Below are 230,057 nucleotides of genomic sequence, written 5' to 3'. Positions count from 1 at the left end.
ATCGAAGGCGCTTTAACTTGCTCAACCTGCTTTTCGAGAAGAATAGTGTCTTCGGCATATGGATTACTCGATATGCCTGTAGCGGGATTTTTAGGTTTGCGACTCATGAGAAACATTCTAAACACAGATGCTGAAACTTTAATTTACTGGGGTCTTGTTGCGTAAAACCCGCAAAAAACCCTCTTAATAACCATATTGGGGATTTACTAAGGGGTAGGGGCATATAACTCCTTGACACCCCTCCAAAAAGGGCAAACAATCAGGGGGTGGGCTTCAAAAGAGGTTCTATTTAGGCGTGTTGTGGATTGAGACTGATTAAAAAGTATTTACCCTCATCACGGTTGTTTTAAGTTTATGTAATGGAGTTCGCATGGCGACCGGAATTGTTAAGTGGTTCAATGATGCAAAAGGTTTTGGCTTTATCAAACCTGATGATGGTGAAGAAGAGTTGTTCGCGCATTTCAGCGCAATTACTATGCCTGGGTTCAAAACCCTTAAGGAAAACCAAAAAGTAACGTTTGACATTACCCAGGGCCCTAAAGGCAAGCAAGCTACCAATATCCAAGCGGCTTAATAGTCCTTAGATCATTATTAAAAACCCAGGACTTGTTCCTGGGTTTTTTTCGTCCGCAATTTGCCTAACTTAAAATGCACCCATGAATATGTCCATCCCCTATTTTCGCCAACTGCTGTTAGCACCCCTTTTCATTTGTTCAAACTTCTCATGGGCCCAGGTCAATGTTGGTCTACCCACCATTGAATTGAAAATGGGCATCTACCGCATACAAGCCGAGCTTGCTGATACGCCCAAAGCTAGAGAAGTCGGACTTATGAACCGCACCAGCATGCCCACAAATTCTGGAATGTTATTTATCTTTGAGCAAAAGGCGGGTCATTGCTTCTGGATGAACAACACAAAAATTCCACTCTCCATTGCATTCATTGCAGATGACGGCAAGATTGTGAACATAGAAGAGATGCAAGCAGAAACCACTAACAACCACTGCCCTAAAGCTGCAGTGCGTTATGCCCTCGAAATGAATAAACAATGGTTCTCAGAGAGGGTGATAGTTCCTGGAACGGTGATTACTGGATTACCAAAAAAATAAATTTTCTGACTTAACTCTGTTTCATCCAAGCTTTTATTTTGTCCACAACCTCCTGCTCTATTCCCCTGTAGCCATGGTGACCGGAGGCTTGGCAGGGATCGCCTTCATCAATCCCACCCTCCACTACAAAAAGTGGAGTCCCATAACGCTCACTATTTTCAATAGATGAGCTCGTTTGGGTGATGCACTTACATCCATCGTATTTATGGGTCACGATCAGGTTACGATTTTTTCGATTCCTGGTGTCCAGACCCCGCCAATTGCTGCCAACCGAAGAGGTGTGAATAAAGCCTGCAACCTCTCCATCCATATTCTCAGCCATATAGATAGTCTCGGTTATGCTCATACTGGTATCCGCTACATATATTTTGGCTGCAGGAAATTTAGCTCTTAAATCAGCTATCACTCCACGCATACGATCTAAGCTCCTACCCCTATCGATTACAACAACTGCAACATCGCCATCGGAAAATATCCCTCTAGTGCGGGCTAAGAAATTTCCTTTGCCAGAAAAAAACGGAGTTCCATCAGCGTTTTTCTTTAAACCAATCGTTCCGTGACCACCGAGCATAACAATAAGGGCATACTTGGAGGGCAATGTGGCCGAGGGCACAAAAACATAAGGAATTTCGTCACCATCTGAATAACGAGCAGTATCTACATACAAATCCACTTTATCCGACTGTGCAAACAAAAGTGAATTGCAGCAAAGCGTCAGAATTAGACTGACCCAGAATGTTTTTAAGTTACTCATGAGTATAGCTTAATCTAATTTTTAGGTAAAAATAAAGCCACCTCAGGGTGGCTTTATTAGAGATATCTACTAGTTACTCAAAATGGCAAACATAATGTACTGGTTGCTCGGCACGAATAATGAAGTAACCACCCTTTTCCACTTCCCAGCTTTGACCAACTTTGAACTCTTGCTCAGGAGCACCATTGACGCTAACGAAAGCAGATCCATCAACTACTTCCATCACCTCCTTAGTGCTCAAATCAAAACGCAGAGTACTTGGCAGCAACGACGCCAACGGACTTACGCATGGCCATTTGGCAGTGTCACAGTATGAGAAACACATTTACCATCAAAAAATACATTGGCTTTTTTACCTACGGAAACTTGATCAAATTGCATTGAAGTTCTTTCTATTCTATTTAGTTCCAACCTATTACTTGTATTGCTTTAATTATTTCTTGGCGCGCTTACGTCTTGCTGTTTCAGCAATGCGCATACGCAAAGCATTGAGTTTGATAAAGCCACCAGCATCTGCTTGGTTGTAAGCACCGCCATCATCATCAAAGGTTGCAATATTTTGATCAAACAAAGTATTGGCTGAATCACGTGAAATCACAGATACAGAGCCTTTATAGAGTTTCAGACGGACAACACCATTAACAGCTTGTTGCGTATGATCGATCAGGGTTTGTAGGGCAACGCGCTCTGGCGCCCACCATAATCCGTTATAAATCAAGCTTGCGTAGCGTGGCATCAAATCATCTTTCAGGTGAGCCACTTCGCGATCCAAAGTAATACTCTCGATACCACGGTGCGCCTTCAAAAGAATTGTGCCGCCAGGGGTTTCATAACAACCACGACTCTTCATTCCTACAAAACGATTTTCTACCAGGTCGAGACGGCCAATGCCATGCGCGCCACCAATGCGATTTAATTCAGCGAGCAACTCATGAGGTTTGTAGGTCTTACCGTTAATAGCAACAGGATCACCAACCTTAAATTCAATCTCAATAATTTCAGGGACATCTGGCGCCTTCTCGGGAGAAACTGTCCAACGCCACATCGATTCTTCAGCTTCTGCATTCGGGTTTTCTAAATGACGGCCCTCATAACTAATATGCAAGAGGTTGGCATCCATTGAGTATGGTGAGCCACCTTGCTTATGCTTCATTTCAACTGGAATACCATGCTTCTCTGCGTAAGCCATCAATTTCTCGCGTGAGAGAAGATCCCATTCGCGCCAAGGGGCAATGACTTTGATTCCTGGCTCTAAAGCGTAATAACCCAACTCAAAGCGCACCTGGTCATTACCTTTGCCAGTGGCGCCATGTGATACAGAATCCGCACCAGTTAAGCGAGCGATTTCAATTTGACGTTTTGCAACTAATGGACGTGCAATGGATGTACCTAATAGGTACTCGCCCTCATAAATCGTATTTGCACGGAACATTGGAAATACAAAATCGCGCACAAACTCTTCACGTAAGTCGTCGATAAAAATATTTTCTGGCTTGATGCCAAATTGCAAAGCCTTAGCTCGTGCTGGCTCCAGCTCTTCGCCTTGACCCAAATCAGCAGTAAACGTGATGATTTCACAGCCATAAGTATCTTGAAGCCATTTCAAGATGCCGCTTGTATCTAGACCACCGGAATACGCTAAGACTGCTTTTTTAATATCAGACATTTTTTCTTATTCAATCAAAAAATTAATTAAAAACTTAATTAAGCAAATTACTCAATATTTTATTGCTTGCGTTCTCGTGCTTAATCCAAACGACCGCAAAGCAAATACTCCATCAACGCCTTTTGGACATGCAAACGATTTTCTGCCTCTTCCCACACAATGCTTTGTGGTCCATCGATGACTCCAGCCGAAACCTCTTCGCCACGATGTGCTGGCAAACAATGCATAAACAAAGCATCTGGTTTAGCCAATGACATCAACTCCTCATCGACCATCCAGTCTTTAAAGGCATTCATACGAGAGGTATTTTCTGCTTCATAGCCCATACTGATCCAGACGTCAGTGGTCACTAAATCAGCGCCTTTGCATGCTTCTTTGGGGTCAGCACAAATCGTTAGATGTTTTGCCGCCTCTGGGGTCAAACGCGCTGGATCCAACTGATATCCCTCAGGTGCGGAGAAGCGCAACTGAAAATCTAAACATTCAGCCGCTTGCAGCCAGGTGTAGGCCATATTGTTGGCATCACCTACCCAAGCCACGGTCTTTCCTTGGATGGGGCCACGCGCCTCAACAAGCGTAAAAATATCTGCCAATACCTGGCAAGGATGAAATTCATTCGTTAGGCCATTAATGACCGGAACGCGCGAATTGGAAGCAAAGCGCTCAATAATCTCCCGACCAAAGGTGCGGATCATGATGATGTCGGTCATCCGAGAAATCGCTTGCGCAGCGTCCTCCACAGGCTCACCACGGCCCAACTGGGTGTCCCGAGTGTTCAGGTATACGGCGTGACCGCCAAGCTGGTGAATACCCGCTTCAAAAGACAAACGAGTGCGAGTGGAATGCTTCTCAAAAATCATCGCCAATGTTCGATCAAGCAAGGGATGCCAGGTCTCATAGCTCTTGAATTTGGCCTTGAGCCATGCAGCGCGCTTTAGAAGATAGTCATACTCTTCACGAGTAAGGTCAGAAAACTGCAGGTAGTGCTTTACCTGACCGGGCACTTGAGGTTTTGCCAGAGATGTCATAGTTGAGTTTTCTACTAAAGTTTTGGCTTACATTTTTTTCATCAAACTTTCGACTGCACGAAAATAGCTCCTAAAGTCATCTTACGATCATCTCAGGCTGTTACGCTAGAGAATTTAGCAACACTATTTCTTACGACCATCATTACGCGAACTTGAACCACAAAAAGCTTTTCATTCAAGGCATTACCACTTCTGGCAAACCATTTCGGCCCAACGATTGGGCGGAGCGTCTGTGCGGGGTAATGGCTACTTTTCGCCCACCCGGTGATTCCGGGGACCCTCGCTTCACTTATTCACCCTATGTCAGATCAGTGCTTATTGCAAAAGTGAAATGCGTTGTTATTTATTGATACTAGACTGGGGGATCTTGATCCTCGAGCACTAGACTTTGTCATGAACTTTGCCAAAGACAACAGCCTACCAATCGAAGAGGCGTGTGAGTTCAACCCAACAAACCCAGCCCAGTCTTAAAAACAAAAACCCGCTCTGATAAGGAGCGGGCTTAGATCGAAATGAATCGATCAGCCTAAAACTAAATCTGCATTACGCCATCGCCTTGATAGCTGCAGACAAACGTGACTTCTGACGAGCTGCAGTATTTTTGTGGGCGATCTTTTTATCAGCAATCTTGTCGATTGTTGATTGAGTTGCTGCAAATACTTTAGCTGCCGCAACTTTATCACCAGTTTCAATCGCTTTGCGAACTGCCTTGATGGAAGTACGAAGCTTTGAACGCAAACTGGAATTGTGTTCGTTTTGTTTTACTGCTTGGCGTGCACGCTTACGCGCTTGTGCTGTATTGGCCATCTTTAAACCTTGCCTCTATAAATTGCAAAATGCGATTAGTTAAAAATCTCGCGGACTTGCTAGATTGATTCTTAAGCAAGCTCGCCAAAACCCAAGATTTTACCTTAAAGGGGCAAAAAAGCCCAGTCGACTCATAAATAGGTGAAAATCGGCTCATGAACCTGCTTTCTGCCACTGCCAAGGTTAGCTCCCTAACCATGCTGTCCCGTATTACAGGCCTGCTCCGGGAGACCCTGATTGCCCGTAGTTTCGGGGCTTCCGAGTGGACGGACGCCTTTAATGTGGCTTTTAGACTACCAAATTTACTGCGTCGACTATTCGCAGAGGGGGCCTTTTCTCAGGCTTTTGTACCCATTTTGGGCGAAATCTCGAGCAATGGGGATCAAAAACAGGCCCAAATCCTCGTCAACGCCGTTTCAACCCTCTTATTTTGGGCTTTACTCATCACGGTATTGGCTGGCGTTATTGGTGCCCCAGTACTGATCTTAGCGATTGCAACCGGCTTTAAAGGGGGCCCAGCATACGAGGCCAGCGTGGTCATGACTCGCATCATGTTCCCTTATATAGGCTTAATTTCCTTGGTTTCGCTCTCAGCAGGGATTCTGAACACATTTCAGCACTTTGCCATTCCAGCCTTCACCCCAGTTCTGCTGAATTTAGCTCTCATTGGCAGCGCTCTATTTTTAGCGCCTCATCTTGAGCAACCCATTTATGCCTTGAGTATTGGAGTCCTTCTTGGTGGCGTATTGCAATTAGCCATTCAAATCCCGGCTTTATCGCGGATTGGTTTGCTACCACACATTGGCTTATTGCCTAGCGCAATTAAAGCTGCTGTCAACAATCCAGATGCAAGACGCGTATTGCGATTAATGGGCCCCGCTGTATTTGCGGTGTCAGTCGCTCAAATCTCGCTGATCATTAATACCAATATTGCTTCACGCCTTCAAGCGGGTAGTGTTTCTTGGCTATCTTATGCAGATCGCTTAATGGAGTTTCCAACAGCGCTTTTAGGGGTTGCGTTAGGCACTGTACTTTTGCCCAGCCTAAGTAAAGCCAACGCCAAGAATGATTTAGTACATGCTGGTGAATTGCTCATATGGGGCTTACAGCTCACCTTTTTATTGGCCGCACCTTGTGCGCTCGCACTCTTCATTTTTGGCGAACCGCTGGCGGCTGTTTTGTATCACTACGGTAAATTCAATGCACTGGATGTCTTAATGGCACAACGTGCATTGGCGGCTTATGGTGTTGGGTTAATTGGCTTAATTCTTGTAAAGATTTTGGCGCCAGGCTTTTATTCCCGTCAAGATATTCGCACTCCGGTCAAGATTGGTTTGCTCGTATTAGTAGCCACACAGTTGGCTAATCTCATCTTTGTTCCTTGGCTTGGTCATGCTGGACTTGCGCTGTCTGTGGGCACTGGCGCCTGCCTCAACGCAGCATTGTTATGGATAGGCCTACATCGGCGCGGAGCGCTACCCAACTCCGGCTGGATAAAGTACTTGGGTCAATTGCTTCTGGCCCTCATTCCTTTCACGGCAGTCCTATTTTATGCGGCTACTGCACATAATTGGATTGCCTTACAGGCTGAACCTTGGCTTCGTATAGGGCTTGTAGCAGCGTGGTTAGGCATCGCTGCTATTGTTTACTTTGCATCCCTGGGTTTGGTTGGAATTCGCTGGCAAAAATTCTTGCGTCATGCAAAATAGACTTATGCCAACACAACAACTCGACTATTTCACATCCTTAGTTGCCGAAGACGAACACCTCCCTTTAACGGAGGCAGCGATCGCCGTTTGCGCAACATGCTTACCCTGACTTAGATGTACAAGGGGTGCTGGATCATCTTGATCAATTGGGAAATAAATTAAAGCTGCATATAATCCCAGACACATCGCCTATTCAGCGATTACAAATTCTGAAGCATTTTTTACACTGAATTGGGTTTTGGTCCAAACCCGAATGATTTTTACGCACCTGAGAATTCTTATTTACATTATGTGCTTGAGAATCGTAGAGGCATTCCGATTTCACTTGCTATTTTGATGATTGAATTAGGTAATCAAATCGGCTTAAAAATTCGTGGCGTCTCTTTTCCAAATCATTTCATGATACGCATATCTTTACAACAAGGTAAAGTAATCATGGATCCCTTAACTGGCGATTCTCTCTCTAAGAATCAACTACAGGAGATGCTAGATCCATATCTTGATGCCACAAGGGCTATCGGGGTGAACTCAGCCTGCCTCTGAATATCTTCTTACGCGCTTCTAGCTCGAGAGAAATTTTGTTGCGCTATTTAAAAAATCTCAAAATGATTTACTCCGAGCACGAGCGCTGGGAGCGACTACTAGGCATTCAGGAGCGTTTAGTGATTCTGCTGCCAGACTCCATCGAAGAGATTCGTGACCGAGGATTAATCTTTGCTCAGCTCGAGTATTTGCGTCCTGCTTTAGCAGATATGCACCGCTATCTCAGTGAATTGCCCGAGGCAGAAGATGCAAGCGATATTCGTAAGCACATTGCTACCCTCGAAAGCCAAACCAAGTTGCACTAAAGCAATGAACTTTGGCTTTAGCTCTTTAACTAATTTTCTATATTAGTTTTTCTTACGCTGAAAAATCTTGTAAAGCGCTGCAAATAAAACTGGTACAGCAGCCGCGCCTACACCAACTAATACGATCACGTTCAGATTCTGCCGAATAATAGGAATATTTCCAAAGAAATAGCCAGCAATCACTAGTCCAAAAACCCATAGTGCAGCGCCGGTGATATTAAAAAACTGGAAACGTGAAAAATTCATTTCCGATACACCTGCAATAAAGGGCGCAAAAGTTCGAATGATTGGCAAGAAACGGGCAAGGATAATGGTCTTACCACCATGCTTTTCATAGAAAGCATGTGTCTTTAATAAGGCACCCTGATCAATCCAGCGCGATTGACTACTAAAGACTCTTTTTCCAATCCAGCGACCAATGAAATAGTTCACCGTATTACCAGCTACTGCCGCAATTAATAAACCAATGCATAAGGTCCAAATATTGAAATGCTCGGTAGCGCAATAAGCGCCCGCAATGAACAAAAGAGAGTCGCCCGGCAAAAATGGTGCAATTACTAAACCCGTCTCTGCAAAAACAATGGCAAATAAGAGGCCGTATGCCCAAGGGCCGTATTGCTGTATCACCACATCCAGATGTTTATCAATATGTAGTAATAAATCACTGATTTGCAAAAGGGTTTCCATCAAATCACTCTCAAACTAATTGATTGTTGCGGATATTAACAGGCTCTTAAAATCGGGTATGCCAACTGAACCCTACATTCAGCCAAAGCATACTCCAAACGAAGCCCCGATTCTTTGTATTGTTGGGCCTACAGGCGCAGGCAAGACTCATCTCGCCATGAGCTTGGCTGAGTACGCTAAATCTATTGGCTTATCCATTGAACTTATCAGCATGGATTCTGCATTGGTCTATCGCGGTTTAGATATTGGCAGCGCTAAACCTACAAAAGCAGAGCAAGCTGCTGTTATTCACCACTTGATAGACATTATTGAGCCTACTGAGGTGTATTCAGCAGCTCGGTTTGCCAAGGACGCAAAACGACTTTGTACAGAGATTCGCGAACGAGGCAATATTCCAGTCGTCGTCGGCGGAACCATGTTGTACTGGCGTGCATGGGCGTATGGACTCTCTTCATTACCCCCAGCAAATCCAGAAATACGGGCTAGCTTAGATGAGAAAGGTAAATTAATTGGCTGGCCAGCGATGCACGATAAGCTCGCCAAGATTGATCCGGAAACTGCTGCTCGTTTAAAGCCGAATGACTCACAACGAGTACAGCGTGCATTAGAAGTTTTTGAAATCACCGGCAAACCAATGTCCGCGCTCCTCGCCGACTCACCGAGCGAAGATGGTAGAGAAGATTCTACCATTCCACCGTGGATTAATTTAGTTTCTCTCGAGCCAAGCGATCGGAAGCGATTGCACCTCAATTTAGAAAAACGGTTTGATGAAATGCTCTCAGCAGGTTTTATCGATGAAGTCAAAACTCTGCGAGCCAACACTGGATTGCACGCTGACCTACCAGCGATTCGCTCGGTGGGTTATCGACAAGCTTGGGAATTCCTAAATGGACAAATAGACGCTGATCAAATGCGCTACAAAGCTTTAGCTGCAACCAGGCAGCTTGGCAAAAGACAATTGACATGGCTGCGCGCCATTGAGGGAAGAAAAACATTCGACCCGTTCAACCCTGAGGAGTTGAAGGCGGCCCTGAACTACTGCAAAGAAAACTTCAGCAGATAAATTAAATTACGATAGTTTGAGGTGCGTCTTTCGGACGCTCAACCACTTCCCCAACCGTCCACGCTTTGAGACCTTGAGCGGTTAATGATTGGATTGCAGCGTCCATTTCATTAGGCGCCACAATGACAACCATCCCAATGCCGCAGTTAAATACACGCACCATTTCAACATCTGCTACGCCACCCTTCATTTGCAACCAACGGAAGAGTTCTGGCATTTGCCAGCTATCGCGATGCAAAACTGCTTGCGTATTTGCTGGAAGCACACGGGGCACGTTATCTACCAAACCACCGCCAGTAATATGCGCCATACCTTTTACATTGATTTCAGAAATCAATTTGAGAAGTGGCTTCACGTAAATTTCGGTTGGCGCCATCACGACGTCGCCCAATGAACGGCCCCCTAAATCATCACTTGGCTTTGCACCCGCTCGCTCAATAATCTTGCGCACCAATGAATAACCATTGGAGTGTGCGCCACTAGAGCCGATGGCCAACACTACATCACCAGGAACTATCGTCGCTCCGGCAATGATTTTAGATTTTTCAACAGCGCCCACTGCAAAACCAGCCAAATCATATTCACCTGGTGGGTACATGCCGGGCATTTCTGCTGCCTCGCCACCAATCAATGCACAGCCAGATAGCTCACATCCTTTGGCAATACCACCAACGACCGTTGCCGCCGTATCCACAGTCAACTTGCCGCAAGCAAAGTAATCTAGGAAAAAGAGGGGTTCCGCGCCCTGCACTAGGATGTCATTGACGCTCATTGCCACCAAGTCTTGGCCGATGGTTTCATGGCGATTCCATTCAAAAGCCAATCGGAGCTTGGTACCCACTCCATCGGTGCCTGATACCAATACCGGCTCTTTGTAGCGCTTAGGCACCTCAAAAAGGGCACCAAAGCCACCAATCCCAGCCAAAACGCCCTCGCGCATGGTTTTCTTAGCTAGCGGCTTAATACGATCAACCAAATCGTCCCCAGCGTCGATATCAACGCCAGCGTCACGGTAGGAAAGGCCTTTTGAGGAAGAATTAGTAGATGAAGTCATGTCAGAAGCCGGAATATTAGTAAAAAATACTACTTCGTCAGTAGAATCATTGAATTCTAGAAGATTGAAGCAAGATGGCCGAAATTTTTACCCCTTTTCTCACCGCATTCATTCTGGCGTATGCCCTACGCCCTGTTTGCTTATGGCTTGAGCAGCGCCGCGTACCCCAAGCGCTTGCCGCAGCCATATCCATGCTTGTCGGCATTACCCTCTTATTAGGCATCCTCAGCCTGCTAATTAGCCTTCTTAGGTATGAGATCCCCCTCATTAAAGCCCAACTTCCTGATTGGATTGCGAATACTCAGGCCTGGCTAGGCCCAAAACTCAGTGAATTTCACATTGATGTTGATTGGGGCACCCTCAAAGCAAGCGCTACCCAAAAAATTACTGAGCATATTAATGACAACGCTGACAGTTTGATGTCTTCAACCATCAGCACTGTTTTGATGTCTGGTAGTTCTGTGATCGCTGGATTTGTTAATGCGGTGCTGATTATTTTTGTGATGTTTTATTTATTGATGGACTGGAATCATTTTTTTAGCTTAGTAAAAAGTCTTGTTCCTGTTCGCGCCCAAGAAACTGTTCATCACTTGGCGATGCATACCGATGGATTGCTTTCACAATACTTACGCGGCATGTTGATTGTGATCTCAATCATGGCAATCTATTACAGCGCTGGATTAAGTTTGATTGGTGTCAAAGGTGCTGCAGCACTTGGTGTCTTCACTGCTCTCATGATTGTGATTCCCTATATTGGTATTACCTTAGGTCTTACGCTAGCCACCGTATCAGCACTTCTTCAATTTGGCCCAGGCGGCGAAATTATTATGGTTCTGATTTTGTTTGGTATTGGACAATTCCTAGAGGGCTTCTTCTTAACACCTCGTCTTGTCGGTGAGCGTATCGGTTTACATCCGGTTGCAGTCTTGTTTGCTTTGCTTTTATTCGGCAAGTTGTTTGGCTTCTTCGGCGTCTTACTAGCACTGCCAATTAGTGCAGTGAGCCTAGTGCTAGTTAAGTATCTCTGGTCAGTCTATACACAAAGCTCTTGGTATCAAAAATAAATTTGGTAGCAATGAATACACTCCCGCTCCCTAAACAATTTGCGCTAGATATCAGCCACTCACCTACTGCTAGCTTAGAAAATTATCTGCCTGGAAAAGATCTCGCATTAATTTCAGCCTTAAAAGATATCGAGCAATCTTGGGGTACACCCACTACGGAAGTTTCTAACAACCCATTAAATCAGCGCTGGATTTACTGGTGGGGGCCCGAGGGTTCTGGGCGCACCCATTTACTCGATGCGATTGGAAACGCAGCTCAACTTGCGGGCTTAAAACACGTTTCCCTCAGTTCGACAGAGCCAGCTTCATGGGTTCGACTTGAAGAGAATATCAGCGCGATGGCGCAAAGTGATACCCCATCAGTCATCACCGTAGATGATGTAGATCATCTCGATGACCGGCTTATAGGATCACTATTTCGTATCCTCAACGTAATCCAAGCCAGCAAGGCAATTCATATTTTTATGACGGGCAAAGAAGCTCCTGCAAATTTAAAGCTTAGAGAAGACTTACGAACACGACTGGGCTGGGGTTTAGTCTTTCAGACGCAACTTCTGGATGATGATGAGAAAATACAGGCATTAAGCGAGGCAGCCAAAGCACGTGGGCTTGTTTTATCTCCTGAGGTCTTGCCATGGCTTTTAAATCGCTTTTACCGAGATATGCCGAGCTTAATGGCATTAATTGACGCATTAGATGCTTATTCACTAGAAACAAGACGTGCTGTAACCTTACCTCTAGTGCGCGAACTCTTACAGCCCAAATAATTTATTCAATATTCAATACGTGACTCAGCTAGCCCTTTTCGATTTAGACCACACTCTTTTACCTTGCGATAGTGATTACGAATGGGGTCAATTTTTGGCTCGCATCGGCGTTGTTGATAGCGAATACTATGCTCGCCAAAATGAACGTTTTTATCAGGACTATAAAGAGGGGAAGCTGGATATTCATGAATTTCTACGCTTTGCTTTGAAGCCGCTTTCTGAACACTCCCGGGCACAGCTAAAAGAGTGGCACGATACTTTTATGAAGGAGGTAATTCATGGTCAACTTCGCCAAGAAGCCGTTGATCTTGTAAAGCGGCATCAAGATGCGGGTGATCTTTGTTGTGTAATTACAGCTACTAATAGCTTTGTCACTCACCCAATTGTTGAAAGTTTTGGTATTGAACGTCTGATTGCCACAGAGCCGGCCACTATAGAAAATCAGCCTTTAGCCAACTACAGCGGGGAAGTTAAAGGCATCCCTAATTTTCGCGAAGGCAAGATACAAAATCTTCACGATTGGTTAGCCTCTCAAAAATTATCATTAGATACTTTGCCATACAGTTATTTTTATTCTGATTCCATGAACGACCTTCCCTTGTTGGAAAAGGTCAGTCATCCTGTTGCCACAAATCCAGATGATCGTCTTCGCAATGAGGCGAATAAGCGTAACTGGCCTATTCTTGAATTGTTCGCATGATCACAAAATTTATTAAACGCATTCTGCGACGTGACCCCATGGTCAAACATACGCAGGCCAACAATACTGGTGCTCCAAAACGCATTCCCAAAAAAGCACATCACATTGATCCTCACTTGCTTTCTAAAAATGCAGTAAAGGTTACCAACACACTACAGCAAGCAGGTTATGAAGCCTTTATTGTTGGTGGTGCTGTTCGAGATCTGGCATTAGGAATCAGCCCGAAAGATTTTGACGTAGCAACCAATGCAACACCCGATCAAGTACAAAAGCTATTTCGCAAAGCTCGCCTTATTGGCCGTCGCTTTCAGATAGTGCACGTTACTTTTTTTGGCAAAGGTCACCCTGAAATTATCGAAGTTTCGACCTTCAGAGCCTTATTGGATAAAGCTGGAGACCATGTCGCCGAAAGCGGTCAAATCCTAAGAGATAACGTTTGGGGATCTCAAGGTGAAGATGCCGCAAGACGTGACTTCACAATTAATGCAATGTATTACAATCCTTCATCTGAGACCATCCTTGACTATCACGGCGGTATGGCGGATATGCAAAAGAAAACCTTGCGCATGATTGGAGATCCTGCCAAGCGATATCGTGAAGATCCTGTGCGTATGCTCAGGGCCATTCGCTTTGCAGCTAAAACTGGTTTTCAATTGGATGGCGCCACTCGCGAATCGATTGCAAAGCTTGGAAAGTTACTAAACGATGTTCCCTCTACTCGACTCTTTGATGAGATTCTGAAGCTTTTAATGTCTGGGTACTCATGGGCAGCGATTCAAGGACTAAAGGAAGCTGGCCTTCATCATGGACTTCTACCTCTACTGGATCATATTCTCGATGACGGCGAAGACTCCAAGGGAGCGAATCATTTTGTAAAGCTTGCTTTGGCCAACACTGACCAACGCATTCAATCTGGCAAAAGTGTTTCCGCTGGATTTTTGTTCGCAACCCTACTTTGGCCTGATTTACTAAAAAATTGGCGGGCCAATACCGCTAAAGGTATGACCAATATTCCTGCGCTTCATGATGCAATGGACGACACGATCGCCACCCAAAGTAATAGCGTCACAATCCAACGCCGCTTTGAAAGTGATATGCGCGAGATTTGGGCTATGCAACCCCGCTTTGAGAGGCGTGTAGGTCGCTACCCATCCCGTTTAATTGAATCTCCCCGTTTTAGAGCAGGGTATGACTTTATGTTGCTGCGTTGTGCTACTGGGGAACTGAATCCTGCGGTTGGCCAATGGTGGACCGACTTCATTGCGGCCGACCCAGCCGGTCAAGATGCGTTGATGATCAGCGTCAAAAGTGAGCCCAGCAACGGCTCCAATACGACAAAAAGACGGCGTCGTAGAAAGCCAAAATCAATAATGCCTCCAGAAAGTGCAGCGAGCTAAGCAAACTTAGAGAAATTTCAGTAAAGTAGTTTCATCTTTAGTTTGGAAACATATGGCACGGGCATATATCGGATTTGGCGGCAACATTGGCGACACGCGTCAGCTCATTACTAATGCGATTGTTTGCCTGGCATTGCGATCCGAAGTCCACATTGTGGCAAAAAGCTGTTTTTATCAAAGCGCGCCCGTTGAAGCTGCTGGTGGTGACTATATCAATGCCGTCATAGAAGTAGATACTCAGTTAAGCCCCTATGGCCTATTGGATGTTTGCCAAGCGATTGAGCAGGAATTTGGTCGTGGAGCGCCCATACGCAAATGCATCTCGTACACTGGATCTAGACATTCTGTCTTATGAGGGGGTAACTCAAAATGAAACAGAATTGATGTTGCCACACCCCAAGATTATTGAGCGCTCTTTCGTGCTCCTCCCCCTTCTTGAAATAGCCCCAGATATCTTTTTACCCAATTGGGGCGAACTCAAGGCCTATTTGCCTCAAGTTGCACACCAAAGAATTGAAAGATTAGCCTGCAGGAACCGCAGTTGCGGTGAAAAAGACTTTTATAGCCAATCGGCGCATTAATTCATTAAACTCTCGCCATGGGTTACTTACAAGGCGATAAGCCAATCACAATTACCAAGCTCCTCGCGATGCATGCCGAGGGTGAAAAAATTTCTATGCTGACGGCATGCGATTCAACTATGTCCGCCCTTTTAAATCGTTGCGGGGTTGAAACGATTCTGATTGGCGACTCCTTGGGTAACGTCATTCAAGGACATTCCAGTACAACGCCAGTTACCGTAGAACAAGTGGCTTATCGCACTGAGTGTGTAGCCCGCGCTAATACTCATGCTTTTTTAATTGCAGACCTTCCCCTTGCGAGCTATGGTGATCCATTTCAGGCATTAGAGTCATCCGCCCAGTTGATGCGTGCTGGCATAAACATGGTCAAACTTGAAGGCGGTGGTGACTGGCAAGTAGATGTAATTCGTCACTTGGTAGAACGCAGCATACCGGTTTGTGCGCACTTAGGATTACTGCCCCAATCCGTTCACGTATTGGGTGGCTACAAAGTTCAAGGAAAATCCAAAGACGCAGCCCACGTCATGCTCGAGCAAGCGCTGGCCCAAGCGGCTTGGGGCACAAATGGTAGTGCTAGAAGCCATTCCTTCTTCATTGGGTGAAAGAATTACCGCAGGACTCTATATTCCTACCATCGGGATTGGCGCTGGCCCTGAATGCTCCGGACAGGTATTGGTATTGCAAGAGATGCTCGGCATCAGCCCCGGTAAGCCGCCAAAGTTTGTAAAGAACTTCATGGATGGCCACCATTCAATTGAGGCAGCGATCAAAGCTTACGTTCGTGAAGTCAAGTCCGGAAAATTTCCCGGATCTGAGCATGGATTTGCTGGCTAGGCCTGTTCCTGCCAGCCTTAACTAAAGAAACTTTTCACACCTTCAAACCAACCCTTTTGCTGTGGGCTGTGCTTATCGCCACCAGACTTCAGGCTGTCATCAAACTTCTGCAGTAATTTCTTTTGCTCTTCCGTCAGTTTGATAGGCGTCTCAACGAAAACGTGAACAAAAAGATCGCCCACTAAAGTGGAGCGTAAGCCCTTAATCCCCTTGTGACGTAAGCGAAATGTTTTACCAGTTTGAGTTCCCTCAGGAATCGGAAACTCAACACGTCCCGAAAGGGTTGGCACTTCTATTTCTCCACCAATGGTTGCGGTCGCAAAAGAGATTGGCATTTGGACATGCAAATCACTGCCATCACGTTCAAATACTTTATGAGGCTTTACATGCACCTCTACATAGAGATCGCCAGATGGGCCGCCATTAATACCGGGCTCCCCATTGCCAAACGAGCGTACTCGCATGCCATCATCAATACCTGCTGGTATCTTGATCTCAAGGGTTTTTTGCTCTTTATGTTTACCGCTACCATGGCATGTTTTGCAAGGCTTTGGTATGTACTCGCCTGTGCCGCGACACTTTGGACAAGTCTGTTGCATTGAAAAGAAGCCCTGCTGAATGCGAACCTGGCCATGACCATCACAGGTAGTACATTTTTCCGCCTTGGTTCCTGGTTCAGCACCCGTACCGTGACATGGCTTGCAATTACTCCAACTTGGCACACGAATTTGAGTTGTATAACCTTCCGCGGCCTGCTCAAGAGTGATATCCATGTTGTAGCGCAAGTCAGCGCCTTTATAAACTTGGGGGCCGGAATGACGACCACCACCTTGGCCGAAGATATCGCCAAAAATATCGCCAAAAGCATCTGCAAAACCGCCACCACCGCCAAATCCGCCGCCCATTGAAGGATCTACACCAGCGTGACCGTATTGATCATAAGCAGCGCGCTTATTGGGGTCGGTTAAAGTTTCGTAAGCTTCTTTGACTTCTTTAAATTGGGCTTCGGATGTTTTGCTATCTGGGTTGCGATCTGGGTGATGCTTCATAGCCAATTTGCGATAGGCTTTTTTCAGCTCTTCATCACTGGCACCTTTTGCTACACCAAGCACTTCATAAAAATCGCGTTTACTTTTAGGCACGGCCTATTCCTCTCAACAACCTGAATGACACAAGTCGGCACGAGGCCGACTTGTTATTTAAGTACGTCAAAACTGCGTTAATGAATGTCTGATTACAAACTTACTTCTTGTCATCAACCTCTTTGAAATCTGCATCAACTACATCCGCATCAGGAGCAGAACCAGGGGCTGAGCCACCAGGAGCGGCACCACCAGCTTTAGCCTGTTCAGCAGCCATGGCCTTTTCGCCTAGCTTCTGACTAGCTTTACCCAAAACTTCTGTTTTTGATTCAATTGCTTCCTTATCACTACCTTTGATTGCTTCATCCAAGTCTTTGAGGGCGGCTTCAATCGCTTCTTTTTCAGAAGCCTCTAAGCTAGCACCGTGCTCCTCCAAAGCCTTCTTGGTAGAGTGAGCCAAAGCATCAGCAGTGTTACGTGCAGTTACTAACTCAAGCGCTTTTTTATCTTCCGCAACATTGGCTTCAGCATCTTTAACCATACGTTGAATTTCTTCTTCGGTTAGGCCAGAGTTTGCCTTGATGGTGATCTTGTTCTCTTTACCAGTAGTTTTATCTTTTGCTGTTACATGCAAAATACCGTTAGCATCGATGTCAAAGGTCACCTCAATTTGTGGCATACCACGTTGCGCTGGAGCAATCCCTTCAAGGTTAAATTCGCCAAGCAACTTGTTGGCAGCAGCCATCTCACGCTCACCTTGGAAGCATTTAATGGTCACGGCAGGCTGGTTATCTTCAGCGGTAGAGTAAACCTGTGAATGCTTAGTAGGAATCGTAGTGTTCTTCGGAATCATCTTGGTCATCACGCCGCCAAGAGTCTCGATACCCAATGACAATGGTGTAACGTCCAAGAGCAATACGTTTTTACGATCGCCAGACAAGACAGAGCCTTGAATTGCTGCACCAACGGCTACCGCTTCATCTGGATTAACGTCCTTACGTGGCTCTTTACCAAAGATTTCTTTCACTTTATCTTGAACCGCAGGCATACGAGTTTGACCGCCGACCAAAATCACGTCGTCAATATCCGCAACATTCACACTGGCATCTTTAATTGCGGTTAAGCAAGGGCCAGCCGTGCGGTTAATCAACTCTTCAACCAAAGATTCCAATTTCGCACGGGTTAACTTCAAGTTCAAATGCTTAGGACCGTTAGCGTCAGCTGTCACATAAGGCAAGTTGATTTCTGTTTGTTGGGCGGATGACAATTCGATCTTGGCTTTTTCTGCAGCATCTTTCAAACGCTGCAATGCCAATACGTCTTTACTCAAGTCAACACCTTGCTCTTTCTTGAACTCGGTAACGATCCAATCAATGATGCGTTGGTCAAAGTCTTCACCACCTAAGAAAGTATCGCCGTTGGTAGAGAGCACTTCAAATTGCTTCTCGCCGTCAACGTTTGCAATCTCAATGATGGATACGTCGAAGGTGCCGCCACCCAAGTCATATACAGCAATCTTGCGATCTACCTTATCTTGTTTGTCTAAACCAAAGGCCAAAGCAGCTGCGGTTGGCTCATTAATGATGCGCTTCACATCTAAACCAGCAATACGACCAGCATCTTTGGTTGCTTGACGTTGGCTATCGTTAAAGTAAGCAGGAACAGTAACGACTGCCTCTGTCACTTCTTCGCCGAGATAGTCTTCAGCTGTTTTTTTCATCTTGCGCAGAATTTCAGCGGACACTTGTTGTGGCGCCATTTTCTTGTCGCGTGCTTCAACCCAAGCATCACCATTGTCAGCTTGAATAATTGCGTATGGCATAAGGCCAATGTCTTTTTGCACTTCAGGATCAATAAATTTACGGCCCATCAGACGCTTCACTGCGTAGATAGTGTTCTTAGGATTGGTTACTGACTGACGCTTTGCAGGCGCACCAACCAATACTTCGCCATCTTCGACGTAAGCGATGATGGATGGAGTTGTGCGAGCGCCTTCGGCATTCTCGACAACTTTAGGTGCATTGTTTTCTACGACTGAAACACATGAATTCGTGGTTCCTAAGTCGATACCGATAATCTTTCCCATAATGGCTCCAAAAAATTAAGTTGTTATGTTGGACGGCTAAATATTTCAATATTCAATAAATGGGGTCAAAAAAGAGGAATTCAAGGGGATAAATAGCAAAAAAGGCAGAAATCTGCCCTTTTTATGCATTTTTTGGGGCTTTCCCCCTGGCTTATTAACCTATTTTGGGGCGCTAACGGCCACTAAAGCGGGTCTTAAGACCCTGTCTGCCACCGTATAACCTCGCTGGAGCACTGAAACCACAGTATTTGGCTCTTGTTCAGAAGACACCGAAGCAATGGCCTGATGGTGGTGAGGATCAAATTTATCGCCTACTGCAGGGTTTATTTCGGTCATTCGACCCTTTTCAAAGGCAGAAAGTAATTGCTTGAGGGTAATTTCTAAACCTTCTTTAAAAGCTTTTGCATCCCCAGCATCAGTACTTAATGCAGCATAAAGACTATCTGTCACCGGTACCAAATGCTCTGCAAAGCTTTCAATTGCAAATTTGTGCGCCTTAGCAATATCTTCAACAGCACGGCGACGGATATTCTCACCCTCTGCTTTTGCCCGCAAAAAATTGTCCTGCAACTCACCAATTTTTTGGTTGAGCTCAGCGATTTCTTGCTCAGGAGTTTTAACAGCAGCAGGCTCAGTGGCAGCAGATTCGGTTGCAGCCGGATCAGCAGCAGGATTTTCTTGCTCTGGAGTTGGATTTTGATTTTCTTGTGTCATGGAAACTATTTTACTTTGCTATGTGAGTAGGTATTACTTTGCAATATTGGGTCATTCCCAGCAATTTCAAGCCTTCATTCTTTCAGCTAATTCCGCTCTTTCATTGCGCTTAGCTAATTCAGCTTCAGACTCAACCCCCCAAAGACCAGCCCTGCAAATGATGATGGGCGATTTCGCTTAGAGCCTCAATCCACTTTGAGCTGCTGTTAAGACAGGGAATGTAGCGATAATCTTTTCCACCATGCTCCAAAAAGATTTCGCGAGCCTCCATGGCGATCTCTTCCAGCGTTTCCAAACAATCAGCTGGAAATCCCGGGCAGAAAATATCGAGTCGCTGACAACCTTCTTTAGCTAACTTTTCAATAGTCGGCGCAGTATATGGCTTTAACCATTCGGCTTTTCCAAAGCGAGACTGGAAGGTAACGATATATTGACCCGGCTCTAAACCGAGAGATTCGCCCAGTAAACGCCCTGTTTTCAGACACTCACAATGATAGGGATCGCCTTTCATTAAATTGCGTTTCGGCAACCCATGAAAAGACATTACAAATCGATCACCCTGATCAAAATCTGGGCGCCCATCTTTTTCCCAATGCGTTAAGACTTGATCGCGTAAAGCGGCAATATAAGCGGGATTATCGTGGTAATGCTTTACTAAACGTAACTCAGGTTGATCACGCCAAGTGCTTAAAACACGAAAGACTTCATCAAAACTAGATGCCGAAGTAGTGGCTGAATATTGAGGGTATAAAGGGAGAAGTAATAAACGCTCCATCCCCTGAGCCTTTAAGGCTTCAAGCGCAGATTGTGTTGATGGATCACCATAACGCATCGCTAATTCCACCAAAACAGTATGTCCCTCATTAGCAAATTTTTCGCCAAGCTCTTTGTATTGCAAACGAGAGTAATGCATTAAGGGTGAACCTAATTTTGGCAACCAAATAGATGCATACTTCTTCGCAGATGCACTGCTGCGAATTGGCAAAATAATGCCATTCAAAATACACCACCAAATGATTCGCGGAATTTCCACAACACGAGGATCCGAGAGAAATTCCTTCAAATAAGCGCGCACTGCTTTAGGCGTTGGCGCTGATGGTGTGCCTAAGTTTAATATTAAGACTGCTGTTTTGGATACACGTAGATGCGGGTTCTGATTCAAGATAAGTTGTCTCTAGTAAATAAACAGTTATAAGTAAACGATTAAGAGCTAAGCGCTCCAGACAATAATTTAGAAGTGATATCTACTATCGGTATGACTCTGTCATAAGCCATTCGAGTAGGCCCTATCACACCAAGCATTCCTACAATTTGGCCATCAACGCTATATGGGGCACTGATCACAGCTAAATCCTCATATGGCAGTAAATCACTCTCACCACCAATAAATATCTGAACGCCATCCGCATGACTCGAAACATCAAGCAATTGCATGAGCACTGATTTCTGCTCCAACATATCAAACATTTTGCGCAACTTATCGAGATTGGAATTTAAGTCTCCAACATTTAGCAAACGACGCTCATCGGACAACACCATTCCAGCAACACCTCGATCGTAATCAGTAACACCGCTTTGCAGGGCTAAAGCCATTAATCCAGAAATATCAGCGCGTAAATTATCTAAGTCTGAAATAAAATAAGATGCGCACGAACCTGATCAAAACTTTTTCCTGCAAACTGGGTATTAATAAAGTTACCCGCTTTGATCAGTTGGCTAGGTGTGTAATCCTGAGTCGTCGGCAAGATACGATTTTGCACATCCCCCTCGGGAGTCACCATGATCAGCAAAATTTTGCCTTCACCTAGACGCAAAAACTCGATATGTTTAAAAACCTGGGTACGTTTAGGCGTCATCACCACCCCAGCAAAATGGGTTAAGTTAGACAAAATCTGAGCTGCAGAATTTAAGACCCGCTGTGGAGAGGGTCAGGTAAAAGCCCTTTTTCAACCTCTCGAGTCGCCATTTCCTCCAAGGGACGAACCGTCACCATGGTATCCACGAACAAACGATAGCCCCTGGGAGTCGGTATACGACCGGCTGAGGTATGTGGGCTGGTGACCAACCCCATCTCCCCTAAATCAGCCATGACATTACGAATAGTGGCTGCAGAGATGTCTAAACTCGAAAATCTGGAGAGAGTCCGTGAGCCAATAGGCTGGCCCTCCTCGATATAACGCTCGATAAGGGTTTTAAGCAGTGCGCGGGAACGTTCATCCATGGTGGAAGGGATTTTATGCCTATGGTTTAATCGTTATGTGTTAAGCTCATCCCCAAATTCCACCAAGAAGGCATTTAGCCGGGTTGCGCTCGTCGGCAAATTCCATGCGGATGGCATTGAAGAGCACCTCAAAGACCTAGCCATGCTGGTACAAAATCTGGGTTGCGAGGTATTCCTAGAGGCCGCAACAGCCCAACATTTAGGCCTAAAAGACTTCCCAATCAAAACCGCTGAAGATTTTGCTGGGGCAATTGATTTGGTTGTTGTTCTTGGAGGAGACGGCACGATGTTGGGCATTGGCCGTCAACTAGCGGGAAGCAATGTGCCCCTTGTGGGCATCAATATGGGTCGCCTTGGGTATATGACGGATATTCCTATTCAGTCCGTACAGACCATCCTACCCAAAATAATTGCAGGGGAGTATGAAGCCGACACACGCACCCTCCTTGCTGCAGTCGTGATGCGCGAAGGCAAAGAGATCAATCGCGCTTTGGCTTTAAACGATGTGGTCGTAAACCGCTCTGGAATTTCTGGAATAGTTGAGCTAGCGGTGCACGTTAATGGCTCATTTATGTATAACCAAAGATCAGATGGCTTGATTGTTTCAACACCCACTGGCTCAACTGCTTATGCTCTTTCGGCCGGCGGACCTATTTTGCATCCGCACGTTGCAGGCATTTTATTGGCGCCAATTGCACCACACTCACTCTCTAATCGACCAATCGTTCTGCCTCAAGATAGCGTTACTGTGATTGAAGTTGTTGATGGCCGAGAAGTGATTGTCAATTTTGATATGCAATCTCAAACGAATCTACAAAGTAGTGACAAGATTGAAGTACGTCAATCCGATAAAACCATTGCGCTACTACATCCAAGCAATCATAGCGACTACAAAACTTTGCGCGAGAAACTGCATTGGAATGAATACCCCTCGACATTCTGATGTCGAGTTTTTTACTACGCTAATACATGCTTCAAACCATCTCACTTCGTGACTTTGTCATTGTTGACCATCTTGAATTAGATTTTGCTTCAGGCTTTACGGTACTTACCGGGGAAACCGGCGCTGGCAAATCTATTCTTCTTGATGCTCTTGGTCTAGTTCTTGGCGAACGTGCCGATAGTAGTCAAATTCGTGAGAACAGTAATCGCGCGGAAATTTCTGCTCTCTTTCGAATTAACACCGAGCAAGTGAAATCACTTAGCCATCGGTTAGATGAGCAAGGGTTCCCGCTGGAGGATGAGGGCAAAAGCCTGCTACTCAAGAGAACAGTCGAGTCCAATGGACGGAGCCGTGCCTTTATTAATGGTAGCGTTGCCACCTTAATCCAACTAAGAGAAGCTGGCGACCAACTCGTCGATATTCATGGGCAACATGCACATCAACTTTTATTAAAGAGTGGCGCGCAACGTGAACTTCTCGATCGACATGCAGGCTTGTTGCCGCTTGCCACAGAAGTTGCACAATCATTCAAAACTGTTGCCGACTCTCGTCGCCGTCTAGAGCAAGCTGAGAACGCTGGGCAAAATATCGAACGCGAACGAGAACGCCTAGAGTGGCAACTTGAAGAATTAACTGAGCTTTCACCACAAGTTGGTGAATGGATCAGCATTCAAGGAGAGCATACAAAACTAGCCAACGGTGCTAAGCTGATTGAAGGGTGTCAAGAGGCTATCAATATTTTAAGTGATGCAGATAACTCGCTTGAATCCAACTTAACTAAGGTTTGTAGTTCTGTCGGCGCATTAGCTGAGCATGCTCCAGGTCTCGGTGACATAAGCCAAGCATTGGAATCAGCCAATATCCAATTAGATGAAGCTATTCATGGTCTCAATCGCTATCTTCAAAAGTTAGATTTAGATCCTGCGCGACTTGCACAAGTAGAAGAGCGTATGCAAGCCCTGCACAGCACTGCTAGAAAATATCACACTGAACCGGATGAGCTCCCAACACTCCTAAATGAAACCTCGGAGCGCTTAGATGCCCTAGCCGCCTCTCAGAATATTGATGCTCTCCGCGAGAAAGTGAAGCAAGAGGAAGCCGCATATCTCAAGCTAGCCAAACAGCTGTCACAAAAACGTAAGCAAGCATCATCCGATCTCAGTCAGCTTGTAACAGATGCGATGCAGGATTTATCTATGGCGGGGGGTCGTCTTGAGATCGCTTTAGCACCGCTTTCAGAAGGTGGATCTCATGGTCTAGAGCAAATTGAATTTTTGGTAGCAGGACATGCGGGTAGCACCCCTCGCCCACTCGCAAAAGTAGCTTCCGGTGGAGAGCTAGCTCGTATCAGCTTGGCAATCAGCGTCATTACCAGCAAAGCCTCATTTACACCGACGCTCATTTTTGATGAAGTGGATGCTGGTATTGGCGGTGCAGCAGCCAAAACCGTAGGCAAACTTTTGCACCAATTAGGCCAGTCACATCAAATCTTATGCGTCACACATTTGCCGCAAGTGGCTGCCCAAGGAAATCATCACCTCAAAGTCAGCAAAACACAAAGCAACGAAAAGACGGTATCGCAAGTACAGATTTTAGGCAGGGCTGAGCGCGTTGAAGAGGTAGCACGTATGCTTGGTGGCGCAACGATTACCGATACCACGCGTCGTCATGCGCGCGAATTGCTAGGGCAAAATTAACTGCAGCCTACTGAGGCATTAAGCTCCGCTAGGCGCCATCTGAAGATGCTTTAAAAATTTGCAACCAAAGTGTCTGAACCGCATCTCTAGCAACAATTAATTCAGGCTCATTTTCTAAATTGATGCGAGTCTTTTCAGCCCCATCTAAACGCAGACGATGTTGGCGCGTCCTCAATAAGCGATATGCATCACCAGTTGAGTGAGCAAGGTTTGGGGAAATTAAACCCACTTCACTAGCAATTCTGAGCAATGCGATATTTCCAAGGTTAACGAGCAATTTTGGATATTGATGCGCATACGCCAACACCAGAAACTGCACAATAAACTCGATATCAACCATGCCGCCTGAATCATGCTTCAGATCAAACTCTGCGTTTGTATTGGGGTGACCTGCATGTACCTTACGACGCATCTCTAAAATTTCATGACGAAGATGCTCAATGTCCCGTCGCTGACTTAATACCTCAGAGCGTACTGAATCAAAAAATGCGCCGATATTTAAATTGCCAGCCGAAAACCGCGCCCGAGTGAGCGCCTGATGCTCCCATACCCAAGCAGCGTTATCTCCTTCACGGAGTTGGTATTTTTTAAAAGCATCAGCATTGGTCACCAAAAAACCAGCCGATCCATTTGGCCTAAGACGGGTGTCTATTTCAAATAGACTACCTGTCGATGTATATGCTGTTAGCCAATTAATCATTCGCTTAGCTAGGAGAGCATACACTTCCTGAGCAGCATAGTCTGACCCCTCAGCTTGGTACAAAAATACAAGATCTAAATCAGAGGCATAACCCAATTCTTTTCCGCCCAACTTGCCATAAGAAATGATGGCAAATGGAGGAATGATTTCTGGAGATAACTCAAACTTTTTAGCCACACTTGGCCAGAGGCGTTCAAATGTGACCTGCAAAATTAAGTCAGCAAGGGCTGATAAATGATCGCTTACCTTTTCTACTGGTAATGCTTGCTTCATCCCGATACCCAAATCAGTTAGTAAAGTAACGAATGTTTCATTGTGATGAGTAACGCGCAAAATATCCATCGCTTGCTCTGAACCATCACCCTCAGACATCACATCATCCAGTCTCATATTGAGATTAGCCCTCACTTCCGCCCAATATTTTTCTGGATTTTCAATTAATGCCCTCTCGGTCTGAGAGTTCAGCAAGTGATCCAATAAATGTGGGTGACGGGTTAAATATTGAGCTCCCCATTGTGAAGATTTCAGCAGATCAAGCACATTAGATAATGCCTTTGGATACTCGGCCAAAATTGAAAGATAAGCGCTACGCCTAGCTATTGCCTCAAGTAAATCAAAGAAGCGCAACAAGGTTTGATCTGCATAAATAGAATCAGCTCCCCCGCTCTGTAGGATGTGCGCCGCGCTACACATCAAGTTATCTACAATTAAACGACTCTTCTCCGGCAAGAGCTTTTGTTTTGGACTTTCTACCCACGCCTCCCAACGACCAGACGATTCAGGGAAAAAAGATTTATCAGGTGTCCAGTTGTGAGCTAATGGCACTATTTCAAGACGTGCCCCATCATCCAATAGAAAGGCTTTCTCAAAAAGCTGTGCAACATTATTCTGATGACGATCAAGCTCGGCAATAAAATCACTTACTTGTGAGTTTGGATCTTGCGTTGATATTGCCAGGCGTGAGCGAGCTTGCACATCATCAGGTAAATAATGCGTTTGCTGGTCATCCCAAACTTGAATACGATGTTCTAAACGCCTCAAGAAAATATAGGCCGCTTGCAGCGACTCAACCTCATCTCCATCCAAGATCCCACTTTGCTTGATAAGCTCTAATACTTCTAAACTTGGGCGCACTCTAAATCGAGGATCAGTGCCACCGCGCATGAGCTGGAACATTTGTGCAAGAAACTCAATCTCTCGAATTCCGCCACGCCCCAGCTTAATATCTCGTAAGCGCCCCTGATGACCGGAAAAGCGCTTCTCTGCTTCCGCTTGAATTTGTGCATGCAAATCTCGAATGGCTGCAATCACGCCGTAATCTAAATAGCGGCGATACACGAAGGGGCGAATTAACTGATCTAGCTCTTTATGGCAATGCGCAAAATCTAGAGAGCTCGGTAAAGGCGCAATTAACCTGCCCTTAATCCATGCGTACCGCTCCCACTCCCTACCCTGAACCAAAAGATATTCTTCTAGCATGTCCAGACTACACACAAGCGGACCAGAATCCCCATTGGGGCGAAGGCGCATATCCACCCGGAATACAAAGCCATTTGCGTCGTGTTCAGCAAGCAATCTAATGAGGCTTTTACCCATTCGAGTAAACCACTCCTGATTAGACAAACTCTTCGGTCCACCAGTAGTTTCGCCCTCGTGCTCGTACAAAAATATTAAGTCAATATCTGATGAAAGATTTAATTCTAATCCGCCTAATTTACCCATTCCAACAACCATCAGCGGCATCTCAGAGTCTGTGGAGTGACTCCAAGGTAGGCCAAAACGATTTTTGAGATCCTCGCGGACAAAAGCAATCGAAACGGAGACTGCTAACTCAGCAAAATGACTCAGTGCATGCATGACCTCTTGTAGGTCAGCCATGCCATTTAAATCCCGAAATGCCACCCATAGCATTAAACGCTGTCTTGCCAAGCGCAAATTAGACATCCATAGGGCTTCATCCCGCTCTTCAGCCTGTTGGCCTACTAAACAGTCATCCATTAAGCGCTGAATGTCCTCTAGGTCGACTTTTTTCTGCCCCTGAATACGCAGCCACTCGAGCCACTCGGGGTGCGCAACCAGCCAGCGTCGCGCATACATTGAGTGTTGCTCTAAAAAATCAATTTGTCGGGAAAAATCATCCATCCCCCATCTTAATCCGACCTAGAAACTGGAGCCAGAAGCTTGGCGATGAACCCAAGGCTGACGGATAATATGGGTCATGCTGCAAAATATCATCCTGCCTCGCCTCAAGAGCGTGTTTGCTAAACGTCCTCAAGGGTTAGGTAGGGCATGGCGCAAGCGTGCACTGATATTGTTTGGATTTGTTTTAGCATTCTTAGCACTAGGTCACATTGGAGTGCGATTTGTTCTTTGGCCACAAATCGAAAAATCAAAAGCATCAGTTGAAAGATTATTGAGCGCTCGGTTAGGAGCCGAAGTAACGATGGATTCGTTACAGGTTTCATGGACTGGCATTAGGCCAAACTTTAAAATTGAAGGCCTTCAATTCAATGGTCCCGAAAAAACAAAACCCCTACTCTCCATTCAAAAAATTAATGGGCAATTAAGCTGGGCTTCTTTTTATCACCTAGCGCCTTTCTTTCATGAGCTCAATGTTGAGGGTGCTGAAATTTATGCCCAACGTAGCAGCAAAGGCATCATCACCATCGCCGGCATCTCAATTGACGGAAACACTAATGACTATTCCGCAGAAAATTGGCTCTTTGCTCAAAACGATATACTACGCATTAGCGACGTAAAATTATTTTGGAATGACCAGCTCAAAAAAAAGGCAATTTCTTCGATAGAGATTCAAAATCTATCACTTAGTAATGGCATTCGCAGTCATATAGGTTCATTAAATGCAATTACACCTTGGACCAAGGGCCCTATCTCAGTTGAGATAGATCTAGTACATCATATTGGTGGTCAAGCTGGCAATTGGCGTGATTGGATTGGAACCATCTCTTGGAATCTAAACGAACTTCAGCTTGGTCAAATTTCGAAAGAATTTTCTCTACCCCTGAATACACTGACAGGAGCATTGAACTCTAATGGGAAATTGAAAATTGATAACGGTAAGCCTGATGGTGGAGAAATTTATTTAGCTGCTGATCATTTAACTTTACAACTTTCCAAAGAGGAAGATGCCATTGCCCTTGGAAGACTTGAAACCAATCTTATTCAAGAGACTGACAGTGGACTGATTTCGATCACCACCAAGACATTTGCTTGGCGTGATTTTGACAGTCCACAGTCCACCCCGCTTGAGAATTTAAGCCCAATGACTTTTCGTTGGAGGCCGCCAGCTGGAGGTGGGGAAATCAAAGAGTTTGGCTTTTCATCACCAAAGATTTCAGTTGAAGATATTGCCTTATTTGCCATGAATCTTCCTTTATCTAAAAAGGTTCGCCAATGGATTAAAACTTCACAAGCTGATGGTGAGCTACAAAATTTAGATATTAATTGGTCTGAAAGTAAATCCCCTTTATCTGCTCTGAATATTCCCGGTGGATGGTTTAAATCAAATAAAGTTGACTTTACTGTGAGTGCGAAGCTCATTAATTTAAGTTTTGTAGGAATTAGCAAAGCAATCCCCTCGGTAAATAATCTTTCAGGCTTCCTCACTGCCGACCAAAATAAGGGTAGCTTTTCGGTTCAATCGAATGATCTTGAGGTCGAAATCAATGATTTATTAGTTGACCCGAAAATCAAACTCGACCAAGCATCTGGTCAAATTTCTTTGTCAAAACAAAAGGGTAGCTGGGTCATCGATACAAAGCAGCTTTCACTTAGTAATCCCGAAATCTCGACAACACTTAATCTCAATTACATTATTGGCAACGCAAAAAAGCCTGACCGGATGAGTCTTGATATGAATTTTGCTCAAGCGAGTCTCAAAACCGCTTATCGCTATTTACCAGTGGGAATGAGTAGCGATGCTAAATCCTATTTAAGTAAAGCTTTTGATGCTGGAGTGATCAAAAAAGGTAGTTTGCACATTAAAGGCGACCCTAGTGAAATTCCATTTGCCAAAGCAGGCACCGGTGAATTCACATTTAATTTGCCGATTGTTGGTGCGACCTTCCACCCAGTTCCCAGCACCTCTAATGCTGATGGTGTTTGGTTGCCCTTTAATCAGGTTAATGGTGTTATTAGTATGCAGAACGCCCAACTATTAGTTGACATTAATCAGGCCAGCTACAAACAAGTTGCCCTCAGTCAATTTCATGCGGAAGTTCCCAGTGTTAGCGCAAAGCAATTAATTCTGACCGTGAACGGTGAGGCACAAGGTGATGCGCCACAACTACTAGACTATTTATTTGCCTCGCCTGTTGGCAAGAACAAAATTGCTCTTGTACGAAACTTGAAAGTTACTGGACCTACAAATCTCAGCTTAGGGCTAAAGATTCCTTTAACTGGTAACGGCGATACCACCACTGACATTAAGCTAAGCTTCCCAGGCAATAAAGTGCAATGGGCGGATTTACCTCCTTTTGAAAACCTCAAGGGCAAAATTAAGATTACCGATGTACATCCTAAATTTGAAGATATCACGGCAAATTTTCTTGGGGGATCCATCAAGATTTCAAGCGCGGCCTCGAGTGAAAGCTACAACATTTCTGGGGATGTGGCGGCCAGCTTTATCAAAAACTATTTTGCTAATGATCTCAATGTACAGATTCTTCCAATTTTGCAATCTCAAAGCGGTATCGCTCGATATGCAGGAAGCATTAATTTCAACAAGGGAAGCAGCGAAACTACTCTAAAGTTTGATATGCGAGATTGGGTCAGCGCCGCCCCCACTCCTGCAAAAAAACAATTGGGCACACCCATGTTTGGCCAGTTAGTACTAAAAACTTCCCCAAAGACAAAAACCAATTCAGGTCGATTTTCTTGGGATGGAAAATTTGGAGATGCCTATTACACCCAAGGTGAAATCGGTAATGATGACAGTCTTCGCCATGCAGTAGGCATTGGAACATCTGCCATTCCACCAGCACAAGGGTTTCAATTAAACCTATCCGCTGCAGAACTCGATTTAGATGTTTGGGAAAACTATCTAGAAAGCCAAAAGAAAAAAGTTAACCCTTCCAAGACTGAAAATTCGAGCATAGGGAATATTCAACTCAACGCAGATGTTAAAAAAGTTATCTTCCTTAATCGTAAATGGCAGGACTTGAATTTTGTTGCGAATAATAAAAATACATCCTGGCAGATGCGCTTTAGCTCACCTTCTATTTTTGGCCAAGTTCAATATTCTGATCCCGATAAACTACAGACTAGTGGCCTCATCAGCGGACATTTGACGCGCCTTAAAGTACCCCCAGAGAGCACTCCTTCGATTGAAAATACTCAGCCTGTAGAGAAAAATACACCGCCAAAAGCAAAGCTTAGCCCTAATTTAATCCCCAGTCTTGATCTAGTGATTGATGACTTTTCATGGTCAAAGGGTCAGCTAGGACAAATCAAACTTAAAACCAAAACGAGCAACAATGTTTTGGTTATGGATTCTCTTCAAATAAATAATCCACAAGGTAGCGGCACTCTCACTGGCAAATGGATTGGTCCTACAACCAAAGAAAGTGAGCACACCAGCTTCAGTAGTGAATTAATCATCAAAGATGCTGGTCAGATCATCGCTCGCTGGAGCGACCAAAAATCCGTAGAAGGTGGCCAAGGCAAACTGGTTGCAAGTTCTGATTGGGATGGATCCCCTTTTAACCCCAATTACGACACCCTCACGGGTAAAGCGGTATTGAACCTTGAAAAAGGTCGATTATTAGAAGTGAACTCCGGCGGTGCGAAGCTACTTGACGTTCTTAGCCTACAAAGTCTACTTAAATTTGCTACGCTGGATCTCAAGGGTGGTCTAGGCAATATTGTCACTAAGGGCACGCCATTTAATTCGATTGATGCTACTTTTGATATTAATGCTGGCATAGCTCAAACTAAGAAATTTAATATGTCTCTTGATCAAGCAAGAGTTGCCATGTCTGGTCAAATTAACATTCCCAAACAAACTCAAGATTTACGAGTGACCATATTCCCCACCATTGATGCTACAGCCGGATCATTGGCGGCTTTTGCAATTAACCCTATTGTGGGTTTAGGTGCATTGGTTGGGCAGTACCTAATTACTAGTCAAATTAATCGCAACCTACAATCGGATTATTTGGTACAAGGTTCCTGGGACAATCCCGAAGTGATTCCGTTGGACCAACAAGGGCAGCCGCTTGATCCAAAAGCTATTGATACGATTCGGAATAAAGAATTGCTCAAGGAGCAAAGCAGAGCAATCAATAACAATTTAGAGCAGCAACGCATTCCAAGTAATTTAAATTCAAAGCCTAACTAACTATTTATTATGAGCGCCTCAGCAAATACGGGAGAATTAAAGATTGCCTCCATTCAAATGGTCTCTACTCCCACAATCCAAGAGAATCTATCCACTGCTTCCAGACTAATTAAAGCGGCGGCAGATAAGGGTGCAAGGTTAGCTGTACTCCCAGAATATTTTTGTTTGATGGGTCTGAAAGACACCGATAAAGTGCGTGTTAGAGAAAAACTCGGTAGCGGTCCTATTCAAGATCATCTATCAAAAATTGCCAAAGACAATAATCTTTATTTAGTAGCAGGCACCATTCCACTTGAGGCGTTTGATCCAAACAAAGTACTAAATACCATGCTTGTTTTTGACCCCGAAGGTCAACAAATCCATCGTTACGACAAAATTCATTTGTTTGGTTTTCAAACGGCAACGGAACGCTATCAGGAGTCTGAAACGATTGAAGCAGGGAATACGCCTGGTCTTCTCAAAATTTCCATCAATGGCAATGGGTGGACTTTTGGCATGAGCGTTTGCTATGACCTACGCTTTCCCGAGCTTTATCGAGCCCTTGGGCCGGTAGACTGCCACATCATTCCGGCTGCATTTACTTACACCACCGGCAAAGATCATTGGGAGGTTTTACTACGTGCTCGCGCCATCGAAAACCAATGTTATGTATTAGCTTCTGCACAGGGCGGCACTCACCTCAATCAACGTCGAACTTGGGGTGACAGTATGCTGATTGATCCTTGGGGCAGTGTCTTGACAAATCTTCCCGAGGGCGAGGGCTTTATTTCTGGGGTTTTGTGCAAAGATAAATTAAACGAGGTACGCTCTAAGCTACCCGCACTTGCGCATCGTAAGCTCTAAAGAAAGATTTGCTAAATCACATGAATGCACCAGAAGCACTATTTCCCGCTAATTGGACAAAAGCCAAGAAGCAAGCAGATCTCATCAAATTAGCAAAATCGATCTTACTTGAGCCAACTGGGTTAACTGAGCAAGATCTCCACCATACCTTTGGCAACCTATTTACCCACCGTCTCGATGATGCAGACCTGTACTTTCAGCACACTCGGAGTGAGAGCTGGAGTCTTGAAGAAGGAATCGTTAAATCAGGAAGCTTTAGCATTGACCAAGGAGTTGGTGTGCGAGCGATCTATGGTGACAAGACTGCGTTTGCCTACTCAGACGAAATTAATTTAGAAGCATTAAGCAAAGCCGCTACTGCCACACGTGTGATTGGCCCTGAGGGCGGTAAACAAGCCGTTGCCACCAAACTATTTAACCCTGTTTCTAATAAGTTGTATTCAGATATCAATCCTCTTGATTCGCTACAGCCTAAAGAAAAAATCGCTCTACTTGAAAGCATTGAACGTCGAGCTAAAGCACGTGATCCAAGAATTATCCAAGTGATGGCAAGTTTGGCAGGTGAGTTTGACGTAGTTTTAGTAGTGCGCGCAGATGGATTATTAGCCGCTGACGTTCGACCTCTAGTACGTGTTTCAGTGCATGTCATTGCTGAACAAAATGGTCGCCGTGAATCTGGCTCCTCAGGTGGTGGCGCTCGTCATGACTATCTTTACTTTGACACTGAACTTATCAATCGTTATGTTGATGAAGCGGTTGATGGCGCTCTAGTCAATCTTGAATCTCGTCTGGCACCCGCAGGGCCAATGACAGTAGTCATGGGTCCTGGATGGCCAGGCGTTCTATTACATGAAGCGGTAGGACATGGTTTAGAGGGCGACTTTAATCGCAAAGGCTCTTCAGCTTTTGCGGGTCGTATTGGACAGCGGGTTGCAGCTAAGGGCGTTACTGTCGTAGATGACGGCACTCTAGCTGGCCGAAGAGGCTCCTTAAATATTGATGATGAAGGCACCCCCACTCAATGCACCACCTTAATTGAAGATGGTATCTTAAAAGGTTATATTCAAGATAGCTTAAATGCACGCCTCATGAAAATGCCACTGACTGGTAATGGACGTCGCGAAAGCTTTGCGTCCCTTCCAATGCCCAGAATGACCAACACATACATGCTGGCGGGTAAAGACGACCCCCAAGAAATCGTAGCCAGCATTAAACGCGGCTTATATGCAGTCAATTTTGGTAGTGGTCAGGTAGATATCACCAGTGGGAAATTTGTCTTTTCTGCCTCAGAGGCTTACTGGGTAGAAAACGGCAAAATTCAGTATCCCGTGAAAGGCGCCACGATTATTGGCAGTGGCCCAGAATCCCTAAAACAGGTTTCCATGAGTGGAAATGACCTCAAGCTCGATGGCGGCGTGGGGGTTTGCGGCAAGGAAGGACAGAGCGTGCCGGTCGGGGTTGGACAGCCTACCTTAAGGATTGATAGTCTCACAGTAGGTGGAACCGCCTGATTAAGTCTAAATACGACTTAAAATGGTCGTGTGAGCCAACAAAATACGAATCCCGCCAATTGGTACTCCGCCGTTGATAAAACCTCGGATACCGACGATCAACGCATTGACAACATCTCTGTTCTGCCTCCGCCAGAGCATTTGATCCGCTTTTTCCCAATTGCGGGAACACCAACTGAAGCATTAATTAGCAAAACTCGCAAAAAAATCCGCGACATTATTCACGGTAAGGATGATCGCCTGCTGGTCATCATCGGACCATGCTCTATTCATGATCCGAGAGCTGCACTTGAATATTGCCAACGCCTATTAGAAGAACGTAAACGTTTTGTTGGTGAATTAGAAATTGTGATGCGCGTGTATTTTGAAAAGCCGCGTACCACTGTAGGATGGAAGGGTTTGATTAATGACCCGTATCTTGATGAGAGCTATCGCATTGAAGAAGGTCTTCGACTTGCGCGTCAAGTGCTCATGGAAATTAATCGTCTTGGAATGCCAGCAGGTAGCGAATTCTTAGATGTGATTTCTCCGCAATATATTGCAGACCTGATTTCTTGGGGTGCAATTGGCGCGCGCACTACTGAGAGTCAAGTTCATCGTGAACTCGCCTCAGGATTATCTGCACCAATTGGATTTAAGAACGGTACCGATGGCAACATCAAAATTGCTACGGACGCTATTCAAGCTGCTGGTCGTCCTCATCACTTTTTATCCGTTCATAAGAATGGTCAAGTGTCCGTTGTGGAGACCAAAGGTAATAAAGATTGCCATGTAATTTTACGTGGCGGCAAAGAACCAAATTACGAAACAAAGTTTGTCCAAGCAGCCTGCTCTGAGCTAGATGCAGCAAAGCTTCCAACCAGTTTGATGGTTGACTTATCACATGCCAATTCAAGCAAAAAACATGAACGTCAGATTGTTGTTGCTGATGATGTGGCTCAACAAATTGAGTCTGGTTCCCATCAGATTTTTGGCGTAATGGTGGAAAGTCATCTAAACGATGGTGCGCAGAAATTTACTCCCGGAAAAGATGATCCAAGCAACTTGGAATACGGCAAGAGTATTACCGATGCTTGTATTAACTGGGAAGACTCGGTACAAATATTAGAACGTCTTGCTACCGCCGTTAAGAAACGCAGAAGTAAGAAAAAATAATGCGTCAGTAAATTTACAAGTGAAATAGCTAAAAGAGACTAAATAACTTAGTCTCTTTTTTTTCGTGCTTCCAAAGTACATCAGATCCTCCTGCAGCCCGATTTAAAATACGAGCGAGCACGAAGAGCAGGTCAGATAATCGATTTACATACTGACGTGGCGAGTCATATAAAGGTTCTTCCCAAGCCCAAACGAACAATCGAACGCTCCGCTCTACGACATGCTGTTCTGCAGACGTGCGCTTGTGCGGCTGCCCGTGTTCCACCCGGCAGGATAAATTCAGTTAGTGGGGATAATTGCTGGTTATATTTTTCGAGCCAAACATCGAGTTGAGCAACCTGCTCAGGATTGAGTAGCTTGTAATTGGGGATGCAAAGCTCGCCACCCAAATCGAATAAATCATGCTGCACCTGTAGAAAAAGCTCGCCTAACTCGGAAGAGATATTTTCTGGGATCGCTTCTGTCATCAAAACCCCGATTTCAGAGTTCAACTCATCCACATCACCCATGGCGCAGATTCGAAGATGCTCTTTCTCAACGCGACTCCTGTCCCCTAAGCCAGTCATGCCTGCATCACCAGTTCTGGTGGCGATTTTTGATAGTCGATTTCCCATAAGCTTAATTATAGGTAAATGGCTAAAATGATTCATATGAATATGGTGACCCCACCATCCGATATAGCCGCTATTAGCGCCCTACAGTCCAAATTGGTTTCGGCCCTGCGCCCAATCCTGCCGGAATATGCCCTTTTATGGGAGCCGGAAGACACTATTCCTTATGAATGCGATAGTTTAGCGGCCTATAGACGGATGCCTTTGGCAGTGACCCTCCCCGAAACAGAGGAACAGGTCGCGAAAATTCTAAAATTTGCTATGAGATGAACATCCCGGCAGTTCCTCGAGGATCAGGAACTGGGCTATCAGGTGGCGCTATGCCGCCTTCTCAGGGATTGGTATTGTCTTTAAGCTAAGCTCAAGAAAATTCTCAGCATTGATCCATTTACTCGTACTGCTGTAGTTCAACCTGGAGTTCGCAATCTCGCTATCTCTGAAGCAGTTGCACATCTTGGCTTGTATTACGCTCCAGATCCATCGTCGCAAATTGCTTGCTCTATAGGTGGCAACGTCAATGAAAACTCAGGTGGTGTTCACTGTTTGAAGTATGGCTTGACTCTGCACAATGTTTTACGCGTTCGAGGAATACTAATGAATGGTGAGATCGTAGAATTTGGTGGCTTGGCACCTGATGCACCTGGTCTCGATTTATTGGCCATCATGATGGGCAGTGAAGGTATGCTCGCGGTGGTGACCGAAGTTACAGTAAAGCTGGTAGCCAAGCCAAAGTTGGCCCGCGTCATCATGGCCAGTTTTGATGACATTGAAAAAGGTGGCAATGCAGTTACCGCCATCATTGCCGCAGGAATCATTCCTGCTGGCTTAGAAATGATGGACAAAGCTACTACTCGAGCAGTTGAAGAATTTGTACACGCTGGATATGACTTAGATGCTGAGGCAATTTTGCTCTGCGAATCCGATGGCACACCTGAGGAGGTTGCTGAAGAAATTGAACGCATGACCAAAGTACTTGAGGAAGCTGGCGCAAGTGGTATTCAGATCTCTAAAGATGAAAGCGAACGCTTGAAGTTTTGGAGTGGCCGCAAGAATGCATTTCCTGCTGCAGGTCGCTTAGCGCCTGATTACTATTGCATGGATGGCACTATTCCTCGCCGTCATATAGCTACCCTTCTCAAGCGCATACAAGGCATGGAAGGGAAGTATGGCCTTGGTTGTTTGAACGTATTTCATGCAGGCGATGGCAATATGCATCCCCTCATTTTGTTTAATGGTGCAGACCAAGAAGAATGGCATCGAGCAGAAGAATTTGGCACTGAAATTTTGGAGGCCTGTGTTGAGCTCGGCGTCACCATCACCGGTGAGCATGGTGTCGGTATCGAAAAAATTAATTCAATGTGTGTGCAATTTGGTGAGGGTGAGCGCGAATCATTCTGGGGCGTAAAGAGTGCTTTTGATCCAGAGAAACTTCTCAATCCAGATAAAGCAATCCCCACTTTGAATCGTTGTGCAGAATATGGTCGCATGCGTATTAGCGGCGGCCAGCTACCTCATCCAGAATTGGAGCGCTTCTAATGAGTCAATCCAATGATCAAATCAATGTATTTCGTGAACAAATTCTAAATGCGGCCAACAATAAGACAGCACTTTCGATTGAGGGTGGTGGCACAAAATCTTGGTACGGAAATTCAAACGGCTTCATCAAACTGAATACGCTTTCTTACTCAGGGATTTTGGAATACCAACCGGAAGAACTAGTTATCACCGCTTGCGCAGGTACGCCACTAAAAGAAATAGAATCCGCTCTAAAAGAAAAAAATCAGGTACTCGCTTTCGAGCCTCCTCATTTTGGTGATAATGCAACCTTCGGCGGCGCAATTGCTGCTGGATTGGCTGGGCCCGGTCGTATTACTGTTGGAAATTTCCGAGACTTTGTATTAGGTGCGCACATTTTGGATGGCAAAGGTCAAGACCTTTCCTTTGGCAGCAAGGTGATGAAAAACGTTGCAGGTTATGACGTTTCTCGTTTATTACCAGGCTCCTTAGAGACATTAGCGCTTCTTTTAGAAGCTTCTGTCAAAGTGCTACCAAAACCTGCAGCCACCGTCACCTTACGCTGTCAGATATCCCAAGAAAAAGCTTTAAAAATACTAAATGAATGGGCTGGTCAGCCGCTTCCGCTCTCAGCAAGTTGCTGGATTGGCTCTGCCAATGGTGGGGATGGTGAGCTAACGATTCGTCTTGCAGGCGCAGAGGCAGCTGTTAAAGCCGCTATTTCACTGATGAGCTCGTTGGTAATGGCAGTTGAACTCAGTAATGAGATTGCTGAAAATTTCTGGAATGATTTGCGTGAACAAAAACTGTCCTCATTTGTCAATCTTGGCGCTGATCAAACTCTATACCGTCTAGCGCTTCCTGCTGCTTGTGGATCTCTCACAATTCCTGGTGCTGACGATGAGATTATTTTGGAGTGGCACGGTCAACAACGATGGATTAAAGCGCCTGGTGATGAAGCTACTTATACAACCCTCAAAGCTCTTGCCAATTCTCATGGTGGACACGCTACTCGTTTTAGACAGGGCGCAAATGTAGATCCTGGTTTTCAGCGCTTTACATTGCTCTCAGAGCAAACTCATACCAAAGCCCTTGAAGCAGTGCAGGAACGATTGAGATCCGCCTTTGATCCTGCTGGCGTATTTGCCACTAAACGTCTTCCATAAGTACAGATATGCAAACTCAACTAGCCCCTCAATTCGCCAACACGCCGGAAGGTATCGAGGCAGCTCGTATTCTGGGTAAATGTGTTCACTGCGGTTTTTTGTACTGCTACCTGCCCTACTTATCAGTTGTTAGGCGATGAGTTAGATGGCCCACGTGGACGCATCTATCTCATTAAGCAAATTGCCGAAGGTCACGCTCCTACCGAAAAAACTCGTCTTCATTTAGATCGTTGCTTAATGTGTCGTAATTGCGAAAGTACTTGCCCTAGGGGTGTACAATATGGCAACCTGATTGACATCGGTCGTAAATGGGCAGAAGAAAACGCGCCTGAACGTCCTTTTGCCCAAAGACTTACACGCTGGGCGCTAAAAGGAGGCTTAACCAAGCCTGCGCTGTTTAATTCCGCGATGACATTGGGTCGCCTAGTATGCCCATTTATGCCTAGCGGTATCCAACGAAAAATTCCGCTAACCCTTAATATAAAGTATTGGCAAAGTCTACTGATCCGTATGCAAGACCTGCTTCAACGCATCAACGAAAAATGGTTTTATTAGAAGGCTGCGTCCAACCTGGTATGTTGCCTAATATTAATTCAGCAACAGCTCGTGTACTCAATGCATTGAAGATTCAACTCATTAGCGCTCCGAGCGCAACTTGTTGCGGGGCACTACGCTATCACCTGAATGACCAAGCTGGCGGCCTGGAAAATGCTAAGCAAAATATTGATGCTTGGTGGCCTATAGTAGAAAGTGGCGTAGAAGCAATTGTGATGACTGCTTCTGGTTGCGGAGTGATGGTGAAGGATTATGGACATCTGTTTGCAAACGATCCCACTTACGCGGCAAAAGCCAAAAAGGTCTCTGACTTAACTAAAGATATCTCTGAGATTCTTCCTTCATTGCAAAACGAGCTTATCCAGCTTGTGGGTACGGATCCTAAACCAGGTGTGGTTGTATCACCCACCTTGTGCTTTGCAGCATAGGCAACAAATCCACGGCAAAGTTGAGGGCCTACTCTCTAACATAGGTATTGGCGTGAGTTTATGTGTAGATAGTCATCTTTGTTGTGGATCTGCCGGAACTTACTCTGTTACTCAACCAGAATTATCTGAACAGCTTCGCAACAATAAACTTGCTCACCTCAATACTGCGTGTGAGGAGTCTGGTGCGGAAGTGATTGTTTCTGGAAATATTGGCTGTATTACTCATTTACAACAAGATGACACCCCGGTTGTTCATTGGATAGAAATAGTGGATCAACTCGTCAGCAAGTCAGCTAAGGCCTCATGAATTCCATCGTAGTTAATCTGATGCAAGTCAGGGAGCGAATTGAACTTGCTGCCTTAGCAGCAAAACGTGAACCTGAAGAAATTGAACTTTTAGCCGTCAGCAAAACCTTTCCTGCTTCAGCAGTAGAAGAGGCTATGCATGCTGGTCAATCTGCATTTGGCGAAAACTATGTCCAAGAGGCAGTAGAAAAAATTGAGAAGCTTGCCAAATTACGTCCTTGGCTTATATGGCATTTCATTGGTCCACTGCAAAGCAATAAAACAAGGGAAGTGGCGCAACATTTCGATTGGGTTCACAGTGTGGATCGACTCAAAATTGCCGAGCGTCTATCCACCCAACGCGGGGAATTTCCAGATTTGCCGCCATTGATGGTTTGCGTACAACTCAATGTGAGTGAAGAAGATAGCAAAAGCGGTGTTTCCTTAGCGGAAGCTAATTCTCTGTGTAGTGCCATTACCGCTTTACCCAATGTGGCTCTCAGAGGCTTAATGGCCATTCCAGCGCCTACATCAGATATCCATCAACAGCGCCAGGCTTTTGGGGCCGTACAGGATTGTTTTAAACGAATACAAGCATCCCATTCCACAGAACTAGGATACCAATTTTTTGACACACTTTCAATGGGCATGTCTGATGACCTAGAAGCTGCCATCCACGAAGGAAGCACCATGGTAAGAGTTGGAACAACTATTTTTGGGAAGCGCGATAAGATTAACAAATGAGCACAAATAATATTACTCAAACTAATAGCAACACCCACATTACTTTTATTGGCGGCGGCAATATGGGGCGGGCCCTCATTAGCGGTCTACTCGCTAGTGGATTTGAACCAAACCAAATCTCTGTTGTAGAAGCTAATACAATTACCGCCTTAAAGCTATATGAAGATTTTGGTGTGCAAGGTATTGGCGCACCAGAGCAAATTGCTTTTGACTTCTCCAAAAATAACGTGGTTGTGATGGCAATCAAGCCACAAGACTTCAATATTGTTGCCAAAGGTCTAGCTACCAAACTAAAGCATGCGACCGCTCCTGGCCCACTAATTTTGAACATTGCTGCCGGAATTCGGCTGAAAGATATGAGTCGCTGGCTTGATCACACCCGTTGTATCCGCGCCATGCCCAATACACCCGCACTCATTGGCAAAGGCATCACTGGTCTCTTTGCGGACTCTGCTGTAGGTCAGCCCGACCGCGCTTTAGCAGAAACCATTTGCAACGCAGTTGGTCAAGCGGTTTGGGTTTCGGAAGAAAAGCTAATGGATGCCGTGACTGCCGTTTCAGGTAGCGGGCCTGCTTATGTTTTTGCATTTCTAGAGGCAATGCAGTCCGCCGGCGTGAAGCTCGGCTTAGATAACGATACCGCACGCAAACTCGCTTATGCAACGCTTGAAGGTACTGCACAACTTGCCCATAACTCCGACGAGCATGCAGGAGTGTTGCGCGAGAGAGTAACCTCTAAGGGTGGTACCACAGCGGCTGCGCTTGAGGTAATGAAGCAACATGGCTGGCAAGAGATCTTGGAAAAAGCAATTGATGCTGCTAGCCAACGTGGCAAGACCATGGGTGATGAGCTGGGTCAAAGCTAGTTAATAGCCGTCCCCAAAACAATACCTAAAAATAAAAATCCGCCCAACCAATTGTTGTGGCGGAATGCTTTAAAGCAATCCTCTCGGTTGCGTGTTGAAACCAGCTTTAAGTGGTAGATAGCGCAAGCTAGGGCTGGGAACCAACCCAACAAATAGTAATTACTTAAGCCAGCCAATTGGGCTACGCATAGCTGACTTAAAAATAGTATTCCATAACAAATTGCTATAGCGATGATGTCGTTTTTTCCAAAAGTAATCGCTGATGTGCGCAACCCTAAACGCAAGTCATCATCTCGATCTACCATTGCATAAGCAGTGTCATAGGCAATTGCCCAGAAAATATTTCCTATAAAAAGAATCCAAGCCTCCAAGGGAATGAAGTCCAAAATGGCCGCATAAGCCATGAGGATACCAAACCCAAAGGCAATGCCTAAGACGGCTTGAGGCATGGCAAAAAATCTTTTGGTAAATGGGTAAATAAAGGCTACTAGCAACGCTATAACCGACAGTTGCTTTGTAAATACATTTAAAGGTTGGATTAGTAAAAAAGCGAGGAAGGCTAAAACACCAGCAACTGCCACCGCTTCTTTCCAGGAAATTTTGCCACTCGTGACGGGACGGCCTTCTGTTCTTTTGACGTAGCGATCAAAGTCACGATCAGCATAGTCATTGATTGCACAACCTGCGCTGCGCATTAAAAATGTGCCCACTACAAAGATCAGCAGAGTAGATAAATCCGGCACACCGCTGCTTGTTAGCCAGAGAGCCCACAGGGTTGGCCATAACAGCAAGAGCGTACCAATGGGCTTATCGAGCCTAATTAAGTACCCATAAGAAATAAAACGTTCTTTTAAATTCATGAAGTAATTATCAAGCCTTTAGAAATTCAGCGCGAGATCCAAGCCAGCGCTCTAGATGTCGCTCTACAAGATCAGCATGCTCAGCGAGCAAACGCTCAGCAGCCTTTTGAGCCAGCTCGATGAGCCAGGCATCACGTTGAAGATCAACAAATCGCAACATGGTATCGCCCGATTGTTTAGCGCCAAGGAGTTCTCCTGGACCACGGAGAGATAAGTCACGCTCGGCGATTACAAACCCATCTGCGGTCTCACGCAAGGTTTGTAAGCGTTCTTTAGCAGCCATCGATAAAGGCTCGGCATACATCAAAATGCAGACTGAATCTGCTGAACCCCTGCCCACACGACCACGTAGTTGATGAATCTGGGCATAGCCAAATCGCTCAGCATGTTCAATCACCATCAACGCCGCATTAGGGACGTCAACCCCTACCTCAATCACCGTAGTGGCAACTAGAAGTTGAATTTCATTCGCCTTGAAGGCAGCCATGACTGCCGCTTTTTCTTCCGCCTTTAATCTTCCGTGCACTAAACCAAACTTGAAGTCGGGCAGTGCTTGCGTAAGCAGCTCAAAGCTTTCCACTGCGGTTTGTAATTGCAGAGCTTCAGACTCTTCAATCAGAGGACAAACCCAGTATGCCTGGAGCCCTTTTGATAACCAACTTTGCAAACCACCAACCACCTCATCACGCCGACTAGCTTTAACGACCTTGGTTGCAATAGACTTACGCCCCGGAGGTAACTCATCAATCACTGAAACATCCAAATCGGCGTAGTAAGTCATCGCTAAAGTACGAGGAATAGGAGTAGCTGACATCATCAACTGATGACAGTAAAAAAATTCTGATCCAACACGTTGCTGAATTTCTAAACGCTGCCTTACTCCAAAACGATGTTGCTCATCAATCACTGCTAGACCGAGTTTGGCAAAGCTCACATTCTCCTGTATCAACGCATGCGTTCCAATAATCAGCTGCGCTTCTCCGCTCTCAATCACCTCTTGTGCCAATTTTTTTTCTTTGGCTTTTAGGCTGCCTGACAACCATGCAATCATTACACCCAGAGGCTCAAACCACTCTTTCATTTTCAAATAGTGCTGTTCAGCCAAAATCTCAGTAGGAGCCATGATGGCTGCTTGATAGCCATGCTCTATTGTCCGTGCGGCAGCCAAAGCAGCTACTACGGTTTTGCCACTGCCAACATCGCCTTGTAAAAGGCGATTCATCGGAAAAGATTTAGAGAGGTCAGCGCTAATTTCCGACCAAACGCGTTCTTGTGCATTAGTTAATGTAAAGGGCAGGACTTTCAGCAAACCTTCTTCAAAACTTTGCTTTCTTGTTTTGTCTTTACTTTCATCTTGAATTTTTGCAAAAGATGGTGCATGTCGTTCTCGACGAATAGCATGTGCGCGTTTTAAAGAAATTTGCTGAGCAAGGAGTTCTTCAAACTGTACTCGACGCCATGCAGGATGAGTACGCTCCAGTAATGACTGGGTATCGGCGTCGGCAGGCGGTTGATGCAAATAAGTAATCGCTGATTGCAGATTAGGCCAATCATTACTTGGTAATAACTCTGCCATGAGTTTTTTCGGTAGAAACTCTGCCAAAATTTCATTCAAAACCGGTTCACTCAAAGCTTGGTTAACGGCTTTACGAATGATGGCTTGCGAAACTCCGACACTGGCTGGATAGACCGGAGTCAAGCTGGTGGGTAATGACGCATCTGGAGCAACGGCTCGCACTGTAGGGTGCACCATTTCTGGACCCTGAAAGCCCTCACGTACATCGCCACGAATTCTGATATTGACCCCAACGGCCATCTGCTTTTGCTGGCTAGGGTAAAAGTTGAGGAAACGGAGATTAAGGGTCTCCGTTTCATCCTCAATAGTGACCACCATCTGTCTTCTAGGTCGAAATAAGACCTGATTACGAATGACGACTCCTTGCGTCTGAGCCGAGTTAAATCTACCTTGATGAATTGCCTCTTCAATAGTAAGCAACTCAGTTTCATCCTCATAACGGGATGGCAAATGCAAAGCAAGGGCCATTGGGCTATCTAAACCCATCTTTTGGAGTGTGCTTGGCGTTTGTTTAGTAGTCATCGTTAAAATCTAATACCTGATGGTAATGCTATGCAACTCTCTGACTTCAATTACGAACTTCCGCCCGAACTAATCGCCCAACATCCTTTGGCGAATAGAACTGATAGCCGCCTCTTAGAGGTCAAGGCTGGAGGGCTAAATCATGTCGAATTGCTTGATCGACAGTTTACGGACATTCTTAGCCTTGTTCGGCCTGGGGACTTGTTGATCTTCAATGACACTAAAGTCATCCCAGCTCGTCTGCCTGGGAAAAAAGAAACTGGCGGTAACGTTAAAATGCTCATCGAGCGCATTAGCGGAGAAAAACAAGCCTGGGTTCAAATTAGAGCCTCAAAGGCGCCAAAGACTGGTAGTGCGGTTCATATACATAACCAGGCAGGAGAAACCTTCCCAGTAGAAATGATTGGCTATAACGGGCGTTTTTACGAAGTCCGCTTTCCTGAGAATGTTTTTTCATTATTGGAGCGATTTGGTGAACTACCGTTACCCCCTTATATCGAACACCAACCAGATAGTGAAGATGCTCAACGCTATCAGACCATTGTAGCTAAAAATCCGGGGGCGGTTGCAGCCCCAACAGCAGGCTTCCATTTTGATGAAGTAATTTTGCAAAAAATTAAAGATTTAGGCGTGAATCAGGCAACGGTCACGCTGCACGTCGGTGCAGGTACTTTTACGCCCGTACGAGAAGAAGATCTCTCAAAACATAAGATGCACTATGAGTGGTTCTCCATTCCTGACGAAACTTTGCAGGCAATAGACACTGCAAAGAAGAATGGTGGAAGAGTGATTGCAGTAGGCACCACGAGCCTCCGCGCCCTAGAAAGCCAGGCAGCCAACGGGAAAAGCAGTGGCGAGACTAATCTCTTTATTACACCGGGCTATCAATTTAAAACCGTAGATTGCTTGCTAACCAACTTTCATCTGCCAAAATCTACCCTATTGATGTTGGTAAGTGCTTTTGCAGGAATGGAAAACATTCGAGCAGCTTATCAACATGCTATTCAACAGAAGTATCGTTTCTTTAGTTATGGAGATGCGATGTTTCTATGCCGACTTGAGAATACAAAGTTATGACCAAACCAGTTCACTTCAACATCCTAGCGCGGGATTCACAAAGCCCTGCTCGTCTTGGTCAACTCGACCTTCCCCATGGAAGCGTACAAACCCCAATCTTTATGCCAGTTGGCACCTATGGCACCGTAAAAGCGATGACGCCACGCGATCTCAATGAAGCAAAGGCGCAAATTATTCTCGGAAATACTTTTCACCTTTGGCTACGACCAGGATTGGGTGTTATTAAAAAACATGGTGGTCTACATCGCTTTATGGGCTGGGATAATCCCATTTTGACTGACTCAGGTGGTTTCCAAGTATTTAGTTTGGGTACATTGCGTAAGATTTCTGAGGAAGGCGTCACGTTTGCATTGCCTATAAATGGCGACAAGTTATTTATGTCTCCAGAGGTTTCGATGGAAATTCAGGCGGTTCTCAATAGTGACATTGCCATGCAGTTTGATGAATGCACTCCATACGAAATCAAGGGTCAGCCGACTTCCGAAAAAACTACACGCTCTTCATTGGAGATGTCATTGCGTTGGGGTGATCGCTCTTTGAAGCGCTTTCGTGAACTAAATACTGGCAATGGGCTTTTTGGCATTGTCCAAGGTGGCATGTTTGAAAACCTTCGTGAATTTTCATTAGATGCCGTTAGCCAACAAGGTTTTGATGGTATTGCTATCGGCGGCCTCTCTGTTGGGGAGCCCAAACCAGAATTTGAGCACATTCTGAATTTCACGGCCCCAAAGTTACCTGAACATATGCCCCACTATTTAATGGGAGTTGGCACTCCAGAAGATCTCATTTTGGGCGTGAGCTTGGGCATTGATATGTTTGACTGCGTCATGCCTACCCGCAATGCCCGAAATGGCTGGCTTTTTACCCGCTTTGGAGACCTCAAACTACGTAATTCTGGGTATAAGGACGATGATCGCCCCGTGGACCCTACTTGTAGCTGCTATACCTGCCAAAATTTCACTAGGTCCTACTTAAATCACCTCCAAAAGGCGAATGAAATCCTTGGATCGCAGCTCAATACTATCCACAATCTATCCTACTACCTGCAACTCATGACCGAGGTGCGCGAGGCTCTTGGCAAGGACCATTTTAGCGCTTATCGGGAGGAATTTCACAGTAATCGCCAGCGGGGCGTCGAGCCAGGACAGGACTAATAGCCCCAAAGGGAGTAAAACCCCAGCAAATCACCTCCAAAGCCCCACACAGTTTAGAATTGCGGCTTACGATTCAGGTTTAAAGGTCGAAAAATAAAGCAGTTTTTCATAAGTAATTAACGGAGGTTTTGTATGTGGATTAGTAATGCTTTTGCCCAAGCTCCTGCAGCGGGCGCAGATTCCGGTGACTTGATGAGCTTCCTCCCCTTAATTTTGATGTTTGCAGTTTTGTACTTCATCATGATTCGTCCACAAATGAAGCGTCAAAAAGAAACTAAAGCCATGCTGGAGTCACTTGCAGTTGGTGATGAAGTTGTTACTGTTGGCGGCATTATAGGCAAAGTAAGCGCACTTAAAGATCAAGTTGTTACTGTTGAAATTTGCGCAGGCACTGAAGTGCAGTTACAAAAAGGTGCTATCACTACAGTATTGCCAAAAGGCACGCTGAAGTCTGCTTAATTTGTTTGTTTAAAAATAACTTAATATGAATCGCTACCCTCTCTGGAAATATCTAGTCATTGCTGTTGCCCTACTCATCGGCGGACTATATTCATTACCTAATTTCTACGGTGAGGCTCCAGCGGTTCAAGTATCCTCCGCCAAACCAACCATTAAGGTTGGTTTGGCAACTCAGTCCCGTGTAGAAAAAATTCTAGCTGAAGCAAATATTGCCAATACCGGCATTTTCTTTGAAGTCGCTGGCAATGTTGGCTCCATCAAAATTCGTTTCAACAACACTGATATTCAATTACGCGCTCGAGATCTCTTGCAGCAAAAATTAAATGTTGATCAAGCGGACCCCAATTACACTGTTGCACTAAATCTACTATCCAACACACCAGGCTGGCTAAGTGTAATCAATGCACTGCCTATGCCCTTAGGTCTTGATTTGCGCGGTGGTGTCTACTTCCTCCTTCAAGTGGATATGAAGGGCGCAGTCCAGAAAAAAGTAACTTCTTTAGCGACTGATATTCGCAGCCAATTGCGCAATAAGAATATTCACCATCAAGGCATTGACCGTGGCGCTGATTTTATTTCCATTAACTTCGGCAGCATTGCTGATGCTGATGCCGCTCGCTCCGTTTTGATGACAAGCCAACCTGAATTGCTTTGGCAAGAAAAGCCTACCGGCCTTTCACCAAAACTAGTTGGTGAATTTAAACCAACCGCGTTAAAAGAAATTCAAGATAACGCCGTTAAGCAAAACATCATCACCTTAAATAAGCGCGTGAACGAGTTAGCGGTAAAAGAGCCTGTGATACAGCAACAAGGTGCAGAGCGTATTGTGGTGCAGCTACCTGGTGTTCAAGATACGGCAAGAGCTAAGGACATTATTGGTCGTACAACCACACTCGAATCTCGGCTAGCAGATCCACTGATTTCAACAATCGCTTTAGGTGAAACTCCGCCTCCAGGAATGGATACATTCCGTTTTGGCGAAAACCGTTTAGGTGTATTTAAAAAATCAGTGATTTTTAGTGGTGATCGTATTACTGATGCAAGTGCTGGCTTTGATCAAAACCAACGCCCTGCCGTCAATATCTCTTTGGATGCTGCTGGTGGACGCGTTATGCAAGAGGTTACCCGCGAAAATATTGGCAAGCCCATGGGCATGATCTTGTTCGAAAAAGGCAAAGGTGAGGTATTAACTATTGCCACCATTCAAAGTGAATTTGGTTCTAAATTTCAAATCACTGGGCAACCCACAACCGAGAGTGCAAATAACTTAGCTCTTTTATTACGTGCAGGCTCTCTAGCCGCTCCAATGGAAATTATTGAAGAACGTACTATTGGACCAAGTTTAGGTGCAGAGAATATTGAGAAGGGCTTTAAATCCCTGCTGATTGGTTTTGGTGCTATCGCTATTTTTATGCTGGCCTACTACTTATTGTTCGGCACATTCTCTGTTGTAGCACTAGCAGTCAACCTGTTGCTCTTGATTTCTGTTCTTTCAATGCTGCAAGCGACCCTTACCTTACCTGGTATTGCGGCGATGGCCTTGGCATTGGGTATGGCGATTGACTCGAACGTGTTAATTAATGAACGCATCCGTGAAGAGCTACGTAATGGCGCATCTCCACAAACAGCAATTGCCGTTGGTTTTGATAAAGCCTGGGCAACGATTTTGGACTCTAACGTAACCACATTGATAGCAGGTCTAGTCCTATTAGCATTTGGATCAGGCCCCATTAAAGGCTTTGCTGTTGTGCACTGCTTGGGCATTTTGACTTCAATGTTCTCCGCCGTCTTCTTCTCGCGTGGTCTTGTCAACCTTTGGTACGGCAGACACAAGAAGATTCAAAAACTCGCTATTGGCCAAGTTTGGCGCCCACAGGAGAAGTAAGTCATGGAATTTTTCCGCATCAAAAAAGACATTCCCTTTATGCGCCATGCCTTGGTGCTCAATGCAATATCTTTAATTACCTTTTTAGCAGCTGTCTTCTTCCTCTGGCATAACGGCTTACATCTCTCAATCGAATTTACCGGTGGTACGGTAATGGAAGTAACTTATCCACAAACCGCTCCTTTAGATTCGATTCGAGAAAAGGTTGAGAAATTAGGCTACGCAGATACCCAGATTCAGAATTTTGGTAGCTCACGTGATGTGATGATTCGCTTACCTTTACAAAAAGATGCCGAAGGAAAACTAATCTCATCTGCAGACCAAAGTAATGCGGTAATGCAAGTTCTAGATCCCGCAACTATAGGAGTAAAGCTTCAGCGTGTAGAGTTCGTAGGACCACAGGTTGGTCAAGAATTGGCTATTGATGGTTTAAAAGCCCTAGTCTTTGTGATCATCGGCATTGTTGTGTACCTTTCGTTCCGCTTTAAGTGGAAATTCGCTGTCGCAGGCATCATTGCAAACTTGCATGACGTGGTCATCATTTTAGGCTTCTTTGCCTTCTTTCAATGGGAATTCTCCCTTTCTGTTTTAGCGGCAGTTCTTGCTGTATTAGGCTACTCAGTCAATGAATCGGTAGTTATTTTTGACCGAACCCGCGAGAACTTTCGAAAATATCGCAAGATGAATACCCGCGAAATTATTGATAACGCCATCACTAGCACTATCAGCAGAACAGTGATTACCCACGGCAGTACCGAAATGATGGTCTTAGCAATGCTGATCTTCGGCGGCCCAACACTCTTCTACTTCGCCTTAGCTCTGACCATTGGTATTTTATTTGGTATTTATTCTTCAGTTTTCGTAGCGGCGGCATTGGCCATGTGGCTTGGTGTAACACGCGAAGATTTAGTCAAGGGAGATAGAAAACCAGATGTCGATGCCCGCAAAGATGACCCTGACTATGGGGCGCGGGTTTAACTAAAAACTTTTTAGTTCAAAGAAAAGTTTTGACGATCAAGGGCAACTAAGGTTTGACTGGTTGCACCTTGATGTTCTCTCGAGTATGCCTTTGCAGTTTCACTCATCCTTATAAGTTCAGCGGTATTCAGAAGTAACTCTTTCAAAGACTCCATTAAAGCAATGGGTTCAGTTAAGATCAACTCACCTTTGATTCGTTTTGCAGCGCCGCTATCAATTGCATCTAAGGCGGCCTGTTGAAAATTATAGGTATGCCCACCTAGTAAAACAGGGCACCCAGCTGCGCACGCCTCAATCAAGTTTTGACCACCAAAAGGTAATAAGCTACCACCCATAATCACCAAGCTAGAGGCACTGTAATACATTGGCATTTCGCCCATAGAGTCGCCCAAAATAATATCTAAACCAGCGCATTCATTTGGAATGCCAGGCCATTCACTGCGACGACGAAACTTTAAGCCAGTAGCATGAATTTGATCTGCCACCTCCGTAAAACGCTCTGGATGACGTGGCACTAAACACAACAAAGGTGTAATTGAAAAAACATTGCTTAAGAGCAAGTCTTTCCATGCTTTCAGAATGATAGTCTCTTCACCATCACGCGTGCTAGCAGCACACACCATCAAGCGTTGGTTGGTATGTAAATCTTGGCGCCAAGATTTTCCCTGCTCCACAAGCATGGGATCGAGTGGTACATCAAACTTCAGATTACCCACTATCAGCACATTCTGAACACCAAGGCTGCGGTATCGCTGGGCATCAAATTCAGTTTGTGCCAAGATACCGGCAAAGGCTTGGAATAATGAACATCCTGCATTACCAAAGCGATTAATACGTCGCGCACTCCTCTCGGATAAACGAGCATTGACCAAGAACAGGGGTAAGCCAATCTCTTTGCAGCGAAATACCACTGTAGGCCACGCTTCGGTCTCCATAAAGAGGCCGACCTTTGGCTTAAAGGTCTTGAGAAAATGCTCTACAGCCCAGCAAATATCATATGGCAAATACACTTGTCGAATTTGACCAGAAGCAATTTGTTTAGCGAATAACTGTTTGCCTGTACGACGTCCATTCAATGTCATATGGGTCAGAAGAATGGCTTCGCCCCTATTTAGATAAGCTTCAATTAAGGGTTGAGCAGCGCGTGTCTCCCCAACCGACACAGCATGAATCCATATGGAGCCCTGAGCAATCGGCTTGCTGTAGCCAAAACCGAGTCGCTCTGGAATGTGATGCAAGTATGAGAAGGCATGACGTGCTCGCCAAGCTAAACGCACAAAAGCCAATGGCAACAAGAGATGCCCTAACAGTTGATAAACAGCAAACCAGATCCGGGGACGTCCCCCGTATTCTGAATTGGTAGTCAAACTCACTTTTTAAGACGTTCGGTCAACTCGACCGCCTTACCTAAATAGGAGGATGGAGTCATTTCCAGTAAGCGTGCTTTTGCGTCTTCAGGAATTTTCAAACCACGAATAAAGGTTTGCAAATCTGCCTGATTAATACCTTTACCGCGAGTTAATTCTTTTAACTGTTCATAAGGATTCTCAATGCCATACCGACGCATGACGGTTTGCACCGGCTCAGCTAATACCTCCCAACAAGCATCTAAATCAGCAGCAATAGCAACAAGATTTACCTCTAGCTTGCCAAACCCGCGTAAAGCGCTGTCATAGGCTAAGACGCTATGACCAAATGCTGGGCCAAGATTACGCAAGACAGTAGAGTCGGTAAGATCACGCTGCCAACGAGAGATAGGCAACTTTTCAGCAAGGTGACGTAGTAATGCATTGGCAACACCTAAGTTACCTTCAGAATTCTCAAAGTCAATTGGATTCACTTTATGCGGCATCGTGGATGAGCCTATCTCACCTGCTTTAGTCCGCTGCTTGAAATATCCAACAGAGATGTAAGCCCAGAAATCACGATCCATATCCAAAAGGATCGTATTGGCCCGAGCAATTGCATCAAAGAGTTGGGCCATACCATCGTGCGGCTCGGTCTGAATAGTGTATGGATTAAAAGTGAGGCCTAAACGACCCTCCACCACATCCTTGGAGAAATTCTCCCAATCAAAATCAGGATAGGCGGATAAATGAGCGTTGTAGTTTCCTACAGCACCATTCATCTTGCCAAGCAATGGCACAGCAGCAATTGCATCAATGGCGCGCTCTAGGCGCTTAGCAATATTTGCAATCTCTTTACCTAATGTACTTGGCGAAGCAGGTTGGCCATGAGTACGCGATAACAAAGGCACTTTTGCATGCTCGATCGCAAGATCAGTTAAAACAGCTAACACTTTTCTGAGTTGCGGCAAAAGCACTTCATCGCGAGCGCCACGTAACATCAAACCATGAGAAGTATTGTTAATATCTTCTGATGTGCAGGCGAAATGAATGAACTCGCTTGCCTTTAATAGATCTGGATGCCCCGCAACCTTTTCTTTTAAAAAGTATTCAACCGCCTTAACGTCATGATTAGTTACCGCTTCGATGTCTTTAATGCGCTGCTCATCAGCATCAGAAAAATTTTCTGGGAGAGAGAGTAAAAAGGCTTCATCGGATGCATTGATTTTAGGAACATCAGGCAATCCAGCGGCAGCTAATGCCAAGAGCCAATGAATCTCCACAAAAACACGCTGACGCATAAAAGCAGCCTCAGAAAGCCAAGGTCGCAAAGCATCTAACTTTCCAGCGTAACGGCCGTCTAGGGGTGAAAGGGCATTGAGGGTTGAAAGCGGCTGACTCACGAATATTGCCTTTGCATTAAATATGTCAATAAAAGCTAATTTTAATGCGTTCCCGGAGTCTGCAAACCCCAATTAGGATGGCTATACTTACCTCATGAAACTTATCGGATCCCTTACTAGCCCATACGTACGTAAAGTACGCATCGTTTTTAACGAAAAAAGGTCGAAGTCGACCTCGAACTAGAGAATGTCTAGGCTGCAGACACCAAAATCTCCCTAAATAACCCCCCTCGGGAAGGTTCCTTGCCTCATATCTGATGATGGAGAGCTATCTATGACTCCCGCGTCATCGCTGAGTACGCAGATGGCCTAAGCCCCATAAGCAAGCTCATTCCAGCAGAGAATCGTGAACGGGCTTCGGTTAAAACCTGGGAAGCCTTAGCCGATGGAATTATGGATGCAGGAATATTGGCACGTTTGGAACGCACCTTACGTCCAGCAGAACAACAAAGCCAATTCTGGTACGACCGCCAAATGGGCAAGATCGATGCAGCGCTTCGTCAAATGTCAGAGCAGCTTGGTGAAAATGCATGGTGTTATGGCAATCAAATGACGCTTGCGGACATCGCCGTAGGTTGCGCAATTGGTTATTTATTTCCAGAAGTGAAATGGCAAACGCAATATCCAAACTTAGATCGTCTGTATCAAAAGCTCTTACAACGACCTTCTTTTATTGAAACGGAACCACCTGCTGCTTAATCAAGCTGTAGACGAATTAAAAAAGCCAATCAGTTTTGATTGGCTTTTTTGTATCCACTAGCAAAAAATTTAACTTTGATTATGCGGTAATAATTCCACCGCCCAAACAAATATCCCCGTCATATAAGACTGCAGATTGTCCAGGTGTCACTGCCCACTGCGCATCTAGAAAACTCAAATCAAAACCTAACGACTCTTCTCCAGCGCTCAACGTGCAAGCCGAATCTGCTTGACGATAACGTGTCTTAGCTGAATAGTTTCCCAGTGTTGGCGCTACTCCAGATACCCAACTAGTATCCATCGCTGATAGCCTATTAGTCAATAACCATGGGTGTTCGTGGCCTTGTGCCACATATAAAGTGTTATTTGGAACATCTTTATGTGCGACATACCATGCATCACCATTGCCGTCTTGGCTACCACCCAAACCAATTCCCTTGCGCTGGCCCAAAGTAAAAAAAGCTAAACCCATATGCTCACCAACAGTCCTACCCTCAGGTGTTTTTATTGGACCTGGAATGCGAGGCAAATAACGATTTAAGAATTCTCTAAAGGGACGTTCACCAATAAAACAAATTCCGGTGGAGTCTTTCTTTTTTGCATTATGCAAACCAATTTGCTCGGCAATTTTTCTCACTTCAGTTTTTGGAATTTCTCCAAGTGGAAACATCACATTAGCCAATTGCTGCTGCGTTAATCGATGCAAGAAATAACTTTGGTCTTTGCTAGCATCAACTGCTTTCAATAACTGCACTTTGCCGTCCTCGTGGCGAACGCGTGCGTAGTGACCTGTAGCAATTGCATCCGCACCTAAACTCATCGCGTGGTCTAAGAATGCTTTGAACTTAATTTCTGCATTACATAAAACATCAGGATTAGGAGTGCGCCCTGCAGCGTATTCGCGCAAAAAATCGGCAAATACACGCTCACGGTATTCAGCGACAAAATTCACCGCTTCTACATCAATTCCGATCATATCGGCCACAGAAACTACATCCAGCCAGTCTTGACGAGCAGAACAGTACTCATCGCTGTCATCGTCCTCCCAATTCTTCATGAAAAGACCAATTACCTCAAAACCTTGTTCTTTGAGCATCCAGGCTGCAACTGACGAATCCACCCCTCCAGACATGCCAACAACGACTTTTTTGGTCTGTGAGGATGGGATTGAGGAAGAATTGAGCGAAATTATCAAAAAATGCGAAAATCCAATATAAGCCATTAAGCCATATTGTAGAAGTCTTAGCCCGTATTCACAGGATTTTGGGCAAAAACCAAGCAAGCGAACGTGGGGGTAAGTAGATAGGTGCAATCAAGCCTATTTAATTAAAATAGATTTTTTATAAATTTTGCTTTTGGAGACATGCCATGCGCATAGGAGTGCCACTGGAAACAAGGCCTGGGGAAACTCGAGTAGCCGCCACACCGGAAACCGTTAAGAAATTGATTGGTCAAGGTCATACTGTTGTCATCCAAAAGGATGCTGGAGTAAAAGCTAGTCAGCCTGATTCGGCTTATGAAGCTGTTGGCGCATCCATCGGTAGCGCTTCTGATGCATTAGGGGCAGAGATTGTTCTCAAAGTACGCGCTCCCGAGACTTCTGAATTGCAACAGATTAAAGCTGGTGCCGTGCTTCTTGGCATGCTCGACCCATTTGATAACGACATGATTGTTGCGATGGCTGCACAAGGTATTACTGCATTCTCTTTAGAGGCTGCACCACGTACAACTCGCGCCCAAAGCATGGACGTTTTATCCTCACAAGCAAACATTGCGGGATATAAGGCAGTCATGGTGGCTGCTAATGAGTATCAACGTTTTATGCCCATGCTCATGACTGCAGCAGGAACAGTTAAAGCGGCTCATGTTCTCATTTTAGGCGCTGGCGTTGCCGGATTACAGGCAATTGCAATTGCAAAACGTCTTGGTGCCATAATTGAAGCATCAGATGTTCGTCCTGCCGCAAAAGAACAAATTGAATCATTGGGCGCTAAATTTGTTGATGTTCCTTATGAGACCGATGAAGAGCGTGAGATCGCTCAAGGTGTTGGTGGCTACGCCCGTCCAATGCCTGAAGCATGGATGAAGCGCCAAGCTGCTTTGGTTGCTGAGCGCGCCCAACAGGCGGATATTGTTATCACTACCGCATTGATCCCTGGACGCAAGCCGCCAGTCCTCTTGCACAGTGATACCGTTGCTAATATGAAACCTGGATCAGTAGTGATTGACTTAGCCGCAGGCAAAGGTGATAACAGTTCAGGCAACTGTCCACTTACACAGGCTGACAAAGTCATTGATGTGAATGGCGTGAAGATTGTCGGCTATACCAATTTAGCCAGCATGGTAGGTGCAGATGCATCTGCTCTCTATGCGCGTAACTTACTCGATTTCATGAAGCTCATTGTGGACAAAGAAGCCAAGTTAGTCATCCCAAGTGATGATGACATCGTTACCGCTTGCTTAATGTGTCGTGATGGCCAAGCTATCCGCAAAAACTAAAAGTAAAAATACTAAGGAAACATTATGGATCTCGCTGCCTTTCAAAGCATCCTCACCGTTCAAAACATTACCGTGTTTGTATTGGCCATTTTTATTGGCTACCACGTAGTTTGGAACGTCACCCCTGCATTGCATACACCGCTCATGGCGGTAACCAATGCAATCTCCGGCATCATCATCGTGGGTGCGTTGCTACAGACCGAAGTCATTGGTGGAGATGAAATAACACTCACCAGCATCATTGGTGCTGTGGCAGTGTTTCTCGCAGCTATCAATATTTTTGGTGGCTTTATGGTCACCCGTCGCATGCTTGAAATGTTCAAGAAAAAAGCCCCAAAAGCTGATGCGACTGGAACTAAATAAATCTAGAACAAGACCTATAAAGAGACCAAAACTATGTCAAACATAACCGCTATTTCTTATCTCATTTCATCGGTGTTGTTCATCCTCGCTTTGCGTGGCTTATCTTCACCGACTACTTCACGCCAAGGCAATGCCTTCGGCATGATTGGTATGTTGTTAGCAATCATCACTACCTTCTTCATTCCTGACTTCAAGCCAGTGATCTCTCTGATTGGAGTTGCCATTGTTGGTGGCGCGATCATCGGGGCGATTGCCGCCAAACGCGTGCAAATGACCAAGATGCCTGAGTTGGTTGCCCTGATGCACTCCTTTGTTGGCTTATCAGCAGTATTAATTGCAATCGCTGCTGTATTTAATCCAGCGCATGACCATACTGGTGCTCAGAAGATTGAACTCTTTATTGGTGCATTTATTGGCGCCATTACCTTCACTGCATCTGTGATCGCATTCGGTAAATTATCTGGCAAGGTCAGCGGCAAGCCAGTCAGCTTTGCAGGTCAACACTTGCTCAACTTGATTTTGGCTGTTTCTATGGTGGGTGCTGGTATTGCCTACTATATGGGCGATAGCCATGCAGCCTTCTTAGCAATGTGCGCGATCGCATTGGTACTGGGTGTAACGTTAATCATCCCTATCGGCGGCGCAGATATGCCAGTAGTGGTGTCTATGCTTAATAGCTACTCTGGTTGGGCTGCAGCAGGTATTGGCTTCACGCTAAACAATCCAGTTTTGATCATTGCAGGCGCTTGCGTAGGCTCATCTGGCGCCATTCTGTCTTACATCATGTGTAAGGCGATGAACCGCTCTATTCTTGCCGTACTTCTTGGTGGCTTTGGTGCCGAGGCTGCCGCAGGTGATGGGGATGATGGTGGTCCCAAAAACTACAAAACCGGCTCGCCTGAAGACGCAGCCTTCCTTATGGAAAATGCAGATACTGTGATCATCGTTCCAGGCTATGGTTTGGCAGTCGCACGTGCCCAACACGCCTTGAAAGAATTGACTGAAAAGTTGACTCATCATGGGGTGACCGTGAAATACGCTATACACCCAGTGGCTGGTCGCATGCCTGGTCACATGAACGTTCTTTTGGCTGAAGCCGAAGTTCCATACGATCAAGTTTTTGAGATGGAAGATATCAACAGCGATTTTAGTCAAGCTGACGTTGTGTTAGTACTTGGTGCGAACGACGTAGTAAATCCTGCAGCACGCACTCCAGGTAGCCCAATTTTTGGTATGCCAATCTTGGAAGCATTCAAAGCTAAAACAATTATCGTTAACAAACGCTCTATGGCGGCTGGTTATGCCGGTCTAGATAACGAACTCTTCTACATGGATAAAACCATGATGGTCTTCGGTGATGCGAAGAAAGTGGTTGAAGAGATGGTCAAGGCGGTTGAGTAAATTGCTTACTCGAGACATAAAATAAAAAACCGCCCGAAGGCGGTTTTTTATTACTGCATTTTTCTAGTTTCTGCTAATAAAAAACGCCCGGTCTTTTGAACCAGGCGTTTTGGTTTCTACAGCAAGACTGCTGGAGAGCTAGGTATTACATCATGCCACCCATGCCACCCATGCCACCCATATCAGGCATACCGCCACCAGCAGACTCATCCTTTGGCGCATCAGAAATAGCGCAATCAGTAGTCAACAAGAGGCCAGCAACAGAAGCTGCGTTTACTAATGCAGTTTTAGTTACCTTAGTTGGGTCGATAACACCTTGCGCAACGAGGTCACCGTATTCACCGGTAGCTGCGTTGTAGCCATTATTACCAGTGCTGGCTTGCACGGCATTAACTACTACACCTGCGTCTTCACCAGCATTGCTAACGATGGTGCGCAATGGCTCTTGCATAGCGCGCAATACGATATTGATACCAGCGTCTTGATCGGCGTTATCGCCTTTTAAGCCTTTAATGCCTTGCATTGCACGAATCAACGCTACACCGCCGCCAGGAATAATACCTTCTTCAACAGCTGCACGAGTTGCATGTAATGCGTCGTCAACACGAGCTTTCTTCTCTTTCATCTCTACTTCAGTAGCGGCACCAACACGAATCACAGCAACACCGCCAGCCAACTTGGCTACACGTTCTTGCAATTTTTCCTTGTCGTAGTCGCTAGTTGCTTCATCGATCTGAACGCGAATATTCTTCACGCGAGCTTCAATAGCTTTGGCATCGCCAGCACCGTCAATAATGATGGTGTTTTCTTTGCCTACTTCGATGCGCTTTGCTTGACCTAAGTGCTCAAGAGTTGTTTTCTCGAGTGTGAGGCCAATTTCTTCAGCGATGACAGTGCCACCAGTCAAAATAGCAACATCTTCCAACATTGCTTTACGACGATCACCAAAGCCTGGAGCTTTAACAGCACAAGTCTTGATAATGCCGCGGATGTTATTAACCACTAAAGTTGCCAAGGCTTCGCCTTCAACATCTTCTGCAATGATCAACAATGGACGTCCAGACTTAGCTACTTGCTCAAGTACTGGGAGCAAATCACGGATGTTGGCAATCTTCTTGTCAAACAAGAGAACATATGGGCTTTCCAATACGGCAACTTGTTTTTCTGGTTGATTAATGAAGTATGGGGAAAGGTAGCCACGGTCAAACTGCATACCCTCAACCACTTCAAGCTCGTCTTCCAAGGACTTGCCATCTTCAACAGTGATAACACCTTCTTTACCTACTTTTTCCATTGCTTCTGCGATACGCTGACCAATACTGTGATCACTGTTAGCAGAGATAGAACCTACCTGAGCAATTTCTTTAGTAGTTGTGCAAGGCTTGCTGATTTTTGCGAGCTCTTCGATTGCGGCAGTAGCAGCCCTATCAATACCGCGCTTCAGGTCCATTGGGTTATGGCCTGCAACAACATATTTCATACCTTCGCGAACGATGGACTGAGCCAAAACGGTAGCGGTTGTAGTGCCGTCACCAGCGATATCAGCGGTTTTGGAAGCAACTTCCTTGACCATCTGCGCGCCCATGTTTTGAAGCTTGTCTTTAAGCTCGATTTCTTTGGCTACGGACACACCATCCTTAGTGATAGTTGGACCACCAAATGAACGCTCGATCACCACATTGCGACCTTTTGGCCCCAAAGTAGTTTTTACTGCGTTAGCAAGAATATTCACGCCTTCGACCATCTTGGTACGGGCGTTATCTCCAAATACAACGTCTTTTGCTGCCATGATTAAATTCCTCTCTTAAATACCGAAATTACTTCTGTACAACAGCCATGATGTCGTCTTCGCGCATCACGATGAGTTCTTCGCTGTCAACTTTTACTGTTTGACCTGCATATTTGCCAAATAAAACGCGATCGCCCACTTTGACGTCTGGTACGTTTAATTTGCCGCTGTCATCGCGCTTGCCTGGGCCAACCGCCAATACTTCACCTTGATCAGGCTTTTCTGCAGCAGCATCAGGAATAATGATTCCAGAAGCAGTTTTTGATTCTTGATCTAAACGCTTGATGATTACGCGATCATGTAAGGGACGCAAATTCATCTCTTCTCCTATAAGTGTTAACTAATTAAATAAACTATATAAATCAGTGCTTTATAATCTCAATACCCGCAAGCAAGTAGTGATTTAGTACTAAATCACCCTTTTTTTAGCACTCGCGTGTAGGGAGTACTGATTATATAGGTCTGATTACCAGTTTTTCAAGGGCAGATCACCATAAATTCTTTGGGGATTAGGCCCTTATTTATACTGAGGACAAGCTGGTAGGTCATTTCCTACAGATAAATCAGCCTAAAGCCCTACCCCTCCAATCCGTCCTGCCTAGACTGGATAGTCACCGATTGGAGAATGCTGATGAGCCCGAAATCCCGACTGTACACGCTTGTAAAGGCATGGAAGAACAACCCTTCCAAGAAGTACGAGACGCCTGTGGCGATCCATGGCTTGGCATAAGCAGCCAAGCCCTTGAAAAACACCAATCCTGGTCCAAGCGACAAGCGATTAGTCATGAACCTATAAACTGCAAGGGAGAAAAACTGACAGGATCTTTATTTAGACCATTTCTTGCTGCAACCGATATGCAATTACTACGTCTTTTTATAGAGGGGCTGGACACCATTGCATATTGGTATCGGAGTGGTCGCTTAATTCCTGGGATATTGCCAATGCCTACCCATGCTATTGCTTCAAGTAGATACATTGATGCAATGAGCGAGCTGATCTTGAATTCACGGCTTCCGGTTGGATTAGTTGCCGTAGGTATTCAATCGATCCCAACGACTGATATTTCCGATGCCTGTAAAGAAGGACTCCTTCGTTTGCGACGGCTTGACGTCCTACTTCACCACCTGAATTTCGTAGGAGATATTGAAGCATTGCAATGGATTAAAGAGATGCAATTAGAGGGTGTTCATATTGATATGAGCTAAATACGTGAACGTGCACTAAAAAGCGATGTTCTATCTCAATTAAGAGAGTCTCCTTACTCACCTACACAAGTTTATGCAAGCAATATTAGCCTTGTAAATGATTTGGAAAATGCTACCTCCCTCATTGCTGACCATGCTTATGGTGGGCTCATGATGTCGCCATCAAGTACTTCAAATTAGTGATAGCTGTATCGCTAAAGCAATTTTTTCGCCGCACCCTCATCAACACCTAAACCAAAATGGAGACAAGTAATGAGAAAACGCGTGATGTTGGCAGATGACCATCCAGCAATGCTGATGGCCCTTAAAAGTATGCTGCAAGATCAGTTGCTATTTGAAATAGCCGGACAGACACAGAATGGGGAGGAGTACCTCAGGTCAATGAAAGGGGTTAACCCCAACATGGTCATTCTAGATCTGGACATGCCCAAGACTGATGGCTTTGATGTCATACGTCGCATTGGCTTGATGCATCCAGATGTTCGTATGTTGATTCTCTCCAGCATGGATGAAGCTGTTTATGGCGGCAGAGTACGCTCATTAGGGGGGCATGGGTTTGTTAATAAACTGCTGGGGCAGATGTCATTCTCACCGCCTGCCTTGCTATCTCACAAGGTTATAACTTTTTTACCCACGGCAAAAATGGTAATAGCTCATTAAGTGATAACGATAAGTTAGCTTTAATTTCCGACCGAGAATTGCAGGTGATGAAGTACCTAGGCAAAGGCAATACCAATCAACAAATTTCGGACATATTACACATTAGCAATAAAACAGTGGCAACTTGATAAGACAAGAGTCTTTGATAAATTAGGCATTAACAATATAGCTGACCTCATCTTGTTCTGTCGCATGAACAATATTATTGAAAGCTAAGTAAGTATGCATCGATCCATAGCCAGAATTGCTATTTTTACTTTACTAAATGGTTTCTGGGGAAATGCCCTTGCAAACGTATTCAGCCCAAAGGAGCAACAGTGGATCGATGCCCATCCTGTAGTTAATTTTAGTATTCACGAAAAATATGCCCCCTATCTTGAAACCAATGAAAAAGGTGAGTTCGGAATATTCCATCCTCTTTTAAGAAAGTTGGGCGAAGTAACCCAGCAAGAGTTTTTACCTAAACGGCGAAAAAGTGACCAAGAGGGACTGCAACAACTTGTAAATGGGGATGTAGATTTCATTATTGACCCCTCTCTCTTGATGATGAGTACCTCAAATTTGGCTCCTTATCAGAGGCAATTTTTTGGGGTCATGACGTCATTCTGACAAAACAGTCAAGAAAAGTTGCCCCCATTGAGCCAATTAATATCGCCTATTTTGAGCGCGGCTTTGAAAACCAGCCTATTCCCAACCATCCTCAGGCTAGCATCTCAAGCCATGCCGAGAAATTAAGTTATTGATCTACTTAAAAACGATATTGAAGCTCTAGTTCTCCCTCTTCGTCTAGCACAACAACTCATTCGAAAATTCAATACAGATCAGTTAAAAGTTGACGGGCTTTATAGCAGGGAACCTTTTCAGTATCGCTGGCTTATTTCCCATCAAGATGAGGCATTGCACGGGGTAATTGAAAATTTCTTAACACTCTCGATCCGATCGCATCACGACAACTTTTAGCCTGAGCGTAAACACTTTTGAAGCAGATACCTCATCTATATCGACCCGTTTACCTTGGCTCTCAAGCTTAGTTATTTTTCTTGTGGGCACTTTTCTACTATGGCGCATGCACCAGAAACACATGACCCAAAAACAGGAAGTTGAGATTCTTGTTTCATCAAAAGAGCAGGCAGAAAATGCTAATGCAGCCAAGTCAGTCTTCCTAGCAAACCATGAGCCATGAAATCCGAACCCCTATGAATGCAATTTTGGGTGTGCAGGGGCTCTTGCTCAACAGTCCACTTCCTAAAAATGAAAAAGCCCTACTCACTAGCGCACACTCTTCAGCAGAGTCTCTTTTAGGAATTTTGAATCAAGTTTTAGACCTTTCAAAAATAGAGGCTGGCAAACTCACCTTAAACATAGAGCCGTGTAATCTCAAAGCCTTGATTGACAACATTGATTCAGCATTTTCAACGGTAGCCCAAAAACAGAATCTCAAGTTACTTACCATTAAGAATCCACGCATCGCAGAAGTCTTATTGCTTGATTCATTGCGTTTACGTCAAATATTGCAGAACCTCATTAGCAATACGATCAAATTTACCGATCAAGGTGAAATCTACTTCTCCATTAACGTGCTAGCAGATGACCATGCTGGTCAACTCATTGAATTCAGAGTCATTGATACCAGTGTAGGTATGGGTACAGAAGAGATTGCAATTGCACTCCAAGCTTTTGAACAAATACCCGGTCATAGCGAACAACCCAATGAGACTGGCTTAGGCTTAACCATTACCAATCATCTAGTGACCTCTATGAATAGTCAACTATATTTAGAAAGTGCGCCCGGATTTGGTAGCAATATTCATTTTTGTGTGGCTTTCCCCACGCACCGGCATTGCCGCCACTAGAACCCCTTCTTTAGCTCATGATGATATCCCTAGAAAACTAATATCTAAACATGCTCAAAATAATAAGGATTCATTAAAGGCTTTAGCAGTTGAAGAGCATCCTGCAAGCCGTCAAATTATTTCCCTACAACTTCAAGCCCTAGGTATTGAATCCTCAGTTTGCGAAAATGCTACTACTGCGATAGAGATGATTAAGAAAAATCACTTTGATCTTCTTCTCACAGATCAATCTATTCCTGGAATGCAAGGCTCCGACCTTGCTCAATACATTCGAAATTTAGGCTTTCAAGATCTGGTCATTATTGGAATTACGGCTGATATTTATGCTCTTGAATCACGCAATCAATTTCTTGCTGCGGGCATGAATGGCGTCCTGATTAAGCCATTAAGTCTACGAACTTTAGATAATGAAATTTCTCGACACTTTACTTGTGAGGTTATAGAGCCTCGCTCAAGATCGCCAAAGTATTTGGGCGAGTACCTGGGGCACATTCTCCCAGGTCCTTCAAAGGAAGCCAGAGTACTTATTGACCATCCTCAAAGAAATCAAAAAAGTTCACGACGAAACACTGATAACACTGAGGTCTGAAGCTGTGAATGAGCAGTCCTTTGCCAGTTTGGTACATAAAGTTAAAGGGGGTGCACAAATATTAGAACTTAGAGATTTTATTCAACGGTATACGACTCTTGAAGATCCAGGCAATCTACCTCACAGGATTAACTCCTTTATTAAATTGCTGGAAATGGAAAATCAACGCATTGAGCAACAAATATTAGACATACCAGCATACTAATTAGCCACCTCGGGACTGTGCAAGTCAGAGTCATCAGTATTAGCAAGCTAAATCTCCTCCCACTAGAGGAACTAGGTTTATCCTATTATGAGTGCGCTCAATATTTAAGCCACCCCTTTATTTAACTAAGTTGCTCTTAATAGCAGGCTATTTCCTTTTTACTTCTTCAGTTAGTGCAAATGACCGAAGCACATTACCAATACCCACGTCGGTTTCGGGCAGCTTAGAGCGCAATCAAATTCCTCTTGATACATTTAGCGCCGCTGTATTGGAAATTGAGCCTGGTCAAGCCGGCAAACATGCAGCAAAGAAGGTGCTAGATTGGCGCGGTAAAGAGCCCATGAACCCAGCTTCAACGATGAAGCCACTTACTACACTCTCAAGCTTAGATATATTGGGGCCCCAATATCGTTGGCGTACCAATGTATATACCGATGGGGTAATTCGTCAGGGCACCCTCTCAAAGGGAATCTGTATTTACAAGGCACCGGAGATCCCAAACTAGTTCCTGAGGACTTGCCAAGATGATGAAAGACCTTCAAGGCTTAGGCATACAAAAAATAGATGGCAACTTATTTTTTGATCGAAGTACCTATGCGCCAAGTGTGATGGAACATAACACCATTGATGGTGAATCCTTAAGGGCCTACAACGCTCCTCCAGACCCTTTGGCTATACGCATTTAAAACGCTTTCATTTCAGCTAGGAAAATCACGTACTGCGGACTTTATTGACATTAGCTATTCCCCTGCGCTCTCCCAATTAAAGATATCGGAATCAAATGCAGTTAGTAGATCGCTCCTGCGATAACTGGAAAAGTAATATTCGTTTTATTTAGATCCTGAGGGTGTGAGCAATACCGATCAACCTCTCACAGCCCAATTCTCAGGGGCTTTTCCTAGCTCCTGTAAAGGAGTGAACTTTTAATGTCGTTGCGTTAGATGCAAATACTTTCTTAACCCAGGGTTTTGCAGCAGCATGGGAATTAGCAGGTGGCACTTGGACTCAGCCTCCAGTTGGTAAGAATGCAACTGTACCCTTGGCGGCAAGGCTACTCTTACAGTTTGAGGGAATTCGATTAGCGGATGATGTGCTCGATATAAATAAATACTCCAATAATGTGATGGCCCGACAACTCTCCTTACTCTAGCGTTAGAGAAGATGGGAAAACCAGCTACAACTGCCAATGGAGAGATGGTCATTCAGAGCTGGCTGAAACAAAATGGCCTGGAATTTCAGGAACTCGTTATCGAAAATGGTTCAGGCTTATCTCGCAACGAGGCAATCTCTGCGGGCCAGATGAATCAACTTTTATTGACAGTTCGAAACCTACCTGTTGGTGATATTTTCTATAACAGCCTGCCAATTGCTGGTGCTGACAGCACCATGCGCAATCGCCTAATGAGTCAGCTACGCAAGTTCTTGCATCTCAAGAAAAAACCTGAAGCCAGAATTAAAACTGGCTCACTTGCAGATGTCAGAGCAATCTCTTGGTTACATGTTAAGTAAATCTGGCAAGATGTATGCAGTAACCTCATTTATTAACCGCCCCAATGCATAGAGAGGCTTAGAGGCGCATGATCAATTACTATCGTGGTTACTAGAGGATGGCCCAGAACCAAAACATGCACGCTGAAGTCGATCTCTGACACCGTCCCATTCCTCGCCCACGGGTGGCTCAGGAAACAAAATTAAATCCCAGCCTTGTTGATCCAAATCGCGCAGGGATCGATATAAACAACTAGCGAAGGCAACGCTATCACTTGATATCTCCACCTCTTCAAAACGAGCAGCTGGGTGACCGTCATGACCAAGAGAAGATTCGGAATCCCATACCGCAATTGCAACGCGAGATTTGGTGTCAGGAAATTCACTTAATGCATCTAAAACACGTCCCGGTGCGTAGAGACGCAAAGGAGTAGTAGGTGCGTAATGCGCTTTAAGACTTCCCGATACCTTAGGAAGATCTTCTTTTTCGTTGTCGCCCTTGATTTCTCCAGGCAGATATACCCTTACACCTGTCTTAGCCATAATCTCGCTCGGAGTAATGGCGCCCGGCCTAAGAAGTACTGCCTTATCACCTGAGGAGAGGTCAATAATCGTTGATTCAATACCAACATCACAATCTCCACCATCTAGAACCATTAGACCCAACATACCTTCAAATTCTTGCCGAACGTCGGCGGCACTAGTGGGTGAAACCTTTCCAAAACGATTGGCTGAAGGCGCGGCTACTCCGCCTTTAAATTTACGCAATAAACCTATTGCAATAGGATGTGCAGGCGCGCGAATTGCCACTGTATCTTGCCCGCCCGTCAGCTCATTTAAAACGCCTTTATCTTTTTTAAACACAAGAGTAAGCGGTCCTGGCCAAAACTGATTAATTAGCTTTAACGCATCTTCGGAAACATCTCGTGCCCAAGGCGCCAGCAATGCAATCCAATCAATTTGGGGTTGATCAAATTTATCAGGCGCAGCCAAGTGAACAATTAATGGGTGATTTGAAGGACGTTCTTTAGCAACAAAGATTTTCTTAATGGCGTCAGGATTTTTAGCATCAGCAGCTAGACCGTAAACCGTCTCGGCAGGTATGGCAACCAATCCACCATTGCGTAAGGTTTGAACCGCTTCATAAATCACCGCAGAAGAATGCAGTGGCGTACTATCGCCAGACATTTCTAGGGCTCAATGCCTAATTCAGTAGCAACAGCCGCACAGTTTTGGCGAGCTTCGTTCAACGCCTCACCAAGACAATTAATATGCCCCATTTTTCGACCCATCCGTGGAGCAGATTTTCCATAAAGATGCAACTTAGCATCAGGGTGAGCCAGCACTTTATTCCAAGCAGGTTCACGAGCTTTATCTTCACTACCTTCAAACCAAAGATCGCCCAATAGGTTCAACATGGATACGGGTGCAAGTTGACGGGTATCACCCAAAGGCAATCTCGCCATTGCTCTCACTTGCTGCTCAAACTGACTGCTAACACAAGCGTCCATAGTGTAATGGCCAGAATTATGAGGGCGTGGTGCGATTTCATTAGCGATAATGTCGCCACCTTTCAAAACAAAAAATTCAACGCAAAGTACGCCCACATAATCCATTTTACGAATCAGCGCCTTTGCTGCATCAATGATTTTTTTCTCTTGAGCAGGCTTGAGCGATGGCACTGGCACTGTCGAGGTATGCAAGATTCCATCACGATGAATATTCTGCGCCACTGGGTAAGCCACCACCGCATCATCATAGCCACGTACTACTAAAGCCGATACTTCAAAATCCAAATCCATACGCTTTTCAAGAACGCATGGCACGCGCCCAAACTCATTCCATGCTGCCGTTAATTCTTCTGGGTTATAAACAGTAGCTTGACCTTTTCCGTCATAACCCAAACGAGCAGTTTTCAAAATCCCAGGAAAAAGATCAGCAGGCACGTGAGCAATATCAGCGTCATGCTCAATCACAAAATTAGGGGCTGGGCCAATATTTGTTTCAGATTTCCAAGTCGCTAAGAATTTTTTCTCTGCCACACGGTTTTGCGCCAATGAAACACAGCTACTCCTAGGCGCAACAAAAACACCTAATGCCTCTAATTCATCCAGCGCTTGAGCTGGGACGTTTTCAAACTCAGTACTCACTGACGAGCACAACGCAGCCATTTCTTTTAAAGCAGCACTATCCGTGTACTCCGCTTGAATAAATTTTTCAGCGATAGAGCCGGCCGGACTATCCGAATCAGGATCTAGAACACAAACCTTATAACCCATGGCCTGCGCGGCTTGAGTAAACATGCGCCCCAATTGACCGCCGCCTAAAATGCCCAGATATGAACCCGGCAAAATAGGTTCCTTACGATCTGCCATTTAATTAATATCCCGGCAAATTCATTGAACGTGCGGTATCAGACTGTTTCACACGAAAATCTTCTAAGCGCTGAGCTAAATCAGCATCATGTAAAGCTAAACCTGCAATCACATGCAAGGCAGCATTAGCCGCACCGGCTTCACCAATTGCAAAAGTAGCAACTGGAATTCCTTTGGGCATTTGAACAATTGAATATAAAGAATCTTCACCGCGCAAATATTTACTGGCAACCGGTACCCCGTAGACAGGGACAATTGTTTTTGAAGCAAGCATGCCTGGTAAATGAGCCGCACCACCTGCTCCAGCAATGATTGCCTGCAAGCCATTAGCTTGAGCCTTTTCAGCATACTGAAACATATCATCTGGCATGCGATGCGCGGAGAGCACTTTTGCCTCATGAGCAATGCCAAATTGCTCAAGCATTTGGGCGGCGTGCTGCATGGTGTCCCAATCTGAATTGGATCCCATCACTATTCCGACGATTGGCTTCTTACTCATCGACCTCTCCAAATGCTTTATATCTATTAAGGCCTCTATTATCCCTGAGTTAGACGTGTGAGCGCTTCGCGATACTTTTGGGCAGTTTTTTGAACAACATCTGCAGGCAATTGCGGTGCAGGGGCTGTTTTGGGCCAAGGCTTACCATTTACCATCGCCGTCTCTAACCAGTCACGCACAAATTGCTTGTCATAAGAAGGTGGGTTTGAACCCACATAGTAGGTTTCTGCAGGCCAGAAGCGAGAAGAATCAGCAGTAAGGATCTCGTCCATTAGGACCAATTCGCCAGTAGCATCTAAGCCAAACTCAAACTTGGTATCAGCAATAATGATTCCACGAGTAGCAGCGAATTCAGAGGCTTCTTTATACAGTCGAATGCTTACCTCCCGAATTTGGTTGGCTAACTTTTCACCGATTAATTTAACTACTTTTTCAAATGAGATGTTTTCATCATGCCGACCAAATTCAGCTTTAGCCGCAGGAGTAAAGATGGGCTCGGGCAATTTTTGAGCGTTCTCTAAGCCTTTCGGCAAAGCAATTCCACAAACCTTGCCAGCTTCTTTGTAATCTTTCCAGCCGCTACCAGCTAAATAGCCACGTACAACAGCCTCTACCAAAATCGGCTTTAAACGTTTAGCAACTACAGCACGACCTTTCACCTGCTCTACCTCGTCGGCAGCTACTACCGTAGCTGGATCCATGCCAGTCAAATGGTTTGGAATCACTGAAGCTAATTTATTAAACCAAAAATTAGCCATTTGGTTTAACACTACACCCTTTTCGGGAATAGACTCACCCATCACCACATCAAATGCAGAGAGTCGGTCAGTTGTAATCATTAACAACTTATCATCATCTAATGCATATACATCTCGCACTTTACCTTTCGATAATAGGGGTAAGGATTTAATAGAGGTAGCGTATAAAGCAGGCATATTTAAATCACTTCACAATTTGAATTAATTTACCGCTCTTATAAAGCTCAGCCATCTTCTCTAAGAGAATGGGTTTAATTTTGGAAGCTTGGCCAGCTGAACCAAAAGCCTGAAACCGTGCAATACAAATCTTCTTCGCAGCTTCACGGGCCGGCTTTAAATAATCGCGCGGGTCAAACTTGCTTGGATTTTCGATAAAGTAACGACGAATCGCCCCCGTCATTGCCAAGCGTATATCTGTATCGATATTAATTTTGCGTACGCCATTCTTAATGCCCTCTTGAATCTCTTCAACAGGCACACCATAAGTCTCTTTCATATCGCCACCAAACTCACGGATCTCGGCCAGCAATTCCTGAGGAACACTTGATGAGCCATGCATTACTAGATGTGTATTTGGAATACGTGCATGAATTTCCTTAATTCGGTCGATAGCCAAAATGTCGCCTGTTGGTTTTTTACTAAACTTGTAAGCACCATGGCTAGTACCAATTGCAATCGCTAAAGCATCGCACTGCGTCGCCTTCACAAAATCAGCCGCTTGCTCAACATCTGTTAACAATTGCTCGCGAGTCATCGTGCCATCAGCACCATGGCCATCTTCCTTGTCGCCTTTCATTGTTTCTAAGGAGCCTAATACCCCTAGTTCTGCCTCAACCGTAACTCCAATTGAATGAGAAAACTTCACTACCTCCTTGGAAACATCCACGTTGTACTCATAGCTAGCAACAGTTTTGCCATCAGCTTCTAAAGAGCCATCCATCATTACGCTGGTAAAACCACTCTTGATCGCTGCCATACATACCGCAGGGCTCTGACCATGGTCCTGGTGCATGACTACTGGAATATGTGGGTAAGCTTCAACAGCCGCAGAAATCAAATGGCGCAAAAATGCTTCTCCAGCATATTTACGAGCCCCTGCAGAAGCTTGCATGATGACGGGAGAATCAGCCTCGTTAGCTGCCTCCATAATTGCCGTTACTTGCTCTAGATTATTTACATTAAATGCTGGCAGACCATATCCGTTTTCTGCAGCATGATCCAAGAGTTGTCTTAAAGATACTAAAGCCATAATGTTCTCTTATTGAATGGTAATTTGGGTTTAAATAAATTTGCTTTAAATGTGGATTACTTCACATGCACAATCTTGAGTGTATTGGTACCACCAGGCTCACCCATGGGCTCACCAGAGGTCAGCACAACGGTATCGCCTTTTTTAACAGCGCCTGATTTTTTTAAGCAAGCTTCTACCTCTTGCAATGCGGTGTCACGATCTTTGGTGTAGTCCAAGCCAATTGGAGTGACATTACGATAAGCACTTAAAGCACGTTGCGTAGCAATCTTTGAAGTCAAAGCAAATATCGGCACATGAATATTGTGACGACTCATCCAAATTGCCGTTGAGCCTGAATCAGTCAATGCAGCAATAGCATTGGCATTGAGATGGTGTGCTGTAAATAAAGCACCTAAGGCAATCGTTTGGTCAATACGGGTAAAGGTTTTATCCATGAAGTCAGTATCGAGCTTCACGCGATCTGACTTTTCTGCTTCAACACAAATCTCTGCCATCGCTTTAATAGTTTGCACTGGATACATACCCGCAGCAGACTCAGCAGATAACATTACTGCATCCGTACCATCCAATACTGCATTCGCTACGTCGCTGACTTCTGCGCGCGTCGGAACTGGCGCATTAATCATGGACTCCATCATTTGCGTAGCTGTAATCGTGAATTTGTCCGCTTCACGTGCCCATGCAATCATGCGTTTTTGTAAAGCCGGCACCGCAGCATTCCCAACTTCAATAGCCAAATCACCACGAGCAACCATGATGCCATCGCTCTCGGCAATAATACTTTTAAGGGCTTCAGGCTCTATTGCTTCAGCGCGCTCTACCTTGGCAATCGTTTTAACTTTGCCGACACCATACTTGGCGCTAGCGGCATCAGCCAACTGACGGGCATAGGCCATATCAGCACCGTCTTTAGGGAAGCTGATTGCCAAGAAATCCACTCCCATGGCAATTGCGGCATCTAAATCAGCAACATCTTTTTCAGTCAGAGCGGGGGCAGTTAAACCGCCGCCAGCACGATTGATGCCTTTGTTATTAGAGAGAGGGCCGCCCTGCTCAACAATAGTAAAGATTTCGCCACCTTTGACGCCTTCAACTCGCAACACTACTAAACCGTCATTCAATAAAAGACGATCGCCTGGCTTGACATCGTTTGGCAGTTCTTTGTAATCAAGACCAACTCGCTCTTGATTGCCCAATTCACAGGCTACATCAAGAGTAAAGTGATCATCCTCTATGAGCTGAATTTTGTTATCAGTAAATTTACCAACCCGAATTTTAGGACCTTGTAAGTCGGTCATAATGCCCACTTCTTTACCCACCTCGGTAGAGATGCTACGTACCAAATCACGGCGTGCTTTATGATCTGCTACGGTACCGTGAGAGAAATTCATTCGCACTACATCAACGCCAGCACGGATCATTTCACGCAAAACATCTGGCTTTTCCGAGGCCGGACCCAGAGTTGCAATGATCTTAGTTGCTCTCAACATATATTTAGTCTTTCGCTCTTTCAGCTAGTACTGCAAAGGCTGGCAAAGTTTTGCCTTCTAAGAATTCCAAGAAGGCGCCACCGCCAGTAGAAATGTAATCCACTTGATTTTCTATACCGTATTTAGCAATGGCTGCCAAAGTGTCGCCACCGCCAGCAATAGAAAATGCCGGTGAATGCGCAATTGCAGCAGCCAACATTTTTGTGCCGCCACCAAATTGATCGATTTCAAATATGCCCAATGGGCCATTCCAAACAATCGTGCCTGCATGAGCAAGCATGATGGATAAGCGAGCGGCTGTCTTTGGACCAATATCTAGAATCATGTCATCTTCAGCAACTTGGTCTGCAGGCACGCGGTTTGCTCGAGCCAGCGGGGAGAGTTCATTGGCAACAACCACATCTTCAGGAATAGGCACATGAGCGCCACGCTTTTCCATGATCTCCATAATTTCTATAGCCTCATCGACTAAATCAGGCTCAGCAAGTGATTTACCAATAGGCAAACCTTTAGCCAACATGAATGTATTAGCGATACCCCCACCAACAATTAGTTCGTCTACTTTTTCGGATAAGGCTTTCAATATGGTGAGCTTAGAAGAAACTTTAGAGCCAGCCACAATTGCCACCAAGGGGCGCTTTGGACTAGCAAGCGCACGACTAAGGGCATCCAATTCGGCCGCCATTAGCGGGCCTGCACAAGCTATCGGCGCAAATTTAGCCACACCATTAGTAGTTGCCTCTGCACGATGCGCAGTTCCAAATGCATCATTGACATAGACATCGCATAACGCAGCAATCTTTTTAGATAATTCGTCGCTGTTCTTTTTCTCGCCGACGTTTAATCGGCAGTTCTCTAGGAGAACCACTTCACCTGGATTTATTTCAAAACCACCATCAACCCACTCACTAATTAGAAGCACCTTACGACTCAACAAAGCGGCTATGCGGTCCGCTACAGGAGCCAAGCTATCTTCTGGTTTAAATTGCCCCTCAGTAGGACGACCTAAATGAGAAGTCACCATTACTGCCGCTCCAGCATCTAAACACATCTGAACCGCTGGCATAGATGCGCGTATGCGTGTGTCCTCAGTAATATTTCCCGCCTCATCTTGTGGAACATTTAAATCGGCACGAATTAAAACCCGCTTACCCTTTAATTGACCTGAGTGAACTAATTCACTTAAACGCTTAACTTTAAATAAGGATTCCGGCATGAGATTGAGTAAATAAGTTGGTTTATGGGGAGATCTCCATTCTAAATGCTCTAGCCTCTCCACCCCTGAAGATCCGAGCCGACAGACCGTCCCGCCTGCTCTACAATAAGGGCTTAAATGCATTCTTGGCTGATAAAGCAAAATCTGCCTGCCAAGTGGCCTGCGTAAACCGTTTTTTACAGATACTTAACAGACACAAAAGGTAAAGAAAATGTCGATGTCCGACCGCGATGGATTTATTTGGACTGATGGGAAGCTAATTCCTTGGCGCGAGGCCAATGTTCACGTGTTAACACACAGCCTACATTACGGAATGGGGGTGTTTGAGGGTATCCGTGCCTACAAAACCCCCCAGGGAACAGCCATTTTCCGACTCCCAGAGCATGTAAAGCGCCTGTTTAATGGCACCAAGATCTTCCAAATGAACATGCCCTACAGTCGAGAAGAGATCAGCAAGGGGATTATTGATGTGGTTAATAGCAATAAGCTAGAAACTTGCTACATTCGCCCCATTATCTTCATTGGCTCCCAAAAGCTGGGTATTTCCCCCAAAGGAAATACTATTCATACCTCAATTGCAGCATGGGAATGGGGTGCCTATTTGGGTGAAGATGGGCTTAATAAGGGTATCCGGGTTAAAACTTCCTCATTTACCCGCCATTTTGTAAACTCCTCACTTGTGCGCGCTAAGGCTTCTGGTTATTACATCAACTCCATTTTGGCCAACCAAGAAGTTACTGCTAATGGATATGATGAGGCCTTGTTGCTCGATACCGAAGGGTATGTCTCTGAAGGTTCAGGCGAAAACGTCTTTATGGTGAGCGATGGAATTGTGTATACACCGGATTTAGCATCATGCTTAGATGGCATTACTCGCGACTCCATTATTGAGATCGTAAAAGATCTCGGTCTCGAGTTACGTGAGAAACGTATTACTCGCGATGAGATCTATTCCGCTGATGAAACTTTCTTCACCGGTACCGCTGCTGAAGTTACTCCTATCCGCGAATTGGATGACCGCACCATTGGAGATGGTAAACGTGGTCCCATTACTGAAAAGATTCAAAAAACGTATTTTGATGCAGTGTATGGCAGAAATGATAAATACAAATCTTGGCTCACTTACGTGAAGTAATTTCAGGACTCAGGAAAAAGCATATGACTCAGACTCAAGCAGTAATAGTGGATGGTAAAGATTTACCTCTGCACTGTCCCACCAACCAAACTCCAGCTTGGAACTCACACCCCCGAGTCTTTCTGGACATTACTAAAACCGGCGAAGCTAAATGCCCTTATTGTGGCGCAGAGTACAAACTTATTCCCGGCACTGAGCCACACGGTCATTAAGTCCATCAGCGTCTTGTAAAGACGCTGATTCTATAAACATACATGCACGGTATTTTGATTGTCGCCCCCAATTGGATTGGGGATGCTGTAATGACTCAGCCTTTACTGGCAAAACTCAAAGATCAATTCCCAGAATCACACATTGATGTACTTGCCAGCACTTGGGTAGCACCTATTTATCGAGCCTGCCCTGAAGTTTCTGAAGTAATCGAAGCAAAGTTTGAGCACAAACAATTACAGTGGAATCTACGCAAGCAAATCGCCAAAGAATTATCAGCAAAAAAATATCAAGCCTGTTTTATATTACCCAATAGCTTTAAATCGGCACTGATTCCATGGTTGGCCAATATCCCTATTCGTATAGGCTATCGCGGTGAAATGCGCTTCGGTTTAATCAATCTCTTCTTAGAAAATCCAAGCAAAATTAATCGGCCGCCTATGGTTGAGCACTATCTTGCATTGAGTCAACTACTGAAAAGCGAGCAAGATACAACAGAAAGTAATCTGGAACCCAAATTACAAGTTTCAGCAACCGCAAAAGAATCGGTTCAAAATAAATTACATAACGATAATGTTGATCCTGACTGCACCTACATCATGTGCCCTGGCGCTGAATATGGTCCAACCAAACGGTGGCCAACAAGTCACTTTGCCGAGTTAGCCCAAAAATTAGTTGCCCAAAATCCAAGCGCCCAATTCATTCTCTTAGGAGGCAAAGATGATCTTGAGCTAACTAACGAAATTTGCACTAAAGCCCAGCAAGTAGGCAACATTCACAACTGGTGCGGCAGTACCACTCTTGATGAGGCTATTGCCCTGATTGGCATGAGCAAAGCAGTTATCAGCAACGATTCGGGTTTAATGCACATAGCAGCAGCACTGCAAACGCCTCAGGTTGCTATATTTGGGTCGAGCGACCCATCCCATACGCCGCCACTTTCTAACAAAGCCAAAGTGCTTTGGCTGAATCTACCATGCAGTCCTTGCCACAAAAAAGAGTGCCCATTAGGTCATTTAAATTGCTTAAATGACATTCTTCCTGAACAAGTATTCGCTACACTCAAGTCATTGCAGTCATAACTCAAGAAAAGTAAGCCATGTCCAAACTTGCCAGACTCTTTCATAATGCTAACGATGTTGTAGAGGCGTGGCAAGATGCCCTGAGACATCGGGATGTTCAGGGTGCCTTAGAGATATATCTGGCTGGACGATGACTCTATTACCTGCGTTCTTTCTGAAGGTCATCGCTTACTAGGCATGCAGAAATTCGCAAAGGCTTAGAAAGACTTCTTAGCAAGCAACCCCTATTTTTGGAGCCGATTGCTTGCATTAGCCATTCAATAATTAGGAGCCGCTATACATGACACTACTGAAGCAGTTCATCTCAGAGCCGATCAGATAGAAGCGGAATTTTTTCTCAATATCACCCTAGTCCTTCTTCAGGATAGTGCTGGCTGGCGTATAGCCCATTTACATGCCAGTCACTCTACTGAAGAAACCTTCGATTCCCCCTCTACACCGCACGGCCCCCATTAAATATTATGGATGATCAAGTACTGTGGTCGCTGATAAAGTGGCCAAATGTGCCTGATTGTGTTGGCTAGCTTGCCCTAGATCGTCGTGGCCAATGGCGTATGCGCGATGAGTTCACACAACAGAATCATCTACCAGGCCAAATCATTTAGCATAGAGCATTAAATGAATATATTTCACGCAACTATGCTTGCGATATACGTGGAAGATATTTTTTTTAAAACGGTCCACAACGCGTCTTCATTACCTTAGATGCCACTCCTTGGATTGCTCGGATGAACCCAAGCAAACAAGGGTATGAACTGATCACACAATGCGGTCATTCAATTTATCCTCAGAGTGCTTTGAGCGATGAAAATGGCAATGTTTATATTGTTGGTACGGCAAACCAAACAATTTATGAAGAAGGAAGTAATAGCGAATTTATTAAAAGTGATGCCCTAACAATTGCTTTACTACATGATCATGATCTTGATCATTTTTCTGAGCTTGCTAAATTAAATGATGAGGCCTGTAGTTTTGGAGGTTCATGGCAATGGAGCGAAAACAACTGCCCCTCTCGAGCCCGTTTACTCTAATGAGCTATCCACACGCTATCGTTTCATTGCAAAGCCAACAGCTTAGCCTGGGGCTTGCTTACCCTGCTCCTTGAGTTCTTCTTGGTATTGTCTTTGCATTTCGCGTAGACGAGCATCAATACTGGACCCTTGGTAGAAATCAGCACCGCCGGCCGAGCGAGCAATACGCAACTGTTCAATTGCAGAAGGCCAGGCCCCTTCCAGCGCATACTTTTCACCAAGGGCGTAATGACGCATTGGAACATTATTAGCTTGATCATAAGCTTTAGAAAGCAAGGACCACCAGACAATTTCATTTGGCTGAGATCTAGTGCGAGCTTTTAACCAATTAATTGCATCATTGGTGCGGCCAAGCTTGAGCTCAGCATTAATCATGGCAGCGCCTGCTGCATAAGATTGCGGATAAGTTTTAAGTGAGGCTTGGGCAATTTGAAGCGCCTCTTCACTTTTACCTTTAGTCAAAGTTAATTCTGAAGCAGTGATATCTAATGCGAGACTTTGTCTATAAGTCGACGAATTAGAAGCGCCCATCTTCTGAACAATATTTCGAACCTGCTGCAAATCGGCTTCAGCTTGATCTATTTTTCCTTGACGTTGCGCTATTAAAGTCAAACCATAAAAACCTTCAAGCTGCTTACCGATTGGTTGCTGCTTACTTAGGCTATCAAATGTATTTTTAAGATCGTACATACCACTAGAACTACCTGACTGTTCCATGTGGGCTCGAGCTTTAATGAAATAAAACTCTGGGGAGGCTGTGATATTGACCGCTTTAGAGACAGTCCGAGTTCTATCTTGCATATCAGCAATACGGTCTGTTGTTAATGGGTGAGTCCGCACATATCCTGGTGCGCCATTGTCCATTATTCCAGTTGCTTTTTGCAAACGCTGAAAAAATCCTGGTGCGCCATTTACATCATATCCACTAGCATCCAAAATCTGAAAGCCAATACGATCAGCTTCACGCTCTGCATTCCGAGAGTAAGAAAGTTGATTATTGACAGCAAGCGCTTGACCACCCTGCATGAGACCAGCCGCTGCAGAAGGATTGTGCGAAGCTGCTAAAGCCCCCAAAACTAATCCAGCTAAAGCAATCATCATATTAGTAGTTTGCTTATCCATTTGACGAGCTAAATGGCGCTGCAGTACGTGACCCGTTTCATGCCCCATCACTGAAGCTACCTCAGAATCAGATTCAGCGCTCACAAGTAAGCCCGTATGAAAACCAATAAATCCTCCGGGTAAGGCAAACGCATTAATACTGCTATCTTTCACGGCAAATACTTCGAAGTTATAGTTGCCACTCCCTTGTTCATTAGCCCCACCTAATTGCAACTTTCGGGCAGCCTGTAATAAGCGACGCTCCATTAGATTTAGAAAATCGTAAATCAGCAAATCGTTTGAATAGTCAGGATCTGGACGAATTTGGCGCATGATCATCTCACCATATTTACGCTCATCCAATCGCGTTAAAGTATCGCCTCCGGGATCCCCTATATCGGGCAAAATAATGGTTGGCTGACTTTGCATTGAACTACGAGTTGGTGCATTAGCAGGTCGCGCATCAGGTGACTGCATTACCCTACCAATATTCTGAATAGCTGCCGAACTCCCCTCTACTGAAACATCACCCACTGGGGAAGCTGCATGCGCCGGAATTCCAGAGCAAGACATTGCCAGCACCAATTGAACTGCCAAAATACGGCGTAAAAGAGAGGGTTTTGTGGCTAGCTTTATATCTTGCATCTCTATATGGTAAAGCTTATCCCATGAACAAACTAACTCATTTTGATACCAGCGGGCACGCCCATATGGTAAACGTTAGCAATAAGCCGAACACCCATCGCATTGCCATAGCTAGCGGGAAGATTACGATGCTTCCTGAGACCTTCAATATGGTGAATGCTGGCACCCATAAAAAAGGTGATGTATTGGGTATAGCCCGAATAGCTGGTATCCAAGCGTCCAAGAAGACATCCGACCTTATTCCGTTTTGTCATCCGCTAGCACTGACCCACGTTAGCCTAAGCTTCGAATCCAATCCCAATGAAAGCAGTATCTACTGCCAAGTCAGGGCGGAAACTACCGGTCCTACTGGCGTTGAAATGGAAGCCCTCACCGCAGTCCAAGTAGCCCTCCTCACAATCTACGACATGTACAAAGCAATAGACCGAGGAATGGTGATGGGTGAAATCAAGCTCTTAGAGAAAAGTGGCGGCAAATCTGGGGAGTGGAAGGCGGGAGAGCCAAGCTAACCTTGGCTGCATTCAGAGCAGATAACTTAACGACACTTAAATGCCACCAAAAAACTGTAACTCACTAGGTGATAAGTGATTTTGCGGCACATAAAAAGTTACTATTTTTTAATTGGTCGGCACCCCCCAATCAAAGGAAACATAGTTAGCGCCTCAAATATTTTTCTTATTCTTAAAGAAGTTATTTGGATTAAATAGCGGTGGATTATGAGGTGTATGCCAGTACCCCAAGCTCTACCAGTAATTTACTCAAGGATGCTAATTTTTCAGGTCTATCTGCCTCTAAATAAATAATAGGGCTTGATTTCGCGATTGTATTTTTACCGCCAAGCAAAACTTACTCCTCAAAACCCTCTACATCTACTTTAATTAAACTAACGTTATCAAAATTAAAGCTGTCTAGGGTTTTAATTTCAACAGCTAGCCCTATGCCTGAGCCAATTGCTACACCACCATAATTTCCCCTTTTGGAGTAATCAAGCTTTGGCATTTGCATTGACGTATTTAATGATCCAAGTGCCATATTATGTATTACTGCATTTGGACAATTTAACCTGAGCAACTCGCACACCTCAGGTTGCGGCTCGAAAGCAATAACATCGTGACCTGCGGCTATTAAAGCCTGAGAAATATTTCCAATATTGGCGCCTATGTCAAGGACCAATCCCTTCTTTTCATTAGCAAGTGTCACAACGTATTCACACTCGTCTTTATTGTATTCGCCGTAACTAAAAACAGACCTGCCAATATATTCATCTCTAGTAAAGGTATAGCACGGTCCATAACGTCCATCTATAACCTGTACGTAAGGTTTATTTAAGATACTCATATATCGCCAATTTACTTTCCTTATCGAAACATTCGCCTTAGAAAATCATCCTAAATCAAACCCTTTAGATCAAGATGAATATTTTCAAGCGCTTTATTCCAATTATTAATTTCCGACTGCCTATACAGTTTTACTGATGGATACCAAGGACTATCATCCCTTTCTAAGAGCCATCGCCAATCAGGTACATGTGATAAAAGAATCCATGTCTCTTTACCCAAGGCACCACTTAGATGAGGTACGCTGGTACAGGTACTAATTACCAAATCAAGGTTTTCAATAAGCGCAGCCGTATCTTCAAGGTCTTCTAACTCATCACCAAAGAATCCAATATTTTTATAATTTTCAAAGAAATCTTTGTCGCAATCTTTTATCCCCTTTTGCAAGCAAAAGTACTCAAATCCCTCTGATGGAAAGGCTTTAACAAAATCAATCAGCATCAAACTTCTTTTGGAGTCGTCCTTAAAGTTAGAAATACTGCTCCAAACCACACCAATTCGCATTTTTGGTTTTTTTCCCAGCTTAAGACTCCATTCAGCCACCTTATTTGGATCAACGGCTATGTAGGACATGCTCGCAGGAACAGAAAAAATGCTTGTATTTAGTGCCAATGGTAGACCCAAGAGTGGGTATTGATAATCAAATACTGGCAACTCCTCGCCCTTAATGACCAACTGTGAGATGTCGTCTAATTTTTCCATTAAGCCAGCCAGTACGCTAGGAGTCTCCAAAATAACTTCAGCGCCTAAGCAAGAAACTAATTTGACATATCTACAAAATTGAATGAAATCACCAAGTCCTTGCTCCCCATAAAGCAGAATAGTTTTACCCTGAAGTGACTCTGTGCCACGCCAAGTAGGTTTATCGAAATCACGCTTGCCCGCTGTCTCGCGCTGACTATCTTTATATTCCATCTACTTTCATAGAGCGGTAAACCATTTACAAAGTCTTCCTGCAACAAAAGAGAAAGGCTTTTATTCCATGAAGCTTCGTAATAATGAGGATCCACAGACTTAAGGCTTTATCAAAATGGGCTACAGCCTCATCAAAACGTTTAAGCTCATACAAAGCATTACCCTTGTTAGACCAAGCTTCAGCATATTTTGGATCTATTTTGATTGACTTGTCATAAGCATCTATAGCATTCTCATATTGCTTAAGCTCGTGCAACACATTACCTAAATTACTTAATGCTAAAGAATTTTTTGGGAGGGCTTTTAAAGAGTCATTTAAATACTTAAGGGCCTCTGAATATTGTCCACGTTGGGCAGAAAATGACTCCAAGAAGCCTGAGAGAATGAGGATTACTAGGCTGTAATCTCAGCGCCTGTTTTAGATATAATTCCGCTGAATCTAAATTTGAATTTCTTAGAGATTCAAGCGATTTATTTAGAAGAAAACCTATCTGTGGATTCATATTTGCATATTACCCCAATAGGATCTAGACAAAAGCCGCTGCAGGAGCAGCCTTTTCACACTTCCTACAACTCCTTCCTAATCCTACATTCTGAAGATAGCAATTGAGAGGGTAAGCTTGTCTCTCTGGACCTACACGACCATCCTCCAGACCATGTAGCGCCCTCTGATTTAGATAAATCCAAAGGTTTTGGCACGTTGGCATCAGGTTCGTTTGTTGGAATCAAATGCAAAGCATTCTTTCCCTCTGGTGCAACACTAATTTGGTAATCAATAGCAATCACACCTGATGATGTAATTTCTATTAGCTTCACACTACGAGTAGGCGCAAAGCTAAATGATCCATTAGTTGCATCATCCATAGGCACAGTCCCGCGACTAGCAAAAGCTTCAGTTACTGCAAGTTTGGCACTTGAAGATAGGTTCATCCCCTCTACAACGCGACTACGCGCAATGTAATCCTGATACTGAGGAACTGCAACTGCCACCAAAATACCAATGATGGCAACTACCACCATCACCTCAATCAGAGTAAAACCTGCCTGAGGGACAGGTTCCCGATCCTTTTTATGCATCTCAATTTGTGTATCTTGACACTCGCTTTGCATAACTTTTTGCTCCTTTTGTGAAAAGGCTCATCATCCAACTTAGGCTTCTTGTCAACAAGTCATCTGAATATAAAAAAGCCGGCATTTCTGATTTAAGAAGAGGAATTTATGCCGCTTCTTTATGCTTCTGTTTCTTTTTAAGATAAGTGCCAACCAATAAAACAATAACAACTCCGACGCCCTCAAAAATCATATGGGCATCTTCCAATACGGCTTGAATAAATTCCTTAATAGCAGGATCTTCAACCAGCATCCCACCCGCTAACAAGCCTAATAGACCAGCACCAAGAGTAATGATGATTGGAAAGCGATCCATCACTTTTAACAACATAGCGCTACCAAAAATAATGAGGGGAATAGATAGGCCCAAGCCAATAATCAACAAAACCAAGCGCGTTTCTTCTGGACCTTTTTGAGCGGCAGCTGCTACCGCCAAAACATTATCTAAACTCATCACTAGATCTGCCACCAAAATTGTACGAATCGCACCCCAAATATTTGGGTGCGCATCCATATCCTCTTCTTCTCCGCTATCGGCCAATAGCTGCACACCAATGTAGAACAGCAATATTCCGCCAATTAATTTCAGATAAGGCAATATTAATAATTGAACTGCTGTGATTGTGAGAACAACTCGCAAAATGATAGCGGCTGCGCTACCCCAAAAAATAGCTTTCTTTTGTTGAGCGGGTGGCAAATTGCGTGATGCAAGAGCAATCACGACTGCGTTATCACCAGACAACAAAATATTAGCAACAATAATTGATAAAAGTGCCGCCCAAAATGCTGGCCCTGAAAATACTGAAAAATCCATGATGTCTACTACGTTTTTATGTTTTATTTTATGTTTTAACTACCATTTGCTTTAACTGCTATTACTTCCAAAAAAGGATGCTGTTTTATCAGCATCCTTTTCCTTAATGCGAATTACAACATGGCTTTGAGTAATGCTGCCATTTCTGAAGGATTCTTTGTTACCTTAAAGCCACACTCTTCCATTACGGCAAGTTTGGCATCTGCAGTATCCGCACCACCAGAAATCAAGGCGCCTGCGTGACCCATACGCTTGCCTGGAGGGGCGGTTACGCCGGCAATAAAGCCAACTACTAGCTTTTTCATATTGTCTTTGCACCAACGAGCTGCTTCGGCTTCATCTGGACCACCGATTTCACCGATCATGATCACTGCATCAGTTTCCGGATCTTCGTTGAACATTCTCATGATGTCGATATGCTTCAAGCCATTAATTGGGTCGCCACCAATACCAACCGCTGTAGACTGGCCTAAGCCAATAGCCGTTAACTGACCAACTGCCTCATAAGTCAGCGTACCTGAACGGCTAACAACGCCAATGCGGCCTTTCTTATGAATATGACCGGGCATGATGCCGATCTTGATTTCATCTGGAGTGATGATGCCAGGGCAGTTAGGGCCTAACAATAAAGTCTTCTTACCGCCAGCAGCTTCTTTAGCGTGCATTTTGTTACGTACTTCAAGCATGTCACGTACTGGAATGCCTTCGGTGATACAGATTACGAAGTCAAGATCAGCTTCTACAGCCTCCCAAATAGCAGCAGCAGCACCTGGAGGTGGAACATAAATTACAGAAGTAGTTGCACCAGTTTGCTGAGCCGCCTCTTTAACAGTCGCATAAATTGGAATGTTAAAAATGGACTCGCCAGCCTTTTTAGGATTTACACCAGCGACAAAACAGTTTTTGCCATTTGCGTATTCCTGACATTTTTCAGTATGGAACTGACCGGTCTTACCAGTAATACCTTGTGTAATAACTTTGGTGTTTTTATTGATCAAAATAGACATATTGAAATTCCTGGATTATTTGTTTTTGGCAACAGCAGCAACTACCTTAGTAGCAGCTTCAGCCATTGAATCGGCGCTAATAATTGGCAAACCAGAGTCTGCAAGAATCTTCTTGCCCAACTCTTCATTTGTGCCCTTCATACGCACAACCAAAGGCACAGTGAGGTTTACTGCTTTACATGCAGTAACAACACCGTCAGCAATCACGTCGCAACGCATAATGCCACCGAAGATGTTGACCAAAATCGCTTCAATACTTTTGTTCTTCAGCATAATCTTGAATGCTTCGGTTACTTTTTCAGCTGTAGCGCCGCCGCCAACGTCCAAGAAGTTTGCTGGCTCGCCACCGAACAACTTAATGGTGTCCATGGTTGCCATAGCCAAACCAGCACCGTTAACGAGACAGCCAATATTTCCATCTAACGAGATGTAAGCAAGGTCAAATTTAGAAGCTTCGATTTCAGCTGCATCTTCTTCATCGATATCGCGATAAGCAACGATTTTTGGATGGCGAAACAATGCGTTTGGATCAAAGTTGAACTTAGCGTCCAAAGCCTTGATCTTGCCGTTTCCTTCAAGAATTAATGGGTTAACTTCAACCAATGAAGCATCGGTATCCCAATAAGTCTTATACAAATTTTTAAATACGTCGCGAGCCATTGGAATAGACGCCTCTGGAACGCCGATACCCTTAGCAACGATGTCGCAATCTGCATCTGTCAAACCAACCATTGGATCAACAAATACTTTGATAATTTTTTCTGGATGAGATTCTGCAACTTCCTCAATATCCATACCGCCTTCGCTAGAAGCCATGATCACATTCTTCTGTGTTCCACGATCTGTAACGATACTGAAGTAGTACTCTTTTTTGATATCAGCGCCATCTTCAATGAGAAGACGATTTACTTTTTGACCTTCTGGACCAGTTTGATGTGTCTTGAGCTGCATGCCCAAAATTTCAGAAGCATATTTCTTTACTTCATCCATGCTCTTAGCTAATTTCACGCCGCCGCCTTTACCGCGACCACCAGCATGAATCTGTGCTTTAACAACCCATACTGGACCACCCAGTTTTTCAGCAGCTTGTACTGCCTCATCAACACTAAATGCAGGAATGCCGTTAGGAACTGGCACATTAAATTGGCGAAGAAGTTCTTTGCCTTGGTACTCATGAATTTTCATAATTACTCCGAAATGGTATCTTTTTTAGCAAGCGATGAGGATTAGTAAAACCGATGTCGCCACAATCTCATGCTTACTCTTGAACTGGCTAAATTTGCCAAATTTGAATAAATGCGAACGGCTTGACCGACTTCATAAGTCTATCATGCTGCAGTGCCGCAAATCGCGTTTTCAGATCCGTAATTGCCCTAATTAGGAATCTGACCGCCGATGATTTTGGCCGCTACTTCGGAGCTAAAACCCTTTGAGACCAAAAACCGATACTGTCTGGCGCGCCCCCTTTGATCTTGAGCGCATGTCCCGTACTTCCTGGCCCACAGATCGTAAGCCCGCTGGAATTCAGTCTCTTTAAGGGCGCTGAGCAACTTGGCGGACTGTTTTGAATTAACTCCGGCCCTTTCAAGCTCGTCGGCAATCTTTCGGATTCCATATCGCTCACTTCGGCGGCGAACCAAGACTTCAGCAAAACGCTCGTCAGATAGCCACCCTCGGGCCTCAAAATCATCCAAAACTGCCTCAATCTGGGAAGCTCTGGATTCTGGCGTATGTTCTGCCTGACCAGCCCCGATCTTGCTCCACCTGAGTTCTGATTCATTCAGTTTGGCAGCCAAGGTCTTTCGGCTATATTCTCGGAGCGATAAAAGACGCAAAGCCCGAGCTTTGAGACTCGGGCTTTGTTTTACTTTCTTACTGCTTTGGTCAGACATCGATTTATTCGACTTCTTCTTCCTCGCTCAGCACATCAGTCACCACTGCTGAACCAGTCTTAATACCTAATTTCTCACGAATCTTTGCTTCAATATCTTTGGCAATAGCTGGGTTTTCTTTTAGGAACTCACGCACATTATCTTTACCTTGACCAATGCGATCGCCGTTATAGCTATACCAAGAGCCCGACTTTTCCACGAGGTCAGCTTCGACACCCATATCAATAATTTCACCTTCTCTTGAAATACCAGCACCGTACATAATGTCAAAGATGGCCTCACGGAATGGAGGTGAAACTTTATTCTTCACAACCTTCACACGAGTTTCGTTACCAACAACCTCATCACCTTTTTTAATGCTACCAATACGACGAATATCCAAACGCATAGAAGCGTAGAACTTCAGAGCATTACCGCCTGTAGTAGTTTCGGGAGACCCAAACATCACACCAATCTTCATGCGAATCTGATTAATAAAGATCACTGTAGTGTTGGTACGTTTGATAGCACCAGTCAACTTACGCAAAGCTTGACTCATCAAACGAGCTTGTAAGCCTGGTAAAGAATCGCCCATATCACCCTCAATCTCAGCCTTCGGAACCAAGGCAGCAACTGAGTCAATCACGATCAAATCGATAGAGCCTGAGCGCACTAACGCATCAGCAATTTCTAAGGCTTGTTCGCCAGTATCTGGTTGGGAAATCAAAAGATTATTTACGTCAACATCGAGGCGGGACGCATACTGCACATCTAACGCATGCTCAGCATCAATAAATGCACAAGTACCGCCAAGCTTTTGCATTTCAGCAATCGCGTGTAATGTCAGGGTTGTTTTGCCAGAAGATTCTGGACCGTAGATTTCAATCACGCGCCCGCGTGCAAGACCGCCAACTCCAAGAGCGATATCCAAACCGAGGGAACCGCTCGATACCACCTGGATATCTTGACTAATTTCAGCATCGCCCAATCTCATGATTGAGCCTTTGCCGAATTGCTTCTCGATTTGCGCCAGCGCTGCTGTTAATGCTTTTTGCTTGTCTCCGCTCATTCCTTCAAACTCTGAAGAGGCTGATTTTCTTTTGTCATCCAAGGCCATTTTTAATTCCCTTTTCGCCATGTACTGGGCTTTTTCCCGAAGTTTTATCTACTGTGTAACAACTTTTAATAGTTACTGTATATAAAAACAGTACTATTTGCAAGCGACTTTTAAACTGAATTTACGGATTTTTCACTAAGCCATGTTCGATTGGGGTGCGATCCCAATAGAAAAAGAGTGGTATAGCTATGGCCCAAACTGCTCCAACTAGGATAAATCCAATCACTTGGCCACCAGGAGCCCATGCCCCAGCCCCCATCCGAATGCCTGCCTCATAAGACATTGGGCCGCAAATACCCCCTAAAACAGCGCCTAAAACCGGCCCACCCCTTAGCTAACTCAAAGAACTATTAATAGTAGTCGCCACCAATACCCACATCCAAAGTGGCGATAAATAAGGTGAAGGCCAAGCATCCCGAAAATCAAGATAACCCAAATGCATAACGAGGGTATCAGCCACCAACCCAAAAATAAATGCCTTAAACAAGAGGCTTATTTCGGTTTTTGGAGAGGGGGAACGCCAGGCATGAAAAGCAATGTAAACAAGGGTACCAAGCACCGCCCAAAGCACTTGTTGATTGGCTGCGCCCAGCACGCAGGCAAACCAGCCTAGCTGGAAAATAACAAAATTTAGCTATACCCAGCACCCTAAGAAAAAGGCCACTGCCGAGGGGCAATGGCCTTTATATTTGGTGGCGAATCAGGGATTTGAACCCCGGACCCGCGGATTATGATTCCGTCGCTCTAACCAGCTGAGCTAATTCGCCGCGAACTCCCTATTGTAAATGATCAGACTTGATCTGTCTAAGGAATGCCCGGCAAGCTAACTAAACCGGCTTATTTAATCAAAAAGGTACTGACGCCCTCTTCACGCCCATACAGGACATTAAATTCTATTTTTTTGGCTAAAAATAACCTCTTTAGCACTTCATCCTTATTATCAAAAACAATCGCCGTTTGCTCTGGGTATCGAGAAAATGGGTCACTTGTGACGTCCACCAACTCTCCATCAATCTTAATTTGTTTAATTGAGCGCTTATAGAACTTATCAGAACGTATAAAAATTAAGCGTTTTACATATTTGTCTAATACAAGCTTTTGTCCCTGCTCATTGATCTTGCAGCAATAAACCAACTCCTCTTTGCCATTAGTGGTCATATCTCGCTCTTCATCCCACTTGGCGTTTGCGCTCTGGCTCAGCATGGCGAAAAGTACTACTAAGGCAAATCTGCAACGCAAAAACATTATTTACTTTCTGAATGAATTGGCGAAAGAAAGTCGCCAATAATCCAGGAACGCGTCTCCTTGGATTCCATGTAAAAACTAGCGCAATATAAACTCGAAAGAATCGCTATCAAACCCGCTGCTTTATGAAAATAGCTAAGCTCATCTACCGAGATCATCAAAAGACAAACAAAAAAGAATGTCGCTACGAGCAAACCGCCGGCAAAAAAATATCCACTCCTTCTCACTGGTGGGTTGTAGATTTCGATACTAATGGTGCTGTATTTATCACCTTCTACGCTAGTGGTATCGGATAACCAGCTAGGCCCCTTGTAAAAAGCTCGTAATTTATTCATAAAGCCTTTAACCGAACAGCTTTTCTAAATGTATCGTAATAGGCAACGCAAAGCGCCTTAAGAGGATTCCAACTATTCAGCGGGGTTTTGGTTCCGTAAATACACCTTGCTTCTTCTCTTTGATAGGTTCCAAAAATGCGGTCCCAAACAATCAAAATCGCACCGAAATTTTTATCAATATATTCATCATTAATCGCATGGTGTACGCGATAATTACTGGGGGAAGAAAAAATGGAATCAAACCAACCCAACTTACCAATATGCTCCGTATGAAGCCAAAATTGATAAAGTAGCGCAATAACACTAATCACAGCAAATTGGTAAGGCGGTATGCCTAGTAAGGCCATTGGGAAAAAGAAAAAGCAACCTACTATTGAGAACAAACTTTCCTGCCTAAGAGCGGTAGAAAAATTAAAAAACTGACTTTGCTGATGGACTACATGGGAACCCCAGAAAAAGGCACGCTGATGACTAACCCTGTGTAACCAATAATCCAAAAAGTCATACATTAATAAGGCGATTAGCCAGCCATACCAATGATGCCAAATAGAAAAAGTAGAAGTATCACCAATCCACCCAGAAATTATTTCACAGGCGCCAATTTGAAAGAATGGCGTGCAAATGGCCACTGCCAGACTAATCAATCCCTGACTGAGATTGCTAATGGTGTCGTTAACTTAATAGGTATTTCTTTTCATAGAAATCCCATAAATACTGTCCACCAAAATGAGAATAATAAAGATCGGGATTGCAAAAAGAATTAAGTCGTTTTCCATGGTAAGACGTTGATAACCGTAATCACTTACCAAAATAGTAAGCTTGAGTCAGATATTGACTCACTCAATTTCTAGAATACCTTATCAAAGATCGTAAGATATATATATGAACACGCGACTATGCTACCTCTTATTCTCAGCCATTTTGAGTGGCTTGGCGCCCATGAGTGCATTTGCTGCCCAAATCTTTGTCACCAACTACCCATCGGAAGCCAACGCAAAAGTCTTTATAACCAAATACCCATCGGAGGCTAATTGCATCGTTTATGACACCCAATACTCCAGCGATAACGAGCCTGGCGTCTGGTTCTATACCAAATACAAAAGTGATGCCCGTTGTCGCTACTAAAAAAGAAGCAAATTACATGAAACTTCTTTCCATATCTGCCGGTAAGGTAACCCCCTTATTTGGCAATCACCATCCCAACTACAAATCAGTTGCGTCCACGATTCATAAAAAGGCAATCAGCACTTTAGAAAATCCTAACTCAGTTGTGAGATTACTACTCTTGGCATAAAAGGAGATGAGCAAGCAGATCTCAGTGTGCATGGGGGTATTGAAAAAGCTGTCTACGTTTACCCCGCCAGAGCACTACACTTTTTGGAATGAGCTACTGATGCGCGAAACGAAGAAACCCGTTAATTTGCAATACGGTGCCATGGGCGAAAACTTTACTATTGAAGGCTTGGTTGAAACTGATGTCTTTGTTGGAGACCAATTGCACATTGGAGAATTGAAATTTGTCGTCGTCAAATTACGTGAACCTTGTTTCAAATTCAACGCCAAGTTTGCATACAAAGGGCAGCAAAAGCGATGCTCCAATCCGGCTTTAGCGGATGGTATCTAAGGTATTAAAAACTGGAGTGCTATCTGCTGGCGCTGAAATTACCCTAATTCCAGGTGCAAGAGAGACTTCTATTGCCCAGCAAAATCAAAAACTACTGAACAAACCGCAATCAAAAAGATTTGTGGGAATAAGAAACCCGACCATTTCTGATCGGGTTTCTTAGTTGAAGCAGACTAAACCTTCTTAGTCACGTGCGTAAATATCTACGTCTTTAGTTTCACGTACAAACAGTGTACCAACTACCAATGTCATCGCAGCGATGATGATTGGGTACCAGAGACCGTAGTAAATGCTACCATTTTGCGCTACCAAGGCGAAGGAGATCGTTGGCAACAAGCCACCGAACCAACCGTTACCAATGTGGTATGGCAATGACATAGAGGTGTAACGAATGCGAGTTGGGAACATCTCAACCAACATTGCAGCGATTGGACCATAAACCATGGTTACCAAGATCACCAAATACACCAACAAGAGCAATACAGCTACATAGTTAATTTGTGATGGGTCAGCTTTAGCTGGATAGCCAGCAGCATTCAACGCTTCGCGAATTTGCTTTTTAAACTCAGCATCTTTAGCTTTAGCAGCCGCTGGATCCATACCAATTGGTGTGTAACCAGTGCTTTCTGTATCGCCAATCTTCACAACAGCCAAACCACCTGCAGGACCAGGGATAGTGCTGTAGCTAGCAGAGTTAGACGCCATCACTTGTTTTGCGATATCGCAAGAACTGGTGAACTTAGCAGTACCAGTTGGGTTGAATTGGAATGTACATTCATTCACATCAGCAGTAATTGTTGCTGGTGAAGTTGCCATTGCCTTTTCCAACGCTGGGTTAGCAAAGTGTGTCAAAGCGTTAAACACGGAAACTGGAGCGTTAGGGATGTAAGTAATTACAGCCAATAACAAACCGCCCATGATGATCACTTTACGGCCGATCTTGTCAGACAAGCTACCGAAGATCACAAAGAATGGTGTGCCGATTACCAATGAAGCAGCAATCAACAAGTTTGCAGTCTTAGCATCTACTTTCAATACTTGTGTGAGGTAGAACAAAGCGTAGAACTGACCTGTGTACTAAACCACCGCTTGACCTGCAACCAGACCAAACAATGCCAAGATAACAATCTTCAAGTTCTTCCATTGGCCAAATGACTCGGACAAAGGAGCTTTAGATAATTTGCCTTCTTCTTTCATCTTCTTGAAAGCTGGAGATTCATTCATGGACAAACGAATCCATACAGAAACCGCCAACAATGCGATAGAAACGATGAAAGGAACACGCCAACCCCAAACGTCAAAGTCTGGACCAGTGAATTCACGTGTGAACAAAATCACGAGCAAGGAAAGGAACAAACCTAATGTAGCTGTTGTTTGAATCCAAGCTGTGTAAGCACCACGACGACCATGAGGAGCATGCTCTGCCACATAAGTAGCAGCACCACCGTACTCACCGCCCAAAGCCAAACCTTGAAGCATACGTAATGCAATCAAGATTACTGGAGCAGCAACACCGATAGTTGCGTAGTTAGGCAGAATACCCACGATGAAGGTCGCGCCACCCATCAATAAGATGGTTACCAAGAAGGTATATTACGACCAATCAAATCGCCTAAGCGACCGAACACCAACGCGCCGAATGGACGCACGATGAAACCAGCAGCAAACGCTAACAAAGCGAAAATGAAGGCAGAACCAGCATCTAAGCCTGAGAAAAACTGCTTGGCAATAACGGCAGCCAAAGAACCGTAAAGATAAAAGTCATACCACTCAAAAACCGTACCTAAAGAGGAAGCAAAAATAACTTTGCGTTCTTCAGCGGTCATTGGGGCTGCTTTAGTTGATGTTGACATCAGTAGCTCCTAACTATTTTTAATAAATAAAAAACAACGGGTCGATTATGCTTGGAAAAAATTCAAAGAAATCCATTACTTATGGGTAATTCCCCATCAAATCAACTCGGGGTTTTCCAGAAAAATGTGGATTTGATGCAACGCTCTAAATCCATGATCATTTCATGGATTTACACTATTTCCTAGCAATATGCACAAGCTAGGTGCATATTGGGCAAACTAAGTACAATTCCTTTGTTTTGTCTGTTTGCACTTCTATTTAATAAGTCTCTGAAGTTATTAAAAAGGCATTACTAAAAATGCCGCCAAATAAATATTACATAAGAAACAAGTCAAATGAAAAGACGTGACTTTTTAGGTAAAACCGCACTTGGCGCTGCCGCAGGCGTATTGGCCGCACCAGCAATTGCACAATCCATGCCAGAGATGAAATGGCGCTGCGCCTCTAGTTTTCCCAAAAGCTTGGATACGATTTATGGGGGTGGAGAATTTATTGCAAAACGAGTAGCCGCCCTTACTGACGGCAAGTTTCAGATCCGTATTTTTGGTGCAGGCGAAATTGTTCCTGCGTTTGGTACCGTAGATGCAGTTCAACAAGGTACTGTGGAGTGCACCCATACAGCCGGCTACTACTTTGTTGGCAAAAATAAGACTTTTGCTTTTGATACCACCGTTCCATTTGGCATGAATCAGCGCCAACAAAATGCCTGGATGCATTGGGGAGGTGGTCTTAAGCTCCAACGCGAATTCTTGCGTGACTACAACATTATCTCCTTCCCGGCAGGTAATACCGACACCCAAATGGGCGGATGGTTTAAAAAGCCAGTGAAAGCTGTTGCTGACCTCAAAGGTCTCAAGATGCGTATTGCCGGACTGGGCGGTGAAAGTGATGTCTCGCTTAGGCGCAATTCCGCAACAAATTGCTGGTGGAGATATTTACCCAGCCCTTGAAAAAGGTATGATTGATGCCGCTGAGTGGGTTGGTCCTTATGACGACGAAAAATTAGGCTTCTACAAGATTGCTCCTTACTACTACCCAGGTTGATGGGAAGCTTGCTCGATGTATTCCATGTACGTCAACATTAAGGAATGGGAAAAGCTACCCAAGCAATATCAGGAAGCACTTGCTTCAGCATGCGCTGAATGCAACATCGACATGATGGCCGAGTACGATTACAAAAACCCAATCGCCTTGCAAAGCTTGATTAAGAATGGCGTTAAGCTGCAGCCCTACTCAACAGAAATTATGAAAGCCGCATCTAATTAATGCCGCCTTCGAAATGCATGAAGAAGAGGCGGCTAAAAATCCATCCTTCAAGAAAATTTACGAGCTTTGGAAAAAATTCCGCAACGATCAAATGCTGTGGAACAAGGTTGCTGAACAAACTCTCATGAGCTTCATGCTAACCAATCCCGTCAAATAAACTTTAAGCAAGCAACTGAAATGCCAAAATAATTTTTAGTTTTTGCAAATTTCATTGATCGCCTAAATGACCGTTTTGGAGTTTTAGCAAGTTGGATGGTTCTTATTGCCGTACTGGTTAGCACTGCGAATGCGCTAATTCGGTACGGCTTTAACATCAGCTCAAACGGTTGGTTAGAAGCGCAATGGTATTTGTTTGCAGGTATGGTGATGTTTGGTGCAGCCACCACATTCCGCCTAAATGAGCACGTTCGAGTCGACGGTTCTCTATGCCTTATATCCCAATAAAGTTCGTCTCTGGTTAGATTTCTGGGGAGGGATTGTTTTCTTCCTACCCATGACCATCATTATTGGCTACTACTCCTGGGAATTCTTTATCACCTCGATTATTCAAGCCGAAACCTCGAGTAATCCTGGCGGTTTGATTCGTTGGCCAGTCCGTGGTGTGATCACTTTAGGCTTTTTCTTGTTAACACTGCAGGGTATCTCAGAAGTCATCAAGCGTTACGCAGCCATTATTGGCATGATTCAGATCGATCCTAAATACGAAAGACCCCTCCAATGATTAGCCAAGATTTGATGGCCCCCATCATGTTTAGGGGATTGATTGTATTTTTATTACTCGGATATCCAGCCGCGTTCTCACTTGGTACTGTTGGCTTATTTTTCTCATTCATCGGCATTGAAATGGGCATGTTCCAGCCCACCTTCTTACAAGCGCTACCTGATAGAGTATTCGGAATTCTCTCGAATGACTTATTGCTATCGATTCCCTTTTTCACCTTTATGGGAGCGATTCTGGAGAAGTGTGGTTTAGCCGAAGATATGCTTGAAGGCTTAGGTCAATTATTTGGTCCTATTCGTGGTGGATTAGCGTATACAGTCATTATTGTTGGTGCAATTTTGGGTGCCATTACCGGCACCGTTGCTGCTTCAGTTATTGCCATGGGTTTGATCTCCCTGCCAATCATGTTGCGCTATGGCTATAACCCACGTGTTGCAACCGGTGTGATTGCTGCATCCGGCACGATTACCCAACTAATTCCGCCATCACTCGTCTTAATTGTGTTAGCTGATCAATTAGGTAAATCCGTAGGCGACATGTATGCCGGCGCAATTGGTCCATCCATTATTTAAGTGGTTTTATTCTGCTTATTCATCTTCTTTTTGTCCATCTTTAGACCGCAAGATGTACCAACACCACCACCAGAAGCACGCCCTGTTATTGACTGGAAGCTCTTCAAGAAAATCCTCTGGGGCATTGTTTTACCTCAGTCTGGTGTGAATTGGCAAAACCGAGGCTGCAGCTTTTCTTTGGATCCAAAAACACTCAATCATCTTGAGCCCTACAGAAAACCGTTCCACATACTCAATCCAGCGATGGCGTTGTTTAAAGATGGTCGTTCAATGGTTTATGGAACGATGGGTGGAGATGAACAACCACAAACCCAATGTGCAGTCTTCACACGGACTGCCACTTACGGCCTAGATCCACAAGATGCGATTAGTCGTCCACGCTGGTTACTTGGCCGCACTTGGGGTCAAACCAGTGACAGCTTAAAACTTGAATCACGCTTTAGTCCTTAGGTAGCAAAAGAATTGCATGCCTTAGGTCATGAGATTGAAATGCTAGATGCTTTTGACGAGACCGTAGGGCATGGGTTGTATTATTCGCGACCCTTCAGGCACCTGGCGAGGTGGCTGAGATCCTCGTAGCGATGGAGCAGTTAGCGCGTTTTAGTTATGAACATTTTGGGCACGCGCAGATTCCAGTGAATTGCGGCTGCGCGCAACCCAAATATACCGAGCATGCAAATGACTGAGCCCTCGACTACAAACTGGGGCATGAAATTTAATATCAGAACATATGCACAACACCCTAATGTCACTGGAATTGCATAAAGCTCATGTGACATTAGCAGCGTTTTTCTGCCAGCAAGTACGTCGCGCAATAAGTCACCACCAATGGCAGTGATCACTCCCAAGTTTACCGGTGCAACTGGTAAACCAAAATCCATGTTCGATGCTTTGTCAGCCCCCTGTATTGCAAATAGTGCTGCACCAAAACCATCAATGTATAACATCCAACGATAAATTTGCGGCTGTGTAAAAAATGATTCTGCAAAGAAAGTAATTACGCTAGCAGCTAATGCAAGCTAAACATAAATTTGGCTTTCAGACCAGAACACGGGGACCTCTAAAATAATGTCGCGAATCGTTCCGCCGCCAATCGCGGTAATCAAACCAAGCACCAACACACCAAAGAGATCGACACCACAACCTGCAATAGCCAAGACTCCCGTTACCGCAAAGGCCATAGTTGCGACAATGCCAATCCAAAAATTAATATCTTGCATATAAATGAGTCTAACGCCTTTTGCCTAAATACAGATCTGATTAAGTATCCTCAATATACTATTAGAGTCTTGAATTCAATTAAGGTATTGATATGACTCCCAAGCTTTATAGCTTTTGGCGTAGCTCTGCCGCATTTCGAGTGCGAATTGCCCTCAACCTCAAAGGCCTGGAATATGAAGTGATTCCTGTACACCTTAGCAAGAATGGTGGCGAGCAATTGACCGAGGTTTATGGCAATAAAGATCCCAATCGCCTAGTGCCTTTATTTGAAGATGGCAAGCAAAGTATTCACCAGTCATTAGCAATCGTTGAATACCTTGAAGAGATTCAAACAAAGCCTGCGCTCTTACCAACGCTAGCGATCGATCGAGCCTGGGTTCGCTCGGTGGCAATGGATATTTGTTCCGACATTCATCCGCTCAACAATCAACGCGTACTTCGCTATCTCATTAAAAAGTTAGGCGTTAGTAATGAAGCCAAAGATGAGTGGTATCAGCACTGGATCAAGATAGGACTAGAAAGTATCGAGAAGCAATTAAGTGGCGACTCTAGAAGAGGTAAATTTGCCTACGGCGACCAACCGGGCTTAATCGAAATCTGTTTAGTGCCTCAACTATTTAATGCGCTGAGTGCAAAAGTAGATGTGGATACCTATCCCACATTAATGAGCATTTTTCATGAATGTATGAGATTACCCGCTTTTGTCGATGCATCGTGGGAGAAGCAAAGTGATGCCGAAGGATTAAATCCGGTTACTCCACCACAGAAATGATGAGATTGTCAGCAAAGAGCAAACAGTAGTTATCAAAACCACATGCGAAATAACACTACCATCCGCCTTGTAATACTGAGCAAGCATAAAAGGACCAGTGCCCGTGGGGAGGGCACTCAGAATAACGATTGAGCTAATCCACAAATCAGATAAGCCCAATATAGGGCCAGCTATTACCTAAGCTATCAACGGCTGCAGAATTAATTTTGCCAAACTAATGCCCCAACGCCTGGGTGGGTGAAGTCGTGCTTTTTTGAATCAAAAATAATCCAATCGACACAAGAGCACATGGTGTAGAAGCAGCCGCTAGAAATGCAATGACTTGTGCAATATGGGCTCATACAAAGTGAAACCGCTTGATGCCCATAATAGACCTGCAACTGGAGCAATTAACAAAGGATTAGTACAGAGTGATTTAATGACACCCAACAAAATCTCGTGAGATTTTTTATGCGACTGGATTCCAATCTCAATCAAAACCGTTGCTAGAGCAAACATCACAAATACGATGAATGTAGAAATAATTGCTGGTGCCAACCCTTCTTGACCAAGAGCAAGCGCACATAATGGAATGCCCATATATCCTGTATTCGAATAAGAGGCACTCAGACCATCAAAGCTAGCTGCAGCCAAGTCTCAATTACGAACCCAACTGATCAATAGAACCAAAATAAAAACAATTAAACAGCTCAGAAAAAATGCAGTAACAAATCCGGGTTGCCATAGAGTTTGCCAGCCACTATTGGCAGCGAATTTGAAAAGCAACGCTAGTAGAGCTAACCACACTACAAAGCGGTTAAGCTCAATCGAAGCATTGATCCCCAACTTACCCGAACGACCTGCCGCATACCCAATAAAGATGAGTAAAAAAACAGGTAAAACTACATTAAATACGTAGAGCAAAATTAAATGTGGGTGAGTTAAGAAATTTTCTTGAACGTTTTGATATAATGCTGTGCATTTTGAACATAACGCCTGGCAATATCATGAATCCCAGCAATTTGTTCGAACGTTAACTCTTTAACCGCCTTTGCGGGGAGTTCCTAAAATCATAGAACCATCCGGAAATTTTTTACCTTCGGTTACCAGTGCGCCCGCACCCACCAAACAGTTTTACCGATCTTGGCTCCATTCAAAATGACTACGCCAATTCCAATCAAACTACCATTCCCAATATGACATCCGTAAAGCATCGCCTGATGACCAACAGTGGCACCTTGACCAATGATGAACGGGTAACCGGGATCAGTATGCAAAATAGATGCGTCTTGCACATTACTGCCTGCTCCGATTTGAATAAGATCGTTATCGCCACGGATAACTACTTTGGGCCAAATGCTCGCGTCTTCATGGAGCGCTACTTTGCCGATGACTTCAGCACTCTCGGCAACCCAAGCACCCTCAGCTAATTGAAGGACATTTCCGTCTAGTTCAGATATAGCCATGACTCATTATAAGTATGAATCAGGCTATAGATGAATGACTTTAGGCTAATGAAATTACCAGTTTGGCTCGCGATCGGGGGTTGAGGAAATGCGATAAACACTTAAATCAGCGCCTTCATTACTCTTCTTCCTGCGACATTCGAATACCCAAGACTGCTTTTAGCACGCCGTACACAACAAATCCACCGATCAACGCTATACCTACACCCAAGGCGCTACCAATCAGTTGACCGGTGAACGTAATACCGCCAATGCCACCTGCAACTAGACCAACAAACAAAGCACCAAGAGGATGCATTAAATCTGAGCCGGCACATACAGCAACTAGTCGAGGGGGCCGTTATAAGTGAACCTAGGGTCGTCACGACCCACTACCCAGGCAGCCAGTGTGCCGCGCCGACCATCGCCATCAATGAGTTCATCGCAACCAGGCCGCTAATCTTGTCGATGGTTTGCGCACTCATCACGTTAAAGCCAAACCAGCCTACCGCCAAAATCCATGCACCTAAGGCCAGAAAGGGAATACTTAAGGGAGGATGATGAGCGGAGATTTGACCCTCTTTTGTATAGCGTCCGCGACGTGCCCCCAGAAGAATAACGGCAAGTAAAGCAATCTAGCCTCCCACTGCATGCACCACAACTGGCCCAGCAAAATCATGAAACTCCTCGCCAGTCAAACCCTTAATCCAAGCCTGAATACCGTAGTGTTGATTCCACGCAATCCCCTCGAAGAAGGGGTATACAAAACCTACCAATACAAAGGTGGCTATTAACTGAGGATTAAATTTAGCGCGCTCTGCAATACCACCCGAAATAATTGCTGGGATTGCAGCAGCAAAGGTGGGTAAGAAGAAAAATTTCACCAACTCGTAGCCATTCTTCTCGGCTAGCAACTCTACGCCAGAGAAAAAGTTCACACCATAGGCAATGCTGTAGCCGATAAAAAATATGCAATCGTTGAGACCGCAAAGTCCACCAAAATTTTGACCAAAACATTGACTTGGTTTTTCTTGCGTACAGTTCCTAGCTCCAAAAATGCAAAACCAGCATGCATGACAAGAACCATGATTGCACCAAGCAAGATAAATAGAGCATCACTTCCTGATTTCAAAGTTTCCATGAAATTTCCCTTTTTATTTTTTGCATCATTATGGGGAATTAAAAAACCTAAATGAGCGCATCCTACACCTATTTAGTGCACCAATAAGTGGTTTGGATAGTTTATTATCAATTAAACATATGTCCAAGGGGGAACCCATGAAGAAATTCCTCGTTGCCATGGCTGTTATTGGCGCATTTTCAGGTGCCGCACAAGCCGAAGAAAAAATCCAAGTGCTCAGTACCCAAGAGCTCGTCAATGTTTGCAAATTACCAGCAAGCCCAGAATCGCGCAGTTTCTGTATTGGTTATACAATCAGCGTGTATGACGCTTACTTAGTAACACGTCACCCACAACGGGCAAAACCATTTATTTGCGTGAAGCAACCAGCACCACAACGCGATACCGTGATTGCTGATTTTGTTAAGTGGGCTGGTGAAAATCCTCAAACTGCTGACAAACCTGCTGCTGGTGTGGTGTTAGGTTTCTTAGCCTCCCGCTTCCCTTGCGCTAAGAAATAAGCTGCAACACTGAGCCAATTCAAAATATTTAAGGATTTGATGATATGAAAAAAATTATCGCGATTACAGCTGCTGCTGTAGCAATTACAGGCTGCTCCGGAATGAGTAATACAGAGCAACGCGCTCTTTCAGGAGCATCCATTGATGCGGTTGTTGGCGGCGTAGGCACAGCCATTTTCCACGGCAATCCAATTTGGGGTGTAGTGGGTGCTGCTGCAGGTGCGGCATCAGGCTATGCATATGATGCCTATAAGATAAATGAAGGTTCTAATTACAACGTTGGTAAAAATAACCAACCCAATAACGCACCTAACTAAGCTTTACTAAACGGCCCAATAGGGTCTAGCTGTCAAGCATCCAACCCAGAGCTGGAATTAATTTACTAGCTGGGTTTTTATTTGGATTTGACCTACCAAAGCTTTATGGATAGGGCACTTGTCTGCAATCTCTAACAAACGCCCTTTTTCTTCATCGCCAAGATCACCAATCAACTGAATTTCTCGAGAAAATTTTTCAATATCATCGGCACGTTCAATATCGACTGTCACAATTGCATTGTCTAACTTCATTGACTTACGACCTGCATACATCTTTAAAGTCATTGAAGTACAAGCTGCCAATGCTGCACCAAGAAATTCGTGAGGACTGGGTCCGGTTCCAGAGCCACCCTTAGATACCTCAGCATCAGATAAAAAATGAGTATCGCCAACAGTTAATTTCTGCTGAAGTGGACCCTCACCAAATTGCGAGACCACCTTTTTCATATGAATCCTAATAATTAATCAATTTATTTTGATTGCAAGCCCGCGTATTAAACAGCTGACGGCTTGCTAGCTTTTTCTTCTACCGGGAGTTGCGCCTTCTTCCAAGCGGTAAACTCACCTTCTAAATGACAAATATTGGGCACACCCAATCTTTGTAAAGCTTGTGTGGCTAACGATGAGCGCCAAGCAGATGCACAATACAAAATCAGTCGCTTACCCTCACCAAAGACTGGCTTGAAGTAAGGGCTGTCAGGGATCAACCCAAAACTCCAACATCCTCCTTGGGGCGTGGAAGGCATTCGGAATCATGCCATCCCGCTCTAACTCGCGTAAGTCACGAATATCTACAAAGCATGGGGGTCATCTAAAAATTGCTGTGCTTTTTCTAGGGGTACCGTCTCAATCTCAGACATGGCGCTTTGAATCAGCTTTTGATGTCCAATCTTTAATTTCATCACAATCTCCTAAATTAACAGTGCTTTACTCAAGTCACGCACCTGCTACCATTCTGCTATGAACTTTACCCCAATAGAACTTAGCGCAAGCATTATCTTTGCAATTGCAGTTTTGCATACTTTTTGTACTGGTTATTTTGAATCTCTTGCAAAAAAATCTGTGCAACATGCAGGTCTTTGGCACCTCCTAGGAGAGGTTGAGATTGTGTTTGGATTTTGGGCTGCCATTCTAGTGATTTTTATTTCTGTGTACGATGACCTCAACACAGCAAAAACTTTTTTAAATCATCGTAATTTCACTGAACCTCTTTTTGTGTTTGCCATCATGATTGTGTCGGGCACCAAGCCTATCCTGTTCTTTGCTACGAAAATTTTGCATGTGTTGTCACATCTGATACAGAGTCTATTGCGAATTAGAAGTGCACCAGCTTTATATTTTTTAACCCTAGGCATTACTCCACTCCTAGGCTCTGTGATTACCGAACCTGCTGCTATGACCTTGGCCGCATTTTTATTGCGTGATTTAGTTTATCGCCATCAATGTTCTAAGGCACTTTTATTTGGCACGCTTGGTGTACTCTTTGTAAACATATCGATCGGAGGAATGCTTACTAACTTTACGGCACCTCCTGTTCTGATGGTGGCTTCTACTTGGGGATGGAGTTCCGCATTCATGTTTGCGAACTTTGGCATTGAATCTTGCATCGCAATTTTTATTAATGCTACAGCCGCCACCCTTCTATTTCATCGTCAGTTAATTGGACCTGAAAATGATAAAAAAGATGTGAAAGTTCCGCTGACCGTCATTCTGATACACCTATTATTCTTATGTGGGGTTGTCGTATTTGCGCATGACCCCATTATTTTTGTGTGGATTTTGCTTTTCTTTATTGGCTACACAACTGCTTATCCAAAATATCAAACTCCGCTCATCTTGAAAGAGGCGCTTTTAGTAGGTTTTTTCTTGGGCGGCCTCGTGGCATTGGGTGCGCTACAAGAGTGGTGGCTACAACCCATACTGGAGATGATGAGTCCAACGGCAGTTTTTTATGGCAGTCTTGCTCTTACCACTTTTACAGACAATGCAGCCCTAACCTATTTAGGCTCGTTAGTCACCGGCACTTCTCCAGAATTCAAGCTTGCTTTGGTGGGCGGGGCGGTTGCAGGCGGCGGTTTGACGGTAATCGCCAATGCACCTAATCCTGCAGGGACTGCCATACTGAGAAGCCATTTCCCCAATGGCGCAGTTTCGGCCGTCTTTTTATTGTTGGGCGCCATACCCCCTACCCTAGTAGCCATCTTGGCATATCGACTCATCTAGGGACACCAAACGCTTAGGCGGTAAAATCTGAGCTTCGCCCCCAGCTATAAACCTGAGAACGGCATATGAAAAAGCTTTATATCAAAACCTTTGGTTGCCAAATGAACGAGTATGACTCGGGCAAGATGGCAGACCTTTTGCATGCCGATGAAGGCATGGTCATGACTGATCGGCCAGAAGATGCCGATGTAGTTCTTCTCAATACCTGTTCGATCAGAGAAAAAGCTGAAGATAAAGTGTTTTCGGATTTAGGCCGACTACGCGAACTAAAAAAAACGAAGCCTCACTTATTAATTGGTGTTGGTGGTTGCGTAGCTAGTCAAGAGGGTCAACAAATAGTTAGTCGTGCTCCTTATGTAGATGTTGTTTTTGGTCCGCAAACATTACACCGTCTCTCCGATCTGATTGCACAACGACGTGAAACGGGGATCCCCCAAGTTGATATCTCTTTCCCTGAAATTGAAAAATTTGATCATCTACCTGCAACACGACAAACCCGTGGCTCAGCCTATGTTTCCATCATGGAGGGCTGCTCTAAATATTGCAGCTACTGTGTTGTTCCCTATACCCGTGGCGAAGAAGTATCCAGACCATTCGATGATGTGCTGACAGAAGTGGCAGGACTGGCTAGCAAAGGGGTTAAAGAGATTATTTTACTCGGTCAAAATGTGAATGCCTATCTTGGCAAGATGGTTGATATAGAGGAAATCGCTGACTTTGCTCTTCTGATTGAATATATTGCAGATATTCCCGGTGTAGAACGCATTCGCTTTACCACCAGCCACCCCAAAGAATTTACACAACGCCTGATTGATGTCTACGCCAAAGTCCCTAAGCTAGTTAGTCATTTACATCTCCCTGTACAGCATGGATCTGATGCCATGCTCTCAGCAATGAAACGTGGTTATACCGCATTAGAATTCAAGAACATCATTCGTAAAATGCGCGCTGTCCGCCCTGACCTGACACTCTCTAGCGATTTCATTGTGGGCTTTCCGGGCGAGACAGAAGCTGACTTTGAAAAGTTACTAAAGATGGTGAAAGAGCTCAATTTTGATAACAGCTTTTGCTTTATCTTTAGTCCGCGTCCCGGCACTCCAGCTGCCAATTTGAGCGATGACACTCCATATGAAGTTAAGCTCAAACGTCTTCAAACTTTATTAGCGCTAGTTGAAGACCAAGCAAACCACATTAGTCAAAAAATGTTAGGTAATATTGAAAAAGTTTTAATTGAAGGTCTTGCCAAGGATGGCATTAATTTACAAGGACGCTCTGAGAATAATCGCGTCATTCATTTCGCACCACTAAATGAAGATATCGAAAATCTTATTGGTCAGATGGTAGACATTCGCATTACCGAGGTCCTCAACTACACTTTAAGAGGCGAATTAATAGAACCTCATGTCAACTAAGAGCAAAACCATTGCACCCAAATTGGTGATTGATTTGCAATACGCAAGCCCTTCAATTGAGTCCAACCTCAATAAAGTAGCCTCGGCTACTTTAATAAAAAAGTGGGTAAAGAGCGCAACGCCTACTGATGGATTAATCACTCTACGCTTTGTAAATGCTGCTGAAAGCAAGAAGTTGAACTTCACTTTTCGAAAAAAAGACTACGCCACCAACGTACTTACCTTTCCTTATGCGCTTTCAAAAAATACTTTAATCTCAGACATCATCTTATGCTTACCGGTACTTCAGAAAGAAGCTAGAGACCAAGGGAAGTTATTAAAAGCACATTTGGCTCATTTAATCGTGCACGGCTGCCTTCATGCACAGGGTCATGACCATGAGTTGGCGCGAGACGCCAAAAAAATGGAGGCTCTAGAAATTCAAATTCTTCAAAAACTAGGCTTTGCTAACCCCTACTCTTGATTTGCCATATTTCTACGCTATTCTTGCTATATGCCTGACCCCAATAAATCCCTTTTAGACCGTTTAGCTGATTTTCTAACACCTCAGCCAACGGAACCTGGTGAACGCCGTCGTGAACTCACTAATACTCTTCGAGAAGCACAAGCCGAGGGATTAATTGATGCAGATGCTCTCTCGATGATCGAGGGGGTTTTTCAGGTAGGCCAACTTTGTGCTCGCGATATCCTAGTCCCTCGCGCGCAAATTGACTGGATCGACATCAATAAGTCGCTCCCCGAAATTATCAAGAGCGTGATAGAGGCGGCGCATTCCCGCTTTCCCATATTTGAAGGTGGCAGAGATAATGTTATAGGTATTTTGCTAGCCAAAGACTTATTGCGTCACGCTACAGAGAATGACTTTCAAGTAAGAGATTGGTTACGCCCGGCAGTATTTATTCCCGAATCTAAACGTCTAAGCGTTTTACTGCGTGACTTTAAAGACAATCGCAATCATTTAGCTATTGTGGTTGACGAATACAGTGGTGTAGCAGGAATTATCACGATTGAAGATGTGCTTGAGCAGATAGTTGGCGACATTGAAGATGAGCATGATATTGATGAAGAAGCTGATAACCTGATTGCTCTAGATAATGGCGGCATTCGGGTCAAAGGCATTACCGAGCTCGAGCAATTTAACAAAACTCTTGGTACTCATTTTGAGGTTGAAGATATCAAAACAGTAGCAGGTCTAGTTATTCAACATTTGGGTCGCGTCCCCAAAATGGGTGAACTCATCGAAATTGACGGTATTGAATTTGAAGTGCAACGTGCCGACTCAAGACAAATTCATATTCTGCTAGCGCGACAAGTGCATAAGAAATCGGATTGAGCATTAGATTGCTTGATCAGCTTCTCATCAACAGTATATGAGCGTAAAAATCTTTTCAGTCCTTATGCTGTTTTTGCTAGGCGCAGCTTTGGCTGCCACCGCTGAACTACCATATGGCGGCTGGATTCAGATCCCGCTTCTTAGCATTCTTTGGTGGCGCCTCGACCCTCCAACAGCCAACGCATTTAAAAAACAATTTGGACTCAGCCTCTTTTTTGGAATTGGCTATTTTGTTGTAGGTCTTTGGTGGATCTATATCAGCCTTCATGATGTTGGTGGCATGAGTGCGTTGCTCGCTTGCATAGGTGTTTTTCTCCTCTCCGCATATGTCGCGCTTTATTTTTCCTTAGCAACTCTTGCCATTTCAGCATTTCAGAAAAATCGACTAACAGGTCTATTCTTAGCAGCCAGTTGGGTACTTGCAGAATTTCTACGCGGCTACATCTTTACTGGATTCCCTTGGATGGGCTTTGCCGAGACGCAATTCAATGGTCCATTTGCATCTGTAGCCCCTTACTTTGGTGGTCTAGCGTGCACCTTTTTAGTCATCTGGTCATCTTGGGAAATCTATCAACTTCGCAAGCATGTTACTTCTAGCTTGCTTCTGATTACAGTTGCAATTACCATCTCGCAATTCGCAGGGTCTTTCCACTTTACCAAGCCTATAGGAGAACCTATTAGCGTAAGACTCATTCAGGGAAACTTTGAACAAAGTCTCAAATTTAACCCCCAAGTAATTGGGCAACAGATCGATTTTTATACCCGGGAAATCGTAAAAGAAGCCGCCAACCTCATCATCATTCCAGAGACTGCCTTTCCTTGGCCACAACCGAACTTACCATTTGGCTTATTAAAATACTTACAAGACTTTTCTAATAGTAGCGGCAGTAACATTCTAGTTGGCTTAATTGGCGAAGTACCAAGAGAGCATGGAATGCAATATTCGAATCGAGCTACTGGAATCTCTCCCAGTCAGCCTCAATATCAATACGATAAAGCGCATCTTGTTCCTTTCGGGGAATTTATCCCCCCAGGTTTTCAATGGTTTGTTAAAGCCTTTCATGTGCCAATGAGTGACTTTGCCAGAGGTAGAATAGATCAAACTCCATTGACCATTGTTCGTAAAGGTCAAGATGATCTTCATGCAGCTATCACGATTTGTTATGAGGATGTCTTTGGCGGCGAATTGGCTTCTCGCATTCAACATAGCGATAAGCCAGTGAACTTGCTGATCAATATGACCAATCTTGCTTGGTTTGGAGACTCTCAAGCACCCGCTCAGCAACTCAGACTTTCACAACTGCGCTCGCTGGAAACAGGCCTTCCAGGCTTGCGCGCTACCAATACTGGAATTACAGCCGTCCTGAGTTCCAATAGCAAATTACTAAAAGCACTTCCAGAATTTACTCAAGCCACCTTGAGCACCCAAGTACAGGCGTATGCTGGAAAAACGCCCTATGTCATTTGGGGCAATTTACCGATTTTGGGTCTTTCTTGCTTGCTATTGCTCTGGGGTCTGATTCGCTATAGACATTTTTAAGCGTTTTTAACTCCAGCGCGCTCTAGCCGTGTAAAATCAATGACTTAGCCAGGTTAATCATGCTTACTTTTCAGCAAATCATTCTCAAACTTCAAGATTATTGGGACCAACAAGGTTGTGCCCTATTGCAACCTATCGACCTCGAGGTAGGCGCCGGTACATCCCATACCGCAACCTTCCTTAGAGCTATTGGGCCTGAGCCCTGGAAGGCTGCTTATGTGCAACCTTCTCGCAGACCAAAAGATGGTCGCTATGGAGAGAACCCAAATCGTCTTCAGCACTACTATCAATACCAGGTAGTTTTAAAGCCAGCCCCTGAAAACATTCTCGATCTGTATCTTGGCTCTCTTGCCGCCTTGGGCTTAGATCTCAAAGAAAATGATGTTCGCTTTGTGGAAGACGACTGGGAGAATCCGACTTTAGATGCTTGGGGCTTAGGTTGGGAAGTTTGGCTCAACGGCATGGAAGTGACTCAATTTACCTATTTCCAACAAGTAGGTGGCCTAGACTGCAAACCTGTTCTTGGCGAAATCACATATGGCATTGAACGTTTAGCGATGTATATACAAAACTGCTCAAATGTCTATGACTTAGTTTGGGCCGACGGCATTTCATACGGTGATGTTTATCACCAAAATGAAGTGGAGCAATCTTGCTATAACTTTGAACACTCCAATACCGACCTGCTTTTTGCTAACTTCACAAACTATGAAAGCGAAGCAAAGCGTTTGATGGAAGTTCCGCTAGCGCTACCTGCATATGAAATGGTTCTTAAAGCCGCTCATACCTTTAACTTGCTGGATGCTCGCGGCGCCATTTCAGTTACTGAACGTGCGGCCTATATCGGACGTATTCGCAATCTTTCTCGCGCCATTGCTCAGGCCTACTTTGAGTCTAGAGAAAAACTGGTCTTTCCCATGTGTCAACGTCAAGCTAAAGCTCAGACTTAAGCGTATCGAGATTTCTGCATTCTATCTATGAGCACATCTAATTCAAAACCTCAATCAGCCAATTTATTGATTGAAGTATTTACCGAAGAACTACCTCCAAAGTCATTGCGTCGTTTAGGTGATGCTTTTAGTGAAGGTATTTTTGCTGGACTCAAATCCGCCGGCTTGGTGACTGAGTCATCTCGGGTAGCTGGCTTTACAACACCGCGCCGCTTAGCAGCTCAAATCACTCAGGTGCTTGATCAAGCACCAGATTACCCTGTTCGTGAAAAGCTCTTGCCCACTAGCATTGCTTTTGATGCCGAAGGTAAACCAACTCCACCCTTGCTTAAAAAATTGGGTGCACTGGGATTTGCAGATATTGATCTCACCACTTTAGAAAAAGCTGGCGAAGGAAAGAATGAGGCTCTATACCTCGATGTTATCTCCAAAGGTGCTGCACTCGAACAAACAGTCCAAACTGCACTCGAGCAAACATTAAATAAGTTACCGATTGCAAAAATGATACACTATCAAGTGCTACAGAAAGCTGGTCAGTTGGCGGACGTGCAATTTGCTCGCCCCGCTCACCGCATCATTGCTCTTCATGGTGCCACTATCCTTAATATCAGCGCATTAGGTATTGATGCTCGCAATCAAACCGAAGGACATCGCTTCTTAGCGCCTGGGAATATCACTATTAGCAATGCAGATCAATATGAATCTGAACTGCAGTCCAAAGCTAAGATCATCCCCAGCTTTAATAAACGTCGCGCCCAGATTGAATCCGGCCTTTTAAAAGCGGCTGGTGATGATTTGGTGTTGATGCCCGATAGTCTTTTAGATGAAGTAACTGCTCTTGTAGAATGGCCAGCCATTTACGAATGCCACTTTGATCAAGAATTCTTAGAAATTCCACAAGAATGCTTAATTTTGACAATGCAAACGAATCAAAAGTATTTTGCGTTGACCGATAAGCAAGGCAAGTTACGTAATCGCTTTTTAATTGTTTCTAATATTGAAACTAATAAGCCTCATGCCATCATCTCCGGCAATGAGCGTGTTGTACGCCCTCGTTTATCCGATGCTCGTTTCTTCTTCCAACAAGATCAGAAGCGTCCATTAACCTCTCGCATAAGCGACTTAGGTAAGGTGGTTTATCACAACCAACTGGGTAATCAGTTAGATCGCACTAAGCGTGTTCAAGGACTTGCTGTTGGAATTGCTAAAAAATTGGATGCCGATGAAAAGTTGGCTTCACGTGCTGCCGAAATTGCTAAAACAGATTTATTAACCGATATGGTTGGTGAATTCCCAGAATTACAAGGGATCATGGGCCGTTATTACGCGACACATGATGGTGAACATGTTGATGTTGCTAGTGCTTGTAGTGAACATTACATGCCACGCTTTGCTGGCGATGAGTTACCACTAACTCAAACTGGCACTATTTTAGCTATTGCTGACAAACTAGAAACACTAGTGGGTATATGGGGTGTGGGGCTTGCGCCGACTGGGGATAAAGACCCTTATGCACTGCGTCGTCATGCCCTGGGTATTTGCCGTTTACTTCTAGAGAAAAATCTTTCCCTCAATTTACCTGAGCTTATTGAACTGGCTCGCGCTCAATTCTCCCAAGCCGAAGTGCAAGAGAGGGCTCAAGCGGCTGATGTCTACGCATTTATTATTGATCGTTTGCGTGCTTACTTGCGCGACCAGTCGGTTGCCGGCAAAGCATTTACCAACGCTGAGATTGATGCTGTCCTTAGCCAAAATCCAGCACAAATCAATGATTTAATTGAACGCTTGAAGGCGTTGCGTGAATTTAATGCACTTGCAGAGGCCGCTCAACTTGCAGCCGCTAATAAGCGCATCAGCAACATTTTAAAGAAAACAACCACCACTATACCGGCGACTTGCTCAAAAAAATTACTGCAAATTCCAGCAGAAGCTGCATTGCATAAGGCATTAGAGGAGGTTACTCCTGCGCTCACTGATGCTTATGAAAAACGTCAATATGTGGAACTTCTAAAATCTCTCGTAGCATTAAGCGGCCCCGTTGATCAATTCTTTGCTGATGTTATGGTCATGGACCCAAACACAGAGTTACGCGATAACCGCTTAGCGCTCCTGCAACAACTTCACCAGAAAATGAATCTCGTTGCCGATCTCGGCAAACTAGCATGAGCACTGGCTCTTCTAAACTGATTATCTTGGATCGCGATGGCGTGATCAATGAAGATCGTGATAATTACGTGAAGTCAGCCGACGAGTGGGTTCCATTACCAGGAAGCCTTGAAGCAATTGCCCTGTTAAATCAAGCAGGCTATCAAATTGCTATTGCCACCAATCAATCTGGGCTTTCTAGAGGGTATTTCACAATCAATGATTTGCATGCAATACATAGCAAAATGGAGGTACTACTAAAGCCCTTTGGTGGGCATATTGATAGTATCTTTTTCTGCCCCCACCAGGATGCTCACCAATGCGAGTGTCGTAAGCCTGCACCGGGCCTCATGAAAGAGATCGCATTACGCTATAAAAAGATTAATAGCGCCGAGCTACTCGCAGGCATTCCAATAGTAGGTGACTCCTTACGAGATCTGCTAGCAGGAGTAGCCTTAGGCGCAGCATCTCATTTAGTGTTAACTGGCAAAGGCCAAAAAACAATGGCAAAAGGTGGCTTACCAGAAGGCACACAAATTCACGCCGATCTCCTCGCATTTGCAAATACACTCTTAGAAAATAAGGTTTAGAACAGTCATGATATTGATTCGATCCATCCTCTTTGCTTTATTTTTACTAGTGTTCACCCCCATTTGGTCGGTGCTATGTATGGTGGCTTTTCCTTTTTTGAGCCCAGAAAATCGCTACACATTTATTGGCCTCTGGAACAAGATAGTAATTGCTTTGCTAAAGCCGTTGTGCGGTATTGAATATGAAATTCGTGGCATAGAAAATATGCAGGCAGTGCTTAATGAGCGCGTCATTATCTTAAGCAAACATCAGTCTGCTTATGAAACTATTGCCTATATTGCCTTACTCCCTAAACAACTTTGCTTTGTCTTTAAACGTGAATTGCTTTGGATCCCATTTTTTGGTTGGGCTTTAGCCTTGCTAAAGATGATCCATATTAATCGCTCCAATAAACAAAGTGCAGCGCTTTCTGTTGCAACACAGGGCCGTAAACGCTTGAGCGAAGGCAAGTGGATCATGCTCTTTCCAGAGGGCACCAGAACCCCCACAGGATCGACAAAACCGTATCGCAAAGGCGGTACACGTCTAGCAAGCGCTACCGATGCGTTAGTGATTCCGATCGCACACAATGCTGGTCGCTGTTGGCCAAAAAATAGCTTTCTAAAATATCCAGGTAAGGTAATTTTTTCAATTGGACCAGCGATCAGCTCAGCCAACAAATCAGCAGACCAGCTGCAACAAGAAGTAGAGGGTTGGATTGAGGCTGAAATGCGTGTAATTGACCCCAGCGCATACAAATAAAGACTGCTAAGGATCAGTTCTGAACCAGATCTATGGCGCAAGAATCTTAGCCCATTGAATATAGCGATCTACTGAAATATCTTGAGCTCTCGCCTTGAGCTCCTCCTCAGTCAAACTTAGCCTTTCAGAAAATGCTTGCAAATTTGTACGCAACATTTTCCTTCTCTGAGCAAATGCCGCCGCCACTACTTGCTCCAAAGAATTCCATTGCCCCTCTGTTAATGCAAAATCCCTTCTGGGGATCATGCGCACTACAGCAGAATTCACTTTAGGCTGAGGTTCAAAAGTCTCAGGGGGAACCTCCAATACCAACTCCATATCGTAACGAGCTTGTAGCATGACTGATAAGCGACTGAAATCAGAACTACCTGCTTTTGCAACCATTCTTTCGACCACTTCTGCTTGCAGCATAAAAACTTGCTCATCGATATGACTTGCGGCAGATACCAGATGAAATAACAATGGTGATGAGATGTTGTATGGCAGATTACTAACAACTTTACATAAGCCTTGTTTGCCTGAACGACTTTTCGCCCATGACAAAAAATCAAACTTGAGAGCATCTCCCTCAATTACGTTAAGACCTTTGAGGTTTTTTTCATTCCACAATGCCACTAAATCACGATCAATTTCTAAGAGGTCTAAATGATCAAGATTACTCAACAAAGGAAGAGTTAAGGCGCCAAGACCTGGCCCAATCTCAATAACATGCATATCTGAACTAGGATTGATGAGCGCGACAATAGAACAAATAATCCCATTGTCTTGTAGAAAGTTTTGCCCAAATCGTTTACGTGCACGATACATGTGTTAACTTGACTTTCGTTGATTAAGGCCTAACTGGTAAGCCAAGCGCAGTGCTTCAAGCATGCTGCCAGAATCCGCAATTCCTTTACCCGCAAATATCCAATGCGGTTCCATGATCGACTGATGTGCGAATAATTGGCAAGCCTAGAGTGACATTGACACCTCTCCAAATGTCACAAATTTAAAAGGTGCCAATCCTTGATCATGATAAATAGCAATGAAAGCGTCCACCGTAGATATGGACTCGGCACCAAACATAGTATCCCCTGGGTAGGGACCTGATACATTCACTCCCAGCCGTTTATCTGCTTCAATGACCGGGGAAATAATTTCAATTTCTTCGCGACCTAAGTGACCAGACTCACCAGCATGTGGATTTAAACCAGCTATACGTATTAACGGTTTAGCAATTCCAAATTTTTGCTGTAAATCTTGATTCACGATTTGAATCGTATTGAATATCAATTCAAAACTCAGCGCTTGCGGTATGTCTTTTAAGGGTAGATGGGTTGTAACTAAGGCAACTCGTAAAGCACGTGAGGCAGCAAGTCCCAAAAAACCCTGAGATAGTTGCGCGCACAACATCATCACCACATGTGAGCTATTGCAACGCTGTGCTAGGTATTCTGTATGCCCTGAAAAAAGTGTACCAGCATCGTTGATAATACTTTTTTGAAGTGGCGCAGTTACCATTGCATCATAGCGACCCTGCTTGCAGCCATCGATAGCGTGGTTCAATTGGTTGATTACATACGGAGCATTATCAATACTTAAAAGGCCCGGGGTAACAGTGGCTCCAAGAGAAATGGGTTGAAATTGCAGTCTTTCTAACAATTCCGGGGCAATACTCTTGGATGCTGGAAATAATTCTTCATCACCCAATAAAGTAATTTGAACGTTAGCTTGTTCACGCAAAAATACTAGCGAAGCGATAAGAGAAACTTCAGGCCCTATTCCAGCTGGCTCCCCCGTGCTTACAACGAGATTAACGGGGTGCACTGCTTGCTGCATCATCCGCGTTAAGAATTTTTACAGTTGCGTTATCACGTAGCTCTCGTAACCACTCTTGGTAAGCCTGCTCGAATTTTCTCTCACGGATTGCAGCACGCGCAAATTGACGCTGTTTTTCAACAGTGAGCTGACCCTCGCGACGATCCAATACTTGAATCAGATGCCAACCAAATTCTGTCTTTACTGGATTACTTACATCGCCAATTTGTAAACGATTCATTGCTTGCTCAAACTCTGGAACCAAGTCTCCAGGACTCATCCAACCCAGATCACCGCCATTTGCGGCAGAGCCATCTTCAGAATATTTTTTCGCCAAATCTGCAAAATCGGCAGTTTTAGTACGAACCTGATCACGATATCCTTGCAAGCGTCTTTCTGCATCTTGATCGCTTAATCCAGGGCGATTGCGCAACAAAATATGACGTGAAAAGGTTTGTGTAATGGGAATACTTTGTGGTGTATTTGAGGCAACATCTGCGGCAACTGCTTGCTGTGGAGGAGGGCTTGCACCCATAGCACGTCTGTCCAATACTTTAAGTACGTGATAACCAGCGGGACTTTTAACGACAGCATTAGCAACTTGCCCGCTACCAGTGTTACGAACTGCTTCATAGAACAATTGAGGCAATCGATCAGGAGTGCGATAACCCAATTCCTGAAACTTAATCTTAGGATTATCTTTGGCTGCCATCGCACCCAATTGCAAGAAATCAACATCTCCACGGGCATCTCTAAGTAGAGCATCAGCTTTCTTCTTTGCCTCAGCCTGAGCTCCAGCACCGGCACTGGCATCTACAGAAATAAATATCTGTGCCACATCAATTTCCTCGATATCACCCTTACCTGCAGGCGCAGAACGTGGGGTGCCTACTGGAGAGGAGGCGCGCGTCCACTCAGCGATAAAGTTATCAATCTCTGCATCGGAGATTTTCAATTTAGCCTCAACCTCCCGCTCACGATATCGGCTAACTAAAACATCTTCTCGCAAGAGTTCTTTGTAACGTTCAAACGTTATCCCAGAAGCATTCATCTTAGCCTTAAACTCGGCATAGGTTAATTTATTTTTAGCGGCAAGGTCAGTGATAATTTTATCCAGCTCTTTATTGCTAACTCTGATTCCTTCTTGCTCAGCATTTTGCAGTTGAATTTTTTCAAGAATGAGGCGATCCAAAACCAACTTTCGTACTGATCCATCCTCTGGTAATTTAATGCCTTGCTTTTTAAGGGATGCAATTCGGTCATCAATTTCTTTACGTGTTACATATCCTGTATTTACTACAGCTGCAACACCATCAATGTTGCGTATCTTGCTTTCGGTAGCCGTATTGGTCTTTGCTACATCTTGAGCAACTGAGGCACTCACAAATAATCCAAAGCCAAGAAAAAAGACTCCAGCACAGATTTGTTTAAGGCGAATTACAGAAAGCATCATTGATAGTTCTCATATATTGAGGGTGGTATAGGCTTAGAGGTAGGCATATATCCTGGAACATTTAGCCTCATGATATCAACTGGATTGCTTCCAACGCTACCAAAGCCCCTAAATTCGACCTGAAAAAACACTTGGGTTGTTGTTATCTGAGAAGTATTGAGCACTTGGGAATAAGCTCCACGGAAAGTCCAGCAATCCCTATTCCACTCTAAGGCAAGCAAAGCATTCAAAGTTTTAGTGGTCAGAGCGTCGTATCCCCAGCGACCTAAAACAGAAATTTCCTTAGTAATGGGCCATTGTCCGGAGATATTGTATTGATCTGTAGTGGTAGCAGCAGGCACAAATGGTTGATTATTTTGGATGGATGCCTGCACTGGAGGAGACCAAACATTTCGGTAACCAAAGTTTAAGCTCCTGCCTTGAGTTGGACGCCAACTAGCTCCGATCGTGGATTGAACAAATCGATTCAACTGAGTGTTGTACTGCCCGAATACACCTGCACTGAAATGGCCAAGTAAGTGAAGTGAGCCCGAGCCTAAGGTATCCGAATAAGTAGTGGGATTAGCAATATTTCCATTGAGGCCAACCCGTTGCCCTGTGAATTGCTGCTTTTGCGCAAGGGTTACATTTACTCGTTCAGCACCGGTAGTTGCCTCAATCATGCGACTAGTGATACCAAGTGTCGCTGCATTACTATCCGCAATACGGTCGTTACCAATAAAGGTGTTTTCCCTAAAAATTTGCGAGATCCCAAAACCCGCATCAGCGGTATCAAATAATGGTGTCTGGGCCTGGCTCTGATAAGGCGTATAGACATAAAAAGCACGAGGCTCCATAGTCAACAGCATATCCCTTCCAAAGAAGCCCTTTAATTCTTTAGCATTTCTTTCAAACGCCAAACCTGAATCCAAGCTCAGGGTTGGAATGGTAAAGCCCTGAGCCACTGGTGCGCCACCTGCTATAAATGGTGTGGCGTTATAAGTGTTAGATTGAAAGCTCACTTTAGGAGTGATGTAGTAGCCTGGTGTTATTTGTGGCAGAGACATTGCGCCCTTAACAACGGTTCTATCGGCTTGGCTATAGACACCAGGAGCAGTGGCAGCTAGGTTGCCGCCGATGTTATATGAAAACCTCGTGTAATCAGTTGAAAAAGTTGTTGCCAGTCCAGAAGGTAGGATTATGTACTTCCCACTTGCATCTGTCACTGCAGAGGTAATTTGGTTGTTATAGGCAACAATAATATTTGGCAGCACGTTATATGGAGCCTGTACTGTTAACGTGGGATCAGGTTGCAAGGTTTGAAACGTTAATGCTCTTGCTGATACAACCCAATTACTTAAGCTTCCTGTGAGCCCTTTAGTAGTTCCAACCTCTTGTCGAAATTGACTGGTAACAGAACCCGCAATACTTTGAAAAAAATCTGTTGGATAGAGACTATCTGAAACCCGGGACATATTTGCGTAACCAGTCCACGAACCTGGCAAAGGAATGCCACTAGGAGAAACGCCCCCACTAAAAACCTGCCGCTGTTGCCAATCGTATCGCCAACGATTGGTTCCAGTTTTATTATCGTGAGCTAAGTAATCACCAGCCAAAGTCCCGCTGTATTTATTATCTAGGAATCGATAAGCCGCCCCCAGTTGTAGTCCGCGCTCAGCCATATATCGCGGCAAAATCAATAAATCTCTGTTCGGGGCGATATCTACATAGTATGGCTGAGTAATATCGAAACCATTGTTTGAGTTGTAGTCAACCGCTGGAGCCAAAATGCCTGAGCGGCGTTGACTCGAGATTGGAGCTGTGAAATAAGGAATATAGGCAATCGGTACATCAAAGAAACGCATTACCCCATGCGTCCCCACCATCTCTTTTTGCTCATTATCAATTTCTAAAGTACTGGCCGAGAAATACCAATCCATATTTTGAGGGGTACAAGTCGAATAAGTAGCTTTATCAAATACAAAAATATCTGAATTTTCAATTGTTAATTTTTTTGCAGTACCGTTTTCACGGGTATCGCGCAGCTCATAAGTCGGCGTCTCCATTTCACCTTCACGCGCATCTACCTTAAATTTGGCTGTTGGTCCTTTGAAAGTAGTATTTCCTTTTGTTAACTCAGCATTGCCAACTAAGTCAGCAATATCAGTATCTGGATCATAGGTAATTTCATCGGCTTTAATGACGGCACCATTACGACGTATTTGTGCTCGTCCTTTGAGATGCATCTGGCGGTCAACTACGCCATCAATAGAGTCACTTGAAGTAAAAGTTAGCGCTTTGCTGTCGTCCAAGGGAGGTCCGACACGCAACTGATCATCCAACTTTAAAATAGTGACATTACCGCGATCGGGCAACAAAACTGTATTGCCTCCAGCCTGTGAAACTGCAGGCAAAGGAGCGGGCGCTTGAGCACATCCGAGGCGGGCAAATTGAAGCAATGTCACCCCCATCATCACGCGCAGGGTTACATGCAAAAAAAGAGGGGCGCAAAGGCCGGCGCGACGGCGATAATGACTCATAGATCCAGACCCGTCTTATTATACGAATCGACCATGACTGACTCACGCTTAAACACCCTACGTAACTGACTAAAGGCTCTAGAAGCTAGCTGGCAATTAGATCTCGACACTTTGGCGCCGGCCTCCGCAGATGCCAGCTTTTAGGCGCTATTTCTGAATCGAGTCAAAAATACCCAATTTCGGCACTTTGATCGTGATGGATGCCCCCACCCGAACATGAGCCTCTAGATGCCTTTATTAAGGTCGATTTATTGCTCTCAGATGCTGGTTTGAACGTACCCAAAATCCTCGAGCAAAATCTTGAAGAAGGCTTCTTGTTGCTGAGCGACTTGGGAATCAAAACCTACCTAGCAGAACTCAACAACGAAACAGCTGATCACCTCTATAAAGACGCAACGCACGCATTGGTTTTAATGCAAAAAGCTAACAAGCCCAATGTATTACCAAACTATGACGGTGCCCTTTTGCAGCGTGAACTAGATTTATTTCCTAAGTAGTATCTAAAGAAACATCTCAATATTGAGCTGAATGATCAGCAAAAAAGCAATTAAAAACATCATTTGGGCTTATCATTGAAAATAATCTGGCACAAGCTAAAGTCTATGTTCATCGAGATTACCATTCACGCAATTTAATGGTGACAGAAATCAATAATCCAGGCGTGATTGACTTTCAAGATGCGGTGTATGGTCCCATTACTTATGACGCTTCTTCGCTATGGCGTGATGCTTACATTGCTTGGCCAGAAGAGCGGGTCATTAAGTTTTGGGAAGAAGGTCGCAAGGCGGGACTACCTATGCCAAACGATTCTAGACAGTTCTATCGCGACTTTGAGTGGATGGGATTACAATGTCGCCTCAAAGTTCTTGGTATCTTCGCAAGACTATTTCATCGTGATGGTAAAGATGGGTACTTGAAGGACATCCCTCTCGTACTTGAATATGCAATTGCATGCGCAAATCGATATGTTGAATTAAAACCGTTGGCTCGAATCCTTGAGTCCACACGCATTAATAAAGATTAGCCAATTTCTTGTGATGAATCAGAGTAATCCTATTCCTTGTTTTTTACTGGCTGCTGGCAGAGGCGAACGTATGCGCCCCCTCACTGACACACTGCCCAAACCCTTACTTAGTATTCAAAATAAGTCTTTGCTGGCATGGCATTTGGAAGCTCTGTCCAAAGCAAAGGTTCAAAAAGCAATTATTAATCACGCCTGGCTAGGAGAAAAAATTGAAGCGGCCCTGGGAAGCGGACAGCAATTTGGTCTTCATATTCATTACTCCCCTGAGGGCAGCGCTTTAGAAACGGCTGGCGGTATTTATAAGGCGCCCCCATCATTGAGCCCAATGATTACTTTCTGATGATTAATGGCGATGTATTTAGCCCTAACTTACCCGTAGATCATCTTTTGGAGACCGCCTCTAAAATGCGTTTTGATGCCAACAAGCCTCTAGCTCACTTGCTAATGGTCCCAAATCCAGTACAACATCCCGAGGGTGATTTTTACCTCCAAGACTCTAGAGTTAGCAGCATTTCATCCGATGGCGCTGAAAAACTCACCTTCTCCGGCATTGGGATTTATCACAAAGACCTTTTCCAAGGCATTGAATTTGGGACTCCTGCCAAGCTAGCCCCTCTACTGAAGGCGGCAATGGAGCAAAATAAAGTGTCTGGTGAAAAATATGTCGCTCCATAGCACGATGTAGGCACACCACAACGCTTACAAGAGCTCAATGCAGCATATGACTAAAACAAATATTTATCAGTTTCGTAGAAATCAATTAGCGGAACAAATTTTTGCTAAAACTGGAGGTGGGGTTGCCATCATTTCTACCGCCCCTGAACTTGCCCGCAATCGCGATAGCGAATTTCCCTATCGTCATGACAGTGCTTTTTACTACTTAACGGGCTTTGAAGAGCCTGGTGCTACGCTGGTTATTAAAGTGAATGAAAGTGGGAATAGTTTTCAAGCTCAATCGCATTTATTTTGCAGGCCCAAAGATATAGAGCGAGAAATTTGGGATGGTGTTCGTCTAGGCCCTGATGCCGCCCCAGAATCTTTGGGCATTGAATTTGCTTATAGTAATCAGGAGTTAGATCAAAAGCTCAATGAATTATTAGCCGATCAGGGTGCTCTTTATGTACGTCTGGCTGATAGTGCCGAATCCGATCGACGCCTACGTCACTGGATGAAACAAGTTCGTGCGCAAGCTCGCTCTGGAGTAAATCCACCATCACAACTTCATGACATTGATGCCATGATTCATGAAATGCGTTTATTTAAAGATGCCCATGAAATTGACATCATGCGCCGTGCTGCAGCCATCTCTGCTCGTGCCCATATCCGTGCTATGCAAGCGTGCAAACCTGGTATGAGGGAATATCAACTTGAAGCAGAACTGCTCCATGAATTTCGACACAGCGGCGCTCAAAGCGTTGCGTACAACAGTATTGTTGCTGGTGGTGCCAACTCGTGCATTCTTCACTATCGCGCTAGTTCAACAGAATTACGCAGTGGTGAACTTTGCTTAATTGATGCTGGTTGCGAGCTCGATAGTTATGCATCGGATATTACACGCACATTCCCCGTAAACGGAAAATTTTCCGGGCCGCAACGTGCTCTCTATGCCATTACATTAGCAGCTCAAGAAGCCGCAATTGCCATGACAAAACCAGGCAACACTTTTATGCGACCACACGAAGCAGCGCTTCAAGTGCTAACTCAAGGCTTACTAGATGAAAATCTGCTGAAACTTTCAGAATTGGGTTCGCTTGAAAACGCCATAGAAACAGGCGCTTATCGCCGCTTCTATATGCATCACACTTCGCATTGGCTAGGCATGGATGTGCACGATGTTGGTTCCTATCGCGAGGCTGCACTAAAATCATCCAGTGTCGATAAGCCTTGGCGCATCTTGAAGAACGGTATGGTACTTACGATTGAGCCCGGCCTCTATATAAGACCCGCGGATGATATTGATGAAAGGTTTTGGAATATTGGCATCCGTATCGAAGATGATGCCGTCTTAAATGATTCTGGTTGTGAGTTGATTTCTCGTGGCGTGCCAGTCAAAGCCGATGAAATTGAAGCAATCATGAAAAACGTATAGCGATATCCAAATAAAAATGAGTTCTTCTAATTGCGATATTTTGATTCAGGGTGGCGGGCCAGTCGGATTAGCTTGCGCTGCTTGGACGCTACAAAAATTTCCGGACGCAAGCATCACATTACTCGATCGCAATCCTGTCAATGATATTGATTTAGCCAACACTGATAATCGTGGAATTGCCTTGTCACACGGCAGCAAAATATTGCTCAATACGATTCGTGCATGGCCAAAAGAATCTGCCCAAATTCATCAAGTCCATGTTTCACAAGCAGGACGTTTTGGCAGAGCGCTGATGAAGCGCGAAGAACTTAAGCAAGAAGCATTGGGACATATTATTCGTTATCGCGATATTCACATCACTTTGCGTCAAGCATTGAGGGTCTTACAAGCAACCAGCCCTAACTTTGTCTGGAAGCACATTCACAAAGAAACCGAAGAAAATCAGATTCATTCGAAATGTATCGTGCATGCTGAAGGTGGTTTATTTAAAAATCAAGATTGGGTTGAGTCTGGCCGCGACTATAGTCAGTCAGCCTTGGTTGGATTGGTTGAAGTAGAGAATGCAGCGCCCCATCAAGCTTGGGAACGATTTACTGCAGAGGGTCCACTAGCAGCTCTCCCAAGTCATTATGGTCCTAATATTTTGAACCTCGTATGGTGCGGTTCACCAGAATCTTCACAATATCGCTTACAGCTCAATGATGCCGATTTTTTAAGTGAACTACAAAAAGAATTTGGTTCACGAATTGGATATTTTCTGAAAGTGCAAGATCGACGTTTATATGACCTCGGCTTGAATTATCGAAAAGAAATTACTAAAGATAATCAAGTGTGGATTGGTAATGCAGCTCAAACTTTGCATCCGGTTGCTGGCCAAGGCTTAAATCTTGGGTTACGTGACGCCTTTTTACTAGCAGAGAAATTGGTAGAAATATTCTCGGGTTCTGCAGAGGATCAATCTCCGGCGAAGATACATCACGCCCTTCAAAGCTACGCTCAAAGTCGTAAAGCAGATAGAACAACAACTATAGGGCTAACTGACTTCATGGCTAGGGTGTTTACATCGAATTTAGCCCCTGTAGTACTTGCCCGTAGCATAGCCTTAAGCGCCCTTCAGTGGCTTCCGCCAATCAAAACAGCCTTGGCACGGCAGATGATGTTTGGCAGGCGCTAAGGGGCTTAAACAGCCTCCAAAATCCAAGACGACTCCGTTTGATTCAGAACAAGTACTCTGCCTAAAAATTAGGCAGAGTACTTGTTCTGAATATGCTAAAGTGACACGCTTTCCGCTCTAGCAGTCAAACCAACAGCGAAATTCTGATTTCCATACCCCTTTAGATGAAGATTGGCCCTCACCTCCCGGCAAATAAAATATTTGTGGCCCCTATGGCTGGGGTGACAGACCGTCCTTTTCGTCAACTTTGCAAAAAATTAGGGGCTGGTTACGCTGTTTCTGAAATGGTGGCCTCAAATGCCTTGCTTTGGAAAAGCGAAAAGACACAACGTCGCGCCAATCATGTTGGTGAATTCAAGCCCATTGCAGTGCAAATTGCAGGCGCTGACCCAGCGATGATGGCAGCTGCCGCAAAGATTAACGTTGATCATGGCGCCCAGATTATTGATATCAATATGGGTTGCCCTGCTAAGAAAGTATGTAATGTGGCAGCGGGCTCCGCTTTGCTTCGTGATGAACCCTTAATGCAACAAATCTTAGAAGCCGTTGTAAATGCTGTAGGCATTGGACCTGATGCCGTGCCAGTAACTTTAAAGATTCGCACCGGCCCGGGATCGCGATCATAAGAATGTCATTGAGATTGCTCGTCTTGCAGAAAAATCTGGCATCTCTATGCTGACTGTTCATGGCCGTACACGAGCAGATCTTTATCACGGCGAAGCTGAATATGAAACGATTACTGCAGTCAAAAATATTGTAGGCATTCCAGTGGTAGCCAATGGCGATATCAACAGCCCTGAAAAAGCGGAGCAAGTATTAAAGATTACCGGTGCAGACGCTATTATGATCGGACGAGCCGCCCAAGGTCGACCTTGGATTTTCCGCGAAATTAATCATTATCTCGAAACAGGTGGCAAGCTACCAACCCCAAAGATCAATAAGATAAAGTCCATCATGAATACCCATCTCCTAGATCACTATGAGTTTTATGGTGAGCATATTGGCCTTCGTACTGCCCGCAAACATATTGGCTGGTACCGCAAAGGACTCCGTGATTCCCATGCTTTTCGTCCGCGCATGAATACTGCCGACGATTGCAAAACTCAATTACAAACGGTTAATGATTACTTTGATGAAATGAAATCTCATTCTGATCAGTTGTTATTTTTAGAGGCAGCATAGTTTTACCCACATTTAGTTTTCTTATTTTTGTTTTTATTTACTAGATTTTGTATTGATAGATTATTATGACCAATAAGCACCCGATTACCGAATGCATTGAAACCCAATTACAGGGCTACCTAAATGACCTTAAAGGAACAACACCAACTGATATTTATCAAATGGTCTTGGCTGTCGTAGAAAAACCAATGCTTGAATTAGTAAGGCAACATGCCAAACAAAATCAATCACTAGCCGCACAATATTTGGGTATTAATCGCAATACTCTCCACAAAAAGCTAGTTGAGCATCAACTTCTCAAGTAAATAAACAGCGCAGTCTATTCCCTTTAATTTAAATTTCCGAAAACTATGATCCGTACAGCCCTCCTCTCTGTATCTGATAAAAATGGCATCGTGCCTTTTGCCAAGTCTCTTCATGAGCAAGGCATTAAGCTCATCTCAACTGGTGGAACTGCAAAACTGTTGGCTGAAAATAATCTGCCAGTTGTTGAGGTTTCTTCCTTAACCAAGTTTCCGGAGATGCTTGACGGTCGCGTCAAGACACTACATCCGATGGTGCATGGCGGCTTATTAGCCCGCAGGGATTTCCCGGAACATATGGCGGCATTAAAAGAACATGGTATTGATACTATCGATATGCTCGTCATCAATCTTTATCCGTTTAATCAAACAGTAGCAAAAGAAAGTTGCTCATTCGAAGATGCGGTTGAGAACATTGATATCGGCGGCCCAGCTATGCTCCGTGCAGCGGCTAAGAATCATCAAGATGTGACTGTGTTGATCTCACCGGAAGATTACGCGTCCGTCTTAGCTGAAATGAAGGCCAACAACAATGTGGTTTCCTACAAGACTAATCTAGCCTTAGCTAAAAAGGTATTTGCACATACCGCTCAGTATGACGGCGCTATTGCGAATTATCTATCGGCTTTGGGTGATGACTTAGATCACAAGGCACGCTCTGCTTACCCAGAAACTTTGCACCTCGCTTTTGAAAAAGCACAGGAGATGCGTTATGGGGAGAACCCTCACCAATCCGCAGCTTTCTACAAAGATATCTATCCAGTTGATGGTGCACTAGCGAATTACAAGCAATTACAAGGTAAAGAACTTTCTTATAACAATATTGCAGATGCTGATTCTGCCTGGGAATGCGTTAAGAGCTTTACTGGTAATGTAGGGGGTGCGGCGGCTTGCGTCATCATTAAACATGCCAACCCTTGTGGTGTAGCAGTTGGTGCTACAGCTCTTGAAGCCTATCAAAAGGCATTTAAAACAGATCCGAGCTCCGCTTTTGGCGGCATTATTGCCTTTAACGTACCGTGCGATGGCGCTGCTGCAGAAGCAATCTCTAAACAATTTGTAGAGGTATTAATTGCCCCTAGTTTTAGCGATGAAGCTAAAGCAATTTTTGCTACCAAACAGAATGTTCGCCTACTTGAAATTCCATTAGGTGCTGCATTTAATACTTTTGATTTCAAACGCGTTGGTGGCGGATTGCTAGTGCAATCTCCTGATGCCAAGAATGTTCTTGAAAATGAAATGCGCGTTGTTAGCAAGCGCCTACCTACTCCAAGCGAAATGCATGATATGATGTTCGCATGGCGTGTTGCCAAGTTTGTTAAATCTAACGCCATCGTGTATTGCGCTAATGGTATGACCCTTGGAATTGGTGCTGGCCAAATGAGCCGCGTAGATTCTGCACGTATGGCTAGCATTAAGGCTGAGAATGCCGGCTTGAGCTTGAAAGGTTCTGCAGTAGCAAGTGATGCATTCTTCCCATTTCGAGATGGCTTGGATGTAGTGGTAAATGGCGGCGCAAGCTGCGCAATCCAGCCTGGTGGCAGTATGCGTGATGACGAGATTATTGCTGCAGCTAATGAACACGGTATTGCAATGAACTTTACCGGTACGCGTCACTTCCGTCATTAATTAATACGGAATCACGTTAGACAATATGCGCTGGATTGGCATCGACCCAGGTTTGCGTACAACTGGTTTTGGCGTCATTGATGTTAATGGCCAAAAGTTGACCTATGTAGCCTCTGGGACGATTGAAAGTGGTGATCCAACCAAAGGCTTGCCTGAACGATTAGGTATTCTTTATGCGGGAATTAAAGAGGTTTTAGAAACTTATCACCCCGAATCTGCCGCAATAGAAGAGGTCTTCTTGAACGTTAATCCTCGCTCAACCCTCATATTAGGTCAAGCTAGAGGTGCTGTGATCGCCGCGCTTGTTTCCGAAAAACTACCTGTTGCTGAATATAGTGCTCTTCGAGTCAAACAATCGATCGTTGGTACGGGACGCGCAGCTAAGCCTCAGGTTCAAGAGATGGTCAAGCGCTTACTCCGTCTCAACCGCGCCCCAGAAACAGATGCATCAGATGCATTGGGCGTTGCCATTTGCGCGACACATCATGCACAGCTACCTAAAACATTGACTGAGATCGCGGCAACCAAGAAGCGTAATAAGTAAAAAATATTAAATACATAACAGGTTAAGATCTCTCTATGATTGGTCGCATTCAAGGTACCCTCGTTTCAGTACATCCCCCTCGTCTCTTGGTTGATTGCCAAGGTATTGGGTATGAAGTAGATGTGCCAATGAGCATTCTGTACCAATTACCTCAAACAGGTCAAAAAATTACCCTCCTGACCCACTTTCAGGTGCGTGAAGATGCACAGCAACTTTTTGGGTTTGCTACCGAGACTGAGCGTGAAGCTTTTCGACAACTCATCAAAATTAGCGGGGTAGGCTCCCGAACCGCTTTAGCAGTTCTCTCTGGTATGAGTGTCAACGAGCTAGCACAAGCCATTGCCTTGCAAGAAGCTGGCCGGCTAACGCAGGTCCCTGGCATTAGCAAAAAAACAGCTGAGCGACTCTGCCTAGAACTCAAAGGCAAGCTAGCTCCTGATCTTGACATTACAGGTGGTAAATCTGAAGCGATTGAAGCTAGCAGTGAAGTTTTACAGGCACTTTTGGCTTTAGGTTATTCAGAAAAAGAGGCGCTCTTGGCACTCAAGCAAATTCCAGCAGATACCTTTGTATCTGATGGCATTCGGATGGGTCTGAAGTATTTATCTAAAGCCTGATCTTAATGAGGAGCTTTCCAGAATAAGCACTAAACTTGTAGCATGGTAATTCATACAGACGACCTCAACTCAATTCCTGAAGATCTACCAGAAGGCAATGCCCGCATTGTGAGTGGATCAGCCGGTAATGCTGAAACTGTCTTTGAAAGAGCGCTGCGCCCAAAGCAACTTGATGAATATGTTGGCCAAACTAAAGCGCGTGCCCAATTAGAGATTTTTATTAGCGCCACCCGAGCTCGCAAAGAGGCATTGGATCATGTGCTCCTCTTTGGCCCACCAGGCCTGGGTAAAACTACTCTTGCCCATATCATTGCTAGAGAACTTGGCGTGAACCTGCGCCAAACCAGTGGCCCAGTTCTGGACAGACCAGGCGATCTTGCTGCCTTACTTACCAATTTAGAAGAAAACGATGTTCTCTTTATTGATGAGATTCATCGTCTATCGACAGTAGTAGAAGAAATTCTATATCCTGCATTGGAAGACTACAGCCTAGACATCATGATTGGCGAAGGCCCTGCAGCACGCAGCGTGAAGATTGATCTCAAACCTTTTACCTTAATTGGTGCAACCACGCGCGCTGGTATGTTGACAAATCCACTACGTGATCGTTTTGGTATTGTGGCAAGGCTTGAGTTCTACACCACTGAAGAGCTGACCAAGATTATTGATCGTTCAGCCAATTTATTAAAAGCTAACATCGATCCAGAAGGCTCGATAGAAATAGCTAAGCGTGCGCGTGGCACTCCACGCATCGCCAACCGCCTATTACGTCGGGTTCGTGACTACGCTGAAGTAAAGGGCACTGGTACGATTACCAAAGCTATGGCTGATGCCGCACTCAAAATGCTTGATGTTGATCCAAGCGGCTTTGATGTGATGGATAGAAAATTACTAGAAGCGATCTTGCATAAGTTCGATGGTGGTCCAGTTGGAATCGATAATTTGGCAGCTGCTATTAGCGAAGAACGTGACACCATAGAAGATGTTCTTGAGCCTTACCTCATTCAGCAAGGATATTTACAAAGAACTTCGCGAGGCCGAGTGGCAACCCGTCAGGCTTATGAGCATTTCGACCTCACACCACCTAGTAGAAGTGCTAGCTTAGATTTGTAATTCCGTAATTAGCCAGCAATCAGATCGGCATAAGCAATACATAACCACTGCTCTTCTATCTTTTTTCCAAACACTTAAGCGCGGAGAGTACTCAGGAGAAAGTTCTTTACCATCTCGATACTCGAGCGCAGCAATCCAAAAACTCACGATTAAATTATCTTGAGCTTTAGTAACCCTAAAATCTTTAAACTTTACGGGGCCAAGCTGCATTTCCTTCATCAGGCGCATGGCACTAGCTTTATCACAAGCCCCTTGAGAGCTCGCAAATTGGCATTCTGGGGCGAGCATCTTTTCTAGAGCTTCCCAGTTTTTCTCTTGAATAAGCTGAACGGAAAGCCGCTCTAGATGTTCTACCTCTAATTCAAGTTTTTTTGATCGTTCATATCTGTAGTCAATTAGGCAAGAGTGACTTTTGCAAACTTACGTTTGCCAACCTGTACTACGTAAGTTCCTGCTTCTACTTTTAACTGCTTGTCAGCAATCGTTGCGCCATCAATCTTCACGCCATTTTGCTCAATATTACGGTTTGCTTCTGATGTTGATAGGGCTAAGCCAGCCGCCTTCAATAAATTAGCTATTTGCATTGGCGCTCCAGAAATATTGACTTCTGGAATGTCATCCGGCACACCACCTTTGGCGCGGTGATTAAAGTCTTCTAGAGCCTTCTCTGCTGCAGTTTGTGAATGGAAACGTGCAACGATTTCTTGGGCGAGAAGTACCTTACAGTCTTTTGGGTTGAGACCTGCAGCGACTTCCTGCTTCATTAAATCAATTTCTGGCATAGGACGGAAAGAAAGTAATGTGAAGTAGTCCCACATCAAGTCATCGGAGATGCTCAATAGCTTTCCAAACATTTCACCAGCAGGCTCACTAATGCCAATGTAATTGCCTTTCGATTTACTCATTTTCTCAACGCCATCAAGACCAACGAGGAGTGGCATCGTCAAAATACACTGAGGCTCTTGGCCATATTCACGTTGGAGCTCACGACCAACTAAGAGATTAAATTTTTGATCTGTTCCACCGAGCTCTAGATCACTTTTGAGGGCGACGGAGTCATAGCCCTGCATCAAGGGATACAAAAATTCATGAATCGAAATCGGCACACCATTACGATAGCGCTTTGTGAAATCATCACGCTCTAGCATGCGAGCCACAGTATGTTTAGCAGCAAGCTGAATCATGCCGCGCGCACCCAAAGGATCACACCATTCACTGTTGTACCGCACTTCAGTTTTAGAAGCATCCAGCACCATACTAGCTTGACGATAGTATGTTTCTGCATTCACGGCAATTTCTTCAGCAGTCAATGGGGGACGAGTAGCGTTACGACCAGATGGATCACCAATCATGCTGGTGAAATCGCCAATTAAGAAAATAACGGTGTGACCTAAATCTTGTAGCTGACGTAACTTATTCAGAACTACCGTATGTCCCAAATGAATATCTGGGGCAGTGGGGTCTAATCCTAATTTAATCCGCAAAGGGGTCTGAGTAGCTAAGCTACGGGCCAACTTTTGCACCCAGTCAGCCTCAACCAATAACTCATCGCAACCACGTTTCGTGACTTCAAGCGCGGCAAAGACTTCGGGGGTCAAGGGATATTTTGGTTCTAGTTTGTCCGTCATGCTGATTCGGCTTACTGATTCAGTTAAATTGGTAGTTAAATTGCTAAAGCATAATTGTCGCATTCCTGAGAGCCACATGAACAAACCCTATTCCCTCTATATTGGCCTAATGTCTGGCACCAGCTTAGACGGGATAGATGCCGTTCTCGCCAAGATAGGGCCAAATGGTGAAACCAGTAACTTGGGAGCCATCAGCACTCAGATCTCTGCGCAAAACCTTATTTGAACTCCAAAACCCAGGTTCAAATGAGCTACACCGCGAAAAACTAGCAGGCAATGCGTTAGCTTTTGCCTATGCAGAAGCGGTTCGCCAACTACTGGAAAAGACTAACCTGAGGCCAGTAGACATTACCGCCATCGGAGAGTCCATGGCCAAACCATTCTCGTCACCAGCCACACCTTGGTGAAATGGCTTATACGCATCAAACACCTAATCCCGCTCTTTTAGCAGATTTTAACGGGCATCGATGTGATTGCAGATTTTAGAAGTCGTGATGTAGCTGCAGGTGGACATGGGGCTCCCTTAGTGCTCGCCTTTCATGCACAACAATTTTCAACGTCAGAAAATATAGCGATTCTGAATATTGGTGGAATTGCCAATCTCACACTACTTCCTCAAAAAGGCGAGGTTACTGGCTTTGATTGTGGGCCTGGCAATATGTTGATGGATGCATGGATACATGAACACCAAGGCAATACGTTTGATGAAAATGGTCAACGGGCATTAGAAGGTCAAGTCAATCAAGCACTTCTCATGAATATGCTGGCCGATCCCTACTTTGCCAAAGTTCCACCTAAGAGTACGGGCAGAGATGATTTTCATCTTGCTTGGTTACAAGAAAAATTAGAGGGTGAAAATTATTTTGCCGAGGATGTACAGGCTACATTACTGCATTTGACAGCGGACTCAATTTTGGATTCTCTGCTTCGGTATGCCCCGCAAACCCAGAAGCTGATTGTCTGTGGAGGTGGCGCCAGAAACAATGCACACATGAATTTACTTCAGGTAAAGGCACAGCAACTCTTCAAACATCCATTAAAAATCACTACTAGTGATTCTGCGGGAATAGACCCACAGCTAGTTGAAGGGCTTGCTTTTGCATGGCTAGCGTGGGCTCATAAAGAAAAACGGCCAGCAAACTTGCCAGCCGTTACAGGAGCTAAGGGACCCAGAATTCTGGGCGCTTGCTATCCAGCTTAATTAAGTACGTTTTTATTTAAGCCGAAAAAGACGATCCACAACCACAGGTAGTTGTGGCATTAGGATTTTTAATCACAAACTGTGAACCATTGATATCTTCTTTGTAATCAATCTCAGCGCCAACTAAATACTGGAAGCTCATAGAATCTACCAATAAAGTAACACCATTCTTTTCAAAGAGAGTGTCATCTTCATTCACTGCATCATCAAACGTGAATCCATACTGAAATCCTGAGCAACCACCGCCTTGTACGAATACTCGGAGCTTCAACTCTGGATTGCCTTCTTCCGCAATCAAGTCAGCCACTTTTGCAGCAGCGCTGTCCGTAAACACTAATGGTGTTGGTGGCTCAGCTAGGTCTTCTGCAGGTTTTGTCGCTAATTCAATCATGATTTACTCCTAATTCAAAAGGCAATGTCTTATTTTAGGCTTTTAATGCCCAGTTTGCTGAAGGGTCATTATGGGGAAACGGCGATCTGAGTGAGACCTGTCGTCTCCGGCAAGCCAAACATCAAATTCATACACTGTACGCCTTGACCTGAGGCACCCTTCACCAGGTTGTCCTCCACCACCAAAATAACTAAAGCATCACCTCCGGCTGGGCGATGAATCGCAATCCGTATACCGTTACTACCCCGTACGGAGCGCGTTTCTGGATGGCTGCCTGCTGGCATCACATCAACAAAAGGCTCATCTTTGTAGAAGTTTTCATATAGCTTTTGGTAATCCACCTCCTTGCCAGCATCAGTTAAACGCACATACAAGGTGGAATGAATGCCTCTAATCATTGGTGTTAAATGGGGGACAAAGGTCAAGCCAATCTGATCATGTCCTGCAATCGCCTTTAAACCCTGCACAATCTCCGGCAAGTGACGATGACCTTTTACTCCATACGCCTTGAAGTTATCACTTGCTTCAGAAAGTAACGTGCCGATTTCTGCTTTACAACCCGCACCTGAGGTGCCGGACTTCGAATCAGAAATAATATGTGTGCCATCGATTAAATTCTTGCCACCTGTCGAACTTGGCGCCAATAACGGTGCAAGGCCAAGCTGTACTGACGTTGGATAGCAGCCTGCTAAACCAACAACGCGGGCTTTTTTAATAGCATCGCGATTAATTTCAGGCAAACCATAAACCGCCTCTGCCAAAATTTCTGGGCATCCATGCTCCATACCATACCACTTAGCGAATTCTTTAACATCTTTTAGACGGAAGTCTGCAGCAAGATCCAAGATCTTTACGTTATTGGCAAGCAGCTCTTTAGCTTGGGCCATAGCAACACCATGTGGAGTTGCAAAAAATACTACATCACATTCATTAAGCTTAGCCTCATCTGGCGTCGTAAATTTGAGATCAACACGACCGCGCAAAGACGGAAACATTTCTGCCACTGGCATGCCAGCCTCTGTACGAGAAGTAATTGCAGTGAGCTCCACCTCAGGGTGTTGCGCCAATAAACGCAACAACTCTACTCCGGTGTAACCAGTACCGCCAACGATGCCAATTTTGATCATGTCTTTCTCCAAAATACTGCGCAATCATTTATCTACTTAGTAGAGACTAATACATCATTTTTACAATTTCCTTAATTGTAGAAACAAAAAGGGCCGCTTGCGCGACCCTTTCGATAAAACTTAAGCGACTGAAAGAATTAGCGCTTGCTGAACTGCTTACGACGACGCGCGCCGTGCAGACCAACTTTTTTACGCTCAACTTCACGAGCATCGCGAGTTACCAAACCTGCTTTAGACAGAGTTAGCTTCAAAGCGTTGTCGTAGTCGATCAATGCACGAGTAACACCGTGACGAACTGCACCAGCTTGACTAGTTTCACCGCCACCAGAAACGTTTACTTTGATGTCAAAGGTCGTTAAGTGAGCTGTAAGAGCCAAAGGCTGACGAGCGATCATGCGTGATGTTTCACGAGCAAAATAAGCATCGATAGGCTTACCATTAACAATAATGTCGCCTTTGCCAGATTTAATGAATACGCGCGCAACAGAACTCTTGCGGCGACCTGTACCGTAATTCCAATTTCCGTAATTAATAGCCATTTGGTTTCCTTAAATCTCTAACGCTTTTGGCTGTTGAGCCGCATGCGGATGATTGGCGTCACCATAGACTTTTAATTTCTTGATCATGGCATAGCCTAGTGGGCCTTTTGGCAACATACCCTTCACAGCCTTCTCCAAAGCACGACCTGGGAAACGGTCTTGCATCTTGTCGAAGTTAGTCGAGCTAATACCACCTGGGTATCCGCTGTGACGGTAATAAATTTTGTCCAAGCCTTTTGTGCCTGTGATACGTAGCTTAGAAGAGTTGATAACAACAATAAAGTCGCCAGTATCAACGTGTGGGGTGTATTCAGGCTTGTGCTTGCCGCGTAGACGGAGTGCCACTTCACTGGCGACACGACCGAGGACTTTGTCCGTAGCGTCAATCACGAACCATTCATGCACTACCTCATGGGATTTTGCAGAAAAAGTTTTCATGATTTCTCAAATTGTTATGGTCAAAAAAAATTACTCCAACCAAATTACGTCCACCTTGGCCCTGCTTATGTTTGCAAGCTCGCAGATTCTGCAATTTAACTGGTACAACAAATCACCGCCGACCGGCTCGGCAATTCCAGTAAAGTCTTGAATTGTAATCTAAAAAACCCAGGAACGAGTCCTGGGTTGGAATCCACTTATGTTTGGGTGAAGAAGACACTGGGAGGTAAGTCGCAGTCTTATACAAGACTGACCATCAATATGGTTGTTGTATCCATATGCATGGTGCGTTGCAAGAATATTGACCAAAATCAATTTATTTCTGCTTTTTTAGTTGTTTTTTCATATAACTAAAGCAAATAAATATTGGTAGACTATCGATAATATTGATTAATTTAGTAAGTTAGGGATCACTACTATAGAATGTCGAATAACTTAGTTGGGTAATAGCGGCATGGCTTTTTCAGCTGAAACTGGCAGTGGTCACCTTGTAAATATGGCTGGCGCACCCGAAGCAGGGGGCAGAAACTTGGCTCCAAGACCAATGGAGCTACTTTTGGCTGGTGCTGGTGGCTGCTCTGCTTTTGATGTGGTTTTGATCCTACAAAGAGCGCGTCAGGCTATTAGTGGATACGAAGTAGTCCTACACAAGCGGAACGAGCTAGCGAGGACCCCAAAGTCTTTACCAAAATCAATTTGCACTTTACGGTCAAAGGAAAAGACTTGGACCAAGCAAAAGTAGGCCGCGCCGTGAAACTGTCGCATGAAAAATATTGCGCAGCCACCACGATGTTAGCCAAAACCGCTGAATTGTCTTACAGCGTCGAAATCGTTTCAGAATAGGTGCAGAGTCAATCGATAAGCCGGATTCTGTCGCCTAGATTTGCATCTGGGGGCAATCATTCCTCTAGGCCGGCAGTTACCTAACGGCTCAAGCTCCCTACCCGCAGACTCAGCGGGACGCCTCATCGCCTGCTTACTTGGGATTGCTCCAGGTGGAGGTTACCGCGTTTCACCGCAACTAAATACGCTCGTCTCTGTGGCCCTATTCCTCACGTCGCCGTGGATGGCCGTTAGCCATCACCCTTCCCTATGGAGTCCGGACTTTCCTCCCCCTCAAAAAAGAGGCGGCGATTGCCCAATTGACTCTGCGCATGCAGTCTAACGCAGTCGGGACAATTTAGCTAAGAAAGTAATGAAGTCTGTTTTTTAAGCAAGTGACCAGGCAATGGTTTCGCCAGCACGTAGCGGCACGATGGTTGCATCACCCAATGGCAACTCCACTGGGATACTTTGCGCTTGTTTAATCAGAGTAATTTTTTTGCTATTGCGTGGCAAAGAATAAAAATCAGGACCAAAGAAACTTGCAAAGCCTTCTAATTTATCTAATTTACCAATGGTCTCAAATGCCTCCGCATATAAGCCCAAAGCATTAAAGGCGCTGTAACAACCTGCACAACCGCAAGCAGCCTCTTTGGCGCCCTTAGCATGAGGAGCACTATCAGTGCCCAAGAAGAAACGGGGATTACCGCTAGTAGCTGCCTCCAATAGAGCAACCCTATGCTCTTCACGCTTCAGAACTGGTAAGCAATAATGATGTGGACGAATACCACCAGCAAAAATCGCATTGCGATTCATTAACAAATGTTGAGGGGTAATAGTTGTAGCTATTGTATTTTTTCCATCAGTCACTGCATCGCGCACATAGTGTGCCGCTTGCTTGGTGGTAATGTGCTCAAACACAATTTTAAGATTAGGGAAGTGTTTACGCAAAGGCTCCAATACCGTATCAATAAATACGGCTTCACGATCAAAGATATCGATCTCAGAACTCGTTACTTCACCATGTACTAATAGAGGCATACCAACCGCCTGCATTGCCTCTAATGCCGCATGGCAATGTTTAAGATCGCTTACACCGGCATCACTATTTGTGGTGGCGCCCGCGGGATAGAGCTTAAATGCGGCAATACCCTCTGCCTTGGCCTTACGAACCTCATCTGCAGAAGTATTATCAGTAAGGTACAAAGTCATCAAAGGAGTAAAGCCAGTTACGCCCAATACATCCAGATTTGCTTGAATACGTGCTTGATATGCTTTAGCTAAATCTACAGTGGTTACTGGCGACTTCAGATTAGGCATGATGATAGCGCGCGCAAATTGACGCGCAGTATCAGCCAGTACGTCTTTCATGACGTCACCATCGCGAATATGCAAATGCCAGTCATCTGGCTGAATTAATTCAAGTTGAGTAGGTCTATTAGACATATTATTTATCTAGCAAGATGATGCGGAAATCATTCACATTGGTAAGTGTAGGACCAGTTTCCACTAACGCTCCTAATTGTGCAAAAAAGCCATAACAATCATGCGCTGATAAGAATTTCTCTGGCACTAGAGCTGTAGCCTGACCAGATTCACGGACAGCAGTATCAAACCAAGCGCCGGCATTCTTTTCACTGCCATCAATTCCATCGGTATCGGCTGCTAATGCAGCTAACTGGGGTAGATTATTGGTGGCAGCAAAAAGAGAAAGAAGATATTTACTGCAACGACCTCCTCGACCCTGTACACCAACTGGAATAGTGACAGTGCACTCTCCACCAGAAATGAGCGCTAAAGGCTTAGTCAGACCCTTCGCAACATAATCATGAACTAGGGCGCCCTGCTCAACACCAACCTCTTAAGCTTCACCAGTGATCGTATCCCCCAAAATGACTGGCTCATAACCTTGAATGCGCACATACTCTGCAGCAGCTTCTAGGCTTTTGTATGCAGTGGCTATCACGTGGTTCGCCACTTGAGCATTAACTAAATCAGCATCTTTTAGAGTCTCTGGTTTTTCACCTGCTAGACCTTGTTTGAGATGATCCAACACCGATACTGGAATGACAGAATCATTCAATTCATATTTTTGCAATATATTGAGTGCATCCAAATAAGTCGGGTAGTCTGCGGCGCATGGGCCGCTAGCAATATCTGCCGGGGAATCACCCGTGACATCAGAAATCAATAATGCCTCTACGCGAGCTCCACGAGCAATAGCAACTCTGGCTAAATTGCCACCCAAAATTGCAGACAAATGTTTGCGTACCACATTCATTTCTTCAATAGGAGCACCGCTACGTAAGAGTGCTTCCGTTGTCTTACGCATGTCTTCAATTGAAATACCTTCTTGGGGCAAAGTCAGAAGACTGGAGCCTCCACCCGACACCAACGCGATTAATACATCCCCCCGCTCCAACTGACTCGCTAATGCCAAGACTTCCTTAGCCCCATCCATACCAGTCTGATCGGGCACTGGATGACCAGCCCCTCCACAATTTTGATATGGTTTGTTGGTGAATTGTGGCCATAACGCGTGAGGACAACACCCTCTAATCTTGCTTTCGGCCAATTTGTCATTGCATAAGCTTCTAAGGCGCTAGCTATTGAAGCGCTGGCTTTACCAGCGCCCACTACTAAACACCTTCCTTTAGGCTGTTGCCCCATTGGGGAATATCTGAGCCAAATATTGCGGAACAATCAATTGGGGATCGGCGACTGCTCTACGGCTGCAGTAAACGCATTTTTTAAAATCGCTTCTGTGCTTTTTGCCATAGGAATAGAAGAAGTACTCTGTGTCATCAGACCATTCTAATCAAGAGTGGCGCGTTCTTGCATTTGCCACATTTCTGCATACTTACCTTTTATAGCAAGCAACTCTTCATGTGTACCGCGCTCCACAATTTGCCCATGATCCATCACTAGAATTTGATCTGCATGAATAATGGTTGAAAGTCGATGGGCAATGATCAGTGTTGTATGATTTTTGGCCAAGCCTAGCAGCTTCTCCTGGAAGGCGCGCTCTGTTTTAGAGTCTAAGGCTGAAGTGGCCTCATCAAAAATGAGCATGGCAGGCTTCTTGAGGAGCGTTCTAGCAATTGCCACCCGCTGTTTTTCACCTCCAGATAATTTGAGACCTCTTTCACCCACTTGAGTGTCATAACCTTCAGGCAAACGCTTGATAAATCCATCAATTTGGGCGGCTCTCGCAGCCTCTTGGACCTCCTCGATGGTTGCTGAAGGATCTCCGTAGGCAATGTTGTAACCAATCGTGTCGTTAAATAAGACGGTATCTTGCGGAACGATACCTATGGCCTTACGTAGACTTGATTGCGTAACATCTTGAATATTTTGACCATCAATTAAAATTTCACCAGACTGAACATCGTAAAAACGAAACAACAGTCTTGCTAAAGTACTCTTGCCTGCCCCGCTTTGACCTACGACCGCTGTGATGGTTCCCGCCGGAATATTAAAACTGACATCGCGCAGAATTTCACGCTTGGCATCATAGTGAAAAGACACGTGCTCAAAGCGCACATCAGGACCATGACCACGATTTTCTACTTGAAGCGACTTTGCATCTGGAGAGTCAGCGATTTCTTTATCGGTATTGAGTAAAGAAAATATCCGATCCATATCAGTCAAAGATTGTTTGATTTCTCGATAAATCACGCCAAGAAAATTCAATGGAATATACAACTGGATCATGAGCGTATTGACCAGAACAAGATCACCTAAAGTCATCGTCCCGTCAACTACCCCTACTGTTGCACGCCACAAAATTAACATTAAACCAACTGCAATAATGATTTGTTGCCCTAGGTTTAAGAATGCCAGCGTCTTTTGGAACCTTACTGCTGCCGCTTGATATCGCAATAAATTTTCATCGTAACGATTGGCTTCAAATGCCTCGTTACCAAAATATTTAACGGTCTCAAAGTTCAACAATGAATCAATAGCTTTTTGATTCGCCTTTGAATCCATATCATTCATGGTGCGGCGGTAATGTGTACGCCATTCTGTAACTACAATTGTGAAAATAATATAAAGAACTAAAGCAACTAGGGTTATAGTTGCAAACCAAATGTCGTAGGAATGCGCAAAGTACCCCAACACTAAACAAAACTCGATGAGGGTTGGTAGTATGCTGTAAAGAGAATATGAAATGAGCGACTGAATACTACGAGTACCGCGTTCAATATCACGACTCACACCACCAGTCTGCCGAGCCAAATGAAAGTTTAGTGCCAGTGAGTGTAGATGCTCAAAGACTTGGAGTGCCACTTTACGAACAGCATTCTGAATGACCTTCGCAAACAAGGCCTCACGCAACTCTGTAAATAAGGACGCAGAAATTCTGAGGAGTCCATAAGCCATAATAATTCCCAAGGGAACAATTAGAAGTGCCTGTGGAGAGCTTGATTTGATATCTAAAGAGTCAATTAACTCTTTCATCACAATGGGAATACCGAGATTGGCAACCTTTGCCGCAATCAAGCAACTCAATGCAATGATTACTCGGAATCGATATTCCAATAGATAAGGCAAGAGATCGCGAATAACACGCCAGCCTCCTCTTTGGGATGTTTTTGAATCTGCGCTGCTGTGATGATGTCCCGATGAATGTCTCATCGTTCTATCTTATTCCTAATTACGAATTGACTCTGCTCGGTTTGCAGAAAATAATTTCAGAACAGCCTCACCGTTGCTAGGAGAAAAGCATTTCTTCGCAGCCTCTTCAAACGGCAACCACTGGTAAGCTACATGCTCTCTCGGAGCTAAATGAATTGGAGTCTAATCAGGAACCTGTAGTGCGAACCAATGCTCAATATTTCTGTTTACTCCTGGGGCATAACGAAAACACCATTCAGAATAGATTTCATATTCAATCTGGTGATGCATATTTTGCAATGCACCCGTGGGTAATTGATCTACTGAGATACCAGTCTCTTCAAAGGCCTCACGGCTAGCCGCTTAGAGCCAAATCTTCATCGGGAGCATCTAGGCTACCAGTCACAGATTGCCAAAAGTCAGCACGATCAGCGCGCTCTATCAATAAAACATCCCTATTCGGTTTATAGATAACTACTAAAACCGAAATAGGGATTTTCAAGATGGCTATTACTTAGAGCGCTTTAAGCGGCAGGAGTTGCTTGGCGCAAACGAATATGTAATTCACGCAACTGACGCTCATCCACAGGGCTAGGAGCTTGAGTCAGCAAGCACTGAGCACGTTGCGTTTTAGGGAAAGCAATCACATCACGAATTGATTCGGCACCTGTCATCATCGTCACAATACGATCCAAACCAAATGCAATACCGCCATGAGGAGGAGCTCCATACTGCAATGCGTCTAACAAGAAACCAAATTTTGCCTGAGCTTCTTCAGCATTAATCTTCAATGCGCGGAACACTTGGCTTTGTACTGCTTCTTGGTGAATACGGACTGAACCACCACCAATTTCACTTCCGTTCAGAACCATGTCATACGCTTTGGCTAGACACTTACCTGGATCAGATTCCAAGTACTGCATGTGTTCATCTTTAGGGCTAGTGAATGGATGATGGCAAGCAACCCAACGCGCTTCACCTTCATCGTAATCAAACATGGGGAAGTCCACTACCCATAATGGCTTCCAACCTTCGGTAAAGAGGCCATGCTCCTTACCCAAAGCAGACTGACCAATACGCAAACGTAAATTGCCTATCGCATCATTAACTACTTTTTCTTTATCAGCACCAAAGAAAATAATATCGCCATCTTTTGCGCCAGTGCGCTTAAGGATTCCTTCAATTGCAGCATCATGCAAATTCTTTACGATCGGTGATTGCAAACCATCACGGCCCTCAGCAACAGAATTTACTTTTATCCATGCCAAGCCTTTAGCGCCATAAATGCTTACAAATTGGGTGTGGTCATCAATTTCGCTGCGGCTAATTTCAGCGCCGCCAGGAACACATAAGCCCACTACACGGCCACCATCTTGGTTTGCTGCACCTGAGAAGACCTTGAAATCTACATCTTTCATCAAATCTGTTAATTCAGTGAATTCAAAATTGACGCGTAAATCTGGTTTATCTGATCCAAAACGTGCCATTCCTTCTGAATAAGGCATGGTTGGGAATGGATTTGGCAATTCCACATTCATAGTCTTTTTGAAAATATGACGAAGCATATTTTCAAATAAATCGCGTATTTCCAACTCACTCAAGAAAGCGGTTTCACAGTCAATTTGAGTAAATTCAGGTTGACGATCTGCGCGTAAATCCTCATCGCGGAAACACTTTGTAATTTGGTAGTAGCGGTCAAAGCCCGCAACCATTAACAATTGCTTAAACAATTGTGGAGATTGTGGCAAAGCAAAGAACTGACCATCATGCACTCGCGATGGTACTAAATAATCGCGCGCACCTTCTGGAGTGCTCTTTGTAAGCATTGGCGTTTCAATATCGATAAAACCAGCATCGTCCAAATAACGGCGACACTCCATCGCTACGTTGTAACGCAAACGTAAATTCTTTTGCATTTGCGGACGACGCAAATCTAATACGCGATGAGTAAGTCTTGTGGTCTCAGATAAATTCTCATCATCAATTTGAAATGGCGGAGTTACTGAGGCATTGAGGATGACTAAGTTATGACAAAGGATCTCTACCTTACCGCTCACCAAATCTGTATTTTCAGTACCAGCTGGACGCGCACGAACAAGACCTTTAATCTGAATACAGTACTCGTTACGCACTTGCTCAACAAGCGCAAACATTTCTGGGCGATCAGGATCACAAACAACTTGTACAAATCCTTCGCGGTCACGCAAGTCAATAAAGATAACGCCTCCGTGGTCACGGCGACGATTCACCCAACCAGAGAGAGTGACTTCTTGGCCAATCAGTGAATCGGTTACCTGTCCGCAGGTATGACTTCGCATCGACATAAAATTTCCTATAAATCAAAAATGGTGTGGTAACTGTGATGCAGCTAAACCACTAGAACTATTGGGAGGAACAGAGCCCATTGAAACGATATGTTTCAGAGCCTCCTCAACACTCATCTCTAATTCAATCGTTTGTGCACGCGGCACAATCATAAAAAAACCAGAGGTGGGATTTGGGGTCGTAGGTAAAAATACATTGACGTAATCTTCACCCAATTTAAACGTTACTTCTTTTGCTGGTGTACCAGTTTGAAATGCAATCACCCATGAATCTGCATGGGGATAACGTATCAGTAGCGCTTTACTAAAAACCTGACCACTCCCAGAAAATAAAGTTGATGAAACTTGCTGAACACTTGAGTAAATAGAGCGCACAATCGGAATGCGATTGATTTGCTTATTCCACATCCGTATCCACCACTGACCAGCAAAACTAATTGCCAATAAACCAGTGGCCATGATCACGGCAATCACGATCAAAATACCAACCCCAGGCAACTCACGGAAATGCTGTAGATCTTGCGCGGCATCATGAGGCAGAACCAAAATGATGGCATGCATTACGGAGCCGAATACGCCGTCGAGCAAACCCAGACCCCATGCAATCACCCAAATGGTGATCGACAATGGTGTCCATACGAGGATGCCAGCGATAAAGTATTTTTTCATGTGTTTTGCCTAACCCGCTATTTTAGCGGGTTAGCGGCTAATCAGCGAGAGACTAATAAACACCTATGCTGATGAGCAAAATTCCAGCCAAAAACCCGCCAGCAAAGAGTAAAACCCCTGCCAATAGACGATGTGTACGTCTTTCCTCGAGCAAAAGAGCCTTTAGAACCTCTAATTCACCGTTTTGGTCTTTAATTTGATGCCGGCTTTGAGCCAACAAACTATTGGCAATGAGGCGTGGCAACGTAGGCAGGATTTTGGCCCAAGTAGGCACCTCTTCCTTTAAGCCATCTAAAAGTCCGCGCCAACCCAACTGCTTGCTAACCCATTTCTCTAATATCGGCTTAGCGGTTTTCCAAAGATCCAGATCAGGATCAAGCTGACGTGCCAAGCCTTCTACGCTTAAGAGAGTCTTTTGCAATAAGGTGAGTTGAGGCTGAATTTCCACCTTAAAGCGGCGGGAAGTCTGAAATAGGCGCATCAAAACAATGCCTAAAGAAATCTCTTTAAGCGGTCGATCAAAATAAGACTCGCAAACTGAGCGTACGGCCCCTTCCAATTCTTCAACACGAGTATTTGCAGGAACCCAGCCCGACTCAATATGCAACTCAGCAACACGTCGATAATCCCGATTGAAGAATGCCAGAAAATTCAAAGCTAAGTAATTTTTATCTGATTCGCTTAGTACGCCAACAATTCCAAAATCAAGTGAAATAAATCGACCAAATGTTTCTGGCTCCAAACTAATCATGATATTTCCGGGATGCATATCTGCATGGAAAAATCCGTATTCAAACACTTGTGTAAAGAAAATTTTTACGCCGTCTGAGGCCAATTTTTTAAAGTCAACGCCAGCCTCACGCAACGCAGCAGTTTTGCCAATCGAGATGCCATACATCCTCTCCATGACAATCACATTTGTGTGACAAAGATCCCAATACATTTCTGGAATCATCAATTTGTCAGAATCAGCAAATTGTCTGCGTAACTGACTAGCATTAGCGGCCTCTCGCATGAGATCAAGCTCATCATGCAGATACGTATCAAACTCTGCAACATTCTCACGAGGCTTTAATCGACGACCATCCTCAGAACTTTTTTCAATCACTTTTGCTAAGTCATACATCAACGCCAAATCGCCCTCAATCACCGGCAAAATACCAGGGCGTAGGACTTTAATTGCTACAGTACGACCCTCCCACTCGGGGCGCTTATCAGTTCCACGCAATACTCCAAAATGCACTTGTGCAACTGAGGCACTAGCAACGGGGGTAGCATCAAAACTAAGAAATACAGATTCAATTGGCTGACCTAAATCTTCCTCGATCAAGCGACGAGATTCTTCATTAGAAAATGGTGGCACTTGATCTTGCAGTTTTACTAGTTCATTGGCGATATCTTCAGGCAATAAATCACGACGGGTTGAAAGGACTTGGCCGAACTTTACAAAAATAGGGCCGAGCGCTTCAAGCGTTAAGCGAATACGCTCACCTCTTGGTAAGTGACCACCTGGTGACATCCAACAAAGTACCGTTAAGAAGCCACGACGAAGTCCCGGCTTCAAAAGATCACGCAAGAGTGGCAATAAGCCATAACGCCATGCGGTAAAGAAAATGAAAAAGAGGCGAGCAATTCGACGCACGATTTATTTAGCCTTTTGCTCTAAAAGTTGGATTCGTTTTTCCATGCGATCTACTGATTCGCGCAATTCGCTTAATTCAGATTTACGAACCATGAAATCTCGTTTATTTAATAACAATTTCTTTTCTTCGCTAATGTACTCCACTACATTGTCCAGTAAATCAGTGGCTGCTGAACGCGTGGCAGACACAAACTTTTTACCCTGCCTTACAGCAAAGTTTGCAGGCGCATCACCCACCAGACGAGCTAAATCTTCCTCATATTCCCAGCGTAATTGTCCGGCTAATCGACCTAATAGTTGTGCCAAATCTGCATCACCGGTAATTTTGACGGCCTTAAAAGCCTGCTCCCTTAAAGAACCCGAGCTACCGGCTAAGGCACTCAATGCGGCGGCAGATACTTCTAACATAAGCGCAGGAGAGTCGATCTCTTTCAAACCAACCAAGTGACCGTCTGGGTTTATCTCAAAACAAAGATTACCCAACGGTAATCGCAACAAAATGGTTTTGCCTGCATGACTAGCTAATTCAGCCGATGCCCATGGCTCGGTACTTAAAACATGGTTAATACCCTGACATGCAGCGCCAGAGGCAATCGAATGGGTAGTTGAAAACTGTGTGTTCATGAGTGTAAAAAACCCGCACAAGTGCGGGTCTTCCAACGGAAAGTACCTTAAGCTTAAATTAACTGAGAGATGCCCGCTAGTACCCAGCCACCCGGACCTTCTACGGGCTTGCTTAAATTCCAGATTTCAGAGAAATCGGTGGCTGCAGCCCCCGGTTGCTCACGAATCATTCCACTGAACTGAACGCTACAGAAATAATGCGCATCAGCTGTTTCAATTCCTAAGAGCTGAGCATTAATAGTAACAACGTCAGTTTGATTGCTACCATCAGTTCTACCTGCTAGATCTTGCTGAATCGTGTCAAACATCTCAGGAGTAGTAAATTCACGCAAAGCAGGAAGATCACCTTGATCCCAGGCTTTTTGCAAAGTCACAAAATATTGCTTTGCATTCTCCAAAAAGGTTCTTTGATCAAAGCCAGGAGGAAGAGTAGATTGAAATGGCTCAGGCTCAACACTCACCCCACCAAAAGCACTGGCAGCAGGTGTAAACGCAGGTTCTTGCCTTGGCATTTCAACGGTATTACGTTGCAGGTCTTTGAATGATTGAATGTTGGAATTCTGACCGGTGCCGGACAATGCTGGCAACAATCTACGAATAACAAACGTAATTGCAAAACCTACCAGCATTGCTATTAGCAAACCCGTAATCAAAGATGAAGCTGCTTCACCCAAGCCAAAATGGGATAAGAGATAGCCAATACCTAAGCCAGCTGCTAAGCCACCCAAAATACCGCCCATCCCTCCAAAACGACTAGGCGCAGGTGTTGGAGCCGGAGCAGTAGGCTGCGCCTGCTGAGCAGGCTTTTGTACTGGGGCGGCTTGACGTTGTATCGGTGCACTTGGGGCACGTCCGATGCTTTTACCCCCACCCAAACGTGCAGCTTCCACATAGCCAACAGATGCGAATACTAAAGTGAAACTTAAGAGAACTGCTTTAAAAAAATGTTTGTTCATTTTTATTTACCCCTTCAAATAACTTCTTTACTTCATTAGTCTTTAAGAGCTTAAAAACTATACAACTATCAATATTTAATACCAATATGTAGGGCAACGATACCCCCTGTCATTCTGTGGGTTTCTACTTCGTCAAAACTCACCTCTAACATCATTTTTTTGAGGGTTTCAGCATCAGGATGCATGCGAATGGATTCCGCTAAGTAGCGATAACTCTCGGAGTCTTGGGCAATTTTCTCCCCAAGCCAGGGCAAAACCTTGAAAGAATAGGTGTCATAAACAGGTTGCAAAAAAGCGTCTGGCTTAGAAAACTCTAATACCAATACACGGCCACCTGGCTTAATCACACGACGCATCTCACCCAAAGCAACATCTTTATGGGTCATATTGCGCAAACCAAAAGCGACAGTCACCACATCAAAATGATTATTGGGAAAAGGGGTTTTTTCAGCGTCAAACTGTACGCAAGGCAAGGCAATACCGCGATCTAACAAACGATCACGCCCAACTCCCAACATAGATGCATTGATATCACTTAACCAAACCTGTGCATCAGGATTGTGGCCCCAATCAGCAGTTTTTGCAAAAGCTGCTGCTAAATCACCAGTGCCACCGGCAATATCCAAGACCCTTTGCCCTGGACGAATATTGGCGCGTGCAATCGTAATTTTTTTCCATACGCGATGCAATCCGAAAGACATCAAGTCATTCATCACATCATATTTACTAGCTACAGAATGAAATACCTCAGCAACCTTACCTGCCTTTTCCGTCTCATCAACGCTTTGATAGCCAAAGTGCGTTTTACTCATTAGTGACTTCCACAAGAATGGCCATGCGATTGTCCTGCCTGCACCATAGGTGCATCCCGATTAAGATCTGCAGCAGCTAATTTATCTAAATGCTCTTTCCAGAATTCCTCTTGGTTTTCACACAAGAACAATAAATATTCCCAAGTATACAGACCTGAATCATGTCCATCAGAAAAGTTGGGCTTCAGAGCATAGTGGCCAACAGGCTCAATATTGGCAATCAAGACCTCACGCTTTCCTGTCTGCATGTTTCCTGTCCAGGTCCACGCCCTTGAACCTCAGCTGATGGAGAAAGGACTCTCAACATCTCAAAAGGTAGTCGATAGGTTTTACCGTTCTCGTATATGAGAACTCCAATACCTTGGACTACTGATACACGACGATATTGCTCGGAATCATTAAACGAGAACCCTTTCAATGCCGCCTTGGTTTGCTTTGGCTACATAATCTTGCATCCAATCTTTACCAAGTAACTTTTCGGCCATTTCAACAACGATGTAATCCGCCGTAGTACCACTGTCTGCATCAAAGCAGGTTAAACCTTGCAAGCATGATGGGCAACTAGTCAGAATCTTAACCTCGCCAGTAAAGTCGCCTTTACGCAAATCATTGGCGCCTTTTTCCATTTCAATCTGCTTACGGAAGCGTACTTGAGTGGAAATATCAGGACGAGTCACAGCTAAAGTTCCAGACTCACCACAACAACGATCATTCTTTTGAATCGCTTTGCCATCTTCAAGCTGAATTAACTCATTTACCGTCTTCAAAGGGTCTTGCAATTTCATTGGAGAATGGCAAGGATCGTGATACATATACTTCACGCCGGTAACGCCAGAAAGCTTGACACCCTTTTCTGCCAAAAATTCATGAATATCAACAATTCGACAGCCAGGGAATATTTGTTCAAACTGATATCCAGCTAATTGGTCATAACATGTACCGCATGAGACAACAACAGTCTTGATATCTAGGTAATTCAAAGTATTGGCAACGCGATGAAATAACACACGATTATCCGTAATCATTTTCTCTGCCTTATCAAAATCACCATTACCACGCTGTGGATAGCCACAGCAAAGATAACCAGGAGGAAGAACGGTTTGGACACCCACATTCCACAACATAGCTTGAGTAGCTAAGCCAACTTGTGAAAACAAACGCTCGGATCCACAACCGGGGAAATAAAACACTGCCTCAGTTTCTGCAGAGGTCGTCTTAGGATCCCGAATAATCGGAACGTAATTCGCATCTTCAATATCTAACAAAGCACGTGCAGTTTTCTTAGGTAAATTACCTGGCATTTTCTTATTCACAAAGAAAATAACTTGCTCTTTCACGCTTGGCTTACCAACTGTTGCAGGAGGATGAGCAGTTTGCTGTTTTGCAAACTTACGTAGTACATCATTACCCAAGCGCTGCAATTTATAACCCCAACCAATCATCATCTTGCGAGCAAGGTGAATGGTTTCCGGGCTAGTAGCATTCAAGAAGAACATCGAAGCCGCAGTACCCGGATTGAAACGTTGCTGACCCATCTTACGCAAAAGATTGCGCATGTTCATGGTCACATCACCAAAGTCAATCTTCACCGGGCAAGGTGTTAAGCACTTATGACAGACAGTGCAATGCGCTGCGACGTCATCAAACATTTCCCAATGACGAATCGAAACACCACGACGAGTTTGCTCTTCATACAAAAAAGCTTCGATCAATAATGAGGTTGCCAGAATCTTGTCGCGCGGGCTGTAAAGCAAATTTGCACGCGGTACATGAGTTGAGCAACCTGGCTTACATTTTCCGCAACGCAAACAATCTTTCACGCTATCAGCAATCGCTCCAATATCACTCTGCTGCATAATGATGGATTCATGGCCCATCAATCCAAAGCTAGGTGTATAGGCCATACCGAGATCAGCATGCGGCATCAACTTACCTTTATTGAAGCGACCTTCTGGATCAACGCGATTCTTGTAACTACGGAAGTCTTTTAATTCTGCTTCAGTGAGATATTCAAGCTTAGTAATACCAATCCCGTGCTCACCAGATATCACACCATCTAATGAACGCGCTAACTTCATAATGCGATCAACCGAGCGATGTGCGTCTTGCAACATCTCATAGTCATCTGAGTTCACAGGGATGTTCGTGTGAACATTTCCATCGCCAGCATGCATATGCAAAGCTACGAATACCCGTTTGCGCAAAATATTTTTATGAATTGCTTCCAGCTCAGCGAGAATAGGTTCGAATGCGAGGCCGCCAAAAATGATCCGCAATTCAGAACGAACCTCTTCTTTCCATGAAGCACGCAAGCTGTAATTTTGGAGCTGCGGGAAATACGCATCCATCTGCACAAGCCATTCATCAGCCCAGCGCTTGCGCACTTTTGCAATCAACTCTAAGGCCTGCTGAACTCGATCACCGAGAATTTCAGCAGTAGGGATTTCGTAATCCTCATCGCTTTTACCTAAGGGCAAAGCACTCTTTTTCAAGAAGTTTTCCAAGCCATCGAGTACTTGTAACTTATTTTTGAGTGAAAGCTCAATATTGATGCGATCAATACCGTCTGTGTACTCACCCATGCGAGGCAATGGGATAACAACGTCTTCATTAATCTTAAATGCATTGGTATGACGCGCAATAGCTGCCGTACGTGCACGATCTAACCAGAACTTTTTACGAGCCTCTGCGCTCACTGCGACGAAACCTTCACCAACCCTCAAGTTGGCCATTCGCACGACTTCACTAGTAGCTGAAGCAACAGCTTCCTCATCATCACCAGCAATGTCGCCAATCAATACCATCTTCGGTAAGCTATTACGTTTAGATTTGGTGGAATAGCCTACCGCTCTTAAGTAGCGATCATCCAAATGCTCGAGGCCAGCCAAAATTGGGCCGCCTTGTTTACTTAAGCCATCTAAATAGGCTTTGATTTCCACAATACTTGGAATTGCTTCTCGCGCTTGACCGAAAAATTCTAGACAAACAGTACGCATGAATTTTGGCATGCAATGCAATACCCAAGTTGCGCTAGTAATCAAACCATCGCAACCTTCTTTTTGTACACCTGGTAATCCGGATAAAAATTTATCGGTAACGTCTTTACCTAAACCTTCTTTGCGAAAACGTTTACCTTCAACTTCCAATATCTCTTTTTTGAGAATACGTTCACCTGGTTCACTATTACCGTCGGACCAAGTCAGTTGAAAGCGCACTGTAGCCACATCATGAATCTTACCCATGTTGTGTTCTAGACGCTCTACATCTAACCAGTTACCTTCAGGATCAACCATACGCCAGCTAGCAAGGTTATCCAAAGCCGCTCCCCAGAGAACTGCTTTCTTACCACCAGCATTCATTGCAATATTTCCACCAATACAACTTGCATCGGCAGAGGTTGGGTCAACCGCAAAGACAAGGCCAGCATGCTCTGCAGCGTCAGATACACGACGAGTAACCACACCGGCACCGGTGAAAATTGTGAATACTTCACGATCAAGTCCCGGTAATTTCTTAGACTTGACGCCACCAATATCTTGCAACTTCTCAGTATTTATTACTGCAGACATTGCGTATAGTGGAATAGCGCCACCGGTATAACCCGTACCACCTCCACGAGGAATAATCGTCAAACCTAATTCAACACAAGCCTTAACTAAACCAGGAATCTCGGATTCATAATCAGGTTTTAAAACTACAAGCGGAAACTCAACGCGCCAGTCAGTTGCATCAGTCACGTGAGCAGCACGAGATACTCCATCAAAACAAATGTTGTCCGCAGCCGTATGGCGACCTAGTTCCTTACGCGCACGCTTACGGATTTGCCCAACTTCTTTAAATCCATTTTCAAAATTCTCGATTGCACGGTAAGCGGCGCTAAGCAAAATCTCAACCTGATCAGCAGAGTCACCAATGTTGCGCTTCTTCACTTCGCCCAAACGATACCAAAGCGCATCAATTAATTGTTTGCGACGATTTGGGTTATCGAGTAAGTCATCCTGTAAAAAAGGATTGCGTTGAACAACCCAAATATCCCCTAAGATTTCAAACAACATACGCGCAGAACGGCCTGTTCGACGAACTCCACGCAAATCATTTAGAACGCGCCAAGACTCCTCACCCAATAGGCGAATGACAATTTCTCGGTCAGAAAAGGAGGTGTAGTTGTAAGGAATTTCGCGAAGACGGGGAGAACCCGCCTCAGCATCCAACAACTGGTTCAAAGCTAGTGGTGCGTTCATAGCGACATATTTGATAAATAAGCATTTTAATTGAGCAATCCTGATAGTGGCAGGATTCCGAGAAAGTTGCTCCAGAAATGGATAAACCCTTGCAAATCTAAGGGATTAGGAGTTATCCATGGTACGCTCATTGGATGGCAACGAACTTTTTAAAGAAAATTTTATCGGCTCGCGTCTATGACGTAGCCAGAGAAACCGAGCTACAGCTCGCCCCAGAACTCACAAAACGTTTGGGCAACCAGGTTCTCCTGAAAAGGGAAGACAACCAGCCTGTTTTCTCCTTCAAACTGCGTGGCGCCTATAACAAAATGGCCCATTTACCTCCAGAAGCCTTAAAACGCGGGGTTATTACGGCTTCAGCCGGCAATCATGCCCAGGGTGTAGCCCTTTCGGCAGCCAAAATAAAATGCAAAGCGGTCATCGTGATGCCGGTCACTACACCCAGCGTCAAAATTGATGCCGTGAAGGCCAGGGGCGGCTCTTGGGTGGAAATCATCCTCCACGGCGAATCCTATAGTGATGCTTTCAAGCATTCCGAAGCGTTGGGCAAAAAAAGGGGTTTAACTTTTGTTCACCCCTTTGATGATCCTGATGTGATTGCGGGGCAAGGAACTATTGCCCGTGAAATTTTTACTCAATACGAAAAACCGATTGATGCAATCTTTGTGGCAATTGGTGGCGGCGGCTTAATTGCTGGCATTGGTGAATACATCAAAGCGATTAGCCCAAAAACAAAAGTAATCGGTGTTCAAGCATCAGACTCTGATGCCATGAATCAATCTCTCAAGGCTAATAAGCGCATTGAGATGAAAGATGTTGGCCTGTTTTCAGACGGCACTGCAGTGAAATTAGTCGGCAAAGAAACATTTCGCATCTGCAAAAAAGTAGTAGATGAGATTGTGACTGTCGATACCGATGAGATCTGTGCAGCAATCAATGATGTGTTTACAGATACCCGTAGCATTCTTGAGCCTGCTGGCGCCTTAGCTATTGCCGGTCTGAAGAAGTATGTCGAGAAAAAGCGCATTAAGAAAAAAACCCTAGTGGCAGTGGCTTGCGGGGCAAATATGAATTTCAGCCGTCTCCGCTTTGTTGCTGAACGCGCTGATGTAGGTGAATATCGTGAAGCGGTATTTGCAGTGACCATTCCTGAAGAGCGTGGCTCATTTAAGCGTTTCTGTGAACTTCTTGGCAAACGTAATGTGACTGAATTTAACTACCGCATTGGCGATCAAAGCGAAGCACATATTTTTGTTGGCATTAGCACACAAAAAGCAGGTGATAGTGAGGCGATTGCAAAGCATTTTCGTAAAGCTAAATTTGCAACAATTGATCTTACTCACGATGAGCTGGCGAAGTCGCATTTACGCCATATGGTCGGCGGGCATTCTGCACTTGCTAAAGATGAATTACTCTACCGTTTTGAATTCCCTGAGCGTCCGGGTGCTTTGATGAAGTTCTTAACTAGCATGGCTCCTAACTGGAATATTAGTTTGTTCCATTACCGCAATCATGGCGCTGACTATGGGCGTATTTTGGTTGGTATTCAGGTTCCCAAAAATGAGCAGAAGAAATTCCAAAGCTTTTTGGCCGGGCTGGGCTACCCACACTGGGATGAGAGCAATAATCCCGCATATCGCCTGTTCCTTAAATAAGACGCAAACGATCAAATGTCATATACGCTCACTGGAAAACTTGTTGTTGCAATCTCTTCCAGAGCCCTATTTGATTTCGAGGAAGAAAACCGCATCTTCGAATCAACTGACGATAGTGCTTATATGAAATTACAGCTTGAGCGTCTTGGTACTGCAGCTCAAACTGGCGTAGCCTTCCCTTTGGTGAAGAAGCTTCTCGCTTTTAACGAGGAAGGTGAACAGCGAGTGGAGGTCGTTATTCTTTCGCGCAACGATCCTGTTAGCGGCTTGCGTGTCTTCCGTTCTGCAGAACATCATGGTTTACATTTAGAGCGAGGTGTATTTACCAGAGGCAGGCCGCCTTACCACTATCTTCGCTCACTGCACGCCAACCTTTTCTTATCTGCCAATGAAGATGATGTTAGGGCAACGATTGATGCAGGCTTCCCGGCTGCGCGCGTCTACCCTGAATCAAGCAAAACTGCTGAGTCTCACCCTAATGAAATTCGCATCGCATTTGACGGAGACGCAGTATTATTTTCTGATGAGGCTGAGCAAGTATTCCAGAAAAAAGGTCTTGAGGCTTTTGTAGATCATGAGAGCAAAAAGGTAGATATTCCTTTGCCACCTGGACCCTTTAAACCCTTGCTGGAAGCCTTGCACAGACTACAACGCTCTACTAGTGAAAACGGAATGCGTATACGCACCGCACTAGTGACAGCACGCTCTGCGCCTGCACACGAACGCGCAATTCGAACACTGATGGCATGGGGCATTGATGTAGATGAAGCAATGTTCTTAGGCGGACTATCGAAGAGTGAGTTCTTAAGAGAGTTCGAGCCTGATTTCTTCTTTGATGATCAAACAGGCCATTGTCAATCTACTGCGTCAGTCGCTCCAACAGGGCATGTTGTTTCTGGCGTCTCTAACAAGCCAAAGAAATAAAACCCAATAAAAAATAAAGTTATCCATGGGAACACTTTCGCTCGGACAATCCACTCAATACCCAGATCAGTACGATCCGAGTTTACTGTTTTCCTATACCAAGAATTGAGAATCGCAAGAAACTTGGCATTAACGAGGGCCAAACATTACCTTTTGTAGGCGTGGATATTTGGAACGCATTTGAGCTGAGCTGGCTCAATTTAAAAGGGAAGCCACAGATTGCATATTGGCGGAGTTTCAAATACCAGCCGACTCACCAAATATGATTGAGTCCAAGTCTTTTAAGCTGTATCTCAACAGCCTGAATAGCGCACGCTTTGAAGATGAAAATGAAGTGAAGGATCGACTGATCAAAGACCTATCATCGGTTGCTGGCAGCAAAATCACTACTCGCATCAACCCTACAGAAACTATCTCTAAAAAAGGTATGCAAGAGATGGGCGGCATTCTGATGGATCGCCTAGATATTGAGGTAGACCCAAACCTACCTGCTGACCCCAGCCTACTATAGGTCAACGAATCGTTTGGGCCGATTGAGCAATGTCTAGTCTCCCACCTCCTGAAATCCAATTGTCCTGTAACAGGTCAGCCAGATTGGGCTAGCGTACAAATTCGGTATCAAGGTAGGCCAATCCTTGAGGAAGGTTTATTGCGTTATCTGATTGGCTTTAGGCAATTGGGTGAGTTCCATGAACATTGTGTTGAAACCATCTTTACTGATATCAAACGTCAGTGCAAGCCAGAGAAACTATCTGTGTATGCGCATTATACCCGACGCGGCGGATTAGATATTAACCCCTTCCGTACAGATCACAATTCTCCGTGGCCAGACAATATTCGGCACGCACGACAATAAGCCTCTCAAGAAAATAGATAAAGAAAAACCCCTTATAGGAAAACCTAGAAGGGGTTTTGCAATTCAAGCATCAGCAATGAAATGATGCCTCACCATTACTTAAAACGGAATATCGTCATCCATTGCGCCAAGTGATGCGGCATTCGATGAGGCCGGAGCAGACTGCTCAGCCGGCTTTGAGCGACTATAGCTCTCGCCACCACCATCACCGCTTCCGCCTACTGGCTTGCCACCGAGCATCTGCATTGTTTCTGCAACGATCTCTGTGGAATACTTTTCTTGGCCACTAGCATCCGTCCATTTGCGAGTACGCAAGCGACCTTCAACATAAACTTGTGAGCCTTTTTTGAGGTGCTGACCAGCGATTTCCGCAAGCTTACCGAAGAACGCAACGCGATGCCATTCTGTGGTTTCTTTCATTTCGCCAGTTTGTTTGTCTTTGTAGCGATCTGAAGTTGCTACTGAAATATTTGTAACGGCGTCGCCGCTTGGCATGTAACGCGTCTCTGGATCACGTCCTACGTTACCTACGATGATGACCTTATTTACCGAAGCCATGTTGTCTCCCGAAGAAAAATACTGCTGTTATTACTACTAAAAAATAAACTACTCGCTTTAATTTAATCAATGAAGCTGCGGTTAAGTCTTTGTGGCTACATCCCTTGGTTCTGCTGCTCTCGTTGGCATTTCACCCATCGACCAGGCAGTTATAAGCCAGCAAATTAAGAGCGCCGCACCCATTGCAAAGACCGATAAATCACCATGGCTATCCATCAAATAACCGCCAATCACAGCTCCTGTAAAGAGGCCTATTGATTGTGTGGTGTTGTAAACACCTAGTGCTGTGCCCTTAGATTCTTTGGCAAAACGTGACACTAAAGAAGGTTGTAAAGCTTCGAGTAAATTAAAGCCTACAAAATAAACCAATAGCGCAATAGCAATTGAAGCAATAGATGTCGTGTTTGTAAAGAGAATTTCAGCGATCAACAGCAAAACAATTGCAAATAAGAAAATATTGCGAAGCTGTTGCTTTTTTTCACCATAAATCAAAATCGGCGCCATAAAGAAAAAAGAAAGAAGCACTACTGGAAGATAAATTTCCCAGTGCGAAGAAAGAGGTAATCCTGCCTGCACAAGCAAACGTGGTACCACTAAGAACATCGCTACTTGTGTTGCATGCAATACAAATACACCGAGATTTAAACGCATCAACTCCGGGCGAAAGAAAACTTCTTTTAAAGAGGCTTGCTGCACTCTTGCTTCTGGTTTGTTCATGGGCAATACATAGTAAGTAACAAACATTGCTATCACGCCCAATAACGCCAGAACAATAAAAATTCCGCTCAGGCTAATTGCTCGATAAATCGGTGCAGCGATTACTAATGACAGGGCAAAGGATAGAGCAATACTGCCACCAACCAATGCCATGGCACGGGTGCGAACTTGCTCACGCGTTAAATCAGCCACCCATGCCGAGATAGCAGCAGAAACTGCACCGGCGCCCATAATTCCGCGACCAATAGCGATCCAGAGCAAATCATCCTTGGCGGCACAAATCAGAGCACCGGCCACAAATAAGGACAAACACCACAAAACGACTGGTTTACGCCCAATACGATCCGATAGGCGACCGAGAGGGATATAAAAGCAGGCCTGAACAATATTGAAGATTCCGAGGGTCAAACCGACCCAAAGCGCGTGCTCACCACCTGGCAAGCCTCGAGCATGAATGCTAAAGATAGGTAGCAGCAGAAATAGGCCCAGCATACGGAGGCCAAATATGCCTGCTAAGGCCAGAGTAGAGCGAAGTTCAGAAGAATTCATGGGAAAGAGCTATATTAACAAGTTACGCTAAAAAATCATGAATAACGAAATTAAGATCCGTGGTGCCCGCACCCACAACCTCAAAAACATCAATCTAGACATTCCTAGAGAGAAACTAATTGTTCTTACTGGCTTATCAGGTTCCGGCAAAAGCTCGCTTGCTTTTGACACCCTTTATGCCGAAGGTCAACGTCGCTACGTTGAATCCCTGTCAGCTTATGCCCGACAGTTTCTGCAACTCCTGGAAAAACCTGACGTCGACACGATTGAGGGCCTCTCACCAGCGGTCTCAATCGAACAGAAGGCCACTAGTCATAACCCAAGATCAACAGTCGGTACCGTTACTGAAATTCATGACTACTTACGCTTGTTATTTGCGCGAGCAGGAACACCGCATTGTCCTGACCACGATTTACCACTAGAGGCGCAAAGCGTGTCTCAAATGGTCGATACCGTGTTGTCGATGCCAGAAGATACCAAGCTCATGATTTTGGCCCCCGTAGTCAGCGAGCGTAAGGGTGAGTTCGTGGATCTTTTTCAAGATCTGCAGGCTCAAGGCTTTGTTCGCTTTCGTGTGCGCTCTGGTGGCGGCACAGCCAACGTTGCTAAAGCAGAAATCTTTGAAGTAGGTCAACTACCAACTCTCAAGAAAAATGACAAACATTCCATTGAAGTGGTAGTTGACCGCATCAAAGTACGCCTTGACATTCAGCAGCGTCTTGCCGAATCCTTTGAGACAGCCTTACGCTTGGCGGATGGTAAGGCCATGATCGTTGATATGGATACCGGTAAAGAGATGATCTTCTCTAGCAAATTTGCCTGCCCAGTTTGCTCATACTCACTACAAGAACTAGAGCCACGTCTCTTTTCATTTAATAACCCAATGGGTGCCTGCCCTTCTTGTGACGGCCTAGGTCACCAGTCTTTCTTTGACCCAAAGCGTATCGTTGCCCACCCAGATTTATCACTCGCTTCTGGCGCTATTAAAGGCTGGGATCGTCGTAATCAGTTTTACTTCAAACTCCTTCAAACCCTTGCTAAGCACGGCGGCTTTGACGTAGAGAAGCCATTTGAAACACTGAACAAGAAACAACAAGATCTCATTCTCTTGGGCTCTGGTGATGTCACCATTCCTTTCGAGTGCATCAATGAGCGTGGCAAGAATAGCATTCGTGAACACGCGTTTGAAGGCATTGTTGCAAATTTCGAAAGACGCTATCGGGAAACAGACTCAGTAACTGTGCGAGAAGAATTATCTCGGTATCAAAATGTACAAACCTGCCCAGAATGTAATGGTAGCCGTTTGCGTAAAGAAGCACGATTTGTGAAAGTTGGTGAAAAGAAACAGTCTCGTGCAATTTACGAGATCAGCGCACTACCTCTTAAAGAAGCAAAAGAATATTTCGAATCTCTTGAACTTAAAGGCGCTAAGCGAGAAATCGCCGACAAGATTGTCAAAGAGATTAGTGCACGTCTGCGCTTCTTAAATGACGTTGGCCTAGACTACCTCTCACTCGAGCGTAGCGCGGATACTTTATCCGGTGGCGAAGCTCAACGTATTCGCTTGGCGAGCCAAATAGGATCAGGCTTAACTGGGGTGATGTATGTATTGGATGAACCATCTATTGGCCTGCATCAACGCGACAATGATCGTCTTATAGGGACCTTAAAACACTTACGTGATTTAGGCAATAGCGTTTTAGTCGTTGAACATGATGAAGACATGATTCGTGCCTCTGACTGGGTAATCGATATCGGTCCAGGCGCAGGCGTTCATGGTGGCGAGATCGTTGCTGAAGGTACACCAGCAGAAGTTGAAGCCAATCCGAAGTCCTTAACTGGTGCTTACCTCGCAGGTCGTGAAGCCATCGAGGTTCCAGAAAAACGTATTCCCGTTAACGATCGCTTCCTAGAAATCATTGGGGCCCGTGGTAATAATTTGCAATCAGTGCATGCAAAGATTCCCGTTGGATTGCTGACCTGTGTTACCGGAGTTTCTGGCTCTGGTAAATCCACCTTGATTAATGACACCCTCCATCACGCGGTTGCACAACACCTCTATGGATCGAATGCAGAGCCTGCAGCGCATGATGCAATGAAAGGTTTAGAGCATTTCGATAAAGTCATTAGCGTCGACCAATCCCCGATTGGCAGAACGCCTCGCTCCAACCCAGCCACCTACGCTGGGCTATTTACTCCGATCAGAGAACTCTTTGCCGGCGTGCCAGCATCACGTGAGCGTGGCTATGAAGCGGGTCGTTTTTCCTTTAATGTCAAAGGCGGTCGCTGTGATTCCTGTGAAGGCGATGGCGTTCTTAAAGTGGAAATGCACTTCCTACCTGATGTATGTGTTCCCTGTAACGTTTGCCATGGCAAACGTTACAACCGCGAAACTTTAGATATTCGCTACAAAGGCAAAAATATTCATGAAGTGCTCTCGATGACCATTGAGCAAGCTCATGAATTCTTCGAGGCAGTTCCTGTAGTGAAGCGCAAACTCAAAACACTATTAGATGTTGGTCTTGGTTATGTGAAGCTTGGCCAGAGCGCAACAACCCTCTCTGGTGGTGAGGCTCAACGCGTGAAGCTTTCTCTTGAGTTATCCAAGCGTGACACTGGTAGAACTTTGTACATCTTAGATGAGCCAACTACAGGACTACATTTTCATGACATTCAACTATTGCTAACTGTTATTCAAACACTCAAGAAACAAGGCAATACGATAGTTATCATCGAACATAATCTGGATGTCATTAAGACGGCCGACTGGATCATTGACCTTGGGCCTAAGGGTGGCGCAGGTGGGGGGCAGATTATTGCTACCGGCACCCCCGAAGAGGTTGCTCAAAATGAAGTGAGTTTTACTGGTCACTACCTAGCGCCTTTATTGACCCGTAAATCACCAACATCGAGCAAAAAGAAAAAGTAGTAGTAAGCAAAAAAGACACTCCTAGCATTCAGTATTTGCTAGGAGCATCAGTCTCGGAGTAATTTGGCTTCCGCTAAATCGGTGGCCTCTGAATTACCCGACACCACCAATATGTCATTAGCTTCTAGACATAAATCAGGGGTTGGCTCTAACTTTACATAGTCAGCGTTTCTACTCTTGCGACGCACTGCCTGAACACTAACGCCATCTGATTCAAGATCCAAATCACCCAATGTTTTTCCGACAGCACGTGACTGTGGCAAGAGTGTTATTGCATGCAAGCGCCAAGATTCATTTGAACCAAAGTCATCATCTGCAGATCCTCGGAAGTAGCCTCTCAACAAGCTATAACGCTCTTCCCGTACAGTAGTTATACGTCGCACTACTTTGTGCATAGGCACGCCCATAATCAACAAGACGTGTGAAGCAATCATTAGGCTACCTTCAATCAATTCAGGGACAACCTCAGTTGCACCAGCCGCTTGTAACTTAGCAATATCTGCATCATCCCTGGTGCGCACCAACACTGTCATGCCTGGACGTAGATGCTCAACCTGACGAAGCACTCGTAAACTTGCAGCGCTATCAGCGTAGGTAATCACTACAGCTTTTGCTCTAGAAAGCCCCGTAGCAACTAAATAGTTTTCCCGGCTGGCATCACCATAAACCACATTATCACCAGCAGCTGCAGCCTCTTTAACGCGATCAGGATCCAAATCTAATGCGATATAGGGGATCTTTTCTTGGTCTAGCATACGCGCCAAACTTTGACCTGACCGTCCAAACCCACAAATGACCACATGGTTTTCATTGCGCACACTCTTGGCGGCAACGCGAGTCAAAGCAAGTGATTGCAATAGCCATTCGTTACTAGAAAATCGCATTGCGATGCGATCGCTATATTCAATTAAAAATGGTGCGCAAAACATCGATATCAACATTGCCGCTAAGACTGCTTGACTTAAAGTAGGGTCAATTAAATCCAAACCATCAATTTGATTGAGCAACATAAATCCGAATTCACCTGCTTGAGCTAAGCACAAGCCTGTTCTGATTGAAATACCCGGACTTGAGCCAAAGGCTTTTGATAACAAAGCGATGAGTCCAAATTTAAAGATAAGAGGGCCAATCAGTAAAAGCAAAACTAGTAGCCACTGCTCTCGAATCACATTGAAATCTAACAACATGCCGATCGTAATAAAGAAGAGGCCGAGCAAGACATCTCGGAAAGGTTTGACATCTTCTTCAACCTGATGACGATAAGGTGTTTCTGAAATCAACATACCAGCTAAGAACGCGCCAAGCTCAAGCGACAAACCAAAATGCTCTGTTAACCCAGCCATACCCAGCACAATCAATAAGAGGTTCAACATGAACAACTCTTGTGAGCGTAGTTTTGCAACCAACCTAAACCAATGGCTCATTAAGCTTTGACCAATGAAGAAAATTAAAACCAAAGCTATAGTGATTTTGATAGACGCTGCAGTTAGAGCAACAAATAGGTCGGAAGGATTTTTCCCAAGAGACGGCAATAAAATCAAAAGAAAAACCACCGCCAAATCTTGAAATAACAAAATACCTACGACATTGCGCCCATGCTCGGTCTCTAACTCGGCACGATCTGAAATCAACTTCGTCACAATTGCCGTTGAAGACATCGCCAAGGCTCCACCCAAAGCAATGGCAGCATGCCATGAGATGGGGTAAATCCAATTCATTGATAAGCTAGCTGGAATAGCCAATAGCATTGTCAAAATGACTTGGCTGCCGCCTAGGTCAAAAACGATAGTCCGCATTGCCCGCAATTTATGCAAGTTAAATTCCAGACCAATCGAGAACATCAAGAAAACCACCCCAAATTCGGCTAAATACTTGACTGTGGCCGAGTCATTTGCCAGACCAAAGGCATGGGGACCAATAAGCACCCCAATGGCCAAATAGCCCAAAATAGGAGGCAAGCCAAAATAGCGGAAAATAACCACTCCGGCCACACCCGAGGCCAGAAGAATGAGGGTTAATTGAAGGACTGACGGCATATACTTACTCGATGATAACTAAGACTCGTGAACGTACCCTAAAGCTTGCGCGCGATACCCTCACAATTGAGGCTGCTGCACTGCAAACCATGCGTGATCGCCTAGAGGGCTTTAACGCAGATGCCTTTGTCCTGGCGGTTGAGCTCTTACACGGCTGCAAAGGCAGAATCGTAGTTTCTGGTATTGGAAAATCTGGCCATATTGCACGGAAAATAGCGGCCACCTTCGCCTCCACTGGCTCTCCAGCCTTTTTTGTACACCCTGCTGAAGCCAGCCATGGTGATTTAGGCATGGTAACTAGAGATGATGTTTTTGTAGCCCTCTCCAACTCTGGAGAGACTGATGAACTCCTCACTATTGTTCCCATAGTCAAACGCACCGGAGCAAAATTGATTGCCTTGACTGGCGCACCTAGCTCCTCACTTGCCAAGCTAGCAGATGCCCACCTAGATACCAGCGTTGAAAAAGAAGCTTGCCCACTCAATCTTGCGCCCACCACTAGCACTACTGCTGCACTAGCGATGGGAGATGCGCTGGCGATTTCCTTGCTCGATGCCAGAGGATTTGAAGCCGAAGACTTTATTCGCTCCCACCCTGGTGGTAGATTGGGTCGCAAACAACTCATGCACGTGAGCGAAGTGATGCGTGGCCTTGCAGACACACCTCAGATATCAATAGATGCATCGTTGCAAGAAGCATTGTTAGAGATGACTTCGAAATGTATGGGCATGGTGGTGATCTTAGATGCTCACAAAAAGGTATTTGGGATTTTGACTGATGGCGACTTGCGTCGCCTTCTAGAAAAAACTACCAATCTTGATGGCATCAAACTTCGGAGCGCTACTACTGCGAACCCCCGCACCATTCCTCCAGAACTCTTAGCCGAGGAAGCCATTGAGATGATGGAAAAACATCGCATCAATCATCTAGTGGTTACTGATAATGATGGTCATTTATTGGGTGCCCTAAATCTACATGATTTATTTGCCGCCAAAGTCATTTAATTTCATTCGGAACGAGCAACCCCATCATGCCTAGCGCTTTTAATCCTCACAATACCAACCCACTCCCTCAGTATCCACAAGCCTGGGAACGCGCCAGTAAAGTAAGACTCTTGGTTTTAGATGTAGATGGCGTATTAACAAATGGACAAGTCTGGATTGACGCTGATGGCAAAGAGTCTTTGAAGGCTTTTGATATTCAGGATGGCTTAGGTATCAAATTATTGGAGCAATGTGGAATTTCTACTGCAATTATTACCGGCAGGAATTCCAAAATGGCTCTAGCGCGCTGTAAAGAATTAGGAATTAAACATATTCACATGGGAGTAGAGAACAAAGCAGTCGCGCTGACAGAAGTCATTAAATCTCTCGGCCTTACCTATGCAGATTGCGCAGTCATGGGTGATGATTGGCCAGATTTGCAGATGATGAAACAAGCCGGTTTCAAAATATGCCCTTCGCAGGGACATGAGGCCATTAAAGAATTTGCGCATTTAGTTACCACGCATGCAGGTGGCAATAGCGCCGTCCGTGAAGTATGTGACTTGATTCTAAAGGCGCAGAATCGCTATGACGAATTACTCAATAAAGCTCTTAGCTAAGTAATGCAAGTAAACCCTCAGCAACTCAAGCTCAGCATTGGGCGCACGCTTTTGCGTTTAATGCCGCTGATTCTGATGGGAGTGCTCACCTTAGCCACTTTTTGGTTGGTACAAAAAAATACTCCGCCGGAAAAACCCACTATAGAGCGGATACGTCTTCATGAACCTGATTACACCATTAAAGATGGGGTACTTTCAGCTCTCAATGAATTGGGTGCTACCAAATATCGGATCCTAGGCGCTAAGGTGACCCACTACGATGCCGATGCTTCTATTGATATCCTAGCGCCCCGTATGCGATTGTTTCAAGCAGATAAGGCTCCAGTCACCGTTAGATCAGATACAGGACATCTCGATGGCGATCTCACCATTTTGGATTTATTCGATAACGCAACTATTTTTCGTCCTGCCCAAGACGCTACCCCAACCCAAGCAGCCACTCTTAGAATGTTAGCCAGCTCAAACTACTTTAAGGTTTTAATTAACGATGACATTATTGAAACCAATAGACCAGTAACCCTACAACAAGGAATGTCGATCATGAGTTCAACTGAAGGTGGGGTATTTAACAATGTGGAACAAAGCATGGTTCTCACTGGTAAGGTGAAAGGACGTATCGAGCGCGCCCCACGGAGCACTCAATAAAATGGTTCTGATGAATTACCTAACCACTCCTAATACTTTGCTTTGCTGCTTGGTCATCTTGGGACTATGGCTTGCTAACCCCAGCCGTGCTGAAAAAGCAGATCAAGATAAGCCCGTCATCTTAGAGGCTGAGAAAGTTTCAGCGAACGATGTTAAGCAGGTCTATGACCTTAATGGGCAAGCTCTTCTCATCAAGGGAAGTATTGTTGTTACCGGAGAAGATGGGCACATTACGGTGGATCCACAGGGTTATGAGTTTATTGATGTCGTGGGCAGACCCGAAGAGGTAGCCAGCTTTAGGCAACGTCGCGAAGGACTGGCGGACGAATTCATGCAAGGACGGGGCGCTCAAGTGACCTATGATGCCAAGAGCGAGTTTCTGACCCTCACCGGTGACGCTAGTTTGAAGCGCTTGCTGAATATGCAAATGCTTGATCAATTAAAGGGCTGGAAAATTGAGTACGATGATGTAAAGCAGTACTATCGCGTCATTCCTCCTCAAGACGCAAAACCAGAAGATCTACCTTTAGCGAGAGCTATTCTTTCACCAAGACGAAAAGCAACTTTAGAGAAATGACAGCGGACACCACTCAAGCCAATAGCTTCCCCACGCTAAGCGCTCATAACCTACAGAAGCGTTATGGCTCAAGAACTATTGTCCGAGATGTCTCTGTACAAGTGAAATGCGGAGAAGTTGTGGGTCTACTTGGTCCAAATGGTGCCGGCAAAACCACCTCTTTCTACATGATTGTTGGACTAGTACCACTCGATGGTGGACACATTATTCTAGATGGCGCAGATATCACGCATCTTCCTATTCATGAGAGAGCTCGAATGGGCCTCTCTTATCTGCCGCAAGAAGCGTCTGTATTTCGAAAGTTAAATGTAGCGAAGAATATCCAAGCCGTTCTTGAACTTCAAGTTCAGGGAGGTAAGCCCCTGAGCAAGGCCGAGATTAACCATCGCTTAGATGAACTTTTAGGTGAACTCCAAATTAGTCATTTGCGAAATAATCCAGCCCTCTCTTTATCGGGTGGAGAGCGTAGACGAGTTGAAATTGCCAGAGCACTGGCCTCTCAACCAAAATTTATCTTGCTAGATGAACCCTTTGCCGGCGTTGACCCTATTGCTGTTGGAGAAATTCAGCGAATTGTGCGTTTTTTACGCGATCGCCAAATTGGGGTATTAATTACCGACCATAATGTCCGCGAGACACTAGGCATCTGTGATCATGCCTACATCATCAACGAAGGTAGCGTTCTTGCTGAAGGCAAACCAGACCAAATTATTCAGAACGATGCCGTCCGCAGAGTCTATCTAGGTGAAAACTTCCGGATGTAAATCGGGAAGAATCTCCGCTTTTTATGCAATAAAAATTAGCCACCCCCTTGGTTTTCAGCAAATTCGCTGATACGCTGGAGGCTCATGGTTTATTTTCCAAAAAAACAGTTAAAAGATTTCAGGGGCCTACTGCGCACCCCGGGTATCAGTATGCGCATGCATCTATCGTGTTTATCAAAGGAGTTGCTCATGAATTTGAAAATTAATAGCCGCCATGTTGAAGTTACACCCGCTATGCGTTCTCACCTTGAGGCGGGGCTAGCTAAAATTCGTAAGCACTTCGATCACGTCATTGATGCTTCTGCCTTCCTGGTCGTAGATAAAGCCAAAGAGAAGGACTTACGTCAAAGTGCTGAAATCACCATTCACCTGAAAGGCAAGGATCTGTTCGCTGAAGCACACAACGCTGACCTATATCACGCTATGGATGCAGTAGTGGATAAGCTCGAGCGCCAGGTTGTTAAACATAAAGAAAAGATTCAAGATCATCACCACGAAAAGCATTTTGAGTGCTCTTCTGCGTCAGGACACCTATAATCAATTCACATGAATGCCCTGACTAATCTTTTTGCTCCCGACTGCATTGCATTGGATGTCCCTGCGAAAAGCAGAGCCGATGCATTTGCAGCTGCGGGGGACCTGTTTGCCAAGCAAACAGGTATTGACGCTAACTCTGTAGTCGGGTTTCTCAATGCTCGCGAAGAGTTAGGCTCTACCGCTCTCGGCGCTGGCGTAGCCATACCTCATGGTCGAGTCAAAGGTTTAAAACAGCCAAGCGCGGCCTTTATAAGACTCCAGGAGTCAATTGAGTTTGCTGCACCTGATGGCGAGGCGGTATCTGTATTAATTTTCTTATTGGTGCCCGAAAAGGCTACACAACAGCATTTAGAGATCCTATCTTCAATTGCTCAGCTGCTTTCAGATCCGACTGCCCGAGATACTCTATCTTCCGCAAAAGATCCCTCGATTGTTTGTGAACTATTACAACGCTGGGGCACAACAAAATGACACAGCCCTTACTCCTAGATGGAGTAACTGCGCAGCAGATTTTTGATGACAATGTTTCAGATTTAAAGCTTTCCTGGATTGGTGGTCTTGAAGGTGCTGATCGCACTTTTCCACCAGAAGCCGTAAAAGCGGCTGCGGCCAGCTCAGATCTAGTTGGCCACTTAAATCTCATTCATCCAAGTCGTATTCAGATTTTTGGCGAGCAAGAAGTAGACTATCACGCCGTCCTGGAGCCAAAACAAAAACAAGAACAAATTGCCAGCCTGATCTCCAAGACGCCTCCTTGCGTGATTGTGGCAGATGGTAAAGCAGCAGATCCAGACTTACAGTTGTTTTGCCAGCGCTCATCTACACCACTATTCACCACCGCGATCTCTGCCGCAGAAGTCATTGATCATCTGCGCACTTACCTTACCAAAATTGGCGCCCCACAAATTACGATGCACGGTGTCTTTATGGACATTCTGGGCTTGGGTGTGTTGCTAACTGGTGAGTCCGGCTTAGGCAAAAGTGAATTGGGTCTTGAGCTGATTTCTCGGGGACACGGCTTAGTTGCGGACGATGCGGTGGACTTCTCCCGTCTAGGTCCAGACTATATCGAAGGTCGCTGCCCTGTCATCTTGCGTAACCTCCTAGAGGTCCGTGGCTTAGGTCTGCTAGATATTCGTACCATTTTTGGCGAGACAGCCGTACGTCGTAAATTAAAGCTACGACTCATCGTGCAACTTGTTCGCAGAACCGATGGCGAATTTGAACGACTGCCTCTCGAAGCGCAGCACATTGATGTTTTAGGGATTCCGATTCGTACGGTCAAGATTCAAGTTGCCGCAGGGCGTAACTTAGCAGTTCTGGTTGAGGCAGCTGTACGAAATACCATTTTGCAATTGCGCGGTATCGATACCTTAAAAGAATTTATTGAACGTCAACGCCAGCAGATGAATGTTGAAGCCGAAACCACTAAGTCACAAGGTCGCTTACTTTAAGTCATGCAAATTAATCTGATTACCGGAATCTCAGGCTCAGGTAAATCAGTAGCTCTGAGAGCTTTTGAGGATGCAGGTTACGACCGCGTCGACAATCTTCCGATTTCTCTTCTAGAAAACCTCATCTCCACTCTTCAAAATGAGCAATGCGATCAAGTAGCTGTCGCTATTGATGCACGTCGCGGGCAATCCATAAAAAACCTACCATCCATACTTGAAAATTTGCGTCAACATCATCAAGTAAGGGTTGTTTTCTTAAACGCAGATACCAATACTTTAGTACAACGTTTTTCTGAGACCCGTCGTCGCCATCCCTTATCCAGCGGTTCCAAACAATCTCAATCGGCAACTCTGATTGAGGCTATTGATAGGGAGCGCAGCCTATTAGAGCCCTTGCGCGCTCAAGCGCACAGCATTGATACCAGCAACATTCCTGCGCATGCTCTGCGCTCTTGGATACAAGATCTACTCAAAGACAAGCCCATTGGGCCTTACAGTAGTCTTCGAATCGTTTGGCTTCAAGAAAGGCGTGCCCAGTGAAGCCGACTTAGTGTTTGATGTGCGCTGCCTACCAACTCCCCACTACGACAACGAGTTAAGACCTCTCACTGGTAACGACAAACTCGTCAAAGAGTTCTTAGAAAAAATTCCAGAAGCAGTAAACATAGAAGCAGATATCACACAGTTTATTCATCGCTGGCTACCTCATTACATTGCTGATGGTCGTAGTTATTTAACAGTTGCCATTGAATGTGCCGGAGGTCAGCACCGCTCCGTCTATTTAGTAAACCGACTCAGTGAATACTTTCGCAACCAAAAAGATTACGAGAGCCTTCAGCTCAACTTTTTAGATCGCCACCGCGAACTAGATTCAATCCCTGCAGTAAAACCTTGATCGGCTGGGGCAGGCCATAGCGCCCAAGCTGACCTAAGGGCACCCATTTCAAATCCATATTTGCAAATGCTATTTCTTGTTCAGCAGCTCCTTGCCAAATATGCATCCATAAACGTCGATGCGTAAAGACATGCTTTATTTCTGCTGTTTTCTTTATCCCCTTAGAAACCTTTTTCAGCAAAACCAAGCCTTCTTCAGGTAGCGCTCCTGCCAATAATTCCACAGGCTTTAAATCAGCGTTCTTAACGCCTGGTTCTCTGGGTGTCCATGGCGATTCCGGTAAAGACCAAAGACCACTCCAAATAGCTTTGTCAGGACGTTTTTGTAGCAGAATGGAATTACCAGATCGAATGAGCAACATATTGCAATCAAATTCCGGTGATTTAGTCTTGATTGTTTTTTGTGGAAATAAGAGTGCTTGTCCGCTTAAATTAGCCTGACAGGCTTTTGTGAAAGGACACTTTCTCTCAGAGCTTAAGCAAACTGGTTTGCGTGATGTGCACCAGGTTGCCCCAAAGTCCATCAAGGCTTGTGTGTATACCGGCATATCAACGGGTTTGGATGGCAATAATTTGGTTGTTAACTCCCAAAGCCGATCATTCACCGCCTTATCTTGCATGGCGCCTTCGATTGCAAATAGTCGAGCCAAAATACGCTTCACATTTGCATCTAAAATGGGGGCGCGCTCATGAAAAGCAAAAGCAGCAATTGCTCCAGCGGTAGATCGCCCAATACCCTTTAGCTGCTCAAGTAAGACAGGGTCACTGGGAAATTTTCCAGCAAACTCTGTCATGATCTGCTTGGCACAGGCGTGAAGATTTCGGGCGCGAGAGTAATACCCCAAGCCAGCCCATTCCGCCAATACCTCATCGACTTGTGCAGCGGCTAATTTTTTAACCGTTGGAAATCGCTTCATGAAACGTGGGTAACGCTCAAGCACTGTAGCCACCTGGGTTTGTTGCAACATGATTTCTGATACCCACACTGCATAAGGATCCCGATTGCCTTGCCAAGGTAAGCCTGGGCGCCCACTGACCGCATACCAAGCAATCAACTTAGACGCAAATGTTTTGATCAACGTTTCTGACATTGCGGACAAAAGTAAGTTGATCGCTGGCCTTGTACTATTTGGCTAATAGGCGTTCCACACACCTTGCATAGCAACCCTTTACGGTCATAAACTTTGGTTTGGACCATAAAGTGACCGGGATCACCGTCGCTATTCACAAAATCTTTTAAGGAGCTACCGCCGGCGTCAATTGCTTTTTTTAGTATCGATCTGACAGCCTTTGCAAGACGAGAACATTGTGGTCGAGTCAGCTTGCCCGAGGCTTTTGCTGGATGTATGTCTGCCTCAAATAGACTTTCTGAACAATAAATGTTACCTACCCCAACAACAGCTTGCCCCGCCAACAGGAACTGTTTGACAGCAACACTTCGCTTACGAGAAGTTTGATACAAAACATCTGCGCCTAATTCATCAGCAAATTCTGGAGAAAACGGTTCCACTCCAAGTTTTTGTAAAAGAACAAATTTTTCAATTGGTCCCTTTGATTTGGGATGCCATAGAACAGCGCCAAATTTTCGTGGATCATGCAAACGCAAACTGAGCTTGGCGAACTCAAAAGTAACTCGGTCGTGAGTCTTTAGGGGGTCTGAGCGGGGTAGCACACGCAACGTTCCAGTCATCCCTAAATGAATTATTAAATAACCAGTATCCATCTCCAGCAAAAGATACTTACCGCGCCTTTCAATGGCATGAACCTTTTGCCCAGACAAGATTTTTGAAAGGCTGGCTGGCACAGGCCAGCGCAAGCGCCCATCAATTATTTTGACGGCACTCACTTTCCGCCCCTCAAGGTGGGGCGCTATACCCAGTCGGGTGACCTCTACTTCTGGAAGTTCTGGCATAAATGGATTGTAGATTCGCGGATTAGAATGTGCTTATGAGTAAGTTCACACCAAAACCTCTCTTGAGGGCTTTATTCCTGGGAACCTTAGCTGCTAGTGTCTTTTCACTAGCTCATGCCCAAACGGCGCCCAACGGAATTCAAACGGGTGAAGCTATTTTCGAGGTCCTTGCCTCAGCAATTGCCCTGCAACGAGGTGAGGCTGGGTTGGCTTACAACACCTACCTAGAGATGGCGCGTCAGTACAAAGATCCAAGATTGGCTCAAAGAGCTATGGAAATAGCCATTACGGGTGGATCACCCGACTTAGCATTAGAGGCTGCTAAAACCTGGGATGAGCTATCTCCAGCTTTAGATACAAAACCCAAGGCAGTCTACATAACGCTTTTAATCTTAAGCAATCGCTGGTCGGACGCAGTCAAGCCAGCAACATCGTTATTCCGGCAACAAACTCCTGCCCAACAAGAAAATACTCTTTTACAGTTGCAAGCATTGCTGGCTAAAGCAAAAAATGAGTCTGACGCATTGCGCGCTTTTTATGAAATCGCTTCAACCGTCAAGACCTCTCTCCAGAATCCCAGCTTGCTTTACACCTATGCCATGTCTGCAGAAAAAATGGGGAATATTAACGTCATGGAAAAAACATTGCGAGATATTTTGCGCAAGAATCCAAACGATGTGAATTCTTTAAATGCACTTGGCTACTCTTTGGCTGATCGCAATGTAAAGCTGCCCGAAGCATATGCATTGATAACCAAAGCACATCAACTTTCTCCAAAGGATGCTTTTATTTTGGATAGTTTGGGTTGGGTAAATTTTCGACTTAGCAAAAACTCTCTTGCTTTGGAGCAACTTCAACAAGCATTTGCCATGAAACCGGAAGCAGATATTGCGGCTCATACTGGTGAAGTATTGTGGGTCATGAACCGCCAAAAAGAAGCAGAAGGCATATGGCGTCAAGGACAAAAATTAGATGCCAATAATCCAACGTTAAAGGAAACACTTAAACGCCTAAAGCCCGATTGGGCACGAGATGATCTGACCTCGAAAGGTTCTTGGGATGGACGCTTTGCAGTCAAAGTTACCGGCTTAACAGAGTCTCAGAACCAAGGGGGCTCAGGAGGCTTTTCCCTCACTCAGGATGCATTACAAGATGTGCTTGAGATTCGCAATCCGATGGGTGGCTCGATTGCAAAAATTACCATTACCCCAGGGGAAGCTACTCTTGAGCGGGATGGAAAAATCGTTACAGCAATCGATGCGGACACCTTAGTACAAAATAGCTTAGGCCTACCGCTTCCTGCGCGCGGTCTATCTAATTGGCTGAGAGGTGAAGTACGCCCCGGAAGTGAAGCAAGTGTTGACAGAAACCCCAAAGGTCAAGCAAGCAAAATTAGTCAAGATGGCTGGGATTTAATTTACACATGGAGCGACACTAATCGCCTTGAGAAACTCACAATGATACGAAGCTCCAATATTGGCTCTATCGATATTCGTCTCGTATTTGATCGCCCCAATGAGTAACTAATATCTAATGGCGAATACTCATTCTTTAACACTTCGCTCGCCAGCAAAGCTCAATCTTTTTCTACACATAGTCGGTCGCAGATCTGATGGTTACCATCTCCTGCAATCTGTTTTTCAACTCATTGACTGGTGCGATACGCTGCACTTAAAAAAAATTCCTGGGGACACTGTAAGACGAATGAACCCTATCCCAGGGGTACCGCCCGAACAAGATCTAGTTGTTCGCGCTGCCAAGCTGCTTAAAGACTTTTGTAACCTTGAGGCTGGAGTAGAGATTGATCTCCAAAAAGAAATTCCGATGGGAGCGGGTATGGGTGGTGGCTCCTCAGATGCCGCAACGACATTAATCGGCTTGAATACTCTTTGGAATCTCGATCTCAGCAAGGAAACGCTTTGCACGCTCGGATTACAACTTGGGGCAGATGTTCCTTTCTTCATTTTTGGCAAAAATGCATTTGTTGAAGGAATTGGCGAAAAAGTCCAAGAAATTTCTCTTGAAACCCCTAATTTCTTGGTGATATTTTCCAACAAGGGAATCCCAACCGCTAGCATTTTTCAAGACTCGGAATTGACCCGAGATCATGCTCAGATTACAATTAACAGCTTTCTTGCATCGCCATTGTCATTTCAATCAAATGATTGCCAGGCTGTAGCGATGCGGATTTGCCCAGAAGTGAAGCAAGCTTTGGATTGGATTGCCCAGGAATTACCGGGCTCACAGCCCCGTATGTCTGGTTCTGGAAGTAGCGTTTTTGCAGTCTTGGACCCCAAGATTGAGTCCGCAAAACTAGAGAATCTTCTACAAAATCTTCCCGAAGGGTGGGTAGGTCGAGTTGTTCGGGGGCTAAATAAAAATCCCGCTTACAATTTGATTTCTTCAGATTAAGCTGTAGGGGAATCGCCAAGCTGGTTAAGGCACTGGATTTTGATTCCAGCATGCGAAGGTTCGAATCCTTCTTCCCCTGCCAAATACTGTAGAAACGACAAAGATAACCTTTTGACCCCACAAACCCCTTAAGCCTATGTCCTCCATAAACGCAGATTTATTGACTCTTTTTACAGGCAACGCAAATCCCGTTTTGGCTGAGGCTGTAGCCAAAGAACTGAATCTCCAGATGGGGAAAGCCTTTGTTGGCCGCTTTTCTGATGGTGAGATCCAAGTAGAAATTCAAGAAAATGTCCGCGGCAAAAATGTGGTCGTTATCCAATCAACCTGCGCTCCTACGAACGATAGTTTGATGGAGCTCATGATCATGATCGATGCCCTAAAACGCGCATCCGCAAGCCGCATAACCGCAGTGATCCCTTACTTCGGTTATGCCCGCCAAGACCGTCGCCCACGTTCAGCGCGCGTTGCCATCTCTGCACGTATTGTGGCCAATATGCTTCAGTCGGTTGCTGGAATCGAGCGCGTTTTGACGATGGATCTGCATGCCGACCAAATTCAGGGCTTTTTTGATATTCCAGTAGACAACATTTACGCCTCCCCAGTCTTATTGGCTGACCTACAAGCACAGAAGACTCAAAAAGACCTCATCATTGTGTCTCCAGACATTGGAGGCGTAGTCCGCGCCCGCGCAATGGCCAAGCAATTAGGTACAGATTTAGCAATTATTGATAAACGTCGTCCAAAAGCGAACGTATCTGAAGTAATGCACCTTATTGGCGAAGTAGAAGGCCGCCACTGCGTCATCATGGACGACATCATTGATACCGGCGGAACCCTCTGTAAAGCGGCTGAGGTGCTCAAAGAGCGCAGAGCTAAGGGCGTAACCGCCTACTGTACCCATGCCGTCCTCTCAGGCGGTGCTGTAGCTCGCATTGCTGCTTCTGAATTAGATGAGTTAGTTGTTACCGACACCATTCCGCTCACTCCAGAAGCCATGAAAGCATCTAAAATTCGGCAACTGAGCGTTGCTCCGATTCTTGCTAAAACCCTTTCTCGCATCAGCAAGGGCGATTCAGTGATGTCGATGTTTGCTGAATAAGTCAAAAATCACCGTTTTACCCCGATTTTTGGCAGTTTTATGCCATTTGTAGGCAAAAACATCCATTCCCACGATATAATTGAAGGCTTTTCTGTTTGGTCGCGAACGGAAATTAACCTTAACTAGGGAATTAATTATGAAAGTAGTAGCCTTTGAAAGAAGCGTACAAGGAACGGGTGCGAGCCGCCGTCTGCGCAATTCTGGAAAAACTCCAGGAATCGTTTACGGTAGTCAAGATCCAGCCTTGGTCATTGAGTTAGACCACAACGCGTTATTCCATGCTCTCCGTAAAGAGGCATTCCACTCATCTATTTTGGATTTGGAAGTTGGCGGTAAGACACAAAAAGTGTTGTTACGCGATTACCAGATGCATCCATTTAAGCCATTGGTATTGCACATTGACTTCCAGCGCGTATCCGCAACTGAGAAAGTACACATGCGCGTTCCTTTGCACTTCACAAATGCTGAGACTTCAGTTGCCGTGAAATTACAAGGTGCCGTTATCAGTCACATCCTTACTGAACTTGAAGTTTCTTGCTTGCCAGCAGACTTGCCAGAGTTCATTGAAGTGGACCTAGCTAAGATTGAAGTTGGTCATGGTATTCATGCCAAAGACATCGCATTGCCAAAAGGCGTTACCTTGGTATTGCATGTAGAGCAAGAGAACCCAGTACTTGCAAATGCGCGCATCCCAGCGGTTAAAGCTGCTGAGTCTACAGATGCTCCAGCAGCTGCAGCGCCTGCGGCTGATGCGGCTAAGGATAAAGCTTAATATTTAGCTTAAGCTCTTAGTGAACAAAGCCCGCATAAGCGGGCTTTGTTATTTGCTCATTCCATTTGTTTTGGCGAAACACTGTTATATCTTTAAACTCTCAGCATGACTAAATTAATTGTTGGTTTAGGAAACCCAGGGGATGAGCACGAAGCAGATCGGCACAATGCTGGCTTTTGGTTTGTTGACGCCCTAGCAAAACAATTCAGCATTCGTTTTGAAACTGAGAAGCGCTTTCATGGCAGGGTGACGAAAGCAAAATGGGAAGGCGAAGCTCTTTACCTTCTTAAACCCAGCACTTACATGAATTTGAGTGGTCAATCTGTTGGCGCCTTATGTCGCTTTCATAAAGTTACCCCTGCAGATATTTTGGTGGTTCAAGATGAGCTTGATCTGAAACCCGGCACCGCACGCCTGAAATTGGGTGGCGGCACAGGCGGTCATAATGGCTTAAAAGATATTCAGGCACATTTAAGCACCTCAGAATACTGGCGCCTACGCCTAGGGATTGGCCACCCAAGAGATCTAGCGGGGGATGGTCGCCCCATGGACGTTGCGGATTATGTTCTGCGCAGACCTCAGTTAGCTGAGCAAAAACTCATTGATGCCAGTATTGAAAATGGCTTACAAATACTTCCGCTATTTTTAAAGGGCGATGCACAAAGCGCCATGATGGAACTGCACTCAAAGGGATAATCCAAGTACCCACTTATTTAAGTTGCTGAGTTAGGCTGTATTGGCTTTTTTAACAGCAGTTAATAGCTTGAACTTCGTCATTAGCTGCTCTGGGGTTTCTACAAACTCTGGATTAAATGGAATACAGTCGACTGGACAAACTTGTCGACATTGTGGCGCGTCATAGTGACCCACACATTCAGTGCATTTATCAGGATCTATTTCATATATCTCTAGACCCATGTAAATAGCATCATTTGGACATTCTGGCTCACACACATCGCAATTGATGCATTTGTCCGTGATCATTAAAGCCATGATTTACTTACAGGCCTCATTCTTTATTCTGAGCGCCGGAGGCAATTTTTTTGACTAGCCATTTTTCTACAGATGGAAATACAAACTTGCTCACATCACCGCCCATCGAGGCAATCTCACGCACAAAGGTACCGGAGATAAATTGATATTGATCGGATGGAGTTAGGAACAAAGTTTCTACATCGGGTAGCAGGTAACGATTCATACCAGCCATTTGGAATTCGTATTCAAAATCAGATACAGCACGCAAACCACGAACAATTACTCGTGCATTATGTTCACGAGCAAAATCTTTTAACAGGCCAGTAAAACCAACAACTTTCACATTTGGATAATGGCCAAGCACTTCTTTTGCGATAGCAATACGCTCTTCTAAAGTAAAAAATGGACGCTTACTACGACTATCAGCCACCCCCACAATTAATTCAGTAAAGATGCTAGATGCGCGGCGCACTAAATCCTCGTGACCACGAGTAAATGGATCAAATGTTCCAGGGTATACAGCAACAGTCATAAGACTCCTAAGACTTTATCGGCTACAGGCAAGAGTTTAGCCTTTTCCACTGCGAAATAGACAAGCTTTTACCTGCCCAGCCTCTAAGTATTTTCACAATGCCAGCCTGGAGGTAGCGCTTCAAGCTCCTCACGCTGACGAGTTGAGGGAAATTCCACATAAATCCCTCCTCCTGTAGAGTCGTCACACACCCTACTAGCTTCAATGACAGCATGGTCTAAAAGGCTCGAATCCTGAAATGGGGGATCAATGAAAATGAGATTACTAGAACGATCTACCTGTTGCTTTAAAAATTCAAGGCTATCTCGTTGCAATACCTCTACATGCCCAGAAGCGGGAGATGACTGTAATAAAGCAAAATTTGCACTGAGGTTTGCGCAAGCCTTTTTATCTTTCTCCATCAGGATCACCAATGCAGCACCCCTTGAGGCCGCTTCAAATCCTAAGGCACCAGTTCCAGCAAAGAGATCTAGGCAACGTAAGCCCGTCAAATCTTGTCCCAACCAATTAAACAAAGTTTCTCGTATGCGATCTGTTGTTGGACGCAAGCCAGGAAGATCCATAACTGTCAGCAAACGGCTTCTCCAGTTGCCACCAATAATTCGAATTTTCTTAGGTGGCTCCTTCTTCAAGGTCTTCATGGACTTATTTATTTTTTGCTCCCAAAACAACAATTTTCATGCGATCCATTGCTAGATATTTTTGGAATACCACTTTTACTTGCTCCAATGTCACTGCCTCGACTTTTTTAGTCCAAACATCCATCGTATCCAGAGATAAATCATTCCAAACAATTGATGAGACGTTATCTAATAATTTGCGATTGTTATCAATACGCAAGGGATAGCCATTGATTAAGTTTCCTTTGGCCGCTTCAAGTTCAGATGGCGTAGGTCCATCAGCAATAAATTGCGAGATAGTCGAACTCATCACATCCAAAGCTAGGGAGGCCTGATCACTCGTAGTTTGTAAGCCCGCCTGGAAAATGCCATTCTCTTTCCCAGGGGCAAAATAACTAAACACGCTGTATGCTAGCCCTCGCTTCTCGCGAACCTCAGACGTAAGACGAGAAACAAAGCCGCCGCCCAAGATATAGTTACCTACGAGCAAAAGGAAATAATCTGGGTTACTACGCGCTTCCGCTGTCATTCCCATTGCGATATGCGCTTGCTGAGAGTCAAAAGGACTCACTATCGCCCTCTGCGCTAAGGGCTCAACAGGAGAGCGATCTAACTCAGGTAACTTCGGAATAGGTTGACCAGTTGGAAAGGATTTGCTTTAACAAACCCTGTACGATTTCATAAGCCTGAGCACGATCCACATCACCAACAATACTCACAATCATGCGATCACCACGATAAAACTGTTTATGAAATTGCGATAAATCGGCAGGCGTTACTGCGGCAATCGATTTGGGTGCGGGAGCATTTGCCAAAGGATAGTTTCCATACACTGATTTTTTAAAGCGGCGCTCAAGAACAAACTCGGGCTTTGTTTCCGCCTCTTGCAAACTCGTGATCGTTCGTTGCTTTTCACGTTCGACAATTTTTGGATCATAAATTGGTGAACTCAACATCGCTGCAGCCAATTGAACCGCTCTATCGCGCAAGTCTTTTCTACTCAGACTACGAATACATAAAATTGCGCGTTCACCGCCGACAGACAAGCCGATATTTGCACCTAAATCAGCAATTTCATCGGCAATTTGGGCTTCACTGATAACGCCCTTTTCACCTCGATCGCCATAATTCATCAGGCCTGCAGTCATATCTGCTAAACCGCTCTTATTAAGAGGGTCATAACGATCACCCGCATCAATACTGACCTCAATATCTACCATGGGCAAAGCTTTAGTTTGTACTAAATATGCTTTAGCACCTTTATAGACGTCTAATTTTTCAATTGGCAAAATTGCATTTGCATTGCCAATGCCATACCAAAGATAAGAGGCATATCGAAATAAGCTGCTATGCAAACTTCATTTCTTACCCTTCTTGATATTTGATTGGCGAGCTTGTGGATCTAGCACTGCAATTGTCATACCCTCCTACCAGATATTGTTTGGCAACCGCCTGAAATTGGTCGGGCGTAATGGATTGCATTTTTTCCAACATGTAATCAATATCTCTCCAAGAGAAGCCAGCCATCTCGGTAATTCCAATTTCCATAGCTTGTCCAAAGATTGAATCGCGCTTATAGATTTGCTCTGACAAAATGCGCACCTTAATTCTCTTGAACTTAGATTCCAATATTCCCCTTTGCTTTAGTTCATCAAGCGCCTTCCGAATACTTGCCTGCGCTTAATCAACCGTCTTACCTTTAGCCATGGTTGCGCTAATGAGAAACAACTCTGGTCCGCGAGAAATCATGTCATAACCCACACCAACATCATTCACTACTTTTTCTTGCTTAACGAGCGCGCGATTTAAGTGGGCATTGTCATAACCATCGAGGACTGCTGTCAGAGGCTCAAGAGCATATGGCTCGGGATCATCTAGCCTCTCGGGCTCTAGGCGAGGCGCTTTCCCAGGCCATTGCCAGCTGAGCACTGTCAGCAGGCGCTTTTACTTGGACCTTGCTTCATTCTTTTTTTTGAGGTGGCTCAATCTGTGGTTTCCGAACAGGCAACTCGTGAGCAATCGCAGCGCCATAATATTTTTCCACCAAACTCAACACTTTTTTGGCGTCTACATCCCCAGTGATTACCACTGTTGCATTGTTTGGTGCGTACCAACTACGATACCAATCCCGCGCATCAGATGCTTTCATATTTTGCAAATCATTCATCCAGCCGATGACAGGATAACGATGAAGAGAACTCATGTATGCAGTCGCCATGAGTGATTCATTAAGCAAGCTACTGGGATTAGCTTCTGTCCGTAAACGACGCTCCTCCATGATGACTTGGATTTCTTTTAAAAACTCTGCGTCATCAAAACTCAAATTGGACATGCGATCTGCTTCAAGTTTGATCACATCTTCTAATTTTGATTTTTCAACTTGCTGAAAGTAAGCGGTGTAATCGCGTGAAGTAAACGCATTCTCACGCCCACCTACAGCGGCTACTAAGCGAGAAAATTCACCCGTCTTCACCCGATGAGTGCCCTTAAACATCATGTGCTCAAGCACATGCGCAACGCCTGTCTTACCGTTTACCTCATCCATTGAACCTGCTCGATACCAAACCATATGAGCTACCGTTGGAGCGCGATGATCCTCCCTCACAATCAACTTCAGTCCATTACTTAACTGATATTGATGAGTATCGACTGCTTCAGCCCCTTTAGCCCAATTGAATTGAGCACTTAATACAAATAAGAGGAAAATTCGGAGTAAATTGGAAAGTATCTGTTAAATCACCATATCCCAAGAATTAAATTGATAAGATACAAAGTTTAAATTGTATCAATTATGTTTGGCTTACGTAAAACCCTCGGATCCCTTTTTAAATCAAGTAAAGTTGATGAATCTTGGTTTGATACTTTAGAAGACTCACTCATTCAAAGTGATGTGGGTCTACCTACGACCGAACAACTGATCAGCAAACTACGTAAAGCTGCAAAATCAGAGAAAGCCTCAAGCCCAGAGGAGTTGCAAGCACTCCTCATCCAAGAGGTTAGCTCATTACTAAGTGCAATCGAGCCTTTGCCAAATCCACTCTTTACGAGTCAAAAAGCGAATGCTCCAGAAGTATGGTTAGTTGTAGGAGTAAATGGCGCTGGAAAGACCACCACCATTGGCAAACTTTGTAGACTGTTTCAATCTCAAGGTAAATCCGTCCTATTGGCTGCTGGGGACACCTTCAGAGCAGCCGCTCGCAATCAACTACAAGAGTGGGGTGGACGCAACCAAGTAGATGTTATTACTCAAGAAGGTGGCGATGCTGCCGCTGTTGCACACGATGCCATTCACGCTGCTATTTCACGCAAATGCGACATTCTTATCATTGATACCGCCGGACGGCTTGCTACTCAAGACCACTTGATGGAAGAGCTAAAAAAAGTAAAACGGGTCATCGGCAAGGCCCTTCCTGGGGCTCCTCACCATACACTGCTCATCTTGGATGGCAACACTGGCCAGAATGGTCTTAGCCAAGTCAGGGCTTTTCATGCGGCCTTGGGACTTACTGGAATTATTGTGACGAAGCTTGATGGCACTGCCAAAGGTGGGGTAATCTGTGCGTTGGCCCATACCCTACAAGATGGACCAAAACCTAGTGTTTTAGCTCTTGGCAAAGGCGAAGGAATTGAAGATTTAGCCTCCTTTACAGCAGGGCAATATTCTTCAGAATTATTCAATTAAATCAATAAGCTATAGACAATAAAAACCATTAGCATTCTCTTGACAAGAGTGCTAAAATGGAAGTGTTGTTAACACCTCATATTTATAAGAAAAATGGTACAAAAGAAATCTGACAAACCGAATTTGCAAAAGCTGCCCGTCGCGCAGACTGCGGCGGCGGCTGCATTTCCAATGTTGCCAACCCTTGGGGTTGGCACTCTCGATTCCTACATTGCGTACGTCAATCGCGTACCGATGCTCAGCGCTGCGGAAGAATTACATCTTGCGCAGGAGTTTCGTCACACAGAAAATGTCGATGCCGCTAAAACTTTAGTTCTTTCACATTTACGCTTGGTTGTTTCTGTTGCTCGTCAATATCTTGGCTATGGCATTCCACACGCTGACTTAATTCAAGAAGGCAATATTGGCCTCATGAAAGCAGTAAAACGTTATGACCCCAGCAATGGAGCACGATTAGTTTCGTATGCGATTCATTGGATTAAAGCAGAGATTCATGAGTACATTCTCAAGAATTGGCGTTTAGTAAAAACTGCAACCGCCAAAGCACAGCGTAAATTATTCTTTAACTTACGTAGTAACAAACCCACTTTAAGCGCACTTACTCCGAGTGAAGTAGAAGCCTTAGCCAGAACCCTTGGTGTAAAGGGTTCTGACGTTAAAGAAATGGAGATGCGTCTTGCTGGTGGTGATGTCGCACTAGAAGGCGATGATAGCGATGATGATTCGGCTTACGCTCCCATTCAATGGCTAGCAGACAGCTCTCAAGAGCCCACTGCGCGCATTGCTAGCGCTGAAGCAGATGCACTTCAAGGCCCCAAATTAGATCAAGCTCTAATGGCCTTAGACGAACGTAGTCGCAATATTGTCCAATCCCGTTGGTTAGCAATGGACGCCGATGGTAATGGCACTAAGACGCTACATGATCTTGCTAGTGAATATGGCGTCTCTGCAGAACGTGTTCGTCAAATCGAAACTGCCGCCCTGAAAAAGATGCGCGGTTTACTGCAAGCTGCTTAAGCAAGCACTCTGCTTTTTTTACTTTAGCAATTCTTTCAAGTCATGAGCCAAGGTCTCTGGGCCTTGGGCATGCTTGATATATAAACGTAAGCGACCCTCTGGATCAAATGCATAGCTACCTGCCGCGTGATCCATCGTATAAGAACCTAGCTTTGTACCGGGCACCTTCTTGTAATAAATCTTAAAGTCTTTAGCAACTTTTTCCAAGGATGCTTCATCCGCAGGACGCAGACCCAAGAAACGAGAATCGAATGCAGGCACATACTGCTTCAGAATTTCTGCAGTATCACGTTCTGGATCTACAGTGACAAATAACACTTGAACTTTATCTGACTGAGACCCCATGAGGGTCATGACCTGCTGCATTTCCGTCAAAGTAGTTGGACAAATATCAGGGCACTGGGTGTAACCAAAAAACATCACCACCACTTTTTCCTTAAAGTCGGCCAAGGTTTTCACTTTCCCGTCAGGATCAAGCAAACTAAAGTCTTTGCCAAATGCGGTACTGCCCGTGATATCAATATTTTTAAACTCTGGCTTTGGGTTACAAGCAGAGAACACTAGGCAGAGAATTGCTATAAAGCAAAAGCGCAGAAAATTCATATTAATCTTAGAGGAAATAATGGTCTACCAAGAGCGCGGCAAATAGTAGCGATAAATAGGTGATGGAAAAGCGAAATGTTTTTTTAGCCAACGCATCGCTATAAGAAATAAATAGCGCAACTACATAGGCCAAAAACAGGAGGCCCAAAATAATGGCCGATATTAAATACACGAGACCGCTCATGCCATAGATGTATGGCAGTAAAGTGGCGGCAATCAAAATCAGGGTGTACAGCACGATATTTAAAAGCGTAAAGCGCTCTCCATGGGTCACCGGCAACATTGGCAAGCCCGACTGCACGTAGTCATCGCGCCGGTATAAAGCTAATGCCCAGAAGTGTGGTGGAGTCCATACAAAAATGATTAAAACCAAAAGCCAAGCTTCTGCAGAAAGTGTATTGGTTACTGCCGCCCAGCCAAGCGCGGGAGGCATTGCGCCTGACAATCCACCAATCACAATGTTTTGTGGTGTGGCTGGCTTGAGTAGCCAGGTATAAATCACCGCATAACCCACAAACGTTGCAAGCGTTAACCACATCGTTAGGGGATTACAGAAATTCCACAAGATAATCATTCCAAGGGATCCCAGAATGATAGAAAAAATGATGATATGAAATGGGGTCACTTCACCGGTTGCCGATGGTCGCCAAGAAGTCCGTTTCATCTTGGCATCAACAGCTTGCTCAATCAGGCAATTTACGGCAAATGCTGCGCCCGCCAAAAGCCAGATACCGACAACGTCCCCAAAGAGCACCGAGTAAGGAACCATGCCAGGTGTTGCCAAGAACATGCCAATTACCGCACAAAAAACGGCGAGCTGAGTCACTCTAGGTTTAGTTAAAACCCAATATTGACGCCAACGTGGCATAGCCACTGCTGCGTTTGTTTTAGAGTCACTCATACTTATGTCATCCTCTTTTACATGAAAGGCTTCCAAGAAGCCCAAAAACTCATTCTGATCAAACAGAATACCAAAGCAGCAGAGCCGGCGGTATGCAATAGAGCCGCCAATAGGGGCCACTGAAAGACCACATTAGAAATACCGGTCACTATCTGCAACAACAATACTCCTAGCATCAGCTTAGCCACTCTACTAAGGCCTGATAGAACGGGAGTTGCAAGCTGCAACGCCCTCAAACCCAAAGTGCCAAGCACTATGAATACTACCGCTGCAAATACACGATGTGCCCAATGAATGGTTTGTAAGGCTACGGGGGATATAAATTCGCCCTTGGAATTCAAGCCTAGCTGGCGCCAAAGAGTAAACCCTTCACCCCAATTTGTGTCGGGCCAGGCACTACCCAAACAAGTTGGGAAGTCGGGACAGGCCAAGACCGCATAGTTGGTACTCACCCAAGCACCCAAGAAAACCTGAATAAACAAAACAATAAAAGTAAGTAATAACAGTTGGGCTGAGATCGGCCGAATCCGAATAACACGCACTGAAGAAAGTTTTTCTTCCCATGATTGTTGTGCATATGCAGTCAAGCAAGCCAGTAAAACTAAGGCTAACATCAGATGAATGGTAACAATAATCGGCTGCAATTTAAGAGTCACCGTCCATGCACCAAAGGCACCTTGCACGCAGACCAATACCAACAAACCGAAACTGCCAAACAAGGGTCTGTTTCCCAAGCTCTTCAACCTACCAAACGCGAGTCCCACTTGCACCAAAATTAATGCGCCCACTGTCATTGCTAGGTAGCGATGAATCATTTCGATCCAGGCCTTAATTACCGTGACGGGACCAGTAGGTAAGACGCTCTCAGCTTGCTGTATATCACTCAGTGCATGAAAAGGATTAGAGGTGCCATAGCACCCAGGCCAATCAGGGCAGCCTAAGCCTGAATCGGTTAGGCGGGTAAATGCTCCAAATACAATTAAGTCAAAAGTCATAAAGACCAAGACCCAATTCAGTTTTTGAAAAATACTATAGCCTGGCTTTCTCCAAAGATAGAGGGGCAAGCCAGCAAAAACAATGGCAATCGCTGCTAGTTCCAGAAATAGGATCAAGCTAGGCATTACAAATTCTCGCCCTTGTGATTTAACTTCAAGAGCTTTTCCAAGTCTTTTTTCATGCTAGAAAATTCTTTAGGAGAATTGGTGACTGGAAAATAAATCATTTTTGCGGGTGTTGGATCAAGTAGTTGAATCTGCTGACCTGCCCCTTCTTTATTTAGCCAATCTTCAAATTCAGATCTCAGCTTTGGATCCAAAGGAAGTGTAACCACCTTTAAACCAGCAGCTTTCTCGTCGTAAATCTTAGTCACTTCTGGGTCAACAGGCTTACCATCCACATTCACCCAGATCAGTTGCAATCGCCCACTCTCTCTGCCCATGGCTACTCTTACCTGACGCATTAAAAATAAAGCTTCAATACATTTCTCATTTTTTATTTGGCACTCACCTGCTGGGCGCGCAATGAGGAGAGTCCACTTACCCTGCATTGGAGTTTCAAGCCAAGCAGTGTTGAATTCTTGCGCTGGGTAAACAAGCGTTCCCAAATTCGTTTTTCCACCTGCTGGCTTAATGACGTAATAAGCGAAATACGATGCAATCACCGGTGAAGCACAAGCAAGTAATAGCAACAGCATCTGAATGCGACCACGGCGAGTGCGTGCATTAATGGCAGATGCATCAATCTGTGACGCCGGAATTAACAACTCTTTATCACTCACCCTTGATCCCCATTCACAAGACCTTGACGTTTATATTGCCGCAGTCCACTTAACAACCAAAATAAAAACCCAGCAAAAGCCAAAGCAAACCACTGGAATGCATAAGCATAATGGCGATCGACGCCAATTGTCAGCGGAGTCCATTCACGCAACAATCCGTCCCCTATGCCGGTTTCGACCTCACGCAAAATAAATGGGCTTTGCTGCCATCCATGCAACTTACCCTCAGCCACCAAATCAAAATTCTGCTCGATTCTAGGCTTACCAGGATCAATAGACGTATTGCCGCCACCTAACTCATACACCCTACCAGGCTGAGCAAAAACGATACCTTCAATATTCACGACTTTATTCGGTGTTTGAACTGGCGGTAGGGTCTCCCGATTTTCGTTATTCCTTGGGGCCCAACCACGGTTTACCCACAGAACCTCATTCCTGTCTTCGAGCCTCAGCGGCATCATCAGATAAAAGCCTGATTGTGCGTTAGTGCTACCAGCAGGTGGAATCGGCCTAGGTCGGTTATCCAACCAAATTGCTGACTCAAGAATATATTGACCTCGAGCAATCATCCGACGTTCAGATGCCTCTTCCAAAGTCCAAGGGCTTGTATTTGCGTTCAAAATTGGCATTTGTTGTTTAGCCAATACACTCGCTGCCAGGGCAATTTTGGTGTCCGCTCTACCCAGCTGCCATATGCCAGCTCCACAGCCAATCCCAATAACCAGTAAGGCTGATACAGTAGCGACTATGCGCTTAGCAATGAGGGCAGTAAAAAGACTGTTCAAGAAATTGATAAATAAGGATTTGAGATGAAGTGGCTTATTCCGATTGTCCTACTAATGATTGTTTTTAGCTTAGGATCAGCCTTGTATTACATGATGAAAGATAGGGGCAATAGTGCTCGCATGGTTCACTCACTAATGCTACGTATAGGCCTATCTATTGCATTGTTTATTGGCATCCTTTTGGCCAACTATTTCGGACTGATACAAGCCACCGGAATTAAAGCAGGCACTAATTTAGGTCGACTAACAATCAGAGGCACTTAAAAATAAATCGGGGCTTTAGGCCCCGATTTTTACTTGCTTACATCCAGTAAACAGCGATATAGAGACCCAGCCAAACTACGTCAACAAAGTGCCAGTACCAAGCAGCGCCTTCAAATGCGAAGTGGTGTTTAGCAGTGAAGTCACCACGAATCATACGACGCAACACAATGGCCAACATAGTGCCGCCGAGGAAAACGTGGAAGCCATGGAAGCCAGTCAACATAAAGAAAGTAGAACCATAAATACCTGAAGTTAACTTCAAGTTCAATGCATGGTATGCATGGTAGTACTCATACATCTGGAAACCCAAGAAAATTGCACCCAAACCAACTGTCGCAGCCAAGTAAACAATCGCTTTCTTCATGTGGTTTTCTACTAATGCATGGTGGGCAATAGTAATAGTCACACCAGAACTCAACAACAACAATGTGTTGATAGTTGGAATCGGCCAAGGACCCATCGTAGTGAATTTCTCAACCAAACCAGCGGGGCCATCATTTGGCCAAACAGCTTGGAAATTAGGCCAAATCAATTTGCTTTCAACATCACCCATCCATGGCATCGCAATATTGCGGGCATAGAACAAGGCTGCAAAGAAAGCGCCAAAGAACATAATTTCAGAGAAGATGAACCAAGCCATTGACCAGCGATATGAAATATCAACGTTGACACCATTCTTGCCAGAATTTGACTCTGCAATTGTATCGCCAAACCAATGATAGAGTACAAACAAAATCCATGCCACACCAACCAAGCTCAGGGCGCCGCCCCAAGAAGTGTGATTAACCCAGCCTGACATGCCAGCGCCAAAAGCAATTAAGCCGGCTGCAGCCATAGCAGGATGTCTAGATAGTCCAGGAACGAAATAGTATGGGGTTGAATTGGATGACATCTTATTCTCTCTATTCAATCAAAAAATAATCAATGGAACACAACTGCTTTCACTATCAACAGGAGCACGCCCATAAAAATCAGGGCACCGACTACACCTGCAATGATAATGTGCACAAAACTTAGTGAAGCTACATCTTCCTGCAAGCCTGCTTTTTTACGCACGCCCAAAAAGCCCCACATCACAGCTTTCATAGACTGCATAAAACTACTTTTCTTCTTCATGAAGCAACCTTTGATTTTGGCGCTGGTGGAGTACCACCCAAACCTAACTCAAAGAAGGTATAGGACAAAGTGATTGTTTTTACATCATCAGGCAAACCTGCATCGATTACAAAAACCACTGGCATCCTCTTCGTTTCATTTGCTGCAAGCGTTTGTTCTTGAAAACAAAAGCACTCTAATTTCGTAAAAAACTCTGTTGCACTTTTAGGTACATAGCTTGGTATTGCTTGAGCGCGCACCGTACGACCGAGTTTATTGTTTACTTCATAAACAATCTCCGTCATTTCACCTGGATGAACTTCTAAGAAGTTCTTCACCGGCTTAAAAGTGAACGGCCCACGGCTATTCGAGTCAAACTCAATAGTTACCGTACGAGAATAATTAACTTGTGTGTTGCCTACCTTATTAAGGCTAAAAGCACGAACACCATAATCATTCTTGCTGGTAACCACATTAATCCCAGTGACCTCACATAAGGCCTTGTACATTGGAACTAATGCATAACCAAAACCAAACATCATTACTGCTGCTACTAAAAGCTTCAACAAAATCTGTCGATTTAACGTTTGAGTTGTAACCATCTTAATAAGCTGGATTAACCCAACATACTCCGTTTAATCACAATTCCAATAAAAAACGTCACCACTACACTCAAAAGAATGAAGCCCATCCTACGATTATTCGCAGCAAGGGCTTGCTTCTCTGAGGAATTAAATTCCTGCTTCACGCATTTGCTCTGCACTAGGCAGAGTCTCAAATGTATGGTGCGGAGCTGGAGAAGGAATAGTCCACTCCAAACCTTTTGCGCCATCCCATGGCTTCATTGGGGCTTTTTCACCCTTGCCGCTATAAGCTGGCATTACAACGAAGAGTAGGAAGTAAACCTGCGCTAAACCAAAGCCCAAAGCACCAATCGAAGCGATTGCATTGAAGTCAGCGAATTGGGTTGGGTAGTCAGCGTAACGACGTGGCATACCGGCTAAGCCCAAGAAGTGCATTAGGAAGAAGGTGACGTTGAAGAAAATCATGGAAGCCCAGAAATGGATCTTGCCGCGAGTTTCATTAGCCATATAGCCAGTCCACTTTGGACACCAGTAATAGAAGCCAGCAAACATCGCAAATAAAGAACCAGCTACCAATACATAGTGGAAGTGCGCAACAACGTAGTAAGTATCTTGAACGCCGATATCAATTGGTGCCATTGCCAAGATTAGACCTGTGAATCCACCCATGGTGAAAACGAAGATAAAACCAATAGCCCACAACATTGGAGTTTCAAAGGTCATTGAACCTTTCCACATTGTTGCAACCCAGTTAAAAATCTTCACGCCAGTTGGAACAGCAATCAACATAGTTGCGTACATGAAAAACAATTGGCCTGCAACCGGCATACCAGTTGCAAACATATGGTGCGCCCAGACGATGAATGACAAGATCGCAATCGATGCGGTTGCATAAACCATTGAGCTGTAACCGAACAATGTTTTTCTGGAGAAGGCTGGAACGATTTCACTAATAATTCCGAATGCAGGAAGAATCATGATGTAAACCTCTGGGTGCCCAAAGAACCAGAAAATATGCTGGAACATGATTGGGTCGCCACCACCAACGGCAGAGAAGAACGAAGTACCAAAATGACGATCAGTCAAAACCATCGTGATCGCGCCAGCCAACACAGGCATAACAGCAATCAACAAATACGCAGTAATTAACCAAGTCCAGCAGAACATTGGCATCTTCATCAATGTCATACCAGGAGCGCGCATATTTAAGATGGTTACGATGATGTTGATCGAACCCATAATGGATGAAGCACCCAACAAGTGAAGAGCAAAAATCGCCATATCCATGCCAGGACCCATTTGAGAGGTCAATGGAGCATAGATAGTCCAACCACCTGAAGGAGCACCCCCAGGTGCCAGGAATGAACTCAATAATAATGTTGCAGCTACTGGAAGAATCCAGAAACTGAAGTTGTTCATACGAGCAAATGCCATATCAGATGCACCGATTTGCAAAGGCACCATCCAGTTAGCAAAGCCAACGAATGCAGGCATGATCGCGCCGAACACCATCACCAGACCGTGCATGGTTGTTAGCTGATTGAAAAACTCGGGACGTAAAAATTGCAAACCAGGCTGGAATAACTCCAAGCGAATACCCAACGCCATCACTCCGCCAGCTAACAAGCTAACGAATGAAAAGATCAAGTACATCGTGCCAATGTCTTTATGGTTGGTTGCGAACAACCAACGACGCCAGCCGTGTGGCGTGTGATCATCATGTGCGTTATCGTGGGTAGTAGAGACTGTACTCATAAATTACTCCGGTTTCGTTTTTATCTGTATTAGTTAATCTGAATTAATTGCCACCACGTGCGGCAATAACTTCTTGGGTTTGAATGACTTCACCCGTCTTATTACCCCATGAGTTACGTGTATAGGTCATCACTGCAGCGATGTCGCCATCAGAGATCACACCAGCCCACTTTGGCATAGCGCCCTTACCATTGATAAGAATATTGAGCTGTCCTGCTTTAGGACCAATTACCACTTTGCTGCCATCCAATGCTGGGAATGCGCCCGCACCTTTGCCGTTCGGCTGGTGACAGGCTGCACAGTTCGCTGCATACACTTTGGCGCCACGTTCCTTTTGCTCATCCAATGTGTAAGCCTTAGAAGGGTCTTCGCCACCAGCGCCCATTTCTTTTTTCTTCTGAGCAACCCAAGCTGTGTAGTCTTCTTGTGAGACCACTTTCACAACGATCGGCATAAAGGCATGTTCTGCACCACAAAGCTCAGAACACTGGCCGCGGAATGTACCAATTTTTTCAGCTCTAAACCAAGTGTCACGAACAAAGCCTGGGATGGCATCCTGCTTAACGCCAAATGCTGGAATAGTCCAAGCATGGATTACGTCATTAGCAGTTGTGATTAAGCGAATTTTTTTACCAACAGGAACAACCATTTCATTGTCCACTTCCATCAAATAAGTATCTGACTTAGGTACCAAGTTATTAATTGCTTCGCGTGATGTAGATAAGGTAGACAAGAAGTTGATGCCTTCGCCTTCGCCTTTGATGTAGTCATAACCCCACTTCCACTGATAGCCAGTAGTCTTAATAGTGATGTCAGAATTAGTTGTGTCCTTCATTGCTACAACTGTTTTTGTTGCAGGTAACGCCATACCAATAACGATAAGCAATGGGATTACTGTCCAAATAATTTCTACAGTCGTGCTCTCATGAAATAAAGCTGATTTGTGACCCAATGATTTACGGTGCTTCAAGATGGAATAAAACATCACTCCAAAAACACCAACAAAAATCAATGCGCAAATTATCAACATCATCCAATGCAACCAATGGATCTCTTGCATGATTTTGGTAGCAGGAGACGCAAAATTCAGCTGATTTACAGCTGGGCCACCAAGCATATTCTCTGCTGCATAAGCAAAAGCAGTGCCAAAAGCTGCTACGAAATAGAGCGAAGCCCTGCTGACTTTTCCAAATAAATTCATCTTATTCTCTGTTTATTGTCGTGAGCAAAGTAGCAAAAATGCCTAAAAATGCCCGAAATACGGTCTCAAGCCAATACATCCTGCCGTGATTATAGGGTTAATTAAGCTCAACAACAAACAGGGTTAACCCAGCTTGAACCAATCTTGGTCAAGGTTTAAAAGATAGTAAGCGCTTACACTTAAGCAGAATCTGACCTAGTCTTGCGTCCAATTTGATTTAGATCAATATAGGCTACGTTGTCCTTGGCTTTTGCAAGGTGCTTTCCGACGGCCCATGCATGCCCATAAACCACTTCTAAAGTGAGTTTTGGCGGCAAAACACTCATTGTAGTGATTTCAAGAGGGGTGGATTGCATCAAATTGAAGGCGCTGACATCTCCTAGCAACAGATCCGGCTTTTCATAATCTAAGGTCAAGTACTCCATATCCATGACTGAGTCTGAAAAACGCTCAGAAAGCAAAGCGTCTCCCATGTCATGCATATCCCAAGGACTTAATAAATTCTTGAGCTTTAGCTCTGGAATAGTCAGTGAGCGCAACTCTTTTCCAGTATCGGGCCCTAAATAGCTAAACGTCATTAAACCGCCCTCGCGCAACACACGCCAACATTCCTTTAAGAAATGCTTGGGATCGGGTAGATCCTGTAGTAGGAGGTCACTAAAAACTAAATCAATGGAGTTATCTGGAAGATTAAATTTGCCAGAGGATCTATAACTTGCCAAGGGACTGGTATTGCTAGCAAATAAGGAGCGCCAATTGCCCATCGCTTTGGCCCGCCACATTTGCATTACTGAAACACCTTCTTCTGTAATGCCAAAAGTGCGAGCACTTGGGTAGCGCTTCAACAATATGTCCAAATGCTTCCCGGGGAAGTCTGGCACGATCAAGATGTCTTTCACATCGAGCTTCACGATGTCTAGTTTCTGCAGCATGCGGTCTGCAATTTCGTCTTGTAACCACTCTCTGATTGACTGGGTCATTGGCTCAGTATACTCAGCGCCCAATGCAATTTCCAGAGAATATTTTCAAGCCATTTGTGAGCAACTTTGCCCACAGCTTGTATTATTTGTCAGCGGTTTCAAAATATTCCATATGCACAAGCTGTTTACATACCTTAAGAAATGAATGTCTATTTAATTACCAGTGCTGTTACCAATGTGGCATTGCACTTCAGGCAGAAGAAATTGAACAACAACAATGTACGTCCTGCCATATGCTAAAACCGCGTTTTGATGAAACATACTGCCTAGATCGTTATGAAGGTATGCTTCAAGTTTCACTGCATGAGTTCAAGTATCAGAAACGAATTGCGTTTGGAAATGCACTCAGTACAGCATGGAATTTACTTCTCGCACAGCAGCTAGAAAACGTGGACGCAAGTTACTTGCTTCCAGTCCCACTCAGTACACAAAAGTTAGCTCGACGGGGATTTAACCAAACTTGGGAAATTGCTAAACGCATACGCTGTAATAAGATAATTTATAAATCACCGCTCATACTTCAGCGTCATCATGATTCAAAGCACCAAGCCGGTAGCACTCTGCGCAACCGCCGCCTAGCAATTCAGGATATGTTTTATATTGAAGAGACTTATATTGAACGACTTCAAAATAAAACCATTATTGTATTTGATGATGTCATGACGAGTGGAGCAACTCTCAACGAAATTGCACGCATTTTGAAGGACAATGGAGTATCTCGCGTAATTAATTGGGTGCTACTCAGAGCTGCGCGGCCAATTTAATGAATACCGCATGTTTAATATCGTTTTATTCGAACCCGAAATCCCCCCCAACACCGGCAACATCATTCGTCTCTGTGCAAATACCGGGGCAAAATTACACCTCATAGAACCTCTTGGATTTCCAATGGAGGATGCGAATATGAGGAGAGCTGGCTTGGATTATCACGAGTTTGCAAAAGTTAAAGTCCATAAAAATTGGGATCAGTTTTTACAAGATGAGCAACCAAATCCACAACACTTCTTTGCATTAACAACAAAGGGTTCGGGGAAATTTCATGAAGGGCAATATTCGCCTAATGATTATTTTGTATTTGGCTCTGAAACCAAAGGCATTACAGACGAAGTAAGGGATTCCATACCAGTTGAAAATCGCATGCGACTAGCAATGCAAGATAGTAGTCGTAGCTTGAACCTATCAAATACAGTGGCAATAGTAGTCTATGAGGCTTGGCGACAAAATGGTCTTGCAGGTGGCCAGTAAAAAAGTAGGAAAAGTTTTAATTACGATTCAATCTTGGGGTCACGCCCCATTAACTTTTTAACAGCGTCATGTGGTTTCAGTTGGCCAGCTAACACTTCACCCATCATGGCAGTAATTGGCATCTCCACACCTAGACGCGCAGCCAGATCTCCAACTGCAGAGGCGCAAAGCACGCCCTCAGCAACATACCCAAGACTTGCCAGAATTTCCGGGAGTGACTTACCTGCAGCTAACTCAAGACCAACCCTACGATTACGGGATAGGTCGCCAGTAGCAGTCAAAATTAAATCTCCAACTCCAGTAAGTCCCATACAAGTTTCTGATTTACCACCCGCAGCTTTTACAAGGCGCATCATTTCTGCCAAGCCTCTGGTAAGAACTGCAGCACGAGCATTAAGACCTAAATCCAGACCATCGCCAATTCCTGCTGCGATAGCTAGAACGTTCTTAATAGCACCACCCAACTCAACACCAACTAAATCGTCGTTTGAGTAGATCCGCATATTGCCGTGGTGAAAAGCAGCCTGCACTGCCTCGCAAAGTTTGGCGGAGTTACTTGCTACGGTTAGGGCACAAGGCATACCTGCGCCCACCTCACGAGCAAAACTTGGTCCAGATAATGCGCCATAAGAATGCGTGATGCCATGCGCATGAATTTTGCTCTCCCGCTCGACAACCTGATGCGGCAACAAAGCGGTATTGGGCTCAAGCCCCTTACATAACCAAATAATATTGAGGGGATGTTGAGCAATCTTTAAAACTTGAGCGATCGTTTCTGAAAGCCCTGACATTGGCGTTACAATCACTAATAAATCATGGCTCGAGAGTCTTTCAATGACGGTGGTTAAATCACCCTCAAATTTCAGCCCCTTAGGCAACAAAATGCCCGGGAGGTAAACCTGGTTCTCACCCGTCTTTTGAATCTCTACTAACTGCTGCTTGCTACGAGACCATAAACAAGCATCGCCGCTCTGCAGATGACGAGCCGCTTGCGCAGCCATCGCCGTCCCCCAGGCACCGGCACCAAGCAAGGTCACTTTCATGATCTGTTGGCTCCTATTAATGCTTAATGAGGAAGGATAATTTTGCTCTCATCTGTCCCTTGATCGTCTTTAGTAGCAGCTTCATGAGCCGCCATCAGTCGCTGATCATACATGCTGCCATGGAAGTCGATTTCATTCAAATGAATAGGCTGAAAGCCCGCACGGCTAATGGTATCGGCAATATTCGAGCGCAAATAAGGGTACAAAATAGTGGGGCAGGTAATACCTAACATTGGATCTATTTGCTCGGGTGGAATATTGATAAATTCAAAAATTCCGGCTTGCTTAGCCTCAACCAAGAAAAGCACCTTCCCTTCTACTTTTGCCGTAACAGTACAAGCTAAAGATACTTCAAAAATTTCACTATTAACGGGTTCAACTAAAATATTAATCTCCACTTGAACTTGGGGCTCAGAGGCTACCAATGAAATCTGTGGCGCGTTCGGTTGCTCAAGTGATAAATCCTTTAAGTAGATCCGTTGAATACGAAAGCTAGGATCTTTAGATTGATCAGAATTTGTTTGTGGTGTGGAGGATTGCTCGGTCATTGCTAACTTTCTTTATAAATTTATTTAATCAATTAAGCTAATAAGGAATCAAGCTTCCCAGCACGATCTAGCGTGACTAAATCGTCATAGCCATCTACATGGGTATCACCAATATAAATCTGTGGCACAGTACGACGACCAGTACGGGTCATCATAATTTCTCGTTGGGATGGATCACGATCAATCAAAATCTTATCTAAATGCGCAACGCCTTTTTTAGTAAAAGCTTTTCAGCCATCACACAGTATGGACAAACCTGAGTGCTATACACTGTTACTAGAGGCATGATTTCTCCTTATTTCACCAAAGGCAAAGCTGATGCCGTCCAAGCTTGCACACCACCATCTAGAACACCCACCTCAGCAAATCCCAGTTTTTGAGTTTCGGTCATAAATTTGCGTGATTGGGCTCCAGTGTCGCAAACTAACACTACGGGTTGTTTGCGGTCTAACCTCAACTTTCCAATCACTGCAGTGAAGTCAGCAGCATTTACCAATTTCGCACCAGGAAGATGTCCTGTTTTGAAGGCCTCTTCTGAACGCAAATCGAGTACATGCGCTTTGCGACGGTTAATCCAAATAGTTGCTTCAGTGGGAGATAAGCCTTTTCCGCCAATAAGCGTAGATAATGTGGGTTGGAAAAGCGCCAAGCCTGAAACCAAAAGGAGGGCAATGAGCGCTAAATTATCAATTTGAGTGAGAAAGTTCATCGCCGGATTATAGAATGGCTCTATGAAACAACTTGTCCTTATTCGTCATGGCGAATCCGCCTGGAACCTTGAAAACCGCTTTACTGGATGGGCGGACGTTGACTTAACCCCAAAAGGGGCAGAACAAGCCCTAGCTGCGGGTGAAAATCTGCGTAAAGCAGGCTATGAATTTGATATCGCCTATACCTCCGTTTTGAGGCGTGCGATTCGTACCCTATGGAACATCCAAGACACCATGGATTTAATGTGGCTGCCTGTTATTCATAGTTGGCGCCTCAATGAACGTCACTATGGAGCGCTGACTGGCTTAAACAAAGCAGAGACTGCGGCAAAGTATGGCAATGAACAAGTCCACATCTGGAGACGCTCATACGATGTGCGCCCACCACCACTTGGAATTGAAGACGAACGTAATCCCAAGTATGATCCTCGCTACTCCAAACTCAGCTCGTCTGATATTCCTTTAGGTGAATGCCTAAAAGATAACGTCGAGCGAGTGCTGCCGTTATGGAATGAATCTATTGCACCTGCCCTGAAGGCTGGTAAGCGTGTTCTGCTTGTAGCGCACGGAAATAGCATTCGCTCATTAATTAAATATCTTGACCAAATGTCTGATGAAGCCATCATGGAGGTGAATGTCCCCAACGGCATTCCTCTTGTTTACGAACTAGATGACAACCTGAAACCTATTCAACACTTTTATTTGGATTAAAGCAAAAAAGATATGCGTCATTTTCTAAAGAACTTTGCCCTAATAGCTGTTGGTCTCATCGCTGGTGTTGCAGCTACCATCCAGCTCTCAGCGACCGCCCAGCAAGGCGCGCAGCCAAACACACAGCAAAGTACACAGCTTCCGCTCGATGAGTTAAGAACGCTTTCCAACGTATTTGCTCAAATTAAGTGTGAGTATGTTGAACCTATTGAAGATAAGCAATTGCTAACAGATGCAGTTAAGGGAATGGTAAGCAGTCTTGATCCGCACTCTACCTTTCTAGATAAAAAAGATTTTGCAGAAATGCAAGAAATGACAACTGGAAAGTTTGCTGGTCTTGGTATTGAAATTACTTCAGAAGATGGTGTAGTAAAAGTATTGAATCCAATCGAAGATAGTCCTGCTGCAAGAGCCGGACTTCAAGCTGGCGACCTCATTACAAGACTAAATGACAAACCAGTTCGTGGAATGTCTTTGGATAAAGCTGTACGCACTATGCGTGGTACCCCGGGCACCAAAATAACTTTGACCGTCTTTCGCAAGAGTGAGGAGCGTAGCTTTCCAGTTACCATCACTCGAGCAGAAATAAAAGTTCAATCAGTTAAAACCAAGATTTTAGATAACGATATTGCTTGGGTCAGAATCACTAGTTTCCAAGAACGAACTGTGCCAGATTTAGCCAAAAAACTAACCGATATTGCCAATCAAGATCCAAAACTAAAAGGTATCATTCTTGACCTTCGCAATAATGGCGGTGGTTTATTACAGGGTGCTGTAGGTGTTGCTGCAGCGTTCTTGCCTGCCGATGCAATCATTGTTTCAACCAAAGGGCAGTCGGCTGATTCAAAGCAAGTGTTTAACGCGACGCCAGCTATGTATCGCCTCAATGAGCCTGGCGACCCTTTAGCTGGGGTACCAGCTATATTTAAGAAACTACCGATGGTAGTTTTGGTAAACGCCTACTCTGCCTCTGCCTCTGAAATTGTGGCTGGTGCACTTCAAGATTACAAACGTGCAACGATTATTGGCAAGACTACTTTTGGCAAAGGCTCTGTTCAAACTGTTCGTCCACTTACTAACGACTCTGCGCTCAAAATCACTACAGCCTATTACTACACTCCAAGCGGTAAGTCAATTCAGGCCTATGGCGTTAAGCCAGATATTCCGGTTGATCAAAACAAAGATGGCGATCCAGATGATGTGTTAATTACTCGCGAAATTGATAGCGAGAAACATTTACGCAATAAGCAATCTGCAGAAGATAAACTCATCAAGGATCGAGAGCAACGTCGTCTCGAGGAGTTGCAACGCATTGAAGAAAAGAATGCCAAGAAGACTCCTGAAGAAAAAGAGAAAGAGAAAAATAAGAAGCCTACTGAACTTGGTAGTGCCGATGATTTCATGCTTGCTCAAGCAGCGGCCTTCATCAATGGTCAACCCGTAAAGCGCTCTTCTTCTAAGCTTGAATAACATTATTGATTTTTCTAATTGGCATATGAATGATCAGCAGTTACTTCGCTACTCTAGGCATTTATTGCTAGAAGAGATTGCTGTTGATGGCCAAGAGAAGCTGCTTCATTCCCATGTATTAGTTATTGGCGCAGGCGGTCTAGGTAGCGCTGCTGCCCCCTATTTAGCTGCTGCGGGAGTGGGACATATCACCCTGATTGATCACACGACATAGTTGAGCTTACTAACTTACAGCGTCAAATCATGCATACCGAAAGCAATATTGGCACAAGTAAAGTTACATCTGGAAAAGAATTTTTGCAGCGTCTTAATTCTGATATCCAAATTGAAACTATTCAATCAAAAGCGAATAATGCACTTTTTGATGAGCTATTACCAAGTGTTGATGTTGTTTTAGATTGCACTGATAACTTTTCTACCAGACATCTGATTAATGCCTCTTGCGTTAGACATCACATTCCACTGGTATCGGGATCGGCTCTTAAGTTTGATGGCCAAGTAAGCGTGTTTGATCCACGCAATTCAGTTTCACCCTGTTACGCCTGCATCTTCTCTCCAGAGGAGCAATTTAAAGAAGTCAGTTGTACGAGCATGGGCATCTACTCGCCTTTAGTTGGAATCATTGGCGTAATACAGGCTGCACAAGCTCTGCAAGCATTGATTGGTTTTGGGGAACCTTTGGTTGATCGGATGTTGCTTTGGAATGGTCACACGACCCAAATTGACGAAATCCGTATTAGCCGAAATCCTGAATGCTTAGTATGCGGGTCCCCGCATTAAACAACTAAGACAATAATCTCTCTAAAGCCTTGGCCTGCTCTTCAGGCTCATATGCCTTTAAGACCCTTGAAACACGAGCTCTTAATAACCCTACATTTGCCTTCAAAATCTCTCGCTTTACTAGCAACAATTGACTGAAATGCATCGAGAAATCCGTTAATCCCAAGCCAAGCAAAAGCTTAGTTAATGCGGGGTCGCCAGCCATCTCACCACAAATAGCGATAGGCACATTCGCACGTTTAGCTTGTCCGATGTTGTTTGCCAACAAATTCAGAATAGCAGGATGCAAAGGGTCGTATAAATGTGCAACAGCATGATCAGCTCGATCAATAGCCAAGGTGTACTGAATTAAATCGTTTGTACCAATCGAAAGAAAATCAAATCGATCAATAAATAAAGGTAGCACTAAAGCAGCCGCAGGAATTTCAATCATAGCGCCGACTTGAATATTTGGGTTAAACGCTTTTCCTCGCTGATGCAATTGCTGCTTTGCTTTTTCAATCAATCTGAATGTTTCATCAATCTCTTTGGCATGTGCCAACATCGGAATCATGATGCGAGCCTGCCCATGGGCTGAGGCGCGCAAGATTGCCCTGATCTGGGTTAAGAATATTTCTGGCTCCGTTAGGGACCAGCGAATCGCACGCAATCCAAGAGGCGATGTGCCAGTTTGTGATACATCGCCGCCGCCCAACGCTTTATCAGCACCAACATCAATGGTTCTAATATTCACAGGTAAACCATGCATTAAGTCCACTACACGACGATATTCTTGATACTGCTGCTCCTCGTCTGGCAAGGCCTGCTTCCGATCCATAAATAAAAATTCTGATCGAAATAAACCTACCCCAACAGCACCCAGTTTCACCGCCTGAACAGCATCTTCTGGCAACTCAATATTGGCAAATAATTCAATTTCTACACGATCAGCTGTTTCAGTTTTTGCATGCTTTAACTGTTGAAGCTTACGAGTTTCCTTTAAGACTTGAGTTTGCAGCTTGCGATATTCGGCAAGCAAATGCTCATCAGGAGCCACAATAACTACGCCTCGCTCACCATCCAATACTAGCCAATCGCCATGACGAATCATTTCGCTTGCATGCCTTACACCCACTACAGCTGGAATCTCCATGCTTCTAGCAACAATGGCTGTATGAGAGGTCTTTCCGCCGAGATCAGTTACAAAACCGGTAAAAGCATGCTCTTTAAAACGCAACATATCGTGCGGTGCAATATCGTGCGCAACAATAATGGACTCTACGCCGATATCACTTGTAGGCAAGAAATCAGGATCAACTAGCGGATCTTGTTTTTGTGCGTTTAAAGCCTTCACTACACGCTCAGCAACCTGCCGAATATCGTTAGCCCTCTCCTTCAGATAGGCGTCTTCAATATCCGCAAATTGTTCTAACAGATCATTTAGCTCGGTTGTTAAAGCCCAAGCAGCATTTAAGCGTTGCGTACGAATCAATGCGATAGGCTTCTCAGCCAAAGCAGGATCAGCCAATATCATGCCGTGCACATCTAGGAATGCAGCCATCTCTTGAGGCGCATCCTTTGGCAGGCCTTGACGCAATTGATCTAGCTCTAGACGAACCTGATCAAATGCATTTAATAACTTTTGAGCCTCAGCCTCTTCTTTGCCGGGCTCGACCAAATAGTGACTAGCTTCTAATGCTGCACGCGAAATCAGGACTGCTTTGCCAATGGCAATGCCTTTCGATACTGGAATTCCATGCAATGCAAAAGTCATATTCTTTACTCGCCTTCACCAAAGCAATCATTAATCAAGGCAGCGAGAGCCTGCAAGGCTTCATCTGATTTCTCGCCCACGGTTTCAAGCGTGACAGTGCTACCCATACCAGCCGCAAGCATCATCACACCCATAATGCTCTTTGCATTAATTTGATGCCCATTACGTGACAAGAATATTTCACAAGGAAACTGAGCGGCCAACTGAGAAAGTTTCGCAGATGCTCGCGCATGTAAACCTAATTTATTAATAATTTCAATTTCTGCGCTCGGCATAGTGAGAAGACCCTTATTTATTCTTGATTTACTTTTGCACCTAGGCGCAAAATTCCGTGCTGTCCACCAGCCAGCGCCTTTTGCGCCAGTTCCTCTAAGCCTTCTCCGCGATGCGAGATACAACGCATCAACATTGGTAGATTTAGACCAGCCAACACAACAACAGGTGCATTTAATCCAGACAAAGGGCCTAGCGCCTCTAGCTTTGCTGCCACATTGGCAGGGGTTGCTCCCATCACATCCGTTAGGATAAGCACCCCATTGCCTGTATTTACGCCATAGGCAGCTTTGAGCACCCGATCAAAACTCACCTTTGTATCTTCATGTGGAGGGATATCAACCGCCCTGACACACTCAGGCAATACACCAAAAGCATGCTCTGCGAAACCTAGCATTGCGCTAGCAACTGGTGTGTGTGCAACAATGACAATTCCAGCCATTTTTAAGTCAATGCCTTTTCAAGTGCAGCCAACCAAAATTGCGGGACATTAAAATCAGTTTGGTCAGCAATTTCAACAAAACAAGTAGGGCTCGTCACATTAATTTCAGTGAGATAGCCACCAATTAAATCCAATCCAACTAAGAATAATCCATGACGATTTAAAGTAGGCGCCAATTCTTCAGCAACCTTTTCAGCCTCAGTTAATGGCATTGCGACGCCTTTGCCGCCAGCTGCTAAATTGCCTCGAATTTCATTGCCTTGAGGAATCCGAGCTAGCGCAAATAGCACTACCTCTCCCCCAATCAAAAGTACCCTCTTATCGCCCTGAGTAATTTCCGAAAGAAAACGCTGAACCATCAGCGTTCTTGCGTCATTTTCTCCAAGTGTCTCAACAATACTGGCAAGATTAAGGCCATCGATACCAACTCTAAATACGCCAATACCCCCCATGCCGTCCAAAGGTTTAATCACAATATCACCATGGGTTTGGTGATGTCGTTCAACCGCACTGAATTCGCTAGTTACCAATGTAGGAGGGATGAGCTTTGGGAACTCGAGGATAGATAATTTTTCTGAATGATCACGTACAGCACTTGGATCATTGAATACCATTGCACCCTGACGAACAGCCGCGGATAACAGCCAAGTAGTGTTGAGATATTCGATATCAAACGGCGGATCTGTACGCATCAGAGCTGCGGAAAACGACTTTAGAGCTCGAGATTCAACATCGCCCAACTCAAACCAGGCAGTAGAGCTCGGTTTAATCACCAAAGACTGGCAATCAGCCACAATAAATCATCTCTCCATAAAACATTACGGCTTTGACAAAACCACAACCGATGACCAGCTTCTTAAGCCACACGCATCATTACCAAGGTGGTATCTTTTTGAAGCTTGAAAGACCCAAGGGGATCTGCAATAAAAAGAAGGTCCATATTTTCTATTGAGAAGCTCGTGTTTTTTATTTATGCAGCTTCAGCATTGGGATCAGTACGCTCAAGCTCTAGTGATGAAGCAAGAAGCGCAAGGCGAGCTACTACCCCATATAAATAAAAACGATTAGGTGCAGCACTGCCTGGCTTTGCCCCTAGATCAGGCATTGAATTTTGCTCGAACGCTAGTGGCACAAAATGCATGCCTGGCGCATTGAGATTTTCATCAGGACCACGATCGGTATGAATTCGATAGAATCCGCCAATAACATAGCGATCAATCATATACACCACAGGCTCAGCAACAGCCTCATTTACCTTCTCAAAGGTGTAAACCCCTTCTTGAATGAGAACATCGCTTACTTCTAAGCCTTCTTTAACAACGCTCATCTTATTGCGGTCTTTTCGATTTAAGCCCTTTAGTTGAGCAGGATCATTAACTACCATCACACCCATACCGTATGTGCCAGCATCAGCCTTTACTACAACATAAGGCTTTTCTTTAATGCCGTATTCACGATATCATCCTCACCTTTGCGCTCATGAAAATTGATGTTTGAGCAACTAGTGAAATAAGGATTAATCATCCAAGGGTCAATATCAACCACCTTGGCAAACTTCTTGGCTACTTCTTCATAAGCTGCAAAGTGATTTGATTTACGTCGCACATGCCAACCTGGGTGTAGGCCCGGTAATAAATACTGCTCATAGATATTCTCCAAAATCGGAGGGATACCTACTGATAAATCGTTATTCAACAAAATTGAGCATGGATCAAAATCTTTTAAACCTAGGCGTTGCTTTTTGAGACCAAGTCGAGAAAGCGGTTCCATCAAAAGACGATTGCCATCTGGCAATTCAATCCAAGTGGGTTTTTTAATTTCTTCAGAAAAGGTGCCAAGACGAACATTCAAACCTGCTTGACGCAATATCGACGACAAGCGAGCAATATTTTGTAAATAAAAAGTATTGCAGGTATGTTTCTCAGGAATCAATAATAAATTTTTTGCTTCAGGGCAAATCTTCTCAATAGCAGCCATCGCAGCTTGCACAGCCAAGGGCAACATTTGCGGGGAAAGGTTATTAAAACCGCCTGGGGAAAAATTGGTGTCAACCGGCGCCAGCTTAAAGCCGGAATTACGCAAGTCGACCGAACAGTAAAAAGGCGGGGTATGCTCCTGCCATTCCAATCTGAACCAACGCTCAATGGTTGGGGTCGCTTCTAAAACCTTTGACTCTAATTCGAGCAAAGGGCCGCTGAGTGCAGTTATGAGATGTGGAACCATTCCACCATTGTAAGATTATTAAAAGAAAGACGCGGGATCCGAGGATCCCGCGCTCAAAACTAGGCAACCAACCAGAGCCGCCCAGTGAGGGGTAAATCTACAAATTAAGACTCGTAAGCAGTTTCACCGTCCAAGCCTTCACGCTCTTCTTCCTTAACGCGTAAACCAATCACGATATCGATCAATTTGAAGGCTACGTAAGAGACCACGCCAGACCAAATTACAGTGGTAATCACGCCTTGAGCTTGGATCCATCATTGGCTAGCAATAGAGTAATCAGGAGCAACTGCATTAGCTACATAATCCCAAATACCAGAGCCGCCTAATGCTGGATCAGCAAATACACCGGTTAACAATGCACCAGTAATACCGCCTACGCCGTGAACACCAAATACGTCCAAGCTGTCGTCTGAGCCCAAAATTTTCTTAAGGCCAGTAACACCCCAGAGGCAAACAACACCAGCAATCAAACCAATGCTGATCGCGCCCATTGGACCAGCAAATCCAGCTGCTGGAGTAATCGCAACCAAACCAGCTACGCAACCAGAGGCAGCACCCAACATTGATGGCTTACCTTTGAGAACCCACTCAGCAACTGACCAACCCAATACAGCAGCAGTAGCCAAGTAAGTATTCACAAATGCCAAACCAGCAGTGCCATTTGCTTCAAGAGCTGAGCCAGCGTTAAAACCAAACCAGCCGAACCACAATAGTGCAGCACCAGTCATTACATAAACTAAGTTATGTGGCTTCATTGCTTCTTTGCCGTAACCCAAACGCTTACCCGATAACAAAGGAACCAACCAAGCCAGCGATCGCAGCATTGATATGTACAACAGTGCCGCCAGCAAAGTCGAGCACACCTTTTTGCCATAACCAACCAGCACGAGCAGTAATTGCTTCGAGTGATGCAGCATCTTTGATGTCATCTGGACCAGGTCAGAACCAAACCATGTGAGGCGATTGGCAAGCAGCTGAATGTGAACCAAATAACCATGAACACCAAAATTGCAGAGAACTTAGTGCGCTCAGCAAATGAGCCGATAATTAAGCAGCAAGTGATAGTCGCGAACACTGCTTGGAATGCCATAAATACAAATTCTGGAATCACAACACCTTTACTAAAGGTTGCAGCAACTGAATCTGGATTAATGCCGCCCAAGAACAGACGATCGAGACCACCAATGAGTGCCCCGCCTTCCGTGAATGCAAAGCTATAGCCATAAATAGCCCATAGCACTGTAATCAAAGAGAAGACCATGAAGCATTGCATGCAGATAGACAGGATGTTCTTGCTGCGGGTTAAGCCACCGTAGAACAAAGCCAAGCCAGGCAGAGCCATCAACAACACTAACGCTGTACAAACCATCATCCAAGCGATATCTGCTTTATTGCACTTTTCAGAGCAAAGAACCGGAGCTGGCTCTGCAGCAGCAGGAGCCGCAGCAGGAGCTGTTACAGCAGGTTTTTTACTTCATCAACATGCGCTCTGGTGAAGCAACCATTACGCCAGTTGCGCCAATGGCCAGAGCCATAGCACCACCAGCAACGAGTCGTTTCATCCAAGTTAACATTTTGAACCTCTCTTTAAAGTGCTGACGCGCCGGTTTCACCGGTACGAATACGAATGACGTGCTCAACTGGTGAGACAAAAATCTTGCCATCACCAATCTTGCCTGTACGTGCAGATTTTTCAATTGCTTCAATCGCACGCTCCAAGATGCCATCTTCAACAGCAGCTTCAATTTTTACTTTAGGTAAAAAGTCGATAACATACTCAGCACCGCGATACAACTCAGTGTGACCTTTTTGACGACCAAAGCCTTTAACTTCAATGACGGTGATGCCCGAAACTCCCACTTCTGAGAGAGCTTCGCGCACTTCGTCAAGCTTGAATGGCTTGATGATTGCGGTAATTAATTTCATATGTTTCTCCGTTCAGAGTAAATAATTAAAATACTTTAGTTAGAGAAACTACAGCACCTAGACGTCCAGCTGCGCTTGTGAGCGTGCCAGTTGTTGTGCTGGAATAAGTATTCCACCATGCAGGATTTGCATTAGTGCTGACATAAGCAGCAGCAAGAGATAAGCCACCACCAAAGTCTTTAGTCGCGCCTAACTTAAAGTCTGTATAGCCAAGACTGTTTCCTGCATGCGCTGTAGAAACCCCATTCTGTGATCCTGGCTGACCTACAACCTTCTGATATCCAACGTGACCATTCAAGCTAATGCCCCAAATACCAGTGTCATAGTTAACTGTTAAGTCTGGATAGAAAGATCCTGAGCTTTGTGGGATGCCGAAAATATTGGTTAACGAGTAGTTCGCTTTTACGAAACCAGTTACAGGTCCAAAAGTAAAGTTTTGGGCTACATATAACTCAGTTGTATTTGGATTAACCATGGTCAAGTTGTAGTTGCCACCTGTTTGTGGATAGTAGTATTGCAATACACCGATGTCGGATGCAAAACCTTCGGCAATCAACTCTTTCTTAAAGCCACCGTAGAAGTCCATTTCGATTGGAACTTTAATGCCATTGTTAGTGGTGTTAGAAACCCAGTTAATTGTGCTGTTCCAGTTACCAATATATAAACCGCTCTCATGAGCGTAATCAAAACCACCTTGAATGGCAGGTTGGTAGTTGGACTGAGTAATACTACGATAACGATAGTCGTTTGTGATAGTCACGTTAGCTGTAACCGGGCTGACTTCAGGCGCCGCTGGTTCATCAGCAGCAAAAGCTGCTGAAGATGCAAGACCTGTCAACAAAGCTACTGCTGCTGCAGAAACTGCTGTCTTGTGAATTGTTTTCATGTGTTATACTCTTTGCTGGTTGTAATAAAAGATGGGCTAAATGCTGATTGCATGGAGTGATCATGAAGGTCGGGGCATTTCTGGTTCCGGGCGGATTCCCCTAGTTAATGCTATTACACTTTTATGGTGCTAAATATTGCACCGCATCAGGGAATTTTGGTGATTTTTCAAGTTTTGACCCTTTTTTGGGCACTTTTTCGCATACAACTTAAAATGTGAATGTGTATCTTTTATGCAACTATCAATAAAACAGCGGACCCTCATCATGCAAAAACCTGGCGAAATACTCGAACAAATTCAACGCATCGCAAGCGATATGCAGAATAAGGTTGGCGATGCGATCCGCAACTCACCCGCTCAGGAAATTGAAAAGAATGTGCGCGCGATGATGAATCAAGGTTTTCAGAAAATGGATTTGGTAACTCGCGAAGAGTTTGAACTTCAATCAAAAGTTCTTGCTAAGACAAGAGAAAAATTAGAGGCTTTGGAAGCTAAAGTAGCGGCGCTCGAAAAACAGTAAAAACTGTCTGCTCTTGCTAATTCATTATTTTTAGATTTACTCTGGGGCAAAATTACTAAAGAAATTTTCGTATTCTTCTTTAGAGAAAAAAGTTTTTGCATTTGGTGAATCAGATTTTGTATGCAGTATTGATATCTGATAAATACAACTAGCGCCATTTGGTGCCATTCGATTAATCCATCGTACGCGCATCAGCTGCTGAGAATTATCACCACCCTTTAAATCTAGAAAATAATCTTTGGTCGGTAAACGTTGTCGATCTACTGTTTTATAAAATGCATCCTCAACAATGACATCGCCGCCAGATGCTTTTGCCCTATCTAACAAATTATTTTGCAATTGTGATATCAGTATATTCAATGAAGCACTTTGACCAGCGGGTAATTGAATAGTGCTGACCGAATAAATATCTTCATCAATTTTTACCGCTTCAAGTGTTTGTAAAAACTCCTGATCAAGATAGGGAATGCGTCGCTCTAATTTGTCTGGCTTGCCAGGAAATAAAGCCGTATACTGCTCTTGTGGCGACTGAACCGTGCGCCAGTCTAATTTAGGACTGCAGGCAATCAGAAAAACTATTGCTGCGAATAAACTGACGGCCTTAAAAATGCTTCTAGACAACCCCCGCTCCATGAGCTTGTTGATCAGCATGATAGCTTGAGCGCACCATGGCACCAACTGCTGCATGGGAGAACCCCATTTCATATGCCCTCTCCTCAAACATCTTAAAGACATCCGGGTGAACATAGCGCGTAACAGGTAAATGGTGTCCTGAAGGAGCGAGGTACTGACCAATGGTCAGCATGTCAATATTGTGCTCACGCATATCACGCATTACTTCTAAAATCTCTTCGTCTGTTTCACCCAACCCGACCATCAAACCACTTTTAGTGGGGACATGCGGGAAACGCTCTTTAAAGTCTTTCAATAGCTTTAAAGAATGCAAGTAGTCAGCGCCTGGTCTAGCTTGTTTATATAAACGCGGAACAGTTTCTAGATTGTGATTCATCACATCAGGCAAACCAGAGGGTGCATGTTCAGCAAAAATATCCAGAGCCTTGTCTAATCGACCACGAAAATCTGGAACCAATACCTCAATACGTGTATTGGGGGAAAGAGCGCGTGATTGAGAAATGCAATCTACATAATGCATCGCGCCACCATCACGAAGATCATCACGATCCACACTGGTGATAACTACATAATTTAGTTTTAGCGCTGCAATAGTACGAGCCAAGTTTGCAGGCTCTTTGACATCAAGTGGATCTGGCCTTCCGTGCCCTACATCGCAAAATGGGCAACGTCGAGTGCACTTGTCACCCATGATCATGAAAGTGGCAGTGCCTTTACCAAAACATTCTCCAATATTGGGGCAGCTCGCTTCTTCGCACACCGTCACCAATTCGTTCTCACGCAATATTTTTTTGATTTCTGCAAATCGCGAGTTACCTGAAGCTGCTTTTACGCGAATCCAATCGGGCTTTTTTAAAACCTGTTCAAGAGGAACAATTTTGATCGGAATACGCGCAGTCTTCTCACTCGATTTTTGCTTACGTGATGCGTCGTAATTGAGATCTTGGCGCGCCTCAACGGAAGGGTTATTGTCAGTCTTATTTGTTGTCATGATGGCATCAGTTGCTTTTGTAGGTGCTGCAAAAGCCTTTGGCTAATAGTGTCTATATTGTCCCTAATCCCAAGAGTTCGCATATCAACCGTCTTTAAACCCTCATAGCCACAAGGATGGATACGCTTGAATGCCTCCAAATCCGTTGCCACATTGAGAGCTAAGCCATGATAGGAGCAACCTTTAGAGACCTTTAGCCCAAGAGCAGCTATCTTGGCGCCAAACCACTCTGAGGACACTCTAGACTGCTCAGATATATATATTCCTGGGGCTCCAGGATGTCTCTCAGCCTGTATTCCAAAATCTGCCAATGTATCAATTAAGGCTTGCTCTATCCGGGATACCAATTCCTTCACAAATATCCCAAGACGTCTAAGGTCGAGCAAGAGATAAACAACAATCTGTCCAGGCCCGTGGTACGTAATTTCGCCGCCCCGATCTACCTGAACGAGTGGAATGTTATTTGTGGGGGAATGGAGATTATTCGCGTCTCCAGCCAAACCTAAAGTAAATACGGGCGGATGCTCTAAAACCCAAATCTCATCGAGGGTCTCATTGGTACGCGCTTTAGTAAATGCTTTCATCGTCTCATACGTGAATGCGTAATCAGCCAATCCGAGTTGTTTTACTAAAGCTGACATGAGTGCTATTACAGAACGATACTAACTAATGGATGCGTAGATAAAGTCCTATAGAGCTCATCTAACTGCTCACGGCTGGTGGCTGTTATTGGCAAAGTGATGCCTAAATAATTTCCATCTTTAGATGGGCGTTGTTCAACCTTGCTCTCATCAAACGTAGGATCAAATTGTTTAGCAATACGCACGATCGCAGGAAGATACTCAGGATTTGCTTTACCCATAACCTTAATTGGAAATAATGATGGGTACTCGATTAATGATTTTTCTTCGGTCATGATTTAAGTCCCTAGTGCTAATTATTTTCGGTGATCTGGCATACCTAACCAAGCGCCAGTAATGATGTTACGAATACAGTGCAAGCGACGATGAAAAAAATGATCGGCGCCTGGGACAACTTGAACAGTAAGCTCTTGTGGACGCGCCCAATCTAAGACATCAATCAAAGGAATAGTTTCATCCAATTCGCCGTGAATCAAAATGGTATCTGTAGGAACCAAGGCTAGTGTCCATTTGCCAGCCGCGCTACCCACCATGACAAGGCGCTTAGCTGGGCGCCCAAGATCTGCAAGCCTTTGTACCAAATGGCTACCAACAAAACTTCCAAAAGAAAAGCCAGAAACTACCAATGGCAATGAATTAGCACTCGCCACCCAAGATTGATTTGCGGTCACATCATACTCACTCCAGCTTGAAGGAGTTCGCATCCAGTCAGTAACGTGGAGCAAATCTTCTAACTCCCCAACACCATCATCATGAATGCCCTCGGTTCCACCCACACCACGAAAGTTCGGACGCACACTCACATAACCCAATTGATTAAAAGCACGCGCCATGGTTTGAGCTACTTTGTTATCCATGGTTCCATCCATGAGTGGATGTGGATGCGCAACTAGTGCCAAACCCCGTACCGCAAAAGCAGGATTATTTTTTAGTTCATCAGGAAGATCAATAGACATCTCCATCGATCCAACTATGCCTTCAATATGAATTACTTTTGTACGACTATTCATAAAAAACTCTCAATCATTGAAACACTAAGCTAATTGCAGGCGTTCTACTGGACGCCCTTCGATTAAATGAGATTGAATAACTTCCTCAACGTCATCCACATCAATCAAGGTATACCAAATACCTTCTGGATAAATGACCATTACAGGACCATCAGCACATCGATCCAAATATCCTGCTTTGTTTACACGAATTTTCCCTGGGCCTGCAAGACCAAGCTCCTTTACTTTTTTGCATAGTCAAATAAAGCAAAGGCATTGCGTTGATCACAACACTCTTCACCATTACCGCGCTGATTTAGACAGAAAAATAGCTGGTGTGAAAAACTCATAGGAAAATTATATTCATCAATGTTGTGATTTAAATTTCATGGCGCTTCGAATCATCCAAACTAAAGCCAGAGGTAACCATACTACCGAAACCCACTGCATTAACTCGTTAAAGTGCAATAAACGACCTTGATACCAGTGCCTTAATGTGAGTATGAAGTATGGGTTGTCTGGCAATATATTGACCGCAATTGCGGTTCCAACCAAACAAATCAAGGCTAGCCAGAACTTCACTGCTGGTTCCAGCTTGAGCGCCCACCTCAACAAGAGGCTACCCAAGATCATTCCCCAAACTGCGCCAGCGGTAAGCCAAATTAAGCTGAACTCTGTGCCAAATTGAAGCCCACTAAATAAAATTTTAATGAGCACTGTAAGTCCAAGAAGTCCGTTCAGAATCAACCACTGAGGGGCTTTATGACGCAACCCTAATGAAAGCAATAAGCCAACGCCAAGCCAACACAATGAAGTGATCACCGTCTCTTGAATCACATGATTAATAACTAGAGTGCCCCAATCAATCGAACCAAAGATTGCATGACCCCATACCCCGGTTCCAAGCCACGAGCTTTGGGGATAAATTTGTGACCAAGGAAATAATAAGAAGAGCGCGCATGCCGCCCAATTTAAGCCAAACCATTGATCAAAATGACGGCGAATTGTGCTTCCAGAAAACCACTGAGGACCCAAAGGAATGGCTAATAAACCCCCTAAAAGTCCGCCCAATACATTAGCCCACCAGTCCATTTGACTTGGTATTCGGGTGGGCAACCAAGATTGCAAGGTTTCCACAACAAAGGCTAGAGAAGCGCTTAGACATAAAGCTATCCCAAGCGCAACGAAATTACGCCAGCGTGGATAGGTTGCAAACATGCCCAAAAATCCCAATGGAATATAGGCCAAGACATTGACTGACACATCAAATAAAGTGATAAAATGGGGCAGTGGTGCATCCAGCCAAGCCCAAGCAGCTATACCGTTCTGAAAATCAAAGTCAAATGGATTTAGGCTCACATAGATGATTAAAAGTGCGTAGCTAAGACACATAGCCCTGGCTAATGGCATAGCCTGTAAGGGCCATGCTAATTTCCTTGGTCGTTGATCTTTTTGATCCATTCCACAATTCTAGGTCAAACCTTTCTACAATGTCGAAATGACTGCAAATTGCATCCTTGAGCGCATTACCGAGACCAAATCTACTAACGACGATCTTTTGGCTCGCTGGCGCTCAGACGATTTAATTAACCCCGTTGCACGTATTGCCCGCAAACAAACAGCCGGAAAAGGGAGAGCGGGTAGATCATGGCTTGCAACTCCAGAGGACTCCCTTTGTTTCTCCCTTGCTTTTCCGTTCAAGAGAGCCCCTGCTGAATTGGGTGGACTTAGCCTATTAGCAGGCCTAGCAGTAATAACCGGTATAGCTCAGGCATGCAATTTAAGTGAAACGGAACTTCAACAGGTTGGTCTGAGTTTGAAATGGCCAAATGATTTGTTGTTGAATAATGCAAAACTCGGTGGCATCCTCATTGAAGGTGGGCAAGCAAAACCGGATGAACCTACTTGGATGATTATTGGCATTGGAATTAACCTAAGAAATGCACAAGCTATCGAATCAAATCTGACCGGCGGGCTTAAAGTTGGTTCGCTAGCTCAACTCACCGACTCGCTACCTGATATTGAATATCTGTGGCTTAAATTAATAGCCGCTCTTGAAAATAGTCTTTCTGAATTTGATGTACATGGATTTGAGCTATACCAAGAGCGTTGGATGAAATGGGATGCATATCAAGGTCAATCGGTATGTATCTCCGGTATAGGCAAAGATCCCATTTATGGAATTGCAATAGGCGTAAATGAAAAAGGGGCATTACTATTGCAGCAAGGAAGCAAAACTGTTGCTATTCATGCAGGTGATGTTTCATTGCGAATTCAATCATGAGTCCTTATTTATTCTTTGATGTTGGCAATACTCGCCTCAAATGGGCGGCGGTCGAATCCACTCAAAACCCAAGCGATCGCCAAAAGAAACTATGGGCTTATTCGGGATCTATATCTAGCAAAACTTTGCAATCGGATGAACTTCGTTCTGAGTTAGCGAGCTATATTTCCAAAACACTGCCGAAGCCAGAAGCCATTGGATTTTGTTGTGTTGCAGGGGACGACGCAGTTACTCAGCTCAAATTACTTTTCCCACAATGGAATGATCTTGACTGGAAACAATTAAATGGTGATAGCACTTATTTAGGCATCCGAAGCCTTTACAAAGAGCCCGGCAAGCTTGGTGCTGATCGCTGGGCAGCGCTTATTGGAGCACGTGCTTTATCCAATATAAATACCTTAATCGTAAATGCCGGCACAGCCACCACCATCGATTTACTTGGCTCCAATGGCGTGCATTATGGCGGCTGGATCTTGCCCGGCCTAGGCCTAATGCAAGAATGCTTACAAAGCAAAACTGCTCAACTCCCTTTGGCGGTTCGCAAAGAAACTCACCAGGGGTTTGGAATAACGACCAATGAAGCAATTATTGGCGGGTGTAATGCAGCACAGATTGGCGCAATTCAATTTGCCTTAATGCAAGCTAAAGAAATGAATATTCCAGTGGAGAAAATTTGGCTTGATGGCGGTAATGCCAAAATCCTAGCGAAAGAAATTTCAGAAACCAATTTACCAGCTAAGCAATTCGTTGAAATAACTGAAGGCTTAGTATTGCGTGGCACTTGGGCATGGCTACTGCAAAATCTTTAAGAACGAATCTTACCCAAAAGACTTGTTGTCGAGCGCTCATACAAAAAAGGTATTGCAACTGCTTTACCACCCCAGCTCTTTATTAAATGAGTCTCTGCCAGAGTATCGATTTCATAATCGCCGCCCTTAACGTAAATATCAGGCCGAATTTTTTCAATCAAGTTGACTGGCGTTTGTTCGGTAAATATTATTGCCATATCTACACTCTCGAGGGCAGCCAATAATGCTTGCCGATCAGCCTCAGAATTAATTGGTCTATCGTCATCTTTGCCCAACATCTTCACCGAAGCGTCTGAATTAACGCCTACTACCAAGCTGGCTCCTAAGGCACGAGCCTGCGCTAAATAACTAGCATGGCCGCGATGCAAAATATCAAAGACACCGTTTGTAAATACTAAGGGACGGGGAAGCTTTGCCAGACGTGCACTTAATTGCTCTGGAGGGCAGACCTTAGCTTCAAAAGAGGGTGGGGTTATCTGACTCATAACTCCATATTAATGGCATTCCCACAAGCCCTGCGATATTAGCCAGAATGTCTTAGACTTGACCTCTATTAAACGAAATAAAAGGTGTCAAATGCCACGTTATGCGATGAATTGCCTATTTGGCCTACTTGCCCTTTTTTATTTGGGTTTCAACCTGCTAATGCTGCGAATAATTGCAGCCCCCTACTCTCCCGTACCTTCCCACGCTTACAAGATGAAGCGCCACAAAACCTCTGCCAATATCAGGGCAAAGTCATTTTGGTTGTCAATACAGCTAGTTTCTGTGGTTTTACTAGCCAATATGAAGGCCTAGAAAAAATTTACGCCAAATACAAAGATCAGGGATTTGTGGTGCTAGGCTTTCCATCCAATGATTTTGGACAACAAGAACCAGGAAGTAATAAGGAAATTGCAGACTTCTGCAAAAATACCTATGACGTGAAATTTCCGATGTTCGCCAAAAGCACCGTCTCCGGAAATAACCCAAACCCTTTATTTAAGATGTTGATTGCCAAAACAGGTACAACTCCTAAATGGAATTTTTATAAATATTTAATAGACCGAAATGGAAATGTGATGGATTCATTTGGAAGCATGACCAAGCCAAATAGCAGCAGCATTACGGGCCAAATTGAAAAGCTTTTAGGAGAAAAAGCTCAGTGATCAAAAAACATATTGCCATTGTTGGCGCCGGCATCTCGGGATTAGGTTGTGCCTATGCTTTAAAACACCACCCTGAATTTGCAATTACTCTCTATGAATCTGGGGATCACATTGGTGGGCACAGCAATACCGTCGACTTCAATTTCAGCATCGACGGAAAAAAATTACCCATGGCGTGGATACTGGCTTCTTAGTGTTTAATCGCAAGACATATCCCCGCTTAGTTCGCCTATTTGAAGAGATTCAAGCGCCAATAGCCCCATCGGAAATGTCTTTTTCCGTTTCGATTGATACTTTTTCAAAATCTGCATCAACCAAGAAGATCGAATGGGCAGGCAATGACATTAATTCTTTTTTGGACAAAGAGCCAACCTTTTTTCCCCATCCTTTTGGAGAATGGCTTATGACATCTTGCGCTTTAATCGCCTAGCGACTCGATTAGCACATGAGCAAATTGATGCTGGTCATCAATACAAAGAGCCAGATGAAAAAATTGCTAATTTTTTAGAACGTCATCGTTTTAGTCAAAGCTTTAAAGAGAATTATTTTCTACCTATGATTGGCGCCATCTGGTCATGCTCTGTTGATCAGATGCTGGCATTTCCCATTCAGACGATGGTGCGCTTTTGTCACAACCATGGTCTTTTGCAAATCCAAAATCGCCCTCAATGGTTAACCATTAAAGGTGGCTCGCGCGAGTATGTAAAAAGAATCGTTGCGGCTCTAGAAAAACATCGAGTAATAATTAAACGTGAGCGCGTTCTGAAAGTAAATACAAATCGCGATGGTGGCCAAGTTGAAGTGATCGGCGCAACCGGCACAAGCTATTTTGATGAAGTAATCATGGCCTGTCACAGCGATCAAACCCTAGATTTAGTTCATGGGCATAGACCAACAATCTAGAAATATTCTGGCAGTAGTTCCATATCAGCAAAATCGAACAATTTTGCATACGGATATCCGCTTCCTCCCTGCAGCGAAACGTTGTTGGGCTGCATGGAATTACACTACCAAGTCTGGTGATAAACCAAATGCAAAACAACATGTCAGCGTGAACTATTTAATTAATCGCTTGCAGCCACTTCCAGATCAACTGAAAGATACGCAAATTATTGTTAGTCTCAATCCTTCAGAAGAGCCAGATCCAAAACTGGTACATCAAGAAATTCACTATTCACATCCTGTCTTCGATATGGGTGCTATACAAGCTCAGAAAGCATTACCTTTAATTCAAGGAGCTTCATCCATTTGGTATTGCGGCGCATGGACAGGTTTTGGATTCCATGAGGATGGTTTGCGTTCTGGAGAATTAGTCGCCGAAGCTCTCATTGAAAGCGCTCGTCAACCCATCAAAGCCAAGCAAGACAGCTAGTTAATGCCACAAGCAAAAATTAACTTTGGAGTAGTAAAACACCAACGCCTTCGACCAACCAGAAATGCTTTTGGATATGGCGTCTTTACCATCTCTATACCTATGCGCGCCCGTAGAACCAGTCCTACGCTTCTCAATCAATGTGGACTAAGCGATAACCAATGGGAGCTTTGTGCATTTTTTGATAAGGATCATGGGCTAGGTAAGGTAGATAGCCTTGTTTGGATTGAAAAAGTACTTGCAGATCATCAAGTGAAGAATGTGGATGGAGAAATCTGGCTACAGACATTTCCAAGAGTACTAGGCTATGTCTTTAACCCCGTAAGTTTCTGGATCTGTACGCGTACCGATGGCAAAGTTCAAGCGGTTATAGCTGAGGTAAACAATACCTTTGGTGAGCGCCATTGCTACCTTTTGCACAAGGATTCAGGCGAAGAACTGCTCTCCGGCGAAACTTTCACTAGTAAAAAAGTGTTCCATGTGTCCCCATTTTGTGAAGTTCGTGGTGAATACCATTTCCGCTTCTTATTTCCAAAGGATAGTAGCAGCGGCAAAAACAATGTCTGTAGAATTGAGCTTCATGAGGATGGTAGCCCCTCATTAATACCAGCATCAGTGGCGTCAGTCGCCCACTAAGCCAAGCCAATATCATCCAAGCACTCCTCCGTTATCCCCTAATGAGCTTAGGCGTGATATTTCGCATTCATTGGCAAGCATTGAAATTATGGATAAAAGGTGTACCCTTTCACTCAAAGCCTAAACCACCAGAATTTGAAGTTAGCAGATGAACTGCCCAGGACAACCCCTTCTTTCTAGATTAAGTTTTTCTTGCCCATCTGCAGAGCTAATCTCTTTATACCAAAATTCACTTAGCAGCAAAACATTGCTAGCTCTTCTTACCCAACTGAGCAGCGGTCATTTAAAAATGACGCTACCAAATGGTGAAAAACGTGAATTCGGCAATTCAGACGATAGTTTGCATGCTGAAATTCAGATTTTGGAATGGTCAGTATTTAAAGAGATCATGTCTCATGGTGATATTGGGTTTGCAGAAAGCTATATTCAAGGTAAATGGAATACGCCCGATCTTAAAGCGCTACTTGAACTAGCAATTCGCAATCGAACCATCTTAGAAAAGGCGATATATGGCAATTGGTATGGCTCCATTTTTTATCGCTTGAAACATTGGCTACGAGATAACAGCAAGTCAGGAAGTCGCAAGAATATTCATGCACACTTATGGCCTAGGTAATGCTTTTTATACGCTTTGGCTTGACCCCACCATGAGCTATTCAAGCGCCTGGTTCTCCGATGGAGATAAACAAACTTTAGCTGATGCCCAACGAGCAAAGATTGGACGCATCTTGGATTCCCTCAAGACATTGCCAGGGGATCGAATCTTAGAAATAGGCTGTGGCTGGGGTGGAGTAATGAAAGAGTCTCTTCGCAACCATAGAGCAATTACTGGCCTCACTCTATCGACAGAGCAAAAAGCCTTTGCAGAAAAGCGGCTAATGGAGGTGCAGACTCAAATAGCAAACCCATCCGAATTTGAAGTGCGCCTACAGGACTATCGTGATTGCCACGAAAAATTTGATGGCATTGCTTCTGTTGAAATGTTTGAAGCAGTTGGCGAGAAGCATTGGCCAGAATATTTTGAAACGATTGCTCAATGCCTAAAAGCTGGCGGCAAAGCTTGTATTCAAACTATTGTCATTGCCGAAGATCTATTCGAGCGCTATCGACGCAACACCGACTTTATTCAGCAGCATGTCTTTCCAGGGGGCATGTTGCCCTCTAGATCAAGCTTTAAAACTTGTGCAACTGAGGCCGGACTTCAAATAGAAAATGAGTTCGCTTTTGGCGCAGACTATGCAAAAACCCTTTGTTTATGGCGTGATAGCTTTAATTGCAGATTACAAGAAGTGCGCCAACTAGGGTTTGATGAAGCTTTTATTCGTCTATGGAACTTCTATCTCATGTACTGCGCCGCTGGCTTTACAGAGCGCAATATCGATGTTATGCAGTTCACATTGAGTCACCAAAATTCAACTCCACCTTCTGATTCTCAAAACTCATGAAACAGCTTGGAATGAATCACTTCGCAAGCAAAAGAGTTTGGGTCATAGGAGCCTCAAGCGGCATTGGTGAAGCTTGCGTAAAGGCGTTGCTATCCAAAGGAGCTAAGATTGCCTTATCCAGCAGAAGAGTGGAGCGATTAAACCAAATTGCTATAACTGGCGAGATTGGCCAAACACTCGTCCTGCCATTAGATGTCACGAGCGATACGCAATTTCTAGGTGCTTACAACACCATCCTAGATAAATGGGGAGACATTGATCTCCTGCTTTTTGTATCGGGCATCTATGTTCCACTTCGTGCAGACTATTTTGATATCAAGATTGCAGAGCAAACAATTGACGCAAATCTTTTAGGACCCATGAGAACAGTTGCATTAGTACTACCTAAAATGCTAAAAGCAAAATCAGGGCACATTGCCATCGTTGGTAGTGTTGCAGGCTATAGCGGACTTCCAAAAGCGTCGGCATACGGACCAAGTAAGGCCGCCATCATCAATTTTTGTGAGAATTTATATTACGATTTACTGCCAACTGGGATTAGCGTACACATGATTTCGCCTGGATTTGTAGCTACTGAAGCCACGGCTCAAAATGACTTTGAAATGCCAGCGCTTATTAGCGCCGAAGAAGCTGCGCAAGAAATTTTGACTGGTATTCAGAAGGGTGAATTTGATATTCACTTTCCCAAAAGATTCTCCAGATTCTTAAAATTTCTTAGAGTCCTGCCTTACCCAATCTACTTTTGGATTGTGCGGCGCTTTGTCAAAATTTGAACAACTTATAAGCGCCGCTTTAGGTAATTACTGCTTGTACTTATCTTTTCGAATTTTCTCTTCTAGATAGTCCATTACCGCAATTGCCTTGGCCTTTGTTCCAGCGATTGAGGGTGATGTAACGTATTTACCTTGCATGACAATCGTAGGTACGCCATCAATCCGATATGCCTCTGCCAATTGTTTAGCAGCACGTGCTTTAGAAACCACTGCGAATGAACGATAAGCAGCTAAGAACGAGTTGCGATCAATGCCTTGGGATGCAACCCAATCAGCAATTTCAGGCTCGGTTAAGAGGCGCTTATTTTCTTTATGAATCGCATACATCTCCTTATCATTTAAAGCGTCCCCTTTGCCCATTGCTTCTAGCGCATAGAACAATTGGCTATGCGGCAAGAGATCATCACGGAAAGCTACAGGAACCCTACGAAACACTACATCTTTTGGCTGACGCTTTACCCAACTGCTCAGTTCAGGCTCAAAATCGTAGCAATGCGAACAGCCATACCAAAAGAACTCGATGACCTCAACCTTGCCCTTAGTTTCTACTGGCTGAGTAACTAGCAAGACTCGGTAGTCAAAGCCCTCTTCTATTTTTTGTCCCTGAGCAAATGTAAAATCACTCAAAGCGAGCAATGTAAATAATATAAAAAATCTTTTGCTATAAGAAATCATGATTTACTAGATTTAATCAAAGTTGGTTTAATACCCATGCCACTCAATTTATCGCGAACTGGGTTGCTATCTTCAACGGTATTGTATGGCCCTACGCGCACGCGCCAGAGTGTATTGCCATCACTAGTGACTTCACTTAACTGTGCCTGAATTCCTTGGATAGCTAAATTGGCTTTTTGCGCATCCGCATCGGATCGTTTTACAAAAGCACCAACCTGTAAGAAATAAATTACATCTGATTTTGCAGTACTAGATGTATCTGCAGGCTTATCCGCTAATTTTTTGCCATTCACCAAATCACCAATTGGGTCTGTTGCAACAGGGGCAGGTAATTTGCCTTGAAGGGGTTTGTTTAAATCGACAGGCTCAGTGGGTACAGCTTGCTCTCCCTCAGCCGGGGTTGGAGCAGGCTTAATAGTCAGCGGCAAACTGGGTGCGCGCATCCCCGGTCTCTCTTGGGGGGTATTTTTGGAGAGGTAAAAAGCAATAACAAATGCGATTCCGAGACCAGCACCTAATCCCAATACAAATCCCAGAATAGTGCCGCCACATTGTGGATTCCTGATATTAATGCGACCAAGGCGCTTAACGAAGCCAGTTTGTTGATTCGGTGTTTTCATCATTTCCTCATCTTAGATCCACACTTCACCCTTCGCCATTACATCTTCGTTGGCGCAGAGACTCCAAGTACTCTTAAACCGTTTTGCAAAACCTGACGAGTTGCAGATAGCAATGCAAGACGTGCTAACTTGAGATTTTGATCGTCAACCAGCACACGATCAGCGTTATAGAAAGCATGAAAATCACCTGCCAAATCACGCAGATAGAAAGCGAGTGCATGCGGAGCTAACTCGTCTGCTGCCGCAGTTAACATCTCAGGATATTCCGCCAATCGACGGAGCAAATGATCGGACGCCTTACTTTGCAAAAGCGAAAGATCTGCTGAAGTTAAATCAGATAGCTGACCACCCCACTGCTGCAAGATTGAACTAATTCGTGCATGAGCATATTGAACATAGAACACTGGATTCTCATCATTTTGCTGCAATGCTAAATCAATATCAAAAACGAATTCTGTATCGGCTTTTCGAGAAATCAAGAAGAAACGGACAGCATCACGACCACGTTGCAGCGCCAAATCTCTTTCATCAGGGGTCATTTCTGGAGTAACACCTCCTGACCACTCAACCAAGTCGCGCACAGTCACATATGAACCGGCACGCTTAGAAATTTTCACTTCTTCGCCATGGCGCATCACAGTTACCATCTTATGCAATACATAATCGGGATATGTTTTGGGTATATCCCACCCACGCTTCTGAGCTACACCCTGCAAGCCTGAGCGAACACGGGCAATCGTGCCATGATGATCGCTTCCCTGTACATTGATCACCTTTTGAAAGCCGCGATTCCACTTGCTGGTGTGATATGCAACATCAGGCACAAAGTACGTAAAAGTACCGTCTGACTTACGCATCACGCGATCCTTATCATCACCATCATCTGTGGTCTTTAACCACAAAGCGCCTTCAGACTCATACGTTTTACCAATGCTCTGTAAGTCATCAACGATTTGAGCAACTCTGCCATCTGTATACAGAGAAGACTCTAAGTAATAACAATCAAATTGAACGCCAAAGGTTTTTAAATCAATATCTTGCTCGTTGCGTAAGTACGCCACTGCAAATTGACGGATTGCTTCAAGCTCATTCTTAAATTCTGGAGAGGCTCTAAATGCTGCAGCTATCTCTGCAATATATTCGCCATTGTAAGCCTGTTCAGGCCATGTAGTATCACCCGGCTTTAGACCTTGTAGGCGAGCCTGAACTGATAAAGCTAAATTGGTAATCTGAATGCCAGCGTCGTTGTAATAAAACTCGCGGTGAACCTGAATGCCTTGTGTCGCCAATAAATTAGCCAATGCATCACCAAGCACCGCTTGCCTACCGTGTCCTACATGCAATGGACCAGTTGGATTGGCAGAAACAAACTCAATCATGGCGCTTTGAGGGGATTGTTTGCTTCTGATAGTCTCCCCAAAATGAGCTCCTTCAGCGAGGATCTCTGGAACTACAGCAGTCTTAGCCGCATTACTGAGCCGAAAATTTATAAAACCAGGACCAGCGATTTCACAAGATGCAATTAGCTCATTAAAGCCAGCCTGTTGCTGCAGACGCCCGACCAATGCTTGGGCTAACTCGCGCGGATTGAGTTTCCAGGCTTTAGAAAGCTGTAGAGCAATATTACAGGCGACATCACCATGATCAATAGCCTTAGGGCGCTCTAGACGAGGTGCAGGGGGCTCTTCTAAGCCACGCTCCTGAGCCAAGCCCGCCCGTGAGGCACTCAGCATTTCAATTAAGCGATTTTTATTAGTAGACAACATAGATAAGTGAGTTTATCAGGTGGTAAGCTATCGAAATGATCTATCAATTTCGCTCAAAAGCTGGTCCAGACGTCATCATGCTGGCGGATCTGACCAAACGAATTTTCGATATTTTGGAGCGCCCCCTAGAGCCTCGGGGCATTCTCACAGCGGAACAACTCCCAGACCTCATTACTGCCCTAGAGATTGCCATTCTCAAAGATCTCGAGGAGTGGGCCAAGGTAAATGAAGATACGGAGAACGGCGCCGAGAAGCCAAAACTAGCCGATCGTCTTGGACAACGTGCCTATCCATTTCTTGAACTCATGAAACAGGCCAAAGCCAAAAATGAACCTGTAATGTGGGGTGTTTAATCTAACAGGCTTGCAAGCTGGCGACGAGTATTTTCGACGCTCTGGCCTCGGCGTTTCGCCAGGTCCTCCACCTGATCATCTGAAAGCTTGCCCACATTAAAGTAGCGGGCATCTGGATGTGCCATATAGAAGCCACTCACGCTAGATGCTGGATTCATTGCCATCGATTCGGTTAGAGTCATGCCAATATCCTCAGAACCAATGGCCCGCAACAAATCTTCTTTCACCTCATGCGCGGGGCAGACTGGATATCCAGGTGCTGGTCGAATACCGCGGTACTCCTCATTAATCATTTGATCGTTAGTCAAAATCTCATCTGTGGCGTAACCCCATAAGTCGGTACGCACACGATGGTGCATCAATTCAGCAAATGCTTCTGCCAAACGATCCGCTATGGCTTTCAACATAATTGCACTGTAGTCATCATGCTTTGCTTGAAACTCGGCCACTTTCTTTTCAACCCCATGACCAGTGGTGACTGCAAAACAACCGAGGTAATCCGCCACACCAGAATCTTTTGGCGCCACATAATCAGCTAAACAACGATTAGGCCCTACGCACACCATCAACAACTGGACGCTCAGATTGTTGACGCAAGTTATGCCAGACAAATAAAGGGTGTTCGCGAGATTCATCGCTAAACAAAACAATGTCATCGCCAATAGTGTTTGCGGGATAAAAAGCAACTACGGCATCTGCCTGTAACCATTGACCCTTAATGAGCTTATCAAGCAATACTTGAGCATCCGCATAAACCTTACGAGCCTCAACTCCCACAATCTCGTCATCCAAGATCGCTGGAAATTTTCCAGCTAAGTCCCAAGTCTGAAAGAAAGGTGTCCAGTCAATGTATTTGGCAATATCGCTCAATGCAAAGTTTTTAAATAGACGGCGCCCAATAAACTTCGGCTTCTCAGGCGCATAGGATGACCAATCTAGCATCTCGCGATTTTTGCGAGCTGCCTCCAATGAGATGGTTGGCGCAGCTTTCTTATTGGCATGTTGCTCACGAATGCGCACATACTCATCACGTAAATCTTGAATAAACTTCTTGGCGCTTTCATCCGATAACAAACTAGAAGCAACTGAAACTGATCGTGAAGCATCGGGCACATAGACCACAGAGCCATCGTAATGCGGAGCAATCTTTACTGCAGTGTGTACGCGGGAAGTGGTTGCGCCACCAATCATGAGCGGGATTTGACGCTCGCGGAAGTAATCATCGCACTGCATTTCTTGCGCAACATAAATCATCTCTTCAAGAGATGGTGTAATTAATCCCGATAGACCAACGATGTCAGCATTCTCTTCCTTGGCACGTTTTAAAATCTCCGCACAAGGAACCATTACACCCATATTGGCTACTTCAAAGTTATTACATTGCAGAACAACCGTCACAATATTTTTACCAATATCGTGAACGTCACCCTTTACGGTAGCCATCACAATTTTGCCTTTGGCTTTCGCTTCACCCCCAGCAGCAATATGTTGACGCTTTTCTTCCTCAATATATGGAATCAAAATTGCAACAGCTTGCTTCATCACTCGCGCACTTTTTACCACTTGTGGAAGGAACATCTTGCCAGCACCAAACAAGTCACCAACCACATTCATGCCATCCATGAGTGGGCCTTCAATCACCTCAATTGGCCTACCGCCTGCGCCCATAATTTCAGCACGCAACTCCTCAGCATCTTCTTCAATAAAAGTGGTAATGCCATGTACGAGCGCATGCGTTAGGCGCTCACGAACTGGGGCTTCACGCCAAACTAAATTTTCGACTTGCTTGGCGCCACCGCCTTTAAATTGGTCAGCAATATCGAGCAAACGCTCTGTTGGTGTTTTGCCATCCTTCTTTTTAAAGCGATTGAGGGCTACATCTTCTATGCGCTCACGTAGCTCAGGATCAAGGTCGGCATAAACACCCAGTTGCCCAGCATTCACAATACCCATATCCATGCCAGCCTGAATGGCGTGGTATAAGAAAACAGTATGGATCGCTTCGCGGACACGATCATTTCCGCGGAATGAAAAACTCACATTAGAAACACCACCACTTACCTTGGCGCCAGGTAAATTTTCTTTAATCCATCGAGTGGCATTAATAAAATCTACCGCATAGTTATCGTGCTCTTCAATGCCGGTGGCGATCGCAAAAATATTCGGATCAAAAATAATGTCTTCGGCTGGAAACCCAATTTCATTCACCAAAATGTCATAACAACGCTGACATATCTCTGTCTTACGCTTAAAAGTATCGGCTTGTCCAACCTCATCAAAAGCCATTACTACAGAAGCAGCGCCATAACGACGAATTAAACGCGCCTGTTTTCTGAAGGGCTCTTCGCCCTCTTTTAGAGAAATCGAATTAACAATTGGCTTACCTTGAATACACTTCAAGCCTGCTTCGATAACACTCCATTTAGAGGAGTCAATCATGATTGGAACGCGTGCAATATCTGGTTCCGAAGCAATCAAGTTTAAGAAGCGCGTCATCGCTGCTTCAGAATCTAGCATTGCCTCATCCATATTAATGTCAATAATCTGCGCACCATTCTCAACTTGCTGACGCGCAACTACTAATGCTTCATCAAATTGATTATTCAAAATCATGCGAGAAAAAGCTTTTGAACCTGTGACATTAGTTCACTCGCCAATATTGACGAAGCCAACATCAGCAGTAACGTTAAAAGGCTCGAGGCCAGAAAGCTTCATTGCTGGCATTACTTTTTTCTCAATCTTGCTCATGCTGCAACCTCTGCATTCTCACGATAGAAAGCCCGAGGCTTACGTTTCGCAACAGCATTCGCAATCGCACGAATATGATCAGGCGTGGTGCCACAGCACCCGCCAACTAAATTCACTAAGCCATCTTTAGCAAAACCATCGACCAAGCTCGAAGTAATTTCTGGCGTCTCATCGAAGCCCGTATCACTCATTGGATTTGGCAAACCCGCATTCGGGTAGCAGGACACAGCTGCATCACAAATTCTTGCCAACTCTGCAATATAGGGACGCATCAATGCAGCCCCAAGAGCGCAATTAAGGCCAAAGGTAAGGGGTTTGATGTGACGCAAACTATTCCAAAATGCTTCAACAGTTTGACCAGACAAAATGCGTCCCGATGCGTCCGTAACTGTTCCAGAGATCATGACTGGCAAACGTTCACCTGTCTCTTCAAAGAATTCATCGAGAGCAAAGAGCGCAGCTTTTGCATTCAGCGTATCGAAAATGGTTTCGACCAAAAACAAATCCACGCCGCCAGCAAACAAACCTTCAATCTGCTCACGATACGATGCGCGCAAAGCATCAAATGTCACATTACGTGCACCTGGATCATTTACGTCTGGTGAGATACTGGCAGTCTTTGGTGTAGGCCCAATTGCGCCAGCAGCAAAACGCGGTTTCTCAGGAGTGCTGTATTTTTCACAGGCTGCACGCGCTAGCTTTGCAGAGACCTCATTCATCTCGCGAGCAAGACCAGCCATTTTGTAATCTTCTTGCGCAACTGAAGTTGCACCAAAAGTATTGGTTTCAATAATGTCAGTGCCGGCTTCTAAGTACTGCTCATGAATCTTACTAATAACTTCAGGCTGGGTCAGAACCAATAACTCATTGTTTCCCTTGGTATCACCAGGATGATCCGCAAAACGGGTATTGCTGGGCAACCCGCGATAATCGGCTTCGGTTAGCTTGTACTGCTGAATCATGGTCCCCATTGCGCCATCTAAAATCAAAATGCGTTGCTTCAACAGCTCGGGAAGCTCCTGACCGCGGGTGTAAGGCTGGGAAAAACCATTAGATTGCATTGTTAAACCGGGATTAATCTCTAGAGCCCTTTATTCTATTGGAAAAGCTACTTTTCATTTACCCCGGAGCCCATTATGTTTGGAACCATTCCCGAATTCAATCAAAGCCTAGAAATGTTTAAAACCATGTGGGGACAAGGCGCCATAGGTCAAACGGGGCAGTTTCCCTTCACAACAGATGCCTCTAAGGCGGCTGGCGGCTTCGGATCAGCTTTTCCCGGCCTAGATGTTGTTGATGAACTAGAAAAAACGCATTAAAGACCTTAAAAGCGTTGAAAACTGGCTCAATCTGAACCTCAACATCCTCAAACAACTATCCAAGGTCTTGAGGTTCAACACGCCACCATGATGGCCCTCAAATCCTTTGGCGATGCTGTCTCTGCAGCAGGTGCGGCTGCGACTGGAACGAATCAAGAATCTGAGACTAAAACCACTAGCGCTAAACCTCGGAAAACCGCAACACGCCGTCGTCGCAAAGCTGGCGACGCAACTTACCTCGACGAAGTAGGTAATTCAGATGAGCAATAGCCTCACCCATTGCAAATGTAGGTTGATGAATATCTAATTCACGCTTAAATAAAACCGGCACTAACTCTCGAGCATGTGCCGGATTTTTACAGGCGCCTAATGTGTCTGCCAATCGATCATCATGATGGACTTTCAATTGCGCAATGTGTGGTCGAATTCCAACAAATGGTTTGCCATGCGAAGGCAAAACTAAAGAATCCTCAGGTAAGGCTAAGTACTTTTCAATCGAGTCCAAGTACAAACCCAGCGGATCCGCATCCGGATCGGCATCATAGACACTCACATTAGTTGAAATGCGGGGTAAGAGCATATCTCCCGAGATGAGGACGCCAAGCTCTTTACAAAAAAGGGATGCATGCTCAGGCGCATGTCCATAGCCCATCATCACCTTCCATGAGCGCCCACCGATCAATATCGATTCACCATCCAAAATACGACGATATTGACGTGGTACACCTGGAACCATATTGCTATAGTAATTAGAGCGTCCGCGAATTTTTTCTAGATCTTCAGGGGCGGTCAAACCATGTCGTTGGAAGTGATCTGCTGAGCCACCACTACCTGCGCGTGAACCAACTGCAACACCACCCTCCTTGCAACTTAACCGTTGCGCAGTTAAGTAATCTGTCATCGAAATCCACAAAGGCACATTCCACTTTTCACACAACCATTGCGATAAACCTACATGATCAGGATGCATGTGAGTCACAATCACTCGCAATACAGGAATACCGTCAAACTGTGTTGCAAATACCTGCTCCCAAGACGCTCTTGTCTCGTCATTAGCAATTCCGCAATCAACAATTGTCCAACCTGCTACGCCATCAATTTCATCACGTAACAGCCACAAATTGGTGTAATCCAGAGCGAAAGGTAATCGCATTCTGAGCCAACGAACACCTGGAGCAACCTCAATAGTACTACCCACTTCCGGAAGTAAGCCTCCTAATGGATAATGGACTTCAGTTTTGGCACTTACTTGATTTTGAGTGTTCATGGTTTCACGTGATTTCTTTTATCTTTTACTACTAGGTTTATTTTGACAACAGTTCCATCGCCATGCATTAATTGGTGTGACATTAACCCTGAAAATGGTTACTGTCGAGGTTGTTATCGTACCCTGACGGAAATTGCAAATTGGTCGGACTTAACCAATCCTGAGAAGCTCGAGGTCTGGTCCCTGCTCTCCAGTCGCAAACTCCAAGCACCGCAGCAAAACTAGTCTTTATTTATTAACGTCGACAATCAAGCGTCCACGTACATTTCCAGCCATTAATTCTTGTGCGTACTTTATGGAATCCTCAAGCGTAATTTCATGAGAGATTTCATCTAAAGTTTTTAGCTCTACCAACTTACTCAGTTGCTCATATGCAGCAATTCGTTTTGCCTTTGGCACAGTCACGCTGTTGATGCCATACAAGGTAACACCACGCAGAATGAATGGTGCAACAGTAGAAGGAAAATCCATACCTTGAGCTAGTCCACAAGCTGCCACCGCACCATCGCTCTTGGTCTGCGCGCAGGCATTTGCTAAAGTATGACTACCCACACTATCAACTACTGCTGCCCAACGTTCTTTTGCCAATGGCTTACCAGGAGCAGATAAAGCCGCGCGATCGATGACTTCGGATGCACCCAATCTCTTCAAGTAGCCAGCCTCTGCCATTCGACCTGTGCTAGCAACCACTGTGAAACCTAATTTGCTCAGTAGCGTAATTGCAAAGCTGCCAACACACTCCCTGCAGCTCCGGTTACTAAAACCTCACCATCCCTTGGTTTGAGGCCATGCTTTTGCAGCGCCATGACACAAAGCATGGCCGTATAGCCTGCCGTACCAATAGCCAACGCTTGTTTAGCAGTAAAGCCTTTGGGCAACGGAATCAACCAATCGCCCTTCACTCGAGCCTGTTGCCCTAAACCACCCCAATGCCCTTCGCCAACTCCCCAGCCGTTAAGAAGTACCATGTCGCCAGCATTGAAGTCGGGGTTGGTGCTTTCTAGCACCTCACCGGCAAAATCGATCCCCGGGACCATAGAAAAGCTTCGCACCACCGGACCTTTGCCAGTAATAGCCAAGCCATCCTTGTAGTTCAGGGTCGAATACAACACTTTTACGCGAACATCGCCCTCAGGGAACTATGATTTCTGGCTTGGCGCTAGCTGGCTGCTATTCCACGCAAATTAATATGTCTATGGGCAATATGCGTCTCATCAGCTCTAGCGCAGCCCCCCAAGATGTAATGGATTTCGCTACCAAAACTTGTAGAGATGATTTTTATCAAGGCGCTAGCTTTTTATCCAAAGCCGGCAAAGAATATCGCTTCAAATGCGTAAAAGCTGAAGAAAACGAAATCTTAATCCCTATTCCTGGTACCACTATAGAAGCTACAGCAAAAGCCGAAGCCAAGTAAGAAAAGACTGATGACCCCATTTACCTCACAAGAACTGCGTAAAGGTTTTTCTTCATTTGCAACTGGGGTCACTGTTATCACCCGTTTGGATGACGAAAACAATCCCCACGGTATTACGATTAGCTCTTTCAATACCGTTTCACTCGAGCTACCTTTAATTCTCTGGAGCTTAAAAAAGCATTCACGTCTGATGCCTTGGGTTGAGCTTGGCAAAATACATCTGATTCATGTTCTTGAGCACTCTCAAGAGCATTTAGCAATGCATTTCACCACAGTCAAGATCGATCAATTCAATGGTATTAGCCATAAGCTCGCAGCAAGTGGCCTTACACAAACAAATGATTGTGTTGCCTATTACGAATGTGAAACCGTTTGCGTGCATATAGGTGGAAATCACAACATCATTGTTGCCAAAGTCATCAACTTAAAGAATCACCTTGAACGAGAACCTCTCATTTTTGCGCGCAGCAAGTTTCTTGGTCTCGATTTTACGGAAACCAAAACTAGCTAATCTGAATCACCTATATAAGGAAATACTATGATGCGTTTATGGGGTCGCAAAAGTTCTATTAACGTTCAAAAAGTATTGTGGTGCCTTGCCGAGTTAGGGCTCAAAAAGGGCAAAGACTTTGAGCGTATAGATGCTGGTCTCCACTTTGGGATCAATAACACGCCCGAGTTTCTTAAAATGAATCCAAATGGGTTTGTGCCTACCCTCGAAGATGGAGGCTTGATACTCTGGGAATCAAACACCATCATGCGTTACCTGGTTTCACAGTACGATAAAAATGGACGTTTTCCTAAAAGCATTGCGGCTCAATACGGCTCTGAAAAAATGATGGATTGGCAACTAGCAACTCTTTGGGCCTCCATTGCGTACTGCCTTCCTAGGCCTGACTAGAACGCCTGAACAAGATCGTAATTATGACGCCATCTACAAAGGCTATCAAACAACAAACCAAACCCTTGGCTTGCTCGATCAAATGCTATCTAAACAAGCCTACTGCTCAGGCGATCAATTTAATATTGGCGATATTGTGGTGGCTCTAGGTGTGCACCGCTGGGCATTGCTAAACGATACGTTTCCAGAAAAAACTGGTTTACGCAGTGAACATAAAAACGTCGAACGCTGGTTAACGCAGCTAAGATCCGAGACCCTCTTTGGCGAGTTTGCTGATAAAGAGCTCAATATCGTTAAGTGGTTTTTTAATCGCTACTCTTGCTTGAATTTCTTAGCGTGATGATCTGCGCCAATAAATAAATACATAGCCGGTACAACAAACAGCGTAAATAGAGTTCCAATCGACAAGCCGGTAAAGATCACGATGCCCATGGATTTGCGCCCAGCTGCACCTGCTCCAGAGGCAATCACCAACGGCAGAACACCTAAAACCATCGCAGCAGTTGTCATCAATATAGGGCGTAAACGAACGCTACTCGCTTCAACGATAGCATTGAGCTTACTGCATCCAGCCTCCTGAAGCTCATTAGCAAACTCCACAATCAAAATGCCGTGCTTACTAATTAAGCCCATCAGCGTGACGAGCCCCACCTGAGTGTAGACGTTTAATGTAGTGAATCCTAGATTAATAAAGATTAAGGCGCCGAATAAAGCCAACGGCACAGAAACCAAAATCACAATCGGGTCACGGAAACTTTCGAACTGCGCCGCAAGAACCAAGAACACAATCAAAATCGCAAAGAACATGGTCACCAAAAATCCTCCGGACTCAGCCATAAACTGGCGTGAAGGGCCGGCATAGTCCATGCTGTAGCCGCCGTTGGGCGCAACTTCTTTTAGGGACTGACGCATAAACTCTAACAAGTCTGCTTGCGAGATAAATGGAGTGCTAACACCTGAAATAGTTGCGGAGTTTAATTGCTGAAAGTGATTAATCGATTGCGGTACAACTCTTTGTTTGATGGTTGCAATAGTGCGGGCCTGAACCATCGCTCCACTCGGAGTACGAATGTAATAGTCCAAGATTTGATCTGGGTTTAAACGGTCAACCTGCTTAACCTGTAGAATAACACGGTAGGAGCGTCCTGCAACAGAGAAGTAATTCACGTATCCGCCACCTAGTGCTGCTGATAAAGCAGCGCCAACTTGTTGTTGAGTCATGCCTAAGACAGCCACTTTCTCCCGATCAATTTCTAATACGTCTTGGGGCTTATCAATCTTCAAATCAGAATCCACAAAAAAGAAGTTTCCACTGCGACGTGCCTTATCAAGGACTGCTTGCGATACTTCATTTAACTGTGCATAGGATTCTGTTGTATTGATTACCACCTGCACTGGCAAACCTTGCGCACCTGGTAATGCAGGAAATTGGAAGGCAGCAACACGCGCTCCAGCAATGGTGTTCCACTTTTGTTGCATATCTTCTTGGAACTTAGTCGCATTGCGATTACGCTCACCCCAGTCCTTTAGCAAAATACCGCCGAAACTAGATGTTGGACCTGTAATCTGAAAAGCCTGCTCATATTCAGGTTCTGCAGTTGCAATAGCGTAGATTTGATCAGCATACGTCTGCATTTGGTTAACCGTACTGTTAGGCGGTCCCGATGCCTGCATTAAGACAATCCCTTGATCTTCTGTTGGCGCCAATTCTGACTTAGCGGTTGCATATAAATACGCAACTCCACCTAACAAAATAAAACCCATCACGATGATCACCTGCCAAGTACTTAATAAGTCTCGTAAGGTACTTTGATAACTATGGTGGACTTTGTCAAAAATCTGATCAATCTTTTGAACAAATGAAGATGCCTCTTGTTCCTCAGTAAAAATACGCGAGCACATCATAGGAGAAAGAGTTAAAGCAATTAATCCTGATACAGCTACCGCACTGGCTAGAGTAAATGCAAATTCGGTAAAGAGTGCACCCGTCAATCCGCCTTGAAATCCAATTGGTATATATACAGCAATCAAAACGACGGTCATTGCCAAAATAGGGCCGCCCAATTCACGAGCAGCGATTAAGGACGCCTCTAACGGAGACTTTCCTTCTTTCATGTGGCGGTCTACGTTTTCCACCACAATAATGGCGTCATCGACCACCAATCCAATTGCCAATACCAGCGCCAAAAGGGTCAACAAATTAATTGAGTAGCCCAAAACCTGCATTAGGAAGAAGGTACCAATGAGTGACAAAGGCATTGCTATTACCGGAACTGCAACAGCACGAACGCTACCCAAGAAAAGGTAGATTACTACCGTAACGATTATCAAAGCCTCTAACAAAGTAGAAACAACTTCATCAATAGAGCTGGTAATAAATTGGGTGGAATCGTAAACAATCTTGCCAGTCATACCAATTGGCAATTGCTTCTGAATGTCAGGAACCACATCTCGAACGCGTTGAGCTACATCCAATAAATTAGCTTGTGGGGCAACCTTAATAGCGATAAATACAGAGCGTTTACCACTAAAGGCAACGTTGGTGTTGTAGTCCTCGGAACCAAGGGTGACATTAGCCACTTGGTCCAAGTAAACGATATTGACGCCATCCTTTTTAATAACCAACTTGCGAAACTCTTCAAGCGTGTGCAAGTCTGTACCAGCTACTAAATCTACGGATACCATGTCGCCTTTTGTACTACCTACCGCCGATAGGTAATTATTCGCAGACATTGCGTTATAAACATCATCAGCACCAACACCTAAGCCAGCCATCTTTTCGCGGTCAAGCCATGCGCGCAAAGCAAACTTGTGGCCACCAGTAATTTCTGCGTTTTGAACGCCCTCAACTGAATCGAGCTTTGGCTTTACACCTCGCAATAGATAATCGATAACTGCGTTATTAGGGATTTCATCGCTATAAAAACCCATATACATCGCAGCGGTTGACTGACCGACTTGAACAGTCAAAATTGGTTGTTGCGCCTGTGGCGGCAATTGATTCTTCACTGCACTAATTTGAGTTTGAATCTGCGTTAATGCCGCATTTGAATCGTAATTCAACTTCAGGGTAGCGATGATGGTTGATACGCCACTCACGCTAGTGGATGACAAATAATCAATACCCTGTGCTTGAGCTACAGAAGCCTCTAGAGGTTGCGTAATAAAGCCTGCAATCGTTTCTGGATCTGCCCCATAGTAGGCAGTAGTGATCGTCACAATTGCATTTTGTGTTTGAGGGTACTGGTTTTACTGGCAACGCGCCGATAGCCTTCAAACCAAAAATGAGTACAAGTGCACTCACCACCATGGAGAGCACTGGCCTGCGGATGAATATATCGGCCCAATTCATCTGCTATTTATTCCTGAGGCTTTGGATCAGGTAAATTTGCTGGCTGCGCCTTGTTATTAATAATCAATGGTGTGCCATTCTTCAACTTCAACTGCCCACTAGTGACTACCGTAGCGCCTTCTTCTACGCCCTTAAGAATAGCGACTTGATCGCCACGAGTTAATCCAGTTGCTACAAATACTTGCTGAGCTTCTAAAGAAGGATTTCCTTGCTTGTCTTTTTTACCTGTTGGCTTAGCAATAAACACCGTCGAACCATACGGATTATAGGTAACAGCGGTTTGGGGCAACGTTAAGTATTTCACTTGTTCGCCAAGATTAATATTTACGTTAGCAAACATACCTGGCAGAATTTTTTTATCGGGATTGGCAAGCCGAGCCTCCACCTGAATATTGCGAGTACTCGTATCTACTTTTGGACTAATGGCCGTAATCTTACCGGTGAAGCTAGCATCCTTGAAAGCATCCGTCGAAACAACAACCTCTTGGCCAACCTGTACTTGCTCAGCATTATTTTGCGGCAAATTAAAGTCTACAAAAATAGGGTCCAAAGTTTGTAGTGTTAATAACTTATCACCTTCTTTAACAAACTGACCTGGATTAATTGACACAATACCAATACGCCCGCTAAATGGTGCCTTTAGATTTTTCTTTGCCACTAAGGCTGTCTGCTGTTCGACTTGCGCTTGCTTGGACTTTGCATCAGCAGCGCTAGTATCAAATACATTCTTACTAATTGCCTGAATGGCCAGTTGTTGTCTGTCACGCTCATTAATCACCTTAGCCAAATCGGCCATGGCTTTTAATGAGTTCAATTGCGCAACATCAGAGGCATCATTAAGCTTAATAAGGAGCTCGCCTTCTTTGACGTCCTGACCAGACTTAATGGGTACCGTCTGAACTAATCCACTAATTTCTGTGCTCAGCTCAACCCCCCCCTAAAAGCTCGAACATTTCCAACGCTGGTTAATTTAGGCTGCCACTCAGAAGCAGTAATCACCATCGTAGAAACTGTCGCAGGCGGTAGACCCATGCTAGAAATGAAATGCTTAATCATGAATGTCTTTACTTGATTAAAGGTAAAGATCAAGCCTAATAGCAAAAACACCCCGCAAAGCATGATGACCATGCGGCGTTTCATTGGCTCCATCGTCATGAGCTTTTGATGTGTTTTAGTATTGCGCCACTTTTGCCCCATCTGCAACCAAAAAGCTTTTGCTTTTCCCCAAAGGGCTATTACTCTGTCGCGCAATTTCCACTCAATTGCTTTGCGCCCGATCCATGCCCACAAGCTAATTACTAGGGCGACGAAAGAATTCTTAATTTTTTCCAGAAGTTTCATTTTGATCTTTGTTCGCTATGTCTTTTGGTTTAAATGCAGGGCCTTCGCGATTCCACCAGCCTCCGCCAAGTGCTGCAAATAATGCTGCTATATCCGAGAAACGGGTTACTTGTGCAGACACAGATTTCACTTTCGCAATCTGATATTGATTTTGGCAATACAAAACTGCTAAATAACTTGCTGTACCCAACTTATATTGTTGCTGCACTAAATCTAAAGCTTCATAAGCATAGTGCTCTGCATCGGATGCCGACTTCAATGCTTGCGCACCCGTCTCTAAAGCGCGCAAGGCATCTGCTACCTCCTGAAAGGCTTTCAGTACCGTTGCTTGATACTGAAAAGCCGCTCGCTCGTAATTTGCAATAGCACCGCGACGTTGTGCCAATAAAGCCCCGCCCTGAAACAAAGATTGCAGAATGCCGCCACCCAACGCCCACAAAGAAGAGTTGGGGCCAAA

Annotated in this window: 221 protein-coding genes, 2 tRNA genes, 1 other RNA gene and 34 pseudogenes (2 of these 258 running past the window's edge); 124 read left to right on the top strand and 134 right to left on the bottom strand. The window is 44.7% G+C overall.

What is annotated here, in order from left to right; translation table 11 throughout:
• Positions 1-116: the beginning of an ATP-dependent Clp protease adapter ClpS gene (clpS, locus tag DXE37_RS01835; protein ID WP_114636388.1), read on the bottom strand. Its footprint begins 241 nt before the window's first position; only the first 116 of its 357 coding nucleotides appear in the window; the start codon lies at positions 114-116; the stop codon falls past the left edge of the window.
• 254 nt (positions 117-370) lie between these two features.
• On the opposite strand from clpS, the gene DXE37_RS01830 reads away from it, so the two are divergent.
• Both DXE37_RS01830 and DXE37_RS01825 read left to right on the top strand, forming a co-directional pair.
• On the top strand, positions 371-574 hold the full coding sequence (locus DXE37_RS01830; RefSeq protein WP_011903586.1) for a cold-shock protein: 204 nt from the start codon (positions 371-373) through the stop codon (positions 572-574).
• A gap of 82 nt (positions 575-656) precedes the next feature.
• Positions 657-1,109 carry a DUF192 domain-containing protein gene (locus DXE37_RS01825; protein ID WP_114636387.1) on the top strand — a complete coding sequence of 151 codons (453 nt, stop codon included), beginning with the start codon at positions 657-659 and terminating at the stop codon, positions 1,107-1,109.
• Between the two features lie 10 nt (positions 1,110-1,119).
• On the opposite strand, the gene DXE37_RS01820 is transcribed toward DXE37_RS01825, so the two are convergent.
• The 4 genes from DXE37_RS01820 to argF form a co-directional block, all read right to left on the bottom strand.
• Positions 1,120-1,863 (bottom strand): hypothetical protein, encoded by a 744-nt coding sequence (locus DXE37_RS01820; protein ID WP_114636386.1) that lies wholly within the window; start codon positions 1,861-1,863, stop codon positions 1,120-1,122.
• Between the two features lie 73 nt (positions 1,864-1,936).
• On the bottom strand, positions 1,937-2,131 hold the full coding sequence (locus DXE37_RS12005) for a pyrimidine/purine nucleoside phosphorylase (RefSeq protein ID WP_231970927.1): 195 nt from the start codon (positions 2,129-2,131) through the stop codon (positions 1,937-1,939).
• Between the two features lie 165 nt (positions 2,132-2,296).
• Complete coding sequence (locus DXE37_RS01810) at positions 2,297-3,529, bottom strand: argininosuccinate synthase (RefSeq protein WP_114636385.1); 1,233 nt, start codon at positions 3,527-3,529, stop codon at positions 2,297-2,299.
• An 80-nt stretch (positions 3,530-3,609) separates the two neighbouring features.
• Positions 3,610-4,557 carry an ornithine carbamoyltransferase gene (argF, locus tag DXE37_RS01805; protein ID WP_114636384.1) on the bottom strand — a complete coding sequence of 316 codons (948 nt, stop codon included), beginning with the start codon at positions 4,555-4,557 and terminating at the stop codon, positions 3,610-3,612.
• A gap of 152 nt (positions 4,558-4,709) precedes the next feature.
• Between argF and DXE37_RS01800 the strand changes: the two are divergent.
• Positions 4,710-5,028 (top strand): annotated as a pseudogene (locus tag DXE37_RS01800) (DUF3579 domain-containing protein).
• Positions 5,029-5,100: 72 nt separating this feature from the next.
• Here the strand turns inward: DXE37_RS01800 and rpsT are convergent.
• The gene (rpsT, locus tag DXE37_RS01795) at positions 5,101-5,364 is read right to left on the bottom strand and encodes a 30S ribosomal protein S20 (RefSeq protein ID WP_114636383.1); all 264 of its coding nucleotides are present in this window, start codon (positions 5,362-5,364) and stop codon (positions 5,101-5,103) included.
• A gap of 155 nt (positions 5,365-5,519) precedes the next feature.
• Between rpsT and murJ the strand changes: the two genes are divergently transcribed.
• Complete coding sequence (gene murJ / locus DXE37_RS01790; RefSeq protein ID WP_114636382.1) at positions 5,520-7,073, top strand: murein biosynthesis integral membrane protein MurJ; 1,554 nt, start codon at positions 5,520-5,522, stop codon at positions 7,071-7,073.
• Positions 7,074-7,077: 4 nt separating this feature from the next.
• Positions 7,078-7,921 (top strand): annotated as a pseudogene (locus DXE37_RS01785) (SirB1 family protein).
• A 42-nt stretch (positions 7,922-7,963) separates the two neighbouring features.
• Here the strand turns inward: DXE37_RS01785 and DXE37_RS01780 are convergent.
• A complete protein-coding gene (locus DXE37_RS01780) occupies positions 7,964-8,608 on the bottom strand; it encodes a VTT domain-containing protein (RefSeq protein WP_114636381.1) in 645 nt (214 codons plus the stop codon).
• Between the two features lie 58 nt (positions 8,609-8,666).
• On the opposite strand from DXE37_RS01780, the gene miaA reads away from it, so the two are divergent.
• Positions 8,667-9,671 (top strand): tRNA (adenosine(37)-N6)-dimethylallyltransferase MiaA, encoded by a 1,005-nt coding sequence (gene miaA / locus DXE37_RS01775; protein ID WP_114637508.1) that lies wholly within the window; start codon positions 8,667-8,669, stop codon positions 9,669-9,671.
• Position 9,672: 1 nt separating this feature from the next.
• On the opposite strand, the gene purM is transcribed toward miaA, so the two are convergent.
• Entirely contained in the window at positions 9,673-10,725 is a 1,053-nt protein-coding gene (gene purM, locus DXE37_RS01770) for a phosphoribosylformylglycinamidine cyclo-ligase (protein ID WP_114636380.1), read from the bottom strand.
• A 74-nt stretch (positions 10,726-10,799) separates the two neighbouring features.
• Between purM and DXE37_RS01765 the strand changes: the two genes are divergently transcribed.
• The 7 genes and pseudogenes from DXE37_RS01765 (at position 10,800) to panB (ending at position 16,068) form a co-directional block, all read left to right on the top strand.
• Positions 10,800-11,789 carry an AI-2E family transporter gene (locus DXE37_RS01765; RefSeq protein ID WP_114636379.1) on the top strand — a complete coding sequence of 330 codons (990 nt, stop codon included), beginning with the start codon at positions 10,800-10,802 and terminating at the stop codon, positions 11,787-11,789.
• Positions 11,790-11,800: 11 nt separating this feature from the next.
• Positions 11,801-12,556 (top strand): DnaA regulatory inactivator Hda, encoded by a 756-nt coding sequence (hda, locus tag DXE37_RS01760; protein WP_114637507.1) that lies wholly within the window; start codon positions 11,801-11,803, stop codon positions 12,554-12,556.
• Between the two features lie 19 nt (positions 12,557-12,575).
• Positions 12,576-13,256, top strand: a complete 681-nt coding sequence (locus DXE37_RS01755) for a histidinol-phosphatase (protein WP_114636378.1) — start codon at positions 12,576-12,578, stop codon at positions 13,254-13,256.
• Positions 13,253-14,653, top strand: a complete 1,401-nt coding sequence (gene pcnB, locus DXE37_RS01750; RefSeq protein WP_114636377.1) for a polynucleotide adenylyltransferase PcnB — start codon at positions 13,253-13,255, stop codon at positions 14,651-14,653. Before DXE37_RS01755 ends, pcnB begins: the two co-directional genes overlap by 4 nt.
• A gap of 52 nt (positions 14,654-14,705) precedes the next feature.
• Positions 14,706-15,008 carry a 2-amino-4-hydroxy-6-hydroxymethyldihydropteridine diphosphokinase gene (locus DXE37_RS14185; RefSeq protein WP_415066557.1) on the top strand — a complete coding sequence of 101 codons (303 nt, stop codon included), beginning with the start codon at positions 14,706-14,708 and terminating at the stop codon, positions 15,006-15,008.
• Positions 14,905-15,234 (top strand): 2-amino-4-hydroxy-6-hydroxymethyldihydropteridine diphosphokinase, encoded by a 330-nt coding sequence (locus DXE37_RS14180; protein WP_415066555.1) that lies wholly within the window; start codon positions 14,905-14,907, stop codon positions 15,232-15,234. The genes DXE37_RS14185 and DXE37_RS14180 overlap by 104 nt, the downstream gene beginning before the upstream one ends.
• A 17-nt stretch (positions 15,235-15,251) precedes the next feature.
• Positions 15,252-16,068: pseudogene (gene panB / locus DXE37_RS01740) on the top strand (3-methyl-2-oxobutanoate hydroxymethyltransferase).
• Between the two features lie 17 nt (positions 16,069-16,085).
• Here the strand turns inward: panB and dnaJ are convergent.
• The 5 genes and pseudogenes from dnaJ to hrcA all read right to left on the bottom strand — a co-directional run bounded on the left by dnaJ (position 16,086) and on the right by hrcA (position 22,171).
• Positions 16,086-17,210: a molecular chaperone DnaJ gene (gene dnaJ / locus DXE37_RS01735; protein ID WP_114636376.1), complete on the bottom strand. Its 1,125-nt coding sequence runs from the start codon at positions 17,208-17,210 to the stop codon at positions 16,086-16,088.
• A 100-nt stretch (positions 17,211-17,310) separates the two neighbouring features.
• A complete protein-coding gene (dnaK, locus tag DXE37_RS01730; RefSeq protein WP_114636375.1) occupies positions 17,311-19,236 on the bottom strand; it encodes a molecular chaperone DnaK in 1,926 nt (641 codons plus the stop codon).
• Positions 19,237-19,395: 159 nt separating this feature from the next.
• Positions 19,396-19,950, bottom strand: a complete 555-nt coding sequence (grpE, locus tag DXE37_RS01725; RefSeq protein WP_114636374.1) for a nucleotide exchange factor GrpE — start codon at positions 19,948-19,950, stop codon at positions 19,396-19,398.
• Between the two features lie 130 nt (positions 19,951-20,080).
• The gene (gene hemH, locus DXE37_RS01720; protein WP_114636373.1) at positions 20,081-21,112 is read right to left on the bottom strand and encodes a ferrochelatase; all 1,032 of its coding nucleotides are present in this window, start codon (positions 21,110-21,112) and stop codon (positions 20,081-20,083) included.
• Between the two features lie 41 nt (positions 21,113-21,153).
• A pseudogene (gene hrcA, locus DXE37_RS01715) lies at positions 21,154-22,171 on the bottom strand (heat-inducible transcriptional repressor HrcA).
• On the opposite strand from hrcA, the gene DXE37_RS01710 reads away from it, so the two are divergent.
• Entirely contained in the window at positions 22,170-23,114 is a 945-nt protein-coding gene (locus DXE37_RS01710) for an NAD kinase (protein ID WP_415066551.1), read from the top strand. The pseudogene hrcA and the gene DXE37_RS01710 sit on opposite strands and share 2 nt — an antisense overlap.
• Before the next feature lie 26 nt (positions 23,115-23,140).
• A complete protein-coding gene (gene recN / locus DXE37_RS01705; RefSeq protein ID WP_114636372.1) occupies positions 23,141-24,811 on the top strand; it encodes a DNA repair protein RecN in 1,671 nt (556 codons plus the stop codon).
• 28 nt (positions 24,812-24,839) lie between these two features.
• Here recN and glnE read toward each other — a convergent pair whose 3' ends face one another.
• On the bottom strand, positions 24,840-27,653 hold the full coding sequence (gene glnE / locus DXE37_RS01700) for a bifunctional [glutamate--ammonia ligase]-adenylyl-L-tyrosine phosphorylase/[glutamate--ammonia-ligase] adenylyltransferase (RefSeq protein ID WP_114636371.1): 2,814 nt from the start codon (positions 27,651-27,653) through the stop codon (positions 24,840-24,842).
• Between the two features lie 76 nt (positions 27,654-27,729).
• On the opposite strand from glnE, the gene DXE37_RS01695 reads away from it, so the two are divergent.
• The 4 genes from DXE37_RS01695 to DXE37_RS01680 are packed head-to-tail and all read left to right on the top strand — an operon-like array spanning position 27,730 to position 35,378.
• On the top strand, positions 27,730-31,869 hold the full coding sequence (locus DXE37_RS01695; RefSeq protein WP_174221026.1) for a YhdP family phospholipid transporter: 4,140 nt from the start codon (positions 27,730-27,732) through the stop codon (positions 31,867-31,869).
• 9 nt (positions 31,870-31,878) lie between these two features.
• Positions 31,879-32,712 carry a carbon-nitrogen hydrolase family protein gene (locus DXE37_RS01690; RefSeq protein ID WP_114636370.1) on the top strand — a complete coding sequence of 278 codons (834 nt, stop codon included), beginning with the start codon at positions 31,879-31,881 and terminating at the stop codon, positions 32,710-32,712.
• Between the two features lie 20 nt (positions 32,713-32,732).
• Positions 32,733-34,223 (top strand): metalloprotease TldD, encoded by a 1,491-nt coding sequence (tldD, locus tag DXE37_RS01685; RefSeq protein ID WP_114636369.1) that lies wholly within the window; start codon positions 32,733-32,735, stop codon positions 34,221-34,223.
• A gap of 30 nt (positions 34,224-34,253) precedes the next feature.
• Positions 34,254-35,378, top strand: a complete 1,125-nt coding sequence (locus tag DXE37_RS01680; protein ID WP_114636368.1) for a 3-deoxy-7-phosphoheptulonate synthase — start codon at positions 34,254-34,256, stop codon at positions 35,376-35,378.
• 28 nt (positions 35,379-35,406) lie between these two features.
• On the opposite strand, the pseudogene DXE37_RS01675 reads toward DXE37_RS01680, so the two are convergent.
• Positions 35,407-35,944, bottom strand: a pseudogene (locus tag DXE37_RS01675) (cob(I)yrinic acid a,c-diamide adenosyltransferase).
• A gap of 84 nt (positions 35,945-36,028) precedes the next feature.
• On the opposite strand from DXE37_RS01675, the pseudogene DXE37_RS01670 reads away from it, so the two are divergent.
• The 5 genes and pseudogenes from DXE37_RS01670 (at position 36,029) to proC (ending at position 41,548) form a co-directional block, all read left to right on the top strand.
• Positions 36,029-37,525: pseudogene (locus DXE37_RS01670) on the top strand (FAD-linked oxidase C-terminal domain-containing protein).
• Positions 37,525-38,670: a glycolate oxidase subunit GlcE gene (glcE, locus tag DXE37_RS01665; RefSeq protein WP_114636367.1), complete on the top strand. Its 1,146-nt coding sequence runs from the start codon at positions 37,525-37,527 to the stop codon at positions 38,668-38,670. The pseudogene DXE37_RS01670 and the gene glcE overlap by 1 nt, the downstream one beginning before the upstream one ends.
• 8 nt (positions 38,671-38,678) lie before the next feature.
• A pseudogene (gene glcF / locus DXE37_RS01660) lies at positions 38,679-39,960 on the top strand (glycolate oxidase subunit GlcF).
• Positions 39,957-40,682, top strand: coding sequence for a YggS family pyridoxal phosphate-dependent enzyme (locus DXE37_RS01655; RefSeq protein WP_114636366.1), 726 nt, complete (start codon positions 39,957-39,959; stop codon positions 40,680-40,682). The pseudogene glcF and the gene DXE37_RS01655 overlap by 4 nt, the downstream one beginning before the upstream one ends.
• A complete protein-coding gene (gene proC / locus DXE37_RS01650; RefSeq protein WP_114636365.1) occupies positions 40,679-41,548 on the top strand; it encodes a pyrroline-5-carboxylate reductase in 870 nt (289 codons plus the stop codon). The genes DXE37_RS01655 and proC overlap by 4 nt, the downstream gene beginning before the upstream one ends.
• Here the strand turns inward: proC and ubiA are convergent.
• Together ubiA and recG are read right to left on the bottom strand one after the other, a co-directional pair.
• The gene (gene ubiA / locus DXE37_RS01645) at positions 41,545-42,408 is read right to left on the bottom strand and encodes a 4-hydroxybenzoate octaprenyltransferase (protein ID WP_114636364.1); all 864 of its coding nucleotides are present in this window, start codon (positions 42,406-42,408) and stop codon (positions 41,545-41,547) included. The two genes, proC and ubiA, sit on opposite strands and share 4 nt — an antisense overlap.
• Before the next feature lie 10 nt (positions 42,409-42,418).
• Positions 42,419-44,506 carry an ATP-dependent DNA helicase RecG gene (recG, locus tag DXE37_RS01640; protein WP_114636363.1) on the bottom strand — a complete coding sequence of 696 codons (2,088 nt, stop codon included), beginning with the start codon at positions 44,504-44,506 and terminating at the stop codon, positions 42,419-42,421.
• Positions 44,507-44,536: 30 nt separating this feature from the next.
• On the opposite strand from recG, the gene queA reads away from it, so the two are divergent.
• The 5 genes from queA to secF all read left to right on the top strand — a co-directional run bounded on the left by queA (position 44,537) and on the right by secF (position 50,059).
• Positions 44,537-45,583, top strand: coding sequence for a tRNA preQ1(34) S-adenosylmethionine ribosyltransferase-isomerase QueA (gene queA, locus DXE37_RS01635; RefSeq protein WP_114636362.1), 1,047 nt, complete (start codon positions 44,537-44,539; stop codon positions 45,581-45,583).
• Entirely contained in the window at positions 45,580-46,737 is a 1,158-nt protein-coding gene (gene tgt / locus DXE37_RS01630; RefSeq protein ID WP_114636361.1) for a tRNA guanosine(34) transglycosylase Tgt, read from the top strand. The genes queA and tgt overlap by 4 nt, the downstream gene beginning before the upstream one ends.
• A gap of 132 nt (positions 46,738-46,869) precedes the next feature.
• Positions 46,870-47,196: a preprotein translocase subunit YajC gene (gene yajC, locus DXE37_RS01625; RefSeq protein WP_114636360.1), complete on the top strand. Its 327-nt coding sequence runs from the start codon at positions 46,870-46,872 to the stop codon at positions 47,194-47,196.
• Between the two features lie 25 nt (positions 47,197-47,221).
• The gene (gene secD, locus DXE37_RS01620) at positions 47,222-49,081 is read left to right on the top strand and encodes a protein translocase subunit SecD (protein WP_114636359.1); all 1,860 of its coding nucleotides are present in this window, start codon (positions 47,222-47,224) and stop codon (positions 49,079-49,081) included.
• Positions 49,082-49,084: 3 nt separating this feature from the next.
• Positions 49,085-50,059 carry a protein translocase subunit SecF gene (gene secF, locus DXE37_RS01615; protein ID WP_114636358.1) on the top strand — a complete coding sequence of 325 codons (975 nt, stop codon included), beginning with the start codon at positions 49,085-49,087 and terminating at the stop codon, positions 50,057-50,059.
• Between the two features lie 11 nt (positions 50,060-50,070).
• On the opposite strand, the gene DXE37_RS01610 is transcribed toward secF, so the two are convergent.
• Both DXE37_RS01610 and purB read right to left on the bottom strand, forming a co-directional pair.
• Positions 50,071-51,432, bottom strand: a complete 1,362-nt coding sequence (locus tag DXE37_RS01610; RefSeq protein WP_114636357.1) for a 3-deoxy-D-manno-octulosonic acid transferase — start codon at positions 51,430-51,432, stop codon at positions 50,071-50,073.
• Positions 51,429-52,808 carry an adenylosuccinate lyase gene (gene purB / locus DXE37_RS01605; RefSeq protein WP_114637504.1) on the bottom strand — a complete coding sequence of 460 codons (1,380 nt, stop codon included), beginning with the start codon at positions 52,806-52,808 and terminating at the stop codon, positions 51,429-51,431. Before purB ends, DXE37_RS01610 begins: the two co-directional genes overlap by 4 nt.
• A 94-nt stretch (positions 52,809-52,902) precedes the next feature.
• On the opposite strand from purB, the pseudogene DXE37_RS01600 reads away from it, so the two are divergent.
• Positions 52,903-53,507, top strand: a pseudogene (locus DXE37_RS01600) (glutathione S-transferase N-terminal domain-containing protein).
• A 79-nt stretch (positions 53,508-53,586) separates the two neighbouring features.
• Here DXE37_RS01600 and mnmA read toward each other — a convergent pair.
• Entirely contained in the window at positions 53,587-54,699 is a 1,113-nt protein-coding gene (gene mnmA, locus DXE37_RS01595) for a tRNA 2-thiouridine(34) synthase MnmA (RefSeq protein ID WP_114637503.1), read from the bottom strand.
• A gap of 176 nt (positions 54,700-54,875) precedes the next feature.
• On the opposite strand from mnmA, the gene DXE37_RS01590 reads away from it, so the two are divergent.
• From DXE37_RS01590 to DXE37_RS01580, 3 genes are read left to right on the top strand one after another with little or no spacing between them, the layout of a single operon-like run.
• A complete protein-coding gene (locus DXE37_RS01590) occupies positions 54,876-56,006 on the top strand; it encodes a Re/Si-specific NAD(P)(+) transhydrogenase subunit alpha (protein ID WP_114636356.1) in 1,131 nt (376 codons plus the stop codon).
• Between the two features lie 24 nt (positions 56,007-56,030).
• Entirely contained in the window at positions 56,031-56,369 is a 339-nt protein-coding gene (locus DXE37_RS01585) for a proton-translocating transhydrogenase family protein (protein ID WP_114636355.1), read from the top strand.
• Between the two features lie 33 nt (positions 56,370-56,402).
• Entirely contained in the window at positions 56,403-57,770 is a 1,368-nt protein-coding gene (locus tag DXE37_RS01580) for an NAD(P)(+) transhydrogenase (Re/Si-specific) subunit beta (RefSeq protein ID WP_114636354.1), read from the top strand.
• Positions 57,771-57,915: 145 nt separating this feature from the next.
• Here the strand turns inward: DXE37_RS01580 and groL are convergent, their stop codons facing one another.
• Entirely contained in the window at positions 57,916-59,559 is a 1,644-nt protein-coding gene (gene groL / locus DXE37_RS01575; RefSeq protein WP_114636353.1) for a chaperonin GroEL, read from the bottom strand.
• 28 nt (positions 59,560-59,587) lie between these two features.
• Complete coding sequence (locus DXE37_RS01570; protein ID WP_114636352.1) at positions 59,588-59,878, bottom strand: co-chaperone GroES; 291 nt, start codon at positions 59,876-59,878, stop codon at positions 59,588-59,590.
• Positions 59,879-60,228: 350 nt separating this feature from the next.
• Here DXE37_RS01570 and DXE37_RS11105 point away from each other — a divergent pair, with 350 nt between their 5' ends.
• The 9 genes from DXE37_RS11105 to DXE37_RS11090 all read left to right on the top strand — a co-directional run bounded on the left by DXE37_RS11105 (position 60,229) and on the right by DXE37_RS11090 (position 65,581).
• Positions 60,229-60,765 (top strand): hypothetical protein, encoded by a 537-nt coding sequence (locus DXE37_RS11105; RefSeq protein ID WP_197713044.1) that lies wholly within the window; start codon positions 60,229-60,231, stop codon positions 60,763-60,765.
• A 252-nt stretch (positions 60,766-61,017) separates the two neighbouring features.
• On the top strand, positions 61,018-61,425 hold the full coding sequence (locus DXE37_RS01560) for a response regulator (protein WP_231970925.1): 408 nt from the start codon (positions 61,018-61,020) through the stop codon (positions 61,423-61,425).
• Between the two features lie 47 nt (positions 61,426-61,472).
• Entirely contained in the window at positions 61,473-61,553 is an 81-nt protein-coding gene (locus tag DXE37_RS14175) for a LuxR C-terminal-related transcriptional regulator (protein ID WP_415067095.1), read from the top strand.
• Positions 61,554-61,647: 94 nt separating this feature from the next.
• On the top strand, positions 61,648-62,034 hold the full coding sequence (locus DXE37_RS01555) for a type 2 periplasmic-binding domain-containing protein (protein ID WP_114636351.1): 387 nt from the start codon (positions 61,648-61,650) through the stop codon (positions 62,032-62,034).
• A gap of 563 nt (positions 62,035-62,597) precedes the next feature.
• Positions 62,598-63,278 (top strand): sensor histidine kinase, encoded by a 681-nt coding sequence (locus DXE37_RS01550; RefSeq protein WP_114636350.1) that lies wholly within the window; start codon positions 62,598-62,600, stop codon positions 63,276-63,278.
• Positions 63,241-63,867, top strand: coding sequence for a response regulator (locus tag DXE37_RS01545; protein ID WP_162786124.1), 627 nt, complete (start codon positions 63,241-63,243; stop codon positions 63,865-63,867). The genes DXE37_RS01550 and DXE37_RS01545 overlap by 38 nt, the downstream gene beginning before the upstream one ends.
• A 296-nt stretch (positions 63,868-64,163) precedes the next feature.
• On the top strand, positions 64,164-64,577 hold the full coding sequence (locus tag DXE37_RS11100) for a D-alanyl-D-alanine carboxypeptidase (RefSeq protein WP_197713043.1): 414 nt from the start codon (positions 64,164-64,166) through the stop codon (positions 64,575-64,577).
• A gap of 19 nt (positions 64,578-64,596) precedes the next feature.
• Positions 64,597-64,758, top strand: coding sequence for a hypothetical protein (locus DXE37_RS11095; protein ID WP_197713042.1), 162 nt, complete (start codon positions 64,597-64,599; stop codon positions 64,756-64,758).
• Between the two features lie 475 nt (positions 64,759-65,233).
• A complete protein-coding gene (locus DXE37_RS11090) occupies positions 65,234-65,581 on the top strand; it encodes a D-alanyl-D-alanine carboxypeptidase (RefSeq protein ID WP_197713041.1) in 348 nt (115 codons plus the stop codon).
• 72 nt (positions 65,582-65,653) lie between these two features.
• Here the strand turns inward: DXE37_RS11090 and DXE37_RS01530 are convergent, their stop codons facing one another.
• The 7 genes from DXE37_RS01530 to DXE37_RS01500 are packed head-to-tail and all read right to left on the bottom strand — an operon-like array spanning position 65,654 to position 73,150.
• The gene (locus DXE37_RS01530; RefSeq protein ID WP_114636347.1) at positions 65,654-66,748 is read right to left on the bottom strand and encodes an L-threonylcarbamoyladenylate synthase; all 1,095 of its coding nucleotides are present in this window, start codon (positions 66,746-66,748) and stop codon (positions 65,654-65,656) included.
• Between the two features lie 2 nt (positions 66,749-66,750).
• Positions 66,751-67,935: a 5-(carboxyamino)imidazole ribonucleotide synthase gene (locus DXE37_RS01525; RefSeq protein ID WP_114636346.1), complete on the bottom strand. Its 1,185-nt coding sequence runs from the start codon at positions 67,933-67,935 to the stop codon at positions 66,751-66,753.
• 4 nt (positions 67,936-67,939) lie between these two features.
• Positions 67,940-68,434, bottom strand: a complete 495-nt coding sequence (gene purE, locus DXE37_RS01520) for a 5-(carboxyamino)imidazole ribonucleotide mutase (protein ID WP_114636345.1) — start codon at positions 68,432-68,434, stop codon at positions 67,940-67,942.
• A 38-nt stretch (positions 68,435-68,472) separates the two neighbouring features.
• A complete protein-coding gene (locus tag DXE37_RS01515; RefSeq protein ID WP_114636344.1) occupies positions 68,473-69,369 on the bottom strand; it encodes a phosphoribosylaminoimidazolesuccinocarboxamide synthase in 897 nt (298 codons plus the stop codon).
• Between the two features lie 7 nt (positions 69,370-69,376).
• On the bottom strand, positions 69,377-70,441 hold the full coding sequence (gene fba, locus DXE37_RS01510) for a class II fructose-bisphosphate aldolase (RefSeq protein WP_114636343.1): 1,065 nt from the start codon (positions 70,439-70,441) through the stop codon (positions 69,377-69,379).
• A gap of 56 nt (positions 70,442-70,497) precedes the next feature.
• Entirely contained in the window at positions 70,498-71,934 is a 1,437-nt protein-coding gene (pyk, locus tag DXE37_RS01505; protein ID WP_114636342.1) for a pyruvate kinase, read from the bottom strand.
• A gap of 4 nt (positions 71,935-71,938) precedes the next feature.
• Positions 71,939-73,150 (bottom strand): phosphoglycerate kinase, encoded by a 1,212-nt coding sequence (locus DXE37_RS01500; RefSeq protein WP_114636341.1) that lies wholly within the window; start codon positions 73,148-73,150, stop codon positions 71,939-71,941.
• A gap of 211 nt (positions 73,151-73,361) precedes the next feature.
• On the opposite strand from DXE37_RS01500, the gene DXE37_RS01495 reads away from it, so the two are divergent.
• The 4 genes from DXE37_RS01495 (at position 73,362) to DXE37_RS11085 (ending at position 76,608) form a co-directional block, all read left to right on the top strand.
• Positions 73,362-74,285, top strand: coding sequence for a branched-chain amino acid transaminase (locus tag DXE37_RS01495; protein ID WP_114636340.1), 924 nt, complete (start codon positions 73,362-73,364; stop codon positions 74,283-74,285).
• A gap of 23 nt (positions 74,286-74,308) precedes the next feature.
• Complete coding sequence (locus tag DXE37_RS01490) at positions 74,309-74,497, top strand: zinc-finger domain-containing protein (RefSeq protein WP_114636339.1); 189 nt, start codon at positions 74,309-74,311, stop codon at positions 74,495-74,497.
• Between the two features lie 42 nt (positions 74,498-74,539).
• Positions 74,540-75,577, top strand: a complete 1,038-nt coding sequence (gene waaF / locus DXE37_RS01485; RefSeq protein WP_114636338.1) for a lipopolysaccharide heptosyltransferase II — start codon at positions 74,540-74,542, stop codon at positions 75,575-75,577.
• Between the two features lie 728 nt (positions 75,578-76,305).
• The gene (locus DXE37_RS11085) at positions 76,306-76,608 is read left to right on the top strand and encodes an SBBP repeat-containing protein (protein ID WP_231970924.1); all 303 of its coding nucleotides are present in this window, start codon (positions 76,306-76,308) and stop codon (positions 76,606-76,608) included.
• Between the two features lie 42 nt (positions 76,609-76,650).
• Here the strand turns inward: DXE37_RS11085 and DXE37_RS01470 are convergent, their stop codons facing one another.
• Positions 76,651-78,354 carry a M48 family metalloprotease gene (locus DXE37_RS01470; RefSeq protein WP_114636337.1) on the bottom strand — a complete coding sequence of 568 codons (1,704 nt, stop codon included), beginning with the start codon at positions 78,352-78,354 and terminating at the stop codon, positions 76,651-76,653.
• 23 nt (positions 78,355-78,377) lie between these two features.
• Here DXE37_RS01470 and moaC point away from each other — a divergent pair, with 23 nt between their 5' ends.
• Positions 78,378-78,863: a cyclic pyranopterin monophosphate synthase MoaC gene (gene moaC / locus DXE37_RS01465; protein ID WP_114637502.1), complete on the top strand. Its 486-nt coding sequence runs from the start codon at positions 78,378-78,380 to the stop codon at positions 78,861-78,863.
• Positions 78,864-79,200: 337 nt separating this feature from the next.
• Here the strand turns inward: moaC and DXE37_RS01460 are convergent, their stop codons facing one another.
• The 14 genes and pseudogenes from DXE37_RS01460 to DXE37_RS01395 form a co-directional block, all read right to left on the bottom strand.
• Positions 79,201-79,692 (bottom strand): FkbM family methyltransferase, encoded by a 492-nt coding sequence (locus DXE37_RS01460; protein WP_114636336.1) that lies wholly within the window; start codon positions 79,690-79,692, stop codon positions 79,201-79,203.
• A 50-nt stretch (positions 79,693-79,742) separates the two neighbouring features.
• Positions 79,743-80,606: a hypothetical protein gene (locus DXE37_RS01455; RefSeq protein ID WP_114636335.1), complete on the bottom strand. Its 864-nt coding sequence runs from the start codon at positions 80,604-80,606 to the stop codon at positions 79,743-79,745.
• A gap of 25 nt (positions 80,607-80,631) precedes the next feature.
• Positions 80,632-80,976 carry a tetratricopeptide repeat protein gene (locus tag DXE37_RS01450; RefSeq protein ID WP_162786123.1) on the bottom strand — a complete coding sequence of 115 codons (345 nt, stop codon included), beginning with the start codon at positions 80,974-80,976 and terminating at the stop codon, positions 80,632-80,634.
• A 197-nt stretch (positions 80,977-81,173) separates the two neighbouring features.
• Positions 81,174-81,716, bottom strand: coding sequence for a pilin (locus tag DXE37_RS01445; RefSeq protein ID WP_269460255.1), 543 nt, complete (start codon positions 81,714-81,716; stop codon positions 81,174-81,176).
• A gap of 106 nt (positions 81,717-81,822) precedes the next feature.
• Complete coding sequence (locus DXE37_RS01440) at positions 81,823-82,530, bottom strand: TerC family protein (RefSeq protein WP_114636333.1); 708 nt, start codon at positions 82,528-82,530, stop codon at positions 81,823-81,825.
• Positions 82,531-82,643: 113 nt separating this feature from the next.
• On the bottom strand, positions 82,644-83,537 hold the full coding sequence (gene sucD / locus DXE37_RS01435) for a succinate--CoA ligase subunit alpha (protein ID WP_114636332.1): 894 nt from the start codon (positions 83,535-83,537) through the stop codon (positions 82,644-82,646).
• Positions 83,538-83,552: 15 nt separating this feature from the next.
• Positions 83,553-84,722, bottom strand: coding sequence for an ADP-forming succinate--CoA ligase subunit beta (gene sucC / locus DXE37_RS01430; protein ID WP_114636331.1), 1,170 nt, complete (start codon positions 84,720-84,722; stop codon positions 83,553-83,555).
• Positions 84,723-84,910: 188 nt separating this feature from the next.
• On the bottom strand, positions 84,911-85,429 hold the full coding sequence (locus DXE37_RS01425) for a RecX family transcriptional regulator (RefSeq protein WP_114636330.1): 519 nt from the start codon (positions 85,427-85,429) through the stop codon (positions 84,911-84,913).
• Between the two features lie 4 nt (positions 85,430-85,433).
• The gene (gene recA, locus DXE37_RS01420) at positions 85,434-86,525 is read right to left on the bottom strand and encodes a recombinase RecA (RefSeq protein WP_114637500.1); all 1,092 of its coding nucleotides are present in this window, start codon (positions 86,523-86,525) and stop codon (positions 85,434-85,436) included.
• A gap of 121 nt (positions 86,526-86,646) precedes the next feature.
• Positions 86,647-87,147 (bottom strand): annotated as a pseudogene (locus DXE37_RS11995) (DUF2878 domain-containing protein).
• 68 nt (positions 87,148-87,215) lie between these two features.
• A tRNA-Met gene (locus DXE37_RS01410) sits at positions 87,216-87,292 on the bottom strand.
• A gap of 70 nt (positions 87,293-87,362) precedes the next feature.
• Positions 87,363-87,728, bottom strand: a complete 366-nt coding sequence (locus DXE37_RS01405) for a hypothetical protein (RefSeq protein WP_197713038.1) — start codon at positions 87,726-87,728, stop codon at positions 87,363-87,365.
• Positions 87,729-87,769: 41 nt separating this feature from the next.
• Positions 87,770-88,105, bottom strand: a complete 336-nt coding sequence (locus tag DXE37_RS01400; protein WP_114636328.1) for a hypothetical protein — start codon at positions 88,103-88,105, stop codon at positions 87,770-87,772.
• On the bottom strand, positions 88,102-88,749 hold the full coding sequence (locus DXE37_RS01395; protein ID WP_114636327.1) for a sterol desaturase family protein: 648 nt from the start codon (positions 88,747-88,749) through the stop codon (positions 88,102-88,104). Before DXE37_RS01395 ends, DXE37_RS01400 begins: the two co-directional genes overlap by 4 nt.
• Positions 88,750-88,987: 238 nt before the next feature.
• Here DXE37_RS01395 and DXE37_RS01390 point away from each other — a divergent pair, with 238 nt between their 5' ends.
• Genes DXE37_RS01390 through DXE37_RS11065 form a run of 3 tightly spaced genes read left to right on the top strand, consistent with a single transcriptional unit; the run spans position 88,988 to position 89,729 of the window.
• Complete coding sequence (locus DXE37_RS01390) at positions 88,988-89,230, top strand: hypothetical protein (protein WP_114636326.1); 243 nt, start codon at positions 88,988-88,990, stop codon at positions 89,228-89,230.
• A 16-nt stretch (positions 89,231-89,246) separates the two neighbouring features.
• Positions 89,247-89,399 carry a hypothetical protein gene (locus tag DXE37_RS11070; protein ID WP_197713037.1) on the top strand — a complete coding sequence of 51 codons (153 nt, stop codon included), beginning with the start codon at positions 89,247-89,249 and terminating at the stop codon, positions 89,397-89,399.
• Between the two features lie 6 nt (positions 89,400-89,405).
• Positions 89,406-89,729, top strand: a complete 324-nt coding sequence (locus tag DXE37_RS11065; protein WP_197713036.1) for an MOSC domain-containing protein — start codon at positions 89,406-89,408, stop codon at positions 89,727-89,729.
• Between the two features lie 183 nt (positions 89,730-89,912).
• On the opposite strand, the pseudogene DXE37_RS01380 reads toward DXE37_RS11065, so the two are convergent.
• Positions 89,913-91,582 (bottom strand): annotated as a pseudogene (locus DXE37_RS01380) (MFS transporter).
• A 336-nt stretch (positions 91,583-91,918) separates the two neighbouring features.
• On the opposite strand from DXE37_RS01380, the pseudogene DXE37_RS01375 reads away from it, so the two are divergent.
• The 4 genes and pseudogenes from DXE37_RS01375 (at position 91,919) to DXE37_RS11060 (ending at position 94,710) form a co-directional block, all read left to right on the top strand.
• Positions 91,919-93,006: pseudogene (locus tag DXE37_RS01375) on the top strand (TRAP transporter substrate-binding protein).
• Positions 93,007-93,101: 95 nt separating this feature from the next.
• Positions 93,102-93,293: a TRAP transporter small permease subunit gene (locus tag DXE37_RS11990; RefSeq protein WP_231970923.1), complete on the top strand. Its 192-nt coding sequence runs from the start codon at positions 93,102-93,104 to the stop codon at positions 93,291-93,293.
• Positions 93,247-93,570, top strand: a complete 324-nt coding sequence (locus tag DXE37_RS01370; RefSeq protein ID WP_231970913.1) for a TRAP transporter small permease subunit — start codon at positions 93,247-93,249, stop codon at positions 93,568-93,570. The genes DXE37_RS11990 and DXE37_RS01370 overlap by 47 nt, the downstream gene beginning before the upstream one ends.
• A pseudogene (locus tag DXE37_RS11060) lies at positions 93,570-94,710 on the top strand (TRAP transporter large permease). Before DXE37_RS01370 ends, DXE37_RS11060 begins: the two are co-directional and overlap by 1 nt.
• 22 nt (positions 94,711-94,732) lie before the next feature.
• On the opposite strand, the gene DXE37_RS11985 reads toward DXE37_RS11060, so the two are convergent.
• Both DXE37_RS11985 and DXE37_RS11980 read right to left on the bottom strand, forming a co-directional pair.
• Positions 94,733-95,089, bottom strand: coding sequence for a trimeric intracellular cation channel family protein (locus DXE37_RS11985; protein ID WP_231970910.1), 357 nt, complete (start codon positions 95,087-95,089; stop codon positions 94,733-94,735).
• 72 nt (positions 95,090-95,161) lie between these two features.
• Positions 95,162-95,362, bottom strand: coding sequence for a trimeric intracellular cation channel family protein (locus tag DXE37_RS11980; protein WP_231970893.1), 201 nt, complete (start codon positions 95,360-95,362; stop codon positions 95,162-95,164).
• A 92-nt stretch (positions 95,363-95,454) separates the two neighbouring features.
• Between DXE37_RS11980 and maiA the strand changes: the two genes are divergently transcribed.
• Entirely contained in the window at positions 95,455-96,135 is a 681-nt protein-coding gene (gene maiA / locus DXE37_RS01355) for a maleylacetoacetate isomerase (RefSeq protein WP_114636325.1), read from the top strand.
• Here maiA and DXE37_RS14170 read toward each other — a convergent pair.
• The 4 genes and pseudogenes from DXE37_RS14170 to DXE37_RS01340 form a co-directional block, all read right to left on the bottom strand.
• Entirely contained in the window at positions 96,106-96,294 is a 189-nt protein-coding gene (locus tag DXE37_RS14170; protein WP_197713035.1) for an AEC family transporter, read from the bottom strand. The two genes, maiA and DXE37_RS14170, sit on opposite strands and share 30 nt — an antisense overlap.
• A 147-nt stretch (positions 96,295-96,441) precedes the next feature.
• On the bottom strand, positions 96,442-96,768 hold the full coding sequence (locus tag DXE37_RS11050) for an AEC family transporter (RefSeq protein WP_197713034.1): 327 nt from the start codon (positions 96,766-96,768) through the stop codon (positions 96,442-96,444).
• A gap of 287 nt (positions 96,769-97,055) precedes the next feature.
• Positions 97,056-97,580 (bottom strand): annotated as a pseudogene (locus DXE37_RS01345) (gamma carbonic anhydrase family protein).
• A gap of 54 nt (positions 97,581-97,634) precedes the next feature.
• Positions 97,635-98,700: pseudogene (locus tag DXE37_RS01340) on the bottom strand (ammonium transporter).
• Between the two features lie 137 nt (positions 98,701-98,837).
• Here DXE37_RS01340 and DXE37_RS01335 point away from each other — a divergent pair.
• Positions 98,838-99,200 (top strand): Rap1a/Tai family immunity protein, encoded by a 363-nt coding sequence (locus tag DXE37_RS01335; protein ID WP_114637499.1) that lies wholly within the window; start codon positions 98,838-98,840, stop codon positions 99,198-99,200.
• A 44-nt stretch (positions 99,201-99,244) separates the two neighbouring features.
• Positions 99,245-99,517, top strand: a complete 273-nt coding sequence (locus DXE37_RS01330; protein WP_114636324.1) for a hypothetical protein — start codon at positions 99,245-99,247, stop codon at positions 99,515-99,517.
• 57 nt (positions 99,518-99,574) lie between these two features.
• Here DXE37_RS01330 and DXE37_RS01325 read toward each other — a convergent pair whose 3' ends face one another.
• Both DXE37_RS01325 and DXE37_RS01320 read right to left on the bottom strand, forming a co-directional pair.
• A complete protein-coding gene (locus tag DXE37_RS01325) occupies positions 99,575-99,964 on the bottom strand; it encodes an OsmC family protein (RefSeq protein ID WP_114636323.1) in 390 nt (129 codons plus the stop codon).
• Positions 99,965-100,011: 47 nt separating this feature from the next.
• Positions 100,012-100,419, bottom strand: a pseudogene (locus tag DXE37_RS01320) (rhodanese-like domain-containing protein).
• Between the two features lie 58 nt (positions 100,420-100,477).
• Here DXE37_RS01320 and DXE37_RS01315 point away from each other — a divergent pair.
• The 9 genes from DXE37_RS01315 to DXE37_RS01275 all read left to right on the top strand — a co-directional run bounded on the left by DXE37_RS01315 (position 100,478) and on the right by DXE37_RS01275 (position 110,452).
• Entirely contained in the window at positions 100,478-101,740 is a 1,263-nt protein-coding gene (locus DXE37_RS01315) for a putative Na+/H+ antiporter (RefSeq protein ID WP_114636322.1), read from the top strand.
• 65 nt (positions 101,741-101,805) lie between these two features.
• On the top strand, positions 101,806-103,152 hold the full coding sequence (miaB, locus tag DXE37_RS01310) for a tRNA (N6-isopentenyl adenosine(37)-C2)-methylthiotransferase MiaB (protein WP_114636321.1): 1,347 nt from the start codon (positions 101,806-101,808) through the stop codon (positions 103,150-103,152).
• On the top strand, positions 103,142-103,615 hold the full coding sequence (ybeY, locus tag DXE37_RS01305; protein WP_114636320.1) for an rRNA maturation RNase YbeY: 474 nt from the start codon (positions 103,142-103,144) through the stop codon (positions 103,613-103,615). The genes miaB and ybeY overlap by 11 nt, the downstream gene beginning before the upstream one ends.
• Positions 103,616-103,645: 30 nt before the next feature.
• A complete protein-coding gene (locus DXE37_RS01300; RefSeq protein WP_114636319.1) occupies positions 103,646-104,485 on the top strand; it encodes an HlyC/CorC family transporter in 840 nt (279 codons plus the stop codon).
• 37 nt (positions 104,486-104,522) lie between these two features.
• Positions 104,523-106,025 carry an apolipoprotein N-acyltransferase gene (gene lnt, locus DXE37_RS01295; RefSeq protein WP_114636318.1) on the top strand — a complete coding sequence of 501 codons (1,503 nt, stop codon included), beginning with the start codon at positions 104,523-104,525 and terminating at the stop codon, positions 106,023-106,025.
• A 59-nt stretch (positions 106,026-106,084) separates the two neighbouring features.
• A complete protein-coding gene (gene glyQ / locus DXE37_RS01290; RefSeq protein ID WP_114636317.1) occupies positions 106,085-106,975 on the top strand; it encodes a glycine--tRNA ligase subunit alpha in 891 nt (296 codons plus the stop codon).
• 27 nt (positions 106,976-107,002) lie between these two features.
• Entirely contained in the window at positions 107,003-109,141 is a 2,139-nt protein-coding gene (gene glyS / locus DXE37_RS01285; RefSeq protein WP_114636316.1) for a glycine--tRNA ligase subunit beta, read from the top strand.
• Positions 109,138-109,710: a D-glycero-beta-D-manno-heptose 1,7-bisphosphate 7-phosphatase gene (gene gmhB, locus DXE37_RS01280; protein WP_114636315.1), complete on the top strand. Its 573-nt coding sequence runs from the start codon at positions 109,138-109,140 to the stop codon at positions 109,708-109,710. Before glyS ends, gmhB begins: the two co-directional genes overlap by 4 nt.
• 7 nt (positions 109,711-109,717) lie before the next feature.
• Entirely contained in the window at positions 109,718-110,452 is a 735-nt protein-coding gene (locus tag DXE37_RS01275; protein ID WP_114636314.1) for a lysophospholipid acyltransferase family protein, read from the top strand.
• Positions 110,453-110,482: 30 nt separating this feature from the next.
• Here the strand turns inward: DXE37_RS01275 and rsmA are convergent, their stop codons facing one another.
• From rsmA to DXE37_RS01255, 4 genes and pseudogenes are all read right to left on the bottom strand, one after another.
• Positions 110,483-111,259: a 16S rRNA (adenine(1518)-N(6)/adenine(1519)-N(6))-dimethyltransferase RsmA gene (gene rsmA / locus DXE37_RS01270; protein WP_114636313.1), complete on the bottom strand. Its 777-nt coding sequence runs from the start codon at positions 111,257-111,259 to the stop codon at positions 110,483-110,485.
• An 85-nt stretch (positions 111,260-111,344) separates the two neighbouring features.
• Positions 111,345-112,270: pseudogene (gene pdxA / locus DXE37_RS01265) on the bottom strand (4-hydroxythreonine-4-phosphate dehydrogenase PdxA).
• Positions 112,245-113,702 (bottom strand): peptidylprolyl isomerase, encoded by a 1,458-nt coding sequence (locus DXE37_RS01260; protein ID WP_231970891.1) that lies wholly within the window; start codon positions 113,700-113,702, stop codon positions 112,245-112,247. Before DXE37_RS01260 ends, pdxA begins: the two are co-directional and overlap by 26 nt.
• Positions 113,699-116,221, bottom strand: coding sequence for an LPS-assembly protein LptD (locus DXE37_RS01255; protein WP_114636312.1), 2,523 nt, complete (start codon positions 116,219-116,221; stop codon positions 113,699-113,701). Before DXE37_RS01255 ends, DXE37_RS01260 begins: the two co-directional genes overlap by 4 nt.
• 33 nt (positions 116,222-116,254) lie before the next feature.
• Between DXE37_RS01255 and DXE37_RS01250 the strand changes: the two are divergent.
• The 11 genes and pseudogenes from DXE37_RS01250 to ruvB all read left to right on the top strand — a co-directional run bounded on the left by DXE37_RS01250 (position 116,255) and on the right by ruvB (position 125,895).
• Positions 116,255-117,245: pseudogene (locus tag DXE37_RS01250) on the top strand (aminoglycoside phosphotransferase family protein).
• Between the two features lie 13 nt (positions 117,246-117,258).
• Positions 117,259-117,585, top strand: coding sequence for a nucleotidyltransferase family protein (locus tag DXE37_RS13835; RefSeq protein ID WP_331852094.1), 327 nt, complete (start codon positions 117,259-117,261; stop codon positions 117,583-117,585).
• The gene (locus DXE37_RS13830; RefSeq protein WP_331852093.1) at positions 117,585-117,920 is read left to right on the top strand and encodes a glycosyltransferase family protein; all 336 of its coding nucleotides are present in this window, start codon (positions 117,585-117,587) and stop codon (positions 117,918-117,920) included. Before DXE37_RS13835 ends, DXE37_RS13830 begins: the two co-directional genes overlap by 1 nt.
• 46 nt (positions 117,921-117,966) lie before the next feature.
• Positions 117,967-119,334 carry an aminopeptidase P N-terminal domain-containing protein gene (locus DXE37_RS01240; protein WP_114637497.1) on the top strand — a complete coding sequence of 456 codons (1,368 nt, stop codon included), beginning with the start codon at positions 117,967-117,969 and terminating at the stop codon, positions 119,332-119,334.
• Between the two features lie 16 nt (positions 119,335-119,350).
• Positions 119,351-120,508 carry an FAD-dependent monooxygenase gene (locus tag DXE37_RS01235; RefSeq protein ID WP_114636311.1) on the top strand — a complete coding sequence of 386 codons (1,158 nt, stop codon included), beginning with the start codon at positions 119,351-119,353 and terminating at the stop codon, positions 120,506-120,508.
• A gap of 164 nt (positions 120,509-120,672) precedes the next feature.
• Positions 120,673-121,690 (top strand): annotated as a pseudogene (dusB, locus tag DXE37_RS01230) (tRNA dihydrouridine synthase DusB).
• 65 nt (positions 121,691-121,755) lie between these two features.
• Positions 121,756-121,995, top strand: a complete 240-nt coding sequence (locus DXE37_RS01225; RefSeq protein ID WP_114636310.1) for a helix-turn-helix domain-containing protein — start codon at positions 121,756-121,758, stop codon at positions 121,993-121,995.
• 45 nt (positions 121,996-122,040) lie between these two features.
• The gene (purH, locus tag DXE37_RS01220; RefSeq protein ID WP_114636309.1) at positions 122,041-123,621 is read left to right on the top strand and encodes a bifunctional phosphoribosylaminoimidazolecarboxamide formyltransferase/IMP cyclohydrolase; all 1,581 of its coding nucleotides are present in this window, start codon (positions 122,041-122,043) and stop codon (positions 123,619-123,621) included.
• A gap of 25 nt (positions 123,622-123,646) precedes the next feature.
• A complete protein-coding gene (gene ruvC / locus DXE37_RS01215) occupies positions 123,647-124,165 on the top strand; it encodes a crossover junction endodeoxyribonuclease RuvC (RefSeq protein ID WP_114636308.1) in 519 nt (172 codons plus the stop codon).
• A gap of 35 nt (positions 124,166-124,200) precedes the next feature.
• Complete coding sequence (ruvA, locus tag DXE37_RS01210) at positions 124,201-124,782, top strand: Holliday junction branch migration protein RuvA (RefSeq protein ID WP_114636307.1); 582 nt, start codon at positions 124,201-124,203, stop codon at positions 124,780-124,782.
• Positions 124,783-124,824: 42 nt separating this feature from the next.
• The gene (gene ruvB, locus DXE37_RS01205; RefSeq protein ID WP_114636306.1) at positions 124,825-125,895 is read left to right on the top strand and encodes a Holliday junction branch migration DNA helicase RuvB; all 1,071 of its coding nucleotides are present in this window, start codon (positions 124,825-124,827) and stop codon (positions 125,893-125,895) included.
• Here ruvB and DXE37_RS01200 read toward each other — a convergent pair.
• Positions 125,884-126,123, bottom strand: a complete 240-nt coding sequence (locus tag DXE37_RS01200; protein ID WP_231970889.1) for a hypothetical protein — start codon at positions 126,121-126,123, stop codon at positions 125,884-125,886. The genes ruvB and DXE37_RS01200 overlap by 12 nt on opposite strands.
• 167 nt (positions 126,124-126,290) lie before the next feature.
• Complete coding sequence (gene tyrS, locus DXE37_RS01195) at positions 126,291-127,523, bottom strand: tyrosine--tRNA ligase (protein ID WP_114636304.1); 1,233 nt, start codon at positions 127,521-127,523, stop codon at positions 126,291-126,293.
• Positions 127,524-127,599: 76 nt separating this feature from the next.
• Between tyrS and DXE37_RS01190 the strand changes: the two are divergent.
• Positions 127,600-128,724, top strand: a pseudogene (locus DXE37_RS01190) (anhydro-N-acetylmuramic acid kinase).
• Positions 128,725-128,740: 16 nt separating this feature from the next.
• On the opposite strand, the gene erpA reads toward DXE37_RS01190, so the two are convergent.
• The 4 genes from erpA to rplM all read right to left on the bottom strand — a co-directional run bounded on the left by erpA (position 128,741) and on the right by rplM (position 131,219).
• On the bottom strand, positions 128,741-129,115 hold the full coding sequence (gene erpA / locus DXE37_RS01185) for an iron-sulfur cluster insertion protein ErpA (RefSeq protein ID WP_114636303.1): 375 nt from the start codon (positions 129,113-129,115) through the stop codon (positions 128,741-128,743).
• Between the two features lie 68 nt (positions 129,116-129,183).
• On the bottom strand, positions 129,184-130,242 hold the full coding sequence (gene argC / locus DXE37_RS01180; protein ID WP_114636302.1) for an N-acetyl-gamma-glutamyl-phosphate reductase: 1,059 nt from the start codon (positions 130,240-130,242) through the stop codon (positions 129,184-129,186).
• 137 nt (positions 130,243-130,379) lie between these two features.
• The gene (gene rpsI, locus DXE37_RS01175) at positions 130,380-130,781 is read right to left on the bottom strand and encodes a 30S ribosomal protein S9 (RefSeq protein ID WP_114636301.1); all 402 of its coding nucleotides are present in this window, start codon (positions 130,779-130,781) and stop codon (positions 130,380-130,382) included.
• 9 nt (positions 130,782-130,790) lie between these two features.
• Entirely contained in the window at positions 130,791-131,219 is a 429-nt protein-coding gene (gene rplM, locus DXE37_RS01170; RefSeq protein ID WP_114636300.1) for a 50S ribosomal protein L13, read from the bottom strand.
• 454 nt (positions 131,220-131,673) lie between these two features.
• Here rplM and DXE37_RS01165 point away from each other — a divergent pair.
• Positions 131,674-132,062, top strand: a pseudogene (locus DXE37_RS01165) (OsmC family protein).
• Here DXE37_RS01165 and rnpB read toward each other — a convergent pair.
• The 15 genes and pseudogenes from rnpB to DXE37_RS01100 all read right to left on the bottom strand — a co-directional run bounded on the left by rnpB (position 132,063) and on the right by DXE37_RS01100 (position 147,926).
• An RNA gene (gene rnpB / locus DXE37_RS01160) (RNase P RNA component class A) lies at positions 132,063-132,369 on the bottom strand.
• 59 nt (positions 132,370-132,428) lie between these two features.
• Positions 132,429-133,487, bottom strand: a complete 1,059-nt coding sequence (gene pyrC / locus DXE37_RS01155; RefSeq protein ID WP_114636299.1) for a dihydroorotase — start codon at positions 133,485-133,487, stop codon at positions 132,429-132,431.
• 1 nt (position 133,488) lies between these two features.
• Positions 133,489-133,803 (bottom strand): MOFRL family protein, encoded by a 315-nt coding sequence (locus DXE37_RS11975; protein WP_231971341.1) that lies wholly within the window; start codon positions 133,801-133,803, stop codon positions 133,489-133,491.
• A gap of 99 nt (positions 133,804-133,902) precedes the next feature.
• A complete protein-coding gene (locus DXE37_RS11970; RefSeq protein WP_269460254.1) occupies positions 133,903-134,520 on the bottom strand; it encodes a DUF4147 domain-containing protein in 618 nt (205 codons plus the stop codon).
• A complete protein-coding gene (locus DXE37_RS13225; RefSeq protein ID WP_269460253.1) occupies positions 134,472-134,711 on the bottom strand; it encodes a DUF4147 domain-containing protein in 240 nt (79 codons plus the stop codon). The genes DXE37_RS11970 and DXE37_RS13225 overlap by 49 nt, the downstream gene beginning before the upstream one ends.
• Positions 134,712-134,855: 144 nt before the next feature.
• Positions 134,856-136,679, bottom strand: coding sequence for an ABCB family ABC transporter ATP-binding protein/permease (locus DXE37_RS01145; RefSeq protein WP_114636298.1), 1,824 nt, complete (start codon positions 136,677-136,679; stop codon positions 134,856-134,858).
• Between the two features lie 15 nt (positions 136,680-136,694).
• Positions 136,695-137,160: pseudogene (gene nudB, locus DXE37_RS01140) on the bottom strand (dihydroneopterin triphosphate diphosphatase).
• A gap of 22 nt (positions 137,161-137,182) precedes the next feature.
• Entirely contained in the window at positions 137,183-138,982 is a 1,800-nt protein-coding gene (gene aspS / locus DXE37_RS01135; RefSeq protein ID WP_114636297.1) for an aspartate--tRNA ligase, read from the bottom strand.
• 15 nt (positions 138,983-138,997) lie between these two features.
• Complete coding sequence (locus DXE37_RS01130; protein WP_114636296.1) at positions 138,998-139,651, bottom strand: DUF502 domain-containing protein; 654 nt, start codon at positions 139,649-139,651, stop codon at positions 138,998-139,000.
• A gap of 52 nt (positions 139,652-139,703) precedes the next feature.
• Positions 139,704-141,293 (bottom strand): ubiquinone biosynthesis regulatory protein kinase UbiB, encoded by a 1,590-nt coding sequence (ubiB, locus tag DXE37_RS01125; protein ID WP_114636295.1) that lies wholly within the window; start codon positions 141,291-141,293, stop codon positions 139,704-139,706.
• A gap of 3 nt (positions 141,294-141,296) precedes the next feature.
• Positions 141,297-141,917 carry a ubiquinone biosynthesis accessory factor UbiJ gene (locus DXE37_RS01120; protein WP_114636294.1) on the bottom strand — a complete coding sequence of 207 codons (621 nt, stop codon included), beginning with the start codon at positions 141,915-141,917 and terminating at the stop codon, positions 141,297-141,299.
• Between the two features lie 53 nt (positions 141,918-141,970).
• On the bottom strand, positions 141,971-142,873 hold the full coding sequence (locus tag DXE37_RS01115; RefSeq protein ID WP_114636293.1) for a Tim44 domain-containing protein: 903 nt from the start codon (positions 142,871-142,873) through the stop codon (positions 141,971-141,973).
• 68 nt (positions 142,874-142,941) lie between these two features.
• The gene (ubiE, locus tag DXE37_RS01110) at positions 142,942-143,685 is read right to left on the bottom strand and encodes a bifunctional demethylmenaquinone methyltransferase/2-methoxy-6-polyprenyl-1,4-benzoquinol methylase UbiE (RefSeq protein WP_114636292.1); all 744 of its coding nucleotides are present in this window, start codon (positions 143,683-143,685) and stop codon (positions 142,942-142,944) included.
• A pseudogene (locus tag DXE37_RS01105) lies at positions 143,685-144,084 on the bottom strand (gamma-butyrobetaine hydroxylase family protein). Before DXE37_RS01105 ends, ubiE begins: the two are co-directional and overlap by 1 nt.
• On the bottom strand, positions 144,084-147,926 hold the full coding sequence (locus DXE37_RS01100; RefSeq protein ID WP_114636291.1) for a DUF3683 domain-containing protein: 3,843 nt from the start codon (positions 147,924-147,926) through the stop codon (positions 144,084-144,086). Before DXE37_RS01100 ends, DXE37_RS01105 begins: the two are co-directional and overlap by 1 nt.
• 134 nt (positions 147,927-148,060) lie before the next feature.
• Between DXE37_RS01100 and ilvA the strand changes: the two genes are divergently transcribed.
• The 3 genes and pseudogenes from ilvA to queF all read left to right on the top strand — a co-directional run bounded on the left by ilvA (position 148,061) and on the right by queF (position 151,361).
• Positions 148,061-149,581 (top strand): threonine ammonia-lyase, biosynthetic, encoded by a 1,521-nt coding sequence (gene ilvA, locus DXE37_RS01095; protein ID WP_114636290.1) that lies wholly within the window; start codon positions 148,061-148,063, stop codon positions 149,579-149,581.
• Positions 149,582-149,596: 15 nt separating this feature from the next.
• On the top strand, positions 149,597-150,505 hold the full coding sequence (locus DXE37_RS01090; RefSeq protein WP_114636289.1) for a 5'-nucleotidase: 909 nt from the start codon (positions 149,597-149,599) through the stop codon (positions 150,503-150,505).
• A gap of 25 nt (positions 150,506-150,530) precedes the next feature.
• Positions 150,531-151,361, top strand: a pseudogene (queF, locus tag DXE37_RS01085) (NADPH-dependent 7-cyano-7-deazaguanine reductase QueF).
• 99 nt (positions 151,362-151,460) lie between these two features.
• Here queF and ssb read toward each other — a convergent pair.
• Both ssb and DXE37_RS01075 read right to left on the bottom strand, forming a co-directional pair.
• Positions 151,461-151,919 (bottom strand): single-stranded DNA-binding protein, encoded by a 459-nt coding sequence (ssb, locus tag DXE37_RS01080; protein ID WP_114636288.1) that lies wholly within the window; start codon positions 151,917-151,919, stop codon positions 151,461-151,463.
• Between the two features lie 81 nt (positions 151,920-152,000).
• The gene (locus tag DXE37_RS01075; RefSeq protein ID WP_114636287.1) at positions 152,001-153,185 is read right to left on the bottom strand and encodes an MFS transporter; all 1,185 of its coding nucleotides are present in this window, start codon (positions 153,183-153,185) and stop codon (positions 152,001-152,003) included.
• A gap of 37 nt (positions 153,186-153,222) precedes the next feature.
• Between DXE37_RS01075 and uvrA the strand changes: the two genes are divergently transcribed.
• Positions 153,223-156,114, top strand: a complete 2,892-nt coding sequence (gene uvrA / locus DXE37_RS01070; protein ID WP_114636286.1) for an excinuclease ABC subunit UvrA — start codon at positions 153,223-153,225, stop codon at positions 156,112-156,114.
• Between the two features lie 47 nt (positions 156,115-156,161).
• Here the strand turns inward: uvrA and DXE37_RS01065 are convergent, their stop codons facing one another.
• The gene (locus DXE37_RS01065) at positions 156,162-158,150 is read right to left on the bottom strand and encodes a monovalent cation:proton antiporter family protein (protein WP_114636285.1); all 1,989 of its coding nucleotides are present in this window, start codon (positions 158,148-158,150) and stop codon (positions 156,162-156,164) included.
• A gap of 11 nt (positions 158,151-158,161) precedes the next feature.
• Here DXE37_RS01065 and DXE37_RS01060 point away from each other — a divergent pair, with 11 nt between their 5' ends.
• The 9 genes and pseudogenes from DXE37_RS01060 to rapZ all read left to right on the top strand — a co-directional run bounded on the left by DXE37_RS01060 (position 158,162) and on the right by rapZ (position 164,625).
• Entirely contained in the window at positions 158,162-159,154 is a 993-nt protein-coding gene (locus DXE37_RS01060) for a KpsF/GutQ family sugar-phosphate isomerase (protein ID WP_114636284.1), read from the top strand.
• Between the two features lie 26 nt (positions 159,155-159,180).
• The gene (locus DXE37_RS01055) at positions 159,181-159,753 is read left to right on the top strand and encodes a KdsC family phosphatase (RefSeq protein ID WP_114636283.1); all 573 of its coding nucleotides are present in this window, start codon (positions 159,181-159,183) and stop codon (positions 159,751-159,753) included.
• A gap of 3 nt (positions 159,754-159,756) precedes the next feature.
• Complete coding sequence (gene lptC / locus DXE37_RS01050) at positions 159,757-160,398, top strand: LPS export ABC transporter periplasmic protein LptC (RefSeq protein WP_114636282.1); 642 nt, start codon at positions 159,757-159,759, stop codon at positions 160,396-160,398.
• Position 160,399: 1 nt separating this feature from the next.
• Complete coding sequence (locus DXE37_RS01045; RefSeq protein ID WP_231970887.1) at positions 160,400-160,975, top strand: LptA/OstA family protein; 576 nt, start codon at positions 160,400-160,402, stop codon at positions 160,973-160,975.
• Positions 160,972-161,739: an LPS export ABC transporter ATP-binding protein gene (gene lptB, locus DXE37_RS01040; RefSeq protein ID WP_114636281.1), complete on the top strand. Its 768-nt coding sequence runs from the start codon at positions 160,972-160,974 to the stop codon at positions 161,737-161,739. Before DXE37_RS01045 ends, lptB begins: the two co-directional genes overlap by 4 nt.
• Positions 161,740-161,928: 189 nt before the next feature.
• Positions 161,929-162,276: a ribosome hibernation-promoting factor, HPF/YfiA family gene (gene hpf, locus DXE37_RS01035; protein ID WP_114637496.1), complete on the top strand. Its 348-nt coding sequence runs from the start codon at positions 161,929-161,931 to the stop codon at positions 162,274-162,276.
• A gap of 9 nt (positions 162,277-162,285) precedes the next feature.
• Positions 162,286-162,747 (top strand): PTS sugar transporter subunit IIA, encoded by a 462-nt coding sequence (locus DXE37_RS01030; RefSeq protein WP_114636280.1) that lies wholly within the window; start codon positions 162,286-162,288, stop codon positions 162,745-162,747.
• On the top strand, positions 162,744-163,730 hold the full coding sequence (hprK, locus tag DXE37_RS01025; protein WP_114636279.1) for an HPr(Ser) kinase/phosphatase: 987 nt from the start codon (positions 162,744-162,746) through the stop codon (positions 163,728-163,730). Before DXE37_RS01030 ends, hprK begins: the two co-directional genes overlap by 4 nt.
• Before the next feature lie 3 nt (positions 163,731-163,733).
• Positions 163,734-164,625 (top strand): annotated as a pseudogene (gene rapZ / locus DXE37_RS01020) (RNase adapter RapZ).
• Here the strand turns inward: rapZ and mutY are convergent.
• Both mutY and mutM read right to left on the bottom strand, forming a co-directional pair.
• The gene (mutY, locus tag DXE37_RS01015) at positions 164,570-165,715 is read right to left on the bottom strand and encodes an A/G-specific adenine glycosylase (protein ID WP_114636278.1); all 1,146 of its coding nucleotides are present in this window, start codon (positions 165,713-165,715) and stop codon (positions 164,570-164,572) included. The pseudogene rapZ and the gene mutY overlap by 56 nt on opposite strands.
• On the bottom strand, positions 165,700-166,536 hold the full coding sequence (gene mutM / locus DXE37_RS01010) for a bifunctional DNA-formamidopyrimidine glycosylase/DNA-(apurinic or apyrimidinic site) lyase (RefSeq protein ID WP_114636277.1): 837 nt from the start codon (positions 166,534-166,536) through the stop codon (positions 165,700-165,702). Before mutM ends, mutY begins: the two co-directional genes overlap by 16 nt.
• 35 nt (positions 166,537-166,571) lie before the next feature.
• On the opposite strand from mutM, the gene DXE37_RS01005 reads away from it, so the two are divergent.
• The 6 genes from DXE37_RS01005 (at position 166,572) to pth (ending at position 171,518) form a co-directional block, all read left to right on the top strand.
• A complete protein-coding gene (locus DXE37_RS01005; RefSeq protein ID WP_114636276.1) occupies positions 166,572-168,059 on the top strand; it encodes a lipoprotein insertase outer membrane protein LolB in 1,488 nt (495 codons plus the stop codon).
• 10 nt (positions 168,060-168,069) lie between these two features.
• A complete protein-coding gene (gene ispE / locus DXE37_RS01000) occupies positions 168,070-168,948 on the top strand; it encodes a 4-(cytidine 5'-diphospho)-2-C-methyl-D-erythritol kinase (protein WP_114636275.1) in 879 nt (292 codons plus the stop codon).
• Positions 168,949-168,953: 5 nt separating this feature from the next.
• Positions 168,954-169,030: transfer RNA gene (locus tag DXE37_RS00995), tRNA-Gln, on the top strand.
• Positions 169,031-169,084: 54 nt separating this feature from the next.
• On the top strand, positions 169,085-170,050 hold the full coding sequence (locus tag DXE37_RS00990) for a ribose-phosphate pyrophosphokinase (RefSeq protein WP_114636274.1): 966 nt from the start codon (positions 169,085-169,087) through the stop codon (positions 170,048-170,050).
• A gap of 136 nt (positions 170,051-170,186) precedes the next feature.
• Positions 170,187-170,822 carry a 50S ribosomal protein L25/general stress protein Ctc gene (locus DXE37_RS00985; RefSeq protein ID WP_114637495.1) on the top strand — a complete coding sequence of 212 codons (636 nt, stop codon included), beginning with the start codon at positions 170,187-170,189 and terminating at the stop codon, positions 170,820-170,822.
• Positions 170,823-170,927: 105 nt separating this feature from the next.
• Positions 170,928-171,518 carry an aminoacyl-tRNA hydrolase gene (gene pth, locus DXE37_RS00980; RefSeq protein ID WP_114636273.1) on the top strand — a complete coding sequence of 197 codons (591 nt, stop codon included), beginning with the start codon at positions 170,928-170,930 and terminating at the stop codon, positions 171,516-171,518.
• Between the two features lie 30 nt (positions 171,519-171,548).
• Here pth and DXE37_RS00975 read toward each other — a convergent pair whose 3' ends face one another.
• The 8 genes from DXE37_RS00975 to DXE37_RS11955 form a co-directional block, all read right to left on the bottom strand.
• Positions 171,549-171,815 carry a YfhL family 4Fe-4S dicluster ferredoxin gene (locus DXE37_RS00975; RefSeq protein WP_114636272.1) on the bottom strand — a complete coding sequence of 89 codons (267 nt, stop codon included), beginning with the start codon at positions 171,813-171,815 and terminating at the stop codon, positions 171,549-171,551.
• Positions 171,816-171,831: 16 nt separating this feature from the next.
• Positions 171,832-172,329: a pantetheine-phosphate adenylyltransferase gene (gene coaD, locus DXE37_RS00970; protein WP_114636271.1), complete on the bottom strand. Its 498-nt coding sequence runs from the start codon at positions 172,327-172,329 to the stop codon at positions 171,832-171,834.
• Between the two features lie 83 nt (positions 172,330-172,412).
• Positions 172,413-172,970: a 16S rRNA (guanine(966)-N(2))-methyltransferase RsmD gene (gene rsmD, locus DXE37_RS00965; RefSeq protein ID WP_231970886.1), complete on the bottom strand. Its 558-nt coding sequence runs from the start codon at positions 172,968-172,970 to the stop codon at positions 172,413-172,415.
• Between the two features lie 4 nt (positions 172,971-172,974).
• Entirely contained in the window at positions 172,975-173,520 is a 546-nt protein-coding gene (locus tag DXE37_RS13220; protein ID WP_269460252.1) for a M16 family metallopeptidase, read from the bottom strand.
• A gap of 43 nt (positions 173,521-173,563) precedes the next feature.
• A complete protein-coding gene (locus tag DXE37_RS13215; protein ID WP_269460251.1) occupies positions 173,564-174,304 on the bottom strand; it encodes a M16 family metallopeptidase in 741 nt (246 codons plus the stop codon).
• 10 nt (positions 174,305-174,314) lie between these two features.
• Complete coding sequence (locus DXE37_RS11965) at positions 174,315-174,542, bottom strand: hypothetical protein (protein ID WP_231970885.1); 228 nt, start codon at positions 174,540-174,542, stop codon at positions 174,315-174,317.
• Positions 174,543-174,629: 87 nt separating this feature from the next.
• Positions 174,630-174,878 carry a hypothetical protein gene (locus DXE37_RS11960; protein WP_231970884.1) on the bottom strand — a complete coding sequence of 83 codons (249 nt, stop codon included), beginning with the start codon at positions 174,876-174,878 and terminating at the stop codon, positions 174,630-174,632.
• Between the two features lie 31 nt (positions 174,879-174,909).
• Entirely contained in the window at positions 174,910-175,554 is a 645-nt protein-coding gene (locus tag DXE37_RS11955; RefSeq protein ID WP_231970883.1) for a M16 family metallopeptidase, read from the bottom strand.
• 186 nt (positions 175,555-175,740) lie between these two features.
• Here DXE37_RS11955 and ftsY point away from each other — a divergent pair, with 186 nt between their 5' ends.
• Entirely contained in the window at positions 175,741-176,631 is an 891-nt protein-coding gene (gene ftsY, locus DXE37_RS00950; protein WP_114636270.1) for a signal recognition particle-docking protein FtsY, read from the top strand.
• Positions 176,632-176,724: 93 nt separating this feature from the next.
• Positions 176,725-177,648: an RNA polymerase sigma factor RpoH gene (gene rpoH, locus DXE37_RS00945; protein ID WP_114636269.1), complete on the top strand. Its 924-nt coding sequence runs from the start codon at positions 176,725-176,727 to the stop codon at positions 177,646-177,648.
• A gap of 18 nt (positions 177,649-177,666) precedes the next feature.
• Here the strand turns inward: rpoH and DXE37_RS00940 are convergent, their stop codons facing one another.
• From DXE37_RS00940 to DXE37_RS00920, 5 genes are read right to left on the bottom strand one after another with little or no spacing between them, the layout of a single operon-like run.
• Positions 177,667-178,251: an SCO family protein gene (locus DXE37_RS00940; RefSeq protein WP_114636268.1), complete on the bottom strand. Its 585-nt coding sequence runs from the start codon at positions 178,249-178,251 to the stop codon at positions 177,667-177,669.
• A gap of 7 nt (positions 178,252-178,258) precedes the next feature.
• Positions 178,259-179,152, bottom strand: a complete 894-nt coding sequence (cyoE, locus tag DXE37_RS00935) for a heme o synthase (RefSeq protein ID WP_114637494.1) — start codon at positions 179,150-179,152, stop codon at positions 178,259-178,261.
• A gap of 17 nt (positions 179,153-179,169) precedes the next feature.
• Positions 179,170-180,273, bottom strand: coding sequence for a COX15/CtaA family protein (locus tag DXE37_RS00930; RefSeq protein ID WP_114636267.1), 1,104 nt, complete (start codon positions 180,271-180,273; stop codon positions 179,170-179,172).
• Positions 180,273-180,929, bottom strand: coding sequence for a hypothetical protein (locus DXE37_RS00925; protein WP_114636266.1), 657 nt, complete (start codon positions 180,927-180,929; stop codon positions 180,273-180,275). The genes DXE37_RS00930 and DXE37_RS00925 overlap by 1 nt, the downstream gene beginning before the upstream one ends.
• Positions 180,926-181,714 (bottom strand): SURF1 family protein, encoded by a 789-nt coding sequence (locus DXE37_RS00920; protein WP_231970882.1) that lies wholly within the window; start codon positions 181,712-181,714, stop codon positions 180,926-180,928. Before DXE37_RS00920 ends, DXE37_RS00925 begins: the two co-directional genes overlap by 4 nt.
• 24 nt (positions 181,715-181,738) lie before the next feature.
• Between DXE37_RS00920 and DXE37_RS00915 the strand changes: the two genes are divergently transcribed.
• Positions 181,739-181,978, top strand: coding sequence for a twin transmembrane helix small protein (locus tag DXE37_RS00915; protein ID WP_114636265.1), 240 nt, complete (start codon positions 181,739-181,741; stop codon positions 181,976-181,978).
• Between the two features lie 37 nt (positions 181,979-182,015).
• On the opposite strand, the gene DXE37_RS00910 is transcribed toward DXE37_RS00915, so the two are convergent.
• From DXE37_RS00910 to DXE37_RS00885, 7 genes are all read right to left on the bottom strand, one after another.
• Positions 182,016-182,870, bottom strand: a complete 855-nt coding sequence (locus DXE37_RS00910) for a cytochrome c oxidase subunit 3 (protein ID WP_114636264.1) — start codon at positions 182,868-182,870, stop codon at positions 182,016-182,018.
• Between the two features lie 29 nt (positions 182,871-182,899).
• Positions 182,900-183,094, bottom strand: coding sequence for a DUF2970 domain-containing protein (locus DXE37_RS00905; protein WP_114636263.1), 195 nt, complete (start codon positions 183,092-183,094; stop codon positions 182,900-182,902).
• Complete coding sequence (locus DXE37_RS00900) at positions 183,091-183,675, bottom strand: cytochrome c oxidase assembly protein (RefSeq protein ID WP_114636262.1); 585 nt, start codon at positions 183,673-183,675, stop codon at positions 183,091-183,093. Before DXE37_RS00900 ends, DXE37_RS00905 begins: the two co-directional genes overlap by 4 nt.
• 14 nt (positions 183,676-183,689) lie before the next feature.
• Entirely contained in the window at positions 183,690-183,905 is a 216-nt protein-coding gene (locus DXE37_RS14165; RefSeq protein ID WP_415066500.1) for a cytochrome oxidase small assembly protein, read from the bottom strand.
• Positions 183,805-185,412 carry a cytochrome c oxidase subunit I gene (gene ctaD, locus DXE37_RS00895; protein WP_114636261.1) on the bottom strand — a complete coding sequence of 536 codons (1,608 nt, stop codon included), beginning with the start codon at positions 185,410-185,412 and terminating at the stop codon, positions 183,805-183,807. Before ctaD ends, DXE37_RS14165 begins: the two co-directional genes overlap by 101 nt.
• 43 nt (positions 185,413-185,455) lie before the next feature.
• Positions 185,456-186,613, bottom strand: coding sequence for a cytochrome c oxidase subunit II (coxB, locus tag DXE37_RS00890; protein WP_114636260.1), 1,158 nt, complete (start codon positions 186,611-186,613; stop codon positions 185,456-185,458).
• A gap of 179 nt (positions 186,614-186,792) precedes the next feature.
• Entirely contained in the window at positions 186,793-187,593 is an 801-nt protein-coding gene (locus DXE37_RS00885) for a class I SAM-dependent methyltransferase (RefSeq protein ID WP_231970881.1), read from the bottom strand.
• A 233-nt stretch (positions 187,594-187,826) separates the two neighbouring features.
• Between DXE37_RS00885 and DXE37_RS00880 the strand changes: the two genes are divergently transcribed.
• Both DXE37_RS00880 and trmL read left to right on the top strand, forming a co-directional pair.
• Entirely contained in the window at positions 187,827-188,357 is a 531-nt protein-coding gene (locus DXE37_RS00880; protein ID WP_114636259.1) for a ComF family protein, read from the top strand.
• Between the two features lie 10 nt (positions 188,358-188,367).
• Positions 188,368-188,838 carry a tRNA (uridine(34)/cytosine(34)/5-carboxymethylaminomethyluridine(34)-2'-O)-methyltransferase TrmL gene (gene trmL / locus DXE37_RS00875; protein WP_114636258.1) on the top strand — a complete coding sequence of 157 codons (471 nt, stop codon included), beginning with the start codon at positions 188,368-188,370 and terminating at the stop codon, positions 188,836-188,838.
• 20 nt (positions 188,839-188,858) lie between these two features.
• Here the strand turns inward: trmL and DXE37_RS00870 are convergent, their stop codons facing one another.
• The 4 genes and pseudogenes from DXE37_RS00870 to DXE37_RS00855 form a co-directional block, all read right to left on the bottom strand.
• Positions 188,859-189,881 carry an NAD(P)H-dependent glycerol-3-phosphate dehydrogenase gene (locus DXE37_RS00870; RefSeq protein WP_114636257.1) on the bottom strand — a complete coding sequence of 341 codons (1,023 nt, stop codon included), beginning with the start codon at positions 189,879-189,881 and terminating at the stop codon, positions 188,859-188,861.
• Between the two features lie 23 nt (positions 189,882-189,904).
• The gene (gene secB / locus DXE37_RS00865) at positions 189,905-190,429 is read right to left on the bottom strand and encodes a protein-export chaperone SecB (protein ID WP_114636256.1); all 525 of its coding nucleotides are present in this window, start codon (positions 190,427-190,429) and stop codon (positions 189,905-189,907) included.
• A 32-nt stretch (positions 190,430-190,461) separates the two neighbouring features.
• A pseudogene (gene grxC, locus DXE37_RS11950) lies at positions 190,462-190,715 on the bottom strand (glutaredoxin 3).
• 9 nt (positions 190,716-190,724) lie between these two features.
• On the bottom strand, positions 190,725-191,138 hold the full coding sequence (locus DXE37_RS00855; RefSeq protein ID WP_114636255.1) for a rhodanese-like domain-containing protein: 414 nt from the start codon (positions 191,136-191,138) through the stop codon (positions 190,725-190,727).
• A gap of 22 nt (positions 191,139-191,160) precedes the next feature.
• Here DXE37_RS00855 and gpmA point away from each other — a divergent pair, with 22 nt between their 5' ends.
• The 3 genes and pseudogenes from gpmA to DXE37_RS00840 all read left to right on the top strand — a co-directional run bounded on the left by gpmA (position 191,161) and on the right by DXE37_RS00840 (position 194,100).
• Complete coding sequence (gene gpmA, locus DXE37_RS00850) at positions 191,161-191,850, top strand: 2,3-diphosphoglycerate-dependent phosphoglycerate mutase (RefSeq protein ID WP_114636254.1); 690 nt, start codon at positions 191,161-191,163, stop codon at positions 191,848-191,850.
• A 12-nt stretch (positions 191,851-191,862) separates the two neighbouring features.
• The gene (locus tag DXE37_RS00845) at positions 191,863-193,320 is read left to right on the top strand and encodes a S41 family peptidase (RefSeq protein WP_114636253.1); all 1,458 of its coding nucleotides are present in this window, start codon (positions 191,863-191,865) and stop codon (positions 193,318-193,320) included.
• A gap of 25 nt (positions 193,321-193,345) precedes the next feature.
• Positions 193,346-194,100: pseudogene (locus DXE37_RS00840) on the top strand (HesA/MoeB/ThiF family protein).
• Positions 194,101-194,104: 4 nt separating this feature from the next.
• On the opposite strand, the gene ptsP reads toward DXE37_RS00840, so the two are convergent.
• The 8 genes and pseudogenes from ptsP to DXE37_RS00800 form a co-directional block, all read right to left on the bottom strand.
• A complete protein-coding gene (ptsP, locus tag DXE37_RS00835) occupies positions 194,105-195,853 on the bottom strand; it encodes a phosphoenolpyruvate--protein phosphotransferase (protein ID WP_114636252.1) in 1,749 nt (582 codons plus the stop codon).
• Between the two features lie 5 nt (positions 195,854-195,858).
• Positions 195,859-196,128 carry an HPr family phosphocarrier protein gene (locus DXE37_RS00830; protein WP_114636251.1) on the bottom strand — a complete coding sequence of 90 codons (270 nt, stop codon included), beginning with the start codon at positions 196,126-196,128 and terminating at the stop codon, positions 195,859-195,861.
• Positions 196,129-196,145: 17 nt separating this feature from the next.
• Positions 196,146-196,568 carry a PTS sugar transporter subunit IIA gene (locus DXE37_RS00825; RefSeq protein WP_114636250.1) on the bottom strand — a complete coding sequence of 141 codons (423 nt, stop codon included), beginning with the start codon at positions 196,566-196,568 and terminating at the stop codon, positions 196,146-196,148.
• 2 nt (positions 196,569-196,570) lie between these two features.
• Positions 196,571-197,508 (bottom strand): annotated as a pseudogene (gene gshB, locus DXE37_RS00820) (glutathione synthase).
• A gap of 30 nt (positions 197,509-197,538) precedes the next feature.
• A pseudogene (gshA, locus tag DXE37_RS00815) lies at positions 197,539-198,791 on the bottom strand (glutamate--cysteine ligase).
• A 104-nt stretch (positions 198,792-198,895) separates the two neighbouring features.
• Positions 198,896-200,163 (bottom strand): annotated as a pseudogene (locus DXE37_RS00810) (ammonium transporter).
• Between the two features lie 215 nt (positions 200,164-200,378).
• Entirely contained in the window at positions 200,379-200,717 is a 339-nt protein-coding gene (locus DXE37_RS00805; protein WP_114636249.1) for a P-II family nitrogen regulator, read from the bottom strand.
• Between the two features lie 25 nt (positions 200,718-200,742).
• The gene (locus DXE37_RS00800; protein ID WP_114636248.1) at positions 200,743-201,603 is read right to left on the bottom strand and encodes a TorF family putative porin; all 861 of its coding nucleotides are present in this window, start codon (positions 201,601-201,603) and stop codon (positions 200,743-200,745) included.
• Positions 201,604-201,868: 265 nt separating this feature from the next.
• Here DXE37_RS00800 and DXE37_RS00795 point away from each other — a divergent pair, with 265 nt between their 5' ends.
• Positions 201,869-202,123, top strand: coding sequence for an accessory factor UbiK family protein (locus DXE37_RS00795; RefSeq protein WP_068320637.1), 255 nt, complete (start codon positions 201,869-201,871; stop codon positions 202,121-202,123).
• A 36-nt stretch (positions 202,124-202,159) separates the two neighbouring features.
• Here the strand turns inward: DXE37_RS00795 and DXE37_RS00790 are convergent, their stop codons facing one another.
• The 7 genes and pseudogenes from DXE37_RS00790 to DXE37_RS00760 form a co-directional block, all read right to left on the bottom strand.
• Positions 202,160-202,744, bottom strand: coding sequence for a hypothetical protein (locus tag DXE37_RS00790; RefSeq protein WP_231970876.1), 585 nt, complete (start codon positions 202,742-202,744; stop codon positions 202,160-202,162).
• Positions 202,737-203,747 (bottom strand): lipoyl synthase, encoded by a 1,011-nt coding sequence (lipA, locus tag DXE37_RS00785; protein ID WP_114636246.1) that lies wholly within the window; start codon positions 203,745-203,747, stop codon positions 202,737-202,739. Before lipA ends, DXE37_RS00790 begins: the two co-directional genes overlap by 8 nt.
• Positions 203,744-204,388 carry a lipoyl(octanoyl) transferase LipB gene (gene lipB, locus DXE37_RS00780; protein ID WP_114636245.1) on the bottom strand — a complete coding sequence of 215 codons (645 nt, stop codon included), beginning with the start codon at positions 204,386-204,388 and terminating at the stop codon, positions 203,744-203,746. Before lipB ends, lipA begins: the two co-directional genes overlap by 4 nt.
• Positions 204,389-204,396: 8 nt before the next feature.
• The gene (locus tag DXE37_RS00775; protein ID WP_114636244.1) at positions 204,397-204,663 is read right to left on the bottom strand and encodes a YbeD family protein; all 267 of its coding nucleotides are present in this window, start codon (positions 204,661-204,663) and stop codon (positions 204,397-204,399) included.
• A 21-nt stretch (positions 204,664-204,684) separates the two neighbouring features.
• Positions 204,685-205,398 (bottom strand): alpha/beta hydrolase, encoded by a 714-nt coding sequence (locus tag DXE37_RS00770; protein WP_114636243.1) that lies wholly within the window; start codon positions 205,396-205,398, stop codon positions 204,685-204,687.
• Between the two features lie 24 nt (positions 205,399-205,422).
• Positions 205,423-205,727, bottom strand: a pseudogene (locus DXE37_RS00765) ((2Fe-2S) ferredoxin domain-containing protein).
• 16 nt (positions 205,728-205,743) lie between these two features.
• Positions 205,744-206,769 (bottom strand): VanZ family protein, encoded by a 1,026-nt coding sequence (locus tag DXE37_RS00760; RefSeq protein WP_231970874.1) that lies wholly within the window; start codon positions 206,767-206,769, stop codon positions 205,744-205,746.
• A 106-nt stretch (positions 206,770-206,875) separates the two neighbouring features.
• Between DXE37_RS00760 and DXE37_RS00755 the strand changes: the two genes are divergently transcribed.
• On the top strand, positions 206,876-207,661 hold the full coding sequence (locus DXE37_RS00755; RefSeq protein WP_114636241.1) for a biotin--[acetyl-CoA-carboxylase] ligase: 786 nt from the start codon (positions 206,876-206,878) through the stop codon (positions 207,659-207,661).
• Positions 207,658-208,470, top strand: a complete 813-nt coding sequence (locus DXE37_RS00750; RefSeq protein WP_114636240.1) for a type III pantothenate kinase — start codon at positions 207,658-207,660, stop codon at positions 208,468-208,470. Before DXE37_RS00755 ends, DXE37_RS00750 begins: the two co-directional genes overlap by 4 nt.
• On the opposite strand, the gene rfaE2 is transcribed toward DXE37_RS00750, so the two are convergent.
• Positions 208,467-208,955, bottom strand: a complete 489-nt coding sequence (gene rfaE2 / locus DXE37_RS00745) for a D-glycero-beta-D-manno-heptose 1-phosphate adenylyltransferase (RefSeq protein WP_114636239.1) — start codon at positions 208,953-208,955, stop codon at positions 208,467-208,469. The two genes, DXE37_RS00750 and rfaE2, sit on opposite strands and share 4 nt — an antisense overlap.
• Before the next feature lie 111 nt (positions 208,956-209,066).
• Between rfaE2 and DXE37_RS00740 the strand changes: the two genes are divergently transcribed.
• The 8 genes and pseudogenes from DXE37_RS00740 (at position 209,067) to DXE37_RS00720 (ending at position 213,844) form a co-directional block, all read left to right on the top strand.
• Positions 209,067-209,618 carry a glutathione peroxidase gene (locus tag DXE37_RS00740; protein WP_415067092.1) on the top strand — a complete coding sequence of 184 codons (552 nt, stop codon included), beginning with the start codon at positions 209,067-209,069 and terminating at the stop codon, positions 209,616-209,618.
• Complete coding sequence (locus tag DXE37_RS11945) at positions 209,615-209,812, top strand: FAD-dependent oxidoreductase (RefSeq protein WP_231970873.1); 198 nt, start codon at positions 209,615-209,617, stop codon at positions 209,810-209,812. Before DXE37_RS00740 ends, DXE37_RS11945 begins: the two co-directional genes overlap by 4 nt.
• 202 nt (positions 209,813-210,014) lie before the next feature.
• The gene (locus DXE37_RS11940; RefSeq protein WP_231970872.1) at positions 210,015-210,521 is read left to right on the top strand and encodes an NAD(P)/FAD-dependent oxidoreductase; all 507 of its coding nucleotides are present in this window, start codon (positions 210,015-210,017) and stop codon (positions 210,519-210,521) included.
• Complete coding sequence (locus tag DXE37_RS11935; protein WP_231970871.1) at positions 210,499-210,990, top strand: NAD(P)/FAD-dependent oxidoreductase; 492 nt, start codon at positions 210,499-210,501, stop codon at positions 210,988-210,990. The genes DXE37_RS11940 and DXE37_RS11935 overlap by 23 nt, the downstream gene beginning before the upstream one ends.
• A 3-nt stretch (positions 210,991-210,993) precedes the next feature.
• Positions 210,994-211,778 (top strand): annotated as a pseudogene (locus tag DXE37_RS00730) (DUF1365 domain-containing protein).
• 137 nt (positions 211,779-211,915) lie between these two features.
• A complete protein-coding gene (locus DXE37_RS11930; protein WP_231970870.1) occupies positions 211,916-212,242 on the top strand; it encodes a hypothetical protein in 327 nt (108 codons plus the stop codon).
• Positions 212,220-213,071 (top strand): SAM-dependent methyltransferase, encoded by an 852-nt coding sequence (locus DXE37_RS00725; protein ID WP_231970869.1) that lies wholly within the window; start codon positions 212,220-212,222, stop codon positions 213,069-213,071. The genes DXE37_RS11930 and DXE37_RS00725 overlap by 23 nt, the downstream gene beginning before the upstream one ends.
• 11 nt (positions 213,072-213,082) lie before the next feature.
• Positions 213,083-213,844, top strand: coding sequence for an SDR family NAD(P)-dependent oxidoreductase (locus DXE37_RS00720; protein ID WP_231970867.1), 762 nt, complete (start codon positions 213,083-213,085; stop codon positions 213,842-213,844).
• A 27-nt stretch (positions 213,845-213,871) separates the two neighbouring features.
• Here DXE37_RS00720 and DXE37_RS00715 read toward each other — a convergent pair whose 3' ends face one another.
• From DXE37_RS00715 to argS, 3 genes are read right to left on the bottom strand one after another with little or no spacing between them, the layout of a single operon-like run.
• Positions 213,872-214,519, bottom strand: coding sequence for a thiol:disulfide interchange protein DsbA/DsbL (locus DXE37_RS00715; protein WP_114636237.1), 648 nt, complete (start codon positions 214,517-214,519; stop codon positions 213,872-213,874).
• The gene (locus tag DXE37_RS00710) at positions 214,516-215,142 is read right to left on the bottom strand and encodes an SPOR domain-containing protein (protein WP_114636236.1); all 627 of its coding nucleotides are present in this window, start codon (positions 215,140-215,142) and stop codon (positions 214,516-214,518) included. Before DXE37_RS00710 ends, DXE37_RS00715 begins: the two co-directional genes overlap by 4 nt.
• A 35-nt stretch (positions 215,143-215,177) precedes the next feature.
• Complete coding sequence (gene argS / locus DXE37_RS00705; protein ID WP_415067091.1) at positions 215,178-216,872, bottom strand: arginine--tRNA ligase; 1,695 nt, start codon at positions 216,870-216,872, stop codon at positions 215,178-215,180.
• Positions 216,873-216,940: 68 nt separating this feature from the next.
• Here argS and DXE37_RS00700 point away from each other — a divergent pair, with 68 nt between their 5' ends.
• Positions 216,941-217,258 carry a DUF1840 domain-containing protein gene (locus DXE37_RS00700; RefSeq protein WP_114636234.1) on the top strand — a complete coding sequence of 106 codons (318 nt, stop codon included), beginning with the start codon at positions 216,941-216,943 and terminating at the stop codon, positions 217,256-217,258.
• Here the strand turns inward: DXE37_RS00700 and metH are convergent.
• Both metH and DXE37_RS00690 read right to left on the bottom strand, forming a co-directional pair.
• Positions 217,255-220,006: pseudogene (metH, locus tag DXE37_RS00695) on the bottom strand (methionine synthase). The gene DXE37_RS00700 and the pseudogene metH overlap by 4 nt on opposite strands.
• Complete coding sequence (locus DXE37_RS00690; protein ID WP_114636233.1) at positions 220,003-221,067, bottom strand: homocysteine S-methyltransferase family protein; 1,065 nt, start codon at positions 221,065-221,067, stop codon at positions 220,003-220,005. Before DXE37_RS00690 ends, metH begins: the two are co-directional and overlap by 4 nt.
• A 75-nt stretch (positions 221,068-221,142) precedes the next feature.
• Between DXE37_RS00690 and DXE37_RS11925 the strand changes: the two genes are divergently transcribed.
• Complete coding sequence (locus tag DXE37_RS11925; protein ID WP_231970866.1) at positions 221,143-221,325, top strand: hypothetical protein; 183 nt, start codon at positions 221,143-221,145, stop codon at positions 221,323-221,325.
• 181 nt (positions 221,326-221,506) lie between these two features.
• Here the strand turns inward: DXE37_RS11925 and DXE37_RS00680 are convergent, their stop codons facing one another.
• Complete coding sequence (locus DXE37_RS00680; protein ID WP_114636232.1) at positions 221,507-222,592, bottom strand: MBL fold metallo-hydrolase; 1,086 nt, start codon at positions 222,590-222,592, stop codon at positions 221,507-221,509.
• A 42-nt stretch (positions 222,593-222,634) separates the two neighbouring features.
• On the opposite strand from DXE37_RS00680, the gene DXE37_RS00675 reads away from it, so the two are divergent.
• The gene (locus tag DXE37_RS00675) at positions 222,635-222,817 is read left to right on the top strand and encodes a DUF1289 domain-containing protein (protein WP_114636231.1); all 183 of its coding nucleotides are present in this window, start codon (positions 222,635-222,637) and stop codon (positions 222,815-222,817) included.
• A gap of 3 nt (positions 222,818-222,820) precedes the next feature.
• On the opposite strand, the pseudogene acuI reads toward DXE37_RS00675, so the two are convergent.
• Positions 222,821-223,728, bottom strand: a pseudogene (acuI, locus tag DXE37_RS00670) (acrylyl-CoA reductase (NADPH)); the annotation flags it as partial.
• 5 nt (positions 223,729-223,733) lie between these two features.
• On the opposite strand from acuI, the gene DXE37_RS00665 reads away from it, so the two are divergent.
• Genes DXE37_RS00665 through DXE37_RS11030 form a run of 4 tightly spaced genes read left to right on the top strand, consistent with a single transcriptional unit; the run spans position 223,734 to position 225,247 of the window.
• Positions 223,734-224,006, top strand: a complete 273-nt coding sequence (locus DXE37_RS00665; RefSeq protein ID WP_114636230.1) for a hypothetical protein — start codon at positions 223,734-223,736, stop codon at positions 224,004-224,006.
• 10 nt (positions 224,007-224,016) lie between these two features.
• Positions 224,017-224,517 (top strand): flavin reductase family protein, encoded by a 501-nt coding sequence (locus tag DXE37_RS00660; RefSeq protein WP_114636229.1) that lies wholly within the window; start codon positions 224,017-224,019, stop codon positions 224,515-224,517.
• Between the two features lie 27 nt (positions 224,518-224,544).
• Complete coding sequence (locus DXE37_RS11035; RefSeq protein WP_197713031.1) at positions 224,545-224,907, top strand: glutathione S-transferase N-terminal domain-containing protein; 363 nt, start codon at positions 224,545-224,547, stop codon at positions 224,905-224,907.
• Complete coding sequence (locus tag DXE37_RS11030; protein WP_197713030.1) at positions 224,879-225,247, top strand: glutathione S-transferase family protein; 369 nt, start codon at positions 224,879-224,881, stop codon at positions 225,245-225,247. The genes DXE37_RS11035 and DXE37_RS11030 overlap by 29 nt, the downstream gene beginning before the upstream one ends.
• On the opposite strand, the pseudogene DXE37_RS00650 reads toward DXE37_RS11030, so the two are convergent.
• From DXE37_RS00650 to DXE37_RS00640, 4 genes and pseudogenes are all read right to left on the bottom strand, one after another.
• Positions 225,220-228,259, bottom strand: a pseudogene (locus tag DXE37_RS00650) (efflux RND transporter permease subunit). The gene DXE37_RS11030 and the pseudogene DXE37_RS00650 sit on opposite strands and share 28 nt — an antisense overlap.
• A 7-nt stretch (positions 228,260-228,266) precedes the next feature.
• Complete coding sequence (locus tag DXE37_RS00645; RefSeq protein ID WP_331852157.1) at positions 228,267-229,145, bottom strand: efflux RND transporter periplasmic adaptor subunit; 879 nt, start codon at positions 229,143-229,145, stop codon at positions 228,267-228,269.
• Positions 229,146-229,180: 35 nt separating this feature from the next.
• The gene (locus tag DXE37_RS13815; protein WP_331852088.1) at positions 229,181-229,600 is read right to left on the bottom strand and encodes a hypothetical protein; all 420 of its coding nucleotides are present in this window, start codon (positions 229,598-229,600) and stop codon (positions 229,181-229,183) included.
• Positions 229,578-230,057, bottom strand: partial view of an efflux transporter outer membrane subunit gene (locus tag DXE37_RS00640; RefSeq protein WP_231970865.1) — the final stretch only. The gene runs 1,053 nt beyond the window's last position; 480 of the gene's 1,533 nt are visible here — the last part of the coding sequence; its start codon lies off the right edge, out of view; it ends in the stop codon at positions 229,578-229,580. The genes DXE37_RS13815 and DXE37_RS00640 overlap by 23 nt, the downstream gene beginning before the upstream one ends.

Origin of the sequence: Polynucleobacter necessarius, assembly GCF_900095205.1 — a bacterium.
Taxonomy (GTDB): domain Bacteria; phylum Pseudomonadota; class Gammaproteobacteria; order Burkholderiales; family Burkholderiaceae; genus Polynucleobacter; species Polynucleobacter necessarius_E.
Note: the sequence above shows the minus strand (reverse complement) of the source record. Positions and strands in the feature narration are given on the sequence as shown.

What these genes read in the sequence shown, in the direction of transcription:
- DXE37_RS01830 (WP_011903586.1), top strand. Translation starts at nt 371, where the DNA reads ATGGCGACCGGAATTGTTAAGTGGTTCAATGATGCAAAAGGTTTTGGC.
- DXE37_RS01825 (WP_114636387.1), top strand. Translation starts at nt 657, where the DNA reads ATGAATATGTCCATCCCCTATTTTCGCCAACTGCTGTTAGCACCCCTT.
- DXE37_RS01820 (WP_114636386.1), bottom strand. Translation starts at nt 1,863, where the DNA reads ATGAGTAACTTAAAAACATTCTGGGTCAGTCTAATTCTGACGCTTTGC.
- DXE37_RS01810 (WP_114636385.1), bottom strand. Translation starts at nt 3,529, where the DNA reads ATGTCTGATATTAAAAAAGCAGTCTTAGCGTATTCCGGTGGTCTAGAT.
- argF (WP_114636384.1), bottom strand. Translation starts at nt 4,557, where the DNA reads ATGACATCTCTGGCAAAACCTCAAGTGCCCGGTCAGGTAAAGCACTAC.
- rpsT (WP_114636383.1), bottom strand. Translation starts at nt 5,364, where the DNA reads ATGGCCAATACAGCACAAGCGCGTAAGCGTGCACGCCAAGCAGTAAAA.
- murJ (WP_114636382.1), top strand. Translation starts at nt 5,520, where the DNA reads ATGAACCTGCTTTCTGCCACTGCCAAGGTTAGCTCCCTAACCATGCTG.
- DXE37_RS01780 (WP_114636381.1), bottom strand. Translation starts at nt 8,608, where the DNA reads ATGGAAACCCTTTTGCAAATCAGTGATTTATTACTACATATTGATAAA.
- miaA (WP_114637508.1), top strand. Translation starts at nt 8,667, where the DNA reads ATGCCAACTGAACCCTACATTCAGCCAAAGCATACTCCAAACGAAGCC.
- purM (WP_114636380.1), bottom strand. Translation starts at nt 10,725, where the DNA reads ATGACTTCATCTACTAATTCTTCCTCAAAAGGCCTTTCCTACCGTGAC.
- DXE37_RS01765 (WP_114636379.1), top strand. Translation starts at nt 10,800, where the DNA reads ATGGCCGAAATTTTTACCCCTTTTCTCACCGCATTCATTCTGGCGTAT.
- hda (WP_114637507.1), top strand. Translation starts at nt 11,801, where the DNA reads ATGAATACACTCCCGCTCCCTAAACAATTTGCGCTAGATATCAGCCAC.
- pcnB (WP_114636377.1), top strand. Translation starts at nt 13,253, where the DNA reads ATGATCACAAAATTTATTAAACGCATTCTGCGACGTGACCCCATGGTC.
- DXE37_RS14185 (WP_415066557.1), top strand. Translation starts at nt 14,706, where the DNA reads ATGGCACGGGCATATATCGGATTTGGCGGCAACATTGGCGACACGCGT.
- DXE37_RS14180 (WP_415066555.1), top strand. Translation starts at nt 14,905, where the DNA reads ATGGCCTATTGGATGTTTGCCAAGCGATTGAGCAGGAATTTGGTCGTG.
- dnaK (WP_114636375.1), bottom strand. Translation starts at nt 19,236, where the DNA reads ATGGGAAAGATTATCGGTATCGACTTAGGAACCACGAATTCATGTGTT.
- grpE (WP_114636374.1), bottom strand. Translation starts at nt 19,950, where the DNA reads ATGACACAAGAAAATCAAAATCCAACTCCAGAGCAAGAAAATCCTGCT.
- DXE37_RS01710 (WP_415066551.1), top strand. Translation starts at nt 22,170, where the DNA reads ATGGTGGAAGGGATTTTATGCCTATGGTTTAATCGTTATGTGTTAAGC.
- recN (WP_114636372.1), top strand. Translation starts at nt 23,141, where the DNA reads ATGCTTCAAACCATCTCACTTCGTGACTTTGTCATTGTTGACCATCTT.
- glnE (WP_114636371.1), bottom strand. Translation starts at nt 27,653, where the DNA reads ATGGATGATTTTTCCCGACAAATTGATTTTTTAGAGCAACACTCAATG.
- DXE37_RS01695 (WP_174221026.1), top strand. Translation starts at nt 27,730, where the DNA reads ATGCTGCAAAATATCATCCTGCCTCGCCTCAAGAGCGTGTTTGCTAAA.
- DXE37_RS01690 (WP_114636370.1), top strand. Translation starts at nt 31,879, where the DNA reads ATGAGCGCCTCAGCAAATACGGGAGAATTAAAGATTGCCTCCATTCAA.
- tldD (WP_114636369.1), top strand. Translation starts at nt 32,733, where the DNA reads ATGAATGCACCAGAAGCACTATTTCCCGCTAATTGGACAAAAGCCAAG.
- glcE (WP_114636367.1), top strand. Translation starts at nt 37,525, where the DNA reads ATGAGTCAATCCAATGATCAAATCAATGTATTTCGTGAACAAATTCTA.
- DXE37_RS01655 (WP_114636366.1), top strand. Translation starts at nt 39,957, where the DNA reads ATGAATTCCATCGTAGTTAATCTGATGCAAGTCAGGGAGCGAATTGAA.
- proC (WP_114636365.1), top strand. Translation starts at nt 40,679, where the DNA reads ATGAGCACAAATAATATTACTCAAACTAATAGCAACACCCACATTACT.
- ubiA (WP_114636364.1), bottom strand. Translation starts at nt 42,408, where the DNA reads ATGAATTTAAAAGAACGTTTTATTTCTTATGGGTACTTAATTAGGCTC.
- recG (WP_114636363.1), bottom strand. Translation starts at nt 44,506, where the DNA reads ATGACTACTAAACAAACGCCAAGCACACTCCAAAAGATGGGTTTAGAT.
- queA (WP_114636362.1), top strand. Translation starts at nt 44,537, where the DNA reads ATGCAACTCTCTGACTTCAATTACGAACTTCCGCCCGAACTAATCGCC.
- tgt (WP_114636361.1), top strand. Translation starts at nt 45,580, where the DNA reads ATGACCAAACCAGTTCACTTCAACATCCTAGCGCGGGATTCACAAAGC.
- yajC (WP_114636360.1), top strand. Translation starts at nt 46,870, where the DNA reads ATGTGGATTAGTAATGCTTTTGCCCAAGCTCCTGCAGCGGGCGCAGAT.
- secD (WP_114636359.1), top strand. Translation starts at nt 47,222, where the DNA reads ATGAATCGCTACCCTCTCTGGAAATATCTAGTCATTGCTGTTGCCCTA.
- secF (WP_114636358.1), top strand. Translation starts at nt 49,085, where the DNA reads ATGGAATTTTTCCGCATCAAAAAAGACATTCCCTTTATGCGCCATGCC.
- DXE37_RS01590 (WP_114636356.1), top strand. Translation starts at nt 54,876, where the DNA reads ATGCGCATAGGAGTGCCACTGGAAACAAGGCCTGGGGAAACTCGAGTA.
- DXE37_RS01585 (WP_114636355.1), top strand. Translation starts at nt 56,031, where the DNA reads ATGGATCTCGCTGCCTTTCAAAGCATCCTCACCGTTCAAAACATTACC.
- DXE37_RS01580 (WP_114636354.1), top strand. Translation starts at nt 56,403, where the DNA reads ATGTCAAACATAACCGCTATTTCTTATCTCATTTCATCGGTGTTGTTC.
- groL (WP_114636353.1), bottom strand. Translation starts at nt 59,559, where the DNA reads ATGGCAGCAAAAGACGTTGTATTTGGAGATAACGCCCGTACCAAGATG.
- DXE37_RS01570 (WP_114636352.1), bottom strand. Translation starts at nt 59,878, where the DNA reads ATGAATTTGCGTCCCTTACATGATCGCGTAATCATCAAGCGTTTAGAT.
- DXE37_RS11105 (WP_197713044.1), top strand. Translation starts at nt 60,229, where the DNA reads ATGGAAGAACAACCCTTCCAAGAAGTACGAGACGCCTGTGGCGATCCA.
- DXE37_RS01560 (WP_231970925.1), top strand. Translation starts at nt 61,018, where the DNA reads ATGAGAAAACGCGTGATGTTGGCAGATGACCATCCAGCAATGCTGATG.
- DXE37_RS14175 (WP_415067095.1), top strand. Translation starts at nt 61,473, where the DNA reads ATGAAGTACCTAGGCAAAGGCAATACCAATCAACAAATTTCGGACATA.
- DXE37_RS01555 (WP_114636351.1), top strand. Translation starts at nt 61,648, where the DNA reads ATGCATCGATCCATAGCCAGAATTGCTATTTTTACTTTACTAAATGGT.
- DXE37_RS01550 (WP_114636350.1), top strand. Translation starts at nt 62,598, where the DNA reads ATGAGCCATGAAATCCGAACCCCTATGAATGCAATTTTGGGTGTGCAG.
- DXE37_RS11095 (WP_197713042.1), top strand. Translation starts at nt 64,597, where the DNA reads ATGATGAAAGACCTTCAAGGCTTAGGCATACAAAAAATAGATGGCAAC.
- DXE37_RS11090 (WP_197713041.1), top strand. Translation starts at nt 65,234, where the DNA reads ATGGGAAAACCAGCTACAACTGCCAATGGAGAGATGGTCATTCAGAGC.
- DXE37_RS01530 (WP_114636347.1), bottom strand. Translation starts at nt 66,748, where the DNA reads ATGTCTGGCGATAGTACGCCACTGCATTCTTCTGCGGTGATTTATGAA.
- DXE37_RS01525 (WP_114636346.1), bottom strand. Translation starts at nt 67,935, where the DNA reads ATGGCAGATCGTAAGGAACCTATTTTGCCGGGTTCATATCTGGGCATT.
- purE (WP_114636345.1), bottom strand. Translation starts at nt 68,434, where the DNA reads ATGAGTAAGAAGCCAATCGTCGGAATAGTGATGGGATCCAATTCAGAT.
- DXE37_RS01515 (WP_114636344.1), bottom strand. Translation starts at nt 69,369, where the DNA reads ATGCCTGCTTTATACGCTACCTCTATTAAATCCTTACCCCTATTATCG.
- fba (WP_114636343.1), bottom strand. Translation starts at nt 70,441, where the DNA reads ATGGCTTTAGTATCTTTAAGACAACTCTTGGATCATGCTGCAGAAAAC.
- pyk (WP_114636342.1), bottom strand. Translation starts at nt 71,934, where the DNA reads ATGTTGAGAGCAACTAAGATCATTGCAACTCTGGGTCCGGCCTCGGAA.
- DXE37_RS01500 (WP_114636341.1), bottom strand. Translation starts at nt 73,150, where the DNA reads ATGCCGGAATCCTTATTTAAAGTTAAGCGTTTAAGTGAATTAGTTCAC.
- DXE37_RS01495 (WP_114636340.1), top strand. Translation starts at nt 73,362, where the DNA reads ATGTCGATGTCCGACCGCGATGGATTTATTTGGACTGATGGGAAGCTA.
- DXE37_RS01490 (WP_114636339.1), top strand. Translation starts at nt 74,309, where the DNA reads ATGACTCAGACTCAAGCAGTAATAGTGGATGGTAAAGATTTACCTCTG.
- waaF (WP_114636338.1), top strand. Translation starts at nt 74,540, where the DNA reads ATGCACGGTATTTTGATTGTCGCCCCCAATTGGATTGGGGATGCTGTA.
- DXE37_RS11085 (WP_231970924.1), top strand. Translation starts at nt 76,306, where the DNA reads ATGAACCCAAGCAAACAAGGGTATGAACTGATCACACAATGCGGTCAT.
- DXE37_RS01470 (WP_114636337.1), bottom strand. Translation starts at nt 78,354, where the DNA reads ATGCAAGATATAAAGCTAGCCACAAAACCCTCTCTTTTACGCCGTATT.
- moaC (WP_114637502.1), top strand. Translation starts at nt 78,378, where the DNA reads ATGAACAAACTAACTCATTTTGATACCAGCGGGCACGCCCATATGGTA.
- DXE37_RS01460 (WP_114636336.1), bottom strand. Translation starts at nt 79,692, where the DNA reads ATGAGTATCTTAAATAAACCTTACGTACAGGTTATAGATGGACGTTAT.
- DXE37_RS01455 (WP_114636335.1), bottom strand. Translation starts at nt 80,606, where the DNA reads ATGGAATATAAAGATAGTCAGCGCGAGACAGCGGGCAAGCGTGATTTC.
- DXE37_RS01445 (WP_269460255.1), bottom strand. Translation starts at nt 81,716, where the DNA reads ATGCAAAGCGAGTGTCAAGATACACAAATTGAGATGCATAAAAAGGAT.
- DXE37_RS01440 (WP_114636333.1), bottom strand. Translation starts at nt 82,530, where the DNA reads ATGGATTTTTCAGTATTTTCAGGGCCAGCATTTTGGGCGGCACTTTTA.
- sucD (WP_114636332.1), bottom strand. Translation starts at nt 83,537, where the DNA reads ATGTCTATTTTGATCAATAAAAACACCAAAGTTATTACACAAGGTATT.
- sucC (WP_114636331.1), bottom strand. Translation starts at nt 84,722, where the DNA reads ATGAAAATTCATGAGTACCAAGGCAAAGAACTTCTTCGCCAATTTAAT.
- DXE37_RS01425 (WP_114636330.1), bottom strand. Translation starts at nt 85,429, where the DNA reads ATGTCTGACCAAAGCAGTAAGAAAGTAAAACAAAGCCCGAGTCTCAAA.
- recA (WP_114637500.1), bottom strand. Translation starts at nt 86,525, where the DNA reads ATGGCCTTGGATGACAAAAGAAAATCAGCCTCTTCAGAGTTTGAAGGA.
- DXE37_RS01405 (WP_197713038.1), bottom strand. Translation starts at nt 87,728, where the DNA reads ATGCTGAGCCAGAGCGCAAACGCCAAGTGGGATGAAGAGCGAGATATG.
- DXE37_RS01400 (WP_114636328.1), bottom strand. Translation starts at nt 88,105, where the DNA reads ATGAATAAATTACGAGCTTTTTACAAGGGGCCTAGCTGGTTATCCGAT.
- DXE37_RS01390 (WP_114636326.1), top strand. Translation starts at nt 88,988, where the DNA reads ATGAACACGCGACTATGCTACCTCTTATTCTCAGCCATTTTGAGTGGC.
- DXE37_RS11070 (WP_197713037.1), top strand. Translation starts at nt 89,247, where the DNA reads ATGAAACTTCTTTCCATATCTGCCGGTAAGGTAACCCCCTTATTTGGC.
- DXE37_RS11065 (WP_197713036.1), top strand. Translation starts at nt 89,406, where the DNA reads ATGAGCAAGCAGATCTCAGTGTGCATGGGGGTATTGAAAAAGCTGTCT.
- DXE37_RS11990 (WP_231970923.1), top strand. Translation starts at nt 93,102, where the DNA reads ATGGTTCTTATTGCCGTACTGGTTAGCACTGCGAATGCGCTAATTCGG.
- DXE37_RS01370 (WP_231970913.1), top strand. Translation starts at nt 93,247, where the DNA reads ATGAGCACGTTCGAGTCGACGGTTCTCTATGCCTTATATCCCAATAAA.
- DXE37_RS11985 (WP_231970910.1), bottom strand. Translation starts at nt 95,089, where the DNA reads ATGTTATACATTGATGGTTTTGGTGCAGCACTATTTGCAATACAGGGG.
- DXE37_RS11980 (WP_231970893.1), bottom strand. Translation starts at nt 95,362, where the DNA reads ATGCAAGATATTAATTTTTGGATTGGCATTGTCGCAACTATGGCCTTT.
- maiA (WP_114636325.1), top strand. Translation starts at nt 95,455, where the DNA reads ATGACTCCCAAGCTTTATAGCTTTTGGCGTAGCTCTGCCGCATTTCGA.
- DXE37_RS01335 (WP_114637499.1), top strand. Translation starts at nt 98,838, where the DNA reads ATGAAGAAATTCCTCGTTGCCATGGCTGTTATTGGCGCATTTTCAGGT.
- DXE37_RS01330 (WP_114636324.1), top strand. Translation starts at nt 99,245, where the DNA reads ATGAAAAAAATTATCGCGATTACAGCTGCTGCTGTAGCAATTACAGGC.
- DXE37_RS01325 (WP_114636323.1), bottom strand. Translation starts at nt 99,964, where the DNA reads ATGAAAAAGGTGGTCTCGCAATTTGGTGAGGGTCCACTTCAGCAGAAA.
- DXE37_RS01315 (WP_114636322.1), top strand. Translation starts at nt 100,478, where the DNA reads ATGAACTTTACCCCAATAGAACTTAGCGCAAGCATTATCTTTGCAATT.
- miaB (WP_114636321.1), top strand. Translation starts at nt 101,806, where the DNA reads ATGAAAAAGCTTTATATCAAAACCTTTGGTTGCCAAATGAACGAGTAT.
- ybeY (WP_114636320.1), top strand. Translation starts at nt 103,142, where the DNA reads ATGTCAACTAAGAGCAAAACCATTGCACCCAAATTGGTGATTGATTTG.
- DXE37_RS01300 (WP_114636319.1), top strand. Translation starts at nt 103,646, where the DNA reads ATGCCTGACCCCAATAAATCCCTTTTAGACCGTTTAGCTGATTTTCTA.
- lnt (WP_114636318.1), top strand. Translation starts at nt 104,523, where the DNA reads ATGAGCGTAAAAATCTTTTCAGTCCTTATGCTGTTTTTGCTAGGCGCA.
- glyQ (WP_114636317.1), top strand. Translation starts at nt 106,085, where the DNA reads ATGCTTACTTTTCAGCAAATCATTCTCAAACTTCAAGATTATTGGGAC.
- glyS (WP_114636316.1), top strand. Translation starts at nt 107,003, where the DNA reads ATGAGCACATCTAATTCAAAACCTCAATCAGCCAATTTATTGATTGAA.
- gmhB (WP_114636315.1), top strand. Translation starts at nt 109,138, where the DNA reads ATGAGCACTGGCTCTTCTAAACTGATTATCTTGGATCGCGATGGCGTG.
- DXE37_RS01275 (WP_114636314.1), top strand. Translation starts at nt 109,718, where the DNA reads ATGATATTGATTCGATCCATCCTCTTTGCTTTATTTTTACTAGTGTTC.
- rsmA (WP_114636313.1), bottom strand. Translation starts at nt 111,259, where the DNA reads ATGTATCGTGCACGTAAACGATTTGGGCAAAACTTTCTACAAGACAAT.
- DXE37_RS01260 (WP_231970891.1), bottom strand. Translation starts at nt 113,702, where the DNA reads ATGATGCTTTCTGTAATTCGCCTTAAACAAATCTGTGCTGGAGTCTTT.
- DXE37_RS01255 (WP_114636312.1), bottom strand. Translation starts at nt 116,221, where the DNA reads ATGAGTCATTATCGCCGTCGCGCCGGCCTTTGCGCCCCTCTTTTTTTG.
- DXE37_RS13835 (WP_331852094.1), top strand. Translation starts at nt 117,259, where the DNA reads ATGAATCAGAGTAATCCTATTCCTTGTTTTTTACTGGCTGCTGGCAGA.
- DXE37_RS13830 (WP_331852093.1), top strand. Translation starts at nt 117,585, where the DNA reads ATGATTAATGGCGATGTATTTAGCCCTAACTTACCCGTAGATCATCTT.
- DXE37_RS01240 (WP_114637497.1), top strand. Translation starts at nt 117,967, where the DNA reads ATGACTAAAACAAATATTTATCAGTTTCGTAGAAATCAATTAGCGGAA.
- DXE37_RS01235 (WP_114636311.1), top strand. Translation starts at nt 119,351, where the DNA reads ATGAGTTCTTCTAATTGCGATATTTTGATTCAGGGTGGCGGGCCAGTC.
- DXE37_RS01225 (WP_114636310.1), top strand. Translation starts at nt 121,756, where the DNA reads ATGACCAATAAGCACCCGATTACCGAATGCATTGAAACCCAATTACAG.
- purH (WP_114636309.1), top strand. Translation starts at nt 122,041, where the DNA reads ATGATCCGTACAGCCCTCCTCTCTGTATCTGATAAAAATGGCATCGTG.
- ruvC (WP_114636308.1), top strand. Translation starts at nt 123,647, where the DNA reads ATGCGCTGGATTGGCATCGACCCAGGTTTGCGTACAACTGGTTTTGGC.
- ruvA (WP_114636307.1), top strand. Translation starts at nt 124,201, where the DNA reads ATGATTGGTCGCATTCAAGGTACCCTCGTTTCAGTACATCCCCCTCGT.
- ruvB (WP_114636306.1), top strand. Translation starts at nt 124,825, where the DNA reads ATGGTAATTCATACAGACGACCTCAACTCAATTCCTGAAGATCTACCA.
- DXE37_RS01200 (WP_231970889.1), bottom strand. Translation starts at nt 126,123, where the DNA reads ATGCGCCTGATGAAGGAAATGCAGCTTGGCCCCGTAAAGTTTAAAGAT.
- tyrS (WP_114636304.1), bottom strand. Translation starts at nt 127,523, where the DNA reads ATGACGGACAAACTAGAACCAAAATATCCCTTGACCCCCGAAGTCTTT.
- erpA (WP_114636303.1), bottom strand. Translation starts at nt 129,115, where the DNA reads ATGATTGAATTAGCGACAAAACCTGCAGAAGACCTAGCTGAGCCACCA.
- argC (WP_114636302.1), bottom strand. Translation starts at nt 130,242, where the DNA reads ATGATCAAAATTGGCATCGTTGGCGGTACTGGTTACACCGGAGTAGAG.
- rpsI (WP_114636301.1), bottom strand. Translation starts at nt 130,781, where the DNA reads ATGGCTATTAATTACGGAAATTGGAATTACGGTACAGGTCGCCGCAAG.
- rplM (WP_114636300.1), bottom strand. Translation starts at nt 131,219, where the DNA reads ATGAAAACTTTTTCTGCAAAATCCCATGAGGTAGTGCATGAATGGTTC.
- pyrC (WP_114636299.1), bottom strand. Translation starts at nt 133,487, where the DNA reads ATGTCTAATAGACCTACTCAACTTGAATTAATTCAGCCAGATGACTGG.
- DXE37_RS13225 (WP_269460253.1), bottom strand. Translation starts at nt 134,711, where the DNA reads ATGGGGCAACAGCCTAAAGGAAGGTGTTTAGTAGTGGGCGCTGGTAAA.
- DXE37_RS01145 (WP_114636298.1), bottom strand. Translation starts at nt 136,679, where the DNA reads ATGAGACATTCATCGGGACATCATCACAGCAGCGCAGATTCAAAAACA.
- aspS (WP_114636297.1), bottom strand. Translation starts at nt 138,982, where the DNA reads ATGTCGATGCGAAGTCATACCTGCGGACAGGTAACCGATTCACTGATT.
- DXE37_RS01130 (WP_114636296.1), bottom strand. Translation starts at nt 139,651, where the DNA reads ATGAAAAAATACTTTATCGCTGGCATCCTCGTATGGACACCATTGTCG.
- DXE37_RS01120 (WP_114636294.1), bottom strand. Translation starts at nt 141,917, where the DNA reads ATGAACACACAGTTTTCAACTACCCATTCGATTGCCTCTGGCGCTGCA.
- DXE37_RS01115 (WP_114636293.1), bottom strand. Translation starts at nt 142,873, where the DNA reads ATGAACAAACATTTTTTTAAAGCAGTTCTCTTAAGTTTCACTTTAGTA.
- ubiE (WP_114636292.1), bottom strand. Translation starts at nt 143,685, where the DNA reads ATGAGTAAAACGCACTTTGGCTATCAAAGCGTTGATGAGACGGAAAAG.
- DXE37_RS01100 (WP_114636291.1), bottom strand. Translation starts at nt 147,926, where the DNA reads ATGAACGCACCACTAGCTTTGAACCAGTTGTTGGATGCTGAGGCGGGT.
- ilvA (WP_114636290.1), top strand. Translation starts at nt 148,061, where the DNA reads ATGGCAACGAACTTTTTAAAGAAAATTTTATCGGCTCGCGTCTATGAC.
- DXE37_RS01090 (WP_114636289.1), top strand. Translation starts at nt 149,597, where the DNA reads ATGTCATATACGCTCACTGGAAAACTTGTTGTTGCAATCTCTTCCAGA.
- ssb (WP_114636288.1), bottom strand. Translation starts at nt 151,919, where the DNA reads ATGGCTTCGGTAAATAAGGTCATCATCGTAGGTAACGTAGGACGTGAT.
- DXE37_RS01075 (WP_114636287.1), bottom strand. Translation starts at nt 153,185, where the DNA reads ATGAATTCTTCTGAACTTCGCTCTACTCTGGCCTTAGCAGGCATATTT.
- uvrA (WP_114636286.1), top strand. Translation starts at nt 153,223, where the DNA reads ATGAATAACGAAATTAAGATCCGTGGTGCCCGCACCCACAACCTCAAA.
- DXE37_RS01065 (WP_114636285.1), bottom strand. Translation starts at nt 158,150, where the DNA reads ATGCCGTCAGTCCTTCAATTAACCCTCATTCTTCTGGCCTCGGGTGTG.
- DXE37_RS01060 (WP_114636284.1), top strand. Translation starts at nt 158,162, where the DNA reads ATGATAACTAAGACTCGTGAACGTACCCTAAAGCTTGCGCGCGATACC.
- DXE37_RS01055 (WP_114636283.1), top strand. Translation starts at nt 159,181, where the DNA reads ATGCCTAGCGCTTTTAATCCTCACAATACCAACCCACTCCCTCAGTAT.
- lptC (WP_114636282.1), top strand. Translation starts at nt 159,757, where the DNA reads ATGCAAGTAAACCCTCAGCAACTCAAGCTCAGCATTGGGCGCACGCTT.
- DXE37_RS01045 (WP_231970887.1), top strand. Translation starts at nt 160,400, where the DNA reads ATGGTTCTGATGAATTACCTAACCACTCCTAATACTTTGCTTTGCTGC.
- lptB (WP_114636281.1), top strand. Translation starts at nt 160,972, where the DNA reads ATGACAGCGGACACCACTCAAGCCAATAGCTTCCCCACGCTAAGCGCT.
- hpf (WP_114637496.1), top strand. Translation starts at nt 161,929, where the DNA reads ATGAATTTGAAAATTAATAGCCGCCATGTTGAAGTTACACCCGCTATG.
- DXE37_RS01030 (WP_114636280.1), top strand. Translation starts at nt 162,286, where the DNA reads ATGAATGCCCTGACTAATCTTTTTGCTCCCGACTGCATTGCATTGGAT.
- hprK (WP_114636279.1), top strand. Translation starts at nt 162,744, where the DNA reads ATGACACAGCCCTTACTCCTAGATGGAGTAACTGCGCAGCAGATTTTT.
- mutY (WP_114636278.1), bottom strand. Translation starts at nt 165,715, where the DNA reads ATGTCAGAAACGTTGATCAAAACATTTGCGTCTAAGTTGATTGCTTGG.
- mutM (WP_114636277.1), bottom strand. Translation starts at nt 166,536, where the DNA reads ATGCCAGAACTTCCAGAAGTAGAGGTCACCCGACTGGGTATAGCGCCC.
- DXE37_RS01005 (WP_114636276.1), top strand. Translation starts at nt 166,572, where the DNA reads ATGAGTAAGTTCACACCAAAACCTCTCTTGAGGGCTTTATTCCTGGGA.
- ispE (WP_114636275.1), top strand. Translation starts at nt 168,070, where the DNA reads ATGGCGAATACTCATTCTTTAACACTTCGCTCGCCAGCAAAGCTCAAT.
- DXE37_RS00990 (WP_114636274.1), top strand. Translation starts at nt 169,085, where the DNA reads ATGTCCTCCATAAACGCAGATTTATTGACTCTTTTTACAGGCAACGCA.
- DXE37_RS00985 (WP_114637495.1), top strand. Translation starts at nt 170,187, where the DNA reads ATGAAAGTAGTAGCCTTTGAAAGAAGCGTACAAGGAACGGGTGCGAGC.
- pth (WP_114636273.1), top strand. Translation starts at nt 170,928, where the DNA reads ATGACTAAATTAATTGTTGGTTTAGGAAACCCAGGGGATGAGCACGAA.
- DXE37_RS00975 (WP_114636272.1), bottom strand. Translation starts at nt 171,815, where the DNA reads ATGGCTTTAATGATCACGGACAAATGCATCAATTGCGATGTGTGTGAG.
- coaD (WP_114636271.1), bottom strand. Translation starts at nt 172,329, where the DNA reads ATGACTGTTGCTGTATACCCTGGAACATTTGATCCATTTACTCGTGGT.
- rsmD (WP_231970886.1), bottom strand. Translation starts at nt 172,970, where the DNA reads ATGAAGACCTTGAAGAAGGAGCCACCTAAGAAAATTCGAATTATTGGT.
- ftsY (WP_114636270.1), top strand. Translation starts at nt 175,741, where the DNA reads ATGTTTGGCTTACGTAAAACCCTCGGATCCCTTTTTAAATCAAGTAAA.
- rpoH (WP_114636269.1), top strand. Translation starts at nt 176,725, where the DNA reads ATGGTACAAAAGAAATCTGACAAACCGAATTTGCAAAAGCTGCCCGTC.
- DXE37_RS00940 (WP_114636268.1), bottom strand. Translation starts at nt 178,251, where the DNA reads ATGAATTTTCTGCGCTTTTGCTTTATAGCAATTCTCTGCCTAGTGTTC.
- cyoE (WP_114637494.1), bottom strand. Translation starts at nt 179,152, where the DNA reads ATGAGTGACTCTAAAACAAACGCAGCAGTGGCTATGCCACGTTGGCGT.
- DXE37_RS00930 (WP_114636267.1), bottom strand. Translation starts at nt 180,273, where the DNA reads ATGCCTAGCTTGATCCTATTTCTGGAACTAGCAGCGATTGCCATTGTT.
- DXE37_RS00915 (WP_114636265.1), top strand. Translation starts at nt 181,739, where the DNA reads ATGAAGTGGCTTATTCCGATTGTCCTACTAATGATTGTTTTTAGCTTA.
- DXE37_RS00910 (WP_114636264.1), bottom strand. Translation starts at nt 182,870, where the DNA reads ATGTCATCCAATTCAACCCCATACTATTTCGTTCCTGGACTATCTAGA.
- DXE37_RS00905 (WP_114636263.1), bottom strand. Translation starts at nt 183,094, where the DNA reads ATGAAGAAGAAAAGTAGTTTTATGCAGTCTATGAAAGCTGTGATGTGG.
- DXE37_RS00900 (WP_114636262.1), bottom strand. Translation starts at nt 183,675, where the DNA reads ATGGTTACAACTCAAACGTTAAATCGACAGATTTTGTTGAAGCTTTTA.
- DXE37_RS14165 (WP_415066500.1), bottom strand. Translation starts at nt 183,905, where the DNA reads ATGGCGCAAAAGGTTTGGAGTGGACTATTCCTTCTCCAGCTCCGCACC.
- ctaD (WP_114636261.1), bottom strand. Translation starts at nt 185,412, where the DNA reads ATGAGTACAGTCTCTACTACCCACGATAACGCACATGATGATCACACG.
- coxB (WP_114636260.1), bottom strand. Translation starts at nt 186,613, where the DNA reads ATGAATTTATTTGGAAAAGTCAGCAGGGCTTCGCTCTATTTCGTAGCA.
- DXE37_RS00885 (WP_231970881.1), bottom strand. Translation starts at nt 187,593, where the DNA reads ATGACCCAGTCAATCAGAGAGTGGTTACAAGACGAAATTGCAGACCGC.
- DXE37_RS00880 (WP_114636259.1), top strand. Translation starts at nt 187,827, where the DNA reads ATGCTAAAACCGCGTTTTGATGAAACATACTGCCTAGATCGTTATGAA.
- trmL (WP_114636258.1), top strand. Translation starts at nt 188,368, where the DNA reads ATGTTTAATATCGTTTTATTCGAACCCGAAATCCCCCCCAACACCGGC.
- DXE37_RS00870 (WP_114636257.1), bottom strand. Translation starts at nt 189,881, where the DNA reads ATGAAAGTGACCTTGCTTGGTGCCGGTGCCTGGGGGACGGCGATGGCT.
- secB (WP_114636256.1), bottom strand. Translation starts at nt 190,429, where the DNA reads ATGACCGAGCAATCCTCCACACCACAAACAAATTCTGATCAATCTAAA.
- DXE37_RS00855 (WP_114636255.1), bottom strand. Translation starts at nt 191,138, where the DNA reads ATGAACTTTCTCACTCAAATTGATAATTTAGCGCTCATTGCCCTCCTT.
- gpmA (WP_114636254.1), top strand. Translation starts at nt 191,161, where the DNA reads ATGAAACAACTTGTCCTTATTCGTCATGGCGAATCCGCCTGGAACCTT.
- DXE37_RS00845 (WP_114636253.1), top strand. Translation starts at nt 191,863, where the DNA reads ATGCGTCATTTTCTAAAGAACTTTGCCCTAATAGCTGTTGGTCTCATC.
- ptsP (WP_114636252.1), bottom strand. Translation starts at nt 195,853, where the DNA reads ATGACTTTTGCATTGCATGGAATTCCAGTATCGAAAGGCATTGCCATT.
- DXE37_RS00830 (WP_114636251.1), bottom strand. Translation starts at nt 196,128, where the DNA reads ATGCCGAGCGCAGAAATTGAAATTATTAATAAATTAGGTTTACATGCG.
- DXE37_RS00825 (WP_114636250.1), bottom strand. Translation starts at nt 196,568, where the DNA reads ATGGCTGGAATTGTCATTGTTGCACACACACCAGTTGCTAGCGCAATG.
- DXE37_RS00805 (WP_114636249.1), bottom strand. Translation starts at nt 200,717, where the DNA reads ATGAAATTAATTACCGCAATCATCAAGCCATTCAAGCTTGACGAAGTG.
- DXE37_RS00800 (WP_114636248.1), bottom strand. Translation starts at nt 201,603, where the DNA reads ATGAAAACAATTCACAAGACAGCAGTTTCTGCAGCAGCAGTAGCTTTG.
- DXE37_RS00795 (WP_068320637.1), top strand. Translation starts at nt 201,869, where the DNA reads ATGCAAAAACCTGGCGAAATACTCGAACAAATTCAACGCATCGCAAGC.
- lipA (WP_114636246.1), bottom strand. Translation starts at nt 203,747, where the DNA reads ATGACAACAAATAAGACTGACAATAACCCTTCCGTTGAGGCGCGCCAA.
- lipB (WP_114636245.1), bottom strand. Translation starts at nt 204,388, where the DNA reads ATGTCAGCTTTAGTAAAACAACTCGGATTGGCTGATTACGCATTCACG.
- DXE37_RS00775 (WP_114636244.1), bottom strand. Translation starts at nt 204,663, where the DNA reads ATGACCGAAGAAAAATCATTAATCGAGTACCCATCATTATTTCCAATT.
- DXE37_RS00770 (WP_114636243.1), bottom strand. Translation starts at nt 205,398, where the DNA reads ATGAATAGTCGTACAAAAGTAATTCATATTGAAGGCATAGTTGGATCG.
- DXE37_RS00760 (WP_231970874.1), bottom strand. Translation starts at nt 206,769, where the DNA reads ATGTGTCTTAGCTACGCACTTTTAATCATCTATGTGAGCCTAAATCCA.
- DXE37_RS00755 (WP_114636241.1), top strand. Translation starts at nt 206,876, where the DNA reads ATGACTGCAAATTGCATCCTTGAGCGCATTACCGAGACCAAATCTACT.
- DXE37_RS00750 (WP_114636240.1), top strand. Translation starts at nt 207,658, where the DNA reads ATGAGTCCTTATTTATTCTTTGATGTTGGCAATACTCGCCTCAAATGG.
- rfaE2 (WP_114636239.1), bottom strand. Translation starts at nt 208,955, where the DNA reads ATGAGTCAGATAACCCCACCCTCTTTTGAAGCTAAGGTCTGCCCTCCA.
- DXE37_RS11940 (WP_231970872.1), top strand. Translation starts at nt 210,015, where the DNA reads ATGGCTTATGACATCTTGCGCTTTAATCGCCTAGCGACTCGATTAGCA.
- DXE37_RS11935 (WP_231970871.1), top strand. Translation starts at nt 210,499, where the DNA reads ATGGGCATAGACCAACAATCTAGAAATATTCTGGCAGTAGTTCCATAT.
- DXE37_RS11930 (WP_231970870.1), top strand. Translation starts at nt 211,916, where the DNA reads ATGACGCTACCAAATGGTGAAAAACGTGAATTCGGCAATTCAGACGAT.
- DXE37_RS00725 (WP_231970869.1), top strand. Translation starts at nt 212,220, where the DNA reads ATGCACACTTATGGCCTAGGTAATGCTTTTTATACGCTTTGGCTTGAC.
- DXE37_RS00720 (WP_231970867.1), top strand. Translation starts at nt 213,083, where the DNA reads ATGAATCACTTCGCAAGCAAAAGAGTTTGGGTCATAGGAGCCTCAAGC.
- DXE37_RS00715 (WP_114636237.1), bottom strand. Translation starts at nt 214,519, where the DNA reads ATGATTTCTTATAGCAAAAGATTTTTTATATTATTTACATTGCTCGCT.
- DXE37_RS00710 (WP_114636236.1), bottom strand. Translation starts at nt 215,142, where the DNA reads ATGATGAAAACACCGAATCAACAAACTGGCTTCGTTAAGCGCCTTGGT.
- argS (WP_415067091.1), bottom strand. Translation starts at nt 216,872, where the DNA reads ATGCTGAGTGCCTCACGGGCGGGCTTGGCTCAGGAGCGTGGCTTAGAA.
- DXE37_RS00700 (WP_114636234.1), top strand. Translation starts at nt 216,941, where the DNA reads ATGATCTATCAATTTCGCTCAAAAGCTGGTCCAGACGTCATCATGCTG.
- DXE37_RS00690 (WP_114636233.1), bottom strand. Translation starts at nt 221,067, where the DNA reads ATGCAATCTAATGGTTTTTCCCAGCCTTACACCCGCGGTCAGGAGCTT.
- DXE37_RS11925 (WP_231970866.1), top strand. Translation starts at nt 221,143, where the DNA reads ATGTTTGGAACCATTCCCGAATTCAATCAAAGCCTAGAAATGTTTAAA.
- DXE37_RS00680 (WP_114636232.1), bottom strand. Translation starts at nt 222,592, where the DNA reads ATGAACACTCAAAATCAAGTAAGTGCCAAAACTGAAGTCCATTATCCA.
- DXE37_RS00665 (WP_114636230.1), top strand. Translation starts at nt 223,734, where the DNA reads ATGATTTCTGGCTTGGCGCTAGCTGGCTGCTATTCCACGCAAATTAAT.
- DXE37_RS00660 (WP_114636229.1), top strand. Translation starts at nt 224,017, where the DNA reads ATGACCCCATTTACCTCACAAGAACTGCGTAAAGGTTTTTCTTCATTT.
- DXE37_RS11035 (WP_197713031.1), top strand. Translation starts at nt 224,545, where the DNA reads ATGATGCGTTTATGGGGTCGCAAAAGTTCTATTAACGTTCAAAAAGTA.
- DXE37_RS13815 (WP_331852088.1), bottom strand. Translation starts at nt 229,600, where the DNA reads ATGAAACTTCTGGAAAAAATTAAGAATTCTTTCGTCGCCCTAGTAATT.